The organism is Bacillus sp. 166amftsu (genome assembly GCF_900107445.1).
GTDB lineage: Bacteria > Bacillota > Bacilli > Bacillales > Bacillaceae_G > Bacillus_A > Bacillus_A arachidis.
Window position 1 is genome coordinate 1 of record NZ_FNQA01000003.1, and the last position, 230,686, is coordinate 230,686.

General features: G+C 34.8%; 229 protein-coding genes, 16 pseudogenes, 4 riboswitches and 1 other annotated feature (1 of these 250 cut by a window edge). Of the genes and pseudogenes, 55 read left to right on the forward strand and 190 right to left on the reverse strand.

Annotated elements, in window-relative coordinates; genetic code table 11:
* Window positions 1-307, forward strand: a 307-nt coding sequence (locus BLV40_RS11395) for an IS3 family transposase (protein ID WP_139265524.1), incomplete at its 5' end; no start/stop codon positions are given.
* Window positions 308-358: 51 nt separating this feature from the next.
* Here BLV40_RS11395 and BLV40_RS11400 read toward each other — a convergent pair.
* From BLV40_RS11400 to BLV40_RS11425, 6 genes are all read right to left on the reverse strand, one after another.
* Window positions 359-1,405, reverse strand: a complete 1,047-nt coding sequence (locus BLV40_RS11400; protein WP_026592916.1) for a DUF2332 domain-containing protein — start codon at window positions 1,403-1,405, stop codon at window positions 359-361.
* Window positions 1,406-1,518: 113 nt separating this feature from the next.
* Entirely contained in the window at window positions 1,519-2,118 is a 600-nt protein-coding gene (locus BLV40_RS11405) for a VOC family protein (protein WP_090690053.1), read from the reverse strand.
* A 174-nt stretch (window positions 2,119-2,292) separates the two neighbouring features.
* Entirely contained in the window at window positions 2,293-3,336 is a 1,044-nt protein-coding gene (gene lsrB, locus BLV40_RS11410; protein WP_090690057.1) for an autoinducer 2 ABC transporter substrate-binding protein LsrB, read from the reverse strand.
* Window positions 3,333-4,331 (reverse strand): ABC transporter permease, encoded by a 999-nt coding sequence (locus BLV40_RS11415; protein ID WP_090690061.1) that lies wholly within the window; start codon window positions 4,329-4,331, stop codon window positions 3,333-3,335. The genes lsrB and BLV40_RS11415 overlap by 4 nt, the downstream gene beginning before the upstream one ends.
* Window positions 4,328-5,305 carry an ABC transporter permease subunit gene (locus tag BLV40_RS11420; RefSeq protein ID WP_090690063.1) on the reverse strand — a complete coding sequence of 326 codons (978 nt, stop codon included), beginning with the start codon at window positions 5,303-5,305 and terminating at the stop codon, window positions 4,328-4,330. The genes BLV40_RS11415 and BLV40_RS11420 overlap by 4 nt, the downstream gene beginning before the upstream one ends.
* Window positions 5,302-6,795, reverse strand: a complete 1,494-nt coding sequence (locus tag BLV40_RS11425) for a sugar ABC transporter ATP-binding protein (protein ID WP_090690066.1) — start codon at window positions 6,793-6,795, stop codon at window positions 5,302-5,304. Before BLV40_RS11425 ends, BLV40_RS11420 begins: the two co-directional genes overlap by 4 nt.
* A gap of 179 nt (window positions 6,796-6,974) precedes the next feature.
* On the opposite strand from BLV40_RS11425, the gene BLV40_RS11430 reads away from it, so the two are divergent.
* From BLV40_RS11430 to BLV40_RS11450, 5 genes are all read left to right on the forward strand, one after another.
* Window positions 6,975-7,925 (forward strand): sugar-binding transcriptional regulator, encoded by a 951-nt coding sequence (locus tag BLV40_RS11430; protein ID WP_026592910.1) that lies wholly within the window; start codon window positions 6,975-6,977, stop codon window positions 7,923-7,925.
* The gene (gene lsrK, locus BLV40_RS11435) at window positions 7,925-9,487 is read left to right on the forward strand and encodes an autoinducer-2 kinase (RefSeq protein WP_139265525.1); all 1,563 of its coding nucleotides are present in this window, start codon (window positions 7,925-7,927) and stop codon (window positions 9,485-9,487) included. Before BLV40_RS11430 ends, lsrK begins: the two co-directional genes overlap by 1 nt.
* Window positions 9,488-9,512: 25 nt before the next feature.
* The gene (locus BLV40_RS11440) at window positions 9,513-9,875 is read left to right on the forward strand and encodes a cupin domain-containing protein (protein ID WP_026592908.1); all 363 of its coding nucleotides are present in this window, start codon (window positions 9,513-9,515) and stop codon (window positions 9,873-9,875) included.
* A 6-nt stretch (window positions 9,876-9,881) separates the two neighbouring features.
* Window positions 9,882-10,664 (forward strand): 3-hydroxy-5-phosphonooxypentane-2,4-dione thiolase, encoded by a 783-nt coding sequence (gene lsrF / locus BLV40_RS11445; protein ID WP_026592907.1) that lies wholly within the window; start codon window positions 9,882-9,884, stop codon window positions 10,662-10,664.
* A gap of 271 nt (window positions 10,665-10,935) precedes the next feature.
* Window positions 10,936-11,655, forward strand: a complete 720-nt coding sequence (locus BLV40_RS11450; protein ID WP_090690073.1) for a DUF4386 domain-containing protein — start codon at window positions 10,936-10,938, stop codon at window positions 11,653-11,655.
* Window positions 11,656-11,662: 7 nt separating this feature from the next.
* Here the strand turns inward: BLV40_RS11450 and BLV40_RS11455 are convergent, their stop codons facing one another.
* Together BLV40_RS11455 and BLV40_RS11460 are read right to left on the reverse strand one after the other, a co-directional pair.
* Window positions 11,663-12,247 carry a Crp/Fnr family transcriptional regulator gene (locus BLV40_RS11455; RefSeq protein ID WP_090690723.1) on the reverse strand — a complete coding sequence of 195 codons (585 nt, stop codon included), beginning with the start codon at window positions 12,245-12,247 and terminating at the stop codon, window positions 11,663-11,665.
* A gap of 259 nt (window positions 12,248-12,506) precedes the next feature.
* Entirely contained in the window at window positions 12,507-12,998 is a 492-nt protein-coding gene (locus BLV40_RS11460; protein WP_090690077.1) for a DinB family protein, read from the reverse strand.
* 675 nt (window positions 12,999-13,673) lie between these two features.
* Between BLV40_RS11460 and BLV40_RS11465 the strand changes: the two genes are divergently transcribed.
* Window positions 13,674-13,859 (forward strand): hypothetical protein, encoded by a 186-nt coding sequence (locus BLV40_RS11465; protein ID WP_026592901.1) that lies wholly within the window; start codon window positions 13,674-13,676, stop codon window positions 13,857-13,859.
* Window positions 13,860-13,927: 68 nt separating this feature from the next.
* Here BLV40_RS11465 and BLV40_RS11470 read toward each other — a convergent pair whose 3' ends face one another.
* From BLV40_RS11470 to BLV40_RS11510, 10 genes and pseudogenes are all read right to left on the reverse strand, one after another.
* Entirely contained in the window at window positions 13,928-14,254 is a 327-nt protein-coding gene (locus BLV40_RS11470; RefSeq protein ID WP_090690080.1) for an antibiotic biosynthesis monooxygenase family protein, read from the reverse strand.
* Window positions 14,255-14,336: 82 nt separating this feature from the next.
* Window positions 14,337-15,554, reverse strand: coding sequence for an MFS transporter (locus BLV40_RS11475; protein WP_090690725.1), 1,218 nt, complete (start codon window positions 15,552-15,554; stop codon window positions 14,337-14,339).
* 90 nt (window positions 15,555-15,644) lie between these two features.
* Complete coding sequence (locus BLV40_RS11480; protein ID WP_090690082.1) at window positions 15,645-16,688, reverse strand: ArsR/SmtB family transcription factor; 1,044 nt, start codon at window positions 16,686-16,688, stop codon at window positions 15,645-15,647.
* Window positions 16,689-16,893: 205 nt separating this feature from the next.
* Window positions 16,894-17,541: an alpha/beta hydrolase gene (locus BLV40_RS11485; RefSeq protein ID WP_090690086.1), complete on the reverse strand. Its 648-nt coding sequence runs from the start codon at window positions 17,539-17,541 to the stop codon at window positions 16,894-16,896.
* 73 nt (window positions 17,542-17,614) lie between these two features.
* A pseudogene (locus tag BLV40_RS29300) lies at window positions 17,615-17,728 on the reverse strand (ArsR family transcriptional regulator); the annotation flags it as partial.
* A gap of 132 nt (window positions 17,729-17,860) precedes the next feature.
* Window positions 17,861-18,760, reverse strand: a complete 900-nt coding sequence (locus BLV40_RS11490) for a phosphotransferase enzyme family protein (RefSeq protein WP_090690088.1) — start codon at window positions 18,758-18,760, stop codon at window positions 17,861-17,863.
* Window positions 18,761-19,053: 293 nt separating this feature from the next.
* A complete protein-coding gene (locus BLV40_RS11495) occupies window positions 19,054-19,557 on the reverse strand; it encodes a GNAT family N-acetyltransferase (protein ID WP_090690091.1) in 504 nt (167 codons plus the stop codon).
* A gap of 174 nt (window positions 19,558-19,731) precedes the next feature.
* Window positions 19,732-20,310, reverse strand: a complete 579-nt coding sequence (locus BLV40_RS11500; RefSeq protein WP_090690094.1) for a kinase — start codon at window positions 20,308-20,310, stop codon at window positions 19,732-19,734.
* Between the two features lie 4 nt (window positions 20,311-20,314).
* Window positions 20,315-20,857 carry a GNAT family N-acetyltransferase gene (locus tag BLV40_RS11505; protein WP_026592893.1) on the reverse strand — a complete coding sequence of 181 codons (543 nt, stop codon included), beginning with the start codon at window positions 20,855-20,857 and terminating at the stop codon, window positions 20,315-20,317.
* 14 nt (window positions 20,858-20,871) lie between these two features.
* On the reverse strand, window positions 20,872-21,255 hold the full coding sequence (locus tag BLV40_RS11510; protein WP_026592892.1) for a VOC family protein: 384 nt from the start codon (window positions 21,253-21,255) through the stop codon (window positions 20,872-20,874).
* A 314-nt stretch (window positions 21,256-21,569) separates the two neighbouring features.
* Between BLV40_RS11510 and BLV40_RS11515 the strand changes: the two genes are divergently transcribed.
* The gene (locus BLV40_RS11515) at window positions 21,570-21,815 is read left to right on the forward strand and encodes a hypothetical protein (protein WP_026592891.1); all 246 of its coding nucleotides are present in this window, start codon (window positions 21,570-21,572) and stop codon (window positions 21,813-21,815) included.
* A gap of 255 nt (window positions 21,816-22,070) precedes the next feature.
* Here the strand turns inward: BLV40_RS11515 and BLV40_RS11520 are convergent, their stop codons facing one another.
* A complete protein-coding gene (locus BLV40_RS11520) occupies window positions 22,071-22,604 on the reverse strand; it encodes a DUF2812 domain-containing protein (RefSeq protein WP_090690098.1) in 534 nt (177 codons plus the stop codon).
* Window positions 22,605-22,611: 7 nt separating this feature from the next.
* Window positions 22,612-22,929, reverse strand: coding sequence for a PadR family transcriptional regulator (locus BLV40_RS11525; protein WP_026592889.1), 318 nt, complete (start codon window positions 22,927-22,929; stop codon window positions 22,612-22,614).
* A gap of 216 nt (window positions 22,930-23,145) precedes the next feature.
* Here BLV40_RS11525 and BLV40_RS11530 point away from each other — a divergent pair, with 216 nt between their 5' ends.
* From BLV40_RS11530 to BLV40_RS11540, 3 genes are read left to right on the forward strand one after another with little or no spacing between them, the layout of a single operon-like run.
* The gene (locus BLV40_RS11530; RefSeq protein ID WP_090690101.1) at window positions 23,146-24,075 is read left to right on the forward strand and encodes an AAA family ATPase; all 930 of its coding nucleotides are present in this window, start codon (window positions 23,146-23,148) and stop codon (window positions 24,073-24,075) included.
* Window positions 24,072-25,235: a DUF58 domain-containing protein gene (locus BLV40_RS11535; protein WP_090690103.1), complete on the forward strand. Its 1,164-nt coding sequence runs from the start codon at window positions 24,072-24,074 to the stop codon at window positions 25,233-25,235. Before BLV40_RS11530 ends, BLV40_RS11535 begins: the two co-directional genes overlap by 4 nt.
* Window positions 25,210-26,313, forward strand: coding sequence for a DUF4018 domain-containing protein (locus BLV40_RS11540; RefSeq protein WP_090690107.1), 1,104 nt, complete (start codon window positions 25,210-25,212; stop codon window positions 26,311-26,313). The genes BLV40_RS11535 and BLV40_RS11540 overlap by 26 nt, the downstream gene beginning before the upstream one ends.
* Before the next feature lie 47 nt (window positions 26,314-26,360).
* On the opposite strand, the gene BLV40_RS11545 is transcribed toward BLV40_RS11540, so the two are convergent.
* From BLV40_RS11545 to BLV40_RS11555, 3 genes are read right to left on the reverse strand one after another with little or no spacing between them, the layout of a single operon-like run.
* Window positions 26,361-26,654: a putative quinol monooxygenase gene (locus BLV40_RS11545; RefSeq protein ID WP_026592885.1), complete on the reverse strand. Its 294-nt coding sequence runs from the start codon at window positions 26,652-26,654 to the stop codon at window positions 26,361-26,363.
* Between the two features lie 38 nt (window positions 26,655-26,692).
* A complete protein-coding gene (locus BLV40_RS11550) occupies window positions 26,693-27,331 on the reverse strand; it encodes a nitroreductase family protein (protein ID WP_090690111.1) in 639 nt (212 codons plus the stop codon).
* Between the two features lie 30 nt (window positions 27,332-27,361).
* Complete coding sequence (locus tag BLV40_RS11555; RefSeq protein ID WP_090690115.1) at window positions 27,362-27,790, reverse strand: MarR family winged helix-turn-helix transcriptional regulator; 429 nt, start codon at window positions 27,788-27,790, stop codon at window positions 27,362-27,364.
* A gap of 604 nt (window positions 27,791-28,394) precedes the next feature.
* Between BLV40_RS11555 and tet the strand changes: the two genes are divergently transcribed.
* Complete coding sequence (gene tet / locus BLV40_RS11565; RefSeq protein ID WP_090690119.1) at window positions 28,395-30,368, forward strand: tetracycline resistance ribosomal protection protein; 1,974 nt, start codon at window positions 28,395-28,397, stop codon at window positions 30,366-30,368.
* 476 nt (window positions 30,369-30,844) lie between these two features.
* On the opposite strand, the gene BLV40_RS11570 is transcribed toward tet, so the two are convergent.
* The 10 genes from BLV40_RS11570 to BLV40_RS11615 all read right to left on the reverse strand — a co-directional run bounded on the left by BLV40_RS11570 (window position 30,845) and on the right by BLV40_RS11615 (window position 39,992).
* Window positions 30,845-31,951: a lipocalin-like domain-containing protein gene (locus BLV40_RS11570; RefSeq protein ID WP_244525389.1), complete on the reverse strand. Its 1,107-nt coding sequence runs from the start codon at window positions 31,949-31,951 to the stop codon at window positions 30,845-30,847.
* Window positions 31,952-32,284: 333 nt separating this feature from the next.
* A complete protein-coding gene (locus tag BLV40_RS11575; protein ID WP_090690122.1) occupies window positions 32,285-33,268 on the reverse strand; it encodes a DUF4003 domain-containing protein in 984 nt (327 codons plus the stop codon).
* 170 nt (window positions 33,269-33,438) lie between these two features.
* On the reverse strand, window positions 33,439-33,906 hold the full coding sequence (locus BLV40_RS11580) for an NUDIX hydrolase (RefSeq protein ID WP_026592879.1): 468 nt from the start codon (window positions 33,904-33,906) through the stop codon (window positions 33,439-33,441).
* Window positions 33,907-33,937: 31 nt separating this feature from the next.
* A complete protein-coding gene (locus BLV40_RS11585; RefSeq protein ID WP_090690126.1) occupies window positions 33,938-35,407 on the reverse strand; it encodes a serine hydrolase domain-containing protein in 1,470 nt (489 codons plus the stop codon).
* Window positions 35,404-35,928, reverse strand: a complete 525-nt coding sequence (locus BLV40_RS11590; RefSeq protein ID WP_026592877.1) for a hypothetical protein — start codon at window positions 35,926-35,928, stop codon at window positions 35,404-35,406. The genes BLV40_RS11585 and BLV40_RS11590 overlap by 4 nt, the downstream gene beginning before the upstream one ends.
* A complete protein-coding gene (locus tag BLV40_RS11595) occupies window positions 35,925-36,266 on the reverse strand; it encodes a PadR family transcriptional regulator (RefSeq protein WP_090690130.1) in 342 nt (113 codons plus the stop codon). The genes BLV40_RS11590 and BLV40_RS11595 overlap by 4 nt, the downstream gene beginning before the upstream one ends.
* Before the next feature lie 244 nt (window positions 36,267-36,510).
* Complete coding sequence (locus BLV40_RS11600) at window positions 36,511-37,329, reverse strand: MerR family transcriptional regulator (protein ID WP_090690132.1); 819 nt, start codon at window positions 37,327-37,329, stop codon at window positions 36,511-36,513.
* A 272-nt stretch (window positions 37,330-37,601) separates the two neighbouring features.
* Window positions 37,602-38,639 carry an NAD-dependent epimerase/dehydratase family protein gene (locus BLV40_RS11605; RefSeq protein WP_090690135.1) on the reverse strand — a complete coding sequence of 346 codons (1,038 nt, stop codon included), beginning with the start codon at window positions 38,637-38,639 and terminating at the stop codon, window positions 37,602-37,604.
* 231 nt (window positions 38,640-38,870) lie between these two features.
* On the reverse strand, window positions 38,871-39,440 hold the full coding sequence (locus tag BLV40_RS11610; RefSeq protein ID WP_026592873.1) for a histidine phosphatase family protein: 570 nt from the start codon (window positions 39,438-39,440) through the stop codon (window positions 38,871-38,873).
* Between the two features lie 81 nt (window positions 39,441-39,521).
* Entirely contained in the window at window positions 39,522-39,992 is a 471-nt protein-coding gene (locus tag BLV40_RS11615) for a GNAT family N-acetyltransferase (RefSeq protein WP_026592872.1), read from the reverse strand.
* 235 nt (window positions 39,993-40,227) lie between these two features.
* Here BLV40_RS11615 and BLV40_RS11625 point away from each other — a divergent pair, with 235 nt between their 5' ends.
* Window positions 40,228-41,529 (forward strand): MFS transporter, encoded by a 1,302-nt coding sequence (locus tag BLV40_RS11625; RefSeq protein WP_090690138.1) that lies wholly within the window; start codon window positions 40,228-40,230, stop codon window positions 41,527-41,529.
* 54 nt (window positions 41,530-41,583) lie between these two features.
* On the forward strand, window positions 41,584-42,561 hold the full coding sequence (locus BLV40_RS11630) for an ornithine cyclodeaminase family protein (protein ID WP_090690142.1): 978 nt from the start codon (window positions 41,584-41,586) through the stop codon (window positions 42,559-42,561).
* A 257-nt stretch (window positions 42,562-42,818) separates the two neighbouring features.
* Here BLV40_RS11630 and BLV40_RS11635 read toward each other — a convergent pair whose 3' ends face one another.
* The 4 genes from BLV40_RS11635 to BLV40_RS11650 form a co-directional block, all read right to left on the reverse strand.
* Window positions 42,819-44,006 carry an RtcB family protein gene (locus BLV40_RS11635; protein ID WP_090690145.1) on the reverse strand — a complete coding sequence of 396 codons (1,188 nt, stop codon included), beginning with the start codon at window positions 44,004-44,006 and terminating at the stop codon, window positions 42,819-42,821.
* Window positions 44,007-44,058: 52 nt separating this feature from the next.
* Window positions 44,059-44,343 carry a hypothetical protein gene (locus BLV40_RS11640; protein ID WP_090690149.1) on the reverse strand — a complete coding sequence of 95 codons (285 nt, stop codon included), beginning with the start codon at window positions 44,341-44,343 and terminating at the stop codon, window positions 44,059-44,061.
* A gap of 372 nt (window positions 44,344-44,715) precedes the next feature.
* Window positions 44,716-44,958 (reverse strand): hypothetical protein, encoded by a 243-nt coding sequence (locus tag BLV40_RS11645; protein ID WP_090690152.1) that lies wholly within the window; start codon window positions 44,956-44,958, stop codon window positions 44,716-44,718.
* Window positions 44,959-45,170: 212 nt separating this feature from the next.
* Window positions 45,171-45,497, reverse strand: coding sequence for a hypothetical protein (locus BLV40_RS11650; RefSeq protein ID WP_090690156.1), 327 nt, complete (start codon window positions 45,495-45,497; stop codon window positions 45,171-45,173).
* 384 nt (window positions 45,498-45,881) lie between these two features.
* Between BLV40_RS11650 and BLV40_RS11655 the strand changes: the two genes are divergently transcribed.
* Window positions 45,882-46,355 carry an exosporium protein D gene (locus tag BLV40_RS11655; RefSeq protein WP_090690159.1) on the forward strand — a complete coding sequence of 158 codons (474 nt, stop codon included), beginning with the start codon at window positions 45,882-45,884 and terminating at the stop codon, window positions 46,353-46,355.
* 125 nt (window positions 46,356-46,480) lie between these two features.
* Here BLV40_RS11655 and BLV40_RS28540 read toward each other — a convergent pair whose 3' ends face one another.
* The 9 genes and pseudogenes from BLV40_RS28540 to BLV40_RS29305 form a co-directional block, all read right to left on the reverse strand.
* Window positions 46,481-46,636: a hypothetical protein gene (locus tag BLV40_RS28540; RefSeq protein ID WP_170833643.1), complete on the reverse strand. Its 156-nt coding sequence runs from the start codon at window positions 46,634-46,636 to the stop codon at window positions 46,481-46,483.
* A gap of 15 nt (window positions 46,637-46,651) precedes the next feature.
* Window positions 46,652-46,813, reverse strand: a complete 162-nt coding sequence (locus tag BLV40_RS28545; RefSeq protein WP_170833644.1) for a hypothetical protein — start codon at window positions 46,811-46,813, stop codon at window positions 46,652-46,654.
* Window positions 46,810-47,575 (reverse strand): annotated as a pseudogene (locus tag BLV40_RS11660) (DNA replication protein). Before BLV40_RS11660 ends, BLV40_RS28545 begins: the two are co-directional and overlap by 4 nt.
* Before the next feature lie 33 nt (window positions 47,576-47,608).
* The gene (locus BLV40_RS11665) at window positions 47,609-48,247 is read right to left on the reverse strand and encodes a hypothetical protein (RefSeq protein WP_090690162.1); all 639 of its coding nucleotides are present in this window, start codon (window positions 48,245-48,247) and stop codon (window positions 47,609-47,611) included.
* 14 nt (window positions 48,248-48,261) lie between these two features.
* Window positions 48,262-48,648 carry a hypothetical protein gene (locus BLV40_RS11670; RefSeq protein WP_090690166.1) on the reverse strand — a complete coding sequence of 129 codons (387 nt, stop codon included), beginning with the start codon at window positions 48,646-48,648 and terminating at the stop codon, window positions 48,262-48,264.
* Complete coding sequence (locus BLV40_RS28550; RefSeq protein WP_170833645.1) at window positions 48,645-48,809, reverse strand: hypothetical protein; 165 nt, start codon at window positions 48,807-48,809, stop codon at window positions 48,645-48,647. The genes BLV40_RS11670 and BLV40_RS28550 overlap by 4 nt, the downstream gene beginning before the upstream one ends.
* Window positions 48,806-48,955: a Fur-regulated basic protein FbpA gene (gene fbpA / locus BLV40_RS11675; protein ID WP_090690169.1), complete on the reverse strand. Its 150-nt coding sequence runs from the start codon at window positions 48,953-48,955 to the stop codon at window positions 48,806-48,808. Before fbpA ends, BLV40_RS28550 begins: the two co-directional genes overlap by 4 nt.
* Window positions 48,956-49,473: 518 nt before the next feature.
* Complete coding sequence (locus BLV40_RS11680; RefSeq protein WP_244525390.1) at window positions 49,474-49,725, reverse strand: hypothetical protein; 252 nt, start codon at window positions 49,723-49,725, stop codon at window positions 49,474-49,476.
* A 488-nt stretch (window positions 49,726-50,213) separates the two neighbouring features.
* Entirely contained in the window at window positions 50,214-50,444 is a 231-nt protein-coding gene (locus BLV40_RS29305; RefSeq protein WP_244525391.1) for a hypothetical protein, read from the reverse strand.
* A gap of 211 nt (window positions 50,445-50,655) precedes the next feature.
* Between BLV40_RS29305 and BLV40_RS11690 the strand changes: the two genes are divergently transcribed.
* The 4 genes and pseudogenes from BLV40_RS11690 (at window position 50,656) to BLV40_RS11705 (ending at window position 53,100) form a co-directional block, all read left to right on the forward strand.
* Window positions 50,656-51,786: a site-specific integrase gene (locus BLV40_RS11690; RefSeq protein ID WP_090690171.1), complete on the forward strand. Its 1,131-nt coding sequence runs from the start codon at window positions 50,656-50,658 to the stop codon at window positions 51,784-51,786.
* Between the two features lie 69 nt (window positions 51,787-51,855).
* A pseudogene (locus BLV40_RS11695) lies at window positions 51,856-52,152 on the forward strand (ornithine cyclodeaminase family protein); the annotation flags it as partial.
* 349 nt (window positions 52,153-52,501) lie between these two features.
* On the forward strand, window positions 52,502-52,753 hold the full coding sequence (locus BLV40_RS11700; protein WP_280138898.1) for a deaminase domain-containing protein: 252 nt from the start codon (window positions 52,502-52,504) through the stop codon (window positions 52,751-52,753).
* 20 nt (window positions 52,754-52,773) lie between these two features.
* A complete protein-coding gene (locus tag BLV40_RS11705; protein ID WP_090690174.1) occupies window positions 52,774-53,100 on the forward strand; it encodes a hypothetical protein in 327 nt (108 codons plus the stop codon).
* A gap of 266 nt (window positions 53,101-53,366) precedes the next feature.
* On the opposite strand, the gene BLV40_RS11710 is transcribed toward BLV40_RS11705, so the two are convergent.
* From BLV40_RS11710 to BLV40_RS11720, 3 genes are read right to left on the reverse strand one after another with little or no spacing between them, the layout of a single operon-like run.
* Window positions 53,367-53,843 (reverse strand): small multi-drug export protein, encoded by a 477-nt coding sequence (locus tag BLV40_RS11710; RefSeq protein ID WP_026592864.1) that lies wholly within the window; start codon window positions 53,841-53,843, stop codon window positions 53,367-53,369.
* A gap of 28 nt (window positions 53,844-53,871) precedes the next feature.
* On the reverse strand, window positions 53,872-54,306 hold the full coding sequence (locus tag BLV40_RS11715; RefSeq protein WP_090690177.1) for a hypothetical protein: 435 nt from the start codon (window positions 54,304-54,306) through the stop codon (window positions 53,872-53,874).
* A gap of 2 nt (window positions 54,307-54,308) precedes the next feature.
* On the reverse strand, window positions 54,309-54,515 hold the full coding sequence (locus BLV40_RS11720; protein WP_026592862.1) for a helix-turn-helix transcriptional regulator: 207 nt from the start codon (window positions 54,513-54,515) through the stop codon (window positions 54,309-54,311).
* Window positions 54,516-54,917: 402 nt separating this feature from the next.
* Here BLV40_RS11720 and BLV40_RS11725 point away from each other — a divergent pair, with 402 nt between their 5' ends.
* Entirely contained in the window at window positions 54,918-55,364 is a 447-nt protein-coding gene (locus BLV40_RS11725) for an NUDIX hydrolase (RefSeq protein ID WP_090690180.1), read from the forward strand.
* Between the two features lie 38 nt (window positions 55,365-55,402).
* Here the strand turns inward: BLV40_RS11725 and BLV40_RS11730 are convergent, their stop codons facing one another.
* Window positions 55,403-56,314, reverse strand: coding sequence for a DMT family transporter (locus BLV40_RS11730; RefSeq protein WP_090690182.1), 912 nt, complete (start codon window positions 56,312-56,314; stop codon window positions 55,403-55,405).
* A gap of 127 nt (window positions 56,315-56,441) precedes the next feature.
* Here BLV40_RS11730 and BLV40_RS11735 point away from each other — a divergent pair, with 127 nt between their 5' ends.
* Window positions 56,442-57,884 (forward strand): MocR-like pyridoxine biosynthesis transcription factor PdxR, encoded by a 1,443-nt coding sequence (locus tag BLV40_RS11735; protein ID WP_090690185.1) that lies wholly within the window; start codon window positions 56,442-56,444, stop codon window positions 57,882-57,884.
* A 149-nt stretch (window positions 57,885-58,033) separates the two neighbouring features.
* Here the strand turns inward: BLV40_RS11735 and BLV40_RS11740 are convergent, their stop codons facing one another.
* The 4 genes from BLV40_RS11740 to BLV40_RS11755 form a co-directional block, all read right to left on the reverse strand.
* Window positions 58,034-58,915 carry a DMT family transporter gene (locus BLV40_RS11740; RefSeq protein WP_026592858.1) on the reverse strand — a complete coding sequence of 294 codons (882 nt, stop codon included), beginning with the start codon at window positions 58,913-58,915 and terminating at the stop codon, window positions 58,034-58,036.
* Between the two features lie 301 nt (window positions 58,916-59,216).
* Complete coding sequence (locus tag BLV40_RS11745; RefSeq protein WP_026592857.1) at window positions 59,217-59,954, reverse strand: metallophosphoesterase family protein; 738 nt, start codon at window positions 59,952-59,954, stop codon at window positions 59,217-59,219.
* Window positions 59,955-59,968: 14 nt separating this feature from the next.
* Window positions 59,969-60,910 carry an aminoglycoside phosphotransferase family protein gene (locus BLV40_RS11750; protein WP_090690187.1) on the reverse strand — a complete coding sequence of 314 codons (942 nt, stop codon included), beginning with the start codon at window positions 60,908-60,910 and terminating at the stop codon, window positions 59,969-59,971.
* A gap of 14 nt (window positions 60,911-60,924) precedes the next feature.
* Window positions 60,925-61,728, reverse strand: coding sequence for a VOC family protein (locus tag BLV40_RS11755; RefSeq protein WP_090690190.1), 804 nt, complete (start codon window positions 61,726-61,728; stop codon window positions 60,925-60,927).
* 213 nt (window positions 61,729-61,941) lie between these two features.
* Here BLV40_RS11755 and BLV40_RS11760 point away from each other — a divergent pair, with 213 nt between their 5' ends.
* The 4 genes from BLV40_RS11760 to BLV40_RS11780 all read left to right on the forward strand — a co-directional run bounded on the left by BLV40_RS11760 (window position 61,942) and on the right by BLV40_RS11780 (window position 66,445).
* Window positions 61,942-62,841 carry a sulfite exporter TauE/SafE family protein gene (locus BLV40_RS11760; protein ID WP_090690194.1) on the forward strand — a complete coding sequence of 300 codons (900 nt, stop codon included), beginning with the start codon at window positions 61,942-61,944 and terminating at the stop codon, window positions 62,839-62,841.
* Window positions 62,842-63,403: 562 nt separating this feature from the next.
* A riboswitch (Lysine riboswitch) is annotated at window positions 63,404-63,596 on the forward strand.
* Window positions 63,597-63,710: 114 nt separating this feature from the next.
* Entirely contained in the window at window positions 63,711-65,174 is a 1,464-nt protein-coding gene (locus BLV40_RS11765) for an amino acid permease (RefSeq protein ID WP_090690197.1), read from the forward strand.
* A 358-nt stretch (window positions 65,175-65,532) separates the two neighbouring features.
* The gene (locus tag BLV40_RS11775; RefSeq protein WP_026592852.1) at window positions 65,533-66,042 is read left to right on the forward strand and encodes a GNAT family N-acetyltransferase; all 510 of its coding nucleotides are present in this window, start codon (window positions 65,533-65,535) and stop codon (window positions 66,040-66,042) included.
* Between the two features lie 97 nt (window positions 66,043-66,139).
* The gene (locus BLV40_RS11780) at window positions 66,140-66,445 is read left to right on the forward strand and encodes an iron-sulfur cluster biosynthesis family protein (RefSeq protein ID WP_026592851.1); all 306 of its coding nucleotides are present in this window, start codon (window positions 66,140-66,142) and stop codon (window positions 66,443-66,445) included.
* Between the two features lie 175 nt (window positions 66,446-66,620).
* On the opposite strand, the gene BLV40_RS11785 is transcribed toward BLV40_RS11780, so the two are convergent.
* The 7 genes from BLV40_RS11785 to BLV40_RS11810 all read right to left on the reverse strand — a co-directional run bounded on the left by BLV40_RS11785 (window position 66,621) and on the right by BLV40_RS11810 (window position 76,957).
* Window positions 66,621-68,270, reverse strand: coding sequence for a M4 family metallopeptidase (locus BLV40_RS11785; RefSeq protein WP_090690200.1), 1,650 nt, complete (start codon window positions 68,268-68,270; stop codon window positions 66,621-66,623).
* 593 nt (window positions 68,271-68,863) lie between these two features.
* Window positions 68,864-71,764, reverse strand: a complete 2,901-nt coding sequence (colA, locus tag BLV40_RS11790; RefSeq protein WP_090690204.1) for a collagenase ColA — start codon at window positions 71,762-71,764, stop codon at window positions 68,864-68,866.
* A gap of 305 nt (window positions 71,765-72,069) precedes the next feature.
* On the reverse strand, window positions 72,070-72,198 hold the full coding sequence (locus BLV40_RS29620) for a hypothetical protein (RefSeq protein WP_255259976.1): 129 nt from the start codon (window positions 72,196-72,198) through the stop codon (window positions 72,070-72,072).
* Between the two features lie 5 nt (window positions 72,199-72,203).
* Window positions 72,204-73,274 (reverse strand): Rap family tetratricopeptide repeat protein, encoded by a 1,071-nt coding sequence (locus BLV40_RS11795; protein ID WP_090690208.1) that lies wholly within the window; start codon window positions 73,272-73,274, stop codon window positions 72,204-72,206.
* Between the two features lie 159 nt (window positions 73,275-73,433).
* Window positions 73,434-75,137, reverse strand: coding sequence for a M4 family metallopeptidase (locus BLV40_RS11800; RefSeq protein WP_090690211.1), 1,704 nt, complete (start codon window positions 75,135-75,137; stop codon window positions 73,434-73,436).
* 690 nt (window positions 75,138-75,827) lie between these two features.
* On the reverse strand, window positions 75,828-75,959 hold the full coding sequence (locus BLV40_RS29625; RefSeq protein ID WP_280138897.1) for a hypothetical protein: 132 nt from the start codon (window positions 75,957-75,959) through the stop codon (window positions 75,828-75,830).
* Window positions 75,960-76,747: 788 nt separating this feature from the next.
* Window positions 76,748-76,957: an alpha/beta-type small acid-soluble spore protein gene (locus BLV40_RS11810; protein WP_026592462.1), complete on the reverse strand. Its 210-nt coding sequence runs from the start codon at window positions 76,955-76,957 to the stop codon at window positions 76,748-76,750.
* 443 nt (window positions 76,958-77,400) lie between these two features.
* Between BLV40_RS11810 and BLV40_RS28555 the strand changes: the two genes are divergently transcribed.
* The gene (locus BLV40_RS28555) at window positions 77,401-77,559 is read left to right on the forward strand and encodes a hypothetical protein (protein WP_170833646.1); all 159 of its coding nucleotides are present in this window, start codon (window positions 77,401-77,403) and stop codon (window positions 77,557-77,559) included.
* 256 nt (window positions 77,560-77,815) lie between these two features.
* Window positions 77,816-78,577, forward strand: coding sequence for a class I SAM-dependent methyltransferase (locus BLV40_RS11815; protein WP_090690215.1), 762 nt, complete (start codon window positions 77,816-77,818; stop codon window positions 78,575-78,577).
* Window positions 78,578-78,714: 137 nt separating this feature from the next.
* On the opposite strand, the gene BLV40_RS11820 is transcribed toward BLV40_RS11815, so the two are convergent.
* The 11 genes from BLV40_RS11820 to BLV40_RS11870 form a co-directional block, all read right to left on the reverse strand.
* The gene (locus tag BLV40_RS11820) at window positions 78,715-80,862 is read right to left on the reverse strand and encodes a peptidoglycan D,D-transpeptidase FtsI family protein (protein ID WP_090690218.1); all 2,148 of its coding nucleotides are present in this window, start codon (window positions 80,860-80,862) and stop codon (window positions 78,715-78,717) included.
* Between the two features lie 226 nt (window positions 80,863-81,088).
* On the reverse strand, window positions 81,089-81,805 hold the full coding sequence (locus tag BLV40_RS11825) for an NAD-dependent protein deacylase (RefSeq protein ID WP_139265526.1): 717 nt from the start codon (window positions 81,803-81,805) through the stop codon (window positions 81,089-81,091).
* Between the two features lie 70 nt (window positions 81,806-81,875).
* Complete coding sequence (gene pcp / locus BLV40_RS11830) at window positions 81,876-82,523, reverse strand: pyroglutamyl-peptidase I (RefSeq protein ID WP_026592458.1); 648 nt, start codon at window positions 82,521-82,523, stop codon at window positions 81,876-81,878.
* A gap of 15 nt (window positions 82,524-82,538) precedes the next feature.
* Window positions 82,539-83,501 (reverse strand): DUF979 domain-containing protein, encoded by a 963-nt coding sequence (locus BLV40_RS11835; RefSeq protein ID WP_026592457.1) that lies wholly within the window; start codon window positions 83,499-83,501, stop codon window positions 82,539-82,541.
* Between the two features lies 1 nt (window position 83,502).
* A complete protein-coding gene (locus tag BLV40_RS11840) occupies window positions 83,503-84,198 on the reverse strand; it encodes a DUF969 domain-containing protein (RefSeq protein ID WP_090690225.1) in 696 nt (231 codons plus the stop codon).
* Between the two features lie 20 nt (window positions 84,199-84,218).
* A complete protein-coding gene (gene pxpA / locus BLV40_RS11845; protein WP_090690228.1) occupies window positions 84,219-84,977 on the reverse strand; it encodes a 5-oxoprolinase subunit PxpA in 759 nt (252 codons plus the stop codon).
* A gap of 19 nt (window positions 84,978-84,996) precedes the next feature.
* Complete coding sequence (locus BLV40_RS11850; RefSeq protein WP_090690232.1) at window positions 84,997-85,986, reverse strand: 5-oxoprolinase subunit C family protein; 990 nt, start codon at window positions 85,984-85,986, stop codon at window positions 84,997-84,999.
* A complete protein-coding gene (pxpB, locus tag BLV40_RS11855) occupies window positions 85,983-86,690 on the reverse strand; it encodes a 5-oxoprolinase subunit PxpB (protein WP_026592453.1) in 708 nt (235 codons plus the stop codon). Before pxpB ends, BLV40_RS11850 begins: the two co-directional genes overlap by 4 nt.
* Window positions 86,690-87,457 (reverse strand): IclR family transcriptional regulator, encoded by a 768-nt coding sequence (locus BLV40_RS11860; RefSeq protein ID WP_026592452.1) that lies wholly within the window; start codon window positions 87,455-87,457, stop codon window positions 86,690-86,692. The genes pxpB and BLV40_RS11860 overlap by 1 nt, the downstream gene beginning before the upstream one ends.
* A gap of 170 nt (window positions 87,458-87,627) precedes the next feature.
* Window positions 87,628-88,182 (reverse strand): signal peptidase I, encoded by a 555-nt coding sequence (gene lepB, locus BLV40_RS11865; protein ID WP_026592451.1) that lies wholly within the window; start codon window positions 88,180-88,182, stop codon window positions 87,628-87,630.
* Window positions 88,183-88,203: 21 nt separating this feature from the next.
* Window positions 88,204-88,887 (reverse strand): copper homeostasis protein CutC, encoded by a 684-nt coding sequence (locus BLV40_RS11870; protein WP_090690236.1) that lies wholly within the window; start codon window positions 88,885-88,887, stop codon window positions 88,204-88,206.
* A gap of 274 nt (window positions 88,888-89,161) precedes the next feature.
* Between BLV40_RS11870 and BLV40_RS11875 the strand changes: the two genes are divergently transcribed.
* Both BLV40_RS11875 and BLV40_RS29310 read left to right on the forward strand, forming a co-directional pair.
* On the forward strand, window positions 89,162-90,310 hold the full coding sequence (locus tag BLV40_RS11875; protein WP_090690240.1) for an SH3 domain-containing protein: 1,149 nt from the start codon (window positions 89,162-89,164) through the stop codon (window positions 90,308-90,310).
* A gap of 6 nt (window positions 90,311-90,316) precedes the next feature.
* Window positions 90,317-90,661, forward strand: coding sequence for a hypothetical protein (locus BLV40_RS29310; RefSeq protein WP_081811049.1), 345 nt, complete (start codon window positions 90,317-90,319; stop codon window positions 90,659-90,661).
* A gap of 87 nt (window positions 90,662-90,748) precedes the next feature.
* On the opposite strand, the gene BLV40_RS11885 is transcribed toward BLV40_RS29310, so the two are convergent.
* The 12 genes and pseudogenes from BLV40_RS11885 to BLV40_RS11945 form a co-directional block, all read right to left on the reverse strand.
* Window positions 90,749-90,970 (reverse strand): YdbC family protein, encoded by a 222-nt coding sequence (locus BLV40_RS11885; protein ID WP_026592448.1) that lies wholly within the window; start codon window positions 90,968-90,970, stop codon window positions 90,749-90,751.
* Window positions 90,971-91,135: 165 nt separating this feature from the next.
* Window positions 91,136-91,798, reverse strand: coding sequence for a methionine ABC transporter permease (locus BLV40_RS11890; protein WP_026592447.1), 663 nt, complete (start codon window positions 91,796-91,798; stop codon window positions 91,136-91,138).
* Window positions 91,788-92,549, reverse strand: a complete 762-nt coding sequence (locus BLV40_RS11895) for a methionine ABC transporter ATP-binding protein (protein ID WP_170833647.1) — start codon at window positions 92,547-92,549, stop codon at window positions 91,788-91,790. The genes BLV40_RS11890 and BLV40_RS11895 overlap by 11 nt, the downstream gene beginning before the upstream one ends.
* A gap of 6 nt (window positions 92,550-92,555) precedes the next feature.
* Window positions 92,556-93,716, reverse strand: coding sequence for an acyl-CoA dehydrogenase family protein (locus BLV40_RS11900; protein ID WP_090690247.1), 1,161 nt, complete (start codon window positions 93,714-93,716; stop codon window positions 92,556-92,558).
* Window positions 93,717-93,729: 13 nt separating this feature from the next.
* Entirely contained in the window at window positions 93,730-94,548 is an 819-nt protein-coding gene (locus BLV40_RS11905) for a MetQ/NlpA family ABC transporter substrate-binding protein (protein ID WP_090690252.1), read from the reverse strand.
* Window positions 94,549-94,609: 61 nt separating this feature from the next.
* A riboswitch (SAM riboswitch) is annotated at window positions 94,610-94,699 on the reverse strand.
* A 149-nt stretch (window positions 94,700-94,848) separates the two neighbouring features.
* The gene (locus tag BLV40_RS11910) at window positions 94,849-95,478 is read right to left on the reverse strand and encodes a YdcF family protein (protein WP_026592444.1); all 630 of its coding nucleotides are present in this window, start codon (window positions 95,476-95,478) and stop codon (window positions 94,849-94,851) included.
* A 334-nt stretch (window positions 95,479-95,812) separates the two neighbouring features.
* On the reverse strand, window positions 95,813-96,310 hold the full coding sequence (locus tag BLV40_RS11920) for a GNAT family N-acetyltransferase (protein WP_090690255.1): 498 nt from the start codon (window positions 96,308-96,310) through the stop codon (window positions 95,813-95,815).
* A 9-nt stretch (window positions 96,311-96,319) separates the two neighbouring features.
* Complete coding sequence (locus BLV40_RS11925; protein WP_026592442.1) at window positions 96,320-96,898, reverse strand: GNAT family N-acetyltransferase; 579 nt, start codon at window positions 96,896-96,898, stop codon at window positions 96,320-96,322.
* Window positions 96,899-97,048: 150 nt separating this feature from the next.
* A pseudogene (locus BLV40_RS11930) lies at window positions 97,049-97,256 on the reverse strand (YjiH family protein); the annotation flags it as partial.
* A 3-nt stretch (window positions 97,257-97,259) separates the two neighbouring features.
* A complete protein-coding gene (locus BLV40_RS11935) occupies window positions 97,260-97,775 on the reverse strand; it encodes a GNAT family N-acetyltransferase (protein WP_090690258.1) in 516 nt (171 codons plus the stop codon).
* Window positions 97,776-97,937: 162 nt separating this feature from the next.
* Window positions 97,938-99,140, reverse strand: coding sequence for a M20 family metallopeptidase (locus BLV40_RS11940; RefSeq protein ID WP_090690729.1), 1,203 nt, complete (start codon window positions 99,138-99,140; stop codon window positions 97,938-97,940).
* Between the two features lie 92 nt (window positions 99,141-99,232).
* Window positions 99,233-99,337: riboswitch (SAM riboswitch) on the reverse strand.
* A gap of 86 nt (window positions 99,338-99,423) precedes the next feature.
* On the reverse strand, window positions 99,424-101,733 hold the full coding sequence (locus BLV40_RS11945; protein WP_026592439.1) for an AAA domain-containing protein: 2,310 nt from the start codon (window positions 101,731-101,733) through the stop codon (window positions 99,424-99,426).
* A 113-nt stretch (window positions 101,734-101,846) separates the two neighbouring features.
* On the opposite strand from BLV40_RS11945, the gene BLV40_RS11950 reads away from it, so the two are divergent.
* Window positions 101,847-102,242 (forward strand): VOC family protein, encoded by a 396-nt coding sequence (locus BLV40_RS11950; protein ID WP_090690265.1) that lies wholly within the window; start codon window positions 101,847-101,849, stop codon window positions 102,240-102,242.
* Between the two features lie 15 nt (window positions 102,243-102,257).
* Window positions 102,258-103,007, forward strand: coding sequence for an alpha/beta hydrolase family protein (locus tag BLV40_RS11955; protein ID WP_090690268.1), 750 nt, complete (start codon window positions 102,258-102,260; stop codon window positions 103,005-103,007).
* Window positions 103,008-103,076: 69 nt separating this feature from the next.
* Here BLV40_RS11955 and BLV40_RS11960 read toward each other — a convergent pair whose 3' ends face one another.
* The 6 genes from BLV40_RS11960 to BLV40_RS11980 form a co-directional block, all read right to left on the reverse strand.
* Entirely contained in the window at window positions 103,077-104,072 is a 996-nt protein-coding gene (locus BLV40_RS11960; protein WP_090690270.1) for a D-cysteate sulfo-lyase, read from the reverse strand.
* Window positions 104,073-104,351: 279 nt separating this feature from the next.
* Window positions 104,352-104,699, reverse strand: coding sequence for a DUF4260 domain-containing protein (locus tag BLV40_RS11965; RefSeq protein WP_090690273.1), 348 nt, complete (start codon window positions 104,697-104,699; stop codon window positions 104,352-104,354).
* A 130-nt stretch (window positions 104,700-104,829) separates the two neighbouring features.
* Window positions 104,830-105,501 (reverse strand): ABC transporter ATP-binding protein, encoded by a 672-nt coding sequence (locus tag BLV40_RS11970; protein WP_090690276.1) that lies wholly within the window; start codon window positions 105,499-105,501, stop codon window positions 104,830-104,832.
* Window positions 105,501-106,565: an ABC transporter permease gene (locus BLV40_RS11975; RefSeq protein WP_090690278.1), complete on the reverse strand. Its 1,065-nt coding sequence runs from the start codon at window positions 106,563-106,565 to the stop codon at window positions 105,501-105,503. The genes BLV40_RS11970 and BLV40_RS11975 overlap by 1 nt, the downstream gene beginning before the upstream one ends.
* 351 nt (window positions 106,566-106,916) lie before the next feature.
* On the reverse strand, window positions 106,917-107,084 hold the full coding sequence (locus BLV40_RS28560) for a hypothetical protein (protein ID WP_170833648.1): 168 nt from the start codon (window positions 107,082-107,084) through the stop codon (window positions 106,917-106,919).
* A 59-nt stretch (window positions 107,085-107,143) separates the two neighbouring features.
* Complete coding sequence (locus BLV40_RS11980; RefSeq protein ID WP_090690281.1) at window positions 107,144-107,776, reverse strand: type 1 glutamine amidotransferase family protein; 633 nt, start codon at window positions 107,774-107,776, stop codon at window positions 107,144-107,146.
* 393 nt (window positions 107,777-108,169) lie between these two features.
* On the opposite strand from BLV40_RS11980, the gene BLV40_RS11985 reads away from it, so the two are divergent.
* The gene (locus BLV40_RS11985) at window positions 108,170-108,379 is read left to right on the forward strand and encodes a hypothetical protein (protein WP_090690284.1); all 210 of its coding nucleotides are present in this window, start codon (window positions 108,170-108,172) and stop codon (window positions 108,377-108,379) included.
* A gap of 104 nt (window positions 108,380-108,483) precedes the next feature.
* Here the strand turns inward: BLV40_RS11985 and BLV40_RS11990 are convergent, their stop codons facing one another.
* Together BLV40_RS11990 and BLV40_RS11995 are read right to left on the reverse strand one after the other, a co-directional pair.
* Window positions 108,484-109,152, reverse strand: a complete 669-nt coding sequence (locus BLV40_RS11990) for a protein kinase family protein (protein ID WP_081811051.1) — start codon at window positions 109,150-109,152, stop codon at window positions 108,484-108,486.
* Window positions 109,153-109,242: 90 nt separating this feature from the next.
* A pseudogene (locus tag BLV40_RS11995) lies at window positions 109,243-109,862 on the reverse strand (recombinase family protein).
* Window positions 109,863-110,332: 470 nt separating this feature from the next.
* Here BLV40_RS11995 and BLV40_RS12000 point away from each other — a divergent pair.
* Window positions 110,333-110,976 (forward strand): annotated as a pseudogene (locus tag BLV40_RS12000) (phage integrase N-terminal SAM-like domain-containing protein); the annotation flags it as partial.
* Here BLV40_RS12000 and BLV40_RS12005 read toward each other — a convergent pair.
* The 6 genes and pseudogenes from BLV40_RS12005 to BLV40_RS12030 all read right to left on the reverse strand — a co-directional run.
* Window positions 110,967-111,401: pseudogene (locus BLV40_RS12005) on the reverse strand (IS4 family transposase); the annotation flags it as partial. The pseudogenes BLV40_RS12000 and BLV40_RS12005 overlap by 10 nt on opposite strands.
* Before the next feature lie 232 nt (window positions 111,402-111,633).
* Window positions 111,634-112,892, reverse strand: a pseudogene (locus tag BLV40_RS12010) (MFS transporter).
* Window positions 112,893-112,973: 81 nt separating this feature from the next.
* Window positions 112,974-113,230: a binding site (T-box leader), on the reverse strand.
* A 381-nt stretch (window positions 113,231-113,611) separates the two neighbouring features.
* The gene (locus BLV40_RS12015; RefSeq protein ID WP_090690287.1) at window positions 113,612-114,337 is read right to left on the reverse strand and encodes an ABC transporter permease; all 726 of its coding nucleotides are present in this window, start codon (window positions 114,335-114,337) and stop codon (window positions 113,612-113,614) included.
* 2 nt (window positions 114,338-114,339) lie between these two features.
* Complete coding sequence (locus BLV40_RS12020) at window positions 114,340-115,062, reverse strand: ABC transporter ATP-binding protein (protein WP_090690289.1); 723 nt, start codon at window positions 115,060-115,062, stop codon at window positions 114,340-114,342.
* On the reverse strand, window positions 115,063-115,533 hold the full coding sequence (locus BLV40_RS12025) for a DUF3021 domain-containing protein (RefSeq protein ID WP_090690292.1): 471 nt from the start codon (window positions 115,531-115,533) through the stop codon (window positions 115,063-115,065).
* Between the two features lie 12 nt (window positions 115,534-115,545).
* Window positions 115,546-115,986, reverse strand: a complete 441-nt coding sequence (locus tag BLV40_RS12030) for a LytTR family DNA-binding domain-containing protein (protein ID WP_090690296.1) — start codon at window positions 115,984-115,986, stop codon at window positions 115,546-115,548.
* 656 nt (window positions 115,987-116,642) lie between these two features.
* Between BLV40_RS12030 and BLV40_RS12035 the strand changes: the two are divergent.
* Window positions 116,643-117,113: pseudogene (locus BLV40_RS12035) on the forward strand (IS4 family transposase); the annotation flags it as partial.
* A gap of 221 nt (window positions 117,114-117,334) precedes the next feature.
* On the opposite strand, the pseudogene BLV40_RS12040 reads toward BLV40_RS12035, so the two are convergent.
* The 14 genes and pseudogenes from BLV40_RS12040 to BLV40_RS27995 all read right to left on the reverse strand — a co-directional run bounded on the left by BLV40_RS12040 (window position 117,335) and on the right by BLV40_RS27995 (window position 130,001).
* Window positions 117,335-118,431 (reverse strand): annotated as a pseudogene (locus BLV40_RS12040) (IS3 family transposase).
* Between the two features lie 556 nt (window positions 118,432-118,987).
* On the reverse strand, window positions 118,988-119,170 hold the full coding sequence (locus tag BLV40_RS12050; protein ID WP_280138899.1) for a helix-turn-helix transcriptional regulator: 183 nt from the start codon (window positions 119,168-119,170) through the stop codon (window positions 118,988-118,990).
* 242 nt (window positions 119,171-119,412) lie between these two features.
* Window positions 119,413-120,789, reverse strand: coding sequence for a sensor histidine kinase (locus BLV40_RS12055; RefSeq protein ID WP_090690303.1), 1,377 nt, complete (start codon window positions 120,787-120,789; stop codon window positions 119,413-119,415).
* Window position 120,790: 1 nt separating this feature from the next.
* The gene (locus tag BLV40_RS12060; RefSeq protein WP_090690305.1) at window positions 120,791-121,462 is read right to left on the reverse strand and encodes a response regulator transcription factor; all 672 of its coding nucleotides are present in this window, start codon (window positions 121,460-121,462) and stop codon (window positions 120,791-120,793) included.
* Between the two features lie 202 nt (window positions 121,463-121,664).
* Window positions 121,665-122,309 (reverse strand): formylglycine-generating enzyme family protein, encoded by a 645-nt coding sequence (locus BLV40_RS12065; RefSeq protein WP_170833656.1) that lies wholly within the window; start codon window positions 122,307-122,309, stop codon window positions 121,665-121,667.
* Between the two features lie 330 nt (window positions 122,310-122,639).
* On the reverse strand, window positions 122,640-123,128 hold the full coding sequence (locus tag BLV40_RS12070) for a DinB family protein (RefSeq protein ID WP_090690311.1): 489 nt from the start codon (window positions 123,126-123,128) through the stop codon (window positions 122,640-122,642).
* Window positions 123,129-123,423: 295 nt separating this feature from the next.
* Window positions 123,424-124,182, reverse strand: a complete 759-nt coding sequence (locus BLV40_RS12075; RefSeq protein WP_090690314.1) for a GNAT family N-acetyltransferase — start codon at window positions 124,180-124,182, stop codon at window positions 123,424-123,426.
* 419 nt (window positions 124,183-124,601) lie between these two features.
* Window positions 124,602-125,849 (reverse strand): DUF1015 domain-containing protein, encoded by a 1,248-nt coding sequence (locus BLV40_RS12080; RefSeq protein ID WP_090690318.1) that lies wholly within the window; start codon window positions 125,847-125,849, stop codon window positions 124,602-124,604.
* A 13-nt stretch (window positions 125,850-125,862) separates the two neighbouring features.
* Window positions 125,863-127,035: a 3-phosphoglycerate dehydrogenase family protein gene (locus BLV40_RS12085; protein ID WP_090690323.1), complete on the reverse strand. Its 1,173-nt coding sequence runs from the start codon at window positions 127,033-127,035 to the stop codon at window positions 125,863-125,865.
* 12 nt (window positions 127,036-127,047) lie between these two features.
* A complete protein-coding gene (gene serC, locus BLV40_RS12090) occupies window positions 127,048-128,130 on the reverse strand; it encodes a 3-phosphoserine/phosphohydroxythreonine transaminase (protein ID WP_026592417.1) in 1,083 nt (360 codons plus the stop codon).
* Window positions 128,131-128,332: 202 nt separating this feature from the next.
* On the reverse strand, window positions 128,333-128,524 hold the full coding sequence (locus tag BLV40_RS12095; RefSeq protein WP_090690326.1) for a DUF378 domain-containing protein: 192 nt from the start codon (window positions 128,522-128,524) through the stop codon (window positions 128,333-128,335).
* Window positions 128,525-128,875: 351 nt separating this feature from the next.
* Entirely contained in the window at window positions 128,876-129,316 is a 441-nt protein-coding gene (locus BLV40_RS12100; protein WP_026592415.1) for a DUF2269 family protein, read from the reverse strand.
* Window positions 129,317-129,334: 18 nt separating this feature from the next.
* A complete protein-coding gene (locus tag BLV40_RS12105) occupies window positions 129,335-129,685 on the reverse strand; it encodes an ASCH domain-containing protein (RefSeq protein ID WP_016115601.1) in 351 nt (116 codons plus the stop codon).
* Between the two features lie 124 nt (window positions 129,686-129,809).
* Window positions 129,810-130,001 carry a hypothetical protein gene (locus BLV40_RS27995; RefSeq protein ID WP_035415129.1) on the reverse strand — a complete coding sequence of 64 codons (192 nt, stop codon included), beginning with the start codon at window positions 129,999-130,001 and terminating at the stop codon, window positions 129,810-129,812.
* 526 nt (window positions 130,002-130,527) lie between these two features.
* On the opposite strand from BLV40_RS27995, the gene BLV40_RS12115 reads away from it, so the two are divergent.
* Window positions 130,528-130,989, forward strand: coding sequence for a hypothetical protein (locus tag BLV40_RS12115; RefSeq protein WP_090690330.1), 462 nt, complete (start codon window positions 130,528-130,530; stop codon window positions 130,987-130,989).
* Between the two features lie 143 nt (window positions 130,990-131,132).
* Here BLV40_RS12115 and BLV40_RS12120 read toward each other — a convergent pair whose 3' ends face one another.
* From BLV40_RS12120 to BLV40_RS12195, 17 genes are all read right to left on the reverse strand, one after another.
* On the reverse strand, window positions 131,133-131,333 hold the full coding sequence (locus BLV40_RS12120) for a helix-turn-helix transcriptional regulator (RefSeq protein WP_090690333.1): 201 nt from the start codon (window positions 131,331-131,333) through the stop codon (window positions 131,133-131,135).
* Window positions 131,334-131,337: 4 nt separating this feature from the next.
* A complete protein-coding gene (locus tag BLV40_RS12125; RefSeq protein WP_090690336.1) occupies window positions 131,338-131,676 on the reverse strand; it encodes a DUF2178 domain-containing protein in 339 nt (112 codons plus the stop codon).
* A gap of 164 nt (window positions 131,677-131,840) precedes the next feature.
* Window positions 131,841-131,990: a hypothetical protein gene (locus BLV40_RS28565; protein ID WP_170833649.1), complete on the reverse strand. Its 150-nt coding sequence runs from the start codon at window positions 131,988-131,990 to the stop codon at window positions 131,841-131,843.
* A 564-nt stretch (window positions 131,991-132,554) separates the two neighbouring features.
* Window positions 132,555-133,640 (reverse strand): non-hemolytic enterotoxin subunit C, encoded by a 1,086-nt coding sequence (locus tag BLV40_RS12130; protein WP_026592413.1) that lies wholly within the window; start codon window positions 133,638-133,640, stop codon window positions 132,555-132,557.
* Window positions 133,641-133,928: 288 nt separating this feature from the next.
* Entirely contained in the window at window positions 133,929-135,146 is a 1,218-nt protein-coding gene (locus BLV40_RS12135; RefSeq protein WP_026592412.1) for a non-hemolytic enterotoxin subunit B, read from the reverse strand.
* 50 nt (window positions 135,147-135,196) lie between these two features.
* Window positions 135,197-136,360, reverse strand: coding sequence for a non-hemolytic enterotoxin subunit A (locus BLV40_RS12140; RefSeq protein ID WP_090690338.1), 1,164 nt, complete (start codon window positions 136,358-136,360; stop codon window positions 135,197-135,199).
* 1,598 nt (window positions 136,361-137,958) lie between these two features.
* A complete protein-coding gene (gene adhP, locus BLV40_RS12145) occupies window positions 137,959-139,002 on the reverse strand; it encodes an alcohol dehydrogenase AdhP (protein WP_090690341.1) in 1,044 nt (347 codons plus the stop codon).
* A gap of 352 nt (window positions 139,003-139,354) precedes the next feature.
* Window positions 139,355-140,104, reverse strand: a complete 750-nt coding sequence (locus BLV40_RS12150) for an ABC transporter permease (protein WP_090690345.1) — start codon at window positions 140,102-140,104, stop codon at window positions 139,355-139,357.
* Window positions 140,105-140,866, reverse strand: coding sequence for an ABC transporter ATP-binding protein (locus BLV40_RS12155; RefSeq protein WP_026592408.1), 762 nt, complete (start codon window positions 140,864-140,866; stop codon window positions 140,105-140,107).
* Window positions 140,867-141,036: 170 nt separating this feature from the next.
* Window positions 141,037-141,378: a DUF1048 domain-containing protein gene (locus BLV40_RS12160; RefSeq protein WP_026592407.1), complete on the reverse strand. Its 342-nt coding sequence runs from the start codon at window positions 141,376-141,378 to the stop codon at window positions 141,037-141,039.
* 70 nt (window positions 141,379-141,448) lie between these two features.
* Window positions 141,449-141,769, reverse strand: coding sequence for a PadR family transcriptional regulator (locus BLV40_RS12165; protein WP_017151750.1), 321 nt, complete (start codon window positions 141,767-141,769; stop codon window positions 141,449-141,451).
* Window positions 141,770-142,431: 662 nt separating this feature from the next.
* Window positions 142,432-143,238 carry a putative protein N(5)-glutamine methyltransferase gene (locus BLV40_RS12170; protein WP_090690348.1) on the reverse strand — a complete coding sequence of 269 codons (807 nt, stop codon included), beginning with the start codon at window positions 143,236-143,238 and terminating at the stop codon, window positions 142,432-142,434.
* Between the two features lie 1,274 nt (window positions 143,239-144,512).
* The gene (locus BLV40_RS12175) at window positions 144,513-145,874 is read right to left on the reverse strand and encodes a sensor histidine kinase (protein WP_090690352.1); all 1,362 of its coding nucleotides are present in this window, start codon (window positions 145,872-145,874) and stop codon (window positions 144,513-144,515) included.
* Window positions 145,862-146,524, reverse strand: coding sequence for a response regulator transcription factor (locus BLV40_RS12180; protein ID WP_090690355.1), 663 nt, complete (start codon window positions 146,522-146,524; stop codon window positions 145,862-145,864). The genes BLV40_RS12175 and BLV40_RS12180 overlap by 13 nt, the downstream gene beginning before the upstream one ends.
* Window positions 146,525-146,572: 48 nt before the next feature.
* Complete coding sequence (locus BLV40_RS12185) at window positions 146,573-147,331, reverse strand: lantibiotic immunity ABC transporter MutG family permease subunit (protein ID WP_090690357.1); 759 nt, start codon at window positions 147,329-147,331, stop codon at window positions 146,573-146,575.
* A 1-nt stretch (window position 147,332) separates the two neighbouring features.
* Window positions 147,333-148,085: a lantibiotic immunity ABC transporter MutE/EpiE family permease subunit gene (locus BLV40_RS12190; protein ID WP_090690360.1), complete on the reverse strand. Its 753-nt coding sequence runs from the start codon at window positions 148,083-148,085 to the stop codon at window positions 147,333-147,335.
* 3 nt (window positions 148,086-148,088) lie between these two features.
* Window positions 148,089-148,793: a lantibiotic protection ABC transporter ATP-binding protein gene (locus tag BLV40_RS12195; protein WP_090690363.1), complete on the reverse strand. Its 705-nt coding sequence runs from the start codon at window positions 148,791-148,793 to the stop codon at window positions 148,089-148,091.
* A gap of 159 nt (window positions 148,794-148,952) precedes the next feature.
* Here BLV40_RS12195 and BLV40_RS28570 point away from each other — a divergent pair, with 159 nt between their 5' ends.
* Complete coding sequence (locus BLV40_RS28570) at window positions 148,953-149,105, forward strand: hypothetical protein (protein ID WP_155924335.1); 153 nt, start codon at window positions 148,953-148,955, stop codon at window positions 149,103-149,105.
* A gap of 50 nt (window positions 149,106-149,155) precedes the next feature.
* Window positions 149,156-149,626, forward strand: coding sequence for a hypothetical protein (locus BLV40_RS12200; protein ID WP_090690365.1), 471 nt, complete (start codon window positions 149,156-149,158; stop codon window positions 149,624-149,626).
* Between the two features lie 165 nt (window positions 149,627-149,791).
* Here BLV40_RS12200 and BLV40_RS12205 read toward each other — a convergent pair whose 3' ends face one another.
* Entirely contained in the window at window positions 149,792-150,898 is a 1,107-nt protein-coding gene (locus BLV40_RS12205; protein WP_090690368.1) for a pyridoxal-phosphate dependent enzyme, read from the reverse strand.
* Between the two features lie 163 nt (window positions 150,899-151,061).
* On the opposite strand from BLV40_RS12205, the gene BLV40_RS12210 reads away from it, so the two are divergent.
* A complete protein-coding gene (locus BLV40_RS12210; RefSeq protein ID WP_170833650.1) occupies window positions 151,062-151,934 on the forward strand; it encodes a LysR family transcriptional regulator in 873 nt (290 codons plus the stop codon).
* Between the two features lie 681 nt (window positions 151,935-152,615).
* Here the strand turns inward: BLV40_RS12210 and BLV40_RS12215 are convergent.
* Window positions 152,616-154,700 carry a serine hydrolase domain-containing protein gene (locus BLV40_RS12215; protein ID WP_090690373.1) on the reverse strand — a complete coding sequence of 695 codons (2,085 nt, stop codon included), beginning with the start codon at window positions 154,698-154,700 and terminating at the stop codon, window positions 152,616-152,618.
* A 105-nt stretch (window positions 154,701-154,805) separates the two neighbouring features.
* Window positions 154,806-155,972, reverse strand: coding sequence for a serine hydrolase domain-containing protein (locus BLV40_RS12220; RefSeq protein WP_090690376.1), 1,167 nt, complete (start codon window positions 155,970-155,972; stop codon window positions 154,806-154,808).
* Between the two features lie 622 nt (window positions 155,973-156,594).
* On the opposite strand from BLV40_RS12220, the pseudogene BLV40_RS12225 reads away from it, so the two are divergent.
* Window positions 156,595-157,457: pseudogene (locus BLV40_RS12225) on the forward strand (IS4 family transposase); the annotation flags it as partial.
* A gap of 348 nt (window positions 157,458-157,805) precedes the next feature.
* Here the strand turns inward: BLV40_RS12225 and BLV40_RS12230 are convergent.
* From BLV40_RS12230 to BLV40_RS12250, 5 genes are all read right to left on the reverse strand, one after another.
* Window positions 157,806-158,504 carry a hypothetical protein gene (locus tag BLV40_RS12230; protein ID WP_090690380.1) on the reverse strand — a complete coding sequence of 233 codons (699 nt, stop codon included), beginning with the start codon at window positions 158,502-158,504 and terminating at the stop codon, window positions 157,806-157,808.
* Between the two features lie 413 nt (window positions 158,505-158,917).
* Entirely contained in the window at window positions 158,918-159,766 is an 849-nt protein-coding gene (locus tag BLV40_RS29315) for a hypothetical protein (protein ID WP_244525392.1), read from the reverse strand.
* 230 nt (window positions 159,767-159,996) lie between these two features.
* Window positions 159,997-160,299, reverse strand: a complete 303-nt coding sequence (locus BLV40_RS29320; RefSeq protein WP_244525393.1) for a histidine phosphatase family protein — start codon at window positions 160,297-160,299, stop codon at window positions 159,997-159,999.
* A 136-nt stretch (window positions 160,300-160,435) separates the two neighbouring features.
* Entirely contained in the window at window positions 160,436-161,740 is a 1,305-nt protein-coding gene (locus BLV40_RS12245) for an MFS transporter (protein ID WP_244525394.1), read from the reverse strand.
* Window positions 161,741-162,694: 954 nt separating this feature from the next.
* Window positions 162,695-163,459 carry an IclR family transcriptional regulator gene (locus BLV40_RS12250; RefSeq protein ID WP_090690389.1) on the reverse strand — a complete coding sequence of 255 codons (765 nt, stop codon included), beginning with the start codon at window positions 163,457-163,459 and terminating at the stop codon, window positions 162,695-162,697.
* A gap of 299 nt (window positions 163,460-163,758) precedes the next feature.
* On the opposite strand from BLV40_RS12250, the gene BLV40_RS12255 reads away from it, so the two are divergent.
* The 3 genes from BLV40_RS12255 to BLV40_RS12265 are packed head-to-tail and all read left to right on the forward strand — an operon-like array spanning window position 163,759 to window position 166,340.
* Window positions 163,759-164,706, forward strand: a complete 948-nt coding sequence (locus tag BLV40_RS12255; protein WP_090690392.1) for a fumarylacetoacetate hydrolase family protein — start codon at window positions 163,759-163,761, stop codon at window positions 164,704-164,706.
* Window positions 164,707-164,711: 5 nt separating this feature from the next.
* Complete coding sequence (locus tag BLV40_RS12260) at window positions 164,712-165,206, forward strand: DinB family protein (RefSeq protein WP_090690396.1); 495 nt, start codon at window positions 164,712-164,714, stop codon at window positions 165,204-165,206.
* Between the two features lie 21 nt (window positions 165,207-165,227).
* Window positions 165,228-166,340, forward strand: a complete 1,113-nt coding sequence (locus BLV40_RS12265; protein ID WP_090690400.1) for a cupin domain-containing protein — start codon at window positions 165,228-165,230, stop codon at window positions 166,338-166,340.
* 359 nt (window positions 166,341-166,699) lie between these two features.
* Here the strand turns inward: BLV40_RS12265 and BLV40_RS28890 are convergent.
* A pseudogene (locus BLV40_RS28890) lies at window positions 166,700-167,068 on the reverse strand (ankyrin repeat domain-containing protein); the annotation flags it as partial.
* A 538-nt stretch (window positions 167,069-167,606) separates the two neighbouring features.
* Between BLV40_RS28890 and BLV40_RS28000 the strand changes: the two are divergent.
* Window positions 167,607-167,885, forward strand: coding sequence for a hypothetical protein (locus BLV40_RS28000; RefSeq protein ID WP_139265527.1), 279 nt, complete (start codon window positions 167,607-167,609; stop codon window positions 167,883-167,885).
* 412 nt (window positions 167,886-168,297) lie between these two features.
* Here the strand turns inward: BLV40_RS28000 and BLV40_RS29325 are convergent, their stop codons facing one another.
* The 3 genes from BLV40_RS29325 to BLV40_RS12285 all read right to left on the reverse strand — a co-directional run bounded on the left by BLV40_RS29325 (window position 168,298) and on the right by BLV40_RS12285 (window position 169,368).
* Complete coding sequence (locus BLV40_RS29325) at window positions 168,298-168,612, reverse strand: hypothetical protein (RefSeq protein ID WP_090690404.1); 315 nt, start codon at window positions 168,610-168,612, stop codon at window positions 168,298-168,300.
* Between the two features lie 179 nt (window positions 168,613-168,791).
* The gene (locus tag BLV40_RS12280) at window positions 168,792-168,995 is read right to left on the reverse strand and encodes a hypothetical protein (protein ID WP_244525395.1); all 204 of its coding nucleotides are present in this window, start codon (window positions 168,993-168,995) and stop codon (window positions 168,792-168,794) included.
* 76 nt (window positions 168,996-169,071) lie between these two features.
* Window positions 169,072-169,368: a hypothetical protein gene (locus BLV40_RS12285; protein ID WP_211482119.1), complete on the reverse strand. Its 297-nt coding sequence runs from the start codon at window positions 169,366-169,368 to the stop codon at window positions 169,072-169,074.
* A 59-nt stretch (window positions 169,369-169,427) separates the two neighbouring features.
* Between BLV40_RS12285 and BLV40_RS12290 the strand changes: the two genes are divergently transcribed.
* Entirely contained in the window at window positions 169,428-169,748 is a 321-nt protein-coding gene (locus BLV40_RS12290) for a hypothetical protein (RefSeq protein ID WP_090690408.1), read from the forward strand.
* Between the two features lie 84 nt (window positions 169,749-169,832).
* On the forward strand, window positions 169,833-170,153 hold the full coding sequence (locus BLV40_RS12295) for a hypothetical protein (protein ID WP_090690411.1): 321 nt from the start codon (window positions 169,833-169,835) through the stop codon (window positions 170,151-170,153).
* A gap of 533 nt (window positions 170,154-170,686) precedes the next feature.
* Here BLV40_RS12295 and BLV40_RS28580 read toward each other — a convergent pair.
* Window positions 170,687-170,830: a hypothetical protein gene (locus BLV40_RS28580; RefSeq protein ID WP_170833651.1), complete on the reverse strand. Its 144-nt coding sequence runs from the start codon at window positions 170,828-170,830 to the stop codon at window positions 170,687-170,689.
* Window positions 170,831-171,377: 547 nt separating this feature from the next.
* Between BLV40_RS28580 and BLV40_RS12300 the strand changes: the two genes are divergently transcribed.
* Window positions 171,378-173,810, forward strand: a complete 2,433-nt coding sequence (locus tag BLV40_RS12300; protein WP_090690415.1) for a PAS domain S-box protein — start codon at window positions 171,378-171,380, stop codon at window positions 173,808-173,810.
* Window positions 173,811-174,439: 629 nt separating this feature from the next.
* On the opposite strand, the gene BLV40_RS12305 is transcribed toward BLV40_RS12300, so the two are convergent.
* The gene (locus BLV40_RS12305; protein WP_244525396.1) at window positions 174,440-177,865 is read right to left on the reverse strand and encodes a Cna B-type domain-containing protein; all 3,426 of its coding nucleotides are present in this window, start codon (window positions 177,863-177,865) and stop codon (window positions 174,440-174,442) included.
* Window positions 177,866-179,395: 1,530 nt separating this feature from the next.
* Between BLV40_RS12305 and BLV40_RS12310 the strand changes: the two genes are divergently transcribed.
* Window positions 179,396-179,617 (forward strand): hypothetical protein, encoded by a 222-nt coding sequence (locus BLV40_RS12310; protein ID WP_035415510.1) that lies wholly within the window; start codon window positions 179,396-179,398, stop codon window positions 179,615-179,617.
* Window positions 179,618-179,871: 254 nt separating this feature from the next.
* Here BLV40_RS12310 and BLV40_RS12315 read toward each other — a convergent pair whose 3' ends face one another.
* The 6 genes and pseudogenes from BLV40_RS12315 to BLV40_RS12345 form a co-directional block, all read right to left on the reverse strand.
* Complete coding sequence (locus BLV40_RS12315; RefSeq protein WP_090690419.1) at window positions 179,872-180,474, reverse strand: DedA family protein; 603 nt, start codon at window positions 180,472-180,474, stop codon at window positions 179,872-179,874.
* 279 nt (window positions 180,475-180,753) lie between these two features.
* On the reverse strand, window positions 180,754-181,383 hold the full coding sequence (locus BLV40_RS12320) for a GNAT family N-acetyltransferase (protein WP_026593206.1): 630 nt from the start codon (window positions 181,381-181,383) through the stop codon (window positions 180,754-180,756).
* Window positions 181,384-181,541: 158 nt separating this feature from the next.
* Window positions 181,542-181,746 (reverse strand): annotated as a pseudogene (locus BLV40_RS29775) (hypothetical protein); the annotation flags it as partial.
* Window positions 181,747-182,064: 318 nt separating this feature from the next.
* On the reverse strand, window positions 182,065-182,430 hold the full coding sequence (locus tag BLV40_RS12335) for a hypothetical protein (RefSeq protein ID WP_090690427.1): 366 nt from the start codon (window positions 182,428-182,430) through the stop codon (window positions 182,065-182,067).
* A 243-nt stretch (window positions 182,431-182,673) separates the two neighbouring features.
* A complete protein-coding gene (gene pulA / locus BLV40_RS12340) occupies window positions 182,674-185,244 on the reverse strand; it encodes a type I pullulanase (RefSeq protein ID WP_090690431.1) in 2,571 nt (856 codons plus the stop codon).
* A 479-nt stretch (window positions 185,245-185,723) separates the two neighbouring features.
* On the reverse strand, window positions 185,724-186,170 hold the full coding sequence (locus BLV40_RS12345; RefSeq protein WP_170833653.1) for a DUF7832 domain-containing protein: 447 nt from the start codon (window positions 186,168-186,170) through the stop codon (window positions 185,724-185,726).
* A 376-nt stretch (window positions 186,171-186,546) separates the two neighbouring features.
* Between BLV40_RS12345 and BLV40_RS12350 the strand changes: the two genes are divergently transcribed.
* On the forward strand, window positions 186,547-187,365 hold the full coding sequence (locus BLV40_RS12350; RefSeq protein ID WP_090690435.1) for an alpha/beta fold hydrolase: 819 nt from the start codon (window positions 186,547-186,549) through the stop codon (window positions 187,363-187,365).
* Window positions 187,366-187,423: 58 nt separating this feature from the next.
* On the opposite strand, the gene BLV40_RS12355 is transcribed toward BLV40_RS12350, so the two are convergent.
* From BLV40_RS12355 to BLV40_RS12390, 9 genes are all read right to left on the reverse strand, one after another.
* The gene (locus tag BLV40_RS12355; protein WP_090690439.1) at window positions 187,424-187,657 is read right to left on the reverse strand and encodes a hypothetical protein; all 234 of its coding nucleotides are present in this window, start codon (window positions 187,655-187,657) and stop codon (window positions 187,424-187,426) included.
* Between the two features lie 252 nt (window positions 187,658-187,909).
* Window positions 187,910-188,374 carry a GNAT family N-acetyltransferase gene (locus tag BLV40_RS12360; protein WP_090690443.1) on the reverse strand — a complete coding sequence of 155 codons (465 nt, stop codon included), beginning with the start codon at window positions 188,372-188,374 and terminating at the stop codon, window positions 187,910-187,912.
* Between the two features lie 262 nt (window positions 188,375-188,636).
* Complete coding sequence (locus BLV40_RS12365) at window positions 188,637-188,846, reverse strand: hypothetical protein (protein ID WP_090690446.1); 210 nt, start codon at window positions 188,844-188,846, stop codon at window positions 188,637-188,639.
* Between the two features lie 220 nt (window positions 188,847-189,066).
* Window positions 189,067-189,414 (reverse strand): hypothetical protein, encoded by a 348-nt coding sequence (locus BLV40_RS12370; protein ID WP_026593196.1) that lies wholly within the window; start codon window positions 189,412-189,414, stop codon window positions 189,067-189,069.
* Window positions 189,415-189,481: 67 nt separating this feature from the next.
* Window positions 189,482-189,805, reverse strand: coding sequence for an immunity 22 family protein (locus BLV40_RS12375; RefSeq protein ID WP_090690450.1), 324 nt, complete (start codon window positions 189,803-189,805; stop codon window positions 189,482-189,484).
* A gap of 13 nt (window positions 189,806-189,818) precedes the next feature.
* Window positions 189,819-189,962, reverse strand: a complete 144-nt coding sequence (locus tag BLV40_RS29780) for a DnaB-like helicase N-terminal domain-containing protein (RefSeq protein WP_348519730.1) — start codon at window positions 189,960-189,962, stop codon at window positions 189,819-189,821.
* Window positions 189,963-189,973: 11 nt separating this feature from the next.
* A complete protein-coding gene (locus tag BLV40_RS12380; protein WP_090690453.1) occupies window positions 189,974-190,849 on the reverse strand; it encodes a DnaD domain-containing protein in 876 nt (291 codons plus the stop codon).
* A gap of 270 nt (window positions 190,850-191,119) precedes the next feature.
* Window positions 191,120-191,464 (reverse strand): DUF2185 domain-containing protein, encoded by a 345-nt coding sequence (locus tag BLV40_RS12385; RefSeq protein ID WP_090690455.1) that lies wholly within the window; start codon window positions 191,462-191,464, stop codon window positions 191,120-191,122.
* A 311-nt stretch (window positions 191,465-191,775) separates the two neighbouring features.
* Window positions 191,776-193,245: a TROVE domain-containing protein gene (locus BLV40_RS12390; protein ID WP_090690458.1), complete on the reverse strand. Its 1,470-nt coding sequence runs from the start codon at window positions 193,243-193,245 to the stop codon at window positions 191,776-191,778.
* Between the two features lie 900 nt (window positions 193,246-194,145).
* Between BLV40_RS12390 and BLV40_RS12395 the strand changes: the two genes are divergently transcribed.
* Entirely contained in the window at window positions 194,146-194,574 is a 429-nt protein-coding gene (locus BLV40_RS12395) for a hypothetical protein (protein ID WP_026593190.1), read from the forward strand.
* A gap of 257 nt (window positions 194,575-194,831) precedes the next feature.
* Here BLV40_RS12395 and BLV40_RS12400 read toward each other — a convergent pair whose 3' ends face one another.
* The 3 genes from BLV40_RS12400 to BLV40_RS12410 form a co-directional block, all read right to left on the reverse strand.
* Window positions 194,832-195,527, reverse strand: coding sequence for an endonuclease V (locus tag BLV40_RS12400; protein ID WP_090690735.1), 696 nt, complete (start codon window positions 195,525-195,527; stop codon window positions 194,832-194,834).
* A 126-nt stretch (window positions 195,528-195,653) separates the two neighbouring features.
* Complete coding sequence (locus tag BLV40_RS12405) at window positions 195,654-196,010, reverse strand: Imm3 family immunity protein (RefSeq protein WP_090690461.1); 357 nt, start codon at window positions 196,008-196,010, stop codon at window positions 195,654-195,656.
* Window positions 196,011-196,398: 388 nt separating this feature from the next.
* Window positions 196,399-198,360 (reverse strand): bifunctional metallophosphatase/5'-nucleotidase, encoded by a 1,962-nt coding sequence (locus BLV40_RS12410; RefSeq protein ID WP_090690464.1) that lies wholly within the window; start codon window positions 198,358-198,360, stop codon window positions 196,399-196,401.
* Window positions 198,361-198,749: 389 nt separating this feature from the next.
* Here BLV40_RS12410 and BLV40_RS12415 point away from each other — a divergent pair, with 389 nt between their 5' ends.
* Window positions 198,750-199,376, forward strand: a complete 627-nt coding sequence (locus tag BLV40_RS12415; protein WP_026593186.1) for an FMN-binding negative transcriptional regulator — start codon at window positions 198,750-198,752, stop codon at window positions 199,374-199,376.
* A gap of 379 nt (window positions 199,377-199,755) precedes the next feature.
* On the opposite strand, the gene BLV40_RS12420 is transcribed toward BLV40_RS12415, so the two are convergent.
* The 18 genes and pseudogenes from BLV40_RS12420 to BLV40_RS12510 all read right to left on the reverse strand — a co-directional run bounded on the left by BLV40_RS12420 (window position 199,756) and on the right by BLV40_RS12510 (window position 217,690).
* Window positions 199,756-200,034: a hypothetical protein gene (locus BLV40_RS12420; protein ID WP_090690466.1), complete on the reverse strand. Its 279-nt coding sequence runs from the start codon at window positions 200,032-200,034 to the stop codon at window positions 199,756-199,758.
* Window positions 200,006-201,643, reverse strand: coding sequence for an SWIM zinc finger family protein (locus BLV40_RS12425; RefSeq protein WP_090690469.1), 1,638 nt, complete (start codon window positions 201,641-201,643; stop codon window positions 200,006-200,008). The genes BLV40_RS12420 and BLV40_RS12425 overlap by 29 nt, the downstream gene beginning before the upstream one ends.
* A complete protein-coding gene (locus BLV40_RS12430) occupies window positions 201,619-202,725 on the reverse strand; it encodes a VWA domain-containing protein (RefSeq protein ID WP_026593183.1) in 1,107 nt (368 codons plus the stop codon). The genes BLV40_RS12425 and BLV40_RS12430 overlap by 25 nt, the downstream gene beginning before the upstream one ends.
* Window positions 202,715-205,021 (reverse strand): DUF5682 family protein, encoded by a 2,307-nt coding sequence (locus BLV40_RS12435; RefSeq protein ID WP_090690473.1) that lies wholly within the window; start codon window positions 205,019-205,021, stop codon window positions 202,715-202,717. Before BLV40_RS12435 ends, BLV40_RS12430 begins: the two co-directional genes overlap by 11 nt.
* Window positions 204,982-206,088, reverse strand: a complete 1,107-nt coding sequence (locus BLV40_RS12440) for an ATP-binding protein (protein ID WP_090690477.1) — start codon at window positions 206,086-206,088, stop codon at window positions 204,982-204,984. Before BLV40_RS12440 ends, BLV40_RS12435 begins: the two co-directional genes overlap by 40 nt.
* 15 nt (window positions 206,089-206,103) lie before the next feature.
* Window positions 206,104-209,532: a DUF4132 domain-containing protein gene (locus BLV40_RS12445; protein WP_090690480.1), complete on the reverse strand. Its 3,429-nt coding sequence runs from the start codon at window positions 209,530-209,532 to the stop codon at window positions 206,104-206,106.
* Between the two features lie 394 nt (window positions 209,533-209,926).
* Window positions 209,927-210,355 carry an SMI1/KNR4 family protein gene (locus BLV40_RS12450; protein WP_090690483.1) on the reverse strand — a complete coding sequence of 143 codons (429 nt, stop codon included), beginning with the start codon at window positions 210,353-210,355 and terminating at the stop codon, window positions 209,927-209,929.
* Window positions 210,356-210,400: 45 nt separating this feature from the next.
* Window positions 210,401-211,048: a hypothetical protein gene (locus tag BLV40_RS12455; RefSeq protein ID WP_090690487.1), complete on the reverse strand. Its 648-nt coding sequence runs from the start codon at window positions 211,046-211,048 to the stop codon at window positions 210,401-210,403.
* A 95-nt stretch (window positions 211,049-211,143) separates the two neighbouring features.
* A pseudogene (locus BLV40_RS12460) lies at window positions 211,144-211,640 on the reverse strand (SMI1/KNR4 family protein).
* Between the two features lie 19 nt (window positions 211,641-211,659).
* The gene (locus BLV40_RS12465; RefSeq protein WP_090690489.1) at window positions 211,660-212,163 is read right to left on the reverse strand and encodes an SMI1/KNR4 family protein; all 504 of its coding nucleotides are present in this window, start codon (window positions 212,161-212,163) and stop codon (window positions 211,660-211,662) included.
* A gap of 247 nt (window positions 212,164-212,410) precedes the next feature.
* Window positions 212,411-212,890, reverse strand: a complete 480-nt coding sequence (locus tag BLV40_RS12470; protein WP_090690492.1) for an Imm30 family immunity protein — start codon at window positions 212,888-212,890, stop codon at window positions 212,411-212,413.
* 321 nt (window positions 212,891-213,211) lie between these two features.
* On the reverse strand, window positions 213,212-213,538 hold the full coding sequence (locus BLV40_RS12475; RefSeq protein WP_090690738.1) for a hypothetical protein: 327 nt from the start codon (window positions 213,536-213,538) through the stop codon (window positions 213,212-213,214).
* A 250-nt stretch (window positions 213,539-213,788) separates the two neighbouring features.
* Window positions 213,789-214,421: a hypothetical protein gene (locus tag BLV40_RS12480; RefSeq protein WP_244525398.1), complete on the reverse strand. Its 633-nt coding sequence runs from the start codon at window positions 214,419-214,421 to the stop codon at window positions 213,789-213,791.
* A gap of 304 nt (window positions 214,422-214,725) precedes the next feature.
* The gene (locus tag BLV40_RS12490) at window positions 214,726-215,859 is read right to left on the reverse strand and encodes an RNA-guided endonuclease InsQ/TnpB family protein (RefSeq protein ID WP_090690497.1); all 1,134 of its coding nucleotides are present in this window, start codon (window positions 215,857-215,859) and stop codon (window positions 214,726-214,728) included.
* A gap of 512 nt (window positions 215,860-216,371) precedes the next feature.
* Entirely contained in the window at window positions 216,372-216,839 is a 468-nt protein-coding gene (locus BLV40_RS12495) for a DUF6985 domain-containing protein (RefSeq protein ID WP_090690500.1), read from the reverse strand.
* A 111-nt stretch (window positions 216,840-216,950) separates the two neighbouring features.
* A complete protein-coding gene (locus tag BLV40_RS12500) occupies window positions 216,951-217,295 on the reverse strand; it encodes an SMI1/KNR4 family protein (protein WP_090690503.1) in 345 nt (114 codons plus the stop codon).
* A gap of 72 nt (window positions 217,296-217,367) precedes the next feature.
* Window positions 217,368-217,523 (reverse strand): annotated as a pseudogene (gene imm47 / locus BLV40_RS12505) (Imm47 family immunity protein); the annotation flags it as partial.
* Window positions 217,517-217,690, reverse strand: coding sequence for a hypothetical protein (locus BLV40_RS12510; protein ID WP_231503941.1), 174 nt, complete (start codon window positions 217,688-217,690; stop codon window positions 217,517-217,519). The pseudogene imm47 and the gene BLV40_RS12510, both read right to left, overlap by 7 nt.
* Before the next feature lie 140 nt (window positions 217,691-217,830).
* Between BLV40_RS12510 and BLV40_RS12515 the strand changes: the two genes are divergently transcribed.
* Window positions 217,831-218,343 carry a GNAT family N-acetyltransferase gene (locus BLV40_RS12515; RefSeq protein ID WP_348519728.1) on the forward strand — a complete coding sequence of 171 codons (513 nt, stop codon included), beginning with the start codon at window positions 217,831-217,833 and terminating at the stop codon, window positions 218,341-218,343.
* Window positions 218,344-218,473: 130 nt separating this feature from the next.
* Here the strand turns inward: BLV40_RS12515 and BLV40_RS12520 are convergent, their stop codons facing one another.
* From BLV40_RS12520 to BLV40_RS12530, 3 genes are all read right to left on the reverse strand, one after another.
* Window positions 218,474-218,674: an NETI motif-containing protein gene (locus tag BLV40_RS12520; protein ID WP_090690506.1), complete on the reverse strand. Its 201-nt coding sequence runs from the start codon at window positions 218,672-218,674 to the stop codon at window positions 218,474-218,476.
* Window positions 218,658-219,854, reverse strand: a complete 1,197-nt coding sequence (locus BLV40_RS12525; protein ID WP_090690508.1) for an MFS transporter — start codon at window positions 219,852-219,854, stop codon at window positions 218,658-218,660. Before BLV40_RS12525 ends, BLV40_RS12520 begins: the two co-directional genes overlap by 17 nt.
* A gap of 120 nt (window positions 219,855-219,974) precedes the next feature.
* A complete protein-coding gene (locus tag BLV40_RS12530; RefSeq protein WP_090690511.1) occupies window positions 219,975-220,877 on the reverse strand; it encodes an intracellular short-chain-length polyhydroxyalkanoate depolymerase in 903 nt (300 codons plus the stop codon).
* Between the two features lie 189 nt (window positions 220,878-221,066).
* On the opposite strand from BLV40_RS12530, the gene BLV40_RS12535 reads away from it, so the two are divergent.
* The 3 genes from BLV40_RS12535 to BLV40_RS12545 all read left to right on the forward strand — a co-directional run bounded on the left by BLV40_RS12535 (window position 221,067) and on the right by BLV40_RS12545 (window position 224,054).
* Window positions 221,067-221,486 carry a MarR family winged helix-turn-helix transcriptional regulator gene (locus BLV40_RS12535; RefSeq protein ID WP_090690514.1) on the forward strand — a complete coding sequence of 140 codons (420 nt, stop codon included), beginning with the start codon at window positions 221,067-221,069 and terminating at the stop codon, window positions 221,484-221,486.
* 14 nt (window positions 221,487-221,500) lie between these two features.
* The gene (locus BLV40_RS12540) at window positions 221,501-222,700 is read left to right on the forward strand and encodes an MFS transporter (RefSeq protein ID WP_090690517.1); all 1,200 of its coding nucleotides are present in this window, start codon (window positions 221,501-221,503) and stop codon (window positions 222,698-222,700) included.
* Window positions 222,701-222,800: 100 nt separating this feature from the next.
* Window positions 222,801-224,054, forward strand: a complete 1,254-nt coding sequence (locus tag BLV40_RS12545) for a serine hydrolase domain-containing protein (RefSeq protein ID WP_090690520.1) — start codon at window positions 222,801-222,803, stop codon at window positions 224,052-224,054.
* A 39-nt stretch (window positions 224,055-224,093) separates the two neighbouring features.
* Here the strand turns inward: BLV40_RS12545 and BLV40_RS28900 are convergent, their stop codons facing one another.
* From BLV40_RS28900 to BLV40_RS12560, 3 genes and pseudogenes are all read right to left on the reverse strand, one after another.
* Window positions 224,094-224,447: a group-specific protein gene (locus BLV40_RS28900; RefSeq protein ID WP_090690744.1), complete on the reverse strand. Its 354-nt coding sequence runs from the start codon at window positions 224,445-224,447 to the stop codon at window positions 224,094-224,096.
* Window positions 224,447-225,024: pseudogene (locus BLV40_RS12555) on the reverse strand (NAD(P)H-dependent oxidoreductase). Before BLV40_RS12555 ends, BLV40_RS28900 begins: the two are co-directional and overlap by 1 nt.
* Before the next feature lie 281 nt (window positions 225,025-225,305).
* Complete coding sequence (locus BLV40_RS12560; RefSeq protein ID WP_231503946.1) at window positions 225,306-225,518, reverse strand: hypothetical protein; 213 nt, start codon at window positions 225,516-225,518, stop codon at window positions 225,306-225,308.
* 151 nt (window positions 225,519-225,669) lie between these two features.
* Window positions 225,670-225,769: riboswitch (SAM riboswitch) on the reverse strand.
* Between the two features lie 132 nt (window positions 225,770-225,901).
* Between BLV40_RS12560 and BLV40_RS12565 the strand changes: the two genes are divergently transcribed.
* A complete protein-coding gene (locus BLV40_RS12565; RefSeq protein ID WP_090690522.1) occupies window positions 225,902-226,093 on the forward strand; it encodes a hypothetical protein in 192 nt (63 codons plus the stop codon).
* Window positions 226,094-226,127: 34 nt separating this feature from the next.
* On the opposite strand, the gene BLV40_RS12570 is transcribed toward BLV40_RS12565, so the two are convergent.
* The 5 genes from BLV40_RS12570 to BLV40_RS12590 all read right to left on the reverse strand — a co-directional run.
* Window positions 226,128-226,850: a YwiC-like family protein gene (locus BLV40_RS12570; protein ID WP_090690525.1), complete on the reverse strand. Its 723-nt coding sequence runs from the start codon at window positions 226,848-226,850 to the stop codon at window positions 226,128-226,130.
* 220 nt (window positions 226,851-227,070) lie between these two features.
* Window positions 227,071-227,793 carry an ECF transporter S component gene (locus BLV40_RS12575; RefSeq protein ID WP_026592338.1) on the reverse strand — a complete coding sequence of 241 codons (723 nt, stop codon included), beginning with the start codon at window positions 227,791-227,793 and terminating at the stop codon, window positions 227,071-227,073.
* A complete protein-coding gene (locus BLV40_RS12580; RefSeq protein ID WP_170833654.1) occupies window positions 227,766-229,433 on the reverse strand; it encodes an ABC transporter ATP-binding protein in 1,668 nt (555 codons plus the stop codon). Before BLV40_RS12580 ends, BLV40_RS12575 begins: the two co-directional genes overlap by 28 nt.
* Window positions 229,406-230,284 carry an energy-coupling factor transporter transmembrane component T gene (locus tag BLV40_RS12585; protein ID WP_090690530.1) on the reverse strand — a complete coding sequence of 293 codons (879 nt, stop codon included), beginning with the start codon at window positions 230,282-230,284 and terminating at the stop codon, window positions 229,406-229,408. Before BLV40_RS12585 ends, BLV40_RS12580 begins: the two co-directional genes overlap by 28 nt.
* A 23-nt stretch (window positions 230,285-230,307) precedes the next feature.
* Window positions 230,308-230,686: the 3' portion of a DUF4430 domain-containing protein gene (locus BLV40_RS12590; protein ID WP_090690531.1), read on the reverse strand. It continues 419 nt past the right edge of the window; 379 of the gene's 798 nt are visible here — the last part of the coding sequence; its start codon lies off the right edge, out of view — the gene reads right to left on this strand; it ends in the stop codon at window positions 230,308-230,310.

Here is a 230,686-nt window from a genome sequence, read left to right on the forward strand (position 1 = left end):
AACTCCTATTCTTCACTCAGATCAAGGATGGCATTATCAAATGAAGAAATACCAACAAGCACTAAAAAAATACAAGGTTATCCAAAGTATGTCCCGTAAGGGAAACTGTTTGGACAATGCAGTCATAGAAAATTTCTTTGGCTTATTAAAGTCTGAATTACTCTACCTTAAAGAATTTGAAAGTATGGAACATTTTAAGGTAGAATTAGAGGATTATATTCATTATTACAACCACAAAAGAATTAAAGTAAAGTTAAATGGAATGAGTCCAGTACAATACCGGACTCATATCCAATCAGCCGCTTAATTTTTCTGTCTAACTTTTTGGGTTCATTTCAATGATAGTTGTCTTTTACTTTTAGCATAACGACTTATCTTCCAATCTCCAACTAAACCACCGCGCATGACCATCTGTTTCCCCAACCGTTTCACGATATTCTTTTCCATTTATAAAATAATCAAGATGAAGATCTCTATCCCACATGTTGTTATAAAGATGGAAAACATCGCGTTTCGCTCCGATTTCTTTCACTTTATCTACTAAGTTATGTTTTATACTCTCTGGTATTTGATTCGCCACATGTGTGTGGAAAATGCAAATTACTGCATCATCTGGAATTTGTTCCACAACTTCTGAAAGAAGGGCTACTCCATCCCCTTCTATCAGTTTCACAGATTGTTCTTTTAAGCAAGCTGCTGCGTGATCAAACATTTCAAGTCGTTCTTCATGCTCAGGCCAAATAAGTGAGCGTAACCATAAATAATCTTCTTCATTCTTTAAATCATTTATATGTAAATCAAGTCCGATTCTTTCTATGACAGGTGGACTTTGTGGTAAGAAAAATGGCTGATTGTCCCCTTTTATTTCTGATTTCAATTGGACGTTAGAATGTATATTTCCATATACTCCTCCTGTTCCATATGAATAACTATATTGATCCCAGAACAATTGTAGACCCGCACTTGTCCCAATTTCAATTAAAGCTAATGGTTTATTAACTTTATGAAACATATAACAAAAACTCGGATATAAATATGTACACCTTCTTACTTCGTTTGTTTGTACTAGCTTTGTTTTTAAAATATCGATTATCTCTTCTCGATGAAGCTTACAAAAATCTTTAAAATGGTGAAAAGCATGTTCTAGATTTTTTTCTGGATTCGCAACAAGACTACTATAATATTGTTTTAATACATGACTATTCCCTTTCAATAATAAATAGTGAACGGCACCAAGTAATAAGTTAGGAGTTGGCTGACCAAGTTGTGCGTGTGACGCTAATGCAAGAATTTCCTCATCTTCTGAAATTTCCAATGATAAATGTTCGTATAAATCGCTCGACCCTTTACTTTCCTTTATAGAAAAATTTCTAAATAAGTTGGAGATTTGTTTTGGTGTAAGCATTTATATTCCTCCTGATCGCAAGTTCGAATATTCAGAATAATTATAACATAAATGGTTGAAATAGCATATTTTTACAAATAACCTCTTCATTTACTTAAAATCACAAATGAAGTTTAAAAATATATCTCCACACCATTAGGATCTTTTTGTTTCTTTTGATATAAAGGATTAAAATATACATATTTCAATGCCGTTTTACTATCAAGAATAGTTTCAATATGATTTATTTTTTTTTGAAATAGAAATGAAAGGTCCTGTTCTAATCCCGTTTTTTTTGTTTTCATTACAATTTTCTGTACTTCTTCTTTAGCCTGACTATCATCTATTGCATCCAAATTTGTTTGTAATTCAATTCGAAAACCATATGGTGTTGAAATGAAGCTTCTCTTTTCTCCTATATTTACTTTCCACTTTAATTTTTCAGCTTGTGCACAAATTGATTCACTTTCTTCTTTTGACGTTAGAAAACCAATATGATCAAATTTAATACTTTTTCCATAGCCAAAGGTTATATTAATCTTACCCTTTCTAGCCTCAATAATCCGAAAAAGTACCTGTTTATCACGAAAATCATCCCACGTTAATGGCGAATTAAATTGTTGAAATTCTCCATTATACTTTCCAATCCTGTTAGAAATGCGAAACCCATACTTTTTATAAAAATTCTCCATTTCTTCTAAATAAGGCGTCCAAAAATGATAATGAAATAACATTCAAATCTCTCCTCTGTATTCTATATATTTAATATAATTGTATAAACATGGCGTTATAATCACCTCTACCAGAAGCGGGAATTCTATTAATTTTTCTTCATACTTTTGAGGGATAAATTCTATCAAAAACAATAAAAAGTTCATTCCTTTCTATACAGGAATGAACTTTTTACTTTAAAAATTATACTTATCAATATTATCCTTCGTGAACACAACTCGTTCCGGCAGTACGATAATTCCGTTTCCATCTGCTTCGTAGTCATAGCCTTGAATAGAATTCGGTTCCACCTTTACTTTACCTATATTTGGAACTTCAAAACTATCCCCAACTTTTAATTTCTTCCCTTTTACCACAATTTCATTTGCAACATAAGTTGCAAGTGCTCCTTGTTGTTTTACATCCCATAATCCAAATTGCTGAACCGTTCCTCGTTTTACATAATCACGCATTACATTTGGAGTTGAAAATCCTGTCACAATTACTTTTTTATCCATTTTTAAGTTTTCAGCAGCCTGAGCCATTGCTGGAAGTGCCGTTGCATCAGGGCAAATTACTGCATTAATATCGGGATACGTTTTTAAAATACTTTCGCCAACCGATAATGATTTTTGTGCGTTATTTTCCCCGTACTGCGTCGTTACAATTTCCCAATTTGGATATTTTTCTTTTATAATCTCTTTTGCTTTCGTTACCCACTGGTTCTGATCTGTTACAGTCGGACTTGAATAGAAGAATGCTACTTTCCCTTTATCTCCAATTTGTGATGAAGTCATTTGAATTAATAGATTTGCAAGTTGCTCCGGCGTTCCTTGGCTTATATAAAATGAACGATCTTTCGGATTCACATCAGAATCCCACGTTAAAACGGTCATTCCTTTTTTCTTTGCTCTCTGTAATGATTGTGAAAGTCCATCAACTGATGTAGAGGAAACCATTAATGCATCATAGTTTTGATTAATAAAATTATTTATATACTTCACTTGGCCTGATACACTCGCCTCTGATGGTCCATCATATTTCACTTGCACGCCTAACTTATCTCCCATTTCTTTTGCCCCTTCACCACCCGATGTAAAGAAACCGACTCCTGTTAATTTCGGAATGAAAGCAAATTTTACATCATCTGCTTTTTTCTTGTCTGCTGTTTTGCTAGAACATGCGATTAAACCGATGATACAAATACACATAATAATAAGAAATCCCAGTTTTCTTTTCATGACATTTCCCCCTTATGCAAATTTCTTCTTTTCCTCATAGTGAGTTGCTGTAATTTGAAATGCCTAATAATAACAGAGAGGATAAGTATAATGCCAATAACTACATTTGACTGTTCGTTCGTTAAACCTGTCATTTGTAAACCGTACTGCATCATACCAATAAATATACTTGCTAGTACCGTTCCGAGAATACTTCCTTTTCCTCCAGTGATGAGTGTCCCACCTAATACAACTGCCGTAATAACCGGCAGAATTGTCTCGCTTCCAATATCAGCTCGTGCTGAACCAAAATATGCTGTTAAAAAAGTGCCTCCTAACCCACCTCCTAACCCGGAAAGAATATATGCGATAATGACTACCTTTTTTGTACAAATGCCGGAATATTCCGCAGCTTTTTCATTCGTACCGGTTAGCGTAACATAACGACCATACCTTGTACGATGAAGTAAGAGTGCAAACAAAACAGTCAAAACGAAAAGTAACCATAGTAAATTAGGAATTCCTATAAAACTGCCATTTGCAAGTTGCACGTAAGAATCTGGTAACCCGCTTATTCCCTCATAGCCACTGGCATTTGAGCCACCCGAGATAACAAGTGCAATTCCTGCATATAAAAACATCGTTCCAAGTGTAACAACAAGAGGTTCCACACCTGTCATTTTAATAATTAGCCCATTGATACAACCGGCTAGACAACTAATAAACAAGGCAATAATCGTAGCTACAATAACCGGAAGTCCATTCATCCAGAGCACACCAATAAGAATTGAAGTAAGCCCCATAATGGACCCTACAGATACATCGATTCCACCTGTAACAATTACAAATGTCATCGGAATTGCGGCAATCGTAATAAAAACGAAGTCATTCATACTGAAAAGTAAATTACTAATATTAAAAAAATCATTGTTAAATAAGCCAAAAAGTATGAACTCAATAATAAGTAATACAATCAGAACCCCTTCCCATCTGAAAAATCCACGTGCATACTTCATTGATTCATCCTTCTTTCTTCCAGCTGTCTTATTCCCTTCCATTTTTTCAAAGTACTGTCTAATATAATAATAAGTAACAGTAAAAATCCTGATATAGTACTATTCCAAAAAGCAGGTATTTTTAAGAAGACTAGTGAACTACTAATAACTTCTAAAAAAATTGCCCCTAGTGCTGCTCCAAATATAGAACCTGTTCCACCTTTTAAATGTATCCCCCCGAGAACAGCGGCAGCAATTACTTGCAGCTCAATTCCTGTACCAGTTTGATTTGGCACAAAGCCGATATTCATAACAAATATGCATCCTGCAATCCCGGCGCTTATTCCCGAAATAATAAATGCATATATTTTCACCCTATTTACAGGTATTCCAATGAGACGTGCTCCATCTTCATTATCTCCAGTAGCATAAAAATATCTTCCAAAAGGTGCTTTCGTTAAAAAAATATATAATAATAGTAAAATAGCCAAAATGATCCATACTGAAATAGGTAGCCCTAGTATCATAACAGAAGACATCTGTTTATAAGACTTAGGAATATCTTCAATCCATTTGCCACCTGTATAGATCAACATTGTTCCTCTAATAATTCCTAACATTCCTAATGTCATAATAATTGCCGGTACACGAAACATCGTAACCCCAATGCCATTTATCATTCCAATGACAGCTCCAAGCAAGATTGCAGCAATAATGGAAATTAAAATGCTATTACCATTTGTCAAAAACATCCCACAAACCGCTGCACTTAACCCCATAATAGAGCCCACTGAAACATCGATATTTTTAGTAAATAATACGAATGATTGACCAATAGCTAGTATGACTAAGATAAGACTTGATTTCATAATTAAAGAAAGCGAACTAAACTGAACAAAACTAGGATTAATCATTCCTACAAGTGCTATGTAAATAAGTAATAAAATGATAATGGATGTTTCATGCATTTTAAATAGATTTGAAAAACGTTTCATTCCGTTACACCTTCCCTTCCTCCATATGCGAGACGTGTAACTTCATCTATACAAATTTCTTCTTTCCCCAAGTGAGAAACAAATTCTCCATTTCTCATCACATATACCCTGTTTGCCAATTGAACAATTTCTTCTACATCAGAAGAAATCAATAAAATTGCAAGTCCGGATTGTTTTAAACTTTGAATTGCCTCGTACACTTCTAATCTTGCTTTCGCATCAATCCCGCGCGTCGGTTCATCAAGAATGATTAATGTAGGTTCACAGGCAAGATATTTAGCTAATACAACTTTTTGTTGGTTTCCACCTGATAAAGATGTCATTTTTTCAGCTTTACTAGGTACGGCTATCCGAAACTTACTAATATACGCTTTAGTTAAAGCGCTTTCTTTTTTGTGATTTAAGAAAAAAGTACTGAGTCGGTGTAAAGACGCTGACGTTATATTTTCTTTAACAGATGCAATTGAAAAGATACCATTACCAGCCCTATCCTCAGGAACATATACCAACCCTTCATCTAGTCGTCTACTCGTCGAATACTTTGCAATTGACTTTCCTTCTAATAAAATAGCTCCCGACAGCACAGGTCTTAGCCCATATAATGCTTCTGCTAATTCCGTTCTACCTGATCCAACAACACCAGCAATTCCTACAATCTCTCCAGCATGTACGGTTAATGATATATTCTGAAATATATCACTCGACAGATTTGTTACCTCTAATACTCGTTGAAAATGTTTTATCGTTTCTTGAGGCGCCTCTTTCTTCTTCTCTTGTTTATAATCTTTTGGCAATAACCCCTCCATTAACATGTCATATGTATAGTCTGATATATCCCCTTGATTCACAATTATTCCATCTCGTAAAATAGCTACTTTATTCGCAATTTCAAAGATTTCCGGAAAACGATGCGTAATATAAATCATCCCAATTCCCTTTTCCTTTAAGCTTTTCATTAACACAAAAAGACTCTTTATTTCATGAGTTGTTAATGTCGATGTTGGCTCATCTAAAATAAGAATCTCTGCTTCTCTTATTAATCCCCTTAATATTTCTACTAATTGTTGCTGCGCAATTGATAATGAACTTCCAATTGCACTTAGCTCTATGTTCCATCCTAAACTTTTTATCAAATCTTTTACCTTTTTACGAAGTTCCTTCTTCTTTGCTTTTATTCCGATACATATATTTTCTTCAATTGTCATATGAGGAAAAATTAACGGTTCTTGTGGGATTAAATAAATACCATTTGAATGTGCTTCTGCTGGATTAGAAAAACTTTGCTCTCTTCCTTTTACATACATCTCCCCAGCATCATAAGAGTATAAACCTGTTAATATCTTCATCAATGTTGATTTCCCAGCACCATTTCCTCCTACTAGAGCGTATACATCTCCGCGTTCTAATTCCAATGTAACCTCTTTTAATACAAGTTGGTTTGAGAATGATTTACTAATTTGTTTCACCTCTAATAAGGGCACGTTCTTCACATCTTGTCATCCTCCTTTATGCGGAACAATTTTTGAGAAAATGATTTTTTGTTCTACTTGTTTTGTAGCATTGTATATCCCTTTTTTCATATCTAGAACAAATTTTTCTTCAGCATAATGGCTATTTCTATCGGTATAAACAAAATACATAACACATATGTTTAAGCATTGGTCAATTGTTGAAAGGGATGAAGAGAATGTCACAGCTGAGTTTTGAAGAAAATTTGTTAACAAAAGTAGCCTGGTATTACTATAAAGATCATTTAACGCAGCAAGAGATCGCTTCATTGCTTCACATCTCACGAAACAAAGTCGTTCGGTTATTAGATAAAGCACGAGCTGAAGGTGTCGTTACATTTCATGTAAAAGGTACAGGTTTACATTGCCTAAGCATTGAACGTGAACTGATTAAAAGATTTCATTTAAAAGACTCTTTTGTGATCCCTACGCCAATGGAAAATCCACCTTATTCTTTAGGAAAAGCTGCAGCGCAATATTTAGAGACTCATTTACAGCAAGGAGATTTACTTGGCATTGGTTGGGGAGAAACTATATCAAAAATGCTAGAAAACATCCATTTTGACATATCTATACAACCTTCGATCGTTACTCTTACAGGTGGTGTAAATCACTACCTTCCTAAAAAACAGAACTATCTCAATCACATGCAAGGAGAACTTCATATCATTCCCACACCATTTTTAGCATCTACAACTGAAATGGCACAAAGCATTCTTTCAGAACCAGCCGTTAAAGATATGCTACATGTCGCTTCACTTGCTAATACAGCAATAGTCGGTATCGGTGGTTTATCTCATGATGCAACAATTGTAAAAGAAGAAAAATTAACGCTTCGTGAAATGACCTATATACGTAGTCAAAATGGTGCTGGAGATATTCTAGGTCAATTTTACAATACACATGGAGAATTACTAGAACTTCCGCATCACGCTCGTTTAATTGGTACACCTCTTCCTGTTCTTCGAAAGATGAAACATGTAGTTGGTGTAGCTGGGGGTGAAGACAAAATAGATGCAATTTACGGGGCTTTAAAAGGTAAATTCATTCATACATTAATTACCGATGAGGACACTGCACTCTCCCTATTAAGAAAGGAAGGTGAATCATAATGTCTGCTCTATTAGCTTACGACGCAGGAACTGGTAGTATCAGAGCTGTTCTTTTCGATTTACAAGGAAATCAGCTGGCTGTAAGTCAAAAAGAGTGGGTTCATAAACCCGACTCTCGTTATCCTGGTTCTATGAATTTTGATGTGATAGAAAACTGGAAACTCGTTCAAGAGTGCACGAAAGATGTACTCAAAAAAAGCAATATATCCCCTTCTTCTATTAAAGGAATTAGTGCAACAAGTATGCGCGAAGGATTTGTTCTATATGATAAAGATGGTCAAGACATATGGGCATGTGCGAACGTTGATGGCCGTGCTTCTTTTGAAGTAAGTGAGTTAAAACAGATTCGTTCAAACCTCGAAGTAGAATTATATGAGAAGTCAGGGCAAACTTTTGCACTAGGTGCCTTACCTAGATTACTTTGGCTCAAAAAACATCAACCCGATATATACGATACAGTCCATTCTTTTACAATGTTAAATGATTGGATTCTCTATAAGTTATGTGGTGTGTTACAAATAGACCCTTCAAACGGATGTACGTCTGGTATATTTCATTTACAAAATAGAACTTGGGATAATTCCATTGCTGAGCAATGCGGCCTAACTTTAACATTTGCCCCAAAAGTAAATGAAGCAGGGACAGTTATTGGTCATGTAACAAAACAAAGTGCAGAGCTGACAGGGTTACACGCAGGAACACCGGTAGTTACTGGAGGTGGCGATGCTCAGATGGCCTCACTCGGTTCAGGAGTTGTAACCCCTGAACAAACCTTTATTTGCGGAGGTAGCTTTTGGCAACAAGAAGTAAATATAACAAGCCCAAAAACCGACCCAAACGCTCAAATTCGCGTCAATTGCCACGCTATCCCTACACTTTGGCAATATGAAACAATCGCTTTCTTCCCAGGTCTTGTTATGCGATGGTTTCGAGATGCTTTTTGCCAAGATGAAAAGGCACTTGCTACTAAACTAGGTGTAGATGCTTACGAACTATTAGAAGAACAAGCAAAACATGTTCCAATCGGATCATATGGTATTATTCCTACCTTTTCAAATGTAATGAATTATATTTCATGGCGCCACGCCGCACCTTCTTTCATTAATTTAAGCTTAGATGCTGATAAATGCGGAAAGAAAGAACTGTTCCGTGCAATCGAAGAAAACGCTGCATTTGTAACACTTGGAAATTTAAAATTAATAGAATCATTAACTGGAAAATTCCCTTCTGAAGTTATTTTTGCAGGTGGTGCTGCAAAAGGCAAGCTCTGGCCCCAAATTGTTGCGGATGTTCTCGGAATTCCTGTCAAAGTACCCGTTGTGAAGGAAGCTGCCGCTTTAGGAACAGCAATTGCCGCTGGAGTCGGCGCTGGCATATATGACTCTATGGAGGCTACTTCTCAGGAATTTGTAAAATGGGAGAGCTCATATGAACCAAATGCTGAACATCACAAACTATATCAACGATTCTATCAAACATGGAAATCAGTTTATGAAAAACAACTCCCACTAGCGGATGAAGGATTCACATCACATATGTGGATTGCTCCAGGTGCACTGTAACACATTACATAAAGGAGTGAACAGTATGCTCAAAGTAAATGAAAATGATTTCGCCTATCGCTTTGGTAACCACGGTCCAAAGTATTTAATAAAGGGCCCTAATATTGACCTTGGTGTTGTAGTTATTCAGCCTGGGGAGGAATTTCAAAATCATTATCACACCACATGTGAAGAAGTTTTTTATGCTTTAGAAGGCGAAATTGATTTCTATATTGATAATGAAAGGGTCCCTGTAAAACAAGGTGACGTCTTACAAGTTCGCCCTCACGAATCTCACTATCTTATTAACCACTCAGATCAAATCTTTAAAGCTGTTTTTATTAAGTCACCACATTTACAAGAAAAAGATACTGTACAAACAGAAAATCCAAAATTAATAAAGGAGTGATTGACAATGACTTGGGGATTTCAAAATCGATTAAATACGATATTACCTGATGGAAAAGCAGTTATGTTAGCGATAGATCATGGTTACTTTTTAGGCCCTATCCACGGATTAGAACAACCTTTAGAAGCAGTAAAGAATTTACTTCCCTATACAGATTCTCTTTTCTTAACAAGGGGCGTACTCAATTCCTGCATTCCTGAAGACTGCAAAACACCAATGGTAATGCGTGTTTCAGGTGGTCCAACTGTAGTCGGTAAAGATTTAGCAAATGAGACCATTGTTACACCAATTAAAGAAGCACTGCGGCAAAATGTGGTTGGGGTTGGTGTATCTGTTTTTGTCGGTTCAGAATATGAAACACAAACTGTTACCAATTTAGCTAATGTTGTTTCTGAAGCACATGATTACGGCTTACCCGTTCTCGGTATTACAGCAGTTGCAAAAGAACTCCAAAAACGAGAAGTACGATTTTTAGCACTTGCATCACGTGTATGTGTGGAAATGGGTGCTGATATTATTAAAACGTATTACTGCGAAGGATTTGAAAAAATTACGAGCACATGCCCTGCCCCAGTCGTCATTGCAGGTGGCCCAAAATTAGACTCAATCGAAGACGCTTTAACAATTACATACCAAGCATTGCAAGAAGGTGCTATTGGGGTTGACATGGGACGGAACATTTGGCAATCCGAACACCCAGCTGCAATGATTCAAGCGATACATGGTATTGTCAAAAACGGCTTGCATGTAAAAGAAGCACTTGAATTATATAATGAAGTGAAAAACTAGAATAATGAATGAGAAAGAGCCATAACGATTTCTCCTTTAAGAGAGAAAAGAAATAGTAAAATGACAGACCAAATATTTAGGTCTGTCATTTTACCGTTAAGCTATGTTATATTTCTCTGTTTATGTTTGAAAAGATAAAATACCCTAACCGTTAAGCTAGCTGTGACAAAATACTGTATCAAAAATACTTCGGACTCTTGATTTAAGTCAATGACCAGTCATTATCTTCCTATTAAAATGAAATCACCTTAGTAATATAGGAGGGTATATTATGGCTACTTCAGTAAAAGAACAATCATATCAAAGAAAATCTGCTCTGGTTGCTGGCATATTACTTATCATCATGGCACTTGCTGCATTTTTTTCCTATGGCTTTGCCCATGGAAGTCTTGTGGTGCAAGGGGATGCCAGCGCCACTTTTAATAACATTAAGTCATCAAATATGCTTTTCAAAGCTGAAATCTTCGGTTGGGTCATCATCCTGATCACTGACATTATGATCGCCTGGGCTTTCTACATGTTTCTGAAGCCAATTAATAAAAATCTTTCATTACTTGGTGCATGGTTCCGTCTTATTTATGCGACTATATTGGGAATTGCCATACTGAATTTAATCTTTGTATTGCTTCTCTCGAAAAGTACAGACTATTTATCATTATTTAAAATGGATCAACTTCAAGCACATATGATGCTGTTTCTTGAAGCATTTGAATCTATTTGGTCTATAGGATTGATCATTTTTGGCGGACACCTCATGATTGTAGGCTATTTGGTTTTCAAATCCGACAGAATACCTAAAATCATTAGTGCCTTATTGTTGCTTGCTTCAATAGGCTATATTGTCATTAACTTATTTAACACGACTCTTTCACAATATGATGCGGTAATTTCAAATCTTAAAATTGTATTTAATGTACCAATGATTGTAGGAGAATTGGGATTTGGTATATGGCTGCTATTCAGGGGAGGAAAAGTCCATAAAGGTGTATGACAATTCCCTAAAATTTATCTTTATTGATTCGCTTCTTGATTCTACTTAATGATTCTGGGGTAATCCCAAGATAACTCGCCAATTGATGTTGGGGTACACGATCGACTAAATGAGGTCGTTTTCGTAATAGTGCTTTGTAGCGTTCTTCTGGGGTAGATGCAATAAATGAAGCCAACTCATCTTGTACCTCACCAAATTTGTGCTCGATCATCTTGCGTGTCATTGTTTCCAATTGTGAGTATTTGTTATACATGTCCTTTTCGGAGTCAAGATTACCAACGACCAATATACAGTCTTCTAGACAAATTAAAGAGTACGCGGATGACTTATCTTGTCTATGATGATTGAAATTCGAAATGGCTTGTTCTTCTGTATAGAAATTGGATGTAACCTCTTTTCCTGTTTCATCTATTGAATACTGTCTAACACATCCATTCAATACAAAATAACACTTAGTTGGAACATCTCCTTGTCTAAGGAGTATTGTTCCTTTTTTATATTCCTCAATTTGTACATCTTCAACGATTGCCTGTTGTTCTTCTTCGTTTAGTGTTGTAAATCTAGTCATATACTTCATTAATATTTTTTTCATTTCCCTCTCCATTCAACTCCTCTGATTAAGTCATTATGATCAATATCATCTTTGTGTTACAAAACTTCTTAGCAAGAACCTATTCAATCATACCTTTGAACTTTCTTTTTTTATTATAAATCTACTTTAATATAGGCTTTGGTAAATAGTATTGTTGTTTTTCAGGTATAAAATATGGGAACGTCCGATTTGGACGTTCCCATTCTTATTCCATTAAAGCCACCTGCAATGAAATAACTGTAAAGCTAATGTAGCTTTTTTAAAAGCTGCGTTTCCCTACCCAAGCTCCTTGCATTTTACTTAGGTATACAATTTGCCCAATATGATATGCGTCGTGCAATGTTAAACTCTTCAGTTCAAGCACTAATGATCTTTCTCCAGGGATCTGTCTATACAAATCTTCATGTTCTGATTTTGCTAGTATTTTTTCAAGTTCACGATGAACGTAAAAGTATTCTTGTTTTGTTTCCTTCCAATTTTGAAACGTCTCAGTTGGTAATCGAAATGTAGATTCATTATCTTCTGCCTGGGGTTCATTCGCTGTTTCACCAAGAAATCGCATCAGAAGTCTCTTTTTATAGAAAAGTAAATGACAAACTAATTCCCAAATAGAATTCATTCCCCCCTCAACTGGTTTCCAAATTGCCTGTTCAAAAGTAATATCCTCTAGCACTTTCTCAAGTGGTGGAAACCAGTCTTCTTCATCTAAGCAACTTGCCCATTGTTGTAACAAAAGTGTCTTTACATCCATTTTCTATTCCCTCCAATTTAATCCCTTTAATAGATAATCCCTTTTTCAATTAAACTGGCCCTTTTACGGAACAATGAACGTTTGATTACTCATAAAATTCCGTTAACATCAATTTATCATAAGTTGTGTTAACTGAGAAAGAACAACTGTCTAAAACCATTTTGGTTAATTATGTCCGCTAACGCCATTAAAATTCACTCGCTCTCGGTAATTTCAGTTCATTTCAGAACGATTGTTCGAGTGAATCAAATAACAACATTATTCTTTAACAAAGCCTTCATAAAAGATTGTACAGCATAATAACCTATGGCATAACCTACGCCAGAGAAGAAATAAAAATTATGATACAAGAATGCATACTGTCCGAAAAAGGTTTGGACTATTTATTTACTACCAAAGAGGTTAAATATTATAACCTTACATAATTATTTATTCATCATTATATCTTGATGTTTATTCTGAAGGAAAACCTTATTTTTCCCCCTTTTTTAAGATCCAGTCCAATGCTATTGATTTGAATACCCCTAATTGCTTTATTTATATTTAAATAGGACACTAAATAAGAACTGTTTTACCCAAATATAAATTGATTAATACATATCTAGTCCAAAAAAAAAACATGAACATATTATATTATAACTCTCTAACAAATACTCTAAGAAAGGAGCTATCTATATGTTTGAAGACAAATCTAAAGTTAATTACCCATATGAATTTGCAGAAACTATAACAACACCAGTTAAAAAACCAAATTACACAAAATTTAAAAATAATACAAACACACAACCTTTGGTTATTTCAAAACATTACGTTGAAAAACTTCTATACTCCGAAAGAATCAATGCACCTAAAAACAAATAATCAAAGTTCTTTAAGAAAGACTACATCCATATATAGATGTAGTCTTTTACATACGATGTTTTTATAATTTAAGACTGTTGATAAGCACCCTTCGATGATTTCACATAATACACAGCATGCTCTGCTTTAATAATATGATCCGGTTTTGGTTTCCCGCGACCTTCTCTATGTCCAGCTATATGTTCTTCGCTTGTCTCCCAGCTTTTCCACGCATCTTCAGATTCCCAGCGAATCAGTACAACGACTTCTTCGTCTCCTCTTCTCACCTTTTTAACGAGAACACTTAAGTCGATAAATCCTTCAAATTTTTCAATGATGCCTTCTCCAGTAAAATGTTGAACAACAAGATCTGAAGTTCCTTCTTTCACTGTAATCGTTTTCGTTTCAATAAACATGTATCCCACTCCCTTTGTATGTAAATATTTCTAATATTCTTCCATTATAATTGATTATGATAATTATTTTCAATTAAAACATTTAAGCTGATTTTTCTTGAACAGCTTCATCAAGAAATTTAAAGTACGGAAGTAGTATTCCAGCTAAAGAAGTTACACATATGATAGATCCAATTAATACATATAACGCCCTTACTCCCCATATTTCACTCAATGTTCCTCCAACTAAAACACCTAGTGGCATCGCACCTCTTATTAAAAATAAGCGCACCGAAAATACTTTTCCCATCATATCATTTGGCACAACTTGCTGGCATATTGTCGTGTTATGAACATTAAAAAATGCCATGCATACACCCGCTATAACTTCAATAAAAATTGCTAAAGAGATACTGTGATTGAATCCTAGCGAAATATATGTGAGCCCTCCTATTAATAACGCTCCAAGCATGAGAAGACGCCGACTACGACGCTGCACTTTCCCGACAAATATAGAGCCAATTACGTATCCTAGAGGAAAACCTGCCATAAAATATCCGTAATCAGCATAGCTTGCTGAGAGGTCATCTATTATATACGGAAGATTGATAACCATCGTTACGCCGACTCCAAATTGAACAAATGTGAGAAAAACACCTAACCAGAAAATAATGGGTTGTTTGAAATAATATGTAAATCCTCCAATAGATTGCTTTAACCAACTTTTACGAACTGTTTGAGCTACTCTATGCTCTTGTATAAATAGCAGTAAAGCACCACTTATAAATAGAAACAAACAAACGAAAAATAAAGTTAGCTTTACTCCTATAAACTCAATAACAATTCCCCCTAATACAGGGGCTAAAAACATCATAAGGCGAACCATTCCATCAATATACGCATTCGCTGATTGCAGCTCTTCTTTTGATACAATTGTTGGCGTAATCGCTTGATTGGCTGGTACGTAAAATGGAGTGATGAGACCCACTATCATTTGTACAACAAAAATATGCCATGTTTCTACATTCCCAATGATTATCATAAATAAAGGAAGTGAAAAAGCTAGTCCACGTGTCCACTGAGATACAATCATAATCCATTTCCTGCTCCATTTATCAATGAAAGGACCAATGACAAGTTGTAAAAGAAGCGACGGGATAAAGTAAAGTAGCCACATACTTCCTAAGGCCACTTTTGAACCTGTTAATTGATAAATAAGAACAGAATTACATAGCGTACCAAATGCACCACCTAATTCGGAAATCGCGCTGCCAATCCACATAAAGAAAAACGATCGATTTTTTAAAATATTTTTCCCCATTTTGCACCAACTTTTCTTTTTCATTCTCCTCCTATTGTGCATATTCTATAAAGGTAAAATCATTATACCTTTTGATGTACAAATGCATAATTAATGATTTAAATAGAATTCCAACTCTTTTGATATAGCCTCTAATGCTTTCTTTTTTAAACTATACTTAGCATCTAGAATATCAACTAACTTCGCAGATCTTAAAATTTTTAAATGATGATGAATTGTTGATTTTCCAATATTCAACTGCTCCGTTATCTCCTGCAATGTACGATCTTGTTCAAACAATAATTTTACAATGCGTAACCTCGCTTCATCACCCAATGCTTTATGTTTATGCACTAGAAAATAACTTGGCTCATATGGATCTTCTGGATGTATACTTTCATTTGCAATTGGATAATGAAATATTTTTATATTTTCTATATCAGCTTCGATATTCCATGGTCGGTACGTATATTGCGGGATAAGAAGAACATGATGTACACTGGGCTCTGGAGAATAAGTAACACCGCCTGTTGCCCATTCAACAAATTCTTCTGGTTGCATTTTTTCATTCATTTGACGTTTCGTTTCATAGTCTTGTTTTAGTATGCGTGACAGTTTTTCCGCTTTAGGTTCTATAACAGCTTCATACCATCCTGTCATCACTGCAGTGAGGTGCTCTGTCAGCTTTTTTATATCCACTTTGCAAATAAAATCGATGTAAGCAGGGAAAAATGGATTGCTATTTGTGATTTCTTGTAGTTCTTGAACTGCTTCCCTCTCCCCATTGGCTGCATTCTTTCTCATTTCTTCATATTTATAGCCGACAAATGGAATACATATATACTTTAATTCAGATTCTAACAACGAATTGATATACTGAGTAAACTCATATAAATCCTGAAAATCTTCTTGATATAATAGTTGCAGTAATGCTTTCCACGTATTATGTTTCTCTACGAAATGTAAATGCTCTTGCATTTCCACCGATAATGTTTGTCTAATCTCCTCCCATTCATTTCGAGATTTTTCTAACGTATCAATCAGCCTAGTATTCGTAATGGCTGCAATCCCAAGAGCACATTCGAAAAGTATCGAATACTTTACTTGAACGTCATATGTTTCCCTTTTTCTACTCGTTACATGTAAAACTTCCATTGTATCCCTCCTTATTTTGTTATGTATTAAATTCTATAAATATCGAATTTAACCTTCTATAATTTTAGAATTTTAAAAAATCTAAAAAAGACGCATATATCATTGGTACAAAATTAAAAATAACCATAAAAAAAGAGATGCAATTAGCACCTCTTTTTAAACTTATTTTAGCACTTAAATTAACACCCACATGAATATCATTTTGTCACGAATTTGTCCTAACAGTTTCTTGGAGTTTTTCCATTACCCTTGATAAAGCTAAAATTGAATTTGTTGTTTCAAATTCTCCAACATTTAAGGAATGGTTTACATTTTGGATAACATCAATCGTTACATTTGATTTACTTAATTGGTCAATTTGATTCGCATTGTAATAATGGTCTTTATCCCCGATCACTAAAAGCCCTTCATGTTGACTATTCAAGATTGAGTCAAAAACCGAATCAAAATTTATTAAAGGAGTGAATAAAATCATTTTTGACTTTAAGAATTCATCTCTCTTCATTAAGTCATTCGCAATTGGAATTGTTCCAAGTGATTTTCCTAAAAAAATCGAATTGTTGTATTGCCCATTTTTTAAAATATCAAAAATCACAGGGTTAATATCATCCATCATTATTTTTGTTATTTCTTCAATCGTTTTTTTCATTGTTTGCTCATCATAAGAGTAATGAATATGGACAATATCGATTTTATTTTGGAGCATTAACATCGTCGAATAATAGAACAAGGGTTTATCGTAATTGTAACCTGAACCTGAAAACATAAAGCAAATCGTTTTGGAACCCATTTCTATATATGTATAACGAATCACCTTGTCGTTTGTTTGTATCTCCTTTTTCTTTCCTTTCATCATTTTCCCCTCCGAAATTTTTATAATACCATAATATAAATTTCCCTATTACTGATTACCCGATCTCTCCTCATTCAATTTGAAATTTTTCTAACGTATCCATCAATCTAGTATTCGTAATGGCTGCAATTCCAAGAACGCATTCGAAAAGTATCGTACACTTTACTTGGATATTATATATTTCCAGCTCCTCCCTAACACTTCCTTTTTATTAATTAATCAAATATTGAAATATTCTTTAATTTAGTGTAGTGGTTGCTCGTTTAATAAAAGCACTCGTTAGTGCATTAATAAAATGTACTGTACATGTCGAGACATCCTATAAAAAAATAGAAAAATCATTAATACCTGCATATGGTACTTGATTCTTGATTTTATCTTTTAAGCTATGTAAGGTGTATGCTTGCCATTCTTCTAAATTATTCATATCCCATTTTTGTATGAATAATTGATACAAATAAATCTCTCTTATTTTTAAGAAAATAGGAATTTGAATCATTATATCCTTATGAAGCGTATTTTCTGTTTTATATCCTGCAAAAAAATTACTCATAAATATATCACAAAAAGAATGTGTATTGCCATTGAAGGAGCTATGTTGCCAATAAGCATGATAGAAAGCTACTGCAATATCTTGAGCATACCAATTAAATGAGCATTCATCAAAATCAATTGTAGTTATACGACCTTCCTCATCAATAATTAAGTTTCCTTGATGGTAGTCATTATGAATAAGTCCGAAAGTATCAGGAGTAATAATATATGAAGTTAGACTATGCACCAACTCTTCATATTTCTCTTTAATCCATGGATCTAACTTTCTTCCAAGATTAAAGACATCAGGATTTTCAACTTTCCATTCTGGACGTTGTATTGCTTTTAATTTAAAATCTTTGGATAGTGCATGCATTCTTCCTAAATTTTTACCGAGTTTTTTAAAAACCTTTTCATTCCAGTGGGATTTGTTTGTAACATCAATTTGATCACCCTTAATAAATTCAAAATATGTTTTAACTCGTTCTTCCTCACACCCTAAAAGAATTACTGGCTTAGGTACAAGTACACCTTTTTCATATAAAAAATTCATCCACTCTATTTCTTGTAAAATCATCTCCTTTGTTTTACCCTTTTCAGAAATTCTAACTACCCTTTCTTTCTCTTTAATATAAAATACGTCGTTATTAAATCCTCCATTCAATCTAACACGATTTTCTAACATCCTGTTTTCCCCTTAAACTCTCAATTTACGAGAACGCTTGTATTTAAACAGTAGCATAGTAATTTCTTTGTCTCTTCATTTACTAACCTGCATCGTTAGTTTAATAACACAGTTTCTTGTTTTTCTACTAACATGTAGTCCAGTGAAATAGAACATTCTTTTCTTTAAGCATTACAGAAACAACTTTATGATTCGTAAATAATGATGTCGGTTATTTAACTTTATCTCATCACCATCAATAAAAAGTGAGAGGTTCTTCAAAACAAAAAATAAATGTTAAGAAAAGTTTCGTCTTACGTGTATTTCAAAATCTTAGACATGTAATAACTATCAACTAAGTTTCCATCCATAATACAAGCGGCTCTTTTTGTTCCCTCAATCTCATAACCTAATTTCTTATATAAAGAAATTGCTGATGTATTATTTATCCTTACTGTCAATTCTAATCTAATTACACCAATCGTTTTTGCCCAATTTTCAAGTTCTTTAAATAATTGGGTTCCAATTCCTTTTCCACTATTTTCACGTGTTACACCAGCAACAATATAAACACTATGTCTAATTCTTTTAGGTTTACTACCAATTGCCATCAAATATCCTACTAATTTATTTTCAATCTCAGCAACAAAAATAGCTGAATTAGAAGATTGAGATATTTTTTTGATAATATTTTGTTGCTGTTCAATTGTAGTAGCTCTTTCCCCTTCCTCAAATAACATGAATTCCGTTTCTTCATCAATCTTTCTGCACAATTTTAAAAAGGGTTCTGCATCTCTTTCCATAATGAGTCGAATCATGGAATATAACCTCACTTTAACTAATTTGCCATAACAATAAATAATTCGACATATGTAAATCAGCTTCTTTAAATTAAGGACTTTGAAAATTCTTGTCCTCTAAAACGAAAGAACTAGCATTATTAGGCTAAAAATGTACTAAAATTCTCATTCCTACATTGACAAGCATTAGCTCTATCCTTTTAAAATTAAATCAACATTTTGCTGCGGCCTTTCCACTTTCAAATAAAAATCCTCTGCTTTCCAATATCTATGTTCAAACTTTAGAAGATTCTTTTGTGTTTCTTCATGTTCACGAAGAAATCTTTGTTCCCGCGGGCAATCTAAATACACTATATAATCAAAGTACTTTCGCCACTCTTTCCGCTGAAGAAAGACTCCTTCAATTACGATCACACAAGGATTCGGCATGATTACCTCTCTCATTTCACACGAATCCGTTTGATGATTATAGAACGGAAGGTTTAGCTGATTTTCCATCTTTATTTTTTGAAATAACTGCTCTTGCAACCATTGAACATCCCATTGTAATTGATAATACTCATACCACTCTTCATATCCAGTATCATAGCGCTTACTACGCTCTACAATATGATCATCGATATGAAAAATATGAAACGGAATACCTTTTTGTTTCAATTCGTCTTCTAGCTGCTTTACCAATGTTGTTTTCCCCGAACGACTTAAACCATCTATTCCTAAGATAAATCGATTACTTATATTTTTTGAAATGAGTTCTATTAATTTTTTCAAAATACTATCCTCGCCACTCTTCTTTTAGTAACGAATAGATTATAGTATCATGAGCAACACCACTTTGAATCATATATTTTCGAAGTAATCCTTCTTCCTGAAAACCAGCTCTTTTCAGTAATCGATGTGAAGCTTCATTTTCTGTATAAACAACTGCTGCAATCCTTATTAGCTGCAGTGTTTCAAATCCATATGTAAGAATTGCTTGTATTGCCTCAGATGCATAGCCTTTTCCCCAATATGTATCATCTAATTCATAGCCAATTTCAGCTCTTTTATGGTTTGGATTGATTAAATGAAATCCGCATGTGCCAATCAATTGATTCGTTCCTTTTAATTCAATCCCCCAGCGAATGACATTCCCTTCTTCATATCTTTTTCTAAATGTCTGAATCATATTTTTCACTTGTTCCATAGTTTGGAAAGACTCCATTCCAAAATAACGGATAACAGATTCTTTTTCAAAGTAATCAAACATTGTTTCAGTGTCTAACAATGTGAGTTCTCGTAATTTTAAACGTTCTGTTTCTAAAATTGGAAACCCCATTCCCTTTTCTCCCTCTACTCTAATGAGCTGCAAATTTCAATATAATTACCATCTGGGTCTGACACATAAGCAATCGTTTGTCCCCATGGTTTCGTGATTGGCTCCACCAATACTTTTACACCTTGTTCTCTTAATTCCGAAATTGTTTCTTTCACATCCTCCACAACAAATCCAAGTTCAAAATTAGAAGATTCTAATGCACCATTCGGAATCGATAACCCAGTTAACTCCCGTACATCCTCTCTACTATTCAACGCTAAAATCGTCGTTCCAGTATCAAATTCAATGTATGTATCATGTTCACCCTTTATTGGTAAGGTTAAAATATCTTTATAAAATCGAAGACACTCTTCATATCGCTCTACATACAAAATGACATATTTCATTTTTAAATTCATTGTAATCTCCCTTTCAAATTCTCTTCTAAAAATTCGACAAAGGATGTAGAAAACCTTGTTTACATTCCAGTATTCATAATAATAAACAAAAAAAAAGAAGACCGATTTCTCGGTCTCAAACATATTGGCATAAAACAGGAGATTGGTTTGGACATAACCAGTTCATACATTTATTATATTTTATATTTTCTGAATTTTAAATATAATATTCAACAATTCATATTGAGAAACTTTTTGACAGAAATCATGAAACATAGCTGCTTTTGAATAAATTTTCCCATATAAAGAAATGCTACAAATGGAGGTGTATACATATGGAACCAATGCTTTGCCCAAGTTGTAAAACAAACCGCACTCGCTTTAATATTCTTGAGCAACAAGTAAAACCAGTAAAATTAAATCCACAAACAGGACAAGTTGAAGAAGAATACACAAACGAAACAATGAATGCTTTTCATATGGCATATCAAGGACCTTCATATCGTGTCCAATGTGCAGTATGTGGGCTTGTGGAGAACCCAGAACAGTTTATCAAACCTGCGCAAAACCAATCATTTTAACACTTGAAAACTTGATTCGTCCTTAACGATCCAAAAGGTAACCTAAAAATCTCATTACCTTTTGGATTATCTATCAATTACTCGCTTTTAACCGTTCACTCATCTCTTCATAATGCTTTTTTACCTTCCCTTGAAATTGACTATATGCCTCTTCCACTTGTTTTTCCTGTTTCTCAACTAACTCGTCTATTTATCCTGCCAATTCTTGACTGAGTTTCTTATCTTTATATAATGAAATGAAACAAATTACGTCCTTTACAAAACTTCCTTTTTTAATTCTCGTATCTTCCAAAATAACCTTATTAATACATATACATCTATACACACGCAAATCCCTAGAATAAGTTTTATCCAAATAGGACTATTGACCGAAGGCCCTAAGTAATTCAAATACACCCCTAGTATCATAATGACCAAGGTAGGTGCAAAAAATCTCATTAAATCCATAAGTTTTTCAATCTTTGTTTCTTTCTCAGAATAAATATCAGGTAATTCATTATCATCCGTTACTTCTTTAGAAAAATAGTGCCATTTCGTAAAGCTTGTGACATGCTTCCAGCCAGATATCTCATAGATTTCAATGTATTCTTTTTGATTCATTTGTGAGTTTCGATTGTCTAGTTTGAAATCCGCTTTATAAACAACATCTTTCGGCTCCGTTTTCTTAAATGTATACATAAAATTGTAGTTTTGGAATGCCCAGCCCTTTTGGTGCATTTTTCTTAAATACGCCTCTTCTTTTTCTAGGTTCCACGCCGCAAAAAATTTTAATGTCTTCTTAATCTCCATACTGTCTTCACTCCCCTAGAATATTTTCCCCATTTTGAACAGAACGTTGTAACCTTTTAAATTCAAGTTCTAATACTTCTCTACCAAATGGGGTTAACACGTAACATTTCTTTCTATCTGTAGATGCTACTTCAACAATTAGTTTTTCTTTCAAAAGCTTTGTCGTGTTTCCATATAACGTACCAGGTCCAAGTTTTACTTCCCCATTCGTCATTTCTTCCACCATTTGCATAATCCCATAGCCATGCATAGGCTCTACTAGTGACAACAAAATATAATACGTTGCCTCTGTTAATGGAACATATTTCTGTGCTTTCACACTCATTATACCTACCTCCGATACATCGTCACATGATATATCGACACACGATACATCGTATATCGATATTGTATATCGTATTCCAAATAAATACAACTAAAAACGATGGTGTTTTTAAAATTTTATATTTATTCTATACAAAAATATTATTATATTAATTTTCAGAAAAATTTGTTAAAATATAACAAATACACTTGTCTACTTTTTGAAAGGGTGATACATATGTTAAATAAATTAAAAGAAAATATAAGTTCTGTTTTTGTCGGAAAAGAAAACGTGGTTGATTTACTCCTGGTTTCATTACTTGCGGATGGTCATATATTACTTGAAGATGTACCTGGAACAGGAAAGACATTACTAGCGAAAACAATTGCAAAAAGTATTGGTGGCGATTTTTCTCGTGTTCAGTTCACTCCTGATGTGCTTCCGAGCGACGTAACAGGAATTGAATACTTTAATCCTAAAACGAGTGAATTTGAATTAAGGTTCGGGCCAGTCATGACAAATATATTGCTAGCAGATGAAATAAACCGAGCTATGCCTAGAACACAATCTAGTTTATTAGAAGCAATGGAAGAGCGCCAAGTCACACTCGAAAAGCAATCTACGCCTCTTCCTAAACCGTTCTTTGTCATTGCGACGCAAAATCCAATTGAATCACAAGGAACTTTCCCTCTTCCAGATGCCCAGCTGGATCGTTTTTTAATGACCATTTCAATTGGCTATCCTTCCCCGGAAGACGAACTAAAAATGATGCGCCGTTTTCGAAATGACAGACCTTTAGATAACATTCGTTCTGTTATCACTTTAGAAGATATTTTACAAATGCAACAAAAAGTAAAAGAAATATACGTATCCGAATCGTTAGAACACTATATCATTCAACTTGCTAATGCTACACGAAATCATGATTATATTGCCAACGGTGTGAGTCCACGTGCAACACTTGCCTTAGTTAGGGCGATACAAGCATTAGCCTATTTACATGGTCGTGAATACTGTACGCCTGAAGATATACAATTCTTACTCCCTTACGTATGGAAACATCGTCTTATTTTATCAATGGAAGGTGCTCTGCGCACGACGAAACAGAAGTTAATTGAAATTATTTTAACGGAAGTAGACGTTCCTGTGGAGATTGAGCAATCATGAATTATACACGTATTGTAACCGTTCCATTATTTTTCCAGCATCACATTATTAAACTAACAATTCCAGTTGCTTTGTTTTTAGCGTTCTATGTAACAAATTCATATTTAGTTGTCCCATTTTTGTTTTATTATTTATTTGCTTATTTTATTTATCGTTATACAGCATACATAGATAAGCATTTTCAAATTATCGATAAAAAACAAACAACACGCTTATTTCCTGATGAAACAGGCAGTTTATCAATTCATTTACAAAACAAAGCTAAACTTCCTTTAGTGAATGGCACTTGCTTTTTACATATCAATCCAACCTTAATACCAAATCAGACAACTGGCGTTGAGCAAATATCTAAAACGTTATTTTCTTTTCGCTTTTCACAGCCTGCAAAGTCAGAACAGAGATGGGAATTACCGTTTACAGCTACAAAGCGAGGGGTTTTTAAAATTGAGCAATTTGAATGTATTATAGGTGATCCATTTCATATCATTCAAGTTCATCTGCCTACTGTAGATAAATTGAAGACTGAAATTATCGTTTATCCTACTTTAAAACGTGTTGCAGGGTTACAAGAGATACATCAATTAGCAATAGGTACTTATAAAACAAATTTTTCTTATTTCCATGATGAATCTTCTATTATTGGGATAAAGAAATATGAGAGAGAATCTTTTCGAAGTATTCATTGGAAAGCGTCTGCTAAAATGCAATCTTTACAAGCAAAACAATATGAAGCAATAAAAAATTATAGTTGGACATTATCCCTTTACTTAGGAGCAGATCGTGGAATTGGCTGGAGAGAAAACATTGAAGATTTAATTTCTTACACCTCTTATTTGTGTCAGTTTGCAACAGAGAAACAGATTCCTTTTGAATTGTTTGTTAGTATCTTTACGGAAGATGGCCCTTTATACCTTTCATTAAATGAGGGGCACTTACACTACGCAAAAGCGTTAGAAGAGCTGGCCCGTATTTCCGAGGACAGTACATTGCTTTCACGTGAAGGCTTCCTTCACTATTTAGATAGAAAAAAAGAACGTTCTTCCATCCTATTCTTTATAGGAATACGAAAAGAAGATGTACCAAATATGAAACAACAAACGTATCTGATTACGGATGAAGGGATGGTGGAACAACTTGAAAACATGGCTCCATTACGTTAATGATTTTCTTCTTCTACTCCTTCTTTCTCTATTGACGGAGCAAGAAAGAACAATTCCCATCATCCTATTTTTAATCATTAGCTTTCTTTGTACGATTCCCATTCATAAAATGAAGACCAATAAGCGAAGAGCTTTCATTTTACTATTTATTCTACAAGTTATACTTTGTTACGTATTTTCTATCTTTTCTATCGTTAGCTCTATCTTACTCCCGTTCTTCTTTTACATCGTACATGCACGGGATGACATAACAGCATACCATAAAATGCTAGGTGCCTTTTTATGGTTCATTGTTTCTTATTTTCTTCATTTAATGAAGTTACCTTCTCTATGGGTACTAGGCTTATTCGCTTTATTTATTCTACTGTCACTTTGGATTACTAGTTATAATAAAGATCAAAAAACAATTCGTTTTGTATCTATCACAGCAATTGGAATAGTCAGTCTTCTATTCTTCTTATTTATTCCGTATATACGTATCGTACTCTCGTATCTTTTCTACTGGGTAGCACTTGGTTTTGGCTATGGTATCGAAGCATTATTATCTATTACAAATCCAAATGATGCTACAGAAGCAATAGAAAAGTTAGGTGGAACGAGTCCAGAACTTCCAGAATCCGATCACCCATACGATGCCTTTGTTGCTCAATCCGTTACTGCTTCGATCATTGGAATCATTGCTGCATTTGTAATTTGGAAGCTGTACAAAAAGAGAAAATCCTTTCACCTTGGGAATATATCCTTTTATAACTCTGGTACAGTTATTCAAGAAGAAGGTATATTGCAAAAAACAACCCGAATGACGCGCCCACCAACGAACGCCATTCGCAAAGAAATATTCAAACTAGAAAAGAAATTAAAACCACCTTTAAACAGAAATCGTGGTGAAACGATTGACGCATGGATGGAGCGAATTCAAAGAGAAGAAGGTGCCTCTATTCAATTCGATATAATTATAGAGACATACAATGCTGTACGGTATGCTGACCAGGAAAATACTGAACTCTTCCGGCAATTTAAAGAAGAAGTAAATAAACTTTACGCCTATCAAAAGACGTTAAAAAAGAAGAAAAAATAAAACACCTCCTCGACAACTCTATTTTAGAGTAATCGAGGGGGTGTTTCTTATTTTACTCGTTGTCCATCATAAACCTGAATATCTAACGGAGCAGTTAAAAACTGATTCGCCTTTTTAACAAAAGAAGTAAAGTGTCCACTTGCATTATGGCTAGCGACTGCTTCTGCATCTTGCCAAACCTCTACCATTGTATATGCACTTTCTTTTTCAGTATCTTTATATAAATCATATGATACGTTACCACTTTCTTCTCTTGAAGCATGAATGAGCGGCCTAATTTCTTCTACAAATGCTTGTTGTTTTGCTGAATCTACTTGAAATACTGCGTGAATGATAATCAAAGTGCTTCCCCTTTCATCTTCTACGAATTTTTTCAAAATTACTTCCACTGGGCAACTTTATCGATTGACAGACGAACTGATTGATATCCACTATCGGCTGCTTTCCCAATTGAAATTAGCATAACTGGTACATAACGGTCTTTATCTAATCCGAAAGCTTCTGCAATTTTGTCTTTTTCAAAACCGCCAATTGGACATGTGTCATATCCATATGCACGTGCAGTCAACATAAGTTGCATTGAAACAAGACCACCATCAATTAATACTGTATCTTTCATTACTTCTGGTGAAACTGTAGAGAAATACGCAGAAAGCTTTTGCATTTGATCTTCTTTTACTTCAGCTGGCATAAGCCCACGTTCTACTGCTGTACCATAAATCTCTTCCGCATTATCAAAGTTTTGTAAATCACCAAATACAGCGATCATTGCTGATGAAGTTTCTACTTGAAGTTGATTAAATTTCGCAAGCGGCGCAAGTGTTGCTTTCCCTTCTTCACTATCAATCACAAGAAAACGCCAAGGCTGCATATTAACTGAAGATGGAGCAAGCGTTGCCTCTGTTAAAATTTCTGTCATTTCTTCTTTACTAATTTTCACAGTTGTATCGTACTTACGAATCGAACGACGTCCTGTTAAAATTTCTGTAAAATCATTTGTTTTTGTTACGTTACTCATAGATGTAATCTCCCTTTTTCCATTTTATATTTAGACTTCTTGTATGTTTTCTTCAATGCGATTTAGCATATTTAAAAGGTTATCGCGCTCTTCTTCACTTAACCCTTTTAGCGTAGTCGCTGCAAAACGCTCTTTCTCTTCTTGAAAGGCATGAATTTTATTTCGTCCATCTTTCGTAAGAGAAACTAAAGTAACCCTATTATCATCTGGATTTTTACGTCTTGTAATCATTCCATTTGCTTCAAGCTGTTTTAAATGCCTTGTAATTGCAGCATGATCAATATTCACTTCTTGTTGAAGTTCTTTTTGACTAATTTCATCAACCTCATATAACTGAAGTATAAGCTCCAGCCTAGATTGACTCATACCTGTACAACCTTCAAACTTCGAACTTACTTCTTTATTAAGAAAGTGTATTTTATATAAAATAATCGCTTCCTTTGAACATGAATTGGTCAATTTACTCCTCCTTTGCAAAGGCAACATATAATTATTTGATACATCAATAATTGATACATCAAATAATATACCCAATTAAAATTTTAAGCAACTATTTTGTTTTTTTATTTTTGGCTGACATAAAAAAATAAAACCTCTTCCCTTTTACCATAACCTCCATGAACAATATAAAGCCGTTTCCCTATAATAAAATTGGAAAACGACTGCAACTTTCTTACTTATTACAGATTTTCACCAAAGAACTCTGTTAACTTCGCTACTGCTTTTATGCGACGTTCCGTTTGGAGTGCAGCCACAGTATAGCCACCAGCACAAACAAAAGAGTTGTTAAATAATCTACCGCATATCGCACCTCTTCATCTCCTACTGATTATCATCCTTCAACAATCTAGCTTTTACTTGGTAGTGATTTTCTCTAAACCTTGAGTCAAGTGTCTTACCACCTGTTTTCTCCCAAAATTTAATACTTCATCATGTTACAAATTACAAAAAATTCCTTATAATAGAAATATCATACAAGACTGGAGAGTGATTGTAATGCGGCAATTTATTACTAAAAGAAATGAGGACATGAACATGAAAAACGAAATGAGGATTTTAACATATGAAAACAATAAATATAGGAATTGTAGCGCATGTAGACGCTGGAAAGACGAGTTTGACTGAGCGTATTCTTTATACTACCAATGTAATTCAGGAAATGGGTCAAGTAGATAAAGGAAGTACACTAACAGATTCGATGGAGTTAGAAAAACAACGTGGAATTACTATTAAAGCGGCTGTCGTTTCATTTTTTATAAATGATCTCAAAGTAAATGTAATTGATACACCAGGTCATGCTGATTTTATTGCTGAAGTAGAGCGATCTTTTGGCGTTCTAGATGGAGCTATCTTAGTAATATCTGCGGTAGAAGGTATTCAGGCACAAACCAAAATTTTAATGAAAACTCTGCAGAAACTAGGCATTCCGACCATACTATTCGTCAATAAAATTGATCGGAGTGGTGCGCAAACTACTAAAGTAATCCAACAAATACGGGATATGCTTACTAATCAAGTACTCCCACTATATAAAGTGAAAAATGAGGGGACAAAAGATGCGTGTATCATTCAAAACGAAGTACATGCTGCTGTATATGATGAGTATATTGAACTTCTAGCATCACATAATGAATCGTTAATTGAATCCTATGTAAATGGCGAAGTATTACATGAAGACACTTTACGAGATGAATTTTGGGATCAGATTCAGCATGCAAATGTATATCCAATCTTTTTCGGTTCAGCGATGACGGGTATGGGTATCCCCGAATTACTTGAAGGTGTTTCAAAAATGATTCCACAGAATGTTTCAAACAATAACCGAGATGAAATTTTATCAGGAGTTGTTTTTAAAATTGAAAGGGAATCTTCTGGAGAAAAAATTGCATACGTACGGATATTCTCCGGCTGTTTACAAGTAAGAAAATATATTAATATCAATCGAAAACAAAGTGACGTAAACACCACTTCACACAAAGAAAAAATAAAAAAGCTTCATATATTTCATAATGGAAATGCTGTTCAATCCCCTATTGTTGGCACAGGAGAATTTTGTAAGGTATGGGGGCTTTGCAACATTAGAATCGGTGATGTAATAGGTGAATGGTCAGATAAAGTGAAAGACATTCACTTTGCAGAACCTCAAATGGAAGCTGCAATTGAAGCGCGGCCAAAAGGGAAAAAACATACCCTATATCAAGCACTCGTAGAACTATCCGAAGAAGATCCACTTATAAAAGTAATGAAAGATGACATTCACAATCAAATCTATATTCGGCTGTTTGGTGAAGTTCAAAAAGAAGTGATTGAAACAACTTTACAGGAAAAATATAATTTAGAGGTTTCTTTTTCAAATACAAGAATTGTATGTATAGAAAAACCAATTGGAGCCGGAAATGCTGTAGAAATCATGGGTGAAAACAATAACCCATTCTATGCAACGATTGGCTTTCACATTAAACGTGGTGCACCAGGTTCTGGTATCACTTATAACTTAGAAGTCGAGCTTGGCTCATTGCCTTTAGCATTTCATAAAGCCATTGAAGACACTGTATTCCAAACGTTAAAACAAGGCTTATATGGATGGGAAGTCACTGATATCGTCGTAACATTAACGCATACCGGCTATGCAAGTCCAGTAACGACAGCTGGTGATTTTAGAAAACTAACACCACTTGTCTTAATGGATGCTTTAAAGCAAGCCGGGACCAATGTATATGAACCAGTAAATGAGTTTGAATTAACGGTACCAGCGCATTCAATTAGCACAGCAATGTATAAATTATCAGCTATACATGCAGCTTTTACAGAACCTGTACTTCATAACGAATCCTTTTGTTTAACAGGAACTCTGCCGATGGCCCAAACGGAGAATTTTAAGCGCATACTGCATTCTTTTACGGAAGGTGAAGGTGTCTTTATCGCTAGATCTTGTGGATATAGTAAAATCGACTCAAAATTCCCGTCGCGAAAACGAGTAGACTATAATCCACTGAATCGAAAAGATTATTTATTGCATGTGCTTCGTGCTTATTAAGTGAAAATACTAGCATGCTCTGTTGTTCCCATAATCAACCTCCTTTTATATTGATTTGTTAAAAGAAAACAAATTTATCAACTTGAGCATAGAAAATAAAAAAAGAGAATCTAAAGAAAGTTTAATTCCTTAGATTCTCCTTTTCTCTAGTATTTCACGAGCAATATGACACTTTTATCGGGGCGTTTAAAGTATCGTAACTAAGTAGAGAATTTATTATCAAATTATACTTGAAAACCAATTACTATCCATTCATCGACAACATCACAGAAATTTAATACTTCATCTTCGGAAACTATCCCCATAGTATGACTGGCATAATAGTAGACACCAATATGCTTTCAACTCGTATTCCGAAACTTCACAAACAGGAAATAAAAAGAGCGCTCTATCCAGATAAGCTCGAAAAACAAGGTTTTGTAAACAATCTGATCTTTCACACATTATGAGTGAAAAGTGAAGCTATTAATTGTCTCTTAGCTAATTGTTGATGATAGCATATTTATTATTCCCGAAGAACATTTGATCCCATAAACCCTCAGCTTTATAAATTTTTTCACACCATTCAATTCATGAGTTAGTTGAACATCCCCTAAGATACGAGTATAGGTTGGGTTAGCTCCTGATTTTTTGGCTATCAAAGCCTGAGTAGAATCCAAATTGTCTAATAAACTTATTGAAACAATATCCCTATTTCTAATAAATTCTACTGTGTAAGACTCAAAACTTGAAATAGGTTGAAGGTATATTAAATGGTTATCCATAAACTTTTTAGTTTCAGGATGTTCTATAATATCTTCTCTCTGAATTTTAGTAAGAGATTGATCGTCCGATATTATTTTTCCATCTTTGGCTAACATAAACACAGGCAACCTTTTGTAGTTATAATTCTTCTCAGCAATAATGTCGCAAGCAATGATGTCAAAACCATCCACTTTAGCTCTTCCCCAATACCAATGATTCATCAATTTCTCCATGCCAATATTGCCCCAGTTATGATCATGGTAACCAGTCCCATTTAATTGAATCATTTTATCACCAATAGTCAAAGTAGCTTCGATTGTCGCGGATGGTTGAGCAATAAACCATGCAAAGAAGTGCTCATCTCGGTCTCCGTAGAACCAATGACCGGTGTTTGGACGCCACATCGGTAATTTTGACGTCATTACAGCATGATATTTAATATACCCTTCTTCAAAATGAAGGACATATTGTCCATCTTGATATTTGAGGTAGGATTTGTTGATATTGACATCACAAATATCTTTTTTAGCGTTAAGCCTGCTGCCTTTAGCCTCTTGAGAAGACATAAGGATTTTGGTGCCATCAGGATATGTAATATCAATTTGGACTGTAGGCCATGCTGGTCCAAGAACATCAAAGTGGTTTTTGGTGTAAAAGGTAGTCACCACAGTTGTTCCGTCCTCAAATTCGGCATCAGTATACCACCACTCAAAAGAACTCTCCCTTCCATCTGTGCGCATGCCATCCTCTTTTGGCTGCGGTTCTGTAGGATGAATATTTAATTTCCTATAAGTTTCCTCATCATTTGCCAATCTAACTTGTTCTACGTTTACACTCATTTTAACAACCTCCATTTTGTAATGTGCTAACGACCGAAAACTGATGATTGTAATAAAGAGAAACTTTAATCAGCCCTCACCAATCGGGCTTTTACGGACAGTTCATCTCCCACCTAACTTCTTTGCTTCCGCTGAATTTTGAGGTGGGAGTGTTACTATCCGTTAATGCGGCATAAAATTGGCTATTTACAAATAGTAGGTGGGGAATATTTGACGCTTACCTCATTAATTTAACATAGACTAAGAAGTCGCTAGTCAGCAGACAAGCGACTTTTGAATTAAATATTAATCTATGTAACCCTTTTTGAAAAAGTTCATGCCGCACATTGCATGTTATGAACCACTGCTAGCAGAGGTTGCTGCAGAGGAAGCAGTAATTGCTGCTAGCATAGTTGCCTGCTGCGCCTGTATGAGGACCTCTATCATTGTTTGCAAACCTGTGTTGGCAGCTTGACTTTCCGCACCTTTCTGACTCACGAACAGTTGGATTGCAATAAGAATATTTGCATCCGTATGCCAGCGAAATAATTTGTCTCCCTGCAATTTTTCAATGAATGCTCGAATAGAATGAACCTCTTTCTCTCCATCCTCAAGCAACGCTAGTAGTCCGGCAGCCGGATAATGCATCTGTTTCACTTTTACCTTTTCTTGCTTTAGCAAATTCCATATGTTTGTGCACTGTGCGACTAACATATCTTCACTGACATCCTTTTTTAGTGAAAGAATATGACTTAAAAATTGAAGATCATTCCCTTTACGTAAGCCAGCTGCCGCCAGCTTCTGATAGAGACGTTCCACCCGGTCCATAAGTGTCTCTACTTTCTCTGATTGTCCCGCTAGCAAAACAGCGAGCGGATAATCATTTGCACTTGTAAGAAAGAAATGATCCTCTTTCATGCGTTTATATACTTGCATCGACCGCTGAATGCGTGTGTCATGCTGCCCACTTTCTTCTGGTAAAAGCGCTGCTGCTGCGAGATAAGTAAATATACTCCGGCTAAAGCCGCCAGCGACCAAACGTTCATATATGTCTAGAAACTGCTGAAAGGCTTTTTTGTAATGCGTAAAGTGAATATCTAATGTTGCCGCAACCACAAAACGATGATAGGACTTTAAGTATGAAAACATCCCTACCTGATCCTTAATATAACTACTAATTTCTAAAAAACGTCCAAGATCAAACGGTTTATCGCTACCTGTATACATAGCGGCAATCATCATTCCTGTCCGAGAATCACTCGTTTTCCACTTTAATTCCCCTTTTAACTGTGCATATATATGTGTGTATTGCTCCAGTTTCTGCTGTAATGTGATCATAGCAATCCCCCTATGTTCCTTTTGTACTTCTCTTCTATCATACTATAACTCTATATTTAGGAATATCATTTACAATACATATTTTGGAACCTTATACTTTCCTTAGTATATTTTCTATAATCTCCTTTAAATTATAAATAAAGTCCCAATTTCCATCTTTCTATCTCTTTTTATTCATTCTTAACAAGATGTTCCATATGAATAGGCAACTCATTCACTTTATCCTTTAGAAAATCCGGTTTCAAGTTATATTCACTTATTCGTTCTACTAGCACCCATTGAAATATATATCTTCTTCCGCTTTCTTCAAAAATAAAAGAATCCTTTCCTTTTCCAGGCAACTCAAGTAAGTTCACTTCATAGTAAAAGCTAATTTCATGAAATTGATGTTCATCATATGTAAAGAAATTTTCGACCATCCATAACATCCTTTTCACATCAACATCTACTCCTAGCTCTTCTTTCAGTTCCCTCTTCACCGCCGCTTCGCTGCTCTCAAGCATTTGTACACGTCCGCCCGGTACATACCAAAAGTCTTCTCCTTCATTTTGAATCATTAATATTTTATTATTATGTTTACATATCGCACCAACTCGATAGTTGAAACACGATTTTTCTAGTTTGAATGTAAGATCCATTATTCTGTATCCCCTTTATATGATTTAATATTTAACCGCTAAAATACTTCACTTGCAAATTTTGTTTATAAGCAATCATGATAGAAAACAATCCATTAAGAGCAAACAAGATAACTACTCCAATTGATAAATAAGCTAAATCTGGAGAAAACACATAAATCGCATGCCATGGAGAATCCGTAATATAGGTTAATCCCGGGATTATCGCAATAGATAGCACCAAGAAAATGATACCGTAAATGTACCATATGCTTCTTTTACGAACTTTTTTTGATCTCATCTTTACGAACAGATAAACAAGCATTAGAAAAAGTAAACATATTACCCCAATTGTAATTAATTGAACAATAGGAGTATTTGAAGGAATATCAACAGGTTCATCTCCATTTATTAAATTTATAATACCTTGCTTCAAATAGAAAAGCGCCTCTTCTTCCAGAATATGATTTTTATTGGTGAGAATCACGCCGCCCCAACCTGTTTTCGGTATAAAAAACATTTCAGCATGCGAATCAGGGGTTGAGCCTGAATGCCATATCATTTTCTCCTCAGAATCTGGATTTGTAATTCTTAGTCCTAGGCTATAGAAACGGTTTTCACCAGTTTGAATATGAGGTGATACATAAAGATTCATAGTATTTTCAGTTAAAAAATTGTCATTCTCTTGTCCACTAAGGAATTTGATGTATTGAACCATATCTTCTGCACTTGCCGTTATGTACCCATACGGTACTCCCCCATTATCATATGTTACCGAACTTTTTCTAGGAATCCCAAACCATGATTGATAACCAGCAAGATATCCTTTTTTATATGCAGTATCATTATCAGCTGCTGCATTCTTCATACCTAATGGTAAAAAAATCTCCTGCTTCATGTAGTCAGAATACGTTTGATTGGTAACTTCTTCAATAAGAGCACCAAGAATTAAGAAATTCGCATCACTATATTGATGCTTTTCTCCAGGTAGAGCGGTAAGCGCAACATTTGATAGACTTTCCACATTATCTTTTATAGCGTTGAGCCCATCAGATTCTTTGTCTGATATTGCTAAACCCGAATAAGTACTAATTCCACTTGAATGGGTAAGTAAATGTTTAATTGTTATTTTGGAAGCTGCTTCTTTATCTTTAAGTGTAAACCACGGAATATATTTTTTGACTGGATCTTCTAGGTTAACGGTACCTTCTTCAATTAATTTCATTATGGCTAAACCTGTTAATGATTTACTTATCGATCCTATAGTAAATGGGGTTGTAGTCGTCACTGTTTCCTCAGTTTCTCCCGTTACCCCCCATGCTTTAGAATAAAACAAATCATTTTCATGAATAATAGCGATCGAAGCACCTGGAATTCGATGTTCTTTTAAAAAAGCTTCTACATAGTTGTCTATAGTATCTTTCATATCTTGTTCTGCGGAGACTTTTGAGGCTGATAGGAATAAAGTGCCTGCATTAAATACTAAACAAATTAAAATTATAATGAATTTTAGTAGGTTCATATAAAGTTTCGCCTACTAACATTTATTTTTCGGATACGAAACACTACCAACGTAGAGATTAGTAAGGAAATTGAAATGCTAGTAATCATTAGTAAGGAATTCCACCAAGAATTATCTGCTATGTGATACAAAATATTATAGTCAAACGCATTATTAGTATGCAGTGGGTTAAATGATTCTGTTAAAAACATAGATAGTATGAGTTGTGAGATGAGGTAAGTAACAATTGAAGTAAGGAATCCAATCACAAATACAATTCCTGTTCTATTTTTGGATTTTCGTATCTGTTTGATTTCAGAATGAAGATCTATTCCGTTCATTTCTAAAAAGTCTTTAACAAATGTTGTTGTATCTCCTAAATCTTTTAGACTATCTTGACCGTGTTCACGACATTCTTGTATATGCTCTAAAAGCTGCTGCCTAATGATTCTTCTGTTCTTTGAACTGACTTGATATTGTTTTAATTCTTCCAAAACTTCTTTTACAAACTGTTTTTCTTCCTTGGTCAAATTTATGTTCATTCCAAATGCTCTCCCTTCAAATCACTTTGCAGTAGGGATTTTATATCCTGTTGTAATTCCAACCACTCGTTGATTTTTTTCTGAAGATACACTTTCCCCTTTTCATTGATTTCATAATAAACCCTAACTTTACCACTTTCTGTAATTTCACGGTAAGTATGAACCCATTCTTGATCTTTAAGCTTAGTCAAAATCGGATAAATGCTTCCTATTCCTTTCAGTTTTAAATTATGTTTTTCTAACTCCTTCATAATTTCATATCCATAGTTTTTTCCCTTTGACAAAATAGATAACACACACATCTCTAAATGACCTTTAATTAAACTTGTTCTATCCATAGGATAAATTTAACAAAAATATATACTTCATTCAAGTATATATTTAGAATTTTTTTACTTTTCTTTATATAATATTGAATTAAAACTTGATTAAAATGAAGTCCCATCCCCTTCTTTATTAACCAACGCAAAAACTCCATTTTAAATAAAGTTTGATTAAAATGGAGTTAATCTTGCTAACTAAGTATAAAATTTTCATAAGAATCCTTCCAATTTACTTATGATACGATTCATCTCGACTATCCTAATAGTCAACTAATTCATCATTTTCTATAAAGATTTGAATTTGACAACTATAAGATTCTGTATTAAAGACATCATTAAGTAACTCCACTTCTACAAAACTTTTAACTTTCAAATTATTTTCTTTTACATATTTAATGATTTTATTTCTCCGTTCCTCTTCATTTTCCTTGCTATAAGCGAATGTTAAATACTTTCCCTTTGGTAATATTTTTATATTTTGTCCAGCTTCTATATTGGAATTCCTTTGAAATCTACTAAAAACATACCTTGGCTCTACAGTCCACTCTGAATTAACCTTATATATGATTCCTCTTTCCATTGACATTTTCTCTTCTGTATCATGAATGATTTTTTCTAAGTCTGAATAAGAAAGTAACTCCTTTAAACTTCCTACTTCTTTACATGGTGCTACAATTATGTGACGCTCTTCAAAGAACTTAATGGATATTTCATCATCATGTAATATATCCTTAGAATTCTTTACCTTCATATTTAAGCTATCAATGGTTTTGATAATTTCTTGCATTTTATTTATATTGTCTTCTGCTTCATTTCTTTTTAATTGTAAAAATTGTAGTAGTGTATCAGTATCACAGTCCTTAAAAATCTCTTGAAGTTCTACTATACTTGTGTGTAACTCTCTACAGCTTTTTATAATGTCTATATGAATAAATTGATCTATGGAATAATATCTATAACCTGTCGATTCATCAATATATTTCGGAATGAGAATTCCCATTTTATGATAATATCTTAACGCTTTGATTGTAATGTCCTTTATTTTAGCTACTTCCCCAATGGAAAATAAGTTTTCCACCCTAATCACTCCCTTTATATTTTTTCTTACATTATCGTTGACTCTCTCTTTAGGGGAGACCTTACTATAATCATAAAGCATTTACAATTAATATCCAATCAAAATTATATTTCCCGAAACATGTAAAACCCCGCCTAATTTTAGGACGGGGCAAAAGTGAATTTTTTAAATCTAATTTTCATTACACGAGGATTTCGAATTTTTGGAACTCCTAATTTTAGGAATGACGATTACCTAAATTCACTCTCCTCTGTTTGATACATATTCCCTCATCACAATTTCTCTTTTTGAAACCAAGCTTCTAGCAATTCCTGCTCTCTTCCTCTTAATATACCTGCTTTTCGCTCTATATCTTCTCTCGATTTCTCCCATTGATACACATCATATATGGTCTCTTCAATAGGTCTAAAAGAAAGACCAGCGTTAACAGCTTTTTCTATACTAATGAAAAAGCCACCTTTCCACGGTTCTGTTTCTCCTTCTAACGGGAAAGATTCAGGAATCCATAAAGGCATCTCCGTCCAAGGCTGCACTTGACTTTCCAATAGAAATTGCTCTTCTACCCATACAAATTCAGCATCGCTGTTTGTTACTGCTTTACAAGTATTTAATAGGTCTTCAATCGTCAATTCATCATTCGGCCCTGTTACATTAAACTTGCCTACTTTTCTGTTTTCTGTCATATCGAACGCCCACGTTGCTACATCTTTTATGTCAATCAATTGAACAGGACGGTCTGAACGCCCCGGCACCATTACTTTTCCACCTTGTGCTACACGCTGAACCCAGTACGGGAGTCGATCTGAATAGTCAAATGGTCCAACAAGAAGCCCTGCTCTTATATGCAAAACTCGCCCAGGCCAATGTTTTTCTGCTTCTTCCTCACATAAAACTTTCAATGCTCCATAATACTCATAAGGTGATATTTCCCCATTCTCAACCGCTTTCAACTTTTCAGTAGGCGGAATAGACTGTAAATGATAGTCTTCCTTAATATGAAATGGAATCCAATCTTTATAAGTAGAGATACTTGATACAAAAGTATAATGTTCGATGTTGTCTCCAAGTACAGCAGCGATTTTTTTAATTTGATGAGGAGCAAATCCACATGTGTCCATTACAACATCCCATTTTCGATTTTCTAAGACTGATACATCACTGTCTCTATTACCGATTAGTTGCTCGACTTCAGGAAATACATCCTGATTCGTACCACGATTAAATAAGGTGACTTCATGCCCTCTTTTCAATGCTTCTTCTACTAACGCTCTTCCTAAAAAACGAGTACCTCCTAATATAAGGACCTTCATAATTTTCCCCCATCCATTTTTATAATCTATAAAATTAGCATTCATTTAATTTAACGATTTTCCTACTTAAAAAGTTACGGGGATGATGAAAAATTAATAATATTTTTTTATGCACTGTAAACAAATGTTGTTACTTTTGTTCAGTGAAGTGCTTTTTTGAGGACAACATTACTTATAAACTTCATCCTAAAAAGTCCCCCCCTTGGTAAGGGGAGACCTTTACGTTTCACTTTATTTCCACAACCTTTTAACCCCCACCAATTCCTCACCATTGAATTCCATTCTATATATATCTGGTTTTGATGTTTGTAGTAAAAAATCTAAATCGTACTGACTGTCATAATACCCCATCATTAAAGCCATAACAGCTCCATGAGTGCCTAATACTATTTTTTGCCCTTGATAAGTCTTTAATAATTCTTTTAAAACTTTTATAGCTCGTTTTTGACAAGCCGCATTAGACTCTCCTCCCTTTAAAGCGAAGTTTGGATCAGAAAATGACTTTTTTAACAAAGAAAATAATTCCTTATCAGGCATTCGCTTATCTTCCGCAGAAAAAATTCTCTCTTTTAAGTCTTCAAATACGAAAACTTCTTGCCCTAAGTGTTTAGCTAATCCCTGAATCGTTAGGACGGATCGATGGTATGGGCTTGAAACAAATACCTCAATACCCTCCCCTTGTAATATATCAGTTATTCGATAAGTATCTAATTTCCCTTTTTCAGTTAAGCCTCTTGTTCTTTCATTTTCTTCTGTTTTTGGTGATTCGCCATGTCTCACCATGTAAATGAAAGTTTTCATAATACTCCTCCTTTACATAGTTTTTCGTTATTTATCCCGCTATTCGCGGACAGTAAGACCTCCACTGATTAAAGTTTCACTTTATAGCCTCTTCACAAACAATACCCTACTCCCTCCATTCCCATCATAATTTGTATGTACAGATACCCCATCCACTTCTCCATCACCTGTTTCAATTTCAAATCCAATATCCTGATGAAATTGAATTGATTTTTTATTTACTGGAGAAGTTACCGCTTTTGCGATATGACGATTATTTGCGCGAGCTGCATCGAAAAAATATGAGTATAGTGTAGAAGCTATGCCCTTTCTTCGATGCTTTGGATTTACTCCAATAAAATGAACATATGCTTCATCGGTATATGTTTGTGAGAAAAATCCACATAAAAACCCTAGCGTCTCTCCGTCCTGTTCAATAATAAAACTTGTTTCTCGAAAATGAACAAAGAAAAGTTTTGGTAACATATCAGCCATATTTCTTCCGCCCCACCACTCATTAAGGACGGAATGAATCGTTACATAATCTCCCTCTCGAATGTGTCTGACTTTCATTTCGCTCTTCCTCTCATCCTATTAGTTTCTGTCTTATTTATACTTCTGATTATTAGGTAAATACAAATATCTACTGTTACATTGGCCCTTTCCATTCTAATGAAAAACATCACTTTATAATATTTGCTACTTATAACAACAACTCCTCTTCCTCCTAAAACTTTGACATATAAAAATATTTTATATAAAATATTTTTAATAATTAGAATATTAAAATTACAAAAGAGGTGAACAAATGAACCAACAAATCTCTATTGAGAAAAAAGCACTCATAGCTAGTTTAATTGGTAGTTCAATCGAATGGTTTGATTTCTTCTTATACGGAACTGCCGCCGCACTTGTATTTAACAAATTATTTTTTGTAAACGAGGATCCCCTTGTCGCACTCATGCTTTCCTATCTTTCGTTTGGTATTCCTTTTTTCATTCGCCCGCTTGGAGGCATTATTTTCAGTCATATTGGTGATAAAATTGGAAGAAAGAAGACACTTGTGTTAACTCTCTCTCTTATGGGAGGGGCGACAGTATGTATTGGCTTACTTCCTTCATATGAAACTATCGGTATACTAGCTCCTATTCTTTTAATATTACTAAGAATTATTCAAGGATTAGGAATTGGCGGTGAATGGGGCGGCGCTTTACTATTAGCAGTCGAATATGCACCGAAGGATAAAAAGGGACTTTTCGGTAGCATTCCACAAACAGGTGTAACAATTGGAATGTTACTTGGAACTGCTGCAATCTCCTTTATGACAATGATTTCTGGTGATAATTTTGTGACGTGGGGATGGCGAATTCCATTTATTTTAAGTGCAATATTGGTATTCATAGGATTATGGATTCGAAATGGATTAGATGAAACACCCGATTTCAAAAAGGCAAAAGAAAGTGGAAATATTTCAAAACTACCTATTGCCGACACATTACGTCATCACTGGAAATCCGTACTAATCGCCACAGGAACAAAGGTAGCTGAAACAGCTCCCTTCTATATTTTCTCAACATTCATTGTTTCCTATGGTACATCACAGCTGAAATTACCGAATACAACTGTTTTAAACGCTGTTACCATCGCTATGCTCATTACTACTATTATGATTCCAATTATGGGAAAACTTTCAGATTCCATTGGAAGAAAGAAAATGTACATATGGGGTACCATTGCGATTCTCTTATATGCTTTTCCATATTTCCTACTATTAAACCAAGGAACTACTTTTTCTATCATTATCGCAACTGTTATTGGCTTAGGGGTTTTATGGGCACCTGTAACAGCTGTATTAGGTACATTATTCTCTGAAATTTTCTCCACTCAAGTACGCTATACGGGTGTTACGTTAGGTTATCAATTAGGCGCTGCACTTGCTGGCGGGACAGCTCCGATGATTGCTGCTTATTTAATGAATGTGTACAACAACTCTTGGATTCCAGTCGCTTTATATATTGTGCTTACTTGCTGTATTTCTTTAATTGCCATCGCTGCCGTTTCAACGAGGCAGATCGCAGAGAACATACAAAATCAAGATATACAAGCATAGTCAGTCGGGGGATTCTCAACTCCCCCTTTTCTATTAAAAAGGAGGATGATTTAAATGATTCATATTACAGAAGAAATGGTTAAAGACATTTATAAAATGAAAGATTGCTTACAAGATGTAGAAAAGGCATTCCAGTATTATATGAACAATGAAATTACAACACCAGTAAGGCTGAATATACAGCATTCTCAAGAAGAGGCGAACTCCCTTTATATGCCCTCTTACGTAGCTCCAATCGAATTTGCATCTACAAAAATTGTTAGTATCTTTCCTCAAAATACACAGAAAGGAAAAAAAGCACTACAAAGCTTGATTGTTTTAACAGAAACAAATACTGGTAATCATGTCGCAACAATTGAGGCCTCCTATTTAACAACACTTCGTACAGGAGCAATGAGCGGTATTGCAACCGAACATTTCGCTCGTCAAGATGCTCGTGTATGCGTTGTCATTGGCTGCGGCGCTCAAGCACTCGGACAAATACAAGCTGTTATGGAAGTTCGATCTTTAAATCGTATTCTTCTCGTGAATCGTACAATACAAAAAGCAATTGAGTTTAAGAATCATTTACTCTCCTTATATCCAAATTGGAACGGAACCATTGAAATTATAGAATCAGCTGACGTTGCTGTCGCAATGGCTGATATTGTAATTTGTAGTACAACTTCCACTACACCTGTGTTTGATGGAAAACACTTAAAACGCGGTACTCATATTAATGGAATTGGTTCTTATCAACCTCATATGCAAGAACTCGATTTCACTACATTACAGCGCAGTGATAAAATTATTGTAGATACATTAGAAGGTGTTCAGCACGAAGCAGGAGATTTCTTGATTGCGAGCGAAAAAAATGAATGGAACTTTTCAAATATATATAGTGAACTTGGGGATATTATTTTAGGGCATAAACAAGGCCGGGCAAACTCTGATGAAATTACTTTATTTAAATCTGTTGGGGTTGCCTTCTTGGATACAGTAGTGGCTAGTTCGATTTATCAAAAATATGCGGAAAAGTTGTTTGTAAAGTGATTCAAAAAGTGACTCGCCAGCATAACGTAACATTTATAAATATCCGTCACAAGTGCGGTATTTCTTCATTTATAGTGAATAAATTAGTGTATAAGGGCGTATGTTACTACGCTCTTTTTTCGCGGTCACCAAAAGTCACTTCTTCCGTCCTCCGCCACCATATTTACCGACAGTTCCCTCGATAATCCACCTTAACTCTCGTCCTCCTCCCCTAACTCCCACTCGTAATCTCCGTAGTTCATTGTTCGTCCTCCTAGTTAATTAGCTTTAAAGTTGTAGATTGGTTTGATAATATGCTTAATATCAATTGTGCCTTTCGTATTTTCTACAATCTCATCCATCGGTTTGTATACCATTGGCGCTTCATCTAATGTGCTTTTATCAACTGAAGTCGTCCAAACGTTAGTCATTGTGTTCTGGAAATCTTCTAATTTAATCATTTCTTTGGCTTTCTTGCGACTCATGATTCGACCAGCTCCATGTGGACCAGAAAAGTTCCAATCTGAATTACCTTTACCGAATGCTATAATTGACCCATCCCTCATATTAATTGGAATAATTACTCGCTCACCTTGTTGTGCTGAAATAGCGCCTTTTCGTAGAATCATATTATCCATGTCTATGTAGTTATGAATTGTTGTAAATTGATCAGTTACTTCCCAATCCATTCTCGTTACAATTTCATCAATCATAGCTTTACGATTTAACTCAGCATACTTTTGAGCAATCTTCATGTCATTCATATAATCATCGAATCCTTTACCTTCTAAATAAGCTAATTCTTTACGGATTTTAGGCTTCTTAATTCCGCGTAAAGCTTCATGGATTTCTTGTTGTCTACCTTCTTTCGTTAAACGCTCAATGATTTCGTCTTTAATTGATTTAACACTTAGTAGTTGTTCGTAAGCGAAGTTTTGATAGTACTCTGCTACTTGTTTACCTAGGTTACGGGAACCGCTATGTATAACAATGTACACATTCCCTTTATCGTCTTCATTAAGCTCAATAAAATGATTTCCCCCACCAAGAGTACCAATGCTCTTTTGAGCACGTTGTAATGTAAACGGTGCTCTTACATCTTTAAAATCAATCATCTTTGATAATGGATGTTCCTTATCTCGAATACTAAAACCACTTGGAACATGTTTACGAATTGTGTCATCTAATTGATCAAAGTTAATTTCCTCTTTTTTCTTATCAATTATAACAACTTCCATACCACAACCTATATCTACTCCAACAAGGTTAGGTACGATTTTATCTTGAATGGTCATCGTCGTTCCAATAGTACAACCAGCGCCGGCGTGTGTATCAGGCATAATTCGGATTTTACTCTCTTTTGCAAATTCCTGATTACATAAATCAATGATTTGACCTACCGCTGTTTCTTCAACGTTATTCGTAAATACCTTTGCTTCATTGTATTTCCCTTGTAATTTCAACATCTCTCATTCCTCTTTTCCTATATCTAGTAAATTGTATTAATTATACATTAAATTATACGTTTGTAGTCCTAACTGCTCGCATTCTTTCCGCCATCTCTCGTTTCTGATCCTCGCTGTACTGACGTACTTTATTCATACTTACTTGTTTTTCTCCTAACGTACATTTCACCGCCAAGATATTGCCATCATCACTATCGATAACAGTAACTTTTTCCTCACCGACCAAGGCTATTAACTTACGAATGTGTTTAGGAACGCAAGAGTATGCGCTCCATTCCTTCGTATCGTTGTCGAAAGTTAATACCGTTTCTTGTTCTCTCGTTGAGTGTGTGGTCATTGTTCTACCTCCGTCTCTATTAAAAGGATTATTTTGTTAAACAATCTTTTCCACAAAATAGTAATTAATATATAATTAAATTATTCAAATGTTAGGAGTGATAAAAATGATTGATATATATAGTCTTATTTTTTTGATTATTATAGGGATCGGTGCTTTATTATCATTGATAAGTGATTTGCGAAAACCACACAAAAATATATTTGCGATTGTATGTGAGTCCTTAGTTCTTATAGGAGTTGCATCTTATTACTTACATAATAAATAGCATCCTCCCTCGAATAAAACTAAATATTCCGTCAATACTATAGATACAATCTTTCTCCAGTTCCCCATTGGAGCCGAGCAGTTAGCTTTTGCTAGCTGCTCTTATTATGGTTTCACTACTTCCGCACCCTTTAGAAACTCCATTAATGATTCACGGCATCCATCACATAAATCAACTTCTGCTTCAGCGATTTTGCTGTAATGATCATAGTCCTCAATACCACTCATTCTGCGATTTATTACTGTTACGATATTTTTTATAAATTCTCTGAAGCCAATTTCAATTTTGATACTACATGTTTCTTTAGGATTAATAATTGCACTACATCGATCACAACACTTCGCCATATCCATTCCCCTTTTCTACAAAATGAAATTTTTATTTATTTGTATAAAAATCAACCTAACTACCTAAATTAATAAAAAACATAGGAGCGAGTTAAGGAATATAACACTTAAAATTCTTAAGTATTTATTTTTAGTAACTGGAGTTGCTCTCTTGATACTTGTAGATCTTTTTAGTATCTTTCCAAATTTATTCAAATAGCGTTTTTGTTCAATTATGGTTTAATAACTGTCCATTCCTTTGAATCGATACGTTGCTGAGCTTCTTCCATGCTGATTGCACTACCAGAACCGTCTGAATAAACAACTTGAATCTTTCCGGTCATGAATCCATCAAAATCATGATTGTATGAAATCAACGCATTACCCAAAACTTTTACTTTTACAAACTCGCATCCATCTATATCTTCAACTTGAAAGTTTTTCACTTCTTTTTCTTCCACTTGCTCAATTAGCCAATCATAATCGAACTTCGTCATGCAAATCGCATGATCTGCAATGTTGGTGATATTCTCTTTTACTTCTTTTAATCGCTTATTCATTTATTTCACTCCATTCAAAATAACTATTTTGTTCAAATTCTGGATAAATATTAATATTCTGCATAAAGGAGATCTACTGATGAAAAAGATTTTTTCAGTTATTTTCATAGCAATTTTCCTTTTAATAGTTCTATATTTTGTTGGTATGTCACTTTTTTGGAATCAACCATAAATTAAGCACAACAGTTAGCTTTTGCTGGCTGTTCTTTTTCTGTAAGATAACACTTTTGATTGTTTTTCCTACTTCCTCCTTTCTTTATATAACCAACCTGAAATATATATCAAAACTCTCATTTTTTTTGTTTTGTGGAATTAATCCAATCATAATTTCTATTTCTTAAATAATATATATGGACAACCAAAGAAAAGGAGAATGAAATACGTATGGCTGATTATTTTTATAAAAATGGTAAAAAGTGTTATAAAAAACACTCAAAGTCGAACCCTCAAAACGATAACTGTTCTGTTAAAACTCATACAATTGCTGGTGTAGGAGCAAATTTAAATGGAAATATACCTTTAGTTATTGACCTCCTAAATACCACTCCGCAAACAGTATTTGAGGATTTCACTAACAATCATAATAAAACGTTAATTCAGTTATTTGTTGTTGGCATGAGTGCACCTGTTGACGTAACTATTCGAACAAGAGGATCTAACATACCAATTACCACCACATTACAACCCGTTCAAACAAAAATATTTCAGGTTGAAGATTTCCAAAGTCTTACTCTTACAAAACACGAGGGTTCTGTCAGTGCAGTTAGTTTATTTGTCCAAAAAACATTTTGCATCTGCTGTAATAATCAAGGTGATTTTTGTGATGGGTATTACTCCGAATGCGACGACTATTGTTAAATTACCGAAAAGAGTCCTTGTTATATAGGATTCTTTTTCTTTTACTCCTTTAGCATTTAATTATTCACCATTCTATTTCTTCATTTCTTAACAAAATTCAAATTTGATAATACTTATTTAACCGATTAATCTGTTATCTCCAACACAACGTCATAGATAACGAAAGTCACACCGAGAATAAAAGCGGTAACCAACGTTTCTAACCCACTTAACCCGCAAAAATACGTAAGCCAAAACCATGTTGGCAAAGACATTAAAACTCCAATAATAATCTCTTTCATTACGTTTCCCCCTAATCAATACATATCGATAAAAACTGCGTCTTCTAATCTTTCTTCATCTACTACTAACGTATCTACTTTGGCTGTATCACTGACTGGATACGTGTCTACTATAATTTCTTTCGACTTATCTTCGATTTTCTGTAGCGCATTAATTAAGTCTTGTACCGTGATCATCTACGCATCCCCCTTTTCGATTCGCCCTCGAACGGCAACACTACGCACAAATCTCGCACTCTATCGTACAACCTACGATCAAACACGCTCTCCAACTCATCAATAGGAATGTTCGAAGTGTAGACTGTTGGGAGTCCGTTTGAAACACGATAGTTAACTAACGCATGTAAGTCCCCTCGGAATCCAGTCGTGGCACTACCGTACGCCTATATCATCGAGAACGGCGAAAGGTGCAAATCTTGCATTACTTCCACGCTTGTAATATTCTCTCGCCGCTTTTTCCGATACGTCCTTCGGAACATTCGTCCGATTAAATTCGTTATACAAGTCTTGCCATTCGTTCACATCTAAAAAATATCCAGGTATCTGCAACGATTGCCTATTTCGCTGCAAACTACCGATATAATGCCGGATTAGCCACTCGTTTGAAATTACGGCTGCTGTCGTCGTTTTCCCCGTGCCAGTTTCTTCGGAAAACAAGTACATCGATTTGATTTTATCTTTTACATCCGTTGTACCACTCGCCTCAAATTGCCGTGAGAAAGTCGTTACATACGCTTCGATAGATTTATAGACTTTCGGTTGGGACACTCGTACAGGCGAATTCAGTAACGTTAAATGACGATATTCTTTCGGTAAGTTGGTCGCTGCCATACGTCCTCCGTTACCGTTATGTCCGTGTAGTGCGATGTACGAGGTGCACTTACGGTTACATGATTCGCTTTTGTATAGCGAACAATGATCGGATAGAATACATTGCATCATACCGTTGCCTCCTTAACGAATTTCTCCTCGTTAACACTTCGTTACTGCATCGACATCCTCTCCGGCTAGAATAGCGCCACATTTACGCAACTCCATTCCGTATTGACACTCCCGGTAACACTTCACTTCTACGTCGCTCAACTTCGATAGGTTGCTAAACGGGCATCCGGAACACTGATCGTCTAAGATGTGGAATGTTTTACTACGCGCGCCTTCCTTTTCATCTTTCGTATACTCACGTTTCGGAAATTCCTCTCTATCTTCCGCTAATGCTCTTAAGGATTTTTCACGACCACACGACGGACATCCTGAGCCTTTTTTAAAGTGCATGTAAGCAATCGAAGGTTTCTCGTTCGGATGATTCGGACATGTGTAACGCATTTTCGTATGGTTGTTTTTATATGTCGTCTCTAGTAACGTATAGCCTCTATCCGCAAATTCTTTACGAACAATCTCTATCGTTCTAGTATTCTGCTTTTGATTACACTTACGACAACCACCGTAGTCTCTCTTTAAAGTGTTTGTCATAACTTCGATAATAGTCTCGGAATGCTTGCGACATCTACAACGCATTGGTGTATGCGCACTTACATATTCCGTTTCAAGTAAATCGTAGCCTTTAGAATCAAATAGTGCTGCGACTTGTTCCAATGTTAATCTCTTAGCCATCGTTTTCCCTCCGTTTATAAATAATCGATAATTTCTTCCGTGCTTACTTCTATATGTACCCGTTGTCTACAATGTTGCTCATCTCTCTTACGTAACTCATCGAGTATCCGCGGCAACAACCTGGATCGCATATACGAATACATAAACGCAAAGTTTAATCCGGGATACTCCCGCGTCGGCTTATAGTCGGCAAAACATACGTCAATGAATCGCTTTGTTGCTTCCGGCTTATGCTCGGCGATGAACGCTTTGAGCATTCGTCCTTCCATCGCATAGCTACGAGTGACATACGGGATTTCATAACGCTCCCCATGTACGTGCTTTAAGTACTCACGGAATGTTGTAACGTTCCACTTTTCGATTGGTAGGTTGCGGAAATCTTTCGTTGATATTCGGGTCATTTTCGTTCACCCTTCGATATAATTGCGATAAATTCCCCATCTATCTTTCTTAAGCTCACTTGCACGTAATGGTCCATCGATAATCGAAAACCTTTTTGCTCTATTGCATAACGACTAGCCGCTATCATTAACTCATTTTCCGTTAAGATTACCTTGTTCATTCTGTTCTCTCCTCGTCAAATAATTGCGCATGTAATTCCTCATTAAACGCCTGCCATAAATCCCGTCCGTCTTCCGTTTTGAAAACGTTACGACGGATTAGTGCCTCGATGTAGATTTCTTTCAGTAATGGATCGTTTAATTGCATTTCGTTTGTTTATTCGGCCTCCTTTACCTACCTCTGTTGGGTACATTTACCGCTAATAATTCCAGAAAATTCGTGTTATCATTTAATTATCGAGCGGACATTACTCGAGACGTCTTCCCAAAAGACACATTTACTCCATCCCTTTTGAATCTCTGTCGCTACAGAGGTTCTTTTTTCTACGTTTTCGACATGTATCGTTATGAATTTTCTCAATACGATACATATAGCCTTCGACCGACAAGAATGTTAATATATGGATACACCTTTTCTTTTGACCTATATTCTTAGGTCTTTTTTTCTGACCGTTACCTTATATCTGCGTTAGTTACCACCTATCCTATCGATAACACCTTGTAATTAATCCATTCGTAGATTTCTAGAATTTTGTCTACGTATTTGACCGTAAAATTTACATTAGTCTATACGTCAGTAGCCTTTTGTTACCTGTCGTTCTTGTTGACGTTCAATTACTCCGGTTACACTACCGATACTGCACTCGACTTTCTATTTAACGCCTTTTAACGTGTGCATAACCGACTGTAATACCGCTTGATCATCCTTTGCCTTACGTCGTCTTTACGAATACGTTTCAGTTCTTTCGACAAGTGATTGCCACGTGCTGTAGTAAACGCCTCAATTTCGATAGTGTGTAAGATAGCTTGCTGCGCTAAATCTGTTTGTGACTTACGTTGATTCGTTTGTTGCATATCGGACTCTAGTGATTCTAGTTCCGTTAAGATGCGTTGTAATCGTTTCGTTACATCTCTCATCGTAAACACCTCCGTTTATTAATTCGTTTTATTTATATAAACCGTTACTACTTTTAAAACCTGACGATTTCACTTCATTCATCGTATCCAATCATCTATTAGCGGAGTTCTTTTATATAAGTAATTACCGCCGAATATACTAATGATGGAAGTCTATTTCGTTAGAAATAGACTTCAAGGTTTGGTCTCTTAATCTTTTTCTTGTTAAAAGATAGTTCTTGTTAAGAGTTAGTTCTTGTTAGTGTGAACTACAACCATGTGTGGAAGTCGCCATATGTGGTTACGCGTCACATAGACTAATAGCTTCCGGCTCATTTCCGAATATCGTCAGCTGGCTAATCGGTAGAATCGTATAAACCGTATTCTCCCATTGTTGCGTACGCTCGTGTCTACGTCTTTCCTTAACGACTAATGGCTTTCCATCCCATCGATACTCGCATAGCTTTTTGCTGCGTCTATTGGCGCTCTCACGGCTTATATTGAGTCGTTTAGCAATCATTGTCTTGCGTTGGGTAACATTCGCCATCTTCGTCCATGAATGACGCTAGTACGCAAAGAGTCGTCCATCTTTCCGGACCTAAGTCCGCTATTAAACCGGAGTGTACTGCGTCGACATACATCTTTAGAAAGATACGTGTCTCTCGCTTTCCGCTCGTAATTGAATATTCCGTTTGGGCTTCGATTGATACTAAGTTGCTCTTTTCGCTTATTGTGCTCACCCGTTTCCACCTCCGTGTAATGCCTTGTGAACTCCTTACAAATCGTTTGACGCATCACTTTGGAACCTCGCGCACTTTTTTAGAAAAAAAATAATAAATTTACGTTTTTCTACTTTTTCCACCCCTATACATTTAGTGACCTTAGCGGTAAAATTTACATATAAACGATAAATACTGCATCTTGTGACTTACAAATGGAGGTCATAAGATTATGAATGGTAGTATTAAACAAAATAAGCAAACTGGTAAGTGGGATTTCGTTTTTAACATTTCGAATGATTCTTTGACTGGTAAGCGTAGGCAAATTAGGCGTAGGGGATTTTCTTCAAAACGTGAAGCGGAAGAAGAGATGATAAAGCTAAAAGCAGAAGTTTTAAATAATGAATTTATTAGCACATCAAAAATGACATATGAAACCTATATGAACCAATGGTTCGAAGAAAGAAAGTTTAGTATACAAGAGTCAACTTACGAAATGAACTTCGGTTATTACAAGAATATAATACAACCGCGGTTAGGGTATTTAGACTTACAGCAAATGACGCCCATATTACTACAAAACTTCGTAAATACTCTCGTATCAGAAAAGCGTTATTTAAATTACACGGTACATTTAGTGTTTCGTATTGTAAGTGCTTCATTGAAAAAAGCGAAGACATTCAAACTGATTAAAGAGAATCCAACGATAGGAATTACTCTTCCAAAGTTACCTAAAAAAGAGATTAAAGTGTGGACAGTCGAAGAAGTAAATTTCTTTTTACAAGAGTCTAAAAAACTTAATTCTTTAACGCGTCATTTTATCGCTTTTTCAATCGCTCTCCAAACCGGTATGCGTCAAGGCGAAATATTAGGACTACGTTGGCAAGATATCGATTTCGAAAACGGCATTATTTACGTACGCCAAACCGTAACTCGGACTGCTAAGATTAAAATAGGTGCTAAAAACGCTTCAAGTATTCGATCTATTCATGTTCCGCCTAACCTAATTGATGAGTTGAAAGAGCGTAAACACAGGATCGAGCTTGAGCGATTACTTGTTGGGGCTAAATATCAAGATTTCGATTTGGTCGTATGTACCCAGGAAGGTAAACCAGTTCTTCCACGTAATTTACGTATTACGTTTCATCATTTATCGGACAAACTTGGTCTCCCTTCTATCCGATTCCATAACCTGTGGCATACTCATGCAACAATTCTTATACAACGGAATGTAAACGTAAAATTAATTGCGGATAGGTTAGGACACACGGATATACCGACGACCCTTAATACGTATATTCACGTCATACCTGACATACAAAAGTCTGTAGCTGAAGAACTCGCTAAAGTCATCGTAAGTTAGTGACCGTTAAAGTGACCGCATAAAGTGACCGCGCCACATTTACGTGAATTCACGTATACTCATGCAGATCAACCTCATATGCAAGAACTCGATTTCACTACATTACAGCGCAGTGATAAAATTATTGTAGATACATTAGAAGGTGTTCAGCACGAAGCAGGAGATTTCTTGATTGCGAGCGAAAAAAATGAATGGAACTTTTCAAATATATATAGTGAACTTGGGGATATTATTTTAGGGCATAAACAAGGCCGGACAAACTCTGATGAAATTACTTTATTTAAATCTGTTGGGGTTGCCTTCTTGGATACAGTAGTGGCTAGTTCGATTTATCAAAAATATGCGGAAAAGTTGTTTGTAAAGTGATTCAAAAAGTGACTCGCCAGCATAACGTAACATTTATAAATATCCGTCACAAGTACGATATTCCAACGTTTATAGTGAATATAACAATGTAAATGAGCGTATATAATTACGCTCATTTATTTTGGTCACCACAAGTCACCTTTTGTTTTTCCATTTCCGCTATTCCCATTAATTTTACTAGCATATTGTTTTTGAATATACAGTAACTGTTAAGTACTCTCTTTTTATCTTTACGCAGTATGCTATGATATAGCCCCTGTTAATCCAATTACATTATCCATGATATAAAAATCGTAGTATTCTTGTTATTATCAGCGGAATTTAGCGGTATGTTTGCAGAGTAATACAAATACATAGGCCAGAACGTATTTTTAAAAATCAGGAGCCATATGCCTCTAAACTGGATACTGCTAAATTTGATAGATTTTATGATACAGAGGCAAAAATACTAGAAGATATAGCTTCTCAAATTAAGTATCCAAATATTTTTTGGAAAATAGATTTATATACAGAACTCGATGCTTGCCAAAGTCATAGTAATATTATTTTAGAATTTAGGAAAGAATATCCTAACATTCAGCTTAATATATATACAAAATAACGAAATTTGGAGGAGAGAAAGTGGATTTAAGATACGATGAAATAAAGGAAGCAGTTATTGATACATATGACAGCCTTCATATTGGGACAAAATATGAAATAAGAGATACTTTTTATGCATTACTACATGATCATGAATCCTCAGATGAATATACTGAAACAGAGGAATGTTGTATTTATGTTAACTTTGCATTGTTACTTATTGAAAAAAATACAAATATTGATTTTATAAAAACTCGTTTAAATGAGTTACTGGACAACAAAAATATGGAGATTTATCGAACAGAGTTAAAAGATGAGATTAATGAGTTTACGAATGATGTTGATAAGTTGAAACAACACTTATAAAAGTATTATAATTCTTTAAATCTGTATAATTATAGTTTAAACATAAAAACATCCCCTTTTACGTAATGTCCAAACGTACTTTTTACTCAACGAATAGCATGTATTGACGATTAGACATTTACGATAAGGAGGCGTTTTTTAAACATGGATTTCTCCAATTATTATTACGACTATGTACACGAATGTTTTATGCGGAAAAAGCACCGTAAAAGTCACTTCTGTACGAAAGCGAAAAGATGTACATTACATAAAATTTTTATATTATCCTAAATAATATTTAACAAGCTAAATCCATACATCGAAGCTACTACAAAAATGACTGTCCATACAGCTAGACTAATCGTCATCCAACTTATGACGTGTGTCCGATTAGATCCAAATGTTAAAGCTAATACGGCTGCAATATCAGTTCCTACGAGAATTGGAGCTAGCAGAGCCAAACCTGGAATACCATATCGTTCCCATATTCGTCTTGATCTGGTTTCTTTTTTAGAAGGTGTTGTTATACCTTTTTTTAACTTTCTTGCTGCTTGCCATTTTGCATACTGCTTAAAGAAAAAGCCTAGTAATAGAACCAAGATAAGATTCCCTGCAAACGCCATAAGTCCTACTGCAAATGGTTGTAATCCCCATGCAATACCGAGTGGTACAACGATTGACACATCCATCCATGGTGCAAAAGCTAATAAAAATACAACTAAATATTGCCATAATTCACCTGCATTTTGAGCCCACTCCACCATACCTGTTCCCCCTCCTTTTTCGTTCAGATTAAATACGATTTAAAACCCGAATGGTAGTTAACCAATAGACAATGTATTGCCCTACACCCAGTACACCAATACACATTAATGGAACAAGAATATGATGAGAAAAGAGGAAGCAAATTCCCGCCGTTACTGGAAGTGCAAAGCTATAGTAAATATACACATTCCTGCAAGCCTTATAGGTTACCCATTGTTGACCTTCATCTATTTCACGAAATTCGGACGGTGTAAATCCAAATAGTCTAATCCTATCATCAGAATTCTTTCGATTATAATACTTTGTAAGAATGAACCACAAAAAAGTAAACATTACCAAAATCCCAAAACACCATCTAGCCAGAACGACCTGTGTGTTCATAAGAGAAAACAGTAAAAATGCAATGATTAATACAAATAAACTCGCGCCTAGAAGCGGAGATTTTAAAATATGTTTCATCATAATCATTCCTCTCCATTTAAATAAAAAACATCTTCTACAGTAACCTGAAACGCAGCAGCTATTTTTAACGCCATAGTGACAGATGGAGAATAATCACCTTTTTCAATTAATCCGATTGTCTGCCTTGTCACTCCAACTGCATCGGCCAAATCTTGCTGAGTCCACCTAAATCGTGCCCGTAATTCTCTAACTCTGTTTTCAAGCATCACAATTTCCCTTTCTTCATTTTCTACCACCATTGTAAATGATTGACAATAAAATGTAAATGATCGTTTGCATTTTGCAATAAATAATTGCTCTAAAACACCATCTATAAAATGGCGTTGTTTTGTTTATATAGCTTTTAAAGTATGCTTACGTACAAAAGGAATGAAACATTTTGATTGGAACCTCATTACCATTGGTTCATTTCCAAAAAGGTGGGCTTTACTACTAGATCTTGAATTTTTTTGCCACTATACGCTGTTCCGGTAACCTCTTTACAACGTGAACACTTTCGATTGTACATACCTGTTGCTCTCTCCTATATATGCCATTTATACTTACTATAACGCCTTTTAATTAGGATATTTTTTACAATATATATTTATTATGTAATGGGGGATTTCTATATGGAGCGAAAGCCTACTTTTGGTTATACAAAGGAGAACCAAAACTATATATTACGTCCTAGTTGCTATGCTGTTATCTTCAATAGCCATTATACGAAAATAGCAATTATCAAAAAAGGAACTCGATATTTTTTACCTGGGGGTGGCAAGGAGCAAGGCGAAACAAAAGAATTATGTTTACGTCGTGAACTTGTAGAAGAGCTAGGATGGGATATTGAAATTCAGCACTATATTGGCAATGCTGAGCGATATTTTTATGCTGAAAATGAAAATACATACTATTTAAACAATGGATATTTTTACATTTGTAAAAAGTTAAAAACAGAAAATACTATTTCTGAACAGGATCATATTTTACATTGGCTTTCTCCTTATCAAGCACAAAATTTACTTATACACGAACATCAGCAGTGGGCTGTGCAACAAGCCTTATCATTCATAAAATAAAAACGTCCCATTTCTACAGAAAGAGGACGTTTTTATCATTAACTCACTTTTTTCAAATCGAAAGCTGGCTTTTTTACCGTTCCTTTTTTCACTACGTACAAGCCGATAAATATAACGAATCCGCCGAACAATTGCATCATATTCATTCTTTCTCCAATTGTTACTGCAGCGAAAATCACTGCAAACAATGGCACGAGATACATATATACCATTACTTTTGTTGAACCAATTTTACTAATACCAACGTACCACATCGCTAGTCCAAAGACTGTTGCAAATACAATCGAATAACCTAATGATCCCCAGCTTAATGTATCTGTTGGCCATGATAATGTATTGATATTGAATAAACAATATATAACGAGCGGTACGATTCCAATTAATGTAGACCAAGATGTTACTCGCATTGCCGAATATTTTGTAATAAGTGGTTGTGCAAGAATTGGATACCATCCCCAAGCAATCGCAGCAACTAATCCAATTAGATTTCCAATCCAAGCATACTCATATGTAGATTGATTCGTATGCCCTGTTAATAAAACAAGCGCTGCCCCACTAAATGATAATAAGGAACCGATCTGAATTTTCATCGAAAAACGTTCTTGTTTGTGCAACACTGCTAAAATCCCTGTAAATATAGGTGACATCGCAATTAATAGTGACGCATTTGTTGCTGATGTATATTTTACAGATAACATAAATAATGTTTGATAAAGTGTAGTACCAACTATCCCCACGACTAGTAACCTTAACCAATCTTTCTTCTCAATACGTAACGATCTTTCCATAAAAAATGTAATCAATAATAATACTGGAGATGCTATTAAAAATCGTAAGCTATTAAATTGAATGGATGACATATAAGCCACTCCATATTTGCCAATTGTATAATTTGCTCCCCATACTAAAGCAACAGCTATTAGGAGCCATTCCATTTGCCATCGTTTCATTTGAATCTCCCCTTCCACTACCCTAGCATAGTAAAATTGGCTGGATATCACACCGTCCAATTGGCTGTTTTTTCACCCAGCCAATTTGTTATAATGAAACTAGATAAAGAATAAGGGGACGTTATAAATGGAGTGGAAGTTAGATACCGACAGCAAGATCCCAATTTATCAACAAGTTGTTGATTTTATTGAAAGACGTATTATGTATGGAGAGCTTCCTCCTGGTAGCTTTCTCCCTTCGGAACGAAAATTAGCAATCCAACTAAATGTAAACCGAAGTACTGTTACAACTGCTTATAATGAACTGCGTGCTATGGGAATTGTGGACAGCACAACTGGAAGAGGTACACGTGTAAGTACACATATGTGGGGCGTTTCTCCAACACTAACACCAAACTGGAGAGGATTCGTAGAAGGTGGTACTTTTTTACCTAATTTACCCCTACTTCGACATATTCGAGAACAAGTCCAGCAAAATGAAAATATCATTGATTTCGCGAATGGAGAACTTGGTTGTAACTTGTTTCCCCATGAACAGTTACAAAGTATATTACGTGAGCAGCCTTTAACGCAATCACTTAGCTATGATCATCCACAAGGCTATCTACCATTAAGACAAGCAGCAGCGAAATATATGAGAGATTATCTAAAAATTGATGCAACAGAACAATCAATTATGATTACATCTGGGGCCCAACAAGCACTTCATCTCATTGTGCAATGTTTATTAAATCCCGGTGATGCGGTCGCATTTGAAAGCCCATCTCATTGTTATTCATTACCTCTCTTTCAATCAGCTGGGATTCGTATTTTCCCGTTACCTGTTGATGAATATGGAGTGAATCCGGAAGATGTGCATGAGCTATATCGAAAGCACCGGATTAAAATGATTTTTTTAAATCCAAATTTCCAGAACCCAACAGGAACAATGCTTCATCCAAATCGGAGAAAAAAACTTTTATCTTTATGTGCAGACTTACGTATCCCAATTGTTGAAGATGATCCATCTAGTTTACTAACGTTAGAAAATAAAAAACCTTGTCCAACATTAAAATCAATTGATGAAAATGGCACCGTCATTTATGTCCATTCACTATCAAAAATGATCGCACCCGGCCTTCGCGTTGGGTGGCTTGTTGCTCCGCAATCAGTAGTGGAAAGATTAGCAGATGCACGGCATCAAATGGAATTAGGACTTAGCATTTTCCCTCAGTGGCTCATGCAACAATTTTTTGAGACCGTTCCTTTTGATACGCATATGGAACAATTACGAAGACAGCTCGTACAAAAAAGAGATACCCTTGTCGATTCCTTAAACTACTATCTTCAAGATAAAATTTCTTTTTCAATTCCAAGTGGTGGGATTTACATATGGGGAAATTTAAAGGAGCCTATTAACGAAAAACAGCTTATTATACAAAGTTTAAAACAACAAGTAGCATTTATGCCTGGCAGTATTTTTGGTGCCAAAGACGGATATGTTCGTTTATCATATGGGAAAGTAAATACCAATCAAATAGAGGATGGAATTTCTCGTTTACATGCCGCTATCAAGTGTTGCCAAAAATAAAAAACAACGTATTCAGTATGGATGCTTCATAAAAAAATACTTTAGACTAAAAAGGTGCTTTCTAGACGCGAAAACACCTTTTTGTTACTATAATCAAAATGATATAAATGAATATTCTCAACTTGAACGTATTCTAAAAAACATCTATCCTATACTTTTTTAGAATTTGTTTTTAATAAACTTTTAAAATCTAGTTCAGCGATTACTACACTTAATAATATAAGAGTTGCACCTAAATAACCTTTAGCTGTGAGAGTTTCACCTGTGAAAAAGAAAGCAAAACCTGCTGAAAAAACAGGTTCTAATGAAAAAATAAGACCTGTATGTGTAGGACTCGTATATTGCTGTGCAATGATTTGAACAATAAAAGCCATTCCTGTACAGAATATACTTAATACTAAAATTGAAAACCATGATTCAACAGTACTAGGAAGTTTAGGATTTTCCATAAACATTGAGAAAATAATACTAAATAGACCGACAAAGCCCAGTTGTAAAACTCCAAGGCTAATTGAATTAACCTGCTTCGTTATTGTTCCAGTAATGATGATATGGACTGCATAAAATAGAGCACATAAAATACATAATATATCGCCATAACCTATTTTTAATTGGCTATTTAACGTTAATAACCCTATCCCTACTATTGTGAAAACAACTCCCAACATAACTTTTTTATCAGGCCTTTGTTTTAAAAAGATAGATGATAATACTGGAATAAATATCACTGTAAGACTCATTAAAAAACCAGCATTAGAAACCGATGTATACTTTGTACCAAAAGTCGCAAAAATATAAACTATAAATAAGATAGCAGCTAATAGACAAGCATATTTAATAGTTCTAAAATCAATTTTGATTAAATGCTTATAAAACACTATACCTGACAAAAGAAAAGCAATAATAAAACGTAATGCGATTAAATTATATTCCTGCATGTAATTAAGGCCAACTTTTGTAAGTAAGATGGATGCCCCCCAAAAAAATGTAACCAATAGTAACATTAAATCCGCCTTTAATTGTATTTTCATCCCTATTCCCTCGTTAGTTTTTAGTATATTTCATCATTTATTAGAGTAACTATCACCTTGACATAAGCTTTCAACCTAACCTAATGATTTTAACCCTGCCTATTAGGAGCAAAATCATTGCATCTAATGATTTTGCTATTTCTAATTCTTTCTATTTAGAAGCTATAATTACTCTCCCTATCATCCATCCTGACTTTTTAAAATATTCTAAATAATCGTTTTAGAATATCCCTCCCTATTAATATTTTTAAGTATGTATACAGAACTGTATATTAATGTATCGAATATATTTTGTCTAATTTCACTTTAATCCCCGATACTTAGCTGTTGTCAATTCTTGTATGTACGCATCAATCTCAGGCATTTCTTCTTCCCTAGCCAATCGGATTGCAAGCTCTATATCATAAGGAACTCGCACAAGTTGAATTGAAAAACTTGCTGCCTCTTTTTGGCCATATACACCTTCAAAAATCAAATAAGAGGCTTGTGTAATCTCAAGCGGGTTACCCACACTTCCTGCATTACACAACGTTTTCCCACGAAAATTTTGCACATAAGCTTGATGTATATCTCCGTAGCAAACGACATCCGGTTTCCTTTCACCTTCAATGTTTTCTGTAAGATTACTATTTTCAAATAAACTAACACGCTGTTCTATTGGAGCTCCGGGCTGAACTCTTTCATATAGACTTCTAGGTGATGCATGGAACATTCTAATTAGTTTCCCACTCATGATAAATTCAATTGAAAATGGCAATCCCCTTAAATAATTCCGCTGCTGTTCTGATAATTGCTTTTGATGCCACTCTAATGTCTCAGACTCAGTAGGCTTTGTTATAAAATCATCCCAGTTTCCCATCACAACATGTTCACATTCTTTCCGAATAATCTCAATTGCTTCACTAGAATGTGGCCCTTTCCCTACCAGATCACCTAAGCACATAATACGTTCTATCCCTCTTAATTTGATATCTTTAAGAACTGCATCTAGCGCAGGAATATTACCATGAATATCTGAAATAACTGCTATTTTATCCATATGAATACCTCCAATTATTCTATATTTATTATATTTTTATCAAAAGATTTATACCAATTTGGGGTATAGGATGTAAAACCATTATGTTCTTCTAAAATCCTTCTTAACCTCATTTTCATTTCTTCTAGCAAATTAGGTGTGATTCGATTTGTCCACACAATATCCGCTGGAAAAATCATTGCTGCATACAATGCATATAGTTTCCAAAAATGAAGTGATGGCTCACCATCACAATACCCATGAACTTGTCCAACCGCAAACGGTATACTGATATCGACTGTAAACAAAGGCATCTTGTAAAAATCATGAATAGGATCTCCAAAATCAAATCTTGCAAAGTCGATAACAGCACGAAATTCTTTATGATGAAGCATGAGATTCGCTGGATGAAAATCATCATGTAAAAATACGATAGGACGAGCATGTAATAAATTTTTATGATTTTCCACAAAGCTTAACACTGGTTTTATGTCAATAAAATCCGTCTCATATTCTTCTAATGCTTGCAAGTATCTCTCATATTTATGATACCTTAACATTTTCCAAGATTCTTCTACTTTCTTTTTCTTCACTGTATGAATTGTTTTTAATACTTCTCCCGCCCGTTTTCCAGCTAAATATTGCTCTTTCTCAGTCAATTTACCAAGTATATCTTTCCCGTCGTCTCCTTCAACCCATTCAAATACTTGTACACATTGATTGAATGGAATAAGATTTACGAAATGAAGTAATTTAGGCATTGGCAGCCCTAATAATTCAAAACGGCTCATATATTCATATTCTTCAAGCCTACGTTCACAAGTTGAAGTATCACACACTTTTATAAAATAGCGTTCATGATTGGCTAATTCAATTTTATACTTTTGATCTTGCGAAAAACCTTTTGAAATAGCAGTACACTTTACTGCGCGAGGCCAATTTAATTGTTTTTCTAATTCCATTAACACTTCTTTCATATAGATTCTCCCGATTAATATATGTATGAACTACCTAACACATCTGTTCTGTTCTTCTGCTTATTCGTCCCTTGAAATTCAACTACAAAAGGATATTCCCCATGTTTGAATAACTGTTCTTGTACAAATCCTTCACCAATAGGTTCACAAAACTGCACATTTACATTTCCAAGTAAAATGCTCTGACAAAGTGCATTCCAATCCCTATGATTTTCTGGTAAAGTCACTTGTACTTCAAGTATCTCTTTCCATCTATCTACTGTTTCACGTACGTTTTTCACTGCATAGTATATTGTCTGAATTTCTTTTACCTCGTTTCTATGTGAGGCAATGACACCTACTTTTTGTAAATCTAACCTTCTATTCTCATCAGATTCTTCCCACTGTATAAAGAAAGGTAATTTCGGACTGCTCTCTTCCTGTTCCACAAATAACATTTTCCATTCTATAAGATGACCGTCATTTCTCATTCGCTCTCCTTCAAATGGTCCTTTTACTTGCAAACCTTTTTCGGCGAGCTGTACAGCTAGTGCTTCGATATGATTGGTACGAAGAGCAATTTGCAGCATTCCTTCTCTATCTTGTAATTTCTCTACAGTTTCCTGAACGAGTGGATTGTCCGCTTGCTTCGCTTTATCTTCATGTTGCACTGCTAAAAATTCAATATAAGATAAGTCAAAATAACTTAAACTATTCCATGTTCCCCAGTTCGTATGTTCTCCGCCTTGCACCGTATGGAAACCGCGTTCCTTCATTTGTTTTTCAGCTTCTTTTGGTGTACAGCCAACAATATGAACAAGATGATCAAATGCTAACATGATTTCTTCCTCCTTTTATTTACATCTTTTAATTATATAATAATTCTGTTATTTTGTTCAATTTAAAAAACTTTTTAAAACCTAGTTGCTTTATAAGATTAATATGCATTATAATAATAAAAAATTAACATTAAGCTGATTGGAAAAACCAAAGGCTCTTTTCTCATTAGGGAAAAGAGCCTTTTTATTTATTATTTTACAGGGGGATTATACATGCAGAAATTAATTGTCTTTGCTATTATTGGTTTTTTTGCTCAACTGATTGACGGAGCACTTGGGATGGCATATGGGGTAACATCTTCTTCATTATTATTAATGTTCGGAATTGCACCTGCTGTTGCTTCCGCATCCGTTCATTTAGCGGAAGTTGTTACAACCGCGGCTTCTGGCGTATCTCACATCCGATTTGGAAATGTTGATAAATATACCGTTTCCAGACTCACATTACCAGGTGCAATTGGCGCTTTTGTCGGTGCTTGTTTTTTAAGCAATTTACCTGGTGATTTAATTAAACCGTACATTTCACTCTTTTTATTTACTTTAGGTATCTATATTTTATTACGATTTATTATTCAAAAACAAATTGTCCGATCAAATAAACGTATGTCTGCTAAGCAACTTATTCCGCTCGGATTGTTTGCTGGTTTTGTTGATTCAACTGGTGGAGGTGGCTGGGGACCTATCACTACACCAGTACTTCTCGCACGAGGAAATGAAGCACGAAAAGTCATTGGCTCTGTAGATACAAGTGAATTTCCAGTATCATTAGCTGCTACTATTGGATTTTTCATTTCATTAGGCTGGGAACAAGTAAGCTGGTTTTGGGTATTTGCCCTTATGCTTGGCGGCATTCTCGCAGCTCCAATCGCTGCATGGTTAGTGCGAATTGTTCCTTCACATTTACTTGGTGTACTCGTTGGTGGACTCATTATTTTCACAAATATCCGGACGCTGCTTACGTCATTTAAAGTAGATTCAACAATTATTACTCTTTCCTATATTGCGGTAGGTCTTGTCGTTATCATTGCACTTTTCATTTCAATTCGAAACCATTCTGAATCTGCAAAACAAAATGCTGGATATTCAGCTGATCCAAAACGAGTTTTACCTTGAAACAGAGACAATAAAAATACAACTTAAAAAAACGGCATAAAACCTTTCCTCTTAGATAGAAGCGGTCAGATCCTCTTCCTTCCCTATGCCAAATGAAAACAAAAAGAGAATATGTTAGAAAATCAAAATGGATATATGGTATGAAATGAAAAAGGTAAGCAAATGAATAAATTTGCTTACCTTTTTCGTTTCTTTTATGTTCTTTAAATCCTTTTCCTTACAGCTTTAACCGTATCTCGCATAACTTCCTTTTTGGCTTCTAAACTTCATGCATTCATGTCTCATTGCTTTTACGTAAATAATGTCGAATTTATTTTTCTGAATTTTCTTTCAATATTTAGAGGATTTTTCATATCTTTTTGCGAAACATTTGTATAACAATTTTTTCTTCATCTTTTTACATATTCAGTAAGTTGGTTCGGGCGGAGTTTTGAAAACGTTTCCTATACAATAACCGATTGTTTTTGATATATTCCTACAAAAATTCCTTGCAATATTTTCAGAAACTAATTACAATTGCCATATATTAAAAATCAATGCAATGAATAAATCCTCATCAATCCGATGAGGTAGAGGTTGCGGCATTTATTAGTAAAACGGATAAGACACAGAGAATGTTAATGACTCCGTTTAAAAGGAAATGCTGCCGAAGTTTGTATTTCTTCTCTGGAAGTATGAGCTGGGGCTGTCTCCGAATAGGAACAGAACTGTCACGTTTACAAAATACCGTGTAAACGTGGGGTGCTATCTTAACGGAAGGGTATGATGGGGTGGTTATTTGTGAAACGTTCCGCCAAATTCCTTTGGCGGTTTTTTGTATTTTTCTTCCCCCGTTCCTTCCTAATCTTACAAGAAAAGGAGTGTTGAACATGAATAGCATAGCGGATCAAGCTACCTCTAAAACACAATCTACACAAGAAAAAGGTGAACTAAGGCGCGGATTAAAATCTCGCCACCTTACAATGATTTCTCTCGGCGGTACAATTGGTACCGGGCTCTTTCTTGCTAGTGGCGGTGTCATTCATGCGGCAGGACCTGGCGGAGCTCTCTTAGCATACGCAGCAATCGGCATTATGGTTTACTTTTTAATGACAAGTTTAGCTGAATTAGCAGCGTATATGCCTGTCACCGGCTCATTTAGCACATACGCAACAAAATTTGTCGATCCATCACTTGGATTTGCACTCGGCTGGAATTATTGGTATAACTGGGCAATTACTATTGCAGCTGAACTAGCAGCAGTTACATTAATTATGAAGTTTTGGTTTCCAAATACCCCTTCTTTAATTTGGAGTGGCCTTTGTTTAGTTCTTATGTTTCTTATAAATTATTTATCCGTTAAAGGATTTGGTGAAGCCGAGTATTGGTTCGCTCTTATTAAAGTAGTAACTGTTATTATCTTTTTAATCGTTGGATTTATGATGATTTTCGGCATCATGGGTGGTGAAGCGGTAGGTTTTAAAAACTTCACGGTTGCAGATGCACCATTTAATGGTGGCATCATGGCAATCATCGGTGTATTTATGGCCGCTGGTTTCTCATTCCAAGGAACTGAATTATTAGGTGTAGCTGCTGGTGAAACAGCTGATCCAGAACGTAGTATTCCAAAAGCAATTCGCTCCATCTTTTGGCGCATACTATTATTCTACATCTTAGCAATTCTTGTTATCGGTCTATTAATCCCTTATACAACTGATAGTCTTGCAGCTAGTGATGTAACAGTAAGTCCCTTTACACTTGTTTTTGAAAAAGCAGGAATTGCATTTGCCGCTTCTGTTATGAACGCTGTTATTTTAACTGCAGTTTTATCCGCTGGTAACTCTGGTATGTATGCTTGTACTCGTATGCTTTGGGACTTAGCACGTCAAGGAAAAGCACCGAAATTTTTAGGTAAACTAGATAGCCGTGGTGTACCAGTAAACGCCTTGATTGCCACTTCATTAGTTGGAAGCGCAGCTTTCTTAGCCTCTTTATATGGCGATGGCGTTGTATATGTTTGGCTATTGAATGCTTCTGGAATGTCTGGCTTTATCGCATGGGTTGGAATTGCGGTCAGTCATTATCGTTTCCGTAAAGCATACATCGCGCAAGGTAAAGATTTAAATGACCTTCCTTATAAAGCAAAATGGTTCCCATTTGGCCCAATCTTCGCATTTGCACTTTGCGTAATTGTTATTCTTGGACAAAACTACGGTGCATTTATGGGAGAATCTATCGATTGGAATGGTGTACTCGTTTCTTACATCGGTTTACCTCTCTTCCTTGCGATGTGGTTAGGATATAAATTTACTAAGAAAACAAAAGTAATTCCTCTTGATAAATGTGAACTTTAAGTTATAAAGGTCAGCAAACATACAATGTTTGCTGACCTTTTTTTATTGGAATGAATCCTTCATATTCAAAGGATATATTCATATTATGTCGAATAGTGTATTACATGTAAGAAATTCAACATTCGACATATTTGTAAATTCTCAATTTGAAACAGAAAGACTACATGTCCTTATAGGATACATGATGCATCCGCCTTATACAAATTACAAAAACAATCTGAAGTAAACTTCTATATTCCAGAACCCATTTATTCCCTTAAATAGAAGATATTATCCGCTGGAGCATCGAAATGAATAAGAAAAATTCCAAAAACATCTACATTACAAAGGAGTTATTTCTACAAAAGGTGGGATTAAAATGAAAGTTACATTAGAAACCGTTTCTACAGAACATCTAGAAATATTAAAAAATTTCTACGCTCTATATTTACATGATTTATCCGAATTCTCCCCAACCCTTCATCCAAATGAGAATGGATTTTTTGAATTTGATGCTTTTGAACTTATTTGTAACCGAGATGAGCTTTCTCCATACTTCATTACATATGAAGAAAAATATGTCGGATTTCTCTTGTTTACAAAATCGCCGTTTACCGCACCTGAGACAGACTACTGTATTAACGACCTTTTCTTATTAAAAGCCTATCGTGGAAATAAGATAGCAGAGTTAGCAATTTTAGAACTTTTAAATCAGCACAAAGGAACCTATTATGTAATGCAATTAAAGAACAATAAAACAGCGGTGAACTTCTGGAAAAAGTTCTACCAAAAGAATGAGATAAAGTATCAAGAAGTTGAGAAAATAAGTGATGACGATCTATGCTTAACACAAACATTTATAGTTCCATCCTTACTTTTCAAGTCGTAATCCCTATATGCTTATCATTCATTGAAACCCTTTACTTCCCTATTTCTCATGTTTTTGCAATAATAGAATAAGAACTATAAACAAAGGTAGGGATTCTATGAACATTCGCGTAACTGATGAGGCAAAAGCCGTATTACATAAATCAAACACAAATAACAAAAACATCATACGGATTCGAGGTACAATGACAAATTCTTGTAGTATATTTGTTGATGTTGACTTAATTTTTGATGCGTATAATCCAAATGAAATCGCTTATGAAGATGAAAGCCTTATTATTCAAATAGACGATTTTACAAAAGACTATATAGGAAATACATTAAAACTTGATTATAAAACGACAGGTTTTAGTATTACGACTCCTAGCGAAACACTTGTATATGGATTATCAATTAAAAAATAAAGTCATAGTGTTTATAAAAAAGTTTGATTAAAACATGATGGTAATGCCTAGATTTACACTATCGTTTAATGAATACTTTATAAGTTTATAAAGGCGTAGCGAAAATTGCACTGGGCATTCGCGATTGATCAGCAAGAAAAGACCTGACATTATATATCAGGTCTTTTTTCATGTCTTATTCTATACCAACTGCATCATAAGCCTTCGCTACAGCTTGTACTTCTTTAGAGTTTTTACCATATAAATCTTCTGCGGCTTGAAGTGCAGCTTGGCGCATCATTTTAAAATTAGATTTTGCAGTTAAATATTTGGTAAGGACACGATAGTAAATTTTTTCTGTAGCTTCGCGGCCAACGCCATTTACTTCCACACCATAATGCCAGCCACCTTCTGACAATAAATATGCTGCTTTATTATTAATACTACTGTTAATATGAACACCGCCATTATCATATGGGCCAGGATAATATTTTCTATAATGATCTGGATAACCTTGAGTTGGTTCTAATGGATTGGGAATAGAAGCAGGATTACTTAAGGAACGCATCGCATCTCCTGCTATATCCGGTGTATAAATATCTTCTCCCGCTTCCCAATCATCACGGTCTACCATCGCACCGAAAATATCCGAAAATGACTCGTTTAATGCACCAGACTCATCTTGATACTCTAAATTTGCTGTATGCTCTGTTACAGCATGTGTTAACTCATGGGCAACAACATCTAAGCTCGCAGAAAATGGAATAAATAATTTTCCATCTCCATCACCATACGACATATACACACCGTTCCAACTAGCGTTATTCCAGTTTTCTCCTACGTGAACAACAGAACGTAACTTTGCTCCTTTGTTGTCATAGGAATTACGATTAAATGTTTTCTTATAATAGTCGTATACTTTTTCTGCATTTACATGTGCATCAACACCTGCTTTATCTTCAAAGAACTTGAACTTACTTTCAATTTCATAACCTGTATATCCCAGTCCTTGTGATGGTGAATCATAAAATTGTTTATTCAAATTTCTCCAATCAAACGTATAAACACCGTTTCCACGTTTGCCATCAAATAAATGAAATGCACTTGTTTTTTCATTTTGAACAATTTCAAATGATTGTCTGTTTCCTAAAACACCATATCCAAAACCAGTAATATGATCAACCGCATTATATTTATTGATCACATTTCCATTTGTTGCATCAATAAAATAATGCCAGTAGCCTGGTGCTGGTTTTGAAACAGATACTTTTACAAGATAGGAAAGAAAATATTGTCCATCTTTTTCATATACGTATAAATCTTTCTTAATACCATCATAGTTATCTACTTTTCCAATCTCTTTCTCAATACCAGCTTTCGCAATATTTACAGCCTCATCTTCTGAAATACTTGCAGTTGATGAGATATTTTTATTTTCTAAATTCGGGATAACTTGTCCAAAAAATGCTTTCACATTATTATTTTTATCAAGTGCTACTGTTTGATCAGAGCCATATACTGGAACACCATTATATTTTTCAATAAGCCTCACATGCGTTGTTTCTGCTTCTGCGTCTTTTTCTTCTCTAACGATTTCAAAATGTTTCTCCATATTTCCTGCTAATTGAAACATGTCTTTCTTACTCTTTAAATATTCGAACACCGTTTCTTTTTTATCTAGTCCTTCCGGTGCTTTCCACTCTTCCCCAATATAAGATGGTGTCTGAAATTCTTGGTTGTATTGAATTTTTTGCTCTGCTGCATAGGTACGTGACGTGCCTAATGTCGCAAATGCCCCTAAAGCCACAGATAAAGCCAATGTTGAAGATAAAATCTTCTTTTTCAAAAATACCACTCCCCATCCCTATTTTTTTTGACACATTTCTATATTTTTTAACACTTTTATATAATTCTAGTGATAATAGTACACAACCTTCTACCTGAAGTTTTAGAAAATTTACACAGAAAATTCGGGACATTTAATTATAAAATTCATACAAAAAAGAACAGCGCTATCTGTAGACGGTAAACGTAAAGCAACTCCAAAATATACAATAAAAGTTGATTTTGGAGTTATTTTTTGTGTACTTCACTTTTTTCGGCACTCTGCATCTAGAAAGTAAATTTGTTGCCCCTTGCGCAAGATATATTTTGGATAGCACCACATCACCTTGTGAAATACCCCCAAAACGAAAATTTTATCATTCTACAGTTATTTATAAAAATTCAATTCATTTTCATTTTGAGGAACAATGAATTTCTTGGTTTAATGGTGATGTGATAGACTCTTTGTATGTATGTTTCACCTCTTTCAAGGATTATTTATTCGCAATTTTCATTTGTTTTATCTTGAGAAAAAAACTCCTAGACAGACCCTCCAAAAAAGAACAGAAGGAGCCCATAGTGATAGGCTCCTCTTAAAAATTAAAGTTACAAGATTTATTTTACTAATAATGAATATGTTCCATTTCCGTTTTCCTTTTCAAAAAATGCAACTACGTAGTACTTCCCAGGTTTCGCTTCAAATTTCCCTTTTATATTATTTCCATCCGCTTGGCCCGTAATGACAGGATTTCCTAGATCTGATTCGTGATATACATCCCATTGTATCCCAATACCCTGTTCATCTATAACAGAAATATCTACTTCTTTTGGAGATGTAACATTGAATGTGTACATATACGCCATATTAGGCATATCCATATTTCCTTTTGAAAGCTTATTAAAACGAATTACCTTTGCATTTTGATAGTTATGACCTGCTGGCTCATCTTTTTTTACGGTAACCGTTGTTTGTCCTCGGCCCGCTTTTCCTTTATTATCTTTCACTGTTAACTTTGCAGTATATGTTCCCTCTTTCCCATATACATGAGTAGGATTTGCTTCTGTACTTGTTGTACCATCTCCAAAATCCCAGAGATAAGAAACAATTTTTCCGCCTGTGCTTTCTGTACCATCGCTATGAAACTCAACTTTTTCATTCACTATCTCATTGTATGGTCCATTCATGTTTACTTTAACAGTCTGTTGTTCTTCTTCTCCCGTTGCAACACCATGGAATACAACATCGTATTCAAATTGATTGTTCGCATTCACACGATAATTGACAAAATATGCTGTAACTGTTTTGTAGCCGCTCCATTCTTTTTGCGCTAACTTTTCTAAAGATTGATTGATTTGCTTGCTCATCGCTTTCCAATCCTCAGATTCTCCTTTTGTTACACCGCCCGTATATGTTCCTTCTAATGTGAACGTATCAAAAAATTGAGACTTATGCTTTGTAATCGTTGCATCTTTTATCTTTGCTACACCTGTAATTTCTTTCTTTACATCAGCTAGTGGTTTTGGTGCATGTTCAGCTAAATAATCATCTGATACTTGTGGGACATTATATGTATCTCGATTATCAATCAATTGCTTCATATAGTCTTGGTATTCTTTATTTAAATTTGGATCTTTACTTAAAGCTTCACGATATGCATCATAGCCATTCACATCATTTGCACGAATGAAATCTTGAATCTTATCGAAAGTTTCAAATTGATGAGTATATAAGTAAGACTGCAGCGCAAAAGAATAATTATAAAAATCCCATTGCTCTGGTCCTTCTCCATATTTCGAAAATAATGTTCGTTCTGCTGTATAACGCTTCGCAGGATCAGATGATAATCCACTAATTATACTTTTGCGTGGAACAACATTATTCGTACGAGTAGATCCCGCAAAAAATTCGGCATTTCCTTCTTCAAACCAAGTCAAACGTTGATTTTGATACATTGCCCCTTGTCCCCATGACCCTGGAACTTCGTACCTTCCCTGTAAATAGTGTGTAAATTCATGACGGAACAATTCTTCCAAACTATAACGACTTTGCTGTGGTGTACGCTCAAATGTAAAAAACGTTCCGATTCCTTCAATGTAAATTCCACCATTATCTGTTGAATATCCATATAGCTGGCTATTTCGTTTATATTCATCTGGATTATTATAAATGACTACTGTCAGTACATCATCAGCTTTTCCTGATTCTAACGCTGTATCCTTCCCAATTACACGATGATATTGCGCTTTTACTTCTTTAGCAGCCCAGTACAGTCTCTTAACCTTTTCTTCCGTTACTTTATCTCCTGTTTTAAATACAATAGAACCGTCATCAAATGTATACGTTTTTGGTAAGTACTGCTGTTGGCCTTCTTCACGAATTTTTTTAAAATCTATTGTATTTCCGTTGTAATCTTTTCCACCATAGTTTGTTGAAATTTGCTCTGCCGCATTAAAATAAGCTTCACTTAAACGAGGGTACATATGCATTGCTTGTGTAAGTACTTCTAAAGGCTTATTTGTATTACTATGGAAATTCCCGAAACGACCAGTATAATAAATACCATTATTAATTAACCAGCTATTTTCTGGTGTTACCTGATTTAGAAGAGCCAGTCGACTAATTTCATTTATGAAACCATCAATTTTCCCATACCATATTGTTTCATTCGCTTTTTTCCTTGTATCATGCAAGTAAGACTGCATATCATCATCAATCCCTTGCATAAGCTGATACACGGCGGCCCCTTTATTCTTGTCACTTATATATGTAGAAATATTATCGTTATATTGTTTTAATATATTCGCTGCATATTGAACGGTTTCAGCATCACAAGTAGCGTTTCTAATTACTTTACCGTATGCAAATACTACTGCATCCTGTTTATCTGTACCAAGTTTAAAATTCGGATTTTTTGCAATTGCTTTTAATGCAGGTAAACATTTATCCTGGAAGCTTCGCTCATATAAATAGCTTACCTCTTTATTATTAAAGCCTACATAAGATACGGAACGTAATATTTCAGCAAACGTCTCAATTCCTTTTGTATCATCTTTTGTAAATGTGCTTCCACGACGGCCTAATTCATCAATAATAACCTGAATTCGCTCTTTATTTTGATAAAACGCTTTTGTTTCTTGATTAAATTTATCTAAATCTGTAATTTGATTCCAACTAATATTTCCCAATGTATCGATGAATTCGTCATTACTCATTCTATTTAGCTCTGCTAAAGAATACTTTTGCTGAGATTGTTTTGCCGCTGCTCGTTTCACAGCCGGAGCTGGACGTTGTGAAAAATCGTTCACTTTTAAACGTTCTTCATAAGACAATGTTTCGTCTGCTTTTGTAGAGTGTGCAAGTTCATCTGTTGAAGTTTCTATCCCAATTGGTTTCTTTTGCAACACATTATAAGGTGTGTTTTCTTCCGCTGATACTTGTGTTTGAATACTTCCAAATGATAAGGCCACTGTACTAATACCGAGCATCATTTGGGTAAATTTTGATTTCTTGTTCATCATATTTCCTCCATTTATATATTCCATTTAAAATAATAACATATTATTTATATAAAATAATGTAATATGTAATATTTCATGTTTATCTTTCTAAATATATAAATTCTCCATTAATTGTTAACAACAAAACGAAAAAGTCGTTTCTAGATGCTGCTGATAAATGGTGTGCTGTGGTAACACCGATGACTGAAAAATGTTTAATATGTATTACAGCTGGATATATCCACTTATGATTTGATACGTATGTGAATCATAAATAAGAAAAGAGAGTCCCTTTTCCCAAAAAGGCACTCTCTTTTTTTCAATTAGATAGTTTCTCCATGATCTAAACAAAGTAGATTAGCTTTAGCTGATGGCTCTTCAATAGATTGATTAGCAACACCAACAGATAAAATCCCCGTAAAAATCATTACAGTTAAAATTAGTTTTTTCATTATTTTTATGCTCCCTTCTCTAAATCTTTTTTGTCAGCATCTAGGGCAATGTGAAAGAATCTACTGGCTTTTTCATAATTGTTTAGGTCATAGAATTTGTTTCCGAGAATTGAAGCATATTCTTTTACATGACCCCATAGGTTTTCTTTCTTGAAATAATATATTCCCGTCATAATAACTTTCTCTAGTTCCCCAATCTCTGCCCCCTTATTGAGTTCTCTTAAGATAGCGAAATGGCACTTATATTCTTTAAGTTTTGTAAGGTTATATCCTACCTCAATTAGATCTGCAGCAAGAAAATTTTCTCCTAACTTATAATATTCCCTAGCTAATAAGAACATAGTTCTAGGGTTATTTTTTAAAGAATCCTTTAAATATTTAATCGCTAACTCTGAAAGGTTTTGATCAGCATATAATAATCCTAAATTATGTTTCACTTTACCTATTAGTTGTTCTTCGCCATATTTTTCAAATATTCTAAGAGCCGAAATGAAATTTTCCTCCGCAATTTCAAACAGTCTAAGTTTTGTACAAGCAAGTCCTATGGTATTTTGACAGGAAGCAACTTTCATTTCATATCCTGTATGCTTCGAAAATACCTCTTTTGCCTTATTAGCATATTTTGCAGCCAACAACGGGTTTAAGGATTGATAATGGAATACTGCAAACATGTAATCAAATTCAGCCTTTTCTAATTCATCTGGAATCGTTGCTAAGAGTTTTTCAGCCTTCTCATATTGTTCTTTTGCTTCATTATGATTTCCAACCGAAATTGCATAAATAGCTTTGAAGAAATGATAATAATATTTCAAAAATGTTTCGGTTTGCTCTGGAAATGGAGCAATCTTTTCTAGACAGTCTTTAGAACCATCTGTATCACAAACCAGTAAATTATATCTAAAGTTAAGTAGAGAATAATAGATAGAGATATTAGAGTCTTCCTCCATACTATGAATATTTCTATCAATCTCTTCCTTTAAGTGCTTAGCTTTTATTATATGTTGAGAAATAATTGCATTATACCAACCGCTTAATAATGTTATTATTTCTTCTTTTGCTATTATATGTGTATCCATAATATTCCTCATCCTATTATAGTAATATCATCATAAAAAACAAATTTTCCGACATCTAACTTTCCATAGTCGAAACAATGGCAGAACATGTCCAATCCCTTGCTTATGCAGCCATTATGTGCTGAGTCCATCAATACGGATAAGAGCTATATTTCTCGCTTACTTAATTTTCGCTGCATCAAACGCTTTTTGAACTGCTTGAACTTCAGCTGAGTTAGCCCCATATTTATTTGTTGCAACTCGAATGCAACCCGCTCTCAATTCAGAGAAATCAGAAGTCATGTTTAATTCATCAGTGTTTGCATAATGGAAGATATCAAACATTTTATCCTCGCCAATACCTTTTACAATTACACCGTTATGAGTGCCACCTTTTGCAATTAAATACGCAACTTTATTGATAATACTAGAGTTGAAATGAACGCCACCATTATCCCATCCATTAAAATCGTTAAATTCACTATAATCATCTGGATAAGGTACTCCAGCTGAAGATTTAATTGAAGATGGATTTGCCATATCACGGAACACCGCTCCCGTTTGCTCTCCCATTGTCCAGTTAAATGCTCCATTATTTACATATTTCTCAATAGCTGTTCCCATAATATCAGATAACGCCTCGTTAATCGCACCAGATTCTCCGGAATATTCCAAATCGGATTCACTAGATGTAACCGCATGTGTAAATTCATGTCCCGCTACGTCAAACGCCTTTACAATAGGATCTCCGTATACAAGCATGCTACCATTATTATAACTTGCTGCATTCTGCCAATTTTTCGGATCATTTGTATCTGCAGAATCCCAAGCATGTATAACTGATACTACTTTTTGTCCCTTATTATCAAAACTATTACGCTTATATTTATCCTTATAAAAATCATATACTTTTGTTGCTAAGTAATGAGCGCTTACCGCCTTTGGATCATTAAATGTTGTTGAAGTGCTAGTTGCTAGAGTACCAGGATAATATCTTTCTTCTTTAGTAATATCTCTATAATTTACATCATACGTTTCAATTCCTTGCCCTCTAGTGTAATCAGCAAGCGCATATTTTCCATTACTTTGTTTAGAGATACCAAATGTACGAGAGATACCTAAATCATCTTTTCCTGTTCCAGTTAATGATGTAAGATTGCTTTTTCTACTTTCCTTTAAGGCCCCAACAAGCTTTTCACTAGCTTTTAAGTTAGATTCCTGCACCATATTTTTCAACATATCCCCATTATGTGCATTCACTAAATATGTTCCAGATACATATTTTGGTGTTGCAGCAGCAAATGTAACTTGGTATGCATTGCTGGCTTGTCCATTATTTTCATCAACAAAAATAACTTCCTTTACTTCTGGTTCAGAAATAAAATTGATATCATTCCCGTATTTCGTATAAATATATTGTTTCGCTTCTTCTTGTGATAGATTAATAGGCTTCTTTAAATCTTCTTGTTTTAAATTTTGCGCGCTATCCCCTGAAACACTTTTAAGAACACCCTTTTTATCTACGTGTGCAGTCAATTGATGGCCATATACTTCTTTTCCTTCGTATGTTTGTTGCATACGCACAAGTGTCGTCCCATCATAAGAAGCTCGCTTTTGAAGAACCTTATAATCTACTCCTGTTTCTCCATTCACTTGTTTTGGAGACAACGCTTGCTCTGTTTTCTCTTTAAGAGCATCTTTTACTACATTCTCTGGCTCCTTTTGTGATGGTTGTGTAAGTTCACCTGTACGAAACGAATCCTCTTGAATTTGAACTTGTAGTTGATCTGTTTCCTCTGCATGACCTACTCCATATGGTGCTACGGCTGTTAAAGCTAATCCTGTTGTTAACGCGACTGTAGCTAATGTTTTTTTATTCTTCATCATATTCACCTCGTATAATTTTCTGAAATATTGAACTTGTAAAAAAGTATACTGTCTATTCTTGTCAAAAAAAAGAGAAAATGCAGAATTTATGTAACATTATGCAAAATTTCATATTTTAATGTCGATAATTAGTTATTTACATTCAATTATTCTAGAAAAAATTAATGTTTATATGGATCTAACTAATCCTTATTTAAGAACAAACATTAAAAACTTCATTTTGAAAAAATTTGATCAAAATGAAGCTATGTCTTCAAAATAAGTATGTGATTTTGATAATAAAGTTTAAATAGAAATAAAACCTCAGCATGGATTGAATTTGTTTTCAAATTCTGTTTTAGCAATTTTAATATATTTATTAACAAACTCTGTTTGTACTTCCATGTTTCTGTCTTGGTCATATTCATACGTGTCTATTAAACTCCTTTTTAATTTAAAGCAAAAATAATACAAGAAATAGATACTATTCATAGTTTATACAAACAAAAACGAAGTCTTGTGGAGGACTTCGTTTTTTACAGTGCATAATGAATTACAGAAATTATTAACACTTTTATATTATTCAACAATTCTGAATGCGGTTCTTTTCGTTTAAAAACTATGCTACAAATCCGAAATATTCTCTTTTTGATGTAGTTGGAAATTCTCTTATTTTCGTTAGTTTGATAGCACTAGGAATATACCCTATTAATGTTCAAATGGTAGATCAGACATAACCTTCTCTTCTTCCTCTTCATGACCTTCACCACATAATGCCACTGTTGGTATAATTAATCCCGTTGCCAATGCAAACTTTATTATTTCTTCTTTACTTTGCATGTTTTCACCTCGTATAATTTATATAGTACCATATTAAGATTAAATATTTTATATGTCGCATCAAAATAATAGTGAAATGCATTTTCTATAAAATTTTAATGAACAGTCTATTGCTTGTTATTTACGACAGGTGATGTGTGTCATTGTTGAACTAGAAGAGTTTTTCAAAAAGAAGCAACCGTGTTTACTGACGTTTGTTTCTGTTACATTCGTGCTCAAATGATAAATTAAAATCAGCTATACCATTTCCTTTTTATGGTATTTTTCATGTTGTTCCATAACTAGTAAAACTAATTCTGCTGTTAACAAAACATTATATACAAATTTCCCCTATTTATGTTTTTCACCACACTTGATTTCTCGATTTACCAATCTTAAATACATTATAATTGTCTAATAGTGTCGAAAAAAAGAGGGATTGAAATTTATCAATTTATTTTGCAACATTCAGAATTCGGATATTAACGCTAATGTTCCATCTACGATTTTTAAAGCTTCCATTACCCATTCCCATATTATGCGTAACAACACACGCCTATCAAGTTAACATGATAGGTTTCCACAAAAACGATACAAATAAGACACTGTTAACCTGAGCGCGGTGCTACCTTATTAAAGTGTTCTATTTCATGGTTATTGTGTAATTTCTATGTAACAAAGAAAAAAGCACCCTATTTGGATGCTTATCGTATGAATATCTATTGAGATCAAAGCTTATTCATAAATTACATACAAGCAAAAAGATATGTACTACGACGTACTATAACCTTTTATGTCTTCAAGTGAAATTAATGAGTGAATCTACCGCCAAGCTGTTGTTCAGCCATAGCTACTAAACGTTTTGTAATCTCACCACCAACTGAACCATTTGCACGAGATGTTGTGTCTGGACCAAGCTGTACGCCAAATTCTTGTGCAATCTCATACTTCATTTGATTAATTGCGTTCTCAGCACCTTGAATCACTACATTATTATTTCTGTTATTTTTATTTGCCATATGTATCACCTCCTACGTTTTTAACATGCTACGAATCACGGAAAAATATTTATTCCTTTTTATGGTAATTAATATTTAAAAGTTTCCGTTCATGTTCAATCAGAAAAACAAAAAGAACTTGTAGCAATCACTACAAGTTCTTTTTAAGGTAAGGTGATAAAAAGGGAACACAAACTATCTTAACAGGCATATTAGAAAAACATAGGGATGATGCTTGATAGGTTTATTATATAACAAATTTTAACATTTAGAGACTGTATTTTTGAAAATTATGTGAATTAAGAAAACATAACCATTTATTTCCTTTTTATTCTGTTTAAAGACCCACTATAGTTAAATGATTTTTCCATATATCCCTTGTATATTAATTGATCTTAAGATGTAAAATATCCATTAATAACTACATTGTATGTAAATTCAAACCACAGAAGGAGCTATATATCATGGATAAAAAAGATTTACGAAATCATCAAATCAACAACATGCCTTTAGATGCACTGAATACTCCGAGTAAGGATCAAGAACAAATGCAAGAATCAGATCAAAGGCTTTCTAACAGAAATGAAGATAGACTCATCAAAAGACAAAACAACAAGCTTTAGTTAAGAACGAATAGGGAATTTTGTTGCATAAATAACTACCTTTATTACCGCTATACAGCTGCATCTATTTTATTTTTTACTTCGAGAAGGTATTATATCTATAAATCTAGAAGGTAAAACAACATACTTTTTTTCCTGGAGTGATTCCGTATGAAAATACTAGAACACGAAACGTAACAACCGTATATCTCAATTAGAGGCCCTCCTCCTCTGTTTATTCACTTTATTTTTCTTATAATAAACAGGAGGATCGAACATGAAAAATGATAAATTATTTTTAACACTTTTAGAAAATGCAAATACGAGCTTTAGTGGATGGGATTTCTCTTTTATTACAGAAACTGGTCGCATGAAAAGTGAATTACTTTCTTGGTCATATGGCAGCATGGCCTTTCAGCTTATACAAAACGCTCATGCTATGCTTGATATGGGAACAGGTGGCGGTGAATTTTTATCCCTGTTAAGACCTTTCCCTTCGACTATTTATGCGACTGAAGGTTATACACCCAATATCCCTATAGCAAAAAAGAAATTAGAACCTTTAGGTGTAAAAGTAGTAAAAGTAACGGATGACAACACCTTACCGTTTGATGACAGGCAATTCGATTTAATTTTAAATCAACATGAATCATACTCTGCTTCTGAAGTAAAAAGAATCCTTTCTCCAGATGGCATCTTCCTTACGCAGCAAGTAGGTGGCTTAGATTGTGCGGAAATCAATGAAACACTCGACGTACCACTCAATCTAGAATTTACAAATTGGCAGTTAGAAACAGCTCTAGAGGCAATACAACAAAGTGGTTATAAAGTTTTACAATATAAAGAAGAATTTCCCGTTCAAAGATTTTATGATATCGGTGCTTTCGTCTATTATTTAAAAGCCATTCCTTGGCAAGTACCTAACTTCAAAACTGAAACATATATAAATGAGCTATACAAAATACACCAAATTATTCTACAAAAAGGGTATTTCGATGTGAAACAACATCGTTTTATGATTAAAGCTCAAAATCTTTAATCAGTGGACGTTTCTTCTTGTTAAATGAATCAGACTGTTACTGCGGGCTAATTCGAAAAGAGACCTAAAAGGTATGCTTCATTACCTTTTAGGTCTCTTTTTTGAATACATTATTTATTCTATCCTTAAAAATCATTTTACTGCGGTTTATTCGGCTGTTCTACAGGAACTGGATTTCCATCCACTCGTTTCGCTTTCAATTCAAAATAGGCATCTAAAACTTCTCTTCCAATTTTAGAATTAATCCCTGATTTATCATCGTTTACCCATGGTACAACTACAGAAAATGCAACTTCCGGTTCCGCGTCATAAGGGGCATAGCCAGCTAAGGTTAAATTATAACATTTTTTTCTATCTCCATTTTCGTCTTTACCTGTATCGCTATCACCACCATATATCGCTTCTGCTGTTCCTGTTTTTCCAGCAGGCTTATAAGGAAGATTTTGAAAGTGGGCTACACCAGTTCCGTCAGTTTCTTGAAATACCTTTCTAAATCCCTCTTTCACTTGATTTATATACGAAATATCCATATCTACACGATTTAAAATGACTGGTTCCATTGATTGAACAACCTTACCAATATCCTCTGCTTTATCTGGTTGCTCTCTAATCTCTTGTACAATTTGTGGTTTCATACGATAACCACCATTCGCAATCGTTGAAATATATTGCACAAGCTGAAGCGGTGTATACGTATCATATTGACCGATTGAATAATCAAGTAAGAATCCCGGTGTATTATCTTTTCGTCCCCGTTGTCCCGCAGTCTCATTGGGTAACTCAATCTCCGTTGGAACGCCTAAACCAAATTGCCCAAAATGATAGCGCATTTTATCAAATACTTCTTGTTTTATATTTAACGGACTATTCGGTACATAATCAATTCCAGCAATCTTTAAAGCGGTATGAAACATATATACGTTAGAAGATACTTGTAAAGCTCTTACATCATCAACATCACCAAAATCTTTCCATGATTTCTTTTCTTTTGTTGTTCCTTTAAATGTCATCGGCGCATCGAAAAAATGAGTAAATGGCTTAATAGCACCCGTTTGATAACCCGTTAGTAAAGTTGCTCCCTTTACTGTTGAACCTAATTCATAAGAGCTCGTCATTGTACCAAGTGCAAAATCTTCTACTTGCATATTTCCATCTTTATTTACTAGTTTTTTTCCTGAGATTGATAACAGCTGTCCATTTTTAGGGTTCATCATTACCACAAAGGCCCGATCAAGCAACGGTTCTATGCCTTTGAATGCCATTAAATTTCTTTCAATGCTTTCCTCAACTTGCTTTTGTAATTCCATATCAATCGTTAACATTAAATTATTTCCACTTTTTCCTTTTTTAATTTGTTCGGTTCGAAGTATCTTTCCCTCCTTATCTGTAATGTTTTTTGATTGCGCTTTCGTACCATGTAACGCATCTTCATATTGCTTTTCAATATAACTCTTTCCAACACGATCATTACGGTTATACTCTCGAACTAAATAATAGTCTAGTTGTTCCTTTGGAAGTCCTTCATCAGCGCTTGAAACGTTACCAAGTATAGAACGAAGTATCTTATCATATGGATATATACGTTCCCAATCTACAGTTGTATCTACACCTGGAAGATCCGCTAACTTTTCACTAACCACGGCATATTCGTCTTGTTTTACATCCTTCTTAATAATTTGAGGAATCATTTTATAACCAGCGCTCATTTTACTTTTAATTGCTAATACTTCTATATCTTGGACAGTCAGTTCCTTTAATTCCTCCGCTGTAATCCGCTCACGTCTCAATTCTTCCATCTTTTTATCTAATTCTTTTCCCTCTATTTTTTTTGCTCTTAGTTTCTTTTCATCCTCCTTTGTCACCTTTTCTGCTGCACGCTTCTTATGTAATTGCATCCAAAAATCTTTCTTATCTACCTCTGTTAATTTATCCATAGCTTCCTGCGGCATTTCAATGATTTTCGCAAGTAGTTTTGCCGTATTTAACATTTCTTCTGAATTAACGCCTGTCATTTTTGTATATGTAATAGTCCGTAATGGTTTATTATCAACAATCGAATGGCCTTCTCGGTCAAAAATTTTACCACGCGGAACAGGAGTACTAACCGTTAGATCCTCCTTCTTTTCCACCTTATTTGTATACGTCTTGCCATCTATAATTTGGACCTTACCTAATTGAATAATAACAGTTGAAAACATAAGAAATACAAAGAAAAACAGCACATTTAACCGAAAAGGAATGTGGTTTTTCTTTTTCCGTTTCGTTTTCTCTTTCTTCTTTTCCATTATGCTCTCCTCTCTCTATAGTTTAAAGTCCCTTTCCCTCACACAATTCGCAAAATAAGTAACCAAAAACAAAACCATACATACTCATCCTGATATAAAAATTTTCTCTATTAATAATATTAAAGCACATAGATAATATAATTTATAGTATTTTATGGAAAATTAAGAAAATTTAAACTCGAGAAAACCGAGATAAATACCTCTTATCTCGGTTCTCCTACACCATTTAAAATTGATCTACAAACTGCCCAATCTTCTGCTGAAATACATAATCAAAATGATTCTCTTGCCCCGTTAATTCTTCATTTACTAAAATTGTTGTTGCCCCTACTTCTCTTTTTGCAATTTGCGGGAATGATGCAACCGGCTGCACTTTTAACGACGTTCCCATCACTAGTAATACATCCGTTTCATATAAACGCTGTATTGCATTTTGATATTGCGGTAATGTATCACCGTATAAAACGACATCTGGATTTAAGATAAAATTACATATTTCACATCGTGGCAGTTCATGATCTATCATATATTGCAAATCATATTTCGTTTTACATTTTGGACAGTGAGCTGTTTGGAGTGTGCCATGTAAATCAATAACGTGCTTACTACCACCTAATTGATGTAAACCATCGATATTTTGTGTTAATACCGTAATATCTTTTCCTTTTCTTTCTAAATCAGCTAAAAATTCATGCCCTCGGTTCGGTTTATATTGATGAAACGTATTAATTTGAAATATTTCTTTATAATGTTTCCAAAACTCTTTTGGGTTACGGTTATAATACCCTCTCGATAAGTACATTTCTACTTTTGCATCTGCATATAAACCATTCGCTGATCGAAAATCCGGAATACCACTTTCAGTACTCGCACCAGCACCCGTTAATACCGTAATATTATTTGCTTTTTCTATAATAGAACGTACTTCTTCATATTGCTGCATGACTCTCACCTCTATGTATACTTCTTCCTATTATTATAACATTTGTCCATAGTAGGCGTTGCATTTTTGCTTAGTGTGTTGCCCCGCCGCATTCTACAATATCTGTTTCTACCTCTAATGCGACCTGTATTAACAATTCAATTCCTTTTGTAATAACAGGCAGTGACATACTTGATTGCCCAGGATGATTACTTGCTTGCTTTGGCAAAAACGGAATATGTATAAAACCACCTCGGATCCTATTTCCATTCTTACCTAACATATGCATAAGTCCATAAAAGAGATGATTACAAACAAATGTACCTGCAGTTTGCGAAACAGAAGCTGGTATTCCTTCTTCACGAAGTTTCTTTACAATCGCTTTCATTGGAAGCGTAGACCAATATGCGACTGGTCCTTCTTCTATAATAGGTACATCAACCGGCTGATTCCCCTCATTATCAGGAATCCTTGCATCATCAACATTAATTGCAATTCGTTCCACTGTAATATCTGGGCGTCCTCCTGCTTGTCCTATACATATAACAAGCTCTGGTTCTATTTCCTCCATATAAGTCTGTAACACTTGTAGTGACTTATGAAATACAGTCGGAACTTGCTTACTAATAATCTTGTAATCTCCCATCACTTGGCCATCTAGTTCCTTTGCAACTTCCCAGGCAGGATTCATTTCTTCTCCACCAAAAGGCTCAAACCCTGTTAACAATACTGTCTTCATCATCCCCACTCCCTTCTAAAACCTGTACACAAGTCCATACATGATGAACATATTAATCACAAAAATAGTAATTGCAATTGGTGCTTGAGCCTTTATTACCGCGTTTTTATCTTTTAATTCTAATAGCATCGCTGGTACAATATTAAAGTTTGCTGCCATCGGCGTTATCAATGTACCACAGTACCCTGCAAACATTCCAAGCGCAGCCATGATCGCTGGGTTACCTCCATGCATTTGAACGATAAGCGGTAGACCAATTCCTCCTGTAATAACAGCAAATGCGGCAAAGGCATTCCCCATTACAACTGTAAACAACATCATCCCTAAACAATATGCCATAACAGCGACAAATGGATATTCTGTCGGCAATACTTGTCCTACTAAATCTGAGACAACTTGACCCACACCAGATTTTGCAAAAATACCACCAAGCGCTGCTAACATTTGTGGTAAAATAACGGCCCATCCGACAGCTTGTAATAATCTGCTTCCCTCTTGTACAGGGGCTGTTATTTTTGCCTTTGTGATTCCCATTGCCGCTACGAAAGCAAGCAATGCCCCAAGAGCTAATGCGATTAATGTGACCTTCTCAGGATCAACGAGAAATACATTTCCAAACTTTAGCTTTCCTAACGTTAACGTACCAATGATTGTAAAAATGGGAATTAAAATAGCGGGCATAAAAATTTTATTTCTCAATTTTTCTGCATGTTTCACTCGCTCTTCTGTAGGTGCTTCTTTTTCATTGGACTTCGTTACTTTATTTAATGATGCTAAAACGACCATTGCTAATACAATACAACCGATATAAAATGACGGAATCATATTCCCAAATAAAAATGTAATAGAAAATAATGCCCAAAATAAACTAGAACCAAGGCGATTTGGATGCTGACGATCAAAAGCAATACGGATCGCGACAAAGGCAACAATAATACCTAATAAATAATAGATTGTATCAAGTGTAATAATATTCATCTTATATCGCCTCCTTTTGTTTGCTTTCTTCTTTTTTCATCGTTTTTTCAATATACTTATCGAATCGTTTAAAACGAATCCAACTGACAATAAAAGCTGAGATTGCCGTAGGAATTCCCCAAAGCGCCATATCCCACACACCAACATGCATTCCTACCGAATCAAAAAATCCCTTCATTAATAGAATTGCTCCTGTTGCGATAAAAATATCTTCCCCAAAAAACCATGCTGTATTTTCAGCTGCCGCTGCATTCGCTTTAATCTTTTCTTTCAGTTTTTCTGGAAGTTTTCCGTAACGCCCTTGTGCTGCCCCTTCTGCCATTGGTGCAACTAATGGTCTTACTGTTTGAGCATGCCCACCAATATTAAGTCCTACTGCAGCTGATCCTTCGCGAATCGCAAAATATGACATGAGTACTCTTCCTGTTGTAGCTCCTTTAGATTTCGTTATTAATGCTTCTGCTCTTTCTTTTAGTCCATATCTTTCTAGTATCCCAATGACAGGGAGTGTTAATAAAATTGGCATCGACATATATCTGTTTTCTATGAAAAACTTTCCAAACATACTAATCACATCATAAAAACTCATCCCTGAAATCATACCCGTTGCAATTCCTGCAACCATTACAACTAATAACGTATTAAGACGAAATAAAAATCCAACAGCTACAAGCAATATTCCAATTAATTTCAGCATTTATGTATCTCCCCCTTATTCTACTTTGGTGTACAAATAGAAATATCGTTTAATCGAAATGTTCTGTATATTTTTTCTACAAATTGAACTGCGTGCTCACCATCACCATGTATGCAAATTGTTTGCGCATCAATATTGATTATCTTTCCACCGACTGTTTTTACATTTCCTTCCTTAACCATCTGCACTACTTGTTCAATTGCTATATCTTCATTTTTTATAATTGCATTTTCTTCTGTTCGGCTTGTTAATGTTCCATCTAATTGATACGTACGATCGGCAAACGCCTCTTGCACAAGCCTCAGTTCATATTTTTCGGCTGCTTGTATAAATTTACTATTTGCTAATCCATACAGGAATAACTCTGGATTTATTTGATAGATTGCTTTTGCAATCGCATCCCCAATTTCTTGATCAGTAGCTGCCATATTATAAAGTGCACCGTGTGGTTTTACATGATGCATCCTCCCTCCTGCCGCTCTTATAAATCCATCTAATGCTCCGATTTGATATAAAACATAATCATATACTTCATCTGGAGAAACGCGCATCATCCTTCTCCCAAACCCAATTAAATCTGGAAAACCTGGATGCGCACCTATTTCCACATTATTTCTTAGCGATTTTTCAACAGTCTGACGCATAACAGTTGGATCACCAGCATGAAAACCACATGCAATATTTACTGACGAAACAAACGGAAGAATTTTATCGTCGTTTCCTATTTGATATGCACCAAATCCTTCTCCTAAATCACAATTCAAATCAATCGTAACCATGTTCTATTTCCCCCCTACTTTAAGCTTGTAAAGCGATAAATTTCTTTAATAAATTCATATTTTGTTCTTGCTCTATGTAAAGTTCTGTCGCTTCTGTTATAGAAGTCTTTGCAAACGTAACATAATCACCTGGTTTCAATTGTGCAAGGATAGGTAAATCAACTGATATGACATTACCAATTCGCGGATATCCACCTGTCGTTTGTCTATCTGCCATTAAGATAATTGGATTGCCACCAGGCGGCACCTGAATTGTTCCAAAGGTAACTGCACTTGATAAAATCTCAGATTGTTCTATTCTTTTTAGTTCTTCACCTTCAAACCGATATCCCATACGATCAGCATAATTAGATACTTTATATTCTTTTATAAAAAACGCATCTAAACTCTCATTCTTAAATTGATCCCATTCAAAATCTGGAATGACACGAATAATTGGGCTACGACTATATTTAGGTAAAACATGACTACATATCCCCCAACTTGTTGCCATTCTTTCTTCATCCATCAAGTTCTTTATCAAGCAAGTAGCAAATTTTGACGGTGTACCAATTTGAAAAAGATCTCCCTTTTTCAATGCCCGTCCTTCCATTCCACCTATACTCGCTCTTACATATGTACTTTTACTTCCCATACTACTTGCAACATCAATTCCACCTGCAAAGGTCACATATGTTCTACACCCAAATTGCACCTTCCCGAAACAAAGCATGCTCCCTTCTTTCGCCAGAACTGGTCGCCATAATGGAATTGGCTCCCCGTTTAACAGAGGCTCCGTATTCGCACCACCAATTGCCAGCAATGTTGTTTTCTTTATAAGTAGTTTCGGTCCCATCATTGTAATTTCTAATCCAGCTTCATTCTCTTCATTTCCTACTAACATATTTATCATTCTTAATGCTGCCTGGTCCATAGCACCGCCAACAGGTACACCATATTGTTGATACTGATATCTTCCTAAATCTTGAACCGTTGTAAACATCCCCGCATGTAAAATCTCAACATTCATTTCTTAGCTCCCTCCATAACCAGAAACTCTTCCTCTGTTATTGGGATAAAACGTAAATACATTCCGCTTTGGACATATGTAGGCTTTTCTTCATCTGGCTGAAACAATGCAATAGGTGTCCGGCCAATAATATTCCAGCCACCTGGTGTTTCTAATGGATATATTCCTGTTTGACTTCCGCCAATTCCAACTGAACCAGGTGCTATTTGTAAACGCGGTGTTTGTTTTCTAGGTGTTTCGAGCTCTTTGGGCATCCCACCTAAATACGGGAAACCTGGTGTAAACCCTAACATATAAACAAAATACGTCGCTTCACTATGAAGACGAATTACATCACTTGCACATAACTCATGGTATGCTGCAACTTCTTCTAAATCAGGTCCATATTTACCGCCGTAGCAAACTGGAATTGAAATACAATCATATTGTTTTTGCGTTTTATTTTGAGTATGACTAAGCAATCGATTTACGTATTCACATACAAAATCATAAGGCACTATCTTTCCTTCATTTTTCTCCCATAATTTATATACATCATAGTATACTGTTAAAGAAGCAAATGAAGGTACACACTCAATCATTCCATGAAAAGGATTTTGCTTTAATAGACTGCATAAATTTTGCACATTTTCATATATACCCAAATCAATTTTTTCTCCAAATGTAACAACAACTGCTTGATCCCCTAGTGCTGAAAATTTCATCATATCCCTTCCTTTTCACCCATCCAGCCAAGTTCTTTCGAAATTTGATGCGCCGTTTCTTTCACTTTTTTAATAAAGGTTGGAATTGTCGATTCATTATACTCAATTTCTAATCCTGAAATACTAATACCAGCTATTACATGACCATCGCTTGCAAAAATAGGTGCTGCAATGGCAGCTGTATGGTTCTCAAGTTCCGAATAACTTATCGTATACCCTTCTCTTTTTGCCTTACGTAACTGGTTTTGTAACTCTTCTTTATCCACTATCGTTCCATCCGCAAATCGTTGTAATTGTACTTTCTCTACATACCGCATTTGATCGGCTTCTCCAAAATACGAAAGCAAAATACGCGGACATGCTCCTGCATATAAAGGTGCTCGTCTTCCAATCTCTGTGTATACTCTTACTGGTTGATCTCCATCCATTTTTTCAATATAAATTGCCTCATTATCATCTTGAATAATTAAATTGACAGCTTGACCAAGAGAATCTCTAAGCTTTTTCATATATGGTTTTGCAATATTTCGTACCGATAATCGCTTCGAAACAAGCTGACCAAATCCTAAAAATATTAATCCCAGTCTATAGGCTCCCTTTGTTGTCTTTTGTAAAAAACCCATTTCTTCAAGTGAACCAATTAAACGGTATACAGATGTTTTAGGCATCCCCGTGTGATGAACCATTTCCGTTAACGTTAACTCTTCATGTTCATAAAATAGTTCTAAAATATCCATCGTCTTTACAGCTGTTTTATTTATACTCATCCTAGCTCCCCTAAGTTCCGTAATTCGGAACAACAATTCCGTTTTTCGAAACAAATATATAATTTAAAATTATAAAATATTCTTTCTTTTTAGACAATATTTTTCTAAAATAAAAAAAGCATTGAAATGAACATTCAATGCTTTTTAACACATATATCAAAACCTTATCTTTAATGCAACGCTCTTACTTGTTGCAACGGCCAAAATACTACTTCACCTTTTCCGACAATTTGATCTTCAGAAACAAATCCAAACATGCGGCTATCTTTTGAAACTTGACGATTATCTCCCAGTACAAATACTTGTCCTTCTGGAACTTTTTCTTTTCCAGTTTTTTGCTCTAACGTGAAATCAGGAGTTAGCTTCCCTTTACCTACCTGTTCCTTATACTCTGCTAGATATGGTTCATCTACCGCTTTTCCATTCACATATAATACGTCGTTTTTATACTCAATCGTATCCCCTGGTAAGCCAATTACTCGCTTCACTAAATCATATCCTTCTTTTCCATGAAACACGATAATATCAAAGCGATTTAAACCTTGTATATTATAACCAATTTTATTGACAAGGACACGCTCATTATTTTCTAAAGTAGGCATCATAGACTCACCTTGTACGAGAGAAGGAGTAAATAAAATACCACGTACAATTAAAGCGATTCCTATTGTAATTCCTATTGTTTTAATCCATGAAATAATTTCTTTTTTCTTGCTTTTCTCCATCTTTTCCCCTCTTCTCTAGCATTATAATGATTTTGTCAATCCCACTAGATCTTGTACAGATTTTTGATTTATTTCAGCAAAACAAGATTTACCTTCTCGGACTGCAGTACCAATATGCGCTTCTGAAATTCCTGTTTCATTCAATACTCGTTGTATATTTTCCTTTGTCACACCACTTCCAGCAATGAGCTGTACATCACCTTGACTTACTCTTTGCATTTCATGGAGTACAGGAATATTTTCCACTATGCCTCCTTGTCCACCAGAAGTTAAAATATGAGTGATCTTTTCAAAATTACGCAATGTTTGAACTGCACCAACAAGATCAGCCATTTCATCTATTGCACGATGAAATGTGACATTCATTCCATCTACAACAGATAATAAATCAGCTAATTTTTCTTCATCAATTTGATTTTGTTCATTCAATACACCTAATACAACACCGGCTGCACCAAGTTCTTGCGCGACTCGAATATCTTCTTTCATCATTTCGATTTCTTCTGCTGTATATATAAATGACTTAGCATGAGGACGAATCATAACATGAATAGGTATGTTTACAGCTTTCACCGCTTTTTTTATAAAAGCATAACTTGGTGTTAATCCACCTTCTGTGTATGCTGAAATGAGTTCAATTCGATTTCCACCAGCTTTTTCAATTTGCTTCACATCTTCTAAACAAGTTGCAATAACCTCTAGCATGAAACTTACCTCTTTTCGTACTTTTTCCACATTATTATACCGTAGTATAAATCCGAAACATAGGTTTCTCATATAAAACTTGAAAAAAGCAAAGAAAATGAAAGATTTTTCAAACTCCTGTAAAGTTTAGAAAAACAAGTTCATTAACCTAAAGTTGCGTACTTGAGAAACAACTGAATTCTCCTTCTTTATTTCCATAATTACTATATTTCTGTTATTCTTTTAATATATTTCTAAATTTTGTCACAAACAATACAAGGAGGCTCATTATACGATGAATATGAAAGCTACAACATTGACAGCAACAACTATTGCAATCGCTTCTCTTTTACCATCCACTACTGAAGCAGATACGCAAACAACAGCTGTACAACCAAAGAGCAACGCAGGAATCGGATACGTAAAACTTGATAACGTTCAACTCTATCAAGAAAGCACAACAAATAGTGATTCCCTCGGAAGTATTTCATATAACACACCTGTGATTATTCTCGAAACTACACGTAACTGGTATAAAGTAAACTCCCAACACAAAATTGGCTACATCCAAAAGTCCAATTTATCTTTGAAAAAGCTACATCCACAACAAACCCAACACATCGTAACTGCAGACGCCTTAAATGTTCGTTCAAAACCAAGTATACAATCATCCATTATTGACGTATTACCAAACGGAGCATTTATCTCTGTCGAAGAAACACATCACGACTGGTATCTCATCTCTCACAATGGACAAAAAGGATACGTAAAAAAAGAATTTGTATCCAATCGTTCACACTCATTCGTTAACGGGATTACAATACAAAACAATGCTTACTACGTTGCAACACCTAACTTAAAAGTACGCAGCGGTGCAGGGACAAACACTGCTGTTATTGGCTCTTTACAAAACGGAACGCAACTTCAAGTCGTTGATACTGTAGGTACATGGTATAAAATTCGTTTTGGCTCTGGATATGGGTATGTTGCAAAACATTATGTATTACAAAATAAACCGCAAGAGAAATCTACATCACCTTCCATACCTGCTGTTTTTAAATTTCCAACACAAGGACAAGTTAGCTCACCATTTGAAGTGAGATGGGGACAAATGCATTATGGTGTTGACTTTGTGGCAACTGGAGATATTTCTATCCATGCTGCAGCTGCTGGGAAAGTTATCAAATCCTACTATTCTAGTAGCTATGGTAATGTTGTATTTGTCACTCATTACATAAAAGGAAAATTATATACGACTGTTTATGCACATATGAAAAACAGATTTGTACAAGCCGGAGATCGCGTTCAAGTTGGTCAAGAGTTAGGGCAGATGGGGAGCACTGGACATTCAACAGGACAACATCTTCACTTTGAATTACATAATGGGGAATGGAATTTCGAGAAAACAAATGCCGTTGATCCACTTCCTTACTTAGTACGGTAACATCTTATGCTACGTAATATTCCGTTACTTATTGAGTATCTAGCTTTCTTCGGTCTAATCTGTTGTTTTGTTATTTATGATACAAATATATATTTTTTAAGCATACTCATCTTATTTGTATGCTGTGAAATATTGCGAGAATTATATAAAATACGATTAAAAAAACACATTTCTCATCTATTTACATCACTCATTATTATCGTTTGTTTAATCACTAATTTTATGATGGATGGTCTATTTCTATCGAGTATGTTCCCTGTATTTTTTATAAGCGTTCTTCTTATTGTATCACAATATATCTACGTGCCTGAACATCACAAAAAAGAAGATAGAGAAGAAAAAATTGTATAGTCTTTTCTGACATATACATCCATACAAAAAAACCACTCTTGAAATAACAATTCAAAAGTGGTTTTTTCTGCACAAAACACTTTGTTTTTATAACTCCATACGGTTTAAAATATCTTTTAATGTTTTTAACTCTTCGATTGTCAATGTGATACCTTTTCCCATTTTATCATGTTCCGGTGCCCAATCACGCAAATCATACTTTGGCTCTTTGCCGTTCCAGCTAATTAGATTGAGTTCTTTGTTCCAGCCTTTAGGTGACTGTGATATAACTCCAAAAGTTTCTTTAATATCAAATTTGATTTCTGCCACTGTTTTTCCCCCTTTCACATATATATTCCCTTATCTTCTCTCCTACATTCTCTCATATGTTATATCGATAGCGCTAATTTTCCGCACGTCGATCATTGAACACCTTTCATTGTTCATCCCCTACAATAAAAAGAACTTTGGTGCATACCAAAGTTCTTTTTATCATTATCTTTTATCAAGTTTCGCCGCAATTCTATTTCCAATAAATTGTACAGATTGAACGAGAATCACAAGCATAAGTACTGTAACAACCATAACATCTGTTTGGAAACGATAATAACCGAAACGAATCGCTAAGTCACCGACACCACCACCGCCGACAACACCTGCCATAGCTGAGTAGGAAATAAAGCTTACTGTTAAAACTGTTAAGCTTAATACAAGACCTGAACGCGCCTCAACAAGCAGTACTTTCCAAACAATTTGCAGTGGCGACGCTCCCATTGCCTCAGCAGCTTCAATTACCCCTTTTGGAACTTCGCGCAGCGCTTGCTCTACAAGTCTTGCAAAATAAGGAATGGCTGCTACTGATAAAGGAATCGTTGCAGCGATTGGACCAATTGTAGTTCCTAATAAGGTTCTTGTAAATGGTACAAGAGCTACTAACAAAATGATAAATGGAAATGAGCGAATAATATTTACGATGCCGTTTAATGTACGATGGACAATATTTTGTTCCAAAATTTGTCCTTTGCTAGTAAAATATAAAATTACACCTAAAGGAATTCCTAAAATAATTGCCGCTCCAACTGAAAGTCCAACCATTAAAAATGTTTGCAAAAGCGATGTCCAAATTTCTGGAAGCAGTGGAATAACATTATTGAACATGTGCAATGCCTCTCTCCCCTTCAACACCTAATAGAAGTTTTGCGATTTCTGTTGTTGGTTTTAGATGTTGGTCACGTAAATGGAAGGATTCAACAACTTCTCCTTCTTCCATCACTGCTACTTTATTACAAATTTGTTTAATGACATTCATTTCATGCGTTACAATTACGATTGTAACCCCTAGCTCTTTATTTATCTTTTGTAAAAATTGCAAAATAGATCGTGTCGTTTTCGGATCGAGTGCCGATGTCGGCTCGTCACAAAGTAATACTTTGGGATCATTTGCTAATGCACGTGCAATCGCAACACGTTGTTTTTGCCCACCGCTTAGTTGTGAAGGAAAATGATATGCTTTATCGCTTAAGCCAACAATTTCTAAGCATTCTCGCACTCGTTTTTCTTTTTCTTCTTTTGAAACTGACTTCAATTCTAACGGCAAAGCAATATTATCCGATACATTTTTATTATGAAGAAGATGAAAGTGTTGAAAAATCATACCAATCGACTGTCTTGCCGTTCGTAAATCTTTCTTCGATAACTTTGTTAAATCTTCTCCATTTACAATCACCACACCTGAATTCGGCTTTTCTAGTAAATTCATTGTACGTAATAACGTAGACTTTCCTGCACCGCTCAATCCAGCAATTCCGAATATATCATGTTCTTCAATTTGTAAAGAGACTGATTTTACACCATGAAATAAACCTTCTTTCGTCTGGAACGTTTTATTGATATCGCGTAACGTTATCATTTTCATTCACTCCTTTTCATTTGATTTAAAAACATCGTCTGCTATTAGCGAGAGTGTTACATCATCCATTGGCGGATTGTGTAAACCAGCTCGAACATTTAAATAATAACGGTGTAGTGAATTTTTTTCAGATAAGCTTTTCGCTCCAACAATTCGCATAGCTTTATCTACAACCGATATGGCTACATTCGTCGCAATATATTTTGCAGCTGCTAATTCGGCTTGCAAAGATTGTTTATCTTCTGCCTCATCATATTTTTTTGCAACTTGATATAAAAACGTGCGTGCCTGCATAAGTTCTAGCTCTAATTCACCTACTAATCTTCTAATATTCGGCAGTAAACTGATTGGATGATTTAAACTATTCGGTTGATATGACTTGGCAAAATCAATCGCATAATTTCTTGCAGCCTGCGCAATCCCTAAATAACATGCTGGTATATGCAGTAACCATCCAATTCCTTTTGGTTTCACCTGTGCACCTTTTACATCTGTAAAAAATTTATTTTGGATTTCAACATTCTGTAATATAAGATCATGGCTAGCCGTTCCACGCATCGCAACACTATCCCATGTCTCCTCTATATAGACACCTTTTTCGTGCCTTGGAATCACAAATTCTCCTATCTCTTCTCGTCCTTCAATACTCGCTGAGATGATGAAATAATCAAGTACAGGTGCCATCGTTGTAAAAGTCTTTCTGCCGTTTATAACCCATTTATCACCTTTTTTCACAGCTAATGTTTCTGGTTTCCCGCCCCTTGTTGGACTCCCTGTCTTCGGTTCTGTTGCTGCTCGGTTAAAAAGAGCACCTTTTTTTACTTCTTCACAAAACCAAGAAAACATATCAGGTTGCCATGAGCGATTTTCAGCAAGTTCTTTCACAATTCCAAGGTGCCAACCAATTGATAAAGCGGTTGCTCCATCTCCCTCTGCAATTTTTTCTTGAAATAAAACAAAATCATACAATGAAATGGCCTTTCCACCGACATCTTTTGGTAATGTTAGCTTCGTATAACCAATATTTTGTAAATCTTTAATATTTTCAAAAGGAAAAGATCCGAGTTCACTCAGTTGATGTTCCCTTTCTGCAAATCGCGGAATGAATTCTTTTATTTTCTCCAATACGAGAACTTGTTCTTCTGTTTCTATAAATGATAATGTCATATCAAGATCTCCTTTACTTTAAGTAATCAGGGAGCACAAACCCCTCAAACTGTTCTTCAGATTGAATCATCTTTTTAAACTCTGGTGAATGATATGCTTCAATTAAATCTTTCACAAATAGTTTTTCTTTATCTTCATCGCGAACAGTAACAATAATTCTATGTTGTGATGGTGTTTTTTCTAATTCCAGCGCTTCTTTTAACTTATGTCCAGATGAAATAACAAGGTTTCCGTTAATAATACCGTAATCTAAATCTTTCATAGCTCTTGGAATTTGTGGTGATTCAAGCGGTACCAATTTGAAATCTTTCTTTTTAAACGTTATATCTTTTTCAGAGATTGTTAAAATATTTACATTGTCTTTTAATTTCACCCAGCCAATCTCTTCTAAAATACGTAATGCACGTTCTAAATTAACTGGATCATTTGGTACCCCAATCTTCATTCCATCCTTCAAATCATCTAATGACTTATGTTTTTCAGAGTATACACCTTGAGGTGCTGATGGAACCTGAATAATGCTCGAAATTTTCGCATTATTTTCTTTTGCGTACGATTCCATAAAAGCAGTACTTTGAAATATATTTGCATCAATATCCTTATTTGTTAGGGCTGGATTTGTTTCGTTTGGTGAATTAAACTCAACAATTTTAATTTTATAGCCCTTTTTCTCTAAATATGGTTGAACTGCCTTTTTCACTTGATCACTGTATGGTCCTGGGGTAAACCCTAAACGAATTTCTTTTTGGCCACCTGCAGATGATTTTGCGCAACCAGAAATTACAAATAAACTGCATACGATGCTTACTAGTGTAAAAAATAAACGCTTCATCTTTTCTCTCCTCCTACTAAAAAAACAACCTTACATATAAGAAGGTTGTCATTTCTTTTCCTTCTTATCTACTCGGAATTAGCACCTTTTTATCACATGATAGGTTGCTGAAGTTTCATTGGGCCGTTCCCTCCACTTCTCTCGATAAGATTATATTTGATTATGCATTTTATTGTGTCACTATTCCGATAAAAATACAAGGTTTTTATCGGAATTTTTTTCTATAATTTGTAAAGTTATAGAAAAAAAGACAGACTCAGCAGAACTATTCTACCTTTGTCTATCCTTTTTCTTACTTTCTTAATCACCTTTCAAAGTACGTATAGGTAACGATGCAACATACCCAATATAAGAGCACAATTCTTTAAAAAAGAACGGAATTTCTGTATCTAATGTTTTATATGCTGATGTGGGAGTCGGCGATGCGTATGCATCCATCCCAATATGCTTCGCTATTCTCATCGCTCGCTTCATATGAAGAGGATCGCTTACGATTGTATAAGTATGTAAGCCATTGTCAATTCCAACTTGCTTAGCATTCTTCAAATTATCTTCTGTAAAACGCGACTGTGTTTCAATTAATATATCTTCATCCTTTACGTCATGCTTTAATGCATACGCTTTCGCAGTCCGTGCTTCTTCCAGCTCTGATTCAAATTTAGTACCACCTGTAAAAATAATCTTCTTAATACTTCCATTTTTATACAAGGAGATTGCATGATTGATTCGTTCGCGGAATACAGGAGACGGTTTTCCATTCCAAGAAGCCGCTCCTAGTACAACAGCAGCATCTGTAGGTACCTCATCTGTTTTAAAGCGATTACTCCAAATATCGTAAGCTGCATAACTAATAAATAGAATTATAGAACTAATCATAAGCAAGAACACTTGCAAAACTCGTCTTTTCTTACTTTTCTTATTTTGTTTCATTTGTACTAGCCTCCGCGCATCATCCATACTTCTATTAATTTAAAATGACCTTTTTCGAATCATTAAATTTGAGTTTATTTAAAAGAAGGAACTTTTCTAAACAATCAATTCGTATTATAAAGGATTTTCATTCAAATAGAGGATTTTTAATTTACTATTATTTGTGGTTCATACTATATGAGTTTGATTTATGTACGAATTTCCTCATACAACTCCATTGTAACGAATTTTTTCACGGAAGGGAATGATGAAACAAAAGTATATAAAAGAAGTAATCATTTTGTAAGAAAAAAAGGTATATTTTCCTCTCTTAAGAGCATATACCTCTTCCGTTTCACTTTACAATCCAATATTTCATATGTTGTTCCTCAAGTACACATGTAAAGCCTATCTTTTCTAACACTCTACTCGACGCGACATTACTCGTTAAACAATCTGCCTTAATCGTTTGCACTTCTTCATTCTGCTCCAGCCACTTAACGAAGGACTTTGCCATTTCAGTCGCATAGCCTTTCCCTTGATATTCTGGTACAATGCTATATCCAATCTCTACTGTACCAGTTGAATCAGGAGCACCTTTACAACCCATATCACCAATAATAACATTATCTTCCTTATGAATAATAAGTCCGCTCCATTTACTTTGTTTCGGGCTTTTTCGTAAACTTTCAGCAATCCACGGCAAAATATCTTTATAATCTGGCATTGGCCATTCTAAAGATATTTTATACGATATGATTTCCTGTAGCTCTTCTCTCCCTTTTATCATTGCCTCGACAAGTTCTAATGTAAAGGGGATCATCTTGAGTCTCTTTGTTTCTAAATTTGTCATATTTGCCTCCTATTTATACATGTCCATTTTGTGTAGTAATCGATCTTTCACGATTGGCCACTCGCTTGCAATGATGCTATATACTACCGCATCTCTTACATAACCGCTTGGTAACCTTCTCTCATTTCGTAATATCCCTTCTTTTACTGCGCCTAGTCGTTCAATCGCTCGTTGTGCTTTTTCATTTCGCAAGTCTGTTTTTATTTGCACACGCAGCATGTGTAATTCTTCAAACGCATATTGCAATAACATGTACTTACATTCCGTATTCACACTTGTTCGTTGTACACTCGGATGATACCATGTTTGGCCAAGTTCAACCGTTTTGTTATCATTTGAAATACTATACAAACGTGTACTGCCTACAACTTCATTCGTTTTTTGATCTATAACAACAAATGGTAAATCTGTTCCCTTCTCATATCGTTTTACTGCCGTTTCAACATATCGCTCCATATCTTGATAACTTTCCATTTTAGCTATTAAATACGTCCAAACTTCTTTATTCCCTTCCACAATTGCAAATAATTTTTCTACATCATTTGCATCCATTAATCGCAACATCGCTCTTTTGTTTACTATTTCCATAAACACATCCCCTTTTCTATGTATCTAGCTATATTATAGTTTGCCACATAACACATATCAAAATATTCGAAATTTCATTTTCTATCGATTAAAATCTAATAATACGAAAAAAAGACTCACTTTAATAACATAAGTGTGTCTTTTCATCTCTTACAGTAAAACATATGCAATTGGCCCACTAATCACCAATGTTAAAATCGTTCTTTCAATATACAAAATTAATAAGTTCTGAAATTTCTCATGGTATATCCATAGATAAAATACATGGGATAGACGTCGAAAAAAGCAAAACAAATGATACGGATACAACCGCAATCACAAACTTAGTTACAAGCGGCACACTAACGACAAGTAATGAAAACTATTTTTTTATCCTTTTTCGATATTTATTATGACCATCTGCCACGCCAAAATACTCAAATCCATTGTTTTTATAGAATTTGTTTAGTTTAGTATTATTTGCAACACAATCTAACTTTAAGAACTTTTTGTCAGTGTGCATATTATCTTGAATCCACATCAAAATCCTTTCACCTATTCTCCTTTTCATATACTTAGGGATAATCGCCAGTCTATGTAAATATAGTGAATCAAAAAAAACATCTTCACCAAAAATATGGCGATCCCAATCACTTTGTGTGGAAGAAACTGTAAAAGTGCCTATCATTTCATTTTCTTTTAAAATGATGTAAGTGTTGTTGTTCGTTACAGCTTGTGCTATCTCTTCGTCATCTCTAACTTCTAAGAGGTACTGCCACTGATTGATTTCTTTATCTTTTAACCATTGAGCGATTTCTTTTAGCATATTAATAATAAGAGTACTTTCATTATTATGTGCAGTTCTAATTTGATAGCCTTCAAGAGTATTCCGATTCACTTTTCCTCCTCCTTTTTAATACTTCAGCTATTTATCTTGCTATTTGTGGGTAGTAATCTCTCTTTTTATTACCTTTTATAACCCAAAAAGGCTTAGAGATTTCTCCAAACCTTTTTCATCCAAATAAAATTTTAGAAAACCACTTCTCGAGTACTTATCACATTATTGATTTCGCTGCGCCCCTCTAAACTCCTCCTTAATTTGATTAAGCGTTCCTTCTTCTGTAATTAATCGGTATGCTGCATACGCTAATGCTTTTGCGGATGTAACTAAGGCTTTATCGCCAAGTTCCGAACAAGCTGCTTCTCTAAATTCATTCGTATGCGCAATTAAATGCTCTGGACCAATTTTGATATAAGGATGAATCGTTGGTACAACTTGACTCACATTTCCCGCATCTGTTGAACCGATTCCAAGTCTCTCTTTACGATTTACTTCTTCACCAAGGTTTTCTAATTCCTCAGCAATCACTTCATTAAATGTTTTTGTCACTAATAATTCATCAATTTCATTCTGAAACTGATTGATTTTTACTGTTGTTCCTGTTGCCAGTGCTGCACCTTGCGCAATGTTTCGTACTTTTTCTGTTACTTCCGCACATCTCTTACGTGTTGCTGCGCGAATAAAGAAACGGGCTGATGCGTAATCTGGAATAATATTCGGCGCCTTTCCACCTTCAGTAATGACACCATGAATTTTCACATCTGACGGTAGCTGTTGACGCAGTGCATTAATCCCATTGTAAAGTTGAATAACCGCATCTAATGCATTAATTCCTTCTTCTGGTGACGCTGCTGCATGAGCTGATTTTCCATAGAAATGAAAATCAAGTGGATCAACTGCGAGTGACGGACTTGTTGTTGCTGTTTTTCCACTAGGGTGAATCATAAGTGCTGCATCCATCTTGTTAAACAATCCTGCTTTCACATAACTTGCTTTTGCACTTCCATTTGGACCACCTTCTTCTGCTGGTGTTCCAAATACAACGATTTCACCGCCGATTTCTTCAATTGTTTCCGATAATGCAATCGCTGCTGCAACGCTAATTGTACCAATTAAATTATGACCACACGCATGGCCTAATCCAGGCAAAGCATCATACTCTGCTAAAAAAGCAATTGTAGGTCCTTGTTTTCCTGAGCTTTTCCGTGCGATAAAACCTGTTTCATGTCCTGCTATATTATGCTGCAATTGAAATCCTGCACTCCCTAAAAGTAAACTTAATGTTCTGGATGCAAAGAATTCTTGATTACCGATTTCAGGATTCGCATGTATATCATGACTTGTTTTTATGTATTTTTCTTTATTTCCTTCTATACTTTCCGTAATAATATTTCGGTGTGACGTTACTTGTTTTGTTGTCATTTTCCCCATTCCTCCTTTAAATTTACACATAAAAAAGCCTCTTTCTAAAAGATAGAAAGAGGCTTGAAAATACAAATTCAAAATAGCCTTCTTTCTTATCTTTCAAGTCTTTCACTTGCTGGAATTGGCACAGTATTCATATTGAATCCGCTGCCGAGGTTTCATAGGGCCAGTCCCTCCACCTCTCGTGATAAGAAAATTGTTTTTATTTTCATAAAATTATATTAAATTATTTTCATTCTAGTGTTATTCCGAGTAAATGTCAAGGAATTCCGATCTGATTTTAACGAATATCTAAAAACCCTTTTAAAACGCCAATCGTTTCAGGTGCATGTAATCTTGCACATATATAAGGGAATTCTGGACTTCCTTCAAACGTCATGTGAGATGTTAAAGGCGCTCCTGCCCAAAAGATTTCATCATCAATTAATAAAAATGGGAGTGACTTATTTTGTCTTTGTATTCTCACGTTTTTTAATGGAATTGGTCCATCACTATATATCGTGACCTGCGCTGCTGTACGCATTAATGCCTGCCATACTCTTTTGTCTACCTGTCTTGTACTTGGAAGCGAAATAATAATTTTTTGTTTTGCCGATAGAATATCTTTTAATAATCCTTTCGGTTCTTCCAAATTCATTTGCATAAACCATCTCAAACGTTTTGTAATTTTTCGTTCTAGCAATGGGCGCGAAGTAGTACGATCATATACATTTCCGTGTCTTTCTATGTGAGAAGTTAAGTGAGATAACGCTTGTTTTCGAGAAAGGTTTTTCCGCATATACTTACAGTCCGATAACTGAATAAACTTCCCTCTTGCTCTCGTTATCGCAACGTTTACTAAACGATGATTTTTATGATCAAAAAATAATACGCCGGGTCTCTCCTGCGGATAACTATCTACTGTATCAAATATCATCATATCTCGTTCAGACCCTTGAAATTTATGAACTGTTGCCGCTAATATAGGCGTATTTCGATACTTTGTTTTTTGCAAAATCTCCCTTATACCTGTTGATAAGAAACGGGACTGCGCGCGATATGGCGTGACAACTCCAATTGATTGAACACCATCTAATAATCCAATTAAAATCAGCTGCATCGCAACGAAACCGGACATAATATTAAAACGTGAACCAGAGGCTGCATCTTTTAAAGAATAAGCGCCCATCAAACTTGTATCAAACAGAGCTAGCGCTTCATTTGCAAATGGCTGTAATTTCGCTAATTCTTGTCTTGCCGAAACAGAAGGATGATCGAACACTCTATTCTTATAAATAAATGAGTTTGTAAACTTAGATATATCCGCATGCATTCGTCTTTGTTCCTCTAGCATAAATAAATTTGGATGCGTTTCATAACTATTTACAGATTGGACAATGCCAGCATGATAAAACATATCTTCCCCTAGCCACTTTCTAACGAGCTCATGATTTGCCATCGCAATTGGTGGTAACTGTAAAAAATCACCACAAACGACAATTCTTTTTCCAAGAGAAGCTGCTAAAGCAATTTGTGGTACATAAGCCATACTTACTTCGTCCACGACAATTAAGTCAAATGTTCGTTCGTAAATAAGAGAATCAATTGCACACTTAGATAGCGTTGCACCAATTACTTTTGCATTTTCAATATATTCTCTTTCTACTTCTTTAATTTTCGCTCTTTGTTTTCTAAGATCTCCTTCAATTTCTTGCATCCGCTTCTTATCAGAAGCAGTTGCTTTATACGATAAGATTTTTTGGCGAAGATCTTGGCGCATTTCCTCTAAATAAAGCTTTTCTTCTCCCCATGATCCATTCGTTGTTTCGACTAATCTAGAAGCAAGCAACGTTTCATGATTACGTATATGTTCATGTTGACTAAATCCATATCGGACGATTTCTCCTGGTGTCCATTTTTCTTTCTTCTCTATTTGCTTTGTGACTTCACTCATTAATACATCCACTGCTGCATTACTATGAGCAAGTACAAGTACTGACTTTCCTTTTTGATAATGCGCCGAAATAATGCGTGATAAGTTATAAGACTTTCCTGTTCCAGGTGGTCCCCACACATATGTCGCCCTATTATAAAAAGAACGATATGCAAGTTCATTCTTCGGATTTTTCATCTTTTCTATATGCTTTGGCGTACTCTTTCCATCTAAAAGACGCTTTACCCGCTGACGCTTTTGTTTATCTTTTCGTATTTCTTTCAACCGCTCTTGCAGTTGTTCTAACAACTGCCATGGTTCACTGTATAAACTAGCTTCTCTTATTTCACCTTGTATATAATCATTCAATTTCAGCTCGATTTCTAATCCATGTACGGATAATACTTCTCCTGTTGTTTCCTCACCATCAAATTCAATTCGAATGGGTGTACCCTCTGGTAAGCTTACTTCCGAGATAAGCTGAAATACATAAACTGTACTTTCATAATCTGTATATAAAAAACGACCATTTATAATCGATAGCTTACTACCGCCTATCGTTTTCCAATGTTTAATTTCATATGCTAATGCTTGATGCCACTCTTTCATCGTTTCCGTTAATGAAGGAGTTTGTAAAGTTGTGTTCATTGCGTTGTCTCCTTCCTTCTTTCCAAACATACTTTCTCACTATATCATAGAACATCATAAAATTTGTAAGGTTTTTATCTTGCTTATTTTCTCAATTTTCAATATTATGATACATATTAAAATTACGGAAAGAAGGAATCGATATGCCGGTACGAAGAATCGAACATGTTGGAATCATGGTTGCAAACTTAGAAACATCGATCTCATTTTATGAAGAAGTGGTTGGGTTAAAACTTATCAAACGTATGGGACATCCAGATCCAAACTTAAAACTCGCTTTTTTAGGTGTAGATGGCGCCCAAGAAACCATTGTTGAATTCATTGAAGGTTATAATTCTTCTCTGCCAACAGAAGGTAAAATACATCATATTTGCTTCAAAGTAGATTCATTAGAAGATGAAATGGAAAGGCTGAAAAAATTAGGGATCACTTTTTTATTAAGTGAAGAAATTGAAACGCTACCAGATGGAACACGTTATTTTTTCTTCTCTGGTCCTGATGGAGAGTGGATCGAGTTTTTTGAGACAGAGCGTTCATAGAAAGGAACATATACAATGAATCAAGTAGAAATCCAACTAGGGCATATCAATTCTCTATTGTTACAACCCATGCAACAAGATAAAAAAATAACAATTGTTTTCTATCATGGATGGGGTTCTAGCATTTATAATCAAACATTTTTAGGTACTATTTTAGCAAACTTAGGATATACCGTAATTGTGCCAGAGATTATCTATCATGATTCACGTGAACCCTTGATAGATTATTTTTCTAAATCGATAATGGAACAATATTTCTGGAAAACCATTTTGCATACCATTAAATATGATATAAATGATTTATTTACTAGTATCTATGAGAGTGAATACTGCTTAGGACATAAAATTGTAGTCCTCGGAAGTTCAATGGGTGGATTTATATCTTCCGGAGCTTTTATGGAGGACTCAAAAATTGATGCGCTTATTAATATAAATGGTTCAGGAGCCTGGATAACTTCTGAAGAGATTTTTCAAAAGTACGGTTCAAATGCCTCCAATGAAATTCATATGATTAGAAAAATGGATCCTATTCAGTTTATTGAACGCATTCATAATAGACCTATGCTGTTATTACATGGGGCAAGCGATGCTGTTATTTCACCTCTTGGACAACAAACATTTTATGAAAAAGTGCAATCACATTATCAAAACACACCCTCTAACATTACATTTATGCTATACCAAAATATTAATCATTCAATAAGTATTTCAATGATTGAAAAAGTTGTAAATTGGTTAGATGAGCAATTTGTTCTTTATAGCTAATTAAGACAGACTAGCAAAGCTTACATAAAAAATCAGCACCACTTATTTTGGTGCCGATTTTCTTACATATTAGGAAAATAGCGATGTATTCGCATATAACGCCGGTGAACCGCCCGAATGTACAAATAAAATATTATCTTCTTTCTTAAATGTACCTTTTCGGATTAGGTCGATAAGTCCAGCTACCGCTTTACCTGTATATACTGGATCCAATAAAATCCCTTCTGTTTTTGCTAAAAGCTGAACAGCTTCGACCATCTCAGGTGTGGGTAAAGCGTATCCTGGCCCAACGTACTCATCGAAACATGTCACTGCCTCATGCGGAATAAAATTTGGAATCCCAACGTGTGCTGAAGTTTCTTGCACCAGCTTAAATACTTTTTCTTCTTGTTCAGCTTTTCCGCGACTAACATTAATTCCAATTACCGGTACCCCTGTTTGATTTCCATAAAATCCAGTAATCAAACCCGAATGCATGCCCCCGCTACCACTTACACAAACAACTGCATTGAAATCAATTCCTTGTTCAAATGATTGGGTCATAATTTCCTGTGCACAAGCAATGTATCCCAGCGCACCGGTAGGGTTAGACCCTCCAACTGGAATGATGTAAGGGGTATGTCCTTTTTCCGTTACCTCTTTCGCTACTTTTTGCATCTCATCCATAAGATCCGTCCCATTCGGCACAACAATTACGTTCTCAGCACCTAGTAAGTGGTATAAAAAGTAGTTACCATTGAAATCCGGTTTAGAATCTTCTTCAAGCCCCTCTTCTAACACAAGGATACACTTCATTTTCTCTTTTACCGCAGCTGCTAATGTTAAACGACAATGATTAGATTGAATACCTCCGCATGTAATTAACGTATCCGCACCTTTCGCTTGTGCAGCCGCTACAAGGAACTCTAATTTTCTCGTTTTATTTCCGCCAGCTGTTAAACCAAGTAAATCATCTCGTTTAAAATAAATAGAAGGCCCACCAAGCACTTCAGAAAAATGATCTAATTTTTCAATTGGCGTATATGATTCTGTGTATTTCCTTCTAGGGAATTTTGCTAAATTCATGCTCATTCATTCTCCTTCTGTATCCCCATTCAAGCTTTATACATGTAATTAACGTAGCCTAACATGCTTTGCTTACTGCAATATAACCCTTACACTTTCAATTAAAGAAACTATATGTAGTAAAAACAACTTCAATGTTTTTTCGAAATAGATTATTTTCAGGAAACATTTTTCAGTATACTTGATTCATCGGAGTAAAGCGACTTTAAGGATTTAAAAACATGATTTCTCCTAACATTTCAGTCATTTTTTTAAAGTTCATACATCCCCTACTTCCTTTTATAACTTTTGGATATGAGTATCTTTAAAATCCGTTTGATATTTAAGACCATATCCGAACAGACGATCCATCCCGATATGAGCTGTCCAAATTAAACCAATCATAAGGAGAACATCTAATTTTAGAAATACCCCTATCAAAATAAGTAATATGGATATTATGTAAGTATGAAATAGGTTATAAATCTGCGCACCAATACGATTATTGATAAGATATGCTAGCATTGAAACATCAGGCGCTAAAAGCAGTAAGAAAAATATAAACCAACTAAAATCACATAATGAATACATATATATGCTTGCGACTAAAACAATAAGCCCTTCCATATGTATGATTTTCTTCTCCACAGTTCACCCTCCCCTTTGCAAATAACAGAATAATGATACTATTGTAACATTTAAACCTGAAACTAAAAGCAACGAATTATCATACACAAAAAAAGCACAGGAATCCCTCCTGCGCTTTTTCTTATCATACCTATACTAACTTTCCATCACGTAATGTTAAAACACGATCACATACATCGAGTATTCTCTCATCATGCGTAATCATAACCGCTGCTTTTTGACTTTCTTTCACTTCCCGCTTCATCATTTCGACAACTTCACGTCCACGTTTTGAATCGAGGCTTGCAGTTGGTTCATCAGCTAAGATTAAATCCGGATTATTCATAAAAGCACGAGCAATCGCAACCCTTTGTTTTTCTCCACCAGATAATTGATTTGGGTAATGTTTTTTTCTTTGAGATAGTCCAAATGCAGCTAGCAAATAATCCACACGCTTTTCAGAATCTTTCCGGTCTTCTTTCTTCAATTTTGCAATATAGAGTAATTGTTCTTTTACATTTAAATATGGAACAAGATTTGCGAATTGAAAAATGAACCCGATCTTTCTTAAACGAATATCTGTCATTTCCTTTTCTGATAAACGGGTAATATTTTGTTCACGAATGTAAATATTCCCCTTTGATGGTGATAATAACGCACCGGCGATCGATAATAAAGTACTTTTCCCTGATCCAGAGGGACCAACAATACCGATAAATTCTCCAGCTTTTACATCAAGTGAAATCGGATGAAGGGCGGTTACTTCTGTATTTCCCTCACCATATACTTTACTTACTTCTTCTAATTTTAATAATGAAGTCATTACATACCACCTCCAATTGCTTCTAATGCATCAACCTTTAATACTTGATATAAGGAAATAAGCGTTCCAAGAATACTAATTACAATAAAGATTCCCGCATATTGACCAATCATTGCCGTCGTTAATAAGAACGGCATACTTTCTGGCAAAATCTTTTGCAATCCTTCTACCAATACAATACTTATCCCCATTGCCACAACAGATAAGAATAGCGCTTGCACAACTAAACTATTTGCTAAATACGAATTTTTTGTTCCGATTGCTTTTAATACACCTAATTGCTGCGTTTTTTGTAGTGTAATGACATAGAAGAACACACCGATTAATAAAGCTGCGATCACAAGCAAGAATGCAATAATCATTGTTAATGTTCCTTGCTCTTCTTTATACCCTGGAATACTTTGAAGAACTTCTTTTTTCTCAATTACATGTGCATTTTTCACTTCTTTATCCGTACGAAGTGCAATTGCACTATAGTCCTTTTGGTTTGGCTGAGCAATTTTTCCCCATACATCTTGATTCACATACACAACAGGTGTGTGACTAAACATCTGATCTTTCGTAAAGCCAACGATTTTGAATTCTTTTTTAGAAACCGGATCGATAATTGTATCACCAATATCTACACCTTTTTCTTTAATTGATTCGTCAGCAACCATTTCATCTTGTGCTGTTCCTAATGCATTCCCTTGCACAATCTTTGGTTCCAAGAACGTGTCACGTTCGCTTGCAAAAATCGCAATATCAACTTTTTTTGAACTATCCTTTTTTTCATACGTAGAAATTTTCACATGAAATGGTACAGCATCATTTGCATCTACTTGCCCTACTACATCATCCACATCTTCTTTTTTAATTTGTGAACGGAGCAATTTATTTTCCGCATCATCTGCTAATACAAATTTTGTTGCATCCATATTTTGAATCGATGATGCATTATCATAGGATAAACCATTTGCTAACCCAGAAATCACAAGGACTAAAAATGATAATAAAATCATTATAAGCCCAATTAATCCATATCTTAATTTTGATTGTTTTAATTCACGTAGAGCTAAAAACATTTCACTCGCTCCTTCCTCTTTCTTTCCATGTATTCATCTTAAAAAAGAAATATGAACGGAATATGAACAAAAGATTACAGAAAAATGTGCCAAATAAACAAAAACTTTACCTTTTCTATAACATTTCAATTGTATTTTAAAGAGGGATACAAAAAGGAGAAACAGCTCTATAACAATTGTCCATGAACAATTTAATAAAAAGAAGGCCTCTTTGTTTTATTACAGGTACGAAATAAATTATAATGTGTAACATTATATAGAGGAAAAAGAAAAGGACAGACAATACAGACTTGTTCTGTATTGTCCGTCCTTCTTGTACTATAAATGGCCTCAGTTACTACTACAACATAGCTAATTTAAAAAAGGGAATGCTTGATCCACAATTTCAAATCCCATATGTTCAAAAAAACGTTCATCGCTTAAGTTACCAATTCTATTTCTAGCAACTGCAGGAATGCTTTGTGAGTTTTTTACTTCCATAAATATTTTTAGGTTATATACAAAAACATGCTTTGACATCGTCTAAAGCATGTTAATTATTTAAACGAATATAAAACTGCTCAGTTGATTTATTTAACTCATCTATTTATTGAATTCATTAACTGGAAAAAGTATTCAGGTTTATGAGTCTTATTTAGGTTATACCATGCATGTAATGTATCTGGTGCAAATACATCTAATTTTTTCAGTACTTCCATTGTAAATTCCAGAGGAGCTACTCCTGATGCAGTAACCAAATTCTCACCAGATACCGCGGGTCTCATCTCATAAAATTTTTCTCCTTTATAATTAGGACAGACCATTTTAATATACTCTAAGTTATTGCTTGTGTGCTTTCTAGAATCTAAGTATCCCATATTCGCGAGGGCCTCAGTTGCACCACAAATTGCAGCAACAATAGTGCCAAACTTTAAAGCTTCGCCAATTTTTTTCAAGATAGGTTGATGAATATCTTCTCTCCAAGTATTCCCTCCAGGTAAAATTAAAAGATCTTTACTCCTAAGAGTACATTCATCAAGGGAAATATCTGGTTTTATGCTCAGTCCTCCCATCGTAGTAATAATTTCTTTATTTGCTCCTACTGAAACTACTTTTAAAGGTGCTACATCTTTTTTGAAATATCTTCCTGAGTTTAGTTCAGCAATTAAATATCCATATTCCCAATCTGACATTGTATTAAATACATAAAGATAAACATTTTTTGTTTGCATCTATTAACACTCCAATCACAATTGATATAGCCTATTATAATAAAATTCCCCTGACAGCGAGCGTCAGAAAAAAGGTCTTAACGTTATAAATCCGTATTTTCCTGCCCCCACCCCATGCCCATCAACTTAAAATTTTGAAGTGCCCCATCGCCATCAAACTAAGAAAAATAAACACCCCAAAAACGAAAAAAAGAGCTAACTTTTCCAAAAAACTAACTACAGAGCAAGAAAATTTTCATTTTGGAGGTACTACAAAATCTTAGCTTAATGGGCATGTGCGGTACCCCTTAAACAACATTTAAAATAGATGTTTTTAAAAACAACCCATTATCTTCCTTAAAATATTCGATACTATAAAATAAAGAGCATTCAATTTATGTAGGAGGGTTTAAAATGGGAATTAAAATGTCTAGTGCTTATCATCCCTTTTTAAATAGAATTGTCGGGATTGATGAAATTCAAGAAAATGAAGCCTTACAAACAGATTTATACTGCATTGATGAAAATTGTCGTAAACAGCTTAGTTTTGTGGATGGGTTCGAACGTAAATATACTGACAAAAGCGTGAAAAGGAAAATGAAAAGCTTACTGATTACTTCATGAAGTTATAAAATTAGGACCGTACATATTAGACATATCTAATATGTACAGTCCTTTTGTTTACTAGTGGTTCATTTATCTAACTTAAAGATAAGTATGTGGTCCTTTTACAATTTGAATTTCTTTTTAAGCTTCTTATATTTTCTATATGAACGTCTAACAATGTTTAACATGAAATACGGTATTTTAACAGGGAAAGGCAATTTATAAATGAAAGGCAAGTAAAATGTAAAATATGCCTTTTCTAGGTCTCTCCACTTACTATCTTCTTTCGTTTTTAAGAAATCAGATACATCGACTACATATCCCCTTCCGTTTTCCATCATCACATTTTTCCCGTGAACATCACAAGGAGTTAATCCTTGTTCCCTTGCATACTCTAAAGCTTCATTGATATCAAGGATTACCTGCTTAGGAATTTTAATCCCCTTATGAATAGCATCGTATAAGGTAATTTCTTTTAAACGTTTCAATACTATGAAATTTTCTCCTTTATATATAAGCTTCGAATAAGAAGGATGATTTCCGATTCTTCGGTATACTTCTGACTCTTTTTCAATTCCTTCTCCTTCTCGCGCGTAAACTTTCACTACCCAATCTTTGTATTCTTTGTGCATAAATACTGCGGCATAATTACCTGTCCCTAAACACTTCCAAAGTCTAGGAATATCTTTAACTACTACAGGCTCGAATTCATCCTCACTTCTTATGCTTACCTCTTTTAATAATTCGTCCTTTATCAATCTCACAAAACTATTTATACTCATCATTTCCACTCCGGTTTTGCTAAAAGGGGTCCCACCCACATTTTAACGAATGTTGGTGCTACCTCAATTACTATCTTAACAAATTAAAATTTTGTCTCTCTATTCTTTCATTCTTTCCTCATACTGTTTAGCAAGCTTATAAAAATAAGAACGTTTGATACCATACTTTTTCATGGCTCCTACTGCTGTAATTGAACCAGATTTCCATTCCTTGTAAGCATCCGTAAATTCTTCTGTTATTTCGACAGGCGGACGTCCTAAACGTCTACCTTGTTTTCTGGCAAGAGCAATTCCTTCAACTTGACGTTGTTTAATATCAATGCGCTCTTTTTCTGCAAAGGCAGATAATATTGTCAATGTTGCTTTTTGAATTGCGCCCTGAATAACATCATTTGCACTTTCTCCAGTGTAATTGACGTTAATGTATGGTTCCTTTATAAATTGTAAATTTACTTTATTCTTTTCGTAATATCTAAATTTTTCTAATGTATCATTCATATTTCTTCCAAGTCTTGTCAAGGAATCAAGCACAATGGTATCTCCTGTACGAACAAGACGTTTTAGCATTTGATAATTCTCTCGCTCCATATTTTTCCAGATTCTTCATCTATGAAAATATCCCGTTCTTCTACCCCTAAATTCTTCATATTCTGAATTTGAAGTTCTTCGTTTTGATCTTTACTCGAAACTCACACATATCCAAATTTTTTATGTTTCATATGCTACATCTCATTGATAATTATAACAATTATGTCTGTAAAGGTGTATAAAATAAACAGATGTCTGTAAAATGAGAAACGGATATTTATAGACGTGGTTTTTTATAGTTTCCTATGTATCTGTAAAGGTGTACTTTTATAGACAATGCAAGGGTTTCACTTAACACTAAATACATGAAAGCTAAAAATGTATCTAAAGGTGTACCTTTTGATACTGCACAAAAAAATAGTGATAAATTTCTCAATATGGATATTGCCACTATTTTTAGCTATAATATTTAAAATTAACAGTTAATGTAATACGATAAAAAAGTGATGGTTATCACCCTGTTTGTTTCTCCTTATGCCATAGATAAGACCGAGTTTCTGGTCTTATCTTTTTTATTTATATGTTTTCTTTGGGGATGAATGGGTAAGTGGAATATGTGTAAAATTTGATATACTAAAAGAAAAATTAGGATGATAAGCTTATGCCAACAAAAGAATTTCAAGATACGGTCAACATTTTTCTTCTTTCTTATTAAATAAAGGCCGCAAGCCTTCTACAATAAAACGATATGTTTATGATATTGAAGATTTTGGTCATTGGTTGCAAAACTCTAAAAAACTCCCTACACGTAATATATGGACGACGCTTGGTACAAAGGATTATGAAGCATATTTCTATGATTTAAAACAGCAACGACAGTACTCTGATAAAACAATGCATCGTGTCTATGTTGTTTTAAATAGACTGTATCAGTATTTACAACTGCCAAATCCCTTAGATGAGATGCAATTGAGTATCCAATCAAATCGTGCGTTACGTGATGAGGACTTTATCTCAAAAGAGGAAGAAAAAACGTTACAGTATATTTTAACCTCATTGGACGGATTAACAGAGAGACAAAGTGCCGTTCGTCCCATACTTCAGGATCGAAACATTTCTATTGTACATTTCCTTCTGAACTATGGACTATCACTACAAGAGCTTTTGGGATTACAAATGAAGCATGTTCATTTTGAGAATAATACTCTCACAGTTTCAGGAATAACAGGGATAGAAAGAACGATTGTATTAAGTGAAGATGATAAAAGGCGATTATTTAGCTATTATAAAATCATTCCTGAACCTTGAGGTGTAGAAGCAAATTTATCTGGAATCTGAAAATGTGTAGAATCCAATACACGAATACTGCGAAAATGGTTTGTATATAAAGTTGAAATCTTACTAGATGTACAGAGTTGTTGGTGAAGTAAATAGGTTAATATTTATTGTAAAAATTGTACAGCCGCTTGATTAAATCGTTGATTCAAGCCCTCAGGGCTGATGAGTACTTCTGTTGATGCTTCTAAACAGCTAGATAACTGAGTTAAAGAAGTCATAGCTACATTTTGGTTCACCCATACACATAAAGCGACTAAATCTTTTGCTTGGTACTCACTGGTCCGCTGTACAAAACCAACATCTCTAGCAAGATTTCGTAAGGTATTTTGGGATAAAAAACTTTGAATTTCTTGAGCAAATAATTGTAATTCATCGGATACAGAAATAGACATACAAAAACGCCATCCTTTCCTATGATTCTACAGAAAGGATAACGTCTTTTTAGTTTTATGGATAGTGCAAAACTTTAGCTTTATAGCAGTACTTTATATAGCCGTTTAATAATTAATTCTGTTATTTACCTGCGTTTACATGACCTTCATTATCGGTAATAAAAAGAATCTTTCAGTAAAGGTCCTTTTTATTTCATCACTATTATCTAATTTTATTTATTAAACAAAGAGTTTATTGAAACGAATCTTTAAGCTCAGTTGAATTAGAATAGAATTTTGCTTTTGATGGTTGAACACTGCAAATAAATAGTATAATAGATATCAAAAACATTACAAATGCTCCTGAAACTACAACAAATCGTATAGATATAAGCTATGAAAAGATACCAAAGATTACAGTAACTGTAATAATTAAAAAAGCCTCAATAAACCCGTAAATACTTACAACTCTGCCCATCACATCAACAGGTATATTGTTTTGATAAAATGTGTAAAAACCGGTATTAGAAAAGGCAGTAGCAAATGATAAAACAAAAACCCCTACAGATGCTATAAAAAAGGTATTAGAAGATGTAAAAATCATATAACCTACTGCAGTTATTAAGGAACCCATACCCATAAGCCATTAGGCAGGTATTTTTTCATTAATTATTGCATTAGATAAAGAACCTACCAATACTCCTGCTCCAGCAATGCTGACTAAAATTCCATATTCATCTTCTGATAAGGAAAGTATCCTAGTTGCAAAAGCAGCTTCCAATGAATCTGTAGCTGTCATCATGACTACCATCGCACTAAATAAAAGGTAAATGATCATGACATATAGAAACTTACGGCTAAATCCAATAACAAGCTTCCAATCATCTATTAATAACCTAAGAGATAATTTTGTTGTATCTGATGTTTTTTCTAACTGTGCAGAGGATTCAACATTAGGCATTCCTACTGTAATTAATGCAGATAAAAATAAAGCTCCCGCATTGATATAAATAGCCATATTAGGTGTACCAACTGTAAACATCATTCCCGCTATTGCTGGTCCGGTCAAAAATGCTCCGGAATCAAGTAGGCTACGTAAAGAGTTGAAACGTTTTCTTTGTCCTATTGGTATTAACTTTGTAATATAAGTTACCGATGTTGAGTGGTACATAGAGCTCGCTATTGTAATAAGAAAGACCATAGCATATATAAGCCCTAAAGAAGAGAAAAAAGGTAATAATGCAATTAGCACAGTCTGAAAGACACCTAGTGCTATCATGAGATATTTTTTATTTGAACGATCTACAAGACTTCCTGACCAAATATTAGTAAACAATGTTGATAAAGCCCTAATAATATATAAACCAGAGACAGCAATTGCCGATTCTGTTATGTTAAGAACGATTAGGTTTAGAGCAATAAAGTAAACCAACTTCCAACACTTGAAACACCAATACTAAACAATAAGATAGATGGATACCGCCAAGTTTCCAATGTTTTTTTAAAACTCAATTGAATTCCTCCTAAAATATAATCAGATAGAATGCAACACTTAAAACAAAATAAAAAAATCCCACCCCCAAGACTTGAAGTCTTAGGGACGAGATTTATCATCGCGGTGCCATCCTAGTTTATTAATATGTCGCCATATTAACCTTATCAGGTATGGCATTTAAAAATGCTTATACCTTAGCTCTATAACGGGAGCTCCCGTCACACCACCCCCTCCTAAAAGGTTCCGACGTGCTGCTCTGAGGCTTGCTTCAATAAAGAAATTCTAACCCTTTTTCAGCCACCAGGGTTCTCTGTATAGAATTCACTTTATTTACTCTTCTCTTCATCGCATTTATTTTTTATATAATATCACCTATTGGTACCTATGTAAATATCTGAATTTTTTGTAATTAAAAAAATAACCTATTAAGATATATGATTCTCATCTAACAACTAAAAAAAGAAAAATACTTCAGAGCAAAAATCATTTGTAACTTTAATACAAAGTCGTTTTTTTCGTTTTGGGGTATTTGCATTTCTTATCTTGATAGTGATGGGGTAGCACCATCACTATCAAGATAAGGTTTTAGATCACCCCCAAAACGAAAATTCTATTCATTTTTGACTACTGATAAGCGGGGGATGTTAACTACAAAACCTCTGACTGGAGTAGCGCCCCTATAATACGGATTTACAACGTTAAGTTGTTTATAGTATTAAATATGAATAAAATTTAGTTAGCTTTTCATTTTTCTCTTAAAGCCCCAAACAGCAATTAAGAAGATAATTATCGTATAGCCAATCACCCATAATAATGGTACAACAATATCTCTGTACTCACCAGATAAAGCAAATCGTGTAGCATCAACTGCATGAGCAAATGGTAATGCATAACCGATTGTTTTAAAAGTACCACCAATTATATCTAACTTAAACCAAGTACCGCTTAACCACGTCGTTACATTTACGAATATTGCGAAAATTCCACCAACCTGTTTGTCAGTAAAGAACGTTCCGAGTAGTAAACCAAACCCAATGTACAGCGTTGCAATGATAACAAGGAGAAAACTAGTAAATATTACATTCAGACTAATAGATAAACCTAAGAAAAATGCAGAAATAAAACAAATAACAATTTGAAGAAATACAACAGGTAATAAAGGGAGAGCATACCCAGCAATATAATCTGTCGCAGCCATAGGGGAGGCAAAAATTCTCATTAAAAACGAACTACTTTTATCCTTTCCAATCAGCATCCCTGAAAATAACGTAGCGAATGAAAAACTGAAAACAATCACTCCTGGTGTTAAGTTTTCTATGCTATAAAGTTCAAATGGCATATTTTTCTGCATGATTGAAAAAAGACACATAATAATAATCGGAAGTACAATCCCAAATACAAGTGTCAAAGGGTCTCGTAAAATCTCTTTACGATTACGCGTAGCAAATGCTAAAGTTCTCATGGTCAAGCCCCCTCTTCAGTTAGCTTAAGGAAGATATCCTCTAAGGAAGATTCTCCCGTTTGCTCTTTTAACTCAACAATCGTTCCAAGTGCACACAACTTACCACTGTGCATAATCCCAACACGATCAGCAAGTGCTTCTACTTCTTCTAGATAATGTGTCGTTAAAATAATTGTGATTTTCCCCTTTAATTCAAGAAGTGTTTTCCATAAATCATGTCTAGCACGAATATCCAATCCTAATGTTGGCTCATCTAAAAAAATAATTTCAGGTGACGAAATAAGTGCCATCGCTATGCTTAATCGCCGCTGCAACCCACCTGATAATGTTTTAGCTTTATTTTCAGCTCGTTCTAAAAGTCCAAAATCCCTCATCATTTCCACCGCTTTTTGCGTAGCGCCTTTCTTATTACTTCCATATATACTTGCGATGAATTCTAAATTTTCTTTTACAGAAAGATTCGGAGCTACCGCAGTTTCCTGTGGCGAAATGTTTATTTTTTGTTTTACTGCCGTTGGGTTCTCGACAATGCTATCCCCTAACATCAGAGCGTCTCCGCTTGTAGGTGTAAGCAAGCAGCAAAGCATTTTAATTGTTGTTGTTTTCCCGGCAGCATTTTGTCCTAGAAGCGCAAAGAACTCTCCCTTCTCAATCGTCAGTGAAAGATTATCGACAGCTGTGTGCTCTTTATACTTTTTTGTTAAATTCTTTATAGCAATGGCCATTTATTCATCACCTTTTCCTTCTAATCGTTTCGATTGAATCGCAGCATTAATTTGTTTGATATCATTCTTTGAAGTCATGTATTGAATAACCCATGTGACAACATATGTACCTAAAAAACTAATACAAAAAATTATTGTACTTATGAACGTTTTTGGCATCCAAAGCAGTGTCACTATTGGTACCCATACCAATGCTGTTATACAAAAATGAACGGTATACTGTTTCAATAGACTCCACTTCACTATTTCAAAAATAAGAGCACTTGTAGCGAACGTGACACCAATGATTCCTGTTAACAGTATTTGCACAATGACAGCGATCATCTCGCTATCGAAGAGAGAGCGAAAGTGTCCCACAACTGGTATGTATTCTCCATGTCCTAATTTGAGTGAAATAAGAATTTGTACTACTTGTCCTATAATCACGCCGATGATAAAACCACCTACAACTCGACTAAATATGTTTTTCACGATGTTTTCACCTCATATCCCAAATAGTTTCTTAATTTTTGAAACATAGCGTCGAGAAGCATATGTTTTGATATCCCCTACTAATGACACGCCAATAGTTCCTGTTATACTAATATCCATATTCGTAATCATTTTAATGTTAACAATCTCTGAGTTTGAAATACGAACGAAAAATTGATTATTTAGTTTCGCTTCTAGTTCATATAACCTTGAACGAACCGTATAGATGCCAGCAACAGTTTGGAGAAATACCTTCTGTTTCTCCGCATAGATTCTGACGATATCTTTACATTCGACTATTTCAATACCTCTTTCTGAAAATACAGCCAATGAATCCATACGAGTCTCTGAGAGCCGTTTCATAATATCAGATATCTCATCTGTCATTTTATCTGTAAGAATGATAATTTTCGGTTCTTTATAAGATGGGTCAATCGACACTTCAAACTTCACTTCACCACTTCCCTTTCGCTCGCTCTAAATATAAAAGCTATTTAAGTTACTGTAAATGGATTTTCGATAATCGGTCGTTTTCACACGATAACTGGTCAAAATACGAATATGGCAATTCTTTTTAGATGCTTCAGGAACACATTCTCCTTATTTACAATAAAAAAGTACACGAAGACAGGCACTCTGTGTACTAATCCAATATATGTATTTCTTAATGAAAATCATTTTTTGAAATTTTTCCATATAGGTAAATAACCTGTATGAAGGGCTTTATAATATTCAAAAAACTATATCTCTATGAAAAGCTTTACCCTATTAATAAAATGAGCTTTTTTATATTTCTATTATACATGAATAGAAAAAACGACACTTTATTTTGTAGCGTGTGGCTCTCTATAACTAAATAATTTTATTGTTTTTTAAAGGACTTTATTATTTGTAAACATTATATTTTCTTAAGTGAATTATATTTATATCTGTTAGTAAAGGCTATGTGAACAAAGAAACCCTTCAGAAAATCTGAAGGGTTTCTAGATGTATTAAATACTAATAGGGATATCATCCCATCGTTATTAAATTGAGATGAATTTGTATCTAAATAATATGAAAAACGCTATTATTTATGTAGAAATATACATAAAGGATGGCGGTCTTATATGAATCTATCAACTTCTGATGAACTACAATTATTTTCTAAAGAATTACAGAGATATATGTCACCACATGCTTTGAATGAGTTAGCTAGAAAAGTAGGATTTGTTCAACGAAAAAGCAAATACCGCGCACAAGATTTAGTATCCTTATGTGTTTGGTTAAGCCAAAATGTAGCTCATACATCATTAACACAATTATGTAGTCGATTAGAAGTAAACACAGGCATTTCTATGAATTCAGAAGGACTCAATCAACGTTTTAATTCTCAGACTGTTCAGCTTTTACAACAACTCTTAGCACATTTACTTCACCAACAATTTTGTTCTTCTAGCAAAATTCCAACTCTATATATAAACTATTTTCGACGTATTCGTGTATTAGATTCTACACATTTTCAGGTTCCAGATAAATTCGCTTCTACATATCAAGGTTCAGGAGGTAGTGGGCATAGTGCTGGTGTAAAAATACAATTAGCAATTATTACTTGAGATATTTTATAACAAATACTACTACGTATTTGTTTGCGGTTATTCCAACTCTCGATGTATTGAAATAACGCTAAGTACTCATTTAATATAAAAAGATAAAATAATATCAGAATCTAAAATATTAGATTTGAGTCAATATTTTGGACACAACAAAGTTAAGTCTATGCTACTTCTTTAGCTAGATCTTCTATTGCTTGGGGCGTTTCCTAACCAATACTACTATGAATTCTTTTGCGGTTATACCATCCCTCAATGTATTGAACTAGCGCTAGGTTTGCTTGTTTAAATGTCACATATTTTGTACGATATACTTCTTCTTTCTTTAAATTGGCATGAAACGACTCTATACAAGCATTATCATATGGACATCCTTTTTTGCTGAAAGAAGGTTTGATTTTATAATTCGCGAGTATCGTTTGGAATTCTTGACTTGTATATTGTGTCCCTAAGTCAGTATGTAGAATGAGGCCTTCTGATGGTTTCTGTGTATGGTAAGCGTTTTCTAACGCTTTTACCACAAGATTCGGTGTCATGTTTCGTGAAAATGAATACCCAATAATTTTCTTAGAATACAAATCCATCACAGATGCTAGATAACACCAGCCATCTTTTTGCGTGTGAATATAAGTAATATCCGCTACCCACTTTTCATTAATTGTCGTTGTAGAGAAATCTTGTTCTAATAGATTTGGTTGTTCCTCTACAGTTGATCTTGATGAATGTGGTTTATATTTTTTTAAGATAATGGAACAGATATTTTCTTTTTTCATGAGCCGTTGTACACGTTTTATACTTACTGATAATCCTTGATCCAACAGTATTTGATGAATTTTGGGCGCACCGTAACGCTTTCCGCTATCTTAATGAATGTGTATAATTTTTTCGGTTAGTTCTTTATTTTCACGACTAAGCTTCGACTCTGTTTTATGTTGGGATTGATAGTAAGAACTTCTTGCGATTCCAAGAGTTTGGCACATCATATGAATAGAATACGTTTCTTTCTGACAATCGGTAAATTGGTGTAGTTCTGTATCGTTTATTTTCTCGCGAATATGGCCATAGCCTTTTTTAAAGTTTCATTCTCTTCTTTTAGACGAAGCATTTCTTTTTTCATTCGTTTTAGATCTTCTAGCGTCATTTCGTCTTCCTCAACTGATGTGATAGGAGAATATGATTTAATCCATTTATAAACGGTTACTTCTGATACGCCATACTTGCTACTTAATGCTTTTACAGGTTGTCCCGAACGATATAGTTCAACCACCATTTTTTTAAACTCTTCATTAAATTTCTTGTTTATCATACGGACACTTCCTCCTTAAAATCCATTGTAAGGACTTAACTAAGTTGTGTCCATATGACTATACTAACTCCACAATATCTAAAATTAGTAAACTTAAAATGCTATTTGAAAAAGAACGAGATATATTACTTAATTACATACAAGAAAGAAAAGGTTAAATTCTTAAATAACTTCCGCATATAAAAAAGCTCTATTTATTTTTTACTTATGAAAGAAATCTTACAAAACTGTCATCTTTATGTAAGGTTATTAGATAGTTCAACTATGATTTCAATGTAATAATAAAAGTGTAGGAAATACATATATAGAAAAATATAATAGACAGAGGTAATTAGAAGATGATTTTAAAACTATCATTTATACTTTTTGGAGTACTCTTAGTATTATGGGGTGTATATAGTACTAAAAAATATGAAACATTTTTAGACAAAATCACTGGAATAGGACAACTCTTAGCCGGAATTACATGTATAATTATAGGGATTTTAAACTTTATAATTAAATAATTTATAATAGACTAAAAAAGATCATTAATTAGGATCTTTTTTTAGTTCATCTAATCTTCAAATATAAATAATTCATCAATAGTTGTTCCTAATACTTTTGTTATATCATGAGCTAATTGTAAAGAAGGATTATACCTTCCCTTTTCTAAATGACTTATCGTTTCACGTCGAACTCCTACAGCATACGCCAGATCGCTTTGTTTCATATCTATTTTAGCTCGAAACTCCTTAATTCGTGTTTTAAACGTATTCGTTTAAATTTCCTGCTCTATATTTTTATCGTAATAATATAAAGAGAATTGGAACTTTAACATACAACTATAGTAATTTTTCCTCTTTTTTAAAATAATCCGGAAATATTGTTACATCAACAAAAAAACATATCAATTCATATGTGAATCGATATGTTTTTTGTATGATATTTAAAATGTTTCTCCCTGAAAACGGAACTACTTATTTCAAATAGCCCTTCTCATCATTTAGGAATTTCAATTCGAAACGTCGTACCTTCTCCTTTTACACTCTCCACCGATATTTCTCCATGATGCAATTCAACAATCTTCTTCACAATGGATAATCCTAAGCCACTTCCCTCTACATTACGAGCCCTCGCTGTATCCACCTTATAAAATCGATCAAAAATCCGATCCACTTCTTCTTTCCCCATACCAATCCCGCTATCTGAGATTGAAATTACTACACTCTTTTCTAATTCTCGTGCAGCAAATACGATGGTTCCACCACTATCTGTAAACTTAATACTATTTGTAAATATATTTGTCCACACTTGATGAAGTAAATTCTCATCACCCTTTATATTCACGTTAGGAACATCAAATTCAACCGCGATATCTTTTTCACGCCATTTCCATTCCAACATAAAAATGACGTCTTTCATTTGTTTTTGCAAATCAAACTCTTTTATTTGAAGAACCTTTTCCTCTTTATCTAAAGAAGCAAGCGTGAGTAACTGTTTACATAAACTAGACATTCGTTTACTTTCAGTCTCAATAATTTGCAAATAATGTTTCCTTTCCTCTTCTGTCATCTTTTCTGACTGTAATGTCTTCGAAAAACCTTGAATGGAAGATAGCGGAGATTGAAATTCATGAGACACGTTGGAAACAAACTCTTGTCTCATTTGATCTAACTCTTTTATACTTTTTGTCATCTTTTTAAAACTTGTAGATAATGTCCCAATTTCATCTTTTCGTCCTTCTTCTAATTCAATATCATATTCACCACTCGCAATTTTCTGCGTCGCTTTAGTAAATGTTTGAATTGGACGAACGATATAACGAGCTGCAATTGCAATAAAAATGATACTTAATACAACCATAAACCCTAGCAACACTGCTAAGAAAATCCTCATTTCACCAAACTGCTGCTGAATATCAGGACGAATAAATAAAGCATACTGCTTATCACCATGTTTCAGTGGAACCCCAACGCTATTAATTAATTCATTATCAAAAAAGCCTGTTATAAATAGTCGAGTTGGATAAGTAGAAACACCATTGTATGTTTTCCCTTGTAAGACTTCATTAATTGTTTCATCGCTAATTTTTGTCTTTCGAAAAGCATTTCCAATACGTTTCCCCTGTTTTTGATCATCTACTACATAAATCTCATACCCTAATTTTGCAATTGAATGCAAATACTCATCCTTATTTTCTTCCGTTTGTTTTTCATACAAGCGCTTTATTTCTTCAGCATAACGTAAAATCTTTTCACTATTATATGGTTTTAATTTCACTTGATAATACACATTGGTTAATAAAAAACCAATGATGCTACTAAGAAGCATAATCCCAATCGTAATCAATGCAAATCTGGAATAAAGTGACTTCATCTTATTTCAGCTCCAACTTATAACCAAGTCCACGTACTGTTTTAATTTGAAAATCATCTGTTCGTTTTGAAAAACGATCTCGAAGACGTTTAATATGAACATCAACTGTCCGTTCATCCCCTTCAAAATCCATTCCCCAAACAAGTTCAATCAACTCTTCTCTTGAAAATGTTCTACCGGGATACCCAGCAAGTTGTGACAATAATTCAAATTCCTTTAATGGCAATAAAATGGTTTGATTATTACATTTCACCTCAAAACTTTTTCTATCAATCGTTGTCCCATGAAGCGTGATAACGTCCGCACTCAACATTTGATAACGACGAAGCAAAGCTTTCATACGAAAAATTACTTCTGCTGGTTCAAATGGTTTTACAATATAATCATCTGTTCCAGAAACAAATCCTTTCTCTTTATCCACTAGTTGGTCTTTTGCAGTTAATAAAATAACAGGTATATCATGATACTTTCTAATTTCTTCACATAAAGTATAACCATCCACAAACGGCATCATAATATCGACAAGAGCAAGGTGAATATTTTCCCTTTCTAATATAGATTGCGCTACTTTTCCATCCTCAGCTTCAAAAATTTTAAACCCTTCCTTTTGTAAGTGGTAATGTAATAATTCTCTAATGTGCTTATCATCATCTGCTAATAAAATATGTATCATATTTGTTAAACCCTTCCTTGTTTATCTCTCTACAACATTACATTAAGAAACAATTGTGTTTTTTGCAAGAAAAAGACAGTATAAAAATGAAAACCTGTATCTTTGATTACCAAGCAATTAAAGATAGAGGTTCTTTTTTATTTTACTTTCACTCTCTATTAGTTGAGCTGTACTTCCCTGAAAGTGCACTCGTTTGAGGAAGTTAAAATGACCGTGCAAGCCGGAACCCAAGGTCATCAATGTAAAATGTCGGATGGCTACGACGACGACATGAAGCTCCGCACCCCCTGGCCTCTTCAGCCCAGCTACCTCCTCGAAAAATTCGGTAGGAGCCGTACACTTGTTCATCATATAAATCAAAGCACCACTCCCAAACATTCCCTAACATATCATACAGACCCCATGCATTCGGTTCCTTTCTTCCTACTTCATGGATTTTGTCACCTGAATTTCCATCATACCAAGCAATCTTATCAATCTCTCCATATCTATAACCAGTAGTCCCCGCTTTACATGCATATTGCCACTCTGCTTCTGTAGGAAGTCGATAGCCATCAGATTCCCCATTACAAATAATATTTTCACCATTATCACTTATAGAATAACACTCTTTCAGTCCAGCTTTCTGTGAAAGTAGATTGCAAAAAGAGATGGCATCATTCCAAGAAATATTTACAACCGGTTTTAGATCTTTATCAAAAGAATTAGGTGACTGATTTGTAATCGCATAGTACAGATCCGCAGTTACAGGATACTGTGCAAGAAGAAATGGCCTTATTGCCACTTTCCATTTACTTTTTATTCTATCGTCCCTTAGCTCCACTTCTCCTTCTGGAATTTTTACCATCTGGTTGTCAATGTAACTCATTATTTTATTTGACACTTTACTTCCTCCTAACGATCTTAATGCCGTGAATTTCATTACATTTAGAACCATTAGATCGATACAAAAGTTACGTTGTTTTTTGGTGATATCCTTTAACTCCAAAGGATGATGTATTTTTATTATCTTGTATAGCTTCAATTTTTCCGTTCCATCCAATGATACCTGTAACAAAAATACCTATACTAATGTAGGCTATAACAATATAAGATTTGCATTTAAACAGAAAAACCAATCCTTCACATACTTTCTGTTCTCGGCAGTTATAGTAGATTATTTTTTAATACATTTGAATTAATCAAGGTCTGTGTTAGGTGGATTATATCCGAGGTGACGTGCCATTGATACGATTTGTCCTTTGTGATGAAACTCATGTGTCTCAGTATGGGTTAAAAGCCATAGCGGAGTCGTACTCCACGGTTCTTTTTGCCATTTCACTTCATTTTCTATATTTTCGAACCAGCGCGTATTGAATTCATCAAAAAAACGTTGTACAATCTCATCTACTAACTCAAACCTTTCACGAACCAACTCGACATCTGAATGCTCAATTTCATAATCAGTAGCAAACGAAAAGTCTGATCGTTTTTTGTTACATGCGAATGATCCAAGCCAGTATCGATAGCAATCGGCTACATGAATATGGGTCTTTATAATGCTACCGCTTCCGAAATTCGGAACTGTGCTGTGCAATTTTTGCGGCGGGATTTCTTCCAAAAATGTAAATAAATTTTCTCTGGTAGAGCTAATAAAGTTGTATTGTTGCTTTAAAACATCTAACATTCAATATCACTCCTCTTTTATTTACCATAATCCCCGTTATACACAATAAACACAGAGACTAATTCTATATTCATCAGAATGAGACCTTTTTCTCTTTTAAAAGCTTTATACAAGAATTAATACATTTTCTTTTTTTTACGTATATTTTCTTACAATCGTTCTTATTTCTTGTCTAAAAATTGCATAGCATACTTTATTTTATATGATAAGGTGGGGATAGTAAGAAGAATATAATTGTATCAATACATTTCAGTCTCATACATTTTTTATGGAACTATTTGCTCCCGATTTTGAATCAACCTAACTCTTTCAATCGTCTCATTGCCGAATGTATCGTTAGTCGATGATATGTAATTAATTCATTTTTAAAGATTACCCCGTATATGCCGTATGGTGTTGGTGACAGTTTTAATAACTCTTCTCTGCTTTGAATATCAATAATTATAGTTTTTATCCCCAACTTATTTGCTGCTTCTAAAACGTTATCAGAAGCAACCTCGATAAATGGACATTGTTGTGTTCTTACAATCGTTAATTCATGAAAAGTTTGAAGTCTTTCATTCCAGTCGCTCGGAAAATATGGATTAGGAGAATCATCAAATTTATAAACTAGCAATTCAAACCCATAAGGTGCTTGTGCGATTTCAATAAATTCATTTTTAATAAAAATATCTTTACTTGGTGTCCAAGAAGTATTCGAATTCGTTACAACGATAACACCATTCTTATTTTGTTTTTTTGCTTCTTTCATACACTGCTGAATCAACTTCGACGCATAACCCTTACCTGTTACATGTACCCAAAGACAATGAATAACGATATAATTTTCGCCATAAACCACTCTTGAAGAGTATTCAATCGGTGCATATTCAATAAATCCTGCTAGTTTGCTATCTTCCATTATTTTTATATACTTTAAACCTTCTTTAAATCTTTCCATTAACCATCTATTTTTATTTATATATCCTGTTGAATTTGGTTTGCTACGAAGACAATAGCATCCTTCTCTTTCTAAGTTTGTTTCGTCTACACTAATTATGTCAAAAATCTCCACAGTATAACATCTCCAATCATGAATCGCCCTTTTCTTAACGGAATTAATATCGGAATATTCTTTCTTTTAATTGTACAAAGAAATTAGAAAAGATGGTATGAAAATTGAGTTTCACACCACCTTTTTAAAGAAATTCATTATCTTTTAAACGACTTTACTATTTTTAACAACTCTATTATGTAGGGACAAAAGGAAGACCTTATTTCTATAATCTAAAACATTTTTTAATAAAGCAACGAAAGTATGTCGTGATAAAAGGAGTGGTATTCCCCACTCCTCTTCTTCTTTCTCATATTCGTTAAACAACACGTCTTTATTTGGAAATCAATCCGCATTTCCCATGTCTTTCAGTAAAAGATATTCATACTATCTTTACTTTTACTATTTATATGCCTTGAATTTGATATACTGTCTGTTCTCTATTCTAAAGAATGTATGCAAAGTCCACTACGAAGCTTCGGTTCAAACCAAGTGGACTTTGGCGGCATAACTTCTCCCGCATCTGCAATTGCTAATAAATCCTCCATTGATGTCGGATATAAAGCAAACGCTACTTTATAATCACCACGATTTACTAGGCGCTCTAGCTCCTCTAAACCTCGAATACCACCAACAAAATCAATGCGGCTATCTGCACGTGGGTCGTGAATTTGTAATACTTGACTCAATAAATGATCTTGTAAAATAGAAACATCTAAACGTTTTACAACATCATGGGAATCAAATGTTTCTACTTTTACAGTGAGTTTATACCACCACTGATCTAAATACATACCAAATGATTTTGGTTCAGTTGGTTTATATGGGGATACACTTGCTTTTTCCACATAAAAGTATTGTGAAATTTGCTGTAAAAATTCTTCCTCAGATAAACCATTTAAATCTTTCACGACACGATTGTAATCCCAAATCGATAGTTCATCATGAGGGAATAAAACAGATAAAAAGAAATTAAATTCTTCTTCACCTGTATAGTTCGGATATTGTTCCCTACGCATAAGCCCTACTTTCACAGCAGATGCTGAGCGATGATGCCCATCTGCAATATATAGGGATGGAATCTCTTCAAATAATTCTACTAATGCCGAAATCGCATCATTTTCTGCGATTTTCCATATTACATGCTCCACACCATCATCAGCAGTAAATTGATAAATTGGCGTATGATTTTCTTTCCAATTTGCAATTAACTTTGTTACAGCTTCTTTTGTGCGGTATGTTAAAAAAATAGGACCAGTATTCGCATTACATACATCTACATGACGAATACGATCTTGTTCTTTTTCGTGACGAGTCCGCTCATGTTTTTTTATTGTATTATCGGTATACTCATCAATTGATGTACAAACGACAAGTCCAGACTGCGTTCGCCCTTGCATTGTTAATTGATAAATATAAAGACATGGCTCTTCATCTTGAATCAATACTTCTTCTTGGATTAAACGTTGTAGATTTTCACTTGCCTTTTCATATACGCTGTTTTCATATGGTGAAACGGCTGGGTCTAAATCTATTTCAGCTTTATCGATATGTAAAAAGGAATATGGATTTCCCTTTACAATTTCTCTTGCTTCTTTACTATTTAACACATCATACGGCAGTGCTGCAACTTGTGCAGCCTTATCAGATACTGGACGAATTGCCCTGAACGGTCGAATTGTCGCCAAATCTCTCTCTCCTTTATACAATCATTCGAACAGCTACTACACCTGTAATCCCCTTTATATTTCCAACTACATTTTCTTTAATTATATCATCAATTCCATTATCAATATCAATCATTGTATATGCAAAAGAGCCTTTACTACGGTTTATCATATCAGCTATATTAATATGATGTTCCGCTAAACACCCTGTAATTTGCCCCACCATGTTTGGAACGTTTTGATGCATAATTGTAATTCGTTTCTTTCCAACATAAGGCAGTTCCACATTTGGATAGTTTACTGAGTTATGGATGTTTCCTGTTTCCAAATAATCACGTAACTGGCGAGCTGCCATAATCGCACAATTCTCTTCAGACTCATATGTGGAGGCTCCAAGATGTGGAGTTGCCGTTACATTTTTCATTTTTATTACATTTTCATTTGGAAAATCAGTTACGTAATGATTAATGATCCCTTCTTCTAAAGCTTTTGCTAACGTAACTTCATCCACAAGTTCTCCTCTTGAGAAGTTAAAGAGACGGACACCCTTTTTCATTGTTTGCACAGCATGTTCTCCAATTATCCCTCTCGTTTGATCTGTCAGTGGAATATGCAATGTAATGTAGTCACATGTCGAAAAGATTTCATCTAAACTAAATGCACGTTGTACTTGTGTTGATAAGCGCCATGCTGTTTCAACAGATATATATGGATCATACCCTACAACATCCATACCAAGAGATAATGCATCATTTGCGACAAGAGCTCCAATCGCACCAAGTCCGATAACACCAAGTCGTTTTCCTGCAATCTCTGATCCCACAAATTGTTTTTTCCCTGCTTCTACAAGCTGCGGAACTTCTTGACCTTCTAACCCAGCTGCCCAACTAACCCCACTTATAATATTACGTGATGACATAATAAGACCTGCAAGAATAAGCTCTTTTACTGCATTCGCATTTGCCCCTGGTGTATTGAAAACAACAATCCCTCTTTCTGTACAACGTTCTACAGGAATGTTATTTACACCAGCCCCCGCTCTTGCAATCGCCTTTAAATCCTTTGAAAAACCTTCTTGATGTAAGGAAAAACTCCGTAGTAATATACCATCGGGATGTTCTAATCCTTCTCCAACTTCATATCGCTCTCCGTCAAAAATTTGCAAACCTTTTTCAGCAATCTGATTTAATGTTTGAACGCGAAACATTTCCCCATCTCCCTATCTATTCTCTAGCTCAAAACCCTTCATGTAATCTACTAATTGTTGAACGCCTTCTACTGGCATCGCATTATAAATACTAGCCCGCATACCACCAACTGAGCGATGACCTTTCAATGTAACAAGCCCTAACGTATTAGCTTTTTGTAAAAATTGCTTATTTAAATCATTGGATGGTGTTGTAAATGGAATATTCATAAGCGAACGATATACAGGATCAACCGGTGAAGTAAATAATTTCGATTCATCTAGGAAATCGTATAGAATCGCTGCTTTTTTTCTATTTTGTTCTTCAATCGCAGATACCCCTCCCTGCTCCTTTAACCATTCTAATACTAGCTTCGTCACATAAATACTAAAGGATGGTGGTGTATTATATAAGGAATTATTTTTACTGTAAGTTTCATAGTTTAACATTGTCGGACAAGAGGTATCCGCTTTACCAATTAAGTCTTTTCTAATAATTGCAATTGTTAGTCCTGCTGGTCCTAAATTCTTTTGTGCTCCTGCATAGATGAAACCGAATTTCTCTACATCGTATTCTTCAGATAAAATATTTGAAGACATATCAGCAATAAGTGGAATATTCTCTAATTTTGGTAATTCAACATATTTGGTTCCTTCAATCGTATTATTCGTTGTTATATGAACAAAATCTAGTTCTTTCGTAATCATTGAAACATCAACATGTGGAATCGTTGAAAATTGATTTTCTTCCGATGAAGCAATAACTTCTACTTCTCCAGTTTTCTGAGCCTCCTGTAAGGCTTTCTTAGACCATGACCCTGTAAGGACATATCCAGCTCTTTTATGTTCATTCATTAAATTTAATGGAACCATTGAAAACTGCAGGGATGCCCCTCCTTGTAAAAATAGAACGTCGTAATTCTCGGGAATGTACATCAATTCACGAAGCAAGCTACTTGCTTCATCTATAATATTTTGAAACTCTGAAGATCGGTGACTCATTTCCATAATAGACATGCCTGTCCGGTTATAATTCAAAAGCTCCTTTTGCACTTTTTCTAAAACTGGCAAAGGGAGTATAGATGGTCCTGCTGAAAAATTGTAAACTCTCTCCATCAACTGTATAACCTCCCTGTTTCTATATTTATTATTTTTTAAACTTTCTGAATTATAACCCATATAAAATATACGGTCAATTTGTTTTGCCTTATTAAGGTGCAAGACGCAATGGAACCGTTTGCAGATACATTTGTATTCATAAAAATACAAAAAAGTGTTAAGCCTTTCGCTTAACACTCCATTCATAAATTTATAAGAGCTAATTATCCGTAAAGAACCGATCATAAATTTGATAAAGAGCAGAAAGACCAAAAATCCAATAAATGGTATCAACAAGAACTGGTGTAGAACCAAACCATTTCTCAACTACATTATAATCCAATGCAACAAACAACCAATTCAAACCGCCAAGAATCACCAGAATTACTGTAAGGTACGACAAAAATTTCATTATGATTGCCCCCTAGGTGATAAAATGGTGAAAGGCCTTTCACTAAAATATATGTAACAAATCAAAAAACTTTCATATTTTTTAATTAAATTTTTCACGCATTCACAAGTAAGAATATCCTATCTAAATGTTCAACAAAAACAAAGTAATACTACCTCAAAATGATAAAACTGCGCAACTCAGGCAAAAACCTTGCTTTGGGATAATAGGTCCAGATCGTAAAAGGCTATTCCATCACCTCTTCAAAGCGTAACTACAACAAGGACAAGCCAGTTTTGGCTTGTCCTTGTTCCATGCCGCCCAGCGAATTCAAACGGCAATCACACAAAGCCGCTATTCGCCCTAGACCTATCACCCCTGCCACAACGCAGGCTTTGTCACCATGAACCATAACATCGCCATTAAAAGAACAATGTAAATCCAAACAGAACGCCGCAACAATTGAATCAAGGCGTCCTTGTCTTGGCCCGTTTCGCTGAATTTCCGAATGGTCGGCGAAAAGGCGCGGGCCAGGAAAAATAATGAACTCGCCATGAGAATAAGGGTCATCACTATCCAAGGGGTCCTCCAAGTCCAAGGGCCCGCCAGTACAAGCAGAACCCCGGATGTAACCAGCACATGCCCGGCATGCTTGGCCAGCCTGACCGAAAATCGGAATACATCCAGATAAGCCTGCTGTGCTTGGTCCTCTGAAGCCCGCAGTTTTTTGATGAGCGGAAGCAATACAAAAAATGGGCCGATGGATAAGATTGCACTGAAAATATGTATATACAGAAGCAGTCGATACAACATGTCCATCCTTATATCACATTAACCTTCGATGGGACGGAACTCATGAACCCAAACTCTCATATTTGGCAGCCACGGCATGCCGGGGTGAAGAGACAGAATAGATTGCTTATATTCCTCCACATTCGCATAGCCTTCTTGACGGGCATGCTCATCAGTCAATTCGCCAAGTGACTGCGAATAGACCTTCTCCACAACATACCGGTGACCTTGAAGCTCCATCACTTCCCCGACATCCGCATATCTCCCGTTGCGGCGAGTAGCCGTTTTCTGTCCTGCAAGCACTTTTTCAATGTCCTCCTGAATCGTGATGAGACGTTCAATCGTACATGTTTTTGGTGGTAAAGCGTTCGTTTCATTTTGGTTTGTCATCTGGGTCACTCTCCTTTTTTCATTTAAGCATAAGCCCACTTTATCATATAAAAAAATTATTCTATAAAGCAAGTTTCTATTTAATAAGGGTAACAAACTTTCATACAATGTTTATACTGTAGATTTAAAATAAAGTTTGATAATTTATAATAAAGATTGATAAAGATAAATGGACTGATTTATAACCCAAATAGTGACAAACTATAACCGAAGCATTTACTCCAGCTGAAGCAGTAACAAAAAATATTATTGCACTAATTGAGTGCTTATCTTGAATAAGATTTAAATGAGGATTTTCAACAATCTGGCGTTGCATTTCCAGTTCCCCTCTGATACAGGTTGTACAACTTCTCAGCACGATAAATAAGGGGAACAGAAAAAATGATTACTAAGAAGATACCCCATTCATAAAGATTTTCATTTTTATTTATTATTTCACCACTGAAATGAAAAAGGCACCTTAAAGGTGCCTTTTTCTGACTTGATAACCACTTTAATTTTAATAATATAAGTGCTGGACTCCCATCCAATTACCATTTTACCATATTTATCTATATTATGTGTTAAAAAAATGAATTAAACATATTAAACAAGAGATTAATACCCATAAATATCTACTCCTGCTACAGCAACATATTCATTCTTTCCTGTAATTTCTCTTCAAACGTACGTAATGTTTCTTTTTAACTCGAGAAACTTCCATGTAATTTTTATTTTATTCAAAGTTGTAAATAATAAAAGGCAAACAAAAAAATCTATTTTTAATAAAAAGCCTAGCAAAACCCCATTATATTAAATTAAAATATCTATATATTGTAAACAACAAGATAGGGAGCTTTTAGATGAACAAGAAAAAGCTAGGTTTATTAATTTTATTAATCATTATTCTTGGGTTTGTATTTCCTCTTTCACCTTATTTAACAGATTTAAATCATACAGAACAAAAGTTATATAATGAATTACAAAAATCCCAAGATATTTATACACTAAAAGAGCAAGAACCTAAAACAGTAGTAAGATTATATTTACATTCGATACAAGAAAAAAATTATGAAACAACTTATCTTTTCTATAAAAATGACAAAAAAATGACCGGAGAAAAGAAACAATTTTTAAAAGAGGCACCTAAATTTCATGAAACAATTCTATCATCTTTTAAATTTGCAAGATCATCCGTAATAATAGACAAAGATTATAAGGATTCCGCCGTTATTAATATGCCCCCATGGATAGGTACAGACATTCAATTCCATATGTATCAAAAAAATGGAACATGGTTTATATACGACGTTCCTTTTCAATAATTGAATAATATATATTATTGATCTAAAAAAAAAGAATCTCGGGATTTCTTTATTTTTGAATGTAAACGTTTATTTAGAAGTTTATTTCCAAGTACAACTAAAAGAGACCGCATTAACTGAATAGGCTGTCTCTTTTAGTTCATCTAATCTTCAAATATAAATAATTCATCAATAGTTGTTCCTAATACTTTTGCTATATCATGAGCTAATTGTAAAGAAGGATTATACCTTCCCTTTTCTAAATGACTTATCGTTTCACGTCGAACTCCTACAGCATCCGCCAGATCGCTTTGTTTCATATCTATTTTAGCTCGAAACTCCTTAATTCGTGTTTTAAATGCCATTCGTTTAAATCTCCTCCTCTATATTTTTATCGTAATAATATAAAGAGAATTGGAACGTTAAAAATAAACATCCAAATAGAATTGCAACATCTAATTCTTTTAACCAATGATTTGAAAGTAAAATTTCAATAGGAATAAACACCACTAATAATAATAAAGTCACAACAAAAGCATTTCTACAAGACTTATTAACAATATTCTCAAACATTTCATCATGTCTTACCATTCGATAATTTCTAAAACATAAGAAAAACCAAAACATGTTAAACAATTGAGTTTCATAAAACCCTAATAAACCTAATATACCAACAAAACCTAAATATCTTACCCAAGTTGTTTTCACTTTAAATCCCCCTAAATGATATATTTATAACAAAAAGTTATATTTTTCGCACTTTATGTTATAAATATATCACAATTTATACAAAAAAAAATCTAAATATCCAATTCTTTTTTGTATACTACAACTATAAATATGAATGTAAACGTTTATTTATTAGTTTATATTCATTTCACCTTAATCATTGACTTCACAACAAACCCATTGATGTCCAATCCATCCGAACAAAAGGTAAGAGAACGTTCTGATACCTTCACGACATTTTTATTCTTCTCTAGCCGTTTCATTTGAATTTCATTAAAAATAATTTTACCCATTTCCCGTACCTTACTTTTATCATTGTTTTCATTATAACAAGGAATAGGTGCAAAAACACAAAGACCCCCGAATCATGGACTTTTTTAAGTGTCCACGATTCGGGGTACAGTTCATCCTGTGAAGAGATTCTTCTTTCATATAATACATACCTATTTAAAGTAAAAACTAATATATGTAAAAATCAATAATAGTGAAAAAATCATATTTTTTTTATAGTATTAGCCCCACCTACGCTAAATACCTTGACAGCCACGCGTGCCATCCAACCCATTATTATTATAAAGGAAAACGCTTACATTGTAAAGAATTTCCTAATCACTAATAATAAAACGCATAGATACTATAATTGACAATTAAGTTTCTAACATACTTCATCATCTAAGCATATGCCAATTGGGATATACCCCTAAACTGAAAAAAGAGGTTCTTTTATTTTAAAGGACCTCTTTGAAATAAATGTATCAATTTTCGATGAGCAATTATTACTTTCCTAATAATTCTAATGATAATTTCCTAACTGTTGTAGCCACGCACTTGCTTATTTTTTTCTCCCGTTGTTACTGTTATTGTTTCATTTTTTCTGCACCTGCAAATAATTTATTCACATAATTATTAATATCTTCCCATTTATCACTAGCTGTATTCAAATCCTCTTCCATAAATGTAAAATCATCACGGTTCATTTTTTCAACTCTAGTCAACAATTTACTATATTTACTTCCTATTGTATGCCACTGATTCGATATATTCTGAAGAGCAGTAATTGCTGTATCAATTGTATCAGACATATGTGCAGTTTTATTTTTAGCATCTGTTAAAATAGCCACTTCTTGCTGTGCTCCAGAAATCCTAGACTGTAATTTTTGTATTTCTTGCTCTGCAGATGAAATATTGCTTTTAGCGGTAGCAATCATTGCTATACTAGCTCCAAAAGTGAATAATACCAAGACTCCTCCAGCAATAATCATATCATTACTTTTCTTAATGAGATCGTTATAACTATTGATTTGATGCTGTAAATACGGAATGCCAGCATTTGTACTTTCTAAAATAGATGTCAATTGGTTTGAGTCATCTTTGAAACTTCTTGTATCTTCTAACATTTTATTTCGAAATGCCTTCAGTTTTTTTAGTAATTCATCCACTTCATTGGTGTTATTCAAAATACTATGATGCAATGTTTCTAATTCATTTTTAAAGCTTACTGTGTCCTGTTGATTTATAGCAGCTAGTAAATTCTTATAATGTATTTGAAATGCTTTATTATAATCCACAATATGTTGAGCGTTTTTCATAATATGTGGGTTTAAGTCTTCTAACCAATATGTTGCATTCGTTTGTGCATCTTTTTGATGTTTGATCATGTTTGCTCGCAAATCACCATTTATAGAGCTGATTCCACTCAGGTCCGTTTGTTGTTGCTTAAGAAGTGTTTGGGCATATGAATCCATAACAAATGTATTAGCTGCCATTTGGCCTATTGCTTCTTTAAATCCCTCAGGAACAAGAGAAGTTTCACTATTGCTTTCTTGCTGTTGTGATTGTCCGGTTTGTTCTGCTGCTAAAGTATGAAGTGGCATTACACTACTTGTTGCCATTCCGGTAATAGCCATAGATAAAGCAATTTTCTTATATAATTTTTTATTCATCATTTCTCACCTTCTCTTTCATATGTATCACGGATTTTATGGAATTCATAAGGTTTTATCACTTACTACAAACACGTTATAATTCTTGTAAAAAAAGTACCTTTTGAATCTATATAGATTTAAATAAAGTTTATAAGGGCTCTTCTATAATTCGTATCTAGTTAAATCTCTATATAGGAAATCTCCTGCTCAAGATTGAACAGGAGACTCGCATCACTTATCTTTTACGCTGATAAATTCTTTTATTTCGAATAATTTTATTTTCTAACCTTTTTTGAGTAAATATTACTAGTTATTCTCTGCTACTTTAATTTCACTATTTTGAATATCTTCAGCATACTTTTGAATTTTTTCCCAACTATCGTTTGCTGTCTGGAGATTTTCTTTTATAAATCCAAGCTGGTTTGGTTTAACTTTGTTAACGTTTTTAAGTAAAGAATTATATTTTGATCCCATTGTTTGCCACTGGTTTGAAATATTTTGAAGTGAATCAATAGCAATATCAATAGTCTCTGATAAACTTTCAGTTTGCTTTTTAAGATTTGTTAATCCAACTACCTGTAATTTTATGTTTGAAATATCCCCAGTGAGTTTTTGAATATCTCCCTGCGCTCTATCAATTTCTTGTTTTGCTAACACAACTCCTGTTACACCCAGTGCCGTAGCGCCTACACCGACTGTAATAAGTACAGCGCCCGCTTTAGCTCCTACACCAGTAGCAATTAATGCTACACCACCTATAATAGCCATTGGGCCTAGAGCTGTTGATACAGATGCTGAAATAAGAATTGCATTATTTTTATTAATGCTCTCCATATTTGCCGAGATTTGTTTTTCTAGAAGAGGTATTCCAGCATCTTGACTAGCTAAAACAGACGTGATTTGGTTGGCATCGTCTTTAAAGCTTTGTGTATCAGATGCCATTTTGCTACGGAAACTTTTCAGCTGTTTCACTAGATCGTCTACTTCTTTTTTATTAGCTGAAATACTTTCAGTTAATTGTGTAAGTCCAGCCGTTAGTTTTTCTGTGTCCCCTTTTTCTACAGCTATATCTACAGCATTTTGTAAAGTCTTATAATAATTTTTAAATTGGTCACTGTAATTGATGATATTCTCGTTTGTAGAAATTAGTTGTGGTTTTAGAGTATCTAACCATTCATTCGCATTTCCTCTAGCAAGTTTTTGATGTTCAATGATTTTTGCTTTTAAAGCATCGTCAATTGTAGTTATATCATTAAAATTAGCATTAGCTTGCTTAAGAATTGTTAAAGCATACAAATCCATTGTCAAAACATTTGACCCTGTTTTTTCTAATGCTTCTCTAAGACCATCTGGTCCTAATGAATACTCAGCATGCGTGCCTGTTGCATCAGTTGCCTTAGCATGAACAGCAGCTGGTTTTGCTGTATTTTCCGCTGCAGAAGCATATGTCGGCATGATATTAGCTGCTGCCATTGTTGCTATTAATGTGGATAAAGCCATTACTTTATAAGGTTTTTTTGCCATGTTTTTCTCTCCTTATATGATTCAAGTTAGTCTTCATTCTAAAATGAAGCTTAGTTTACTTTTACTTTTGTAACGAATTCTTCATATTGAGTTGTTTGCTTATTCAATTCATCATTCAATTTTTTAAGCTGTGTTAATTGTGTTTGTAATGCCATTGAATCAATCTTTGCATCTGCATCCGAATTAATCTTCATTTGAGTCATTGTTTCATTTAACGCTTTCCAATCTTTCACTAAAACGTCAAAAGTCTTAAGTTGTCTCTTAATTAAACTTGTAAAGCTACCTACTTGATCTTCAATAAGAGTAATTTGAGTTGCTTGAATTTCATTTTGTGATAACTTTTGTATTAATGGGATTAATTGTTGTCTTTTTTGTTTAATATTATTACTAGCTTCTCGTATATGAGCATCTGATGAATTTTCAATTGTGTCACCAAGGCTTTCAATAGAACTAAATTCTATTGTTTTAGTTTCAAGTGCTGTTTTACTAATCTCAACAGCCTGCTTTCCAACGCTCAAAGAAGTTCCTCTAATTTCTTTTGCTCGATTTAAAATTTTTGTAAGTTCATTTTGAATCTCTTCTTGAATTTGTTTAATTTGTGCTCTTAGTTGTGCAATCTCTCCATTTGAACCATTTAAAGATTCAATAGCTGTGTTAGCTCTTTTAGTAAGACTTTCGCTATCTTGAACCAATTCATCTTTATACCAGTTTAAGTCTACTGAAGTTTGTCCCATATCATCTTGAATCGTTTGCACTTCTTCTTGAAGTGCATTGAAAGCACTTACAAATTCTTCTTTTGCTTTCTGATCTTCATTCACTTTTCCAGCTAATTCATTTAATTTACTATAATAGTTATTAAACATTGTACTAAATGACATCATTTCTTGATTTAAGTTGAAGATTTTAGGATTATATTCATCCATCCAGTCTTGAACATGTTTTCTTGCAATTTTTTGATCAGTGTTTAAACTACTCATAGCATTTACTTTAAAGTCTGGTTGTTTTAAGATAACTAATCCATATCCTTGTATTAAAGGAGTGTTTGAGCCCAGTGATCTGATTGAATTTGATAGTGTATTCACAGCAAGAAAGTTCTGAACACTTGTTTGTTTAAATTGAGGTTGCTTACTTTCTGCAGCATAAGCATTTACAGGTGTGAAACAGCTTGTGGATACTGCTGTAGCCAATAAACCTGCGACTAACGTTTTTTTCATGTTAATTCCTCCTATTGGTTAATATCTCTTGATAAAACATTTAGATTAAACTCTAAGTGTTTTATTCTATTTTTAGAAAAACGACTTTATAACTAATTATCTGTATAAATGGTTATTTTGATGTTAATTACGAGAATGTAATTGTAGATTATAACTATCTGTACATATTACTTCTCTATAAAACTATCCCTCTTGGAAGCTTCATCAAAGATAAATAAAAATTTTGATCTCTTTTTTGCATCTTATGAGTTGTAAGGACCTTACACCCTTATTAAAACACTAAGTTTTTTATAAGTAAATCATAGAATTACATAATAATACTTAATCACCTTAAAATTTATTTATTTAAACAAAAAAGAATTGTTATACTAAAAAAACTATTGTTAAACATCATTTAAGTAATCAAAACAATTACAACTTGATATTTCTATATCGAAATGAATTTTTAAAATTTAACTAGATTAAGTTTATTATAAAGAAAATATTTATAGTATAATTTAACACCATACCTCACACTATGATCCTTTATTTGGATATGCAGAATTACATGAAAATAAGCACTTTTAGTTAATAACTTTATAACAGATTTATAACGATTTTAAATAAAACACTGCTCACAAAAAACACATTACACAATTATCCGTTAGAAAAATGTCGATTTTATCAGAATTTTGTATTTTTTTGTTGTTTTATTTTATTATTAATGTTAAACTTATACTCACAAAGAGAGAGTAAATAGGCACCCTTAGTGATTTAAATTTCTGATTTTTCAGTTTTCATTTTTGTTTTTTGTCAGTTTGTTCCATTCCTTTTGATTGGCATGTTTGTGTATTGCTTTCCTACTCTTTCTTTGTTGTACCCTCCAGAAGAAAACAATTTGTTCCTATCCAAATTGTTTTCTTCTATGATTATCTAATCGAGTATTTTTAAAACGATGAAGATAATTTATGGAAAAGTTATTCTACAAATTTCATTCAAAAGATTTAGCTATATTTAAATGAAATATGAAATGTATCAAGTACTTAGTTTTTTAATCTACTTAAGAGGTATGTCCTATAATTTTTTTAGGAGTCATACTCAATGCAATTTATACAAATGATTCATGTATTGGAAGTATGTTCGGTATATGAGTCATTTATATGGATTGCATTAAAAAAAGAGATCTTATAGAAATAAAAGATTTCTTTTTTATCTTTAGGGTATAAAGCTAATATGCTGAAGCATGTTAAAAACCTCGATATGAATCATACTAGATTATATACATGTATCGATATATAATTTTTACATATTTATACTAACTTAAATAACTAGAAAATTATTTGTCTTATTTTTTTACAAGCATAATTAAATGCACATTGCTTCTGTAACAACTTCCTCCTTTGTTGAAGTACTATGAAACTTACCAAGCAATAGAAGATCTAGCTAAAAATGTAACTTAGATTTAATTTCTTTGTGTCCACAATATTGATTCAAATTCAAACAGAACTAGACAAAATTAAAAGGCATAAATCCGGTTCAATACCGGACTTATGCCCAAGAAGCTACCTTTTTAATATTTACTAAGAGAATCGTACCAACGATAGTTGAAACAAAATAAATTATTTACACTCGCAATTACACTTATGCTGTTTAAAATCGATTACCATACGACCTTGAATCTTACCTTGTTCCATTTCTTCGAATACATCTTGTACATCATCTAATGGGCAAGTTTGAACAACCGGCACTACTTTTCCTTCTGCACCGAACATAAATGCCTCTTCTAAGTCCTTACGAGTACCAACTAGAGAACCAACTACTTCAATTCCGTCTAGTACAAGTCGTGGAATGTTTAAGTCCATAGTTTCTACTGGTAAACCTACCGCAACTACTTTTCCGCAAGCACGTACCGCATCAACTGCTGAGTTGAAGGCTACTTTAGAAACCGCTGTTACTACAGCAGCATAAGCGCCACCAATCGTCTCTTGAATAATCTTATCAGCAGGACCTTGAGTAATTGGATTGATAGTCATATCGGCACCAACCTCTTTAGCTAATGCTAATTTGTCATCATTGATATCTACTGCAATTACTTTTGCACCAAATACATTCTTAGCATATTGAATAGCGAGGTTACCTAATCCACCACAACCGTAAATTACGATAGGTTGACCAGGTTTAATGTTTGATACTTTAATAGCTTTGTATGTAGTTACGCCCGCACATGTGATTGATGATGCCCCAGCAGGATCTAATCCTTCTGGTACTTTTACCGCATAATCAGCAGTAACGATACATTGTTCAGCCATGCCGCCATCTACTGTATAACCAGCATTCTTAACTTCACGACAGAATGTTTCTCTACCAGTTACGCAATATTCACAACGTCCGCAAGATTGGAACATCCATGCGATACTTACACGATCCCCAATTTTAAGTGAAGTAACATCATCAGCAATTTTAGTTACAATACCTACACCCTCGTGACCAAGGATACGGCCATCTGTGTTACCAAAATCATGATTCGCAACGTGCAAGTCAGTATGACAAACTCCACAATACTCCACATCTACTAATGCTTCGCCTGAGCGTAACGGACGCAATTCTTTGTCAATAACATCAATGTTTGCTTTGCTGTTTTTATTAACCACTACTGCTTTCATATGTGATCTCCCCTTTAGTGTTTTAGAATTTTAATGCGTTCATCTCACAACTTTTGTTCTCACTGTTATGGCCAATTATTGTACCAAATTCAAGTGTTTAATCATCATTACTGGTTAATCATAACATAAAATTTGGAAGAAACTTTGTGGAATAGTGAACAATATTTGAAGTTTTATATAAGGTGTTTTCGATGCTGATTTGTTTAATCAAGAAACAATATCACAGTACCAGTTAAGTTATCTTGAAAACATGACAAATAATTAAAGCACGGACAATTTTTCCGCGCTTTTCCAAACACATATTTTATTTCGGAAGATTTAGTTGCCACGAGACACCGAACCGATGGTGTACTTATCCTAACTGGCGTTTAAATGCTTTATTGGCAAAGAAGTAAGCGAGGACCATAATGCCTACGCACCAAGCAAGCGCGATCCAAATATCGTTGCCAACAGGCCCTTGATACAAGAGGGCACGAATCGCATTCACGATTGAAGTCACGGGCTGGTTCTCAGCGAACGCACGGACAATTTTAGGCATGGTTTCGGTGGGGACAAAGGCCGAACTGATAAACGGCAGGAAAATCAGCGGGTACGAGTAGGCTGTCGCCCCCTCCATAGATCTCGCGGTCAATCCGGGAATGACCGCCAGCCATGTCAGCGCCAGCGTAAACAGCCCGAGTATCCCAGCTACCGCGAGCCAATCCAGGATATCCGCGCTGGAACGGAAGCCCATCAAGAGCGCGACGAGGATAATCACCACGATAGTAAGCAGATTGGAAACAAGCGAGGTCAATACGTGAGCCCACAATACCGACGAGCGCTTGATGGGCATGGTAATGAAACGCGCCATCAGCCCGCTCTTTACATCCGTAAACAGCCGGACGGAAGTGTAAGCAACGCCGGATGCGATAGCCATCAGCAAGATTCCCGGCAATAAATAATTGACGTAGTTGTCCGTCCCTGTCTCTATGGCCCCGCCAAATACGTAGACAAACAGCAGCATCATCATAATCGGCGTAATCGCCACCGTGATAATCGTATCCGGACTGCGCATGATGTTGCGCATTAAACGCCCTAGTAATACCCCTGTTTTACTTTTCATTTACATCTCCTCCTTTTTGCTGATAATCGCGAGGAAAATTTCCTCCAATGTCGGCTGCTTCTCGATGTACTCCACTTTCGCTGGCGGGAACCTCTCTTTGAGTTCGGTAAGGGTACCGGTCGTGATGATTTTCCCACCATGTAGGATGGCGATACGGTCCGCCAGTTGTTCAGCTTCCTCCAGGTACTGGGTTGTAAGCAAGATGGTTGTGCCGCCGTCGGCCAGCTTCTTGACAGTATCCCACACTTCAATTCGCGCTTCGGGATCAAGCCCTGTCGTCGGTTCGTCGAGAAAAATGACTGCTGGCGTCCCGATCAGGCTCATGGCAATGTCAAGCCGGCGCTTCATCCCGCCGGAATACGTATCTGCCCGGCGATTTGCCGCATCGGTTAGGCTGAATCTTGCAAGCAGATTATCGGCGACTTGAGCGGGATTGGAGACTCCACGCAACTTGGCGATCATCATTAGGTTTTCCCGCCCGGTGAGCATGCCGTCTAAAGCTGCAAACTGCCCTGTTAGGCTGATACTTTGGCGAACATGATCTGGTTGGCGCTGGACGTTAAAGCCACAAATACCTACTTCACCGTCATCGGGCTTCATCAGTGTCGAGAGGATGTTGACCGTCGTCGTCTTGCCCGCTCCATTTGAGCCCAGCAGTGCGAAAATGGAGCCACGCTGCACCTCAAAATCCACCCCCTTTAAGACTTCCTTGTCTTTAAAGGATTTTTTTAACCCTTTTACAGAAATCGCTGCATTGCTCATACTTTTTTCCTCCTTATAAAAAGCGCTTTGCGGAGCAGATTGCCTATACTCTTCTATCTAGTCTGACTGATAATCTGTATTACTTAGTACCGTGTTAAAAGTATAACTGAATAGCGATGGCAGTAATTCACATTTGTAACCAGCTAATCAGTCGGTACTATTTATTAAATTTATTTTTTTCTCAACCGCTTCATGATACTTTGATTCAAATCTTCACGATACTTGGAGACATATGTTTTAGCATTTGCCACTAATTCGTCAGCAAAGGACGCCACGTCGTCCCCAGTGATTTCCAGCACTTGTCTCCCTTCCGCCGCACCGGCTTCGAACAAATCGATTAATTCATACTGTATGTGTAGCATATCCATCCCGTTTCCCGCTGAGAAATTCCACATATAGTTTTGAATTTTCTTAAATACAAACTGGTAGTCCTCTGGCAGGGCTCCAACCCGTGCCATCATCATTTTGTACTCTTTTTTATCACCAATCATTTTTTTGAACATTTCCATCATGTTATTTTCCTCCTTTTTTATAAAGCTTCATAAGACCCTCCAAAAATATCGGATGGAATATCTTATGAAGCTAGATTGACTTCAAGACGTTTATTTTTGATGATACAAAATCCCATTTTTTCCAAAACAATTCAAGTTCCTGGCGACCAGCCTCATTAAGTGAGTAAAACTTGCGGGGCGGCCCCATATCTGACGGTTTCTTTTCTATATTCACAAGTTTTTTCTTTTCTAATCGCACAAGGATAGTATAGACCGTCCCTTCCACAACTTCGGTAAACCCAAGCTCGTTCAGGTGGCGGGTAATCTCGTAGCCATAGGTTTCATGGCGGCTGATGATTTCCAGCACACACCCTTCCAGTGAACCTTTCAGCATTTCAGTTAAATTTTCCATGTTAAGTTCCTCCTCTACCTCCTCTATTCTGTCTGACTTATATTCATTATTACAGAGTACCAAGGCGAATTTTTTACTGAATAGCTTTTGAGAAGATACACTATTCAGCATCACTTATTACAAGTACATTGTATCACCGAGTAGCATGGGTGTCAACTGGATTTTCTAAATATTTTTAAAAACAACTATCCCCATTGTTGTCTCCTACCTTTTTTGTAACTCCTTTTATTTCTTCCCAATTATTCACTAAAAATCCGTAGATCTTTTTAACTACCATAGGATCATCTTACGTTCTTATATTCGGAAATTTATCGTATAACGAATCAGAAACCACAATCGTAGCACTATTCTTAATAGGAAAAGTTAAGTGTAGTATAGCTTTGTTTACTTTTAAAAATACAACTTCTTTTTTAACATACGAATTTCATACACACTCAACTGTGAAAATAAAAAGTGTGTTCCTATAACTACACAAGCTACCCCTGCAACTAAATAGGTCATAACAAAGTTTCTTTTAGTGGTGAATTTTATTCAACTAAAGTATTCACTCCATCAAGAAGAAAATAAGCCAGATCCCGATATCGGAAGTACAAATAAAGGCCCAAGAATTTATAGATTCTTGGGCCTTTATTTGTGGTAATGTCTAGCTATCCGTATTCACTCTAAAGAGATGGTCGAGTTCCGATTACAACAGTAGCATCCAGTTCGTCACAATTTTTCACCTGTGGGATTAGCCCGTTTTGAGCAAATATCTCAACAGTTTGCAATGCCTGTCGTTGGCTAGTCTCAACAAGTAGATGACTATCGGGTGCCAGCCAGAGTGATGCCTCAGCAGCTACCCGTCGCTGGACATCTAGTCCTTCCGCTCCCCCGTCGAGTGCCACCCTTGCCTCATATTTTCGGGCCTCTCGAGGTAACAGCTTAATTGCCTCTGTAGGTACGTAGGGTGCGTTTGCGACCAAAATACGGACGCACCCACGCAGTTTAGTTGGAAGTGGATGGTAGAGATCACCTTGGTACACATTACCTTTGACCCAATTAATATTGTTACGAGCACATCTCACTGAGGCTGAATCTATGTCGACTGCATACAACTCGACCTCACCTAGAACTCTAGCCAGTGCAGCGCCCACCGCACCTGTACCACAGCATAAATCAACTATGATAGCTCCTGGCATAGCAAGGTAAGCTGCCTGTTGGACAAGAAACTCGGTACGGCGGCGAGGAACGAAAACTCCTGGTTCCACAGCTATCCGAGTACCACAGAAATCTGCCCAACCAATGATGTGTTCCAATGGAAAACCAGCTACTCGTCGTTCCACCATGTCGGTGAGTATTTCCTGTGTTTGTGCCTCTGAGATAAGCAATTGCGCCTCATCTTCTGCAAAAACACAACCGGCAGTCCGAAGCCTGGTTATTATACATTTTTCTGTTTCCGCGTCTATATAAAAATCGAATTTCTTTCCCATTCATTCACCACTCTTGATACCTTTTTAAGTTTATTATTAATAATTCTCTAAAGGTTGGAGAACCCCTGTTTCAACTGCCTTATATTTAAATAAAAAGATCGTATACAATATACATATGAAGTTTACATAACGCACATTATTGATAGTATCCAAGAAAGCTAGCTTTGTCGTTTTGGGGTAATTCTGAATTCTTAAGTTGATGGCGATGGGGTACTGACGGAAAAACGCGGATTTTATAAGATAAGACATTTCCTAACAATGAAATTTCAGCTTTGCTACTGTAAAAAAACAACTAGCTCCCCCGTAAGAGGTGCTAGTTGACGTAAAATTCGTTCTCGGAAGTTCTACACTTTATGCTTGGGATCGAAATCTAGCTACTTCAAAATGTGTTAGTTCAGATTACGAAGGTCAGGCGCAGTGTTTTAATATAGAGTTGGAGTCGGAGGAGAACAATGGAAGGAAACAATATCGCTTAAAGCAACCGAATAATGATTCCATCTTCCGCCGAAAAACCTATAGCCGTAAATTCTTGATTCCCCGACAGTCGTTAAAAAAAACCAGAAATTGTCTCCGTTTCTAAGCCGCAAATACGTGAACCGATACAAACAATTTTGAAGCCCCCAAGGATTCAGGGTATAAGGTGGCATTTGTCGTATATATATCATGATTCGAAGTTCACTCCTTATTTTTAAAATTAGACTTATAACTAGTTTATGCTCAGGGGCAAAGCTTAGATTGGATGTATGCCTAGTAGCCTACCTAAATTCAATTTTGAATGTATATAGTATATAACATAACGCATCATTATCAGTAGCAAGGACAACGGAGAATCCTTTGATGTCATTAGGTTTTTTCGTTTTCTCTCTTTATCATCCTAGACATGATTTTATACAATACTGATTTAATGCAGTTTATTGTGTTTGATTTTGGCTGTTTTGGTGCAGAAACTTGTATAAAATGTTGCATATTTTTTAAGGGGAATTTACGTTAAACAATATTATATATCCCAAATAAAGACACTCCTTTGAGAAAAGAAGTGTCTTTATTTGGGATATATTAAGAAGATCGATATTTAGTAAGATGGAGATAATCATTTTAGGGGTACTGCCATATCGTTATCAACCTAAGATTTTAAAGTACCCCCTAAATGGAAAATCTGTGTTTTTCATTTCACAAACTCAAAGTAAAATAGCCCATAGAACCACATATTCGCTCACATTCTCTATAGAATCTCATCTATTATGAAATAAACAAAGCCTCTTCCTGCATCCCTTCTACACTGATATTTCCAAAACAACTTTTGCACCACACAGCTTTTCTGAATTACTTAAGTGAATATTTCCACCATGCTGCTTTGCAAAGTTTTTCGCAATATATAGTCCGATTCCATGATGATGTTTTGAGTTTCTACTTTTATCGCCTCTAAAAAATTGCTCTGTAGCTGAACTTATTTCTTCCTTTGTAAAGCCTCTTCCTGCATCCTCGATAATGAACTGGACCTTACTATTACTAGTTTCAACTGTGAACAGTAAATCACCATTTACCGGGGAATATTCAATGGCATTCATCATCACATTCATAATGGCCCTTTTTAAAACAACCTCATCAGCATAAATAAAATTCGGTATATCCTTAACCTCTTTCATTACATGTAACTGTTTGTCCAAAGCACAAATTGCACTTTCTTCTATAATATGATCAATAAAGTTTTGGAGTTCTATTTGCTTAAATTGAAGTGAAGTAACTTCCTCACATTTCGTAATGTCGAGAAAAGATTGCATATACATCTCCATTTCAGCAACACTTTTCAAAATATGCTCATTACATTTCCCCTGATCCGAATCCAGCATAAATTCATTTAACAGCTCGGCATTCCCTCTCAATATCGTTAATGGAGTTTTGACATCATGTGCTAAAGCAGCAATCTGTTCCCTTCGATTCATTTCCATCTCCCACTGTTTACGTAAGGAATCGTTCAGTTCATCTTTCATTTTTACTAAGGAATCTAATATTTCATTCACTTCTATTATTCTAGATTGCTCTACTTGAAAATCTAAATCTTCCTTTTGAATTTTATCGGTTACCTTTTTCAAAATCAGCATTTCCTTTGACAATGATTTACCAAAAGAACGAGATAGAAATAACACTTCTAACGCAAATAATAGGATAAAAGAGATAATCAAAGAAATGTCCGGGATTGGTAAATACTTCTGCAACACAGGATTTTTATAACTCGTATGCAAAGTATATAAAACGACACAAATATCTTTATTTCGTTTTATAACTGCATAGTAGTATCCATCGCCACCTATTTCGTTGTTCTGTACGTTATCCCATATTTTCCTCGCATCATTTTTATGAATATTCCCTTGAATGATGTTTCCTGAAAAGTCATACACAGCATATTTATATTGTTTTAAAATTCGATCATCGCCCTGTTCTGCTTTTACTATGGCGTCTCTTTGCGATTCAATCTGTTTCTCATAATAATTTGCCGGAAGAATCATCCCCCTGTTAACTCCAATACTGAACAAACTAAGATGAAAAATGACTAAAGCAATTGTCCCTATTGAAAATGCGAAAATATACCGTATAAAAATTTTGCGGAGATTTATTTGTCTTTTCACTTTTTCCATTTATATCCGATTCCCCACACCGTTTCTATTGGATTCATGCCATACTTAGATAATTTATAGCGGATATTTTTAATATGTTCCACAATTACTAGATCATCACTTTCGCCATCATATCCAAAAACATTTTCATAAATCTTTTCTCTTGAAAATACTTGACCGTGATTGAGAGCTAAATATTCACAAATTCCATACTCGCTTTTCGTAAACGGGATAACTGTATCGTCATACCTTACTTCTTTGCATGATAGATTAAATGTAAGACCTGACAGAAAAAAGGCATTTTGCTTTTCCCTATGTTCACGTCTTACATGTGCTGACACTCTTGCACGCAATTCACCGATTCCAAAAGGCTTTGTAATATAGTCATCTCCGCCAAGGTTAAGACCTGTGATCAGATCCTTTTCCATTGTTTTAGCAGTTAGAAACACAATGGGACTATCCACCAAGTCCCTGATCTCCTTGCAAAGTGTAAATCCATCTATTTTTGGCATCATGACATCTAATAGAATTAAATCATAATGACAAAATTTGTTCTTGGAAATCGTAAGAGGATTACGAACGGCAGTTACCTCATGTCCTTCTTTCTCTAAAGCGCTTTTTATAATATAAAGAATGCCTTCTTCATCATCAATTGCTAATATTTTTGCCATACAGATCCCCTCCTCCTTTCATTATAATGCTGTGTTTACAAAATGTGTTTACGTTTCTTTACGCCCTTCATAAAAAGAAAACCATATAAGTGACATAATAAAAGCAATAATCGTTGAGCAAATACATATAACTACTCCCATTTGAGTATCTCCTTGTAAGGCATGAAACGAATCAGGTCTCAATCTGTATTCAAAAAAACTACTACACAATCTCATCCCCCACGCACACGGAATGTATTTCCAAATAACCTCTCCCAGCCCGGTAAGCATTAAAGCTGCCAGTAAACTTTCTATAATACCGACTCCAATGGAAGCACCTTTACTAAAGCGAAAGTTCAAGAACAGATGAAATAGATACATAAAGATTTGACATCCAAAAAGTATTAAGGAAATCTCAAAATACAAAGAAAGGGGAAATTCATTCTGCCCTAACAAAACATGAAAACCTGCCGCAAACCCAAAGACTGCCAATATAGTCGAACAAAACCCGCATATTAACAGTAAACAGAATTTACTAATAAATGCTTTCCGCTTTCCGTATTCTGTTGCTAAAAGTTCTGTAAAGTTCCCTGCTAACGCTTCCTGTTCCACAACAAAAGAACATACAACACTAATTAAGAGCGGAAAAGCTATTGATAATACTTGTATATAGCCTGGAACCTTACTCATAGAATCAAGTTTTGAAAAGGAGTAATAACTTAAAAACAGAACAATCCCGATGATTGGCATCACTATGTGTATCCAGAAAAAAATCGTACTCTTCATCTTGAGAAAATCAGCTCTTAATACCCTTGGTAAGACTCCCATTTTAGTTTGCCTCCTGCTTTTCAAACCATTTTGTTGTCATATAAGTGAACAAAATGAACAACACTACCGAAATGATCACGCCTGGCAGTATGACAGAATAGGAAAGAAGTTCTGGCGTAAACGTTACACTCTCTGGTTTTGCATACAAACCATTCGGTAGTATTTTTACAATCGGAATCATGAGTCTGCTTGGATATGTGAATGGATTCATCCACCACATACTTTTTGTTGCAAATAGAATTCCTAAAAATACATTTGCCCCCATATTTAATAGAATTGTGGGAAATAGACCTATCTTGTTACCTAAAAACAAACATATAGGAATTTGCCACATAAAAGTCACGATCAAAACAATGCTTCCTAATAATACATTCATTACAGGAATGATTTGGAAATTCCCTTTATTTACTAGTAAACTAGATAACTGTATGCCACAGAAAAAAATCATGCCGGAACAGATCAAAATTCCTAAAACCAATAATATTTTAGAAATCCATACTTGTTTTAATGAAATGGGTAAAGATAAAATAGCCCGATTATTCATTTTTTTATCCTTCTCGGCAAGAAGTACACAACTTAAAGAAAGCATTCCTGGAAGAATAGTAATGTACCACCAGTTGTAACTAGTTATTTGAAAATACCCCCCCGATATTAATAGAGCAATCAGCATTGGAACTAATGGCGCTAGCCAGATAAGTTTATTCAAAAAAGTATGTCTGATTTTGATTTTTTCAGATACAACATACGTAATCATTTCTTATGCCTCCCTTCTATATTTCCCCGCCACTTGAACAAATAAGTTTTCCAAGTCTGTATTCTTATTCAGTTTCCCCTGATACCCCAATACACCATCCGATATAATCCCAACATGATCTGCAACCTGACTTACTTCGCTTAAAATATGACTGGATAAAATGACGGTAATTCCTTTGCTAGGGAAAGAAAGAATCAATTCTCTTAATTCCTGTATGCCAAAAGGATCCAGTCCATTCATTGGTTCGTCTAATATTAAAAGCTTCGGATGATTCAGTAATGCAATGGCAATTCCCAATCGCTGCTTCATTCCCATCGAAAATTTCCCTGCCTTTTTCTTACCTGTATTCTCTAGCTCTACAACACGCAATACCTCATCAATTCTTGACTTTGGCAATCCTAAAGCAGTCGTACGAACGAGCAAATTTTCTCTTGCTGTTAAATTTTCATAAAGCGGAGGTGACTCAATTAAAGCACCAATAGAATGTAAATCGTGCCGCGTCCATCTATGACCATCAAAATGAATCTCACCAGAAGTAGGCGTAAGCATGCCCGTTATCATTTTCAAAGTGGTCGATTTTCCTGCCCCATTAGGACCTAACAATCCATAGATTGAATGTTTCGGTACAGAAAGCGAAATATTTTGTACCACACTTTGCTTTCGAAATGTTTTGCAAAGATTTTTTGTTTCTAACATAATCTCATTCATTCTAATCTTCCTCCTCGTATATTATGAGTATAGAATAAACGACAATTATAAGGATTCTATAAGGAAAATGAAAAAACATAGGGACAAAGAAAAAGCGCTTTTTGTATAAAGTTAAAAAAGTTGTTTCTGTAGAATCATAGGAAAGGATGGCGTTTTTGTATGTCTATTTCTGTATCTAATGAATTACAACTATTTGCTCAAGAAATTCAAAGTTTCTTATTTCCAAATACCTTACAGGATCTTGCTAGTGATGTTGGTTTTGTTCAGCGAACTAGCAAGTACCAAGCAAAAGATTTAGTCGGTGTTTGGTAGAATATGGCCAAAATGTTAAACTTATTAAGTAAGAGAGGAGAACTAATTAAATGATTAAGCCTTTATATACAGAAAATATTATAGTAGGTGTAAAATATAAAAATAAGTTCAATTGGTATATAACTGAACCGGATTTATGGTATTTAGATTATAATCAAGCTGGGTACTCTCCTAGTGAATATCCAGAAGAAAGAAAAGGCATTAGTATTTTAAATGAGACTACAATAGCTCATTTTTTAGAAGGAATAGAAAAATATGAAAGATTTACAGAAGATATTAGGTTAGAATTTTTAAGGGAACTAAGAACTAATAGAGAAGAAGCCTATTATGATTATAATCCATGTTTCTTGATAGATTTTGAGCGTTTAATTTTTTATTCTAATTATCCGGAATCAATATCTTTTGAAGAATATATTCCGAATAACTGGAGAGGTTATTTACAGCGATTTGATGAACAAGTACTCTATGAGTATAGATACTGGGAAGATAAGAATAAAAGCTATTTAGTTAGAGAGGATTAAGTCACGCAAGAAAATAAATTAACTATGAGGGGTATCACCACATCACTATCAGCCTAAGAAAACAGGTTACCCCCAAAATGATAAATAAGCTTTTTTCACAAGAAAGCCCAAAAATTGCGTTCTGGGGGTGTAATAAAACTTTAGCTTGATGGAGATGGGATGAATTTAAACCTCTAAAAAACCTGAAGATGTCCCCATAGCAATTACGATGTCTTCTTTCTTTAAGAGGTTTTGATTCTTTAATTGATTTATCGTATGGATTACTGTAGCAGAAGAATTTTCAAGAAAAAGACCCTTTGTTAACAGGAATTGTTGATCTTGTTTTGCCTGTTCTTCAGTAACTACTACTGCTAATCCATTAGATTCTTGTAATGCACTTAAAGCTTGGAAAGTCACCGTTGTTCCGTCTAATGATTTCAGCTCAGTTTCTCCAATAAACTCTTCTATATAGTGAACTCCATTTAATACATTTGTTAAACGAGGAAAGGGCTCAACTGCTATCATTTTGGGAAGTTTTATTGTATTTTTATTTAGGGTAATTTCTTTAAAACCTTGCCAAATTCCCCACAATAGGTCTCCCCTGGAAACTGGAACAATGATTTTATTAGGCACTCTTCCTTGCAATTGTTGCAAAATTTCATAGGCAATAGTTTTATAACCTTGAACTCCAATAAAATTACTTCCAACGGGAGGTGTTAAATAGTTGCTGGCAGGGTAAAAACCATTATCGGAATATTCCTTCAATTTAATCCATCTTTCTTCAGATGTATCAGTTAATATTAAGTTTGCTCCATAACCTTTAAGTATTGATTGAATACGATTATTTAAGTTTTTCGAAGCAATTACAACACATTTTATACCTCCGAAAGCCGCATAGGCTGCCAATGAAATCCCTGCGTTTCCACTAGATGCTACAACTACACCTTCCGATCCTGTTTCAATAGCTCTTGTTACAATTAAAGAACTCATTCTATCTTTATGTGAGCCTGTTGGGTTTTGACCTTCGTATTTTATGTAAATTTCCCCAAGTTCTTCTTTACCAATTGATATAGGAATCAATGGGGTATTTCCTTCCCCCATAGAAAAGTAAGATTTATAAGGTAATGCACAAGTAGTATCATCCTGTTTATATATTACTTTTAAACTTGACGGCATATTTTCAACCAAACATCTTGGGCAACCTTCAAAAAAATCAGCAAAATCATAGTTGTTATAACAACGTAAGCATTGCAAATAATTTATTTTAGGATTTTTTTTAATAGTTAATTTCAATGTAAACCATCTCCTAATTTCAAATAATATAATTAATATTTTATTTTGTTTTGCTGCGTTTATATTTCCTTATTCGTTAATTAGTGTAAAATGATTATTGATTATTGTCTAATTGAATTATTCTATGCTGATAATTGATTTTTCAAATAAAGAGGTGATATTCTTGGACTATGAACAAATTAAATCATTCCTTTCTGTAGCAAATCATCGACATTTTACAAAAGCTGCTGACGAACTACATGTAACCCAATCAACAATTACTACTAGAATTAAAAATTTAGAGAGCTATTATGAACAACCTTTGTTTTATCGTTCAAACAAAAAAGTTGAACTTTCTGATTTTGGTAAAGAAATATTACCGTTGCTAGAGAGACAGTTAGAAATAATGGAGAAAACAAAAGACATTGCTAAAGAGTACAAAACGAAAGAAAAGATAATTTGTCTAGGATTAACATATTCTTTATGGAATCCTGTATTAGTGAAGTGGGTTGAACATATACATACTGCTTTTAAAAATATACATTTTAAATTTGTAACAGACCACTCTCCACAAATAATGGAGGGCGTTAAAGATGGTTCTATAGATATTGGAATTGTTTATCATGCTCCATTAAATGATAATATTAAAATTGAAGTAGTGGGGTATGATTATTTTTCCTTATATGGTGCCTCTTCTTTTCATATTAATGAAAGACTTACTTGGAATAACATTATAAACTATCCAATCGTATATCTAGATTGGGGAAGAACTTTTGATGATTGGTTTTTTAGAGAATTCGGTGAATCGTTTACACCCTTTGTGCAAGTCGGCCACAGTAAAACTTTACTGGATTTTGTAAAATCCGGACAAGGAATTGCGTTTATTCCGGATCGAATCGTTGAATCATCAGATGGTTTGGAGAAAGTTCATAAACTTGCATATGAGTCTTTAAATCTGTTATATCCTCAGAAAGTGTATCTCATTGCGAAGTCAACCGCACTTAATAACGAGACTATTCATTATTGCATAGATTCTTTAAAAAAATACTTATTTTAAATACACTTTTTATCAAGATAGAGTAAATTTATATTCATAAAATGAAGAAAACGCTATTCTTTTTGTAGAAATATACAGTTGTTCAACACTTTTAAAAAAGTCTCAAAAACCTTCGTTTTTGAGACTTCTTTATGCTTTCTACTTGATATTGAAATAATGCTATGTTATCTGTCTCAAAACTTGTCTTAAAATCAAAATCTCATTATTCCTTAATTTTAGGCGTGCCGCCTCATCGCCATCAAGCTAAGAAAAGCAAATACCCCATACCCATCAAGCTAAAATTTTATAGTACCCCCAAAACAAAATTTTGTCCTAACTTGTAATAAACAAGTTTATTTTTCATTTTGGGGTGGATTTGTTTTCTTAAGTTGATGAATGTGGGGTAGCATCACTTGCCTACCAACTTAAGAACTTAGTTTCTCTGTACTTTATAATTATGAGTATCATTATAAATTTTATAAACCTCAGATAATTCCTGCTGCGAACGTATTTATACCGAAAATATGAGTAAGGCAAAGGATAAATGCCCAGAACTGGTATGATAGATGTTTTTATAGATTTTAGGCTTGATATTATTTGTTGAAATTTTTTTCGTAAAGATAATGAATAGATACAAACAAAACCAGCAATACACCTTTTCTGTATCATACTGGTTTTGTTGAAGTTCATCTTGAATTGCAGTTAATTTACCGAAATTACAAATTCCGAGTTCGGTGCCCCAGCAAATACAACTGTTCCGTTCTTCGGCAGTTTTACTTTGTTGTTGCCACTCACAACGGTAAAATTAACGCATACTCCCTTTTCATCATATACCACGAACGAACCTTTCGATGGCAATGTCACATTCATCATTTTCCCGGCTGCCGCTTTTGGGATCGTAAACCATTTCGCATGCCCATTTGCTTGCAGCGTAACTTTAGATGATCTCCCTACATCAAGTGGTTTTACATTACTTCCACTTACGTATAACAATCCGGCCATCTCCATATATTCATTGCCACCTTCTGTATAGAAGTGCGTTTCCGTCGTATCACGGCCATTCATCACTGGAATCTGGAGCTGATGCGTTGCTGTGTTTGGACCTATAATTTTTTTGCCATCCCAATAGCCCGCCAAGCCTTCGTCGCGATTAATTTGTGTAATAATAAGTTTCGGTTGTACGAGATATTCAATAGAACTAAATTTCTCATTTACGAGATAGAATTTGACACCTTCCCGCTTCGCCCATGCGGCAGCGGTTTTCTTCGATAACACGTTGTCTTCTAGTTTCTCGGCTAAATAGTGAGTCATCACACCTTGCCCTAAGCCTGGATGCGATTTATATGTGCTCTCCTTCAAATAAGTTCTCCCATTCTTCTCGATCACGAAGTTGAGCTTGGAAGTGCCCTTCTCATTAATAAAGCTTCCATCCGCAGTATATACATATTTTTCTTCTCGATTAGATGTTAAGAACAATTCTCCTTTCTTCGTAATTTCAATTTTGAAATGAGTTTCACTATTGCCATAAAAGCCTGCATTCTTTGCTACGTCTTGAGGCATTTTTACCTTGACTGGCTTGCCAAAGGATTTGTTCGGCTTGACATCCTTAATAGTACCGTTCTCTTTAAGCGCGGCGAGCAGCAATTCAGTTGCCATCAATTGATTTGTAGAGCTTCGTCCACCGGATGACAACACAGCTACTGCCATTCTCTGTTCCGGAAGCACGACTAGTATAGCATGTTGTAGCGCCGTATCGCCGCCCTTAGCCAAAGCTTTTATCTCATATTCACTAAATGGGTATAGTTTCACACTATCCCAGCCAAGACCATAGTTAAAAATATTATCTCCATCCCCTGGCCACATACCTTTTTTATATTCCTCTTGCTCCATCGCTTTGACTACTTTATCAGAGAGGATTCCTTTTCCCTGTCCCATAAATAATTGTGAAAATCGTACCATATCTTCTGCCGTAGAAGATATCCCTCCCGTACCAATCACATTCACTGATTCAATTGGAAGTTGCCCTTGGTACGGAGGAAAATAAAGTCCAGCCCGCTTTTCGTCTCTCCATTTGTCCTGCGGCGTTTTTGTACGATGCATCTTTAAAGGTTCTGTAAACCGTTGATGTAGAAATTCTGTAAAGCTCATACCGCTGACTCTTTCCACTAAAATTTCGGCCAACGTAAAGCCATCGTTGCAGTATACCGAGAAAGCGCCTGGGTCTGCTTTCAAGTTTTGTTTGGACAATTGCTGCAATAAGACATCATGGGCATAGGTATCATTATCGTTAAATAAAAATGCATTACTTAACGTAGAACCTTGCAAGCCAGAGGAGTGATTCAACAACATACGTGGTGTAATACGTTTGTATCGACCGTCTTTCATCTCAAAATCAGGAACATAGCGGACAACAGGAGCATCCAAATCGACTTTTCCTTCATCGACCAATTTCATTACAGCCGCTGTTGCATACATTTTACTGACTGAACCAATCCCGTATAGAGTATCTTTTGTTAGCGGCTGTTTCCCTTCCATATCGTTCTTGCCAGCCTGCCCCGACAAAATAAGTTTTCCATTATCAATTAGCGCATACTGCACGCTAGTCGCCCCATGGGACTTCGTAAGTAACGCCGCCTTCTCTGCTGCAATCTTCTTCAGCTCTTGGCTAGCTACTTCTTCACCAGTTACAACTGTAGTCTTACTGTCAGAAAATACTTTCGCCCCTGTTGGTAGAATCATAGTTAGCGCTAATGCAACGGCTAACACACCAGTTAGCTCATTTTTCATGAGGGAATTACCTCCTTAGATAAGTGATCGATTTTATAATCGATTTTACAATCTGTTTATTCGACTATAAAAATACGATAAAATTTATCCATTCTTCCTCTTAACCTACTTGCTAAATTCAGCAAGTAAAATATTTTTAAAAGGATCAGGACTATCAGCTTTAAGGCTGTTCAAATTGACGGCCAATGTGTGCTTGCCTCCAAGTGTGCCTCCAGCAAAAGTTACAAATCCAGGAATGGTGCCTCCATGTCCCCATATCGATACACCGTTGGAAAGCTTAATTTTAAAAATCCCAAGACCGTAATCACCAAGTTCATCTGTTCCTGTAGGGACTGTAGTAAGCATTTGCTTTAGTTGCTGTTCTTTCAATAAATTACCTCCAAGTAAGCAGGAGAAGAATTTGTTTAAATCATCAGCAGTAGAAATCATATCTCCGGCTGAGCTCCCCATACTTGGATTATAATAAGTAACATCCTTTGGCTCACTTGCCCCGTCTAGTTGGATATATCCACGAGCATGCTTGGTTCCTGGTATCACGCTTGAATTTCCAGGTAAGAATGTATTCGATAATTCAAGCGGTTCAATAATCCGATTTTCAATCTCTTCCGCATAGCTATTCCCAGTTACTTTTTCAATAAGAATCCCTAGTAATACATATCCTGTATTTGAATACGACCAGCTCTTTCCTGGAGCAAAATCTGGGGGCATGGAAATTCCCATCTTTATTAATCCTTCAGCAGTATAAGATTTTTTTGTATCCATCATATTAAAATCCTTTGATCTTGTGTACTCAGCGATACCACTTGTGTGGTTCAATAATTGCCGGATAGTAATCTGTTTATCATCATATCCATTTCCTTGAATGACACCAGGCAACCATTTTTCAATAGAATCGTCTAGATTCAAGCGGTTCTCTCCGGCCAATTGCAGTACAACTGTTGCAGTGAACGTCTTTGTCACGCTGCCAATTCGAAAACGAAAATCTGTTTTCATTGGTTTCTTGGTACTCAGATCCGCTATCCCAGCTGCATAACTCCATGTTTTTCCACCCTCAGAAGTTTTAGCAAGTATCCCTGGATACCCAAGTTGCAATGTATCCCGCATTGCCTCTTTGACGAAATTACGGTCTCTTTGAGTGCTTGTTTGTAACGAACTAGATACATTTTGAATGGACTCCGCTTTTACAATTGAGGTTGGAGTTGTATATAACAGTGAACCTCCAGTTATTAAAATTGCTAAACCTGTAAATGTAATTTGACGATGCTTTTTCATCAAAATATTCCTCTCCCCTATTCATATTTTATAGATGGTTATTTGCTGTTTTTAAACTAATCCGTCTTAACCAAAGACAAAAGGGCGATATTAAATTTGTAACCATTCTTATACCCATTATTTCACAAACGACTTTCTGACCTAAAAAATGGTCTATCCCTTTTTTTCAGATGTATGTTAACTTTTGTAATGTCTCTTTACCTTCATACAAGTCTTATTAATTGATTTGTTTTTTTATATAAATATATAGTATTTGTTCCTCCTCTCACTCTTCTTTACATTTTAATCATACACACTGAAAATCTCTTTTTTCTTACCTATTACTTACAAATTTCTTACGTTCAAAATCACTTATATAATTGATTATTTTTTATTTTAATGACATTTAGTTGTATTAATTTGATAGGAATTTGACGGAATGCAAAAGTTTATTTATTCCGAAAAATAAATTTAAATACATATATACTATTAAATATTTCACCTATACATTTCCTTACGTTATTCCTTATCATATATAGGGGGTCACGTCACATAGCTATCAAGCTAAGGTTTTATACTATCCATTAAGTAAAAAAGACGTTATTCTTTTTGTAGAAATATACAGAAAGAATGGCGTTTTTGTATGAGTCTATCGATTCAGGATGAGTTTCATTTGTTCGCTGAAGAACTACAGCGATATCTATCTCCACATATTCTTCAACAACTCGCACAAGAGACAGGTTTTGTAAAACGTAAAAGTAAGTATGGTGCACGAGATTTGGTTGCTTTATGTATTTGGATTAGTCAACACGTAGCAAGCGATTCTCTCACCCGATTATGTAGTCAACTTTATGCAAATACAGCTACACTGATGAGTCCAGAGGAACTTAATCAACGTTTTAATCGATGCGCTGTTTTATTTCTACAGCGTGTATTTTCTCTTTTAGTCAAAAGCCAACTAAACGATTCATCTCAAATTTCAAATCAATACACTTCTTATTTTCAACGTATACGTATTTTAGATGCTACTATTTTTTAGGTCCCAATCATTTGGCCCCTATTTATCCTGGTTCAGGAGGATGTGCACAAACAGCTGGTATTAAGATTCAGCTAGAGTATGATTTACATAGTGGAAAATCCCTCAATTTTCAGGTGGAACAAGGTAAAAATAATGATAAAACCTTTGGTACAGAGTGTTTAGATACCTTATGCCCAGGAGATTTATGTAATCGAGATTTAGGATACTTTTCTCTAAAGGATTTAGACCAGATGGATCAACGAGGTGTATTCTATGTTTCACGGTTAAAGTTAAATAATAGAGTATATGTGAAGAATGAATCTCTAGAATTCTTTCGGGATGAAACAGTAAAAAAGCAATCTTTATATGTTTTACTTAACCTTGAAGATATTATGCATCAAATAAAACCAGGAGATACTTATGAAATTCGAAATGCCTATATTGGACAACAAAAACTACCGTCGCGGGTTGTAATATACAGACTCACATCAACTCAAATTCATAAACGTAGGAAACAGCAAAATTAGATCCACGGTTAGAATTCAAAGCCCTATTGCCTTGGCAACCAAAAGAGGAATTTTTGTCAAGTTTTCCAGCTTTATGGGCATGGGATTAATATTGTTTATAAAGGAATAATTCATGGATTAACTGGCACACACAGTTTAGTATAGGCTATATGTCATGTTCAATAATTCTTAAAACTTAATATCATTAGTAAAACAAGGGAATGTTTGTAGACCAATCTACACTTCATTCCCTTGTTTTACATATATTACACTCCTATCAATCCTGGAAATATTTCGGTTAGTTGACATTAACTAAATGTTAACCAATAATTAGGAGGACTTCCTTTTTAAAATTATTCTTGATTTTATTGCTATGATTAATAAAATAATACCTAATAAACTTGTAAATATAGGGTAGATTATTGGGAAAAATATACTTGGATACGCACCATTTATATCAGAATGGTACCCCATTAATTTTAGATCTGTATTAGAAAAATTAACAAGGGCTACCCCTAAGTAATTCTGATTTCTTGTAGCATAGCTAAAACTTTCTTCTTTGTAGCTACCATCTTTATTAATGCTAATAATTTTCCATTTTCTTTCTTCTAAAGGATAACCATTACTTGTTATCCTCTGTAGAAAATATATTTGTTCTTCACCACTTATTTTATTTTTTACAGTTAACACATCTAGCCACGAAAAATATCTCCCATCTCTTGGATCATTAGAAATTAATATCTCATCAGGAGTAGAAACTTCTACCCCATTTATAAAAAGATGGGCCTTAACTACTCCACTGGAAGGAGTTCTTTCTTCCAATATCTTGATATGTACATCATCTATTTTTATTTCCTCAGCATCTAGTACATTCTCAAAACCTTCACTGTCTTTATAAGCATGATGTATTTCATATGTATCTGCAATTTTTTTACTTATCCAGTCCTCCCTAATAATATTGAACATGGGAATACAGGAAGGAACCAACAACACGAATGAAAAAATAAAATAAAAATAAGCTTTATTCATTTGTTTTCTCCTGACTAAAAATTTCAATATTTAGAATTTTATCATAAATAGATAGTATCTTGAATACCTGGCATAATGAACTCTTTTCTTCAAATGAAAAACACCTCCACTTAATTCACATTTAGTATGCGAATTAAGGAGGTGTTTTTTTCATGTCCCATTAATGGGGTTCACTTTATTCTCCATGGTTCTTTATTTTGGTATAACAGCGTTTATTAGATGTTCTATGCGTTTATGCCGCGAAAGTCACTTGACCATGAGGGTGTAGAGGCTCGTGATCAAGTGACTCGTGGAATAAAAAGCATAGGACGGAATCCCCAAAAAGGGTGAAAAACAGGAAATTTGTATATAACTTTATAAATTGTACGTGAGTAGTAACTATTAAATGAAATGTCATTGATAGAATACAAGTGTTATGTTATATTCAAAACTTTTGCTTTAAGAGCTCGAGCTCGAAAATTACTTTCATTATCATTTATACCAAAACGCTCACTAATTATCTCAAGTCTATACTGATAAGTGCCTGGTGAAGGAAAATCTATCCACGTAACGGAGGGGTTAAAATCAAGCTGGCTAGAAGTTGTTATTGGTATTGAAAAAACACGTTCAGCTGCCTGTGTAAGAAGATTTCTATCCCTAAATAGCTGGATTACAACGCCTGCACCATAAATAGTTAAACCCTCAAATGGAACATAATGGGCTGTAGCAAAGGCATCCAAATCAACTGCTTGACCTGGTAATACTGTTATAGGTGGAAGTGTTAAAGTTAGCGTGAGCGCAGGTCTTATTTCATTACTACCTGTGAAAGAAACACTAGCTATACCTGATGGTTCTGATGGTCCTGTTGGTCCTGTTGGTCCTTTTGGTCCTGTTGGCCCTGTTGGCCCTGTTGGCCCTGTTGGTCCTGTTGGTCCTTTTGGTCCTGTTGGTCCTTTTGGCCCTGTTGGCCCTGTTGGCCCTGTTGGCCCTGTTGGCCCTGTTGGTCCTTTTGGCCCTGTTGGCCCTGTTGGTCCTGTTGGTCCTGTTGGTCCTGTTGGTCCTGTTGGTCCTGTTGGTCCTGTTGGTCCTGTTGGTCCTGTTGGTCCTGTTGGTCCTTTCTTATGATCACAACAATTTACATTTATTTCAATAGAATGATCGTCGCATTCATTTTTGCAATGCTTGTAGTACTTATCATCGTAGTAATCATTGTACTTATCTCTGCAGTGATCGTCGTACCTATTTTTGTAATGCTTACAGTATTTATTATAGTGGTCTCCCATATTCTATCCCCTTTTCAACATTATAATAAATACTATTAAGATTTTAATAGTTGTGCCTGTATGCTTGTCCAGCATTTCCTACAAAATTTCAAAGTATATACTGTATTCAAGAGAGGTTTACATAACCCCACTTATCAGTAGTCACTGTATCTAGAAAAAACCCCTTCAATTTACTTGCTGAAGGGATTTTGTATTTACATAATTTTCGGTTGTGGAAGTTAACTTTTGTCCTAGTTTAAATGAGTGGTATTGTTATTAAACCTAATAGGCTTGTATTCAAGTAGATATATGCCTGTGTTGTCAGTATGGAACCATACATCATGCTCTTTCGGTAATTGAAGGAAGCTATCTATAATTTTTGTAATCACTCCTTCATGGGAAACAATCGCAATTCGTTTGTACTGTTTACTCCTTTCTCTAACAGCTACAAGGATGTTCTCAGCACGTAATCTAAAGTCTAGTTCACTCTCCCTCTTCTGCATTTCACATAACTCAATTAAATACTCTACAGGGCATTTAGCAGCATTACTCAAAATTTCAGTAGATTGAGTCTCTCTAAATAGAGTACTCGACCAAATAAATTCTGGAGGAAATTCCTTTGATATATAATTTGATAGAGAAAAAAGGAGAGCGAATTGCTTATTTCGGGCAAAACTCTCTCCTTCTTTATTAATTTGAGTTTTTATTTGGATTTGCTGCCAGCCCTCCAGTATTGAAACTTTTATTTGTGATTCTTACTGTCGTTTGGCCATATTTCTCTTGAACTAACCAGATGGCTATCGCACCGATAATACACGGAATTGCAAATGCCATAAAATTAAATTGAAGTGGAAGCTGCGAGCTTAATAAAAATCCACCAAGGGTAGGACCGAGAATACCACCAATTCTTCCTACTCCCAATTCCCAGCCTACCCCTGTTGAACGGATACCAGACGGATAAAACTGTGAGACATATGAATTAGTATTAATTTGTGTACCTGTTGTTGTTCCGCCAGCAATAAAGAGTAATACATACAGTAAAACAGCATTGGGTCTAAGACTTAAAGCAGTAAGGGACAAAAAGCCAAGTACAAAGAAGGTAATTAAAATTTTACGTGATCCGAATCGGTCTGCCAGCTTACCTCCAAATATAGCCCCTACTACCGCACCTAAATTAAGCGTAATTAAAAACAGTAAGCTGGAACCAACAGGATATCCGGAAGATTGCATAATTTTAGGCAGCCAAGTACTTAAACCATACATGACTAATAGACACATAAACGCTGCCACCCAAAACATCAAAGTACTTAATGCACGTTTTTCAGTAAATAGCTTTTTAATTGAAGTATCTGTGTTATCTGTGACATTCATGAAAAATTCGTCTTTTTTACTGAACTGATCTTTTGGGCTTATTTTGTGAAGTGTAGAGATAAGCCTATCTTTTTTATTTTCTTTTACATAATAACTATACGATTCTGGTAAAACTTTATAAAGAAAAGGCAAAACCAATAAAGGAACACCTGCAACCCAGACAACTGCCCGCCAACCAAAGAGTGGTAATAGCGCTAAAGCACCCAATGAAGCAAGAATCCCACCAAATGCATGTCCGCTAAACATGATAGCTACGAGTGTATTGCGCAATTTTTTAGGTGCATATTCAGTAACCAGTGCAATCAGATTTGGCATTACTCCTCCGAGGCCAATACCTGCAACAAATCGTTGAAAACCAAATGTAGATGGGGCATTTGCAAACCCAGAGATAAATGTGAACACGGTAAAGATAATTGTGCATATTAAAATGACATTTTTTCTACCAAATCGATCGGCGAGAGGCCCAAAAAACATTGCTCCTATCATCATACCAAAAAGGGCATAGCTACCTAACTTACCAGCTGCAACAGCATCCATTCCCCATTCTGCCATTAACGCTGGTAGAATGGCACCCAACATAAACATATCATAACCGTCTACAATAATAATAAATATACAGCACACGAGCAATATTAAATGAAAGCGGTTAAACTTTTGGTTATCAATAAAATCATTAATATTAATCTGTCTCATAAGTACTCCCCCTAATTATAGAGTTGTGATGTAAACTTCCAATCCAAGCCCCCTATTTGCAACATTAAATGAATCCCCAATAAGTACAGCGATTACATTTTTCCTCCTCATCATTCATCTACTTTTTCAATGCAGCTATTTTGACCATATGAGAGGTGAAAATAAAATTAAATAACAACGGTAATAGAAAGAGATACGTCACTCCTTTTATAATAATAGTGAATCTTGTTTTCTATTAGAGATTATATGGCCTTATTAATTTAAATTCAAGAATAATCAAAATATTTTTAAAACAAAAATAGCAACATTGTTCCGTAAGCCTTCAAATCATTTAAAAATGATATTTACAAATAGGCCCCTTTATGAAAATCCATTCGTTTTACTGGATTTTCATAAAGGGGCCTTTCGAGATGATGATTCAAAAAGTGATTCCCCCCTTTTTGAATCATCTTTTGAGTCACCTATTGGTTTGGATTAAAACGGTACAACTTTATTTCAAACCTACAGTATTTTCCTCCCTCTAATCTGTTATTCCTACATAAACTAAGAATCCCATCATAAGTATCATACCGATTATTAAGAGTGGTATATCGTCTGTAGTACCTGACCTACGGTATTTTACTACCCCTAAACAACACGCACCTATCAAACCTAAACATATCATGAATATCTTCATAGGTTTATACTCCTATTAATAGTATTTTTTGTCGTCTATAAAACCTATTAATAACCATAAAACACCTTTTGAAACAAACATACAAATAAAGAACAACCTTTTATAAACAGTTACTCTTTTTTCAAAGCGGATAAACTTTGTTATAAACAAATAAACTTTATTTCAAATCCACACATCTTAGTTTATTTTTTTCGTAGTTAATAAGTTGATTATGAAGATTGGTAACCTAAAACACCAGATATACCCCTACTTACTTCTAAGATATATTTACTTAAGTCCTGTTTATCATTAGTTGGTATCTGTTCACTGAAGCCTACAACTGCTACTGAAGCCAAAAGGTTTTTCTTATAGTTAAATATCGGGAATGATACAGATGATACGGATGCGATAATTGGCTCTGTGGCAAAAGCAATTTCTTTGTCACGTATCAATTGTATTTCCTCTTCTAATTGTGTCAGTTGATGCGGAAGCATCCTTTTTGATTCTCTTTCTTTCCACTCATGGATAATAGGAGCATCCTGAAAGGCCAAGAAGATTTTACTTGCAGATGAGGTTAGTGGCAAAAGTGTTCCAACTTGTGCCCCAATATTAAACCCAAGATTATTATTGAACATTTTTATAACCATCGGACCACTTGGCGTCCAAATGGAATAGATAATGGAACAGGAAGATTTCTGATTAAGTTCCTCTAAAAAAGGAGTAATTCTATCAAGAACATTTTCTTGGTCAGCTGCAATCATTCCATAATTAATTAATTTGCTTCCTAATACATAAGTGCCTGAATCTTTATCACGATAAAGGACGTTTAATTGAACAAAGGTATTTAAATATTTATATAAATTACTTTTCGTAATTTGCGTGAGTTCTTGAATATCTGCAAATTTTAATGGCCTTTCTTGCTTTGCAATGACATCTAAAATTCCCATTCCTATTTGTAATGACTGAATAGTAGATCCGTTTTTTACTTTTTCCATTACTCTCCCCCTCGTTTTATGCGTGAGAATACTACCTATTACATTCCGCATTATTTTCCCCATGTAATTACCCCTATTTACAATAACAAACCATTGAATATGAAGGCAACAGTGTTTCCTGATGTCTTCATATTCAGAAAAATTATATCACTATTTTTCTGCAAGCCGGGTTATTACCTTGATTATGTTAGTATTCAATTTTCAAATCAATATTATTGACAATTATCAGAAAAATAAATTATCATAATAGTGAACTTAGTAATCTATTTAGATAACAATTTAAGAAAGGGGATAAGATTATGAAATTAGTTACATATAGCCGTGAAGGGTCTACTCGAATTGGAGCTATGTTAACTGGGACAAATCAGATTGTAGATTTAAATTATGCATATCAAGCGCTACTTGAATCACAAGGTAAGCTTCGTTTTGAACAGATTGCTGAAGCGTATGTGCCGGCTAATATGACTGAATTTTTACAGGGCGAAGATGAAAGTCTTTCTATCGCTAAAGAAGCAATTTCATTCGCCCTTAAAAATGAAACCGCTTTTAAACATAAACTTATTTACGCATACGATGAAGTGAAAATAGAGGCACCTGTTCCATCGCCAGGGAAAATAATTTGTGTAGGGCATAACTACCGTGAACATATATTAGAAATGGGCAGAGAAATCCCAGAGTATCCACTTATTTTTGCAAAGTTTGCCAACACAATTATCGGACCGCAAGATGATATTCCGTTTTATCCAATCTCAGACCAACTTGATTATGAAGCAGAATTGGCCTTTGTTATTAGCAAAAAGGCACGCAATGTATCACAAGCTGATGCACTAGACTATGTAGCTGGTTATACAATTGTAAATGATGTAACTTACCGTGATATTCAACGGCGTACTCTTCAATGGCTTCAAGGAAAAACAGTAGAAGGCAGTGCACCGATGGGGCCTTGGTTAATCACAACGGACGAACTACCAGACCCAAGCGGTCTTGAAATGGTCTTGACAGTAAATGGTGAAGAACGTCAACGGACCAATACAGATAACTTTGTTTTTAATGTTCAATATTTGGTTGAATTTTTATCCACTTTAATGACACTTGAGCCAGGTGATGTGATTTTAACAGGAACTCCAGGTGGTGTTGGTGTTGCTCGTAATCCACAAGTATTCCTTAAAGACGGAGATGTTGTCAAAATTCAAATTGACAAGGTTGGTACTTTAGAAAACAAAGTATTACGCGTACAGGCGGATTAATAAGCATGGCTGAAAAGACACTCCAAGAATACAATGTATCCATCCAGCAATTGATTAATGATATTATTCGAACTTGCCGAAGCCTTTCAGACGATATGATTCGCTGGAATCCATCCGAAACAGAATGGTCAGTTCTTCAAATATTATCACATCTAAAGGAAGCCATTCCTTACTGGATAAAAGAGGTTTATAGGGTAATTGAAAATCCAGGTACTGAATATGGAAGAGGTTTAAGTGATACTGATCGATTAGCTGCGGTATCAAACCCATCAACACTGTCTATAGAAGGTACGTTAAAATCGATTGAAAGTCTAAAGGAACAAGTTTCTTCTCTTTTAAACAATTTAACAGATGAACAGTTAAAAATAGAATCTCCGCATCGAAATTTTGCTAAGTTTGGTAATAAACCTGTTTCTTTTATTATTGGCCATTTTATTGATGAACATCTTGCCTCTCATTATGGTCAGATTCAACGCAACCTGTTAACAAAGAAAAAGTGAATATATGAGGAGTTGATAAACATGGCAGAAAAAAATGAATTTATGAATAGCCAGATTGTAAAAGATTTTACAAAGGACATTCAACAATATAATTTAGGTCCACTTTGGGAAGCTATTCCAGAATTAATGGATAAAACGCCGGAACCGCACGCGCAAGCATATTTGTGGAAGGGAGAGCTCCTAACTAAAAAATTACTTGAAGCTGCTGAGATTTTTACCCCTGAACGAGGCGGAGAACGTCGGGCTATTTATTTTCAAAATCCTGGATTAATCTACCGTCAGCCTTGGGGATGGGCTTCTACAACCCAAACGCTGTATGCCGCCGTCCAATTGTTATTGCCAGGTGAGATAGCACCATCTCACCGTCATTCTCAAAGCGCTATCCGTTTTATTACAGACGGTGAAGGTGCTTACACAATTGTACAAGGACAAAGGGTATTTATGGAGGAAGGCGATTTCCTAATTACTCCGAAAAATCTTTGGCATGGACATGAACATGTTGGAGACAAGCCAATGATTTGGATGGATGCACTCGATATTCCAGTAATATATTCAATTGGCGGAACGTTCTTTGAACCTTATCCAGGCCAAATTGAATCGCCAAATACACCTGATAATTTCTCAGAACTTCGCTACAAGGGAGGAATGGTTCGTCCAATATCTGATCGATATTCATCCACCGCCCCACTCGCTAACTATAAATGGAATCGGACTGTAGAAGCTATTCAAGGTTTAACGAACTTTGAGCCAGATCCGTATGATGGATATGGGGTAGAATATATTAACCCTTCGAATGGTCAAACTGCAAACCCCACAATGGCGGCATGGATGCAATTATTGCCAAAAGGATTCCATACACAAGCACATCGTCATACACATTCGTCTATTTACCATGTACGCCAAGGTTCAGGTTATTCCATTATCAATGGTGTACGTTTTAATTGGACAAAAGGAGATTATTTTGTTGTCCCAAACTGGGCATGGCATGAACATGTAGCAACAGAAGAAACATATTTATTTTCTGTTAACGACTTGCCAATCATGGAACGATTCAATCTGGAACAAAAGCAACACTTGGATATAAATAATGGAAAACAAGAAACGATAAACGAATTTAAACCTGCACTTGTATAATAAATAAGATGTGAGTAGACTGCTTAATAGCAATCTACTCACATCTTATCTTTTCACTAAAAATAATTTAAAAAGCTGTCAAATATAGCTTTATAAAAGACTCTCAAAGGAAATACGCACTATTACCACTAAAAGGCATTTATCATTTCATGCATTATAATAACAATATGCGGATTTCTTCTATGTTATAGCTTACGAGTTTGTACGAGTTCATTAGTTTAGTATACATTCCATGTGTTTATATTCATCGCCCAATAAAATGTCATCTCGCCTAAGCTCGTACTTCGTTTTCTGTTCTATCATTGCACGTAATACTTTATGATGGTACAACCATCATGGGGTATGTACTTTTTAACAGCCTATTCTTTTTCATCCATCTTCTGCTTTAAATATTCAGCAATTTCTGTTTGTCCTCTTTCTATAGCAAATTCATAAGCTCCCATATCTCTCATTGTATCCCCTGTGTACTTAACGGTAATATCTATACCATTCTGAACAAGATACTTTACAATATCAAGGTGCCCGCCATAAATCGCTGAGAATAGAGGATTTCTATTTGGGTCACTAGCATCTAATATTGCACCATTATCAAATAAGTACTCTACAATACTAATTTCACCTTCACTAGCTGCATGTGCAATAGGCGCTGACTTTGGTACACCTTCGTTTATGTTAATATCTATACCAGATTCAACTAGAAATTTTATCATATCCAGTTTACCAGCTCTTGTAGCCTCCCCCTCGGCGTGAGAAGATTGTCCCCTAGCTTCCGTACTAGTAGTCCCTTCCGCATGAGAAGCCGTTCCTATAGCTATTGAACCAGCACCTTCTGCATGGGATGATCTTCCTTCTGCTGTTGTTTCTTCTCCTTCTGCATGGGAAGCAAATCCACTAGCAGTGCTGGTTCCTTCTTCTACGGCACATCCTATTTCAGGATCAACTCGAATGCAACCATTACAACAAGGCGTTATAGCGGAAACCCCTATTTCTTTATTCTGATTTTCTTCACCTTGGTTTTCATAAGGATTCATTTCGTTTTGCTCTGACATAAAATCCCCTTCTTTTTGATATATTTTCTATATAAATCATAGAGTTGATGTATATAAATATTTATTCAGAAATCTATTTGAAAGGGACAAAAGTGTTTTTTCAAAAAAATCATCCTCTAACTAGTAGATTAATTTTTTATGTATTGGTTAAAGGAAGTGAGTTGTTTTAAAAGGGATATCGATGTCAAAAGCTCGATGTTTCTACCAGTAATTAAAGATGCATACATTATACTTTTCTAATTTACATAACGTCCTACTACCGGCTCCTATTTTTAAAGAAATTGAAATACAAGCTAGCGTAGTAACTACTATTTCTTATGATATTTTATTCGATCGAGAATCTATTGATAATAATTTCAAACAATATATAAATATGATTTTAGGAGAATATATGGAGAATTGGCCTAATCACAAAAATGGCCTATGGAAAGAAACGATAGAAATTACGAAAAGAAGTGGGCTTACTTTAAAAATTGAAGAGCTAAAAGCTAGGTAGTATGAAGAATTGTTGTGTCTACTTGTATCTAGACTCCTGCACATTATGTAGGGATATTTTCTTAAAGAACAGGCCCTTCTTTTAACTAGTAAACTAAACTATACACCGGTTGCTAAATATACTGGGAACCGGTGTATTTATGTCTAAACATACAATTTTTTTTTGATAAAGTGACCCTTATGAGAGTTTAGCTCACCTTTTTCGTTTTGGGAAAAAATTAATTTTTCAACTTGATAGCGATGTATAGTGTCCCCTAGTAGACCTATTGGTTTGCAATTTACAGATGATGTCTTGAAATTCCCTGCATAGTCGCAGCCATACTCATTAGTGCAATCGCAAATATAAATAACGAGTATTATAGGTCTCTTTTTATATTATCCAAAATGAATAAATTATTTTTTATAATAAATAATTATTTGCGACGTCGTTTCTTTGCTTTTTTACGCTGATTTGTATGATGATATTTTTTTATATGAGTACTTTTTTTCTTCTTATAATCAGGTAACTTTAATATAAGGAAGGTAAATAAACAAAAAATCAAGAATATAAGGTTTGCAATTATCCAAAGGCTAATATCATATTCATATAGCTTACTAAAATACTTTTTTTCATGAATAATATGGCTTACGTTGCTGTCAATTGCTTCGAGAGTATAAGGAATGACCCAAAAGGAACCAATTAATATAACAAAAGTTCCAAGGATGAAACTGAGTATATGTTTTATCAAGTTCTATTCTCCTTTAATTATATTTATTGTATGTCGTATATATGGTTCTGGTTCGAAGATTGTATTTATCAAAAAATATATCATACAAATTGTTATCAGAATATAGGAGAGAAATGCAAAAAACACTCCGATGCGAGTGTTTTTTAATATTTAGGGCCCATCATCATAAATTGGTTTGATCAGGCTTCCATTGCCTTTCTATACTTTTCTAAATCACCTTCTATATTTCTAAAAGCGTCAATTCTATAAGCAGGTTGGCTTTCCAACTCAGTAAGCCTTCTTTCAATTTCTTTTGACATATTTCCATCCCAGCTGTGAGCTAAAACCGCTTTTATAGATCTTAAATTCTTTCTATGATTCTCTAAATCTGATATACACTTCACCAAATCATTTTACGCGCCTAATACATCTCCAGCGTGATTAATAACATCATAATTCTTCATACAATCCTTCCATCTGTTAACTCTTAGTATCTTCTTGTTTGAATTTATCCGCCTGTTGTTCTATAAAGTCCGCTGCTAAACGAACTGGCCCCATATAACTTCTCTGAAATCCATAAACAGCATAAGTTAGCGTGTTAATTAAATTCCCATCTACACTAGCTGACGATTGGTTTAATACATTAATTATTTTATTGCTTGATCCAGTAAACTTTTGATTTATATCTTCTATTTCCCTTTTTAAGCCCGACGCAATTTGTTTTACCCCTTCCACTAATAAACGAGCAAGTACTTCATCACTAACCGAATTACTCATAGTTTCTCTCTCCCTAAAAAAGATTTATAATATTAATAAACATTTTTAGGAGAGAAAATATGGATAAACCCAAAAAGAAAAATGTTATAATTTTAATCATTTTAGCAATTATAATTTTAATACTAAGTTGTACTGCATCATTTATTCATAATAGAAATATCACAAAAGAAAAAGCTACTAAAGTCGCAATACAGCACATGATAAAAGAAGAGAATATCGATTTTGTGGTAACCGATGTCAAAATCGAACACTTAGAACTCAAAGGTTTTATTACAGTATCAGGATATGATAAAAAAGATAAACAAGAAAGATATCACGTTATGATAAATAAGACCCAAAATTATACAATCGAATTTTGTGGGAAATTAAATCCTAACTAGTCAATGAATAAAATAATATGATTATAGCAAGGGAATGCTTGTATGCGGATCTGTACTGCATTCTCTTATTCTATGGGGGAAAATATGATTAATTTAAAAAAGAAAAATATTATACTTTTAATCATTTTAGCAATTATAGTTTTGACTATTGGATGTATGGCAAAGTTTATTCATGACAAAAACACTGAAAAAGCTGCAAAAGAAAAAGCTGCTGAAGTTGCAATAGAAACTATGAAAAGAGAAAAAAATATAGATTTTGTGGTAACTGATGTCAAAATTCAACACTTAGAACTCGAGGGGTTTATTAGAGTTAGAGGATATGATAAAAATAATAAACAAAAAAAAAATTACGTTGTAGTAAATAAAATTCAAAATTATGAAGTCGCGTATTCGGGAGAAGAATAATCAATTTCCAACAGAAAACTCTCATCTTCAAACACTATGTTAATAGGGTACCTTAATGGTGTCCTCTCTTTATAGGGGGAGCACCGTATACCCAAAACGATTAAAATAAAGCTTTTATGCTCTTTATTAAGTTAACTTTAAGCATTGAGTTATTGTATATTGTCATGTTAGTAGGTACTTTTGACACTACTAGTATTATTTTTCATTTGGTCGGCCTCTTAGTTGAGTTTATGGGATGAAAATTACTACAGAAACTGCAGGTTAAAAAATTTCACAGCTTCCCCTGCTCCACAATAAGTATAGGGACTATCAAAGCCATCCCCATTATGAACTCCTACCCTTTATTACACCTATTTATGGTCAATATTCTTCATCCCAACCACATATTCCTTCTTAGACTAAACTGCCCTTTAGTTTAAGTGTAAATCTTCACAACTTAACTTCTATTTAACATAAATATCCCCCCCTCCTATTAAGAAAGAACCGAAAACGACTGTTTATGGGACTTTACCTATTTCTATTCAAATTCAGTCTCAAAACTCATTACCAAAAATAAAAGCTCCTAACATATTAGTCATATACAATATGTTAGGAGCTTGATATTTTAAATATTTTTTGGATTTAGGTCTTGATAAACATACTTCATCAACTTTTCGATTCATTCCTGTTGCTTTCATTTTATCTACTCCCTTTTTTTATAATACATTATTCCTATACGCTTTTTTGTTATTATAACAATATTCATCTGAGAATAAAGAAAAAAACCTCCTCATCCTCCTTTGAGATTCGTCAAATCAAATTTAAGGATTCTATTATTCACTATAACGAGCTTTTCCTTCCTCAATACCCATCCTATTATCAAGTTGATTACAACAAGAAATAAACGAATCTGAGAAACCCTTTTTAATGAACATATAATTTTTTGAAGTAAAAAGAGTTAGAATTTCATCACCACTCATTTAAACACAGTATTCCATCTAATAATTATCCAAATTCAAACGTTTTTCTTAAGAATAAGAAGTTGAAAATGTTTTTTGATTGCATTTCCCCTACAAATTGATCATCTTTTTCAAATTATAATCTACGTATATCTAGGTCCTATCAATTTCTTGCATCTCCCTTCAAAACAATCTTATCATTCTAAATAATCAGTCTGATAATCATATAATTTGTAGGATTTTCTTATTTTTTGTCGAATACATTCAATGGGAGGAGGGAAATTGCATGCTTTTCACAGGATTCTTCATTAATCTATCTATTTTTGCTTTCCTAGTTAGTTTAACTTTTTTTATCCATGTATTTATTGGGAAAATGGATTCTAAATCAATTCAGTTATTTGGAGGCATATATGCAGGTATTATAGCTGCTATTTTGATGATTTTCAGTTTTAAGCACATGGGATTGTTTTATGACCTTCGAGTAGTCCCTCTTATAATTTCGTTTATTTATTTTGGCCGTACAGCCGGCTGGATCACATTAATGTTTGTTTTATTTATGCGTATCTTCTACTTAGGTGGCGATTGGGGACCAGCTTTGATAACCTCCTTAGTAATAGGTATTATATATACTATATTTAAAACATATTTTAAATATATCCATCCTTTTAAAAGCGTCTTTCTTTATCTAGCTGTTTATCTAACTATAATCCATTTAGCAGTTGAATTCTTTTTTCCATCTATATCACTTATCCTTCTTGACATTCAGGGTACATTATTTATATCTTCAGGACTATTAATTGGTATTTTTCTTATGGAGTCCCATCAAAAATTATATAGTTTAACACAGAGTTTAGCCAAAGCGAATGAAACATTACAAGAATCAAAGCAAGAATTAAGGGATACCGTCCATGAACTACAAGGAGGTATTTTTAAATTTAAAAAAGTGAATGGGGATTTTATTCATACTTTATGTGATGGACAGTTATTTTATCAACATGGATTTTACTCTGAACAAGTGGTAGGTAAGAGTTTACTTTCCGTAGATCGCTCCATTGTTCCATTCCATTTAGTACCTCGACTACTAAAATATTATCAACAAGCATGGGATGGTAATGAAGTCACTTTCGAATTACCTTGGCCAAATGATGAGACTATTATGCTACTCTCTCTTAGGCCTGTGAAAAGAGAGGGAACTGTGATTGAGGTGGTTGGTTCTACCGTTGATATTACGAAAAGAAAAAATGCAGAAAATGAACTAAAGGTAACGAAAGAACGGCTAGAATCATTTATTAATCATAATGTAGATGCTATCACTATATTTGATTTAGACGGACACATGATACAAGCCAATAAAGCTTACGAAAAGATATTTGGATGGTCAGAAAAAGAAATCTTGGGAGAAAAATTACCTTGCGTACCAGATTTTTTAATGGATCAAACTTTAGAAACTATTAAAAACATTACCGCAAAAGATCCTGTTATTACTAAGTTAGAAACAGTGCGACAACGCAAGGACAAAACTCTCATTGATGTAAGCTTGACGGTTTCACCTATTCTAGATTTAAGGGGCAATGTAATTGCTTTATCAGGAATTTGTAGGGACATCTCTGACAGAAAACAAGCAGAAAGAGAACTACATCAATTACATCAACAATTAAGAGACAGTGAAATGAAATACCGCGCACTCATCGACCAAGCAACGGATGCGGTATACGTAGTAGAACTGAATGAGGATCAAGTTCCAACTCGATATATTGAGGTAAATCCTGTTGGGTGTAAAAGATTTGGATATAGTAGAGAAGAGCTTCTCTCGATGCCATTTTCTAGTACTGTTCCGCAAGATTCTCCATTGATCAAAAGATTTTTAGAAAAAATTAGAGAAGGACATACTTCTTTCACTTTACAAGATGAATTTGTGTTTCCGACAGGAAAAAGAATGACAACTGAGTTTGGTGTCCGTGTTTTTAATTTGAACGGCAAAAACGTTTTCTTGAGTATGTCTCGAGATATCACTGAACGGTTAAAAACTGAGGAGTTATTACGAAAATCGGAGAAACTTGCTGTAGTTGGTCAATTAGCCACTGCTATTGCCCATGAAATTAATAATCCTTTAACAGCAATGAAAGGATTCATGTATTTGCTAAAAACAACGGAAAATACGGGCAGTGAGCATTATATAGATATCGTGTTATCAGAGATTGAGCGAATAGGTAGTATTACTAATGAATTTATGGCGTTAGCAAAACCTCAGGCGCTAGAAATTAAAACAAATGACCTAAATGTATTAATGAAACAAGTTGTAATGATACTTCAGCCTCAAGCAATGATGAACAACATACAAATTACAACTGAGTTTACATCTGATACTTCATTCATCCTTTGTGAAGGGAATCAATTAAAGCAAGTTTTTATAAACATCTTAAAAAATGCGATTGAAGCAACTCCGATGGGAAGGGAAATCTTGATTCAAATCGAAGATGTACCTGATAAAAACCAGGTAAACATTCGATTTACTGATTACGGGTGTGGAATTGAAAAAGAACGTATACCTTATCTAGGAGAACCATTTTATAGTATCAAAGAAAATGGTATCGGTTTAGGATTAATGATCTGTTATAAAATTATCGAAAAGCACCAAGGAAAGATACTTATTGAAAGTGAAGTAGGCAAAGGAACGACAGTTAATATTAATCTTCCTATATCTACTCTCGAAAATTAAAGCACTTATTCATCTTTTTAGATACAATCTATCACGCGAATTTAAAAATAAAATATCTCAGAAGCAAAAAAGTTTCTTTTCTATAGTTTAGAATAAAGAAACTTTTTTTGCTTTTAAGATATATACACGCTACTTAACCTAATGGTATCTTAGGGCAGTCCTTCTTTCACTAAAATACTTTTATATCCCCCTACCATCCTATATACTATGCCATAAAATCGACCGTGTACTTGTCTAGGTTAATAGCACAAGGATTTTAAATATAAAAAGGCCGCAAAGCTTTTCTTCAAAAAACGCTCTGCGACCTTTTTATTTCTTATTCTACCTAAATAAAAATTAATTGTATTTTCTCTTGAATCAACGGTACGCTATTACTACATCTATTACTCATTTACTTTCATATAGATGATTTAATTTTGAATCATCTATATGAACCCAGGTAATAATCACTACATAAGCAATAGATGATCTTTTTTCCACTAAGTCACTTATTATTAAGTGAATCCCTAGTTGATAATAGTTTTTCTTTGAAATCACTTGGCTTAGACATATATAATCTCTAGTCTTTCTAATTTAATAGTATCCGTATGTCCAAGTTTGATAGGTTTCTTGCACCAAATCCAATTTTTTTATCTCATTCGTTGACGAGCAAATATGAATCCACCTAAAGCCACCAACAACATACCTCCAATGTATGAAATTATATCCATCGATGTTCCGCCTGTTTTAGGAAGCCATACTGATGTTTTAGTATTTTCTTTAGTAGGTGGAACTTTAGAATTGCTATTTGTGTCTGTATTTGCGTTTGGATCTGTACTTGGATTTTTTGGTTCTGTACTTGGATCTTTTGGTTCTGTACTTGGATTGTCCTTGATTTTTGTATTCGTGATATCATAACCGTTTACTTCGGATTGATATCCCTCTACTGGTTGTTCTTTTACTTCATATTTGTACGCTGCACCATTCGCATCATATGCTGCTAATTCTTTAAATGTATATTTCCAACCCGTTGCTTCACTTACTTCTTGCGTTGCGATAACCTGACCGTTTTGTAGTAAATCTACTTTAATTGTTTTCGGTCGATTTGCCGCATTTCCGTCATTCCACGTCTTTGTTCCTTCTACTTTCGTTTGGCCTACTTTTGTATTCGTGATGTCATTTCCTTTTACTTCGGATTTGTATCCGTCTACTGCTTGTTCTTTTACTTCATACTTGTAAGCTACACCATTCTCATCATATGCTGCTAAATCTTTAAACGCATATTTCCATTCGCTTGCTACGCTTACTTCTTGTGTTGCGATTACTTTTCCATTTTGTAGTAGGTCTACTTTGATCATTTCTGGACGATCTTTTGCGTTATCGTCTTTCCATGTTTTCTTACCACTAACTTCTGTTGTTTCTGTATTCTTGTAAGTGTTCGTAATCGTTGTTCCTTCTACTTTTGTTTCATAGTCCTTAACTTTCACTTCACTTACTGTGTACTTATACTCATTTCCTTGCTTATCGTACTTCGGTAGATCTTTGAAATCGAAGTTCCAGTTACCAGCTTGGTCAGCTTTCACTTCTTGTGTTTTCAACTCTGTACCATTTTGAAGCAATTGAACTGTTATGCTTTCTGGGCGTTTACCAAACTTGTTGTTGTAGTCATCCCATACTTTTTTACCATTTAGTTCTGTTTTGTCTGTATTTTTGTAAGTGTTCGTAATCGTTGTTCCTTCTACTTTTGTTTCATAGTCCTTAACTTTCACTTCACTTACTGTGTACTTATACTCATTTCCTTGCTTATCGTACTTCGGTAGATCTTTGAAATCGAAGTTCCAGTTTCCAGCTTGATCGGCTTTTACTTCTTGTGTTTTCAACTCTGTTCCATTTTGAAGTAGTTGAACTGTAATGCTTTCTGGGCGTTTGTTGAACTTGTTGTTGTAATCGTCCCATACTTTTTTGCCACTTACTTCTGTTTTGTCTGTGTTTTTGTAAATGTTCGTAATCGTTGTTCCTTCTACCTTTGTTTCATATCCATCTACTTTCACTTCACTTACTGTGTACGTGTACTCGTTTCCTTGTTCATCGTACTTTGGTAGATCCGTGAAGCTGAAATTCCAGTTACCAGCTTGATCGGCTTTTACTTCTTGTGTTTTCAACTCTGTACCATTTTGAAGCAATTGAACCGTGATGCTTTCTGGGCGTTTACCAAACTTGTTGTTGTAATCGTCCCATACTTTTTTACCATTTAGCTCTGTTGTTTCCGTATTTTTGTAAGTGTTCGTAATTGTTGTGCCTTCTACCTTTGTTTCGTAGCCGTCTACTTTTACTTCACCTACTGTGTACTTGTACTCGTTTCCTTGTTCATCGTACTTCGGCAGATCTTTAAAGTTGAAATTCCAGTTTCCAGCTTGATCAGCTTTTACTTCTTGGTTTTTGAACTCTTTACCATTTTGAAGTAGTTGAACTGTGATGCTTTCTGGGCGTTTACCAAACTTATTGTTGTAATCGTCCCATACTTTCTTACCACTAACTTCTGTTGTTTCTGTATTCTTGTAAGTGTTCGTAATGGTTGTTCCTTCTACCTTTGTTTCGTAGCCGTCTACTTTTACTTCACCTACTGTGTACTTGTACTCGTTTCCTTGTTCATCGTACTTTGGTAGATCCGTGAAACTGAAATTCCAGTTTCCAGCTTGATCGGCTTTTACTTCTTGTGTTTTCAACTCTGTACCATTTTGAAGCAATTGAACCGTGATGCTTTCTGGGCGTTTACCAAACTTATTGTTGTTGTCATTCCATATCTTCGTTCCTGAAACAGATGTAGTTTTCACCTTATTCGGAACCATAAGCTTTACACCTTTTTCAGCATTTCTATCAATTGTAAAGTTTACTTTCGCTTGAGGATCGAAATCTACATAGTTTGGAGCTGAAATCTCTTGCACATAGTAATTTCCTGGATCTAAATCAGGAACCTCAACAATACCTTTTTCATCGGTTTTATAAGTATTTCCAATTTGTTGACCCGATTCCGTATACAATTTAAACGAGACATCAGGTATGAATTTTTCCGTATTCCCTTCAATATGCTTAACAATTCTTAACGTTCCTTTTGGTGGTAAATCACCGTCAGCACCGCCATCTGAGTTTATGTTATCAGTCCAGGCCTCCCCTGAAAACGGTACCGGTTGCTCATTTAAAATTTGGTAATTAATCGTATACTTATTGACAAAAGTTTTTTGTTTCATTCCACTTTCAGTTATATTAGTTCTATATCTAATATTGAAAGATTGACCACTTACATAATCCTTATAAATTCTAATTTCAAAAGAATTACCGTTAAAAGTAATCGTTCCATAACCCCGATCCATAAACTGTTGAGGTGTTAAATTTTCATTTCCCAAAACAAAACTATCTAGATTTAATGTTTGACCTGATTGTGCTGTATCAGACAAAACAATGTCAGCACCTAGCTGTTGCTTGTTATTGTTTATAGGTATCTCCCACTTCACTTCAGTCGGAGCATCCGCATCCATTCTACCTGCTTTGTAGGAAAATGGCGCTGTACCTCCACCACCCTCAGTTGGACCCTTAATTGTGATTCTTTGTGTTTGTAAATTTGTTCCTAAATTTGTGTCAACTGTTAGTGTTTGTCCCGTCGCTACATCCTTAGTTGCTTGAACTTCAAATTTAAAAAAACCTCTAATATTTTGAAGTTTCTCAACGACATCACTAAATGTACATAAGACATTCGTTGACGTGATTTGACAAGTACCAAAATCAGTCCCTGCCTCATTTTTCAATGGAATCGTTCGACTATATCCTTGTAATTCTGGAGGTAACGTTAATGTTAATGTGTCTCCAGTTTTCATTTGATTTCCAGATTTGTCACTAAAATTAACTTTTATTCCTGTTCGTTCTCCGTAACCTAATTCCGTTTTATCAAGTGTAAAACTATCAACTAGTCCTGTTTTATTTAATTCTTGTGCACTTGCTATTATAGGCACCAAACTCTGACCTATAGTAAACATAAAAATCATTAAAATCGAAAAAATCGAAGTTACTCTTTTTATCATGTCATTCTCCTATCAATTATTATTAGATGGCTTCTAATATGAATATGTAATGACAATGACTTAATAGGATGATGACATTTCTTCTTTTTTAACTGTTATAAACTTAAAAACTTGAAAACAGGTTTCTAAAACGATTCCTCTGCTCCCCATTAACCTTCATTTTTTCTAATGCAACACTAATTTCACTAAGTTTACTATTTACAAATTTAACAATTGTTGATATTATTGTAACTGTCTAAATTACATTTTTTCATCATCCCTATCAAGTCTCGGAATCTTATGTTGTATCATATCTACCATCTCATGGTGAGCATAAATTCCTGATTAATAATGTTTTCATCCCAATGCTATTGGTTTATTCATACTACTTTCCATTGTTTTCAGATTCATAACATCAGTATGTCCAAGTTTGATAGCACCTTTTTAATGATTCACAATTTTATTTACCAGAACCTTTTGCCCCCTCCTAAAGGCATTTTTTATGCTCTCCTCCGTAATATATGACTACTTTGAAAATAAAAATAGCTTTTGTAACTTTTATAACTGATTTTGTAATTAAAGAAACCAAACATAAATACGATATTTTGAATATACTTCTTATTTTATACTCCTTCCTACATACACTGAAATATCATTCTTAAATGCTTGCGCCATCCCCCCTACCGAACCCTTGATTCACATAGTGAAAATTACAAATCCCTAGTAACCTTGTTTACTCATGTAAATCTTTCAAATCATTTTCCAGGTTGTAATTACGTTGGCTTATGCTTTTTAAGAAAATGAACGGTAACATCCTCAATCTGTCTCAGCTTATAAATTTAGTATTTTATTCACAACTTACATGACGTATAAACTTCTTGGTCAAATCTCGCTATACCGGATCTTCAATTAAATTCTCAGCATGACGACAAGATTCATAATTAATTGTAGTTGCTTATTTCTTTATTTCCATAAAACCAGATTTCACATTGCTTGGTCGGTACAATGGCATATAGGCCATTTATAAATAGCTGTAATACATGTGCACTTAAGTAATAAAGGTGTCATCAGAATAACAAAATACACGTGCTCTACTTCTACCAAATAATTAATAATTACATCTTAGTCACCTCACTATTTGTATATAATGCTAGATATTATATAAAACAAAGAAAGAGTAGTAAGCGTAATGTCAATCATACAAAAAACTAAATTTTCAGTCTTTTTTATATTTAAAGGAGGATATTTTCAGCTACTCTTTCTTTGTATTATGAGTTTAACACTAAACATAACGTATAACAAGACAAAATTATTCAATTTTCTATTAATTTCGACAATTTCCTTAGAGAGGCTTATATCATACTAGCAAAAGTTCCTTACAATGCATTTTAAACAAAGCCATTTATAAGTTTAATTATATTCGCATCAATAACGAAGAAGGCATAACAATGTTACGTATTCTACTTCGATTGAAGCCAACAGCATCATCTTCTTTCTTTTCTCTCTATTGATAATAAATAAAAGAACAAGGTGAGTAGGAACGGGTATTTAATGATGAAATTTTACAAACATGAACCGTACACACAACAAATACTACGCGATTCATTTTCAATAGACAAAAAAATGTTATTAATGATGAAAAAAGCAAAATTTCCTGTTCATACTTCTCTATTACATCTCATTCAATTCCCTACTCTAATTCTATCTGGCGCAGGAAAAGTTGTAATAGGTGTTGATGAAGGAAAAGTTGCTCTGACTGTAGCTTTGAAATAAAGTTCACTTAAAAAATTCGATTAAAACTCATTTAGAATTTTTCTATCAATTAGGAGGAAATACGGTACAACAATTTCATTGAATGATTCCTGATCTACGCCCTACACGTACTTGAGGAAAGGGACTTCTGTTGGAGTACTGTAAATAATGATGGACAAGAGTACCAATAGGCATCCCTTATACTTTACCTTCAAATACTTGGTAAATGATTCTTTTTGATTTTGATCAGAGTGAATTTCGTATTAATTTATACTTTATACAAACACACGCTTTAATTTTTTTCGAAAACGAATACCTAGCGTAATGGCTACAATGATAACCACTCCGAAGATAATTTTCCCAATGTGCTGTCCGAGCACCGCAAATATAACATGTGATTTTCCTCCTAACCAATAGCCACCAATTAAAAAGAAAGATACCCAAAATAGAGCACCGGCGTAGATCGTTATGGCAAAACGACGGAACGGTAAATTAATAATACCTGCAAAGTATCCAGTAAAATGACGTACACCTGGGATGAAGAATCCAATAAAGATAAGGAAATATCCATATTTATCAAACCACATTCTCGTTAAATCAATTTTTCTTTGTGTTAAAAATACATATTTCCCATATTTCTGTATAAAAGGCATACCAAGTTTATTCCCTAAAAAGTATTGAATTGTCATCCCTACACTTGTACCAATAAAGGATAAAATAATTAAAAGTGGTAATTGTAAATCTCCTTTATGTGCCAAGAAGCCTGCATATGCTAGTGTTGGCTCTCCTGGGAACGGAAATGCAATATATTCTAACAGTGTTCCAACAAGTACTACATAGTAGCCGTACTGCTGAAATAATTCATAAACCCATTCCATATTGTTTTCTCCTTTTTTTCTACAGTATTAATCACGTACAACAACCAGTGGTTACACTAGTCCTCATAAGAATCTAGGCATTTCAATGCTGAGTAGTTCCAAAGCAGCATAAACCTTTACTCTGCACAATAATTAAAAAACAGAAGTTCCACCCAATCATAAAAATAAAAAGCGAATAACTTATTAGGTTGATTACGATAATACTTAAGAAGGCTCTTTGCTGGATAGTAAAAAGCGGAAAACCGTATCACAAATAAGAGATACGGTTTTTACTAATAGTTAAAAATCATAACAGTATAAAAACACATTAAGTTTTGCCTTCATTGAATCAAAGTAAATTTCCTTTTCATTTATACGTTCAAAGTTTTGATTGTCATAAAATCCATAGTTACATTTAGCATCTGTATATAAATATAAAGATTTTACATCCATACTTTCCATATAATTAAACAAATGGTTCATTAGAGTCTTTCCAACTCCAAGACCTCTGGATTCCCCCGATACAATGAATAATTGTATACAACCTTGAAAATCATCTTCTTTTCCATAGATAAGTTCTTTATATGCATCTTGAACTTTTACAAATTCTTTCATGAATTGTTTATTCTCCTTATTGGCTATGAACATTTTAAGCATGTTATAGGCATAACTGAACGTATTATGAGCTTTCCTTAAACGATTTTTGTCTTTTGTTGAATCGCCCAAAATAACACCAATAATCTTATTGTTTCTTTCTGCTACTTTGCTAAATGAACTTCCTAAAATACAACTTTGTAGATAGATGTTTAATACTGAATCTAAAAATTTTTTATCCTTTATGATTTCATTGAAGCCAAATGCTTCGCCAATCAATTTTTTAATAGACTCGTAATCTTCTTTGACTAAATCTCTATATATTACTTTATTCATATTTACAAGCTCCCTTTTATATAAATATAATTTAATTTCGTATTTTATTGCGAATGCCTTATTATAATAGTAATATCTCCCCTTAAGGGAGAGTCAACGATAATATAAGAAAAAATACGAAAAGCCGCGTCTAGTATAATTACCAAACGCAGCTCGTGTTATTCCAAAAATGGTAGATATGCTTGTTGAATACCGTTTTGTGTTGCAATATAGAAATGCTTTGGCAAACCCTTCATTTTGTATACACTCATTAATAACAATCATGATGGGGATTCTACGTAAATCTAACATAAGCTTTTTTCGAACATGTTCTGCTAAAGCAAGATTTGATATGAATAAAATAAAAATTCCAGGTATTGTTTTGATAATTCTGGGTGAGATGTTTGATAACATTATTCCTGCTCTAATTCAAGAAATCGTAGGGGACGAAATTGCTAATTGGATGGAAGTGCCCTATTCTAATTGGCAAAAGTTAATGAAATTCAAAGAACTAATGGGTTTTCTTGACTCTGATTATTCGGGTGTTTTCGGAAGTATGACTAATCAGCTCGTGCTGGCATTGCTCAGGCGTCAGTCACTATCTTAGACATTGATACTCACTAGTTACTAGAATACGAAACACATGTAAACAATTATGGTGTAAAAAAACAGCAGAGTTTATAATATCTCTGCTGTTTCCTATTATTTAACTTCTAACGTGAACCAATTATTTAATGAATAGACAAGCGTTACCAAACAGCCAATTACACCAAACCAAATAACATTAGGATCAATCTTTGAACCAAATAATACTGCTATTACCGATACCATAAACAATAACATCGCTAGACCATTAATCTTAATTTCGACTATATCGCCACTTTTCACTTGCTTTTCTTTACTTCCAAAAAACAATTGATTTGCTTTTAGCTTTGCTTCTTTTACATCAGAAGGAAGCGTATACTCTTCATTATTTTCTAATTTCATTACCACTTCATTATCTACTTTTAAAGCTACTCTTGTAGCTCCGCCCATCATTCCTGTTGCCCTTATTACTTTTATACTCATCTCAAACTCCCCTTAAAATGTTGTCCGTTTAATAAAAACCTTCCCCTCTTCAGTTTAGTATATTTTCTACAATTTTTCATCTTTTTTCCATGATTTATATTATCATATTCGGATTTAATTTATTAATAGGAGTATGAGTGTTTCTACCTTTTACTTTATAGCCTATAACTAAATAACCTTTTGCACTCCTGTGATGTAGGTAATGTTAGTTTCAAGCAAGATTTCCTTTTACATCCTCTATTCTTATTTAATCGGTTTCTCTGTTTTTAAAACAAATGAACTTAATGCAGGAACCTTCATCTTATTATCATGGAATACATACAGCACTTTACTTCCTGCATGTTCACCATCTACTAGCACTTTCCAAGGACCTTTTGATGGAAGATTTATTTCCATAGCTTCTCTATTTGCATTGTGAGCTACAACAAAATATTCATTTTTATTTCCATTTTCTTTGCTATCAATTGTGTAAGCTACAACATTTTTTGGCGCATCCATGAACGTTACATGTTTTTTAATTTGTTCAGCAGTTGTCATGCGAAAAGCTGAATACTTGTTACGTAGCTCAATTAACCCTTTCATATACTCAACTTCTTTATCAAATGCTGCACGGCGCACCCAATCCATCTGGTTAATCGAATCAGGAGATTTGTAGCTATTATGGTCACCATATTTTGTACGCATGAACTCTTGCCCTGCATGCAAGAATGGAACCCCTTGCGATGTTAATATGATAGAAGAAGACAACTTATGCATTTGTTTACGTACTTCTTCACTATCGCCAGGATTCGTCAACTCAAGCTTATCCCATAATGTATGGTTATCATGTGCTTCAACATATGTCAGTACTTGTTCAGGATCCTGATAAGTAGACACCTTTTTATCATAATCAAGACCAGCCGTAATTCCTTTTTTTATGCGTTCTTCCATGTTTTGCATTCCGTTCACAAAACCATTATCCTTATCTCCAAATACGCTGCCTTTCAATCCGTCACGAATATCGTCATTAAAATGAGCGATTCCGTTCATTTTCTCCGCATTTTTTTGATTTGCTTTTAACTCAGGCGCAAGAGGCGTATTTAAATCCCAACCTTCTCCATGAAGAATAATAGAAGGATCAATTTGATGAACCGCTTTACGTATCGCATTCATTGTTTCAACATCATGAATACCCATCAAATCAAAACGGAAACCATCTAAATTATACTCTTTCGCCCAGTACACGACGGAATCTATCATAAATTTCCTCATCATCTTTCGTTCAGAAGCTGTATCATTCCCTACACCTGTTCCATTTGCGAGTGAGCCATCCTCATTGTAACGATAATAATACCCTGGAACTAACTTGTGGAAATTAGATTCAGCCGCACTGTACATATGATTATATACAACGTCCATTACAACACGAAGATTATTATCATGAAGTGTTTGAATCATCTGCTTTAATTCAGTAATTCGAACAGTCGGCTCATAAGGATTAGTAGAGTATGAGCCTTCTGGTACGTTGTAATTTTTCGGATCATATCCCCAGTTATATTGTGGTTCATTTAATTTTTCTTCATTTACTGAAGCATAATCAAATATCGGTAAAAACTGAACATGAGTAACACCAAGATCTTTAATATGATCAAGACCTGTTTTTACGCCTTCTGGTCCCCTCGTTCCTTTTTCTGTTACACCAAGATATTTCCCTTTATTTTTAATACCACTTTCAGGTTGAATGGAAAGATCACGCACTTGCAACTCATAAATAATAGCATCTTCCGGGTTTTTAAATTTCGGCTTTTTATTCCCCTTCCAATTTTTCGGATTTGTTTCTTTTAAATCAACGACTGCACCTTTATCACCATTCACAGAAGCAGCACGCACATATGGATCAACGGCCTCAGTCCATTTGTCCCCAATCTTCACCTTATATGTATAAAAAAGACCTTTTTGATCACCTGTAAGTTTTGCAGTCCAAGTCCCTTTTTCACCTTGATCCATGCTTATTTCAGTACCTTTTTCATCATTCCATTTTTTATAAGTAACCAACTTTGCCTCGCTCGCAGTGGGAGCCCACAAACGAAACTTGGTTTCCTGTGGCGTATAAATATTCCCTAAATCATTGCCATCATAATAAAATAAATGATCAAATTCCTCGCTACGGATTACTTTACCAATTTCAGTATTAGCTTCAATGGAATTTCCCATTTTGATTTTGTATGTTTTTTTCAAGTCAAGATTCTTTTCTGTAATGATTTTAACCTTATTGGTAATATCTCCATTATTTGTATCATAAGGATTAACTTTCTCAATGTTAACGCCGTCAATTTCAATTTTATGCTCCTTAATATTGAATGGAACATTGGTAGTCATAGTGATTTCATTGAAGCTATCAATGGTCGCTTTCTGAATAGCAAGTTCAGAAGATGGCTTAGAATCATATACTTTATCATCGCCCGAAAGAACCCATACTTCAGCACGACCATCCTTAATATTTTCAATCCAACGATCACCACCGTCTTTTTCCCATTCATTCGTACGAACTATAAATCCAACACGATTATAATCACCATCTATTTTTACTTTAGCATACTTACCAAACTCATCTTCCCCAGTAAATTCATAGAACCTGCCACTCGCATTTTCGGTCCACATCCAAAGGTTCCAATCCTTTGCATTTCCAACCTTCTCCTTATAATGAATGATAATTTCCGTTGTTTTCGCATTTGATTCTGCTTGTACACTCTGAAAAGAAAAAACAGATAATAGCATAGCAATTACAGTAAGTAATAAAAACGTCTTGTTTATTAATCTTTTTGTCATATACACTCCATTCACCCTTTCTTACAATATTATGAACCATTCATTATGAGTAACACTGCATAAGTTAATCTAGAAATCGCTTTTATACCACCTCCGTATTGAATGTTTATACTTATTTCCAATGATCTTTTGGTAGAAAAATCAAAGGTAGAAAGGGATAAGAAATCAACGAAAACGTTTGCATTAAATATCAAAAAAAAGACTTACTTATTCCTCCTTATATCTCTAGATATCAAAAGATCATGGAAAACATTCTAAAGAAAACGTTTGTTATCGCTTTCAATTTTATAGCAAGAACTATAAAGAGGTCAATATATTATTAATTTTCTGTTTTTACCCTATGTACATATTGTTAACATGTAAACAAAACCTATTTTAAAAAAATAAACGGTTATACCAAAAGGGAAACAACGACTAATCTTAAAGATCGTTATTTCCCTCTATTTCTTTAACTTTAAGCGGTAAATTTTTTCGATAATACGTTGTTACAGTTTCCGTATGTTATTTTTCCAATTGAGATAGCTATAATCAACCTCTTCTTTTAATTCAAAATAGTTTTCCCAAGTATCTTGTGCATGATAAAGTGTCTCGCCTGCACCTACAAAAACATCCCTATAGTCATATAGATATTTCCAGTCATTATCACTATTAAAGTAATACATTGCAAATTGATTACCCTCATCATTTAACATGTCATCTGCAAGCACACCACCCCATTTTATATAGATTTGCGTGCCAGTCATTTGTCTAAGATTAAATTTATTAATGTCATCTCGAGATTGTTCTTCAAACGCTTTACTAAATAAATGATTTTCAATAATCCATCCAAGAAACATACCAGTATGTACATATGCTTGTTCAATTGGCAAATCCTCTGGAAGATCATCAAAATAGTACTTTGCTTTATCATAAATCACGATGCCCAACTCCATTTCATACCCTATTTTTTCTATTCTACCAAAAATAAGGTATGAATAGGAAAATATATCTATATCACCATAACTAATCTTCAAAACATACAACTATAATAAAAATCTCATATAAGAAATTCGTTGTTACAAAGGCGAAACATACATTAAATGCTCATAAATAACTGTGGAGAGATAAAATTTTAGTTTTGAGGTATTTTTAATCCCACATGATTTCAAAACAACAATTTGAGCGTAACTGTAAACTATGGTGACTTTGTTTCTTAGTTAATTTCTGCGTTTTATATCATTCGCCAATCATATACAGTAAAGGTGACTACCAATTATAAATCGCTTATCCATTTTGTATAATAAATGAAAAAAAGGAGAGATTTCACAAATGACTGTAGTGAAGAACGGAACATTGCAAGTGCCTGGAGCGAGTCTTTACTATGAAATCAGAGGAAAAGGACCTGTACTTCTAATGATCCATGGCGGTGGTGGTGACGCTGATAAATTTCTTAAGGTCGCTAATCATCTTGCTAATTGGTATACAGTTGTTACCTACGACCGCCGTGGCCATTCCCGCAGTAAGCTTACCAATCAAACTGAAGATTACTGCGTGGAAACACATAGCGACGATGCTCACCACCTGCTAACTAAACTGACCGATGAACCGGCATACGTATTTGGAAGCAGCTCTGGTGCTGTTATCGGACTTGATCTGTGCATACGCCACCCAAGACAGATAAAGCTACTAATCCCTCACGAACCCGTCTTATTGCAAATTTTATTCGGTGATGAGCAGGTGCAGGCTAGAAAATTCATGGAAGACCTTAAGAAAAATCATAAAAAAGAGGTCATAAAGTTATTATCAAATGCACGAGCGGACACTAACAATCAAAAACAACCGAAAGATGTGCAAGCAAAGCGAATGCTTAGTAATTCAACGTATTTCGTTGAGTATGAAATTCCAGGCGTTCTCGACCATTCACTAGATATCGATGCCTTGCAAACTGCATTAAAATCTTCATCGATGCAGGTGCTTCCAGCAGGAGGAAGTGATTCACGGGACTTTTTCGCTTACCGCTGCGCAGTCGCATTAACAGAACAACTAGGAACAGATATCGTAGAATTCCCTGGACATCATGGAGGCTATAACACAAGTCATCATAAAGAATTTGCTGAGAAATTACACGCGATTTGTCGTTCACATTAATAAAGACAAATAAAAACTAGCAAAATGAAATTTGCTAGTTTTATTTATTTCGGGACTACTATTCATCAGAATCATCTCCAAACTTTACATTGTCGATTGCCTCCCTGTCTTTTGCAACCCCTTCTATAGTCTCAATTAAATTTCTTACCATCTCAAGTGTAATCAATTCTTCCTCTTCATAAAGTTTTATACTTGCTCCCATTGAAAGTAATTCCTCAGCAAATCTCACCAAAGATTTCAATTGATCTGCATCACTGTAGTTACATTCCATTACAGGCTTTTCTGTTTTCATATTTTGTTTGATTTCACTTATCGATTTAGATGTTTTTTTCTAATCAAAGGGAGATACTTATTAGAATTCGAATTATGACGCACTACTAAACTCACGGTAACCAACTCTACTACCCTCCTTGTAATGAGCATTTTGTATTTCAGTTAGATAGAAGTTTTTATAAAAAAGATTGATTATTTTCAGATTCAAATTATTCAATGCAAGCTACCTATTGTATATAAAGTTACTTTGACACACTATCCAGTATCTTTCTTAAATGACCTTCATCATATTTATATTTGTAATTTCATAACCCAACTTTTCATATAACCCACGTGCAACTGTGTTATGACCAAAAACATGAAGACCAATTTTATTCATTCCTAATTCTTTAGCAATAATTTCAATTTCTTTCATTGCTTGCTTACCATACCCTTTTCCTCGGTGTGGCTCATAGATTATAAAATCAAAAATATAGCCTTGATCTGGATTTGTAGTTGATGTTTGTGCAATCCAAATCATTCCGACTAGTTGTTGGTCTTGAAAAATAGAGTACAAGTAATTCAGCTCAGATTTCTCATCTTTAGGTAACAGTCTAGAAAATTCTTTTTTAGATAGATTGATTGCCTCATCTTCACTCCAGTTTCCTGAAGTAACTTTGTTTTTTGCATAGTTCTCAATTGCAGCAGAAATGTATAGTTGAAATTCTTCTTTATTCATCGGTTTTAATGTAATCACTTAATCCCCTCCTACTTTAACGTGATTGAGCTAGTTTATATAAACAACAAGTTCCAATGCTCGCTACTGCTAGCAGTTGAAATAAGCCTAACGACTTAAAGTTGTCATTATTATATAATAATTCAAAAAATATACCGAATGAGTGAAGCATTGTATCTTTTTTGCAAGCATCGTGACTTTCATTCAAATTAACGCATAATATAGCAGGAAGCATAACTTTGCATAAAATGCAGGTTTATGCTTCCAATAAGTTAACATTAACTCACTTATTAGTACAATTCTTAGGTTCTTTAAAAAAGTTAGATGCAATGCAACAAACTATTCCAGTAATCAGAATACTATATTTTACCATTTCACTTGTATGCTCAAATAAATTAATTCCATTAATTACATTAAGCATTACAAGTCCCCAAAACACTTGAATTGCTCCAAAACCTAATAATATTTTTCCTGTTCGAGAAAATTTTTTCATAGCCTTCCACCTTCCATATATATGTAAATTTTATCATAAAAACCCCAAAATGAATGACTACAAAATAAACTTTCTGCAAGTTTATGGGGTATTTTGAAGGGGAATTTTGTAATGTTAGACCTTAAAAACGATATTTTGATGCAAAGTTATGGGGTATTGGTATGCAATTTTATGAGTTAAGTCACACATAAAATTAAATTTACTCAAAAACAAAGAGGATCTAAAATACGAGATTCTCTTCAATTCCCTGTATAATGCTCCAATCTACGCCGTCTTCTAACTCATTTTCAAGTTCTTCTAATAAGCAAATCCCTTCTTGTTCAATACCCGCGTCATATCCATAAATCTCAAAATATCTTTTCTTATATTTTGTATACCAATAATATGTACTATATATGATCGAATGTTTCGCTTCTTTTCCATTTAAATTCATTGTAGTATGCCTTAAAAAATCATAATAACTCCAAAACTCTTTTAATCTCTCATCACTAAACATCTTACTAGGCACCTTTTCTACTTTGTCTCGTTGCATGAATTTCGTTAATTCCAACTCTTTTATTATTTCCATTCAGTTATCCCTTTCCGTCCTTGTTCGTGTTTATTATATTCCGATTCTTCTATTGAATCTAATGTCTTTACCACCTATCATCAAAAATTACAGTATATTGAGCAACACCAATACACTCCAATTCGTTATTTTTATATGTAATCTTTGTTTTTCTGGCGTTATATTCAAAATTATAAACTAGAATTGCTGTATTACATTCTTTATTAAAATTTCTGTTCTCAAGTTGTTCAGTAAATTGTTCATAATATGAAAAGCCCCTCAATAAATCTTGAATATTATTTACCGGTGATTGGCCAAACCATTTCTTTTCAACTAAATCACGATCATAATAACCTAAGTTAAAATGTCGTTCGAATATAGAGGGTATACTATCTCCATCTTCCGATATGATCTCATCGTTTTCTTCATAAAACTCCCTGAACTCGTCTGATCAACTTGAATATAACTCGATTCACAGCCATAGAAAAGTGCAGATCGGTCAGGTGGCATTCCCTAATCAGTTCGCTATCAAAAAGCAAATATTCTAATACCATTTGTTCCGCCTCGATATGTTAAACACTCACGGCTGCCACCCATCCTCCTGCAAGAACTTCTGTAATTCTTCCTCAGACGGTACATTCTTCTTCCACTCTTCACATTCCTCCACAAACTTCTCCGTTTCATAAAGAAGCGACGGCTCTTTCTTTCGAAACTTAACTGCCGCTTCCTCTACTTCACTGAGCTTCGTATATCCTTTCCTATGCCAATCTCGTAAAATCCCCTTCACATAAGCAAGCGTCCGCTTATTATTTTCATAGGCAATCTGAAGTGCCTTTAGTACAAGCTCCTCCGACAAATCTGTAATCCATTCACTTAATTCCTTCGCTGCATATGATGACAAACTACCGAAATTTTGTTCATAAAATGTGTATACACTACTACCTGGATTCACTTCTTCTACTTCTATTTCTTCTTCTACCTCATTCACTGCACATTCTTGAACAACTTCTTGCGGAATCATATCAGATGCTTCAACAGGCATTCCGAAATGCTCTAGCAATAACGGAATATTCAACTCTTCTTCGAGGCATCTTTGAAGAAACATATGTACAAGCTCTTTATTTTTCACAGTCTTTAACTCACGTAACACACACTTTTCTATGTTTGTATTCGTAATTGGGTTATAACGTAACCAGTTCAAAATATATAATTCCTTCGTTTTCGCATCAAATAAGATCTTTCCATACGCAATAAACCGCTGCAACAACTTCTCAACCGTTTCACGATTATACCCCGTTTCCATCTCTACCAAACGGAGTGGCCGTGGGTAAATTCCGCATTGTCTCGTTTTCGAACATGTCAGCAAATACATATAAAAATAGCGCTCCTCTGGCGTTAAATCCAGCACAAACTCATCTTGCCAAAAATTCACCTGTACACTCCGGTATACTCCCATATTTCTTCCTCCCATCCTTTAATGGTAAATATAGAATTGGTTACTCCTTCTATATATAGGATTGCAGGCAGGGATTTGGTAAATTTATTTTATAATTTTTACTAGTACTAGAATGTTACTTTTTTATTTTTTTGTAGTAGTTCTTGTAGTTGTTTTTTCTTTTGTTTATTTAATGATTTATTACTTGGCAGGGGTTTATTAGGGGCTTATAAGGGGCTTCTTTTATTGTCATCTGCTGAAGAACTTCTAAAATAATACTGCATGAAAAAATTAATTTTGTTTGATACCTTCATTAATTGTCACTTCTTTATCAGCGACTAAATCATAAAATCCTATATGAACTCCTTCTTCATATAACCAGCATAGATCCGTTCCATAAGGAGCTGCAAAAATCTCAAACATTACAGGAGCAATTTTAAAAATAGATTCCGCATTTAAGATGATAAAATTTTCCGCATGATTCACATATTCATCGGTATCATCTATAGAATACAAATTCCAGCCATTTAATTGCGGGATAGAACCTTTTTCTCTAAATGAATATCTAACTGGTTTTCCAGCAAGAATATTTTTTGAAACGACAAAACCACCATACTCACTGTTAGTTATTTTCATTTTCAAACTCCTTAATACTGGAATTGACAGCATGTTTTAATAGAATTTCATAAACTAGTTTCATCTTATCAGTAGGCCATTCATTGTTTGTTACTATCCAGTTACTTTGTAGTTAATCTATCCTCACCAAAATTAGCTAACGGCTCAAATCATAGAAATGGAGAAGCAGCTCCAGGTAACCCTGCTTTAATTAGAAACTCATAGGTTCCTTAAGATAAAGATTATGAATTTCTTTTTATTGCATCATCGTTAACTGGACCTGCCACTATTCCAATTATTCCGTCTTCTAAACGAAAAGAATGTAACAAAAATTATTGATAATTTTCGATAGCTGAAATAAGGGAACCTGTTCCTTCTTCTGCATAATGAATGAAGTCCAAACATTTTTCACTCCAGCCACCGATTAAATTTGTTTTCTCTCCTACGAATTGTTGGTTACCGTAACTATTCAAATTGAAAGAGTGAACCCAAACATCAGGATTCATTTCACGACGATATGTTTCAAGAAGAATTTGTGAAGAATTGTCTCCATACCTATCTCCATACACTTGCTCATCAGAGAAGACAAGAATGCGGTCAACTTTGATTTTGTTATCTAATAGATATTTGATAGAAAGATATAAGTTTGTTCCATATCCATGTTTATTAACTTCTGATAAAAATGTGTTCATGTTCTCTAAAATACCAGAACGGGTAGAAACATTTATCGCTTTGAAATCAGTTGCGAATACAGATGTAATAGAATTATCACAGAAGGAGTGTGCCATTGCCATCATGAGTGTAGCAATATCTGCACATTTAACGGTCCCACCTTTCGAAACAGGATAACATGTCATAGAGCCTGAGATATCTGCTGTCATGAATGTTGTTCCTAATAATCTCGGCATGTTTGTAACAGATGCTTCAATGGCGTCATTCAATACATCTAATAATTCGCTTCCTACTTGTGGTAATTTTTCTTGTACAACACGATAGGCTGAAAAAAAGCGAAATGGTAATTGTTTTGATTTTTTTACTCGCTCAGGATCGCGAAGAATGTTATATACTGTATCAATATTTGATGCACCTGAATTTACGATATTGCGAAGGTTACGAAGTAAGGCCATATACCCCACTTTACCGCTATCAATTAATTCTTCCCATACTTCTTTTTTGTTTCCCTTTTGAGAAAGCTGTGTTTCCCATGTGAATGGTACTTGTAGTGTATTTTCTAATAAACGTTTATAAAGTTCGTAACGTTCTGTTCCTTTTTTTGCAGATGGGCTAACTAAACGGAATACATCTTTCAATGTAACGTCTTTCCCTGTGCGGTTGTATTTTGCTAATTGATATTCATCAAATGTAGAAAAGGCATCTGCTAACCCTTTTTTCAAAGAGTTTGGGATTGGATTTTCCCGACCATATACCCCTAATTGATATGCCATCATTTCTGTTACATCATCAGGACGCTGTGCAATACGAGAAATTGTTTGACGAGCATATTTACGACCTTCAGGGTGGTTTGCGAGTTCCACTGCTAATACATGTGTAACAGAGCGCATATAAAACACTTCACGTGCATAGACTGCTAAACTCGCAACAAATCTAGGGTCTCTGTCCATGATTTGTTTTGCAATAGTAACTAATTCTTCACTGTTGTCTCCATAAAATTTAGGTTCATTAAAAAAAGATGTTAATACCATCGTTACTAATTTATCTTTATCATACATTTTATAAGCTGTTCCGCCCTCTTTTGTATACGTTTGACGGCTTCCTTGAGAAGAATGATTAAACTTTGACATTATTATCTACCCCCAGATGTTTTTTTGACACGACTGGTTGAAATACAAATAAAAAAGGCAACGTATATACGTTGCTCTTTTCACTCATTCCTAACACTTAAGAAATATTCAAAACAGGAATCGAATCCCACAAACACAATCCCTATATGACGAAGTAACTCCTACCTTAGTGTTATGAATCAAAGAAAAGTACGAACTCGGTGCGGACCTCCCCGCATCGATTAGGATCGAATCTATAACATTTAATATTAGTAAACGAAGTATGAGCTATCTACACTGTTCCTGTTATATATAATGTTTAAAGATTTGGGAGATAAGCGAAAAGGCTCATTACGTCGCTCTACCACTGAGCTACCTCCCAAATTTGGGAAGGTGGGCGTCGAACCCACGACCTACGGCTTATCAGGCGAAGAAATCCTTCTCTACACTGCCCAAATCTATTAAATATGAAGTATTAAAAAGGGAGATAGGCGGAAAGACTCAATATGTTGCTCTACCAAACTGAGCTACTTCCCTGATGTTTAGAAAACATCAGAGAAGGCAAGGATTCGAACCTGCGACCTACCGCGTGACAGGCGAAGAAATTCTTTCCTACACTGCCCTTTTCTTTTTGCTACTTATTAACTTCATTATACTCGTTAATTAAATATTTGGCAATTATTAGTATTTTTGAAAAATTTTATCTTTTTTATCTATGAATCTTAAAATTTCTGTATTTCACAATTTAAGTGAATTAGATTATATGAAAATAATGTGCTAGACTAACTAGCAGATATACAAATTTTACATAAAACACCAATAGAACAAAAATGTATCCATCCTTGTTCAATATGGCATGTATTATTTTTCTTTCAAAAGATATTAATTATTCCCAAGACAAGAAGTTAGGAGATGTTAGATGTGAAATATTTTGTGATAGAAGATGATGAATTATCAGAATGCGGTGAAGAGACAATATATATTTTTGAACATAGTAAAAGAAAAAGAAGTTACGACACGATTAAAACCTTAGAAGATTTTGCAGCAAGGTGCCAATTCATTGAACGAAGAAATATGCATTGGTTTTGGTATAAAGGAAAACACGTTGAAGATATGCCTATGTGGGAATTTGAAAAAAAATTTAGAGCCGAACAAGAAGAACTGAAAGCAATATCCCAAGAAGAATTCACAGAATTAAGAAACAGATATGCTCCTCTTATTAAACCTATCGAGTTCCCTATTGAAGGAATCAGAAGTGCTTATGCTTATGAACCAGAATGGAATGATGAATTTTTTGTTATGGAAACGGAAGAAAGTTATTTTGCTGTTTATTGGTTTACAACGGCTTAAAAATAGGTTATATGAAAAATCAACAGATTCTTATCTTAAAGGACTTTCGGGTCAGGATGTCGGGGCTTGGGTATTTAATATGATGGTGAATCAATTTAGTTCCTCGAAGCCTCTGTACATCATACACCTTTACAAGTATCATCATTCACTTGAGTACTTAGCGTTTGGTGCTTACCTTCAATTTCTTTGCTCAATCATTGTCATAATATATGTTCATCTAAAGAAGTGTTTTTCTTTATTAGATTTTGAAACTATATTTACTTTTCTATCTTTGAAAGTTCCTCTCTCCTCGCTTCATAAGTAGCTAAATCTGCGTATCTTGTTGTAATAGGTAAACGACTATTATTTTCTACAAAATGCAAAACAACATGGGTAGCAGTATCTAAATCGATCCAATTACCACAAGAAACAAAAATTGGTTTTACATTTTCTCTAGTTCTTAGCGTTCTTCCATAAACTTCTTCATTTACAACGATCTCAGTATACGAACCTACTTCGTTTTCAGGTTCGGTAAAATCAACATTATTTATTTTTAAGTACGTTTTGGCTACTCCAATAGTTGGCTTTTTTAAATAGAAAGATGCATGCGTTGCAATCCCCATATGACGATTATGTAAATAACCATTTCCATCAAACATATATAAGTCTGGAAAACTTTTTAATTTTTTAACTGTATCAAGCACTAATGGTAATTCTCTAAATGCTAGATAACCAGAAATATAAGGAAACTCAATTTTATCTATATGATGAACTTCTTCAATAATTGCCTTTGTAAGATAATCGAACACAACAATACAGCAGACTCCATAGTCAATTCCCTCATTAGACCAATAAGCAATGTCTATTCCCGCTACTAATTTTATATCTTCTAGTTCAAATATATTTTTTAAAGAAATGTTACTTGATAATTGTTTTTGCAGTTTCTCTAACTCATTTATATCGTGTTTTTTCATAATTTTTCCCCCGAATTTTTCACATAGTCCAAATCTAATAGTTAGCTCTTTTTTCTTCAACAATGTAATCATTTTTATCCCAAATCCTATACTGTATTTCTACTTTTGAGAAGCCGTTTCTCCAAACTATCCAGCATATGGATTATAATCAATTTCTACTTTTTTTAGACCTTCCAATACTTTTTTTATTCTATTAGATAAATCCGCGATTTCCTCTTTAGTTAACTCCTCTTCCGCATCTAACGAGTTAAACATACTTAAACACCTTGTTATCCTTTCAACAGTACCAACGAAAACTTTGTCATGAGTAATTAAAATCTCTCCTATAGCAGTATCCCTCACAACATCTTCTATCTCACCTAAATTCCAGTATTCATCGACTATTCTTGCTATTGCATCTCTATATCCTCTATTTAAACTAAAAAAATCATTATAGTCCTCTTTGATCGCTTCAAATAATTCGTTGTATCCCCAGTATTTCACTAAATCTCCCTCCATCCAAAAATATTATGGCTTAATCCCTTATTGCAATCTTAAAATAAAAAACACTTGTTACCTATAAAAGACAATCAAGTGCTTTTTATTTACTTATATGAAAACACCTTTAGCTTTGTTGATTCCCGCATTGATATTAATTAATCGATGGTACTTCAATGGCGTATACCCCTTTGCTCAGCACCAAAACTTACAACTGTAACATCCCTATTAGAATGCAAATCAAAACATTCATATAAACAAGATTTTGGTTTACTTACCTTATATAGCCGTACTTTTGAATACTGGGCCAGTCGATTCTTCCTTAAAATGTAATAGGGAATGTACTTTCAAAATCAATTATTACTTCTTCCCTTTCCCTAAAACAATCTAAGTATTAGATTTCCCCTATATTTTCAATAACCCTATTTAGTTTTTTATAAAATTCACCTTTTGTTTTTACATGTTTAAACTGATCTGGATTAATATGAGCCTTTTGAGAGAGTGCTACAATCTCTTCTTTTGTAATTGAATCTTTAGTATTTATAGATGCTATATTTGTATATTTTCCATCTTCTGTTTTTGGAATTTCTAAAATCCCTTTATTTACGAGATTCACTACAGCCTTATGCTCTGAAGAATGTGTGTCTACACCGGTAATTTTCCAATTATGCATAACCTTTGGCGTGTATACACCATTCTTTACCTCTTTTAAATATGTAATAGCAAGATTACGAATGGTTCCACCTGTTTCGCCAAAGGCATTCTCTTGTTTAGATGACCAAATCTGTTCAAACTTACGTCCCTCTAAAGCCCCTCCTTTCGCTTGAAGAGCCTCCATTCTATATGCATTCATTCCCAGAGTCATAACATCGCTCATTTTGATTGGTTTATTTGTACGAATAGATCGTAAATTTGTAATTCGGCTTCCATATGGTTTGGTTAAGTCAATTTCGTATTTCACGCCTCCGAAGAAGTCGTTCGTACTGTATTTAGACGCACGGCGTGTTTTATCAAAGCTAACTGTTACATCTCCGGCACGGGATGTGTTAAAATACCCCGCCGCCCACTCCATATAATCTTTTAAATCTTTTCCAGTTATCTTATATACTGTAATTTCTCCCAAGGCATATTGGTAATTATACGCAATATCTTTCTTCTTAATAGGACCTACATCTAAACGAGCATAATCGTTATCAATTTGATGGGCTACTACATCTGCTTTGCTGTAATAAAGCATAACCTCATGAAAAAAATCTGATAAAGGTGTCTCTTGAATTTGCACACTTGGAATACCCTTTATTTCATTTTCAGGAACAAGATTTCTCCCCTTTAATTGAGCGACTACAACATTTGCATCTCCTCTCGCATACTCGTGAAAAGGTGTTAATGTTTCTTCAAGTGCAGGATCGGATAATACCGTTGTTCCATCAGCATTTTTTACAGGTAAAGTGGTAGCTGTTTTATCTTTTAAAACCAGCTTCCCATCTTGCTTTGTAAAAGTAAGGTCAATACGTGAGATATGCGTACCATATTTATCTGGTTCTGTAATAATAACACCATTTACAACTTCTTTTTTAACAAGTTTATGCATATGAGCTGCAAAAATAGCGCTTAGTTCTGGACAGGCATTTGCAATATCTTGAACCCCAGTACCAGAGATGCCATTCTCATTTTCTAGTCCCATATGCATAACTCCTACCATTACATCTACTTTACCTTCTAATTCTTTAATTACCCTTTTTGTCTCTTCTACTGGATTTTTCACCACTAAACCAGCCAAATGATCTGTTCCTTTTTCAAAATCACTAATCATTGGTGTATTCATGCCAATAACCCCAACTTTGATGCCACCTTTTTCAACTATCGTATATGCAGGAAGAAAACGCTCTCCATTCTCCTTGTAAATATTTCCTGCTAATATCTTTCCTTTATATTGCTCACTAACTTTTTTCAATGTATCTAATCCAAAATTGAATTCATGATTCCCAAATGCCCAAGCATCATATCCCATTTCGTTCATTGCTACCATCATCGGAGACTGTGGCTTATCATTGAATAATTCTACTGAGTTCCCTTGAATTGTATCTCCGGCATCTAATAATATGGTATTTGGATTTTCTTGACGTACCTTCTTTATAACCGTATAAAGCTGCGTTAAACTTCCACTCATATTAGCACCATCAAGTGCATAATCCCAAGGCATAAACCTACCATGAATATCCGCAGTACCTAATAATGTAATATTAACATCAGATTCCTCTGCTTTAGAGATAACTGGTTTGATTGTTATTGCTGCTCCAAGCAGTATAAAAATAACAAAATAACATACACGGCTCTTCCATCTCATTTTTGACATAATAACAATGTTTCTCCCCTTTTTGTACTGTCATATAGTGTCTTGAACTTTAAAAATGTAACTTATTATTTGGAAAACTTCAAGTCAATTGCAAGTAATCTATAAATTTTGGACATACTGATACTATTACTCTATAGAGGTGTGTGATCAGTATAGAAAAATAAAATTTGTTCAAATGGAAGCATGATCAGCCTGACATTATTATCTTAATCGCAATTTGACTCATCTATTATTCTCCTTTCTGCTAAAATTCTTACTCCCATCGTTTCAACACATCACTGATTTCATTGCGAAAAAGAACACCAGTAAATAATATACAATATTTTCCGAATAACCTATGTTATATTTTATAAATCATTATAAATTTTCACACTTTAAGGAGGATTTTTATGTATACACCTAAATATTTTGAAATGCAAGATTCAGAGCTTATTTTAGAATTTATCAAAAACCATTCATTTGGAACCTTACTATCTAGTACGAAAGACTTTCCAATTGCAACACACCTTCCGCTGGATGTATATAATGAACAGGGACATACTTATTTATCTGGGCATTTTGCTTATGCCAATCCTCACTGGAAATTGTTAAAAGAAAATCCTCAAGTATTAGTTACATTTCTAGGGCCACATGCTTATGTGTCTTCTTCCTGGTATGCGCAAGAAAATGTACCCACATGGAATTATGTATCAGTCCATGTATATGGTACAGCTCAGCTCGTAGAAGGCGAAGAATTAGAGATTATGTTAACAAAAATGCTAAAGAAATATGAACAAGGTAGGGATAACGCAGTATTATGGGATACTTTAGATTCACAATTTTTAAAACAAGAGATGAAAGGGATTGTAGGTTTCAAAGTAAAAATTGAGAAAATTGAAGCTTCCTTTAAGTTAAGTCAAAACCGAAATAATGATGACTACAAATCAATTATTAATAATCTTGAGAATGAAAACGATGTCTCTGCAATAGAAGTAGCTAACTGGATGGAAAAAGTTAGACCAATTAATGAAAATTAAGTTCAGAACCAAATCACGGAGGTGGCAGAAAGAAAAACATACAAAAAGCGAAAATTCCTGTATTGTACGAATTGCCAGGACAATACAGGAATTTTCGCTTTGCTTATTCATACTACTAATAATTTATCATAGTAATAATTCGTTTGTTAATGAAACAAATATCAAAATAAGTAATAGATATGTTTACGAATACAATAAGAATCGGGGTATTAAAATATCATCACACTCATTTACTGTCATAAGTTTCTGATCCAAGTATCAAAAAGCTTTTAACAACTAGAAATCAAGCAAAGATTTCCCAAAAATACTCTTCTGCTTCTTTTTTAGTTTCATCTTTATGATATTAGTAGCTAACCTATCGCAGTATCTGCTACCTTATCTATAAATGTAACATTTCAGCCTTTACAACTTGAATATATTCCTGCAACTTACAAAACGCTTCTGCGAGCTTGTTTGTTTCTTCTTTATGAAGGAAGCGTGCTTTGTTTCGTTCTTCCTCTATGACAAGCAGCTGCGCGGCAGCATAAGAAAGACCGTACTTTTCGCATTCTCGTTTTATATCCTGAAAAAAGGAAGGAGGGACAGTCCCTGCTCCTGAGACAAGCATCTCATCTAAAACTTGTTCCAATTCATCGATTAGGCGCACTAACTCTATCATAGAACGTTTCCCCTTCACCCAGTGTAATATTTATAATCTCTCCTACTTCTGTATATAAAATAATAGGTGTAACTACAAGCTTTGTTCCTTCCTGATAAGGATGAACTAGCATTCTCTTTACATGTAACGAATCCAAATATATTTTTACAAGTCGAATCATCCGCTCATTCTCTGGTCGTTTCATCATTTGCATTTGCAATGTTTTACCATTCTTATCGATAAGAGGTATGATCCATTTCTGTTCGTGCTTCTGAAACTTCCATTCTTCCATTTCAGCAACTTCGATACAAAAGACTCCTTGTTTATTTGTCTCTAACCTGTTCTCTTTTACTTTTTTTAGTAATTCTTCCCATGAGGTTACAAAGAGAGATTGCCACTCTGCCACATTTGTTTTCCCTTCCACTTCCCCTACTGTCTGTGAGCTAGATGACAATTGAAAATCGGCGTTAAGTTTTGCCTGTTTCAACTGGAAAGATGAACGAGATAGTTCGTATCCTTTCCCTGCAATCCCCCATGGACCTTGCCTTTCATGAAGTTCTTCAGGAGTTGTGCTGCTTCCTTCATAAAACATGGGGCGCGACTGTGTGTATGTGATCCACTTTTCTTGTCCTCGATTATAGAAATAATACGTCACACCAACATAACCAGACTTCGTTTGCCAGCCGGATGCACCAAAAGCATACAAAGTAAGTGGTGGAACGTCATAATATTCCGAACGAAACGGACTGTCTTGCAGATGGTGGCGCTCTAACAACAAAATGTGTTCATAAATCGCGGACAGCGTTTGTCGATAGGATACCATTTGAAAAGACGCATGTTTCATCCGGTAAAGCCCAATATCCGCACCGAGCTTACGAAATAAATTCTCTAACTTTGCTAGTTTCAAAGAACGTGCTTTTACAGAAAGTTGTTCTATTTCATAGATTGTATTTTCGGTAAGACGTGTCAATCCAAAGTGAACAATTTGCTCAATCATCTCTTTGAAAATAGATAGCTTTTCCGGCGCAATAATAAGCGGTTTCATCTGTTTCGTTTCATGCGAGATTCCTTTCTCTTTTTGATACCAATATACCGCTTCAGCCTTATGCCGGCATATCCCCTCTGCTTTGCACGTACAGATCGCATCCGCTACCGATTCAGCTGTTAGAAAGCGAACCGTTATATTCTCTTCTGGGAAGGACGCAATTAAAGCCCCCTCTTCTTCTAAAACAAATTTTTGCTGAAATATTTCGCGAAACATCATTTCAGCCCACACCTTTTCAGAAACAATGCTGCGTACGTCCACATTCAAAAGAGGGGAAAAGTTAACCTTCGTTTCTTCTTCTCCTTCGTACATCTTCTTAGCTTCGAACAGAGCCATAATGACATGCTTGCAAATGGAGCGGGCATCACAACTACAAGAGTAACTACGTATATCACCCGTAAACGTTACAGTAGTTTCGTCATCAAGATGTATATGCGCTACATCTTCTTCTACGTCCATTTTGACATTTGATACAACGGCCAAATCCTTCATCGCTCTCTTATATGTCCCTTTGTTGGACATGGCGATTAAGTATGTTTCATCAATAGAGGAAAGAACATTTAAGAAATGATTGTTGCGATCCATTGTGCCAACCTCCCTGGTGTTAGTGCCGCTACATGAGCACCGAGCGCCGCCATTTTTTTTGCTGCCTGTTTATCATAAAAAGGCTGTGCAGTCGGATCAAGAGAAGTAAGCACAATCAGCTTTGCCCCTGATTCTACAATCTTCATCGCTTCTTGATACATTTCATTGTAACTACCACCTTCATATAAATCCGTTACAAGCACGACAATTGTTTTATGAGGCATCTCGATTTTATTCGTTGCGTAGCGCAGCGCCTGAGCAATATATGTTCCTCCCCCAAGCTGGACACTCATAAGCGTCTCCACCGGGTCATCAATACGATCTGTTAAATCAACAACAGCTGTATCAAAGATGAACAAATCTGTCTTAATCGTCGGTAAGCTTGCAAAGATGCCAGCCATAACTGCACTATGAATAACAGAATCAATCATACTTCCACTCTCGTCTACTGCAAGAATCACACGCCATGGATTAACGTGCTTCGTTGCTGCATAAAAGTATGGTTTTTCAATATGAATGGTGTTCGTTTCCTTGTCAAAATGCTTCATGTTCTTTCGAATCGTTTTCTTAAAATCAAAGTTGCGCATCGTTCGCACGCGGCTAGAACGATTTCGATCTGCTCTACCGCTTAAAGCGTGCTTCACTTCCTGCTCTAAATTCAGGCGCAACTCCTCAGCGACTTTCGCTACAATACGTTTAGCTGTGTCCAATACATCTGGATTCATATAATCTTTAAATTGTAAAATACATTTTAGTAAATTCATATTCGGTTCCATTTTTTGAAGCGTTTGCTTATCTTGCAATAGAGCCGTTAATTCATACTTTTCTAGCGCATGATTTTCCATAATTTCAATGGTTTCTTTCGGAAATAACTCCCGCACTTTTGAAATCCAAGTCGGCACTGTTAGCTGAGAAGGATCTAGAGATCCACCGCGTTCTTCCCCGCGTTCCCGTTCGTACAAAAACTCCAGCACATCATCCATTTCTCTGTATGCAGGGTCTTCTTCCTGAAATGTGATTTGGTCATCCGCATGTTTCCCAAGAACAAGACGCCAGCGATTTAAAGAAATGTTATTCTTCATCTTCTAGCCCCCGTCTCATTAAAATTTCTCGCGCTTTCAAATCTAACTGCATTGCGTACGTCAGCACTTCTTCGGAAATTGCTTCTTCTTTTATTGTTTCTTCTGTTGTGTCATATAACCGAGCAACTTGTCTAGCAATCGTACCCACCTCAAGCGGTGTAAATTGGCCGAACAAGAGGCGCAAATGCGGCAACACTTGTAAAAATGTCTCTTCATCAAGTTCTTCTAGAACATGTGACATCCCGCCAAGCAGCGATTCGTTATATAAAAAGATATCTTTTGCGCCAGCAAACAAACCATTCAAAAATATCGGAGCTTGCTTTTGCATATCGCCACTTCCATAAAAATATCCTTCTGCCACTTGCATTACCTCATCAATTTTCCGCTTCCCTAATGAAGTTAATAGCCCAAATACTGCCCCTTCTACTTGACTTTCTCGTTTTTCCTTTTGCAAATAAAGCTCCAGCGCTTCAATAAATTGCTGGTCTGCAGGCTGCATTGTATACAAATCGATAAGCTTTTCAGCAATAATTGCTGGTTCGCCCCCATCTAACACAGAAAATAACGAAAGTGCTTTATGTCTAGCATGTTCCACTTGCTGATTTGCTTTTTTTATTTGTGATAAATAGTAAGCGCAATCTGCTATAGACGTGAAGTCCCCATCCTCTTGTATTGCCTCATCTATGGAAGAAGTGTACATGGCAAAATCAGAAAACAACCCGCTTAAGTAGGCTTCCATCAACAAAAGAGCCACCTCTCCAACACGCCCTTTCGCCTTATACAGCTTTGCTCGCAGTACTTCCTGCGCGGCTTCTCTCACCGTTCCGCCATACACAGATAAATCAATAAGAGTGCTTTCCACTTGTGCTGAGAAACGATATTTCCAAGTTTCTCGCATAAGATTAATATTCTGCTTTCTAGCTAGGTTTGGACCGCGCAGCTTCTCGCAAAACCGAACTCCTAAAAAAGCGAGGCAATGAAAGAATTGACTTAAACGCTGGTGTCGTTCGTTCTTGTATATGTCAAGAATCGTCTCATGTGGTACAGTAGAACGCGCTGGAAGACGAAACGAGCGAACAGAAGCACGAAAATCATGCACAAGCGGCGGTACATCCGCGGATTTTGACAATTTGCCTCGTTTCGTCCCTTGCAAACTCTTCTGAAGCAGCGTCAAAGGTTTATCTGCCGAGGATAGCTCTCCCTTAACAAATGCGCTGCGCACCGCATCCATCAGCTCATACAAACCAGGCCGCATCTTGCCCCGAAGCAGCGCAAGTTCACGGATCATTCGCGCAGCCTCAATCTCATCTGCTATTGATATCCCTTCTGTTTTTAATTGCCGGGCAATCCGTATCATAAATTGCTCTGCTGCTGCTTCATCCCTATTCTCCCAAACGTGTTGATAAAAAGCAGGTGCAGGCATACCGCTCTGATAACCGCGCGTTTGGTCGCTTTCCAAAAAGGAATACGGCATAAGATAGTTTTTGGCATACGCTTTAGATAATGGACTTTTGAACAGCTTTTTCTTTTTCCCTTCCAATTCAAGAAGCCCTTTCACATGAAAGCCTCCGGTAATTACGAGCACCTTATCATATGCTTTACGCGCTTTTTCAATTTCCTTTGCCATATGTATTTCTCTAGCCATGCAGCCGTCTTCTATCAACATCTCCTGCGTATAGTCCGCGCGCGTGTAATAACAATAATCGAAGAGCTGCTGGATAAACTCCTCGCTTGTCATATGAAAACCTTGCAATTCAAAGTATTTCTCCCAAAATTCATGAAAGCTTCGGCAACCCGTTTTTTCCGAGAGCATACGGACATATTGACTGTGCCGGAAGTATTGTTCATCATACTTTCCGCGCTCTTCCTCGTTTTTCGTTACATACAAATATTCCTTATAGGGAAGATCAATAAATGAAACGGGAATGTTGCGTGCAGCTCCTTCCCGAAGTGCAACAAGTTCCGGTGAATAGTCGAGAAAGGGATAGTACGCACGGTACTTTCCACTCTCTCCTTTTTCAAGCACATCCGGTTTATCATCATAACTGCAATATATACAAATCGGAGCCTCACTCTCAGCACTCACGATATGCGGAATAAGCGGATTACAATCCATCGGTCCCTCTATAAGAATCGCATCCGGTTTATATGATTCAACTATTTTTTGTACGTGAAAAGAGCATGCAGGACTATGATGGCGAATCGGCACGTATACGACGTTGTTATTTACATTGTAAGCTCTTTGAAACAATGTGTTTACTTCAGCTGATTGCGAGCTTCGAAAAACGACTTCCATGCCTCTCCTCCTACTTGACTTCGTGCTCTGACGATGCTTGTAAAGTAACTGCGCAGCTTTTCTAAATCTTCCTTGTTTTCTTTCGCAATCGTTCCGGATAAGTATCGAACAAGTGCATCCATCTTCACTTGTCCGCTTCCATAATAATACGCATCCATTGCACTTTGATAATATACCGATACTGCTTCTGCAGTACTCATAACAGAAGAAGGCTGATCAATTCGTTTTCCTTCAGCGGTCACGCCTTCCCGGAGCTCATGAAAAACAGTCGCCAATAGCTGAACAACCGTCCGGTCCACTTCTGGTATGATGCCAGAAGCCCCTAACAAGCGCGTTACTTGCGACTCTATAATTTTTGCTTCAAGCTTTACATCTTTAATTGGATGCACTGTTTCAAAATTAAAACGACGCTTCAATGCACTACTCATTTCATTCACGCCGCGATCGCGCGTATTCGCAGTCGCAATAATATTGAATCCAGGCTTTGCCGCAAGAATTCCTTGCTCTCCAAACTCCGGAATGTTCAGCACCTTATCGCTCAAAACGCTGATCAACGAATCCTGCACTTCCTGGGGGCAGCGCGTCAACTCTTCAAATCTAGTTAATATCCCTTGTTCCATACCAACGAAAAGGGGACCTGGCACAAGGGCCTCTCTTACAGGCCCTTTCGCAAGAAGAAGTGCATAGTTCCATGAGTACTTAATCGTATCTTCCATCGTAGCAGCTGTTCCTTGCACAGTGTTACGACTATTTCTGCATATCGCAGCAGAAAGCAGCTCACTTAACATCGTCTTTGCTGTTCCTGGCTCTCCGATTAGCATAAGTCCGCGATTCCCAGCTAATGTGACAATAGCTCGTTCCACAAGCGCATCATTACCGTAAAATTTACGACTAATTTCTATTTCTTGCCTTTGCCAAAGAAGCGGCTCTTCTTGTCCGATAATAAACGTACGAACCGCGCGTGGTGACAACCGCCAGTTAGCTGGTTTTGGAAACGAATCATTCGCTTCTAAAGCATTCAATTCTACTTCATATAATTCTTCCATTAATGGTTTAATAGACTGCATATGTCATTTCCTTTCTTATCGCTTACTGCGCCAGTTTTCATCACGGCCGAGATTCGATTCTGTCGTCCGTTTTATATCATATAAAATTTCGCTGAAAAATCGTTCAGGTACTTGCTTTGGCACAATGCGTCTCGCATCATCAACTTCGTCATAGGAGTATGAACCGCGGCTCACTGTGCCTGCTTTATAAAATTGAATTTCAAATAAACATACTTCGTCCTCTTCTTCATATCCAACAGGTGCACCTTCAAATGCAAGCTCCGCCCCTAATCCTGTGCGAGCGTCTTCTTTATAGAAAGAATAATACACACCAGCGTCTTCAACCGATCCGCGATTCCAGCCGTACTTCGTTAACTTACCAAACAGCGAACGGCCATTGATTTGAATGCCCCCAAACCTTTCCACAGTTACTTTCTCATCTTCCGCCGCCAGAAATACTTCGCGAACAATCTGCGGGAATGGTTGGATAACCTCATAATCTTCTAGTTGTTCCTTCCATAATTCCCGTTCCTCTTCAGACAATTCTAGTGGATGGATCAGACTGATAACAGTGTCTGGCGTAAGTTCATGCTCTTCTTCGTCAATCGTATTGAATGTGCCGTCCTCCATATAACGGAACATCGCAAGCAACTTTCCTTCCTTATACTCGCCCCAAATAAGTGAGATAGCAAATTGCTGCATAATTGGATTTTCCACAAACAGAGACTTCCATGTATTTTGCGACCAATAACGATTAAGAGAAAGTGCCATTTCCAGACGCTGTGTTTGCATACTAATGATGCTTCGAAGCTGTTTCTTTATAGACGATAACTCCACCTTAGCCTCTTCTGCTTTTTCCGCATGATCTTTTGCATTTGGTTTCGGAAGCGACTTTATTCGTTTTCCTTCTTCTGTTTTTAACTCGATTTTCAGGTTGGGCGTTAAATAGGCAGTAAACGTCCTACTTCCGTAATCAATTGTCTTTTCACCGCGTTTATTAAATCCAAGATCCGAAACAAGCTGATCCTCTAGTTCTTCTTCTGTTATACCACGTGTTTTAGCAGCGAGACTCAACGCTTCTTTCGCAGCATTACGCACCTGTTTATGTTTATATTTGAATGCCATAGTATTAATCGTCATAAGTGCAAGATGTGACGAAGATAACGCCAACGCCTGAACAGCTGCTGCAGCGATAGCTCCGCGCATGCCAACAGCCCACTCATCAATCTGCTTTTTGAGCAGCAGCGCCATTTCATCATCACTATGAATGCCGTACATTGAAAGAATACCGCGCTTTTTCGCCTCCGCCCCTTGAGAAATCCACAGCTGATAGATTGCTTGTATATTTTCTTTCAAATCTTGTTTATTCAAAGCCGCACCTATCACTTCCGCCGCTTCCTTTTTCTCAATTACAGAATCCGATACATACTGCTGAAAATAAGCAAGCGGAAGCGTTGCATCTGCAATTGCATCGGAATCACGAATACGAATTTGTGGTTCAAATCCGAGCCACTGCACGAGTGCGTTTCTTTTTTGCGGTGTTAAAATACGTGTACAAAAAGCTTCGATACTTCCTGATGCTCCTTCCAGGTCTTCATCGCCAAGCAGCGGAGCAAACTTCTCCATCAAGGAATCATTTTTCTTTTCTTGCAAAGCTTCCTGCACAAGCTGTGTATATTTTTCAGATTTATAGTATAAAAGTGTCTGCATTACATTTTCGCGCACGACTTTCTTTCTACTATTTAATTCCTTCGCTACATCCTCTGCACCTTCCACATCTTTTGTAAGAAACTCGACTGCAGCAGCACGTACTTTTTTAGAGGAATCTCCGAGACTTTGAATAAGAAGAGCACGCGTTTTAACCGCATCATACTTTGCCAGCTCATCCAAAATGAAAATTCGTTCATCCGCAGAATACTCAGTAAAGGTCTCTGTCACATATGCCTGTTCTTTTACAAATAAACGAACGAGTGCCTCTTTTGCCTTATTTTCCTTCTCACTGTGCCCGGCAGCTTGTTTAACTGAATAATAAACAAGTTTCTCCTTCGATAAACCGTAGGAAAGAAGATCTTCCAACATTTGTTCCAGCGAACCTTCCGTATGAGAACACCGGTGCAGAAGTTCATATAAATTACAATTATAGTCATTCCCAAATTGAAGTTTGAGCGCTGCTTCCCTCTTTGCTGCTTCCTCTATATCCCAAAGGAGTGCAATTGCTAAGACAGACATTCTCCAGTAATTATTTTGATGCTTCGAACTCTCGAACACTTGCTTCATATCTTCAAATGACAATTTCCCAACTAAATAGTCACGATATGTATCACGTATGTCAGATGATTCCGACTCAAGGGCAATCGTTAAAAATTCTTCACGTACTCTGTTTCGATTGAATTCGTATCCTTTTTCCGCCAAAAGCATCGCCACGAAAAGATAATGACTTTGACTTAAATATTGCAGCGTACGCTGAACAAATTCCGGCTGCTCTTCCACCATACGAAGCAACAATTGATATTCATATACTTGGTCGGAGTTAACGACACCTAAATGACGCCGTGTAAGACGATATGCGAAAAATCTTTCCTCTGAAACACCGAATTGTTCGCACAAGTTTCGAATAGTTTCATACGCTTGTTTATCAAAACTCCTTGTTCTTACATGATTTCCAAACTGATCAAGAACACGACACACATGATTCGTTGCATAATCCATAAAGTTTTTAACAGAACGTTTCGCTAACAAGTCCATATATCGTCTTGCCACATCCGAATGCTGATAAACACGAAATAATAGCTGCCAAGTCACATCAGGTAAAGATGAACCAACAGAAACTTCACTAACAGATTCACCTTGAACGTATCTTTTCGCCAATTCTATCTTCTCTTGTGCCCCGTCCAGCTTCAATATAAACTCCGCATGCTCTTGCAGTTCTTCCTCCAATAAAAAACTGTACGTAAGAAATCTTTCATAATCTGCATCTAGCATAACTAGAAGCAAAAGTAATTTTTGCTGACCTGTTATAACTTCCAACTGGTCTTCTATATACTTCGGATTTTCCATTATTAATTGTCTTAGAAAAACATCCGCCCCATTTACATAACGCGAAAGATTTGTTAAATACTTACAAGCAGATGCTACAAGCAGATCAAGCGAAAGGCCACTTTTTTCAAAATAAACCTTCATCTCCGGAAAACTTACACGTGTAAAACGTACTAGAAGAACATTTAACAGTTGATCCTCAAGCAAATGATAAAATAACCGAAAAAACACTGGATCTTGCTTATACGTTTTCTCAAAATCATTCATGAACTGCCAAGAAAAACTATCTCGTTTATTTTCGCGAATAGTCGTTCGTTCTATATCTTTTAAAACTTCTTCATCTCTCGTCTGCAAGTAACGTATTGCCAAATCCTCTTGTGCCCCTGTCATATTAAGGTGCTGAAACAACTGATATGTACTGACTGCCATCTTCTCTGCCTCCCTAGTTCTTTTCTAAGCTCACCACTGCAACTTATAGTTAATTACATAATATAAAAATGATAACGACTATTTTTTCATATATCTGAAATTTCTAATTCCAAAACACTTAATTGCGATAAACCGTTTTGTACAGTATACGGAATATATTTACTAGTATAACATATTAACCCAAATACAAACGTATGTTCCTGTAAAATATATAATATATAACATCATCAGATTTCTATACTTGCAATTTATAACTATATATTCCTTTATGCATCGTTATATTTGTTCGTAAAGTTTAAATGTTTTAATACTTATAGAGCCACTGTAACAACTCTTGTGTGTTTGTTTAGCCCATAAGTAAAACCCTTCTATTTGACATTAACTTATTCTCTAGCTAACAGTTAAAATATTCTTTTAAAAATACATAAAATGTTGACCAAGTTTCCTTTAACTCTCCACTTAAAAGCAGCTGATCCCCACCTTCAAAATGAACCGCATAAACTTTATCAGTTACACTATCAAGCACTAGTATAGCATTTGCTGACAGCTCACTTAAAACTAGATACTTTTTAGAAAATCCATGCTCATTTCGAGCAATCATTGTATTTGATTGAATATTGTTCTCCTCATCTACAATATCTAACAACTCGTAGGGAACGTGCTCTTCCCAAAAAGGGCCAGTATACCGATCATAAAATTCACTGAATGTATCAGATACTTCTACACCTAAGCTACTTAAGGCCTCTTTCACATTTTTCTTATCTTCACGTTTATAAATGTATTCTCCAAGAACTTGGTCTAATTTATCAGGCAAAACATTCACTTTCATTCCCTCCTAAAGCTTCTTCCCATTTGATTTTCCAACGATTTATAAAACCCCTTTTTTTAGTGTTCCCAACCAAACTTCCCCAACATTAACCTTATAAAGAACGTCATCTCCATCACTGAGCTTAATCTTCTGGATTTTATAGGCCTTATTTATTATTTCATTTACCTCGTCTTTTGTTCTAAACCCTGTTACTATATCTTCTTTTAGTTCCTCATCCCAATACATTTCGGTATCAATGTGAGCTTCCCAATCAAACAAAGCTAATTTATCCTTTAATGATTCATACTTACGAAATGGAAATTTCTTTACAGTAAGGTTTTTGTCAAAGGTATCATTGTAAGTATTTATACAATCTTTGTAAGAAACGACAATTTGAGAACTTATAAAATCTGGTTCATATAACCAAATTTTCAGGTAAAAGTTTTCATCTTCCATTGTCATTTTTTCATACCAGTTTAGATATACATCTATTATTTCATTTAATAATAAACGGTTATACCAATTAGGAGGATTTCTACGGACTAAAGAATAAAAGGGATGAATCCACAACTTTGCATAATCTCTTTGATGCTCACGAATGTAATTCATATCTATGTCGATTACATTTTGCTTCCATCTTTCTATCTTTCTCTTATGTCGTTTCCACCCTCGTATTTTCTTCTTTTTAGAGTGATAAAACTCTTCCATTTACACACATCCCTTAACAATTGTAGAAACACTTACATATTTATTTTTGACAAATGAAAACGATCATAAGTATCTGTCATCTTTTATTTTAACTATCATGAATCATACAATTTTTTTAAAAACTCAGTGAAAGTACTTGCTACATAAAATACATTTCCTCTTGCTACTTCCTCTGCTTCTTCTACTGTAATCCCTTCACTTTCCATCAGTTCTTCTTTTTCCCATACACCACACCTTCATGCTCCCAAAAGATAACAATGAGATTTTCGTTATGATTTTTATAATCAAAACATATTAAATTCCCCGCTGGATCAATGCCAAAAGGAATTACACCATTAGGTAAAGTAGCACGAGAGTTATTATAATCTGTTACGATGTAATCACTACTTCCCTCATCAAACGAAAGTAATGAACCAAAGACTCTTTCTATTCCTTCAACATCAAAACAATACGGTACTACATTAGCCCCATGATTCACCTTTACACACTCGATATAATCTTTCGGAAATTTAATCCCCATTGCTTGACCTATTTTCCCAACAATTTCTTCAGTAATCGGATCATCCGCATACTTCCATTCTAAATTCCCCATCTAATACCGCCTAAATAATTTATACTATGAACTCACACTCATCTCCTGGAAAATCATCTGGGAAAGCGAAACATTCTACTTCCTTTGTTAGAATTTTATATAGAAACTCAGCTAAACCCATATAATATTCATAATAGCTTGCTGACCCTGATTCATATACAACTATATGCCATTCATCACCTATATTAGATGTTAACCAGTAAATTTCGTCCCCATTATCTGTTATTGCACATGGCAATAATCCACCCTCAGTTGGAAAAACATCATGCGCAAAATCTTCTGGAAACGCATTCTTTGATACAATATATGCTTCTCTAATTTCTTTACCTTTTTCAATTAGATTTAAATTCATATTTTGGGTAAATGGATTTAGAACCAATAAAAATTCACCTATACTTCCAACTCCAGATGTATTTATAATTTTTTTATAATCTGTTGGTAGCTTGATTCCTAATATGAATTCAATCTCATCCCATTTTTCTTTAATGTATGTATCTAATAAATCATTATTGGGTTTAATTATTGGGTTTAATTATATTTTTTAATTTACTTATATACATTCTATCTCCCTCACTTTCTACTTCATCCAGTTACACCTGCTGCGCTATCTTTCATCTTATAATGCTCGCAATGATGGTATTGAGTCGTTTCATACCATTTTAAAGTTGATTTCTTCAGTGGTGGTACAAACACGTTTGATACGGATATCGCGTGTCAAAAAAGACAACAAAAAACCGAAATGACACTAATTTATCAAATCAGTTTTTATTCTATATGAAAGAATTTCTATCAGCCTCTTTTAATTTACTAAGAATTTCATTAGCGACGCTCTCAAATCTTTTAGGATTGTCAGAAATAATTTCATCGAGCAAATCGATTGCCGTTGATTTTATATCATTATTCATTCCTACAAGGGTTTTAGCATACTCCATTCTATATAAGTCATTATTTAAAATTCTTTTATTTAATAGCATGGCCCATTCTTTTGCATTCCCAATCATTTTGGGCAGTGCTTTAGGCATCTCTGTTAGATATTTTTCCATTTCAAAACTTTCAATTAAGTGAACTAGGCCAAACATAACTTCTTCCTCTTGTGTCTCATCATCAAATATCATACATAGATCTTTAATAAACTTTTCATCATCACAATCTGCTAAGCTTTCTAATGCATCGTCAAACTCTTCACATTCTGATTGATTTTTTAAAAATCTACAATTATATAATCTCTTGATCTCAGATCTACTATCCATATAAACTCCCCCTTTAAAAAAATTAACGAAATCAGATATTATTGAAAAACATAAGACACATAAAATGGCAAATTATAATGTTCTACGAAATCAATAGCCTTCATTTTACAGTCAATCGAAAACGATCTTCTTTTCCCCCAAAAAAAAATCCCCTCCACAATAAACAGTACAGTAACTTTCTTTCAGCTGTCTACTACAGGGGGAATGCCACAATACAAAAAATCATCTTTTTAAAATGGCCTAACTTTTTTAATGTCCTTTACAAAGGATATATTTCACAAAATTATTAAGTATCTTTATTCATTTTTTATCAAAGATTTTCTATTCAGTGTCTTCTAATATCCTATCATCTAGTTCTTCTCTTTCTCTCGCTATTTCTCTATACGTTTCAATTAAATTGCTCAACAGTTCAAGTGAGATCTGTCTATCTCCTTCCTCAAGAATTCTTACTTCTGCACCCAATGCGTTCAATTTAACAACAACATTTTTAAGTTTAATCAATTCTTCTGTATCATAATAACTAAACTTTAAAACGGGCGTTTCATCTTCTATATTTCTTTTTAGCTCACTAATTGATTTATGACTAAATTTTCTTAAAGAAGTAATGTACTTAACAATATTCTTATCTGGTCTAACTATTAAGGACATACAATGCACCTTAAAACCCTCCTTAAAAAAATAAAACATCTAGTATCGTCTCTCCTGATAAACTATTTCCCCGTACCATCCATACAACTCATTAAGCGGAGCATAGAAAATTCCTAGAAATACTAAATGCTACACCGAATAATTTATTCGCTGAGGAATTTAAAGTTCATGATCAAACGGGAAACGAACTTATAAAATTTATTGGAAAAGGAGAAACCTAGAATGCTGAAATGAAATAGAGAGAAAAGGATTATTTACCCTTCAACCACTTATCTCTAAACAATTTTTTATCTTCAAGTAAGTTGTTCCTAGCTAGTTCATGACACACTAACCAAAAATCTTTTTGCCACTTTGTACAATCTTCCTCGTAATCCATAAGCATCTCAAGCACAAAATATGAATCAGAAGGCTCAAAATGAATCATCTCATTTTTAAAAAATAAAGCTTTAAGACCATGTTCAATAGATAGCAAGCAACCTTCATCATGAAATGAAATTGCAAAGTAAGCATAGTTGTCCTTCGTATAGTTAGGTAAAATCTCAAATGTAGGAGTTCCCAAATAAGGATGGATTTCTTCCATACTATTAAAAGTAATGGGACTAAAGGAATCGTCATTTTTATTATATATTTCGTAACTCATGAAACCTTTCAATTGCAATTCAAATAGACCCTTTAGTATATTTTCATAAACAATATCAAAGTGTTCCTTTAAATAACATAGCGTATTATAAGCTTCTTTTGTTAAAGGTTGATTACTTTCTAAATACCCCCCTACCTCAATTTTTTCTTGTCCAAAAAACGAAACGGAACAATTTACGTTTATAGATCCATCCCAACAGTCATATTCTTCAGAAAAGCAAAAATCATCCACTTTATCTGCCACTATTCACACCTACCTGATTAAATTTTGTTATTCATAATTAACGCCCTCTTATTATGTCACAACCGAAGCATAGCGGAGGGCGTAGTATAAATACTAAATCCAGTGGGTTCAACAGTTCAACTTTTTTATAAACGGTTAATCTTTCTTATAAGCGAGTGAATGACCCCTCCTTAACACTCTTACGAGTCGTTTGAAGAAGGGGCTTCCTGTTTCATAGAGCGTTGCTGCTTGGGAATCCAAGCAGTCTTACATACTCTCCACAGGCGTCGTTTATACTGTTTGGACACAACCTTGCCCTACAGTTTCATTCTTCGATCGTTCTCACAAGTAATTGCTCTAATCCTTTCCGCAAAATGTTTAGACTTGCATTATAATCTCTGTCTAACCTCGTTCCACACTTTGTACAAATATGTGTCCGAATCGATAGGGATTTCTTCACACGATTCCCGCAACTCGAGCAATCTTGTGATGTGTATGCTGGGGCTACTTTCACAAGAAGACCTCCGAATTTCTCACACTTATACAAAAGCATCCTGCGAAAAGTCCCCCAGCCTGCATCAGAAATCGACTTTGATACGTTTCGATTCCGAACCATGCTTCGGATATCGAGATTCTCTATACAAATGACCGAATACATTTGCGTAAGGTGAAAACTTAATTTATGCAAAAAATCTTTTCTTTGATTCCCTACCTTTTCATGAAGGATCTGGATTCGTTCTACTTGCTTCTTATAGTTCGCAGAGTCCTTCTTTTTCTTCGAAAGGTTACGCTGTGCTTTCCTCAGCTGTTTTTCTTTTTGTAGCAGAAACCTTGGATTTTCAAATACCACTCCATTGGAAAGAACAGCGTATTTATTAAGTCCTACATCTATACCAATCGCATTTTCCATAACAATAGAGGAAGGTACAACTTGTCTTTCGACACTAAAAATAGCGTACCACCTCTTCGATTGGCGTTTCAGAATCAACTGTTTGATCGTTCCTTCTATCAGCCTATGCAGATGAATCTCTATTTCTCCTAATTGTTTGTTATATAAATTGCCGTTATCTGCAAATGACATCGCAAAGCGGTGTTTCCCATTCGATTTGAATCCAAATTGAGGGAAAGTGAGACTATTATAGTCTTTATACATTTTCAATTTGGGATAGTTTGTATCCCCACTCAAAAAGCCATCATATGCCTTTTTGAGTCGTAAAAATACTTCTTGTAAGGGCTGTGATGGCACTTCTTTCAGAAAAGGATATCTCTTCTTATCGATTACTTGTTGCTTTTGCATGTCAGAACGTGTATACAATTGCTTATTTTCTTTATATTTTCTCTGTTTATCTAAAAGAGCAGAGTTATAGGTTTGACGACAATATTGTAGCCAACGTTCTAACATTTCTTTCTGTGCTTTCGTTGGGAAAATTTTATATTTTTGGCTCAGCAACATTGTCATCACCTTCCTCTTTTTTCATTGTAGTGGTTCAAATCCCTAAAACAAAAAACGAATATACGTTCGTGTTGATACTAGCATACATGAAGTTACAAAAAAAGGAAACAAAAACTTCGTGCTATGCACGACCAACATTCATCCCCTCCCTACCACTGGACTATGTCCTGCACGCGCTTGAGGAAGGGGACTTCTGTTGGAGTACTGTTAAACTTTATTTCAAATCCCCATCAGTTTCAGCCGTCAGTCAAATTTTCCTTTTCCTCCTTTGTTTTTTGCCATAAAAAAAGGCTCGTTCCTCCTCATCATTCAAGTTGGAATAAACCTTGTAAATTTATTAAACATGTTTGTCAGTTACCTTTAAAAACATCTCTTAGATTCTTGCTCAATTTATATAGGTACCATCTTTTTCTTCAGGTTTATATTTGAAAAGAATCTCTAAGCTATATGTAGATTGTTCCCCAGTGTTCATAACTCATTAGTCTTTCTCTATTAGTCCCTATTAACAAATTCCATATTCAAATTGCAACATCTTGGTAACCCACTTCCGTTACTTTTTCATTTAATAGACGAAGCCCTAGTCCATTTTCTGTATCCCATGTACAATTAAATGTAATTCCGATATATCGACCTTCAAAAATATCCGCATATGAAACAACAATTCCATCTAAACTTATCATTTCTAGTATTTGATCAATTGTTTCAACTAATGGATAATTCTCATTTACTTCAATATCATAACCTAATTCATGTCGTGTTTGTTTGTAATAGTCTAATATTGGTTGCAAAAAACTTTTTTGTAAGTGTTCCCAATTTTGCATCAGTGAGGTATATGCTGTATATTGCTCTTCATCAAATTTACCATCCTCATCACCATCGACCATCAATGCTATTTCGACTTCATTTCCAAAAAAATCAATTGTAGTATCCTTAGACCACCCATAATTATATTCTAGCTCTCCAAAAACCACATCATTTATTATCATTTTAAAATCTCCTTTTTTATTGGCAAATCCTTCACTAACAAATACAGAATTTAATAGATATCCATAAAATCAGGTAATACAATTTTATCATTCGAATATCTTAGTAATATTTTATTCTTCTTTATAAAGCATATCTAAAAAATTCGTAAAACTATCAGCAATATAATAAATACTCTCTCTCATAACCTCATCTGCTTCTTGAGCTGATAATCCTTCTTCGATAAGTGTCTCCCTATCCTCACATTCTTCATGATCCCAAAAGACAACAATTGGGTTATCTTTATGATCCTTATAATCAAAGCAGATTTTATTTCCAGCAGGATCATCTGCAAAAGGAATTATTTGATCAGGTAAACTAGATTTCAAGTTACTATATGTTTTATAAATATTGGATGTAGCATTTTTATCGAGACTACATAGTGAACCGAATACTCGACCTTCTTCATTATTTTTCACACAACTAAGTGTGCTTAAAAATACTTTTTACTAATCTTCCATTCTTTTTTTGTTAGCGGATCAATATATGATACCAGCACTTACCACGAAATTATGAACACCATCCTCTGAAGCATCTGAAAGGAAATTTAAGTTATTTGTTTCTAATAAGTCATCATGAGTAGCTACTAAGAAAAAAAGTCTTGTACATAGATTCAAAATAACCTCACCTTGAGTACTATTCATAAGGCATGTGGATTTATCATAGCAACAGATGTGGCATCTGTTACTCCTCTAAGATACTTACCAAAATCAATTTTTAGTAGCGCTTCATAATGCTCTGAAGTAATACCTAAATCAGTCATCTTTTTGTTAATCTTAGAACGCTCGTCTACACTGAAAGTACAATTGCGCATAGTAATTTTTATCCTGTTCATCTTATTTGCATTGAAATTACACTATTCAATTTATTCTAAATGTTATAAACTGGAATGAATTAAGAGAAATGATTAAGACAGTGCAATGTAAAATATGATATAGGAGACAGATGATAACAATGCAATTAGTAAAACCAACTCACCAGCACAGCAAACAAATCATGGCTTATCGGCAAGCATTCCTAAGTACAAGGGAACAGCCATATGGTAGTTGTTCCTTACAACAATTTGATTCCTTTGACGAATGGCTTAATAAAGTCAAAATACAAGAAAAAGGAGAAAACCTACCACTAAATCGAGTTCCATCCACTCAGTTTTTGAGCTTTGATAATGGAAAACTAGTCGGTTTCATCAATATCCGTCATCGATTAACGCCACAATTACTCATAGAGAGCGGACATATAGGTTATAGCGTGCACCCGGACGAACGCCGAAATGGTTACGCTACTGAGCAGCTTCGTCTTTCCTTATTTGAAGCGAAAAAATTAGGATTAGACAAAGTGTTAATAACTTGTGACAAAGCAAATATCGCCTCTGCCAAAACCATTCAAAAAGTTGGGGGTATCTTTGAAGATGAAGTAAATTCCCCGAATACTGGCGAGATTGTTCAGCGTTACTGGATCGAACTATGATTTCATAATTTTTCAAGAGTCATACTTGATATCGTATCGAAACTATATCATAGCGAAAAGAAAAAATCGGAGTGATTTCTCACTCCGATTAAAATCTAACTTTTGAGATTCAGTACAAGGACCCCTCTCCTTATTTCAACTTTCCCTCAAAAACAATTCTTCTTCCGCACGGTTCTACAACTGTTTTCCCATTTTTCTTCACTTCATGAAAGATGGGCTCTTCCATGCGGCGTGAAGGTGCATACCCTTCTTTTTCCATACGCGCTAAGCAATCTGTAATTGTTTCGTTATCCTGTACTTCAAATTTTTTCTTTTTAGGTTGTTTTGTCATGCCCTAACCTACTTTCCATTTTTCTTGATGCGGATTGGCTTTTCATATATGTGATATATAGAAGTGCAATAATTACCATTATTATCATAACCGCTATAAAAAAGCTTGTATACTGTATTTTCTCTATAAATATGCCTCCTAATACAGGTCCCATAATACTTCCTATACTAAAGGCAATTCCGGATAATATATTTCCTGCTGGCAGTAAGTGTCTTGGTAATAAATCCGTCATAAAGCCAAGCCCTAAAGAGAAACATGATCCAATCACCATACCAGCTAACAGCATACACCCAAATACAATCCAATAATACCCGTCAAACACTGCAGCAAGTAAGAAAATAATTGCACTTATGCTAAATGTCCATGTTAAAATGCGATCTCTTCCATATCTATCACTTAATATACCAAGCGGAATTTGCGTAACAATTCCCCCAATTGCGAATGCAGGTAATAAGAAGGATACATCAGCGACAGACCACCCTTTTCGGAGTGCATACACAGGTAAATTACTATTTAACATCGCTTCCAAAACGCCGTATGCTAAAGGCCCCATTAGTGCAATCCACGCAAGAACAAATACTTGTTTATAACGAGAAAGTGATGATTCATTTTTCTTTCCTGTGTCATCTTGCTCTGGAAAAGCATTTTTGGTTGGAAGTAATAATAGCCATCCAATTAAACAAAGAATCGTAGATACGATAAATGGCGTTGCAAGCCCATATTGGACAGTGCTAGCTAAGTATGGGCCTACTGCAAAACCAATCCCAAAAAAGACTCCATATATAGAGACTTGTCTTCCTATTTTACTAGGATCAGATGTCGTCGTAATCCATGTTTGCGTTCCGACGTGTAACATGTGATCGCCTACTCCAACTAAAAAGCGCAGAATAAACCATGCCCAAAATGAAAATGTTTGTGTAAAAAAGAATAATGAAATAATAACGAGAAATCCGCCGATTACGATAATTGGTTTCATTCCAAAACGCTGCATCGGTTTCTCAAGCCACGGTGAAATAAATAAAATCCCAATATATAACGCAGTTGCATGAATACCATTAATACTAGAACGAATCCCTTCTTGCTCAAAAATCATTGCGATCGCCGGTAGAAGCATTCCTTGTGATAATCCAGAAATTGCAACAATTCCAACCATAATCCAAAATGTAAATCGTATTGACATCCTCTTCTCTCTCCCTTTACATGTTCACCAGCCTTCATTATAAACTTTTTGAACAATAATGTGTAAACATATAAAAAGAAGTTAGACGAATCTTATCTAACTTCTTTTTATATGTTCTGCTTATTTATTTTCCAGCCAATTTGTAACGTGCTGAGTAAATTCATCTAAACAGTCAATAAACGGCGAATGCCCACAATCCTCTAATATGACTAGTTTTGCATTCGGAAGATGTTTTGCTAATTCTTCTCCGACCACTTGCGGGACAACGTAATCCCGATCTCCTTGTAGGACAAGAGTCGGTACTTGCAGGCGATGAATATGTCCATTCCCTGGTACAACTCCATTATGTTCATCTGAAATATTAAACGTAATTAAAGCATAGTTCACATCTACAAAATTACGCTGCGTTAACATATCATCTAAATACTTTTCATAACGCTCTGGATCTGGTTTATTGTGTGTATAAATCAGTAAATCCCAAACCGTACGATAATATATCTTGTTCATATTTTTAATTGCATCTAATACTGGAGCAATTTGAACGGGATCTTGCGCAATTTCTTCTTTTGTTTTTAACAAAGTGGATGTGATGGGTTGACCGTTTATATCTTTTTTGAAAATAGGATATCCTTTCATTCCAACTGATTCAACCAAAATCAATTTTTCTACGCACTCCGGATGACAGGCTGCAAACTCCATCGCAACACCACCACCCATTGACCATCCCATCAGTGAAAACTTCTTCAATTGTAGATCATCTATAAATAGCTTTACATCACCTGCAAAGTCTTGCAACGAATCTATTGGCTTATGGTAGGTTGATTTTCCAAATCCTCTTAAATCAATGGCGTAAATGTGATATTCATCTTGTAATTTCCCAATGACTAAATCCCAGTGCTGTGAGGATGTCATATTCCCATGAATTAGGATAAGTTTTTCTTTATTTTGTCTCCCAACTTCTTGATATGCAATCGTTTCTCCATTTGATAACGAAACAAACTCCAGTGTTGCAGGCTTAATCATCACACGCTCCCCCATTCATTTTTAATAGATAGAAAATTCTAAACTTACCTCTAGCATATCATGTAGAATATATGTTCTCAACACAAAAACGATACAAAATACTTACATAAAACAACATACCTATCACTAGACAATTCTGGTAAAAGATTATATAGTTAGCTAGGCAACTAATTTGAAAGGATTAAACAAATGGACGAAAAACAGCATTTTTTTCACATTGTCAGTCAAACTTCTCGAAAGTTTACGAAGAAATTTAATGAACGTGTATCACCAACAGGTTTATTTAGTGCACAATGGGCTGTCATTTTTCGAATTAATCAAACCGGACCTTGTACACAAACTGAGTTATGTCAATATTTAAACGTTGAATCGCCAACGATGACTCGTACTTTAACACGTATGGAAACAATGGGATGGATTATTCGAACCGAGGGAAAAGATCGTCGCGAAAAGCTCATTTCATTATCTGAAACAGCACTAAAAATGATTCCAATATGGCAAGAAGAAGTTGATACTTTCGAAGAAAAAGCGCTACAAAATATTAATGAAGTAGATTTACAACAAACATTTCAAGTACTGCAAACCATTATTAAAAATTTAGATGATTAATTGGAGGGATGACGATGCAAAGTGAGAGACTTTGGACGAAGGATTTCCTTGGAACTTGTTTTAGTAGTCTGTTTCTCTTTTTAACGTTTTACATGCTTATGACTACTTTACCCGTCTATGTAATAGAGGGATTGAAAGGAAAACCTGAAGAAATTGGTTTAGTCGCAACAGTATTTCTTATTTCTTCTGTCCTATGCCGCCCGTTTACCGGAAAGTGGCTTGACGATTTAGGAAGAAAGAAAATCTTATTTATTTCTCTTTCCTTATTTTTAGCTGCTACCGTAATGTATTTCGGTGCACAAAGTTTATTTTTATTACTTGCCCTTCGCTTCCTTCACGGCATTGGGTTTGGAATGGCAACGACAGCTACAGGTACAATTGTCACAGACGTCGCACCGGCTCATCGCCGCGGTGAAGCACTTGCCTATTTCGGTGTATTTATGAGTTTGCCGATGGTAATCGGTCCTTTTTTAGGTTTAACGATTATTTCACATTTTTCATTTACAGTTCTGTTTATCGTTTGTTCTATCTTTTCATTACTAGCATTTCTATTAGGTTTACTTGTAAATATCCCACATGAAAAGCCAGTAAGTAAACAAAAACGCGAGCGAATGAAATGGAAAGATTTAATTGAACCTTCTTCTGTTCCAATTGCCCTTACAGGGTTTGTTCTTGCTTTTTCTTATAGTGGCATATTATCTTTTATTCCTATTTACGCAAAAGAAATTGGTTTAGGAGAAGTTGCTAGTTACTTCTTTATTGTATATGCACTTGTTGTTGTTCTTTCTCGTCCATTCACAGGAAAGATATTTGATCGTTTCGGTGAAAATATACTTGTTTATCCTTCCATTATTATTTTTACAATTGGAATGTTCATCTTAAGCCAAGCACAAACGCCATTTTGGTTCCTTGGTGCAGGTATATTAATTGGTTTAGGCTATGGGACGTTAATCCCAAGTTTCCAAACCATTGCTATTTCCGCGGCTCCAAACCATCGACGCGGCTCAGCAACAGCTACTTATTTCTCATTCTTTGATAGTGGTATGGGTCTCGGTTCCTTTGTACTAGGTATCGTAGCAGCACACTCAAGCTATCATAATATGTATTTCATCGCTGCCATTATCGTTGCATTTACATTACTTATTTATTACTTTCTACATGGCAGAAAACAACAGTTCAAAAAGCAAGGTACAGATGAAGAATTATCAGCTTAATGTTAATAAGGAAAGTAAACTCCCCTGTTTACTTTCCTTATTTTGTATTTCTAAGAAAACGAGCGTATACTTATTGTAGAATTAACAAGGAGGTATATATATGAATTTTAAAAAATCTCCCCTTTTGTTACTCATACTTACACTAGTGTTTATCGTAACTGGGCTTGGATTTACTTTTTTTAAACAAAACAAAGTCGCCCCTTCTAAAGAGAACGTGACAAAAGAAAATTGGTTACAAGATCCCTACTTACGTTGGTCATATACACATATGAAAGAACTAGCGTTAACAAGCGAAGTAAAAAATAATCCCGAGCAAATATCATCATTTCCTACTGCATTACAAAACTTAGATGATTTCTCAGTTAAAAAAGTGAATGGAGGAAATATCCCTTTAAAGAAACTATTAGATGAGAATAAAACAGACGCCTTTGTTGTTGTACATAACGGAAAACTTATTTACGAGCATTATTTCAACGGGTTTAAACAAAATGAGCAGCATGGAATGGCCTCTTTAGCAAAAGTATTTACTGGTGCACTTGTACAATCATTAACCGAAGAAGGACTCATCAATGTAAATAAGACTGCTGAAACATATGTCAAAGAATTACGAAACACTCCATTCGGAAAAGCAACAATTCAACAATTAATGGACATGCAGGTTTCTGCTGAATACCCTACACATGGATATATACAGCCGGGTTTAGAAAATCAAGATGCTCAATTATATTTAGCCAGCAATATTCTTCCTCGTGGTAAAAACTATGATGGCCCAATAAAAATTTATGATATGCTACAAGAAGCAGAAGAAACGGCACCACCTGGAACTGCGTTTTCGTATAATAACGGTTCATCTGAAACACTCGGCTGGATTATACGGACCTTAACTGGAAAATCGTTAACTGAAAATGTAAGTGAGAGAATTTGGTCCAAAATAGGTATGGAAGAAAATGCGTATTATGTTACAGATGAAACAGGAGTTGAACAAGCAAGTGCTGGTTTAAATGCGACTGCAAGAGATTTGGCCAGATTTGGGCAATTGATTTTAAACAACGGTCGCTACAATGGCGTGCAAATTCTCCCTTCCTCTATTTCAGAAAATGTAAAGAGCGTGCAAGAAGGAGAATTTGCAATCGGACAAGGTACATCCATTTCTTATCATAATCAATGGTGGATTCCTCATAATGAACACGGTGCATTTGAAGTGTTAGGAAGTTATGGACAATGCCTCTATATAGATCCAAAAGCGAATATGGTCATTGTACATTTTTCATCCAATGCTGAGCCAAGCAATGATGTTCATACAACTTATTCAAATATGTATGTAGATATCGCAAAACACTTAGAAAAAAGCTAGTTTTATACTAGCTTTTTCACATAATAAATTTTATATAAATCAATTGTTTTCTATACACCTTATTACATTTATCCATTCTTCACATGAAAGATTTAATCTTCTATATGTGAATAACGTCGTACAAACACTTTCAATCATTGAAGGGTTTTTCCGTAGAAAATCCCATCTCAATACTTTAGGTAGTTCATACATCTTATATTCTTTACTTTCCTTAATAATTCCATCAACTTCCCGTTCACAAATTCCCCTTACTAAATAATCTGCTCTTAATTCTTGGCACACCTTTTTAAAATTTTCATTATGATGTTTCAATTGAAGTAAACATGTTACATACGTACGAAACAATTCATCATTCCGATTACAGCATCTCATTATATTTTCTATTTTTTTCATCATAAATTTTTTGCCTTTTCTTGTATTTCTAAAAGCCACTTTTCACGCTTTGCTGCTTTACTTGTTTTTACAGATTGAAAGGCAGAACGTTTTATTTGGCGTATACCACAAAATTGCAAAATACCTTTTTTCATAATCACCCAATCAGCCGATCGATATAAGAGTGCCACGTACCATAAAGGCGAATCTAACGTATTAATAACCCACGCCGTTTTTCCTGTAAGTAATCCTTTCGGCATTACACCTTCATATCTATATGCAAACCCAGCAACAAAAACACGATCAATAAAACCCTTTAAAATAGCTGGCATTCCCCACCACCATATTGGATAAATAAAAATAAAAGAATCTGCCTCTTTGACCAATTTTCTGTATTTCTCTGTTTCTTCTTCATATACTAAATCACGCCTTCTCTTATCTTCATTAAAAGTTAGAACTGGGTTAAATGCTTCCTTATAAAGATCAAGTAATGTAACAGAATGGTTCGTCCCTTGCAGTCCTTTTTGCACATGTTCTATAAAATGGATGCATTGAAACTAGATGGATTCGGATGTGCATATACGATGAGGATGTTCACCCTTCAACAACACCTTTCCTTAAATTCCCTTTTGACTTCCAAATGTTTGCGTGATATTCTATTACTTGTCAAGTAGCAAGCCTATATGACAAAACAACTGACACCTACTCGGCGAAGGTGTCTATTTTTTATTTTTAGCCGAATGAAATGCCTCTTTCAGGGCATATTCAACTTTTGACACTACACACTCAACACCATTCCCTTGTATCAGGCTGCTTTTGCAGTCTTTTACTCTACATAGTCAAAAAATTCAGATAAATTATAACATAAAAAAAGAGAGCCTAGCTCCCTTTTCTTGCCTTATAATATACTCCTTTATTCGTATAGGAATATTCATCATCAGCTAAAGTAATTTTCCCATCCAATTTTAACTCGTCTAATAGCCTTGATAAATAAAATTGATGTAGCATTTTTTTCGTGAATTTTCCTTCATAATGCGAAACGATATGCTCTTGAATATCTAATAGTGATATTGGTTTATCTTGCTCCATCATATATTCATATACTGCTTTACGCAGCTTTACGTATTTCTCAAGTGTCACAGTACAATTGCAACCCCTTTCTTCTCATGCTGTTATTTTTGGAATCGGTTTTTTTTGCAATAAAAAAACCTCTCCGATAAGAAGAAGTTACGTATATATCTTCGTCTTATCTTCCAGAACAAATCATGTTCTGCTGGAATTAGCACCTGCATCGCGGTTGCTGGGTTTCATCGGGCCAGTCCCTCCACCTCTCTGGATAAGAAAATATTCACTTTATATCTTATAATAGCCACTTCTATTTTCATTGTCAAATCATATAAAGTAACCACATTGAAGTTATATTTTCTTTTCTAACGCTCATACTAAAATTGTATGTACAAAAGGAGGGATTTATAATGGATAAAAATGCTCGTGGATATGTTCAAGATTCGTTTCATTCGTTGCAAGAAGCAAAAAATTGTTTGGAACATGCATTACAAACAGTTGAAAAGAGCGATAATAGGGAGCGAATCGAACAGTCTTTACAAGCTGTGGAACATGCATTACAAAAATGTGATCATACGGTTCATATTTTAGAACAAGAATGAAAATTGCCCATCTCTTTACTAGATGGGCAATTTCTCAAATGGCATACTGTAACAGTATTGCCGTCGTAATTAAAAAGTATACAGAATTCACGATTTCTAAAACTCCAACTTTTAAGATAGATATCTTTTTACCATACAATACGATTGCGCGAATTAGGCTCGGTATAAATATAAGAGAAAGCCATGGATTTACCAATAAAGAGGCAATGATTAAGAAAATATGATAGCCCCATGAAACATAGCGATAAGTAGGATTATTCTTTTCACGAATCATTGTTTTCACATAAAATGTACTACCTATAAAATATAGAAAAGAAATACCAGCAATTGCAAAAGCCGTTTCATCGACTGTTTTCATCGAAAAATAATAACTAAGTAAACCGCCTATGCAGAAAACAAGTATTGCACAAATATCATTTACTAAGGCTCGTTCATTTTTTTGTCGAGCAAAGTATATATTTACGATAAAGAGCGGAATCATCGTAACACCAAACAGAAGTATTTTCCATTCATACAGTAAAGATACGCTCCCGAAAACACATGCGATTGTAAAGTAAATAAGTGCCGCATGCATAAATTCTTTCTTTCGAGGTTGCTTTATGTACATTAAAAATGGATACGTTGCTAAATAGATAAATAACCAAGCGATAAAAAGTGGAATATGATATAAAGTAGGTTTACCAAGTATTACACTAAGTATAAACGGAATCAGCAGCATCCCCCAGGCACCGTGCTGCTTTGGAACAACTAGCTTCATGAATATGGCATCTCCTCTTTGAAAATATTTCTCATTTTCTATTATATAAAAAGTCTCATCTAAAAATCGGACTACATTAAAACAATTTTTTGACACATTTCAAAATAATGATCAACATGTATAAAAAAATGCTTCCTACCAATGGTAAGAAGCATGAAAGAGGCAAACGAATATGTAAGTCGCGACCCTACTTTACATTCTTATGCTTTGTAACATATGCTTATGCCTTGTTTTCCTGAGAGAATAGCCCTTTATCATTATCTAAAATTCCATATTTCTTTTTAAATCTCGTAATAATTCTAATCCACGATGAGCTAAACAAGACAAGAAAAATCACATTTGAGAGTGCATGCGCTAAATCAAAGTAAAAGCTCGCAGCATAATATGCTATAAAGGCTTTCCATGTTAATCCTTCTAAAAAACCGAGTATCCCCCACAAATTCATAATCCAGCCAAAAACAAAGCCGGCTATGAATCCATAGATGACTCTCCCCCATAACGTTCTCATTATAAATGTGTTTCGAAGTAGACCCGCTATAAAGCCTATCATTCCCCAAGAAAACATTTGCCAAGGTGTCCAAGGTCCTTGCCCTAAAAATATATTAGATACCAATGCTGCCGTTGCCCCAATCATAAAGCCTGTCTCACTTCCAAAAACAATTGCAGATACAATAATAACAAAAGAAGTTGGTTGTACACTCGGCATAATGGAAAATGGTACACGACTCACTGCTGCTATGGCTGCTAAAACAGCGACAATGACGATTTCACGTGAAACAAATGCTTTCCTCTCAAATCGTATATAAAAAGGTAACATAATAACAGCTAATAAGAATAAACTACACCACATAAAATATTCATCTGTTACAAAAGAAGTAAACAGAAGAGTACTTATGACAATAATGAAAATAAGCATTATGAGAGCAAAATATCGTTTGGACACGCTTTATACACATCCTCCCACGTTAATGCATAAGGCAACTGCTTGCGAATAAAACGATTAATAGATGTTGTATAAAAGAAATTATCACTAAAGAATTTCTTTGGCGTATCATCCATAATTACTTTCCCGTCAAATAGCATCATACAATGATCAACATATTTAGCTGCAAATTCAATGTCATGTGTTGCCATCACAATCGTTGTTCCTTTCTTTTGTAACTCCTGAAACAATCCGCCTAATCTTTCCTTTTTCTCTGGATCCAGCCCTTTTGTCGGTTCGTCTAGTAATAATAAGCTTGGTTTTGATAACAAGGCTGTACATAATGCGATTAACTGTTGTTCTCCCCCGCTACAATCATGCGGATGACGATCGTGAATGGACTGCAGCCAAAATCGTTTTAACATATCTTCTGCAATTTCTTTCCCTTTATCATCATATAATTCATTTGCTCTTTCAAAAACTTCATCCCACACCGTCTCAAATGTAAAATGATAATACGGATGTTGCGATACAAATCCGATTCTTTTAAACCGTTCCTTTGAATCAATTTTATGAATCTCCGTTCCGTTCCACCGTACTTTTCCTCTTCTAGCTTTGTTTAATCCTGCTAATATAGTTAAAAGTGTTGATTTTCCAGTACCATTTTTCCCAACAAGCGCAGTCCACTTCCCACGTTCAATCGATAGCATTAAATCCTGTAAAATAAAAGGGCTATTTTTTTCATATTGAAATGATATATGATTTGCTTGTAAAACCACTTCTTTTGTTTCTGCCTGTGATATAACCGGTATTTCATATTCCATAGGTAACTCAGAATGTATTTGTATTTGTGTTTGTGCCTCCCTTACCGTAAATGGGATTTTCTCTACATTCCATTCTAAAAACAACCTTGGAATTTGAGGGATAAACGGGCGAAACTCTTCTAATGCCCACATTTTTGATATAACATGTTGCGGCGTCCCATCATACATTATTTCCCCAGCATTCATAAACACAACTCGAGTTGCTAGTGGAATGACTTCGTCTAAACGATGTTCACTCATGATAATGGTAATTCCGAGCTCTTCGTTAATTCGTTTTAATAACCCTAAAAAATCTTTTGCTGCAATTGGATCAAGCTGTGCTGTCGGTTCATCAAGTAATAATAATTTAGGCTGTAAAACAAGAACTGCCGCTAAATTAACCAGTTGTTTTTGTCCCCCCGATAATGTATGAACAGACTGGTGTAATAAATCTTGAAAACCTAAAAAACTAATTAATTCAGCAATTCTCTTTTGGATTATATTGGTCTCTAGGCCAACATTCTCAAGAGAAAATGCCAATTCTTGAATAACCGTATCCATAACAAGTTGATTTTCTGGATTTTGAAATACCATTCCTACTTCTTGCGCTGATAATAAATCTGGCATCTCAAGTAAAGAAGTTCCATTATAATACATATTACCTATGCGTTTTCCAACTGGAAGTAACTCTTTCTTGAAATGTTTCAAAAGTGTCGTCTTACCACAGCCTGAACGGCCAGCCAACACAATAAATTCCCCTTGAGAAACCCTCAAGGAAACGCCCGTTAATGCTTGTACCTTTTCATCTGCATACGTAAAAGCTAAGTCTTTTATTTCCGCATGCGCCACCATAACCATTCCCTCCCTTCCATTATGATTGGTAAACTAATAAATAGTAAAAATAAAACGAATAAGATTCCATCATATTGCTGAAATACAAGCGATTCCACTCTTGGATAGATTAATAGTTTGCCAGCACCGTAAAAACTGAACAGAAAACAGCTTAGTAATAAAATTGCTAAGCACGCAAGTATGTACCAATCTTGCCTTCCCATGCGATATTGAATATATGTACTACGCTTTGTTACTCCAAATCCACGTGCTTGCATGGAATCCGCCGTTTGTAATGCATCTTCTAAAGAACAAACAAGCAACACCTGCAAGAGCTTCATTCCATTTTTGATTCTCCCTATGAATGGGCCTGAATCTAATTGCACTCCTTTTGTCTTTTGAACAAGTGTAATTTGCCTTAAACGCCGGATAAATAAAGGAACGAAGCGCACTGTGATCATTGTTAGTAACGCAACTTTCGGTGAAATCCGTGAAAACAAGTACAAAAATTTATGACTTGAAATCACATCATTATAAGAAGTAAATGTGAACATAATAGCAAGTAACAATAATCCCATTATGAATCCATACATACATGCCTCTAATGTAATTCGATTATCCCCTAAACGAAATAATGTAGTCGCTCCTCTATGTGTTAACAAAGGGTTCAACACAATAATCATTACGAAGAAAATAAGCGTGCTTGGTATCATTTTTCTTAGTTTCTCGCCATTTCCTTGCATGATGTTTAACAGTACGATCATAATAATCGCACCCATTAAAAAAAGAGGGTGAAGACACACCATACATAGTATCATCACCCCAATATAGTAGATAAAATTCACAAAAGGATGTAAAGAAGAAAAGATAATTTTCATAGTCCTTTACCAAGAATCCTTTCCTATTTTAGCACATATACCCATTCGATTTTATCTCCTGGCTTGACTGTATATGCACCTGCACTTCGATTTGGAAAAGCACCATTTACACGGTACTTCCATCCGCTTGTGCTCGTTATGTCTTTTTCGTATAAATCATTAATTCCCTTTACATAAATACTATCTCTGGATCCCGTTGCATCTACATCTAATCCTGTACGCTGCAATACTTTATAAACCGTATCTCCCTCTTGTACGTCAACTTTTTTTGCTCCTAATAAATAACCTTCATTTCCACGTACAGAAATGGTAACTTGCTGCGCTTGTGGTTCTGGCTTTTGTTCGGGTTGCGGTTGCGGTTGCGGTTCTGGCTTTGGTACTACTTTAGGTTCTGGGTCTTTC

Coding starts and splice junctions, on each gene's coding strand:
- BLV40_RS11400 (WP_026592916.1), bottom strand. CDS start 1,405: ATGCTTACACCAAAACAAATCTCCAACTTATTTAGAAATTTTTCTATA.
- BLV40_RS11405 (WP_090690053.1), bottom strand. CDS start 2,118: ATGTTATTTCATTATCATTTTTGGACGCCTTATTTAGAAGAAATGGAG.
- lsrB (WP_090690057.1), bottom strand. CDS start 3,336: ATGAAAAGAAAACTGGGATTTCTTATTATTATGTGTATTTGTATCATC.
- BLV40_RS11415 (WP_090690061.1), bottom strand. CDS start 4,331: ATGAAGTATGCACGTGGATTTTTCAGATGGGAAGGGGTTCTGATTGTA.
- BLV40_RS11420 (WP_090690063.1), bottom strand. CDS start 5,305: ATGAAACGTTTTTCAAATCTATTTAAAATGCATGAAACATCCATTATC.
- lsrK (WP_139265525.1), top strand. CDS start 7,925: ATGTCTGCTCTATTAGCTTACGACGCAGGAACTGGTAGTATCAGAGCT.
- BLV40_RS11440 (WP_026592908.1), top strand. CDS start 9,513: ATGCTCAAAGTAAATGAAAATGATTTCGCCTATCGCTTTGGTAACCAC.
- lsrF (WP_026592907.1), top strand. CDS start 9,882: ATGACTTGGGGATTTCAAAATCGATTAAATACGATATTACCTGATGGA.
- BLV40_RS11450 (WP_090690073.1), top strand. CDS start 10,936: ATGGCTACTTCAGTAAAAGAACAATCATATCAAAGAAAATCTGCTCTG.
- BLV40_RS11455 (WP_090690723.1), bottom strand. CDS start 12,247: ATGAAAAAAATATTAATGAAGTATATGACTAGATTTACAACACTAAAC.
- BLV40_RS11460 (WP_090690077.1), bottom strand. CDS start 12,998: ATGGATGTAAAGACACTTTTGTTACAACAATGGGCAAGTTGCTTAGAT.
- BLV40_RS11465 (WP_026592901.1), top strand. CDS start 13,674: ATGTTTGAAGACAAATCTAAAGTTAATTACCCATATGAATTTGCAGAA.
- BLV40_RS11470 (WP_090690080.1), bottom strand. CDS start 14,254: ATGTTTATTGAAACGAAAACGATTACAGTGAAAGAAGGAACTTCAGAT.
- BLV40_RS11475 (WP_090690725.1), bottom strand. CDS start 15,554: ATGGGGAAAAATATTTTAAAAAATCGATCGTTTTTCTTTATGTGGATT.
- BLV40_RS11480 (WP_090690082.1), bottom strand. CDS start 16,688: ATGGAAGTTTTACATGTAACGAGTAGAAAAAGGGAAACATATGACGTT.
- BLV40_RS11485 (WP_090690086.1), bottom strand. CDS start 17,541: ATGAAAGGAAAGAAAAAGGAGATACAAACAAACGACAAGGTGATTCGT.
- BLV40_RS11490 (WP_090690088.1), bottom strand. CDS start 18,760: ATGTTAGAAAATCGTGTTAGATTGAATGGAGGATTTAATAACGACGTA.
- BLV40_RS11495 (WP_090690091.1), bottom strand. CDS start 19,557: ATGATTCGACTCATTATGGAAAGAGATGCAGAACCCTTTTTAAAATTG.
- BLV40_RS11505 (WP_026592893.1), bottom strand. CDS start 20,857: ATGGGGTTTCCAATTTTAGAAACAGAACGTTTAAAATTACGAGAACTC.
- BLV40_RS11510 (WP_026592892.1), bottom strand. CDS start 21,255: ATGAATTTAAAAATGAAATATGTCATTTTGTATGTAGAGCGATATGAA.
- BLV40_RS11515 (WP_026592891.1), top strand. CDS start 21,570: ATGGAACCAATGCTTTGCCCAAGTTGTAAAACAAACCGCACTCGCTTT.
- BLV40_RS11520 (WP_090690098.1), bottom strand. CDS start 22,604: ATGGAGATTAAGAAGACATTAAAATTTTTTGCGGCGTGGAACCTAGAA.
- BLV40_RS11525 (WP_026592889.1), bottom strand. CDS start 22,929: ATGAGTGTGAAAGCACAGAAATATGTTCCATTAACAGAGGCAACGTAT.
- BLV40_RS11530 (WP_090690101.1), top strand. CDS start 23,146: ATGTTAAATAAATTAAAAGAAAATATAAGTTCTGTTTTTGTCGGAAAA.
- BLV40_RS11535 (WP_090690103.1), top strand. CDS start 24,072: ATGAATTATACACGTATTGTAACCGTTCCATTATTTTTCCAGCATCAC.
- BLV40_RS11550 (WP_090690111.1), bottom strand. CDS start 27,331: ATGAGTAACGTAACAAAAACAAATGATTTTACAGAAATTTTAACAGGA.
- tet (WP_090690119.1), top strand. CDS start 28,395: ATGAAAACAATAAATATAGGAATTGTAGCGCATGTAGACGCTGGAAAG.
- BLV40_RS11570 (WP_244525389.1), bottom strand. CDS start 31,951: ATGAGTGTAAACGTAGAACAAGTTAGATTGGCAAATGATGAGGAAACT.
- BLV40_RS11575 (WP_090690122.1), bottom strand. CDS start 33,268: ATGATCACATTACAGCAGAAACTGGAGCAATACACACATATATATGCA.
- BLV40_RS11580 (WP_026592879.1), bottom strand. CDS start 33,906: ATGGATCTTACATTCAAACTAGAAAAATCGTGTTTCAACTATCGAGTT.
- BLV40_RS11585 (WP_090690126.1), bottom strand. CDS start 35,407: ATGAACCTACTAAAATTCATTATAATTTTAATTTGTTTAGTATTTAAT.
- BLV40_RS11590 (WP_026592877.1), bottom strand. CDS start 35,928: ATGAACATAAATTTGACCAAGGAAGAAAAACAGTTTGTAAAAGAAGTT.
- BLV40_RS11595 (WP_090690130.1), bottom strand. CDS start 36,266: ATGGATAGAACAAGTTTAATTAAAGGTCATTTAGAGATGTGTGTGTTA.
- BLV40_RS11605 (WP_090690135.1), bottom strand. CDS start 38,639: ATGAAGGTCCTTATATTAGGAGGTACTCGTTTTTTAGGAAGAGCGTTA.
- BLV40_RS11610 (WP_026592873.1), bottom strand. CDS start 39,440: ATGAAAACTTTCATTTACATGGTGAGACATGGCGAATCACCAAAAACA.
- BLV40_RS11615 (WP_026592872.1), bottom strand. CDS start 39,992: ATGAAAGTCAGACACATTCGAGAGGGAGATTATGTAACGATTCATTCC.
- BLV40_RS11625 (WP_090690138.1), top strand. CDS start 40,228: ATGAACCAACAAATCTCTATTGAGAAAAAAGCACTCATAGCTAGTTTA.
- BLV40_RS11630 (WP_090690142.1), top strand. CDS start 41,584: ATGATTCATATTACAGAAGAAATGGTTAAAGACATTTATAAAATGAAA.
- BLV40_RS11635 (WP_090690145.1), bottom strand. CDS start 44,006: ATGTTGAAATTACAAGGGAAATACAATGAAGCAAAGGTATTTACGAAT.
- BLV40_RS11640 (WP_090690149.1), bottom strand. CDS start 44,343: ATGACCACACACTCAACGAGAGAACAAGAAACGGTATTAACTTTCGAC.
- BLV40_RS11645 (WP_090690152.1), bottom strand. CDS start 44,958: ATGGCGAAGTGTTGTGATCGATGTAGTGCAATTATTAATCCTAAAGAA.
- BLV40_RS11650 (WP_090690156.1), bottom strand. CDS start 45,497: ATGAATAAGCGATTAAAAGAAGTAAAAGAGAATATCACCAACATTGCA.
- BLV40_RS11655 (WP_090690159.1), top strand. CDS start 45,882: ATGGCTGATTATTTTTATAAAAATGGTAAAAAGTGTTATAAAAAACAC.
- BLV40_RS28540 (WP_170833643.1), bottom strand. CDS start 46,636: ATGAAAGAGATTATTATTGGAGTTTTAATGTCTTTGCCAACATGGTTT.
- BLV40_RS28545 (WP_170833644.1), bottom strand. CDS start 46,813: ATGATCACGGTACAAGACTTAATTAATGCGCTACAGAAAATCGAAGAT.
- BLV40_RS11665 (WP_090690162.1), bottom strand. CDS start 48,247: ATGGCTAAGAGATTAACATTGGAACAAGTCGCAGCACTATTTGATTCT.
- BLV40_RS11670 (WP_090690166.1), bottom strand. CDS start 48,648: ATGACCCGAATATCAACGAAAGATTTCCGCAACCTACCAATCGAAAAG.
- BLV40_RS28550 (WP_170833645.1), bottom strand. CDS start 48,809: ATGAACAAGGTAATCTTAACGGAAAATGAGTTAATGATAGCGGCTAGT.
- fbpA (WP_090690169.1), bottom strand. CDS start 48,955: ATGCAATTAAACGATCCATTACTGAAAGAAATCTACATCGAGGCACTA.
- BLV40_RS11680 (WP_244525390.1), bottom strand. CDS start 49,725: ATGAGAGATGTAACGAAACGATTACAACGCATCTTAACGGAACTAGAA.
- BLV40_RS11690 (WP_090690171.1), top strand. CDS start 50,656: ATGAATGGTAGTATTAAACAAAATAAGCAAACTGGTAAGTGGGATTTC.
- BLV40_RS11710 (WP_026592864.1), bottom strand. CDS start 53,843: ATGGTGGAGTGGGCTCAAAATGCAGGTGAATTATGGCAATATTTAGTT.
- BLV40_RS11715 (WP_090690177.1), bottom strand. CDS start 54,306: ATGATGAAACATATTTTAAAATCTCCGCTTCTAGGCGCGAGTTTATTT.
- BLV40_RS11725 (WP_090690180.1), top strand. CDS start 54,918: ATGGAGCGAAAGCCTACTTTTGGTTATACAAAGGAGAACCAAAACTAT.
- BLV40_RS11730 (WP_090690182.1), bottom strand. CDS start 56,314: ATGAAACGATGGCAAATGGAATGGCTCCTAATAGCTGTTGCTTTAGTA.
- BLV40_RS11735 (WP_090690185.1), top strand. CDS start 56,442: ATGGAGTGGAAGTTAGATACCGACAGCAAGATCCCAATTTATCAACAA.
- BLV40_RS11740 (WP_026592858.1), bottom strand. CDS start 58,915: ATGAAAATACAATTAAAGGCGGATTTAATGTTACTATTGGTTACATTT.
- BLV40_RS11745 (WP_026592857.1), bottom strand. CDS start 59,954: ATGGATAAAATAGCAGTTATTTCAGATATTCATGGTAATATTCCTGCG.
- BLV40_RS11750 (WP_090690187.1), bottom strand. CDS start 60,910: ATGAAAGAAGTGTTAATGGAATTAGAAAAACAATTAAATTGGCCTCGC.
- BLV40_RS11755 (WP_090690190.1), bottom strand. CDS start 61,728: ATGTTAGCATTTGATCATCTTGTTCATATTGTTGGCTGTACACCAAAA.
- BLV40_RS11760 (WP_090690194.1), top strand. CDS start 61,942: ATGCAGAAATTAATTGTCTTTGCTATTATTGGTTTTTTTGCTCAACTG.
- BLV40_RS11765 (WP_090690197.1), top strand. CDS start 63,711: ATGAATAGCATAGCGGATCAAGCTACCTCTAAAACACAATCTACACAA.
- BLV40_RS11775 (WP_026592852.1), top strand. CDS start 65,533: ATGAAAGTTACATTAGAAACCGTTTCTACAGAACATCTAGAAATATTA.
- BLV40_RS11780 (WP_026592851.1), top strand. CDS start 66,140: ATGAACATTCGCGTAACTGATGAGGCAAAAGCCGTATTACATAAATCA.
- colA (WP_090690204.1), bottom strand. CDS start 71,764: ATGAACAAGAAATCAAAATTTACCCAAATGATGCTCGGTATTAGTACA.
- BLV40_RS29620 (WP_255259976.1), bottom strand. CDS start 72,198: ATGAAAAAACTAATTTTAACTGTAATGATTTTTACGGGGATTTTATCT.
- BLV40_RS11795 (WP_090690208.1), bottom strand. CDS start 73,274: ATGGATACACATATAATAGCAAAAGAAGAAATAATAACATTATTAAGC.
- BLV40_RS11800 (WP_090690211.1), bottom strand. CDS start 75,137: ATGAAGAATAAAAAAACATTAGCTACAGTCGCGTTAACAACAGGATTA.
- BLV40_RS29625 (WP_280138897.1), bottom strand. CDS start 75,959: ATGCAAAGTAAAGAAGAAATAATAAAGTTTGCATTGGCAACGGGATTA.
- BLV40_RS11810 (WP_026592462.1), bottom strand. CDS start 76,957: ATGGCAAATAAAAATAACAGAAATAATAATGTAGTGATTCAAGGTGCT.
- BLV40_RS28555 (WP_170833646.1), top strand. CDS start 77,401: ATGGATAAAAAAGATTTACGAAATCATCAAATCAACAACATGCCTTTA.
- BLV40_RS11815 (WP_090690215.1), top strand. CDS start 77,816: ATGAAAAATGATAAATTATTTTTAACACTTTTAGAAAATGCAAATACG.
- BLV40_RS11820 (WP_090690218.1), bottom strand. CDS start 80,862: ATGGAAAAGAAGAAAGAGAAAACGAAACGGAAAAAGAAAAACCACATT.
- BLV40_RS11825 (WP_139265526.1), bottom strand. CDS start 81,805: ATGCAGCAATATGAAGAAGTACGTTCTATTATAGAAAAAGCAAATAAT.
- pcp (WP_026592458.1), bottom strand. CDS start 82,523: ATGAAGACAGTATTGTTAACAGGGTTTGAGCCTTTTGGTGGAGAAGAA.
- BLV40_RS11835 (WP_026592457.1), bottom strand. CDS start 83,501: ATGAATATTATTACACTTGATACAATCTATTATTTATTAGGTATTATT.
- BLV40_RS11840 (WP_090690225.1), bottom strand. CDS start 84,198: ATGCTGAAATTAATTGGAATATTGCTTGTAGCTGTTGGATTTTTATTT.
- pxpA (WP_090690228.1), bottom strand. CDS start 84,977: ATGGTTACGATTGATTTGAATTGTGATTTAGGAGAAGGATTTGGTGCA.
- BLV40_RS11850 (WP_090690232.1), bottom strand. CDS start 85,986: ATGAATGTTGAGATTTTACATGCGGGGATGTTTACAACGGTTCAAGAT.
- pxpB (WP_026592453.1), bottom strand. CDS start 86,690: ATGAAATTTTCAGCACTAGGGGATCAAGCAGTTGTTGTTACATTTGGA.
- BLV40_RS11860 (WP_026592452.1), bottom strand. CDS start 87,457: ATGAGTATAAATAAAACAGCTGTAAAGACGATGGATATTTTAGAACTA.
- lepB (WP_026592451.1), bottom strand. CDS start 88,182: ATGGAGAAAAGCAAGAAAAAAGAAATTATTTCATGGATTAAAACAATA.
- BLV40_RS11870 (WP_090690236.1), bottom strand. CDS start 88,887: ATGCTAGAGGTTATTGCAACTTGTTTAGAAGATGTGAAGCAAATTGAA.
- BLV40_RS11875 (WP_090690240.1), top strand. CDS start 89,162: ATGAATATGAAAGCTACAACATTGACAGCAACAACTATTGCAATCGCT.
- BLV40_RS29310 (WP_081811049.1), top strand. CDS start 90,317: ATGCTACGTAATATTCCGTTACTTATTGAGTATCTAGCTTTCTTCGGT.
- BLV40_RS11890 (WP_026592447.1), bottom strand. CDS start 91,798: ATGTTCAATAATGTTATTCCACTGCTTCCAGAAATTTGGACATCGCTT.
- BLV40_RS11895 (WP_170833647.1), bottom strand. CDS start 92,549: ATGATAACGTTACGCGATATCAATAAAACGTTCCAGACGAAAGAAGGT.
- BLV40_RS11900 (WP_090690247.1), bottom strand. CDS start 93,716: ATGACATTATCATTTATAGAAACAGAAGAACAAGTTCTCGTATTGGAG.
- BLV40_RS11905 (WP_090690252.1), bottom strand. CDS start 94,548: ATGAAGCGTTTATTTTTTACACTAGTAAGCATCGTATGCAGTTTATTT.
- BLV40_RS11910 (WP_026592444.1), bottom strand. CDS start 95,478: ATGAAACAAAATAAGAAAAGTAAGAAAAGACGAGTTTTGCAAGTGTTC.
- BLV40_RS11920 (WP_090690255.1), bottom strand. CDS start 96,310: ATGACAAATTTAGAAACAAAGAGACTCAAGATGATCCCCTTTACATTA.
- BLV40_RS11925 (WP_026592442.1), bottom strand. CDS start 96,898: ATGGAAATAGTAAACAAAAGAGCGATGTTGCGATTAATGGATGCAAAT.
- BLV40_RS11940 (WP_090690729.1), bottom strand. CDS start 99,140: ATGACAACAAAACAAGTAACGTCACACCGAAATATTATTACGGAAAGT.
- BLV40_RS11945 (WP_026592439.1), bottom strand. CDS start 101,733: ATGTTTGGAAAGAAGGAAGGAGACAACGCAATGAACACAACTTTACAA.
- BLV40_RS11950 (WP_090690265.1), top strand. CDS start 101,847: ATGCCGGTACGAAGAATCGAACATGTTGGAATCATGGTTGCAAACTTA.
- BLV40_RS11955 (WP_090690268.1), top strand. CDS start 102,258: ATGAATCAAGTAGAAATCCAACTAGGGCATATCAATTCTCTATTGTTA.
- BLV40_RS11960 (WP_090690270.1), bottom strand. CDS start 104,072: ATGAATTTAGCAAAATTCCCTAGAAGGAAATACACAGAATCATATACG.
- BLV40_RS11970 (WP_090690276.1), bottom strand. CDS start 105,501: ATGACTTCATTATTAAAATTAGAAGAAGTAAGTAAAGTATATGGTGAG.
- BLV40_RS11975 (WP_090690278.1), bottom strand. CDS start 106,565: ATGTTTTTAGCTCTACGTGAATTAAAACAATCAAAATTAAGATATGGA.
- BLV40_RS28560 (WP_170833648.1), bottom strand. CDS start 107,084: ATGTCAAAGCATGTTTTTGTATATAACCTAAAAATATTTATGGAAGTA.
- BLV40_RS11980 (WP_090690281.1), bottom strand. CDS start 107,776: ATGCAAACAAAAAATGTTTATCTTTATGTATTTAATACAATGTCAGAT.
- BLV40_RS11985 (WP_090690284.1), top strand. CDS start 108,170: ATGGGAATTAAAATGTCTAGTGCTTATCATCCCTTTTTAAATAGAATT.
- BLV40_RS12015 (WP_090690287.1), bottom strand. CDS start 114,337: ATGAGAACTTTAGCATTTGCTACGCGTAATCGTAAAGAGATTTTACGA.
- BLV40_RS12020 (WP_090690289.1), bottom strand. CDS start 115,062: ATGGCCATTGCTATAAAGAATTTAACAAAAAAGTATAAAGAGCACACA.
- BLV40_RS12055 (WP_090690303.1), bottom strand. CDS start 120,789: ATGAAGTCACTTTATTCCAGATTTGCATTGATTACGATTGGGATTATG.
- BLV40_RS12060 (WP_090690305.1), bottom strand. CDS start 121,462: ATGATACATATTTTATTAGCAGATGATGATAAGCACATTAGAGAATTA.
- BLV40_RS12065 (WP_170833656.1), bottom strand. CDS start 122,309: ATGGTAAAAATTCCAGAAGGAGAAGTGGAGCTAAGGGACGATAGAATA.
- BLV40_RS12070 (WP_090690311.1), bottom strand. CDS start 123,128: ATGTTAGATGTTTTAAAGCAACAATACAACTTTATTAGCTCTACCAGA.
- BLV40_RS12085 (WP_090690323.1), bottom strand. CDS start 127,035: ATGTTTCGCGTTCAAACATTAAATCAGATTGCTGAAAAAGGTTTGCAA.
- serC (WP_026592417.1), bottom strand. CDS start 128,130: ATGGAGAGAGTTTACAATTTTTCAGCAGGACCATCTATACTCCCTTTG.
- BLV40_RS12095 (WP_090690326.1), bottom strand. CDS start 128,524: ATGAAATTTTTGTCGTACCTTACAGTAATTCTGGTGATTCTTGGCGGT.
- BLV40_RS12100 (WP_026592415.1), bottom strand. CDS start 129,316: ATGTTGTATCGACTGCTTCTGTATATACATATTTTCAGTGCAATCTTA.
- BLV40_RS12105 (WP_016115601.1), bottom strand. CDS start 129,685: ATGACAAACCAAAATGAAACGAACGCTTTACCACCAAAAACATGTACG.
- BLV40_RS27995 (WP_035415129.1), bottom strand. CDS start 130,001: ATGCAACGCCAGATTGTTGAAAATCCTCATTTAAATCTTATTCAAGAT.
- BLV40_RS12115 (WP_090690330.1), top strand. CDS start 130,528: ATGAACAAGAAAAAGCTAGGTTTATTAATTTTATTAATCATTATTCTT.
- BLV40_RS12120 (WP_090690333.1), bottom strand. CDS start 131,333: ATGGCATTTAAAACACGAATTAAGGAGTTTCGAGCTAAAATAGATATG.
- BLV40_RS28565 (WP_170833649.1), bottom strand. CDS start 131,990: ATGGGTAAAATTATTTTTAATGAAATTCAAATGAAACGGCTAGAGAAG.
- BLV40_RS12130 (WP_026592413.1), bottom strand. CDS start 133,640: ATGAATAAAAAATTATATAAGAAAATTGCTTTATCTATGGCTATTACC.
- BLV40_RS12135 (WP_026592412.1), bottom strand. CDS start 135,146: ATGGCAAAAAAACCTTATAAAGTAATGGCTTTATCCACATTAATAGCA.
- BLV40_RS12140 (WP_090690338.1), bottom strand. CDS start 136,360: ATGAAAAAAACGTTAGTCGCAGGTTTATTGGCTACAGCAGTATCCACA.
- adhP (WP_090690341.1), bottom strand. CDS start 139,002: ATGAAAGCAGTAGTGGTTAATAAAAACAGCAAAGCAAACATTGATGTT.
- BLV40_RS12150 (WP_090690345.1), bottom strand. CDS start 140,104: ATGAAAAGTAAAACAGGGGTATTACTAGGGCGTTTAATGCGCAACATC.
- BLV40_RS12155 (WP_026592408.1), bottom strand. CDS start 140,866: ATGAGCAATGCAGCGATTTCTGTAAAAGGGTTAAAAAAATCCTTTAAA.
- BLV40_RS12160 (WP_026592407.1), bottom strand. CDS start 141,378: ATGATGGAAATGTTCAAAAAAATGATTGGTGATAAAAAAGAGTACAAA.
- BLV40_RS12165 (WP_017151750.1), bottom strand. CDS start 141,769: ATGGAAAATTTAACTGAAATGCTGAAAGGTTCACTGGAAGGGTGTGTG.
- BLV40_RS12170 (WP_090690348.1), bottom strand. CDS start 143,238: ATGGGAAAGAAATTCGATTTTTATATAGACGCGGAAACAGAAAAATGT.
- BLV40_RS12175 (WP_090690352.1), bottom strand. CDS start 145,874: ATGGAAAAAGTGAAAAGACAAATAAATCTCCGCAAAATTTTTATACGG.
- BLV40_RS12180 (WP_090690355.1), bottom strand. CDS start 146,524: ATGGCAAAAATATTAGCAATTGATGATGAAGAAGGCATTCTTTATATT.
- BLV40_RS12185 (WP_090690357.1), bottom strand. CDS start 147,331: ATGGGAGTCTTACCAAGGGTATTAAGAGCTGATTTTCTCAAGATGAAG.
- BLV40_RS12190 (WP_090690360.1), bottom strand. CDS start 148,085: ATGATTACGTATGTTGTATCTGAAAAAATCAAAATCAGACATACTTTT.
- BLV40_RS12195 (WP_090690363.1), bottom strand. CDS start 148,793: ATGAATGAGATTATGTTAGAAACAAAAAATCTTTGCAAAACATTTCGA.
- BLV40_RS28570 (WP_155924335.1), top strand. CDS start 148,953: ATGTCTATTTCTGTATCTAATGAATTACAACTATTTGCTCAAGAAATT.
- BLV40_RS12200 (WP_090690365.1), top strand. CDS start 149,156: ATGATTAAGCCTTTATATACAGAAAATATTATAGTAGGTGTAAAATAT.
- BLV40_RS12215 (WP_090690373.1), bottom strand. CDS start 154,700: ATGAAAAATGAGCTAACTGGTGTGTTAGCCGTTGCATTAGCGCTAACT.
- BLV40_RS12220 (WP_090690376.1), bottom strand. CDS start 155,972: ATGAAAAAGCATCGTCAAATTACATTTACAGGTTTAGCAATTTTAATA.
- BLV40_RS12230 (WP_090690380.1), bottom strand. CDS start 158,504: ATGAATAAAGCTTATTTTTATTTTATTTTTTCATTCGTGTTGTTGGTT.
- BLV40_RS29315 (WP_244525392.1), bottom strand. CDS start 159,766: ATGGGAGACCACTATAATAAATACTGTAAGCATTACAAAAATAGGTAC.
- BLV40_RS12250 (WP_090690389.1), bottom strand. CDS start 163,459: ATGGAAAAAGTAAAAAACGGATCTACTATTCAGTCATTACAAATAGGA.
- BLV40_RS12255 (WP_090690392.1), top strand. CDS start 163,759: ATGAAATTAGTTACATATAGCCGTGAAGGGTCTACTCGAATTGGAGCT.
- BLV40_RS12260 (WP_090690396.1), top strand. CDS start 164,712: ATGGCTGAAAAGACACTCCAAGAATACAATGTATCCATCCAGCAATTG.
- BLV40_RS12265 (WP_090690400.1), top strand. CDS start 165,228: ATGGCAGAAAAAAATGAATTTATGAATAGCCAGATTGTAAAAGATTTT.
- BLV40_RS28000 (WP_139265527.1), top strand. CDS start 167,607: ATGCATACATTATACTTTTCTAATTTACATAACGTCCTACTACCGGCT.
- BLV40_RS12285 (WP_211482119.1), bottom strand. CDS start 169,368: ATGAGTAATTCGGTTAGTGATGAAGTACTTGCTCGTTTATTAGTGGAA.
- BLV40_RS12290 (WP_090690408.1), top strand. CDS start 169,428: ATGGATAAACCCAAAAAGAAAAATGTTATAATTTTAATCATTTTAGCA.
- BLV40_RS12295 (WP_090690411.1), top strand. CDS start 169,833: ATGATTAATTTAAAAAAGAAAAATATTATACTTTTAATCATTTTAGCA.
- BLV40_RS28580 (WP_170833651.1), bottom strand. CDS start 170,830: ATGAAAGCAACAGGAATGAATCGAAAAGTTGATGAAGTATGTTTATCA.
- BLV40_RS12300 (WP_090690415.1), top strand. CDS start 171,378: ATGCTTTTCACAGGATTCTTCATTAATCTATCTATTTTTGCTTTCCTA.
- BLV40_RS12305 (WP_244525396.1), bottom strand. CDS start 177,865: ATGATAAAAAGAGTAACTTCGATTTTTTCGATTTTAATGATTTTTATG.
- BLV40_RS12310 (WP_035415510.1), top strand. CDS start 179,396: ATGATGAAATTTTACAAACATGAACCGTACACACAACAAATACTACGC.
- BLV40_RS12315 (WP_090690419.1), bottom strand. CDS start 180,474: ATGGAATGGGTTTATGAATTATTTCAGCAGTACGGCTACTATGTAGTA.
- BLV40_RS12320 (WP_026593206.1), bottom strand. CDS start 181,383: ATGAATAAAGTAATATATAGAGATTTAGTCAAAGAAGATTACGAGTCT.
- BLV40_RS12335 (WP_090690427.1), bottom strand. CDS start 182,430: ATGAGTATAAAAGTAATAAGGGCAACAGGAATGATGGGCGGAGCTACA.
- BLV40_RS12345 (WP_170833653.1), bottom strand. CDS start 186,170: ATGGAGTTGGGCATCGTGATTTATGATAAAGCAAAGTACTATTTTGAT.
- BLV40_RS12350 (WP_090690435.1), top strand. CDS start 186,547: ATGACTGTAGTGAAGAACGGAACATTGCAAGTGCCTGGAGCGAGTCTT.
- BLV40_RS12355 (WP_090690439.1), bottom strand. CDS start 187,657: ATGAAAACAGAAAAGCCTGTAATGGAATGTAACTACAGTGATGCAGAT.
- BLV40_RS12365 (WP_090690446.1), bottom strand. CDS start 188,846: ATGAAAAAATTTTCTCGAACAGGAAAAATATTATTAGGTTTTGGAGCA.
- BLV40_RS12370 (WP_026593196.1), bottom strand. CDS start 189,414: ATGGAAATAATAAAAGAGTTGGAATTAACGAAATTCATGCAACGAGAC.
- BLV40_RS12380 (WP_090690453.1), bottom strand. CDS start 190,849: ATGGGAGTATACCGGAGTGTACAGGTGAATTTTTGGCAAGATGAGTTT.
- BLV40_RS12385 (WP_090690455.1), bottom strand. CDS start 191,464: ATGAAAATAACTAACAGTGAGTATGGTGGTTTTGTCGTTTCAAAAAAT.
- BLV40_RS12390 (WP_090690458.1), bottom strand. CDS start 193,245: ATGTCAAAGTTTAATCATTCTTCTCAAGGAAGCCGTCAAACGTATACA.
- BLV40_RS12400 (WP_090690735.1), bottom strand. CDS start 195,527: ATGAAAAAACACGATATAAATGAGTTAGAGAAACTGCAAAAACAATTA.
- BLV40_RS12410 (WP_090690464.1), bottom strand. CDS start 198,360: ATGTCAAAAATGAGATGGAAGAGCCGTGTATGTTATTTTGTTATTTTT.
- BLV40_RS12415 (WP_026593186.1), top strand. CDS start 198,750: ATGTATACACCTAAATATTTTGAAATGCAAGATTCAGAGCTTATTTTA.
- BLV40_RS12420 (WP_090690466.1), bottom strand. CDS start 200,034: ATGATAGAGTTAGTGCGCCTAATCGATGAATTGGAACAAGTTTTAGAT.
- BLV40_RS12425 (WP_090690469.1), bottom strand. CDS start 201,643: ATGGATCGCAACAATCATTTCTTAAATGTTCTTTCCTCTATTGATGAA.
- BLV40_RS12430 (WP_026593183.1), bottom strand. CDS start 202,725: ATGAAGAATAACATTTCTTTAAATCGCTGGCGTCTTGTTCTTGGGAAA.
- BLV40_RS12435 (WP_090690473.1), bottom strand. CDS start 205,021: ATGGAAGTCGTTTTTCGAAGCTCGCAATCAGCTGAAGTAAACACATTG.
- BLV40_RS12440 (WP_090690477.1), bottom strand. CDS start 206,088: ATGCAGTCTATTAAACCATTAATGGAAGAATTATATGAAGTAGAATTG.
- BLV40_RS12445 (WP_090690480.1), bottom strand. CDS start 209,532: ATGGCAGTCAGTACATATCAGTTGTTTCAGCACCTTAATATGACAGGG.
- BLV40_RS12455 (WP_090690487.1), bottom strand. CDS start 211,048: ATGGAAGAGTTTTATCACTCTAAAAAGAAGAAAATACGAGGGTGGAAA.
- BLV40_RS12470 (WP_090690492.1), bottom strand. CDS start 212,890: ATGGATAGTAGATCTGAGATCAAGAGATTATATAATTGTAGATTTTTA.
- BLV40_RS12475 (WP_090690738.1), bottom strand. CDS start 213,538: ATGTCCTTAATAGTTAGACCAGATAAGAATATTGTTAAGTACATTACT.
- BLV40_RS12490 (WP_090690497.1), bottom strand. CDS start 215,859: ATGACAATGTTGCTGAGCCAAAAATATAAAATTTTCCCAACGAAAGCA.
- BLV40_RS12495 (WP_090690500.1), bottom strand. CDS start 216,839: ATGATAATAAATGATGTGGTTTTTGGAGAGCTAGAATATAATTATGGG.
- BLV40_RS12510 (WP_231503941.1), bottom strand. CDS start 217,690: ATGCGCAATTGTACTTTCAGTGTAGACGAGCGTTCTAAGATTAACAAA.
- BLV40_RS12515 (WP_348519728.1), top strand. CDS start 217,831: ATGCAATTAGTAAAACCAACTCACCAGCACAGCAAACAAATCATGGCT.
- BLV40_RS12520 (WP_090690506.1), bottom strand. CDS start 218,674: ATGACAAAACAACCTAAAAAGAAAAAATTTGAAGTACAGGATAACGAA.
- BLV40_RS12525 (WP_090690508.1), bottom strand. CDS start 219,854: ATGTCAATACGATTTACATTTTGGATTATGGTTGGAATTGTTGCAATT.
- BLV40_RS12530 (WP_090690511.1), bottom strand. CDS start 220,877: ATGATTAAGCCTGCAACACTGGAGTTTGTTTCGTTATCAAATGGAGAA.
- BLV40_RS12535 (WP_090690514.1), top strand. CDS start 221,067: ATGGACGAAAAACAGCATTTTTTTCACATTGTCAGTCAAACTTCTCGA.
- BLV40_RS12540 (WP_090690517.1), top strand. CDS start 221,501: ATGCAAAGTGAGAGACTTTGGACGAAGGATTTCCTTGGAACTTGTTTT.
- BLV40_RS12545 (WP_090690520.1), top strand. CDS start 222,801: ATGAATTTTAAAAAATCTCCCCTTTTGTTACTCATACTTACACTAGTG.
- BLV40_RS28900 (WP_090690744.1), bottom strand. CDS start 224,447: ATGAAAAAAATAGAAAATATAATGAGATGCTGTAATCGGAATGATGAA.
- BLV40_RS12560 (WP_231503946.1), bottom strand. CDS start 225,518: ATGATGGAGCAAGATAAACCAATATCACTATTAGATATTCAAGAGCAT.
- BLV40_RS12565 (WP_090690522.1), top strand. CDS start 225,902: ATGGATAAAAATGCTCGTGGATATGTTCAAGATTCGTTTCATTCGTTG.
- BLV40_RS12570 (WP_090690525.1), bottom strand. CDS start 226,850: ATGAAGCTAGTTGTTCCAAAGCAGCACGGTGCCTGGGGGATGCTGCTG.
- BLV40_RS12580 (WP_170833654.1), bottom strand. CDS start 229,433: ATGGTTATGGTGGCGCATGCGGAAATAAAAGACTTAGCTTTTACGTAT.
- BLV40_RS12585 (WP_090690530.1), bottom strand. CDS start 230,284: ATGAAAATTATCTTTTCTTCTTTACATCCTTTTGTGAATTTTATCTAC.